At 63.8% G+C, this 230,686-nt stretch carries 182 protein-coding genes, 4 tRNA genes, 1 pseudogene and 1 riboswitch (1 of these 188 cut by a window edge); of the genes and pseudogenes, 106 read left to right on the top strand and 81 right to left on the bottom strand.

Annotation, left to right across the window (positions count from 1 at the left end):
* On the top strand, positions 1-146 hold the 3' portion of the coding sequence (locus WBN73_RS03830) for a L,D-transpeptidase (protein ID WP_207596820.1). 1,075 nt of this gene lie to the left of the window's left edge; only the last 146 of its 1,221 coding nucleotides appear in the window; its start codon lies beyond the left edge, outside the window; its stop codon occupies positions 144-146.
* Between the two features lie 187 nt (positions 147-333).
* Positions 334-1,173, top strand: a complete 840-nt coding sequence (locus WBN73_RS03825; RefSeq protein WP_337339543.1) for a pentapeptide repeat-containing protein — start codon at positions 334-336, stop codon at positions 1,171-1,173.
* A gap of 112 nt (positions 1,174-1,285) precedes the next feature.
* On the opposite strand, the gene WBN73_RS03820 is transcribed toward WBN73_RS03825, so the two are convergent.
* Entirely contained in the window at positions 1,286-2,089 is an 804-nt protein-coding gene (locus WBN73_RS03820; protein WP_280627520.1) for an RDD family protein, read from the bottom strand.
* 108 nt (positions 2,090-2,197) lie between these two features.
* Here WBN73_RS03820 and WBN73_RS03815 point away from each other — a divergent pair, with 108 nt between their 5' ends.
* Positions 2,198-3,190: a stage II sporulation protein M gene (locus tag WBN73_RS03815; RefSeq protein WP_337339544.1), complete on the top strand. Its 993-nt coding sequence runs from the start codon at positions 2,198-2,200 to the stop codon at positions 3,188-3,190.
* Positions 3,191-3,329: 139 nt separating this feature from the next.
* Positions 3,330-4,439: a TIGR01906 family membrane protein gene (locus WBN73_RS03810; protein WP_337339545.1), complete on the top strand. Its 1,110-nt coding sequence runs from the start codon at positions 3,330-3,332 to the stop codon at positions 4,437-4,439.
* Here the strand turns inward: WBN73_RS03810 and WBN73_RS03805 are convergent.
* From WBN73_RS03805 to WBN73_RS03795, 3 genes are all read right to left on the bottom strand, one after another.
* Entirely contained in the window at positions 4,436-4,927 is a 492-nt protein-coding gene (locus tag WBN73_RS03805; protein WP_337339546.1) for a hypothetical protein, read from the bottom strand. The genes WBN73_RS03810 and WBN73_RS03805 overlap by 4 nt on opposite strands.
* A gap of 155 nt (positions 4,928-5,082) precedes the next feature.
* Positions 5,083-6,915 (bottom strand): AMP-dependent synthetase/ligase, encoded by a 1,833-nt coding sequence (locus WBN73_RS03800; RefSeq protein ID WP_337339547.1) that lies wholly within the window; start codon positions 6,913-6,915, stop codon positions 5,083-5,085.
* Positions 6,916-6,925: 10 nt separating this feature from the next.
* Positions 6,926-8,590 carry a dolichyl-phosphate-mannose--protein mannosyltransferase gene (locus tag WBN73_RS03795; RefSeq protein ID WP_443193246.1) on the bottom strand — a complete coding sequence of 555 codons (1,665 nt, stop codon included), beginning with the start codon at positions 8,588-8,590 and terminating at the stop codon, positions 6,926-6,928.
* A gap of 278 nt (positions 8,591-8,868) precedes the next feature.
* On the opposite strand from WBN73_RS03795, the gene rsmI reads away from it, so the two are divergent.
* Complete coding sequence (gene rsmI / locus WBN73_RS03790) at positions 8,869-9,744, top strand: 16S rRNA (cytidine(1402)-2'-O)-methyltransferase (protein WP_242703619.1); 876 nt, start codon at positions 8,869-8,871, stop codon at positions 9,742-9,744.
* A 160-nt stretch (positions 9,745-9,904) separates the two neighbouring features.
* Positions 9,905-11,386, top strand: coding sequence for an NAD-dependent succinate-semialdehyde dehydrogenase (locus WBN73_RS03785; protein ID WP_026542786.1), 1,482 nt, complete (start codon positions 9,905-9,907; stop codon positions 11,384-11,386).
* Positions 11,387-11,503: 117 nt separating this feature from the next.
* Here the strand turns inward: WBN73_RS03785 and WBN73_RS03780 are convergent, their stop codons facing one another.
* Genes WBN73_RS03780 through WBN73_RS03770 form a run of 3 tightly spaced genes read right to left on the bottom strand, consistent with a single transcriptional unit; the run spans position 11,504 to position 16,527 of the window.
* Entirely contained in the window at positions 11,504-14,005 is a 2,502-nt protein-coding gene (locus WBN73_RS03780; RefSeq protein WP_337339549.1) for a transglutaminase TgpA family protein, read from the bottom strand.
* Positions 14,002-15,429, bottom strand: a complete 1,428-nt coding sequence (locus WBN73_RS03775; RefSeq protein WP_337339550.1) for a DUF58 domain-containing protein — start codon at positions 15,427-15,429, stop codon at positions 14,002-14,004. Before WBN73_RS03775 ends, WBN73_RS03780 begins: the two co-directional genes overlap by 4 nt.
* Positions 15,430-15,438: 9 nt before the next feature.
* Entirely contained in the window at positions 15,439-16,527 is a 1,089-nt protein-coding gene (locus tag WBN73_RS03770) for an AAA family ATPase (RefSeq protein WP_207596828.1), read from the bottom strand.
* 197 nt (positions 16,528-16,724) lie between these two features.
* Here WBN73_RS03770 and WBN73_RS03765 point away from each other — a divergent pair, with 197 nt between their 5' ends.
* The 5 genes from WBN73_RS03765 to WBN73_RS03745 all read left to right on the top strand — a co-directional run bounded on the left by WBN73_RS03765 (position 16,725) and on the right by WBN73_RS03745 (position 22,820).
* On the top strand, positions 16,725-17,612 hold the full coding sequence (locus WBN73_RS03765) for a TatD family hydrolase (protein WP_337339551.1): 888 nt from the start codon (positions 16,725-16,727) through the stop codon (positions 17,610-17,612).
* A 291-nt stretch (positions 17,613-17,903) separates the two neighbouring features.
* Positions 17,904-19,055, top strand: coding sequence for a resuscitation-promoting factor (locus WBN73_RS03760; RefSeq protein ID WP_207596830.1), 1,152 nt, complete (start codon positions 17,904-17,906; stop codon positions 19,053-19,055).
* Between the two features lie 26 nt (positions 19,056-19,081).
* Complete coding sequence (rsmA, locus tag WBN73_RS03755; RefSeq protein ID WP_337339552.1) at positions 19,082-19,963, top strand: 16S rRNA (adenine(1518)-N(6)/adenine(1519)-N(6))-dimethyltransferase RsmA; 882 nt, start codon at positions 19,082-19,084, stop codon at positions 19,961-19,963.
* On the top strand, positions 19,960-20,952 hold the full coding sequence (locus tag WBN73_RS03750; RefSeq protein ID WP_337339553.1) for a 4-(cytidine 5'-diphospho)-2-C-methyl-D-erythritol kinase: 993 nt from the start codon (positions 19,960-19,962) through the stop codon (positions 20,950-20,952). Before rsmA ends, WBN73_RS03750 begins: the two co-directional genes overlap by 4 nt.
* A 35-nt stretch (positions 20,953-20,987) precedes the next feature.
* The gene (locus tag WBN73_RS03745; protein WP_337339554.1) at positions 20,988-22,820 is read left to right on the top strand and encodes an ABC-F family ATP-binding cassette domain-containing protein; all 1,833 of its coding nucleotides are present in this window, start codon (positions 20,988-20,990) and stop codon (positions 22,818-22,820) included.
* 84 nt (positions 22,821-22,904) lie between these two features.
* Here the strand turns inward: WBN73_RS03745 and WBN73_RS03740 are convergent, their stop codons facing one another.
* Together WBN73_RS03740 and WBN73_RS03735 are read right to left on the bottom strand one after the other, a co-directional pair.
* The gene (locus WBN73_RS03740) at positions 22,905-23,306 is read right to left on the bottom strand and encodes a VOC family protein (protein WP_207596834.1); all 402 of its coding nucleotides are present in this window, start codon (positions 23,304-23,306) and stop codon (positions 22,905-22,907) included.
* Positions 23,307-23,548: 242 nt separating this feature from the next.
* Positions 23,549-24,148, bottom strand: a complete 600-nt coding sequence (locus WBN73_RS03735) for a TetR/AcrR family transcriptional regulator (RefSeq protein ID WP_026542776.1) — start codon at positions 24,146-24,148, stop codon at positions 23,549-23,551.
* 299 nt (positions 24,149-24,447) lie between these two features.
* Between WBN73_RS03735 and WBN73_RS03730 the strand changes: the two genes are divergently transcribed.
* The 10 genes from WBN73_RS03730 (at position 24,448) to sufU (ending at position 39,201) form a co-directional block, all read left to right on the top strand.
* A tRNA-Gln gene (locus tag WBN73_RS03730) sits at positions 24,448-24,519 on the top strand.
* A gap of 120 nt (positions 24,520-24,639) precedes the next feature.
* Positions 24,640-26,133: a bifunctional UDP-N-acetylglucosamine diphosphorylase/glucosamine-1-phosphate N-acetyltransferase GlmU gene (glmU, locus tag WBN73_RS03725; RefSeq protein WP_207596835.1), complete on the top strand. Its 1,494-nt coding sequence runs from the start codon at positions 24,640-24,642 to the stop codon at positions 26,131-26,133.
* A 2-nt stretch (positions 26,134-26,135) separates the two neighbouring features.
* Positions 26,136-27,116 (top strand): ribose-phosphate diphosphokinase, encoded by a 981-nt coding sequence (locus tag WBN73_RS03720; protein ID WP_011774071.1) that lies wholly within the window; start codon positions 26,136-26,138, stop codon positions 27,114-27,116.
* Between the two features lie 316 nt (positions 27,117-27,432).
* Positions 27,433-28,002: a 50S ribosomal protein L25/general stress protein Ctc gene (locus WBN73_RS03715; protein ID WP_207596836.1), complete on the top strand. Its 570-nt coding sequence runs from the start codon at positions 27,433-27,435 to the stop codon at positions 28,000-28,002.
* A gap of 147 nt (positions 28,003-28,149) precedes the next feature.
* Positions 28,150-28,734, top strand: coding sequence for an aminoacyl-tRNA hydrolase (gene pth / locus WBN73_RS03710; protein WP_280627533.1), 585 nt, complete (start codon positions 28,150-28,152; stop codon positions 28,732-28,734).
* A 141-nt stretch (positions 28,735-28,875) separates the two neighbouring features.
* Positions 28,876-31,608 carry a helix-turn-helix transcriptional regulator gene (locus WBN73_RS03705; RefSeq protein WP_337339555.1) on the top strand — a complete coding sequence of 911 codons (2,733 nt, stop codon included), beginning with the start codon at positions 28,876-28,878 and terminating at the stop codon, positions 31,606-31,608.
* Between the two features lie 32 nt (positions 31,609-31,640).
* A complete protein-coding gene (locus tag WBN73_RS03700; RefSeq protein ID WP_337339556.1) occupies positions 31,641-34,322 on the top strand; it encodes a helix-turn-helix transcriptional regulator in 2,682 nt (893 codons plus the stop codon).
* 472 nt (positions 34,323-34,794) lie between these two features.
* On the top strand, positions 34,795-37,266 hold the full coding sequence (locus tag WBN73_RS03695) for an ATP-binding protein (protein WP_337339557.1): 2,472 nt from the start codon (positions 34,795-34,797) through the stop codon (positions 37,264-37,266).
* A gap of 89 nt (positions 37,267-37,355) precedes the next feature.
* Positions 37,356-38,681 (top strand): cysteine desulfurase, encoded by a 1,326-nt coding sequence (locus WBN73_RS03690; protein WP_337339558.1) that lies wholly within the window; start codon positions 37,356-37,358, stop codon positions 38,679-38,681.
* Positions 38,682-38,748: 67 nt separating this feature from the next.
* Positions 38,749-39,201, top strand: coding sequence for a Fe-S cluster assembly sulfur transfer protein SufU (gene sufU / locus WBN73_RS03685; RefSeq protein ID WP_207596842.1), 453 nt, complete (start codon positions 38,749-38,751; stop codon positions 39,199-39,201).
* Positions 39,202-39,229: 28 nt separating this feature from the next.
* Here the strand turns inward: sufU and nhaA are convergent, their stop codons facing one another.
* The 4 genes from nhaA to WBN73_RS03665 form a co-directional block, all read right to left on the bottom strand.
* Positions 39,230-40,549 carry a Na+/H+ antiporter NhaA gene (gene nhaA, locus WBN73_RS03680; protein ID WP_337339559.1) on the bottom strand — a complete coding sequence of 440 codons (1,320 nt, stop codon included), beginning with the start codon at positions 40,547-40,549 and terminating at the stop codon, positions 39,230-39,232.
* Positions 40,550-40,712: 163 nt separating this feature from the next.
* A complete protein-coding gene (locus WBN73_RS03675; protein ID WP_207596844.1) occupies positions 40,713-40,934 on the bottom strand; it encodes an SCO4848 family membrane protein in 222 nt (73 codons plus the stop codon).
* 1 nt (position 40,935) lies between these two features.
* The gene (locus WBN73_RS03670; RefSeq protein ID WP_089594214.1) at positions 40,936-41,433 is read right to left on the bottom strand and encodes a DUF2505 domain-containing protein; all 498 of its coding nucleotides are present in this window, start codon (positions 41,431-41,433) and stop codon (positions 40,936-40,938) included.
* Between the two features lie 47 nt (positions 41,434-41,480).
* Positions 41,481-43,022: an SDR family oxidoreductase gene (locus tag WBN73_RS03665; protein WP_337339560.1), complete on the bottom strand. Its 1,542-nt coding sequence runs from the start codon at positions 43,020-43,022 to the stop codon at positions 41,481-41,483.
* Between the two features lie 109 nt (positions 43,023-43,131).
* Between WBN73_RS03665 and mfd the strand changes: the two genes are divergently transcribed.
* Positions 43,132-46,764 carry a transcription-repair coupling factor gene (gene mfd, locus WBN73_RS03660; protein ID WP_337339561.1) on the top strand — a complete coding sequence of 1,211 codons (3,633 nt, stop codon included), beginning with the start codon at positions 43,132-43,134 and terminating at the stop codon, positions 46,762-46,764.
* A gap of 4 nt (positions 46,765-46,768) precedes the next feature.
* Complete coding sequence (locus WBN73_RS03655; RefSeq protein WP_207596847.1) at positions 46,769-47,578, top strand: metal-dependent hydrolase; 810 nt, start codon at positions 46,769-46,771, stop codon at positions 47,576-47,578.
* 135 nt (positions 47,579-47,713) lie between these two features.
* Here WBN73_RS03655 and WBN73_RS03650 read toward each other — a convergent pair whose 3' ends face one another.
* From WBN73_RS03650 to WBN73_RS03600, 11 genes are all read right to left on the bottom strand, one after another.
* Positions 47,714-47,941 (bottom strand): hypothetical protein, encoded by a 228-nt coding sequence (locus WBN73_RS03650; RefSeq protein ID WP_089594218.1) that lies wholly within the window; start codon positions 47,939-47,941, stop codon positions 47,714-47,716.
* 53 nt (positions 47,942-47,994) lie between these two features.
* Positions 47,995-48,687: a deoxyribose-phosphate aldolase gene (gene deoC / locus WBN73_RS03645; RefSeq protein WP_207596848.1), complete on the bottom strand. Its 693-nt coding sequence runs from the start codon at positions 48,685-48,687 to the stop codon at positions 47,995-47,997.
* Positions 48,688-48,822: 135 nt separating this feature from the next.
* Complete coding sequence (locus WBN73_RS03640; protein ID WP_337339562.1) at positions 48,823-49,743, bottom strand: FAD-dependent oxidoreductase; 921 nt, start codon at positions 49,741-49,743, stop codon at positions 48,823-48,825.
* 156 nt (positions 49,744-49,899) lie between these two features.
* Positions 49,900-51,255, bottom strand: a complete 1,356-nt coding sequence (locus WBN73_RS03635) for a patatin-like phospholipase family protein (RefSeq protein ID WP_337339563.1) — start codon at positions 51,253-51,255, stop codon at positions 49,900-49,902.
* Complete coding sequence (locus tag WBN73_RS03630; protein ID WP_337339564.1) at positions 51,252-51,728, bottom strand: hypothetical protein; 477 nt, start codon at positions 51,726-51,728, stop codon at positions 51,252-51,254. Before WBN73_RS03630 ends, WBN73_RS03635 begins: the two co-directional genes overlap by 4 nt.
* Positions 51,725-52,207 carry a DUF1772 domain-containing protein gene (locus WBN73_RS03625; protein ID WP_207596851.1) on the bottom strand — a complete coding sequence of 161 codons (483 nt, stop codon included), beginning with the start codon at positions 52,205-52,207 and terminating at the stop codon, positions 51,725-51,727. The genes WBN73_RS03630 and WBN73_RS03625 overlap by 4 nt, the downstream gene beginning before the upstream one ends.
* Positions 52,204-53,187: an acetoacetate decarboxylase family protein gene (locus WBN73_RS03620; protein ID WP_280627544.1), complete on the bottom strand. Its 984-nt coding sequence runs from the start codon at positions 53,185-53,187 to the stop codon at positions 52,204-52,206. The genes WBN73_RS03625 and WBN73_RS03620 overlap by 4 nt, the downstream gene beginning before the upstream one ends.
* A complete protein-coding gene (locus WBN73_RS03615; protein ID WP_337339565.1) occupies positions 53,184-54,239 on the bottom strand; it encodes an alpha/beta fold hydrolase in 1,056 nt (351 codons plus the stop codon). The genes WBN73_RS03620 and WBN73_RS03615 overlap by 4 nt, the downstream gene beginning before the upstream one ends.
* Positions 54,236-56,269: a hypothetical protein gene (locus WBN73_RS03610; protein WP_337339566.1), complete on the bottom strand. Its 2,034-nt coding sequence runs from the start codon at positions 56,267-56,269 to the stop codon at positions 54,236-54,238. The genes WBN73_RS03615 and WBN73_RS03610 overlap by 4 nt, the downstream gene beginning before the upstream one ends.
* Positions 56,266-59,001, bottom strand: coding sequence for a GMC oxidoreductase (locus tag WBN73_RS03605; RefSeq protein ID WP_337339567.1), 2,736 nt, complete (start codon positions 58,999-59,001; stop codon positions 56,266-56,268). Before WBN73_RS03605 ends, WBN73_RS03610 begins: the two co-directional genes overlap by 4 nt.
* Before the next feature lie 148 nt (positions 59,002-59,149).
* Complete coding sequence (locus tag WBN73_RS03600; RefSeq protein WP_280627548.1) at positions 59,150-59,581, bottom strand: hypothetical protein; 432 nt, start codon at positions 59,579-59,581, stop codon at positions 59,150-59,152.
* Between WBN73_RS03600 and WBN73_RS03595 the strand changes: the two genes are divergently transcribed.
* Positions 59,580-59,708 carry a hypothetical protein gene (locus tag WBN73_RS03595; RefSeq protein ID WP_278251950.1) on the top strand — a complete coding sequence of 43 codons (129 nt, stop codon included), beginning with the start codon at positions 59,580-59,582 and terminating at the stop codon, positions 59,706-59,708. The two genes, WBN73_RS03600 and WBN73_RS03595, sit on opposite strands and share 2 nt — an antisense overlap.
* A gap of 51 nt (positions 59,709-59,759) precedes the next feature.
* Positions 59,760-60,356: a dihydrofolate reductase family protein gene (locus WBN73_RS03590; RefSeq protein WP_337339568.1), complete on the top strand. Its 597-nt coding sequence runs from the start codon at positions 59,760-59,762 to the stop codon at positions 60,354-60,356.
* A gap of 24 nt (positions 60,357-60,380) precedes the next feature.
* Here WBN73_RS03590 and WBN73_RS03585 read toward each other — a convergent pair whose 3' ends face one another.
* On the bottom strand, positions 60,381-60,812 hold the full coding sequence (locus WBN73_RS03585; protein ID WP_337339569.1) for a hypothetical protein: 432 nt from the start codon (positions 60,810-60,812) through the stop codon (positions 60,381-60,383).
* A gap of 253 nt (positions 60,813-61,065) precedes the next feature.
* On the opposite strand from WBN73_RS03585, the gene WBN73_RS03580 reads away from it, so the two are divergent.
* Together WBN73_RS03580 and WBN73_RS03575 are read left to right on the top strand one after the other, a co-directional pair.
* Positions 61,066-61,497: a LexA family protein gene (locus WBN73_RS03580; RefSeq protein WP_026542753.1), complete on the top strand. Its 432-nt coding sequence runs from the start codon at positions 61,066-61,068 to the stop codon at positions 61,495-61,497.
* Positions 61,498-61,622: 125 nt separating this feature from the next.
* Entirely contained in the window at positions 61,623-61,910 is a 288-nt protein-coding gene (locus WBN73_RS03575; RefSeq protein ID WP_337339570.1) for a hypothetical protein, read from the top strand.
* A gap of 46 nt (positions 61,911-61,956) precedes the next feature.
* Here the strand turns inward: WBN73_RS03575 and WBN73_RS03570 are convergent, their stop codons facing one another.
* From WBN73_RS03570 to WBN73_RS03545, 6 genes are all read right to left on the bottom strand, one after another.
* Positions 61,957-62,373 carry an arsenate-mycothiol transferase ArsC gene (locus tag WBN73_RS03570; protein ID WP_337339571.1) on the bottom strand — a complete coding sequence of 139 codons (417 nt, stop codon included), beginning with the start codon at positions 62,371-62,373 and terminating at the stop codon, positions 61,957-61,959.
* On the bottom strand, positions 62,373-63,029 hold the full coding sequence (locus tag WBN73_RS03565; protein WP_207596862.1) for an arsenate reductase ArsC: 657 nt from the start codon (positions 63,027-63,029) through the stop codon (positions 62,373-62,375). The genes WBN73_RS03570 and WBN73_RS03565 overlap by 1 nt, the downstream gene beginning before the upstream one ends.
* 35 nt (positions 63,030-63,064) lie before the next feature.
* The gene (locus WBN73_RS03560) at positions 63,065-64,450 is read right to left on the bottom strand and encodes an FAD-dependent oxidoreductase (RefSeq protein ID WP_337339572.1); all 1,386 of its coding nucleotides are present in this window, start codon (positions 64,448-64,450) and stop codon (positions 63,065-63,067) included.
* A gap of 42 nt (positions 64,451-64,492) precedes the next feature.
* A complete protein-coding gene (gene trxB / locus WBN73_RS03555; RefSeq protein WP_337339573.1) occupies positions 64,493-65,482 on the bottom strand; it encodes a thioredoxin-disulfide reductase in 990 nt (329 codons plus the stop codon).
* 31 nt (positions 65,483-65,513) lie between these two features.
* Positions 65,514-65,936 (bottom strand): arsenate reductase ArsC, encoded by a 423-nt coding sequence (locus WBN73_RS03550; protein ID WP_337339574.1) that lies wholly within the window; start codon positions 65,934-65,936, stop codon positions 65,514-65,516.
* A gap of 157 nt (positions 65,937-66,093) precedes the next feature.
* Positions 66,094-66,768, bottom strand: a complete 675-nt coding sequence (locus tag WBN73_RS03545; RefSeq protein ID WP_337339575.1) for an arsenate reductase/protein-tyrosine-phosphatase family protein — start codon at positions 66,766-66,768, stop codon at positions 66,094-66,096.
* Between the two features lie 45 nt (positions 66,769-66,813).
* On the opposite strand from WBN73_RS03545, the gene WBN73_RS03540 reads away from it, so the two are divergent.
* The 4 genes from WBN73_RS03540 (at position 66,814) to WBN73_RS03525 (ending at position 69,937) form a co-directional block, all read left to right on the top strand.
* Complete coding sequence (locus WBN73_RS03540) at positions 66,814-67,554, top strand: MIP/aquaporin family protein (protein ID WP_337339576.1); 741 nt, start codon at positions 66,814-66,816, stop codon at positions 67,552-67,554.
* Positions 67,555-67,605: 51 nt separating this feature from the next.
* Complete coding sequence (locus tag WBN73_RS03535) at positions 67,606-67,953, top strand: ArsR/SmtB family transcription factor (protein ID WP_207596868.1); 348 nt, start codon at positions 67,606-67,608, stop codon at positions 67,951-67,953.
* The gene (locus WBN73_RS03530) at positions 67,950-68,462 is read left to right on the top strand and encodes a GNAT family N-acetyltransferase (RefSeq protein ID WP_337339577.1); all 513 of its coding nucleotides are present in this window, start codon (positions 67,950-67,952) and stop codon (positions 68,460-68,462) included. Before WBN73_RS03535 ends, WBN73_RS03530 begins: the two co-directional genes overlap by 4 nt.
* 176 nt (positions 68,463-68,638) lie before the next feature.
* Positions 68,639-69,937: a Y-family DNA polymerase gene (locus WBN73_RS03525; RefSeq protein WP_337339578.1), complete on the top strand. Its 1,299-nt coding sequence runs from the start codon at positions 68,639-68,641 to the stop codon at positions 69,935-69,937.
* 33 nt (positions 69,938-69,970) lie between these two features.
* On the opposite strand, the gene WBN73_RS03520 is transcribed toward WBN73_RS03525, so the two are convergent.
* From WBN73_RS03520 to nirB, 3 genes are read right to left on the bottom strand one after another with little or no spacing between them, the layout of a single operon-like run.
* Positions 69,971-71,128: a uroporphyrinogen-III synthase gene (locus WBN73_RS03520; protein WP_337339579.1), complete on the bottom strand. Its 1,158-nt coding sequence runs from the start codon at positions 71,126-71,128 to the stop codon at positions 69,971-69,973.
* Between the two features lie 12 nt (positions 71,129-71,140).
* A complete protein-coding gene (gene cobA, locus WBN73_RS03515) occupies positions 71,141-72,175 on the bottom strand; it encodes a uroporphyrinogen-III C-methyltransferase (protein WP_207596871.1) in 1,035 nt (344 codons plus the stop codon).
* A gap of 9 nt (positions 72,176-72,184) precedes the next feature.
* Positions 72,185-74,815 carry a nitrite reductase large subunit NirB gene (gene nirB, locus WBN73_RS03510; RefSeq protein ID WP_337339580.1) on the bottom strand — a complete coding sequence of 877 codons (2,631 nt, stop codon included), beginning with the start codon at positions 74,813-74,815 and terminating at the stop codon, positions 72,185-72,187.
* Positions 74,816-75,098: 283 nt separating this feature from the next.
* On the opposite strand from nirB, the gene nirD reads away from it, so the two are divergent.
* Positions 75,099-75,461, top strand: coding sequence for a nitrite reductase small subunit NirD (gene nirD / locus WBN73_RS03505; RefSeq protein ID WP_280627562.1), 363 nt, complete (start codon positions 75,099-75,101; stop codon positions 75,459-75,461).
* A gap of 27 nt (positions 75,462-75,488) precedes the next feature.
* Here the strand turns inward: nirD and WBN73_RS03500 are convergent, their stop codons facing one another.
* The 4 genes from WBN73_RS03500 to WBN73_RS03485 form a co-directional block, all read right to left on the bottom strand.
* A complete protein-coding gene (locus WBN73_RS03500) occupies positions 75,489-77,234 on the bottom strand; it encodes a phospho-sugar mutase (RefSeq protein WP_337339581.1) in 1,746 nt (581 codons plus the stop codon).
* 102 nt (positions 77,235-77,336) lie between these two features.
* The gene (locus tag WBN73_RS03495; protein WP_337339582.1) at positions 77,337-78,962 is read right to left on the bottom strand and encodes a glycoside hydrolase family 32 protein; all 1,626 of its coding nucleotides are present in this window, start codon (positions 78,960-78,962) and stop codon (positions 77,337-77,339) included.
* Positions 78,963-79,053: 91 nt separating this feature from the next.
* Positions 79,054-80,652, bottom strand: coding sequence for a glycoside hydrolase family 68 protein (locus WBN73_RS03490; protein ID WP_337339583.1), 1,599 nt, complete (start codon positions 80,650-80,652; stop codon positions 79,054-79,056).
* Between the two features lie 461 nt (positions 80,653-81,113).
* A complete protein-coding gene (locus WBN73_RS03485; RefSeq protein WP_207596877.1) occupies positions 81,114-81,914 on the bottom strand; it encodes a purine-nucleoside phosphorylase in 801 nt (266 codons plus the stop codon).
* A 122-nt stretch (positions 81,915-82,036) separates the two neighbouring features.
* On the opposite strand from WBN73_RS03485, the gene WBN73_RS03480 reads away from it, so the two are divergent.
* Entirely contained in the window at positions 82,037-83,446 is a 1,410-nt protein-coding gene (locus tag WBN73_RS03480) for an NAD(P)H-quinone dehydrogenase (protein ID WP_207596878.1), read from the top strand.
* 103 nt (positions 83,447-83,549) lie between these two features.
* Here the strand turns inward: WBN73_RS03480 and WBN73_RS03475 are convergent, their stop codons facing one another.
* From WBN73_RS03475 to WBN73_RS03460, 4 genes are all read right to left on the bottom strand, one after another.
* Positions 83,550-84,281, bottom strand: a complete 732-nt coding sequence (locus WBN73_RS03475; protein ID WP_337339584.1) for an MBL fold metallo-hydrolase — start codon at positions 84,279-84,281, stop codon at positions 83,550-83,552.
* 136 nt (positions 84,282-84,417) lie between these two features.
* Complete coding sequence (locus WBN73_RS03470; protein WP_337339585.1) at positions 84,418-85,980, bottom strand: FAD-dependent oxidoreductase; 1,563 nt, start codon at positions 85,978-85,980, stop codon at positions 84,418-84,420.
* Positions 85,977-88,184 (bottom strand): molybdopterin oxidoreductase family protein, encoded by a 2,208-nt coding sequence (locus WBN73_RS03465; RefSeq protein WP_337339586.1) that lies wholly within the window; start codon positions 88,182-88,184, stop codon positions 85,977-85,979. Before WBN73_RS03465 ends, WBN73_RS03470 begins: the two co-directional genes overlap by 4 nt.
* A complete protein-coding gene (locus tag WBN73_RS03460) occupies positions 88,185-89,597 on the bottom strand; it encodes an MFS transporter (RefSeq protein ID WP_337339587.1) in 1,413 nt (470 codons plus the stop codon). It lies immediately after the preceding gene.
* A gap of 292 nt (positions 89,598-89,889) precedes the next feature.
* Between WBN73_RS03460 and WBN73_RS03455 the strand changes: the two genes are divergently transcribed.
* The gene (locus WBN73_RS03455) at positions 89,890-91,299 is read left to right on the top strand and encodes an MFS transporter (RefSeq protein ID WP_207596883.1); all 1,410 of its coding nucleotides are present in this window, start codon (positions 89,890-89,892) and stop codon (positions 91,297-91,299) included.
* Between the two features lie 68 nt (positions 91,300-91,367).
* Here WBN73_RS03455 and WBN73_RS03450 read toward each other — a convergent pair whose 3' ends face one another.
* The 6 genes from WBN73_RS03450 to WBN73_RS03425 all read right to left on the bottom strand — a co-directional run bounded on the left by WBN73_RS03450 (position 91,368) and on the right by WBN73_RS03425 (position 99,498).
* A complete protein-coding gene (locus WBN73_RS03450; RefSeq protein WP_337681299.1) occupies positions 91,368-93,239 on the bottom strand; it encodes an acetyl/propionyl/methylcrotonyl-CoA carboxylase subunit alpha in 1,872 nt (623 codons plus the stop codon).
* Between the two features lie 60 nt (positions 93,240-93,299).
* On the bottom strand, positions 93,300-93,959 hold the full coding sequence (locus tag WBN73_RS03445; protein ID WP_207596885.1) for a Maf family protein: 660 nt from the start codon (positions 93,957-93,959) through the stop codon (positions 93,300-93,302).
* 152 nt (positions 93,960-94,111) lie between these two features.
* The gene (locus tag WBN73_RS03440; RefSeq protein ID WP_337339589.1) at positions 94,112-96,637 is read right to left on the bottom strand and encodes an MMPL family transporter; all 2,526 of its coding nucleotides are present in this window, start codon (positions 96,635-96,637) and stop codon (positions 94,112-94,114) included.
* 1 nt (position 96,638) lies between these two features.
* Positions 96,639-97,361: a TetR family transcriptional regulator gene (locus WBN73_RS03435; protein WP_207596887.1), complete on the bottom strand. Its 723-nt coding sequence runs from the start codon at positions 97,359-97,361 to the stop codon at positions 96,639-96,641.
* A gap of 143 nt (positions 97,362-97,504) precedes the next feature.
* Positions 97,505-97,972: a YbjQ family protein gene (locus WBN73_RS03430; protein ID WP_337339590.1), complete on the bottom strand. Its 468-nt coding sequence runs from the start codon at positions 97,970-97,972 to the stop codon at positions 97,505-97,507.
* A 92-nt stretch (positions 97,973-98,064) separates the two neighbouring features.
* A complete protein-coding gene (locus WBN73_RS03425; protein WP_089594257.1) occupies positions 98,065-99,498 on the bottom strand; it encodes a dicarboxylate/amino acid:cation symporter in 1,434 nt (477 codons plus the stop codon).
* 200 nt (positions 99,499-99,698) lie between these two features.
* On the opposite strand from WBN73_RS03425, the gene WBN73_RS03420 reads away from it, so the two are divergent.
* Positions 99,699-100,181, top strand: a complete 483-nt coding sequence (locus WBN73_RS03420; protein WP_337339591.1) for an RHS repeat domain-containing protein — start codon at positions 99,699-99,701, stop codon at positions 100,179-100,181.
* A complete protein-coding gene (locus WBN73_RS03415; protein WP_337339592.1) occupies positions 100,102-101,262 on the top strand; it encodes a hypothetical protein in 1,161 nt (386 codons plus the stop codon). The genes WBN73_RS03420 and WBN73_RS03415 overlap by 80 nt, the downstream gene beginning before the upstream one ends.
* Positions 101,263-102,917: 1,655 nt before the next feature.
* On the opposite strand, the gene WBN73_RS03410 is transcribed toward WBN73_RS03415, so the two are convergent.
* From WBN73_RS03410 to WBN73_RS03400, 3 genes are all read right to left on the bottom strand, one after another.
* A complete protein-coding gene (locus WBN73_RS03410; protein WP_337339593.1) occupies positions 102,918-104,600 on the bottom strand; it encodes a DUF885 domain-containing protein in 1,683 nt (560 codons plus the stop codon).
* 66 nt (positions 104,601-104,666) lie between these two features.
* A complete protein-coding gene (locus WBN73_RS03405; RefSeq protein ID WP_089594263.1) occupies positions 104,667-104,924 on the bottom strand; it encodes an acyl-CoA carboxylase subunit epsilon in 258 nt (85 codons plus the stop codon).
* Entirely contained in the window at positions 104,921-106,504 is a 1,584-nt protein-coding gene (locus tag WBN73_RS03400; protein ID WP_207596893.1) for an acyl-CoA carboxylase subunit beta, read from the bottom strand. Before WBN73_RS03400 ends, WBN73_RS03405 begins: the two co-directional genes overlap by 4 nt.
* Before the next feature lie 212 nt (positions 106,505-106,716).
* Here WBN73_RS03400 and WBN73_RS03395 point away from each other — a divergent pair, with 212 nt between their 5' ends.
* From WBN73_RS03395 to WBN73_RS03305, 19 genes are all read left to right on the top strand, one after another.
* The gene (locus WBN73_RS03395; RefSeq protein WP_337339594.1) at positions 106,717-107,595 is read left to right on the top strand and encodes an SDR family oxidoreductase; all 879 of its coding nucleotides are present in this window, start codon (positions 106,717-106,719) and stop codon (positions 107,593-107,595) included.
* 67 nt (positions 107,596-107,662) lie between these two features.
* On the top strand, positions 107,663-108,586 hold the full coding sequence (locus WBN73_RS03390; RefSeq protein WP_207596895.1) for a biotin--[acetyl-CoA-carboxylase] ligase: 924 nt from the start codon (positions 107,663-107,665) through the stop codon (positions 108,584-108,586).
* Positions 108,579-109,172, top strand: a complete 594-nt coding sequence (locus WBN73_RS03385) for a PH domain-containing protein (protein ID WP_207596896.1) — start codon at positions 108,579-108,581, stop codon at positions 109,170-109,172. The genes WBN73_RS03390 and WBN73_RS03385 overlap by 8 nt, the downstream gene beginning before the upstream one ends.
* A complete protein-coding gene (locus WBN73_RS03380; RefSeq protein ID WP_207596897.1) occupies positions 109,162-110,340 on the top strand; it encodes an adenylate/guanylate cyclase domain-containing protein in 1,179 nt (392 codons plus the stop codon). The genes WBN73_RS03385 and WBN73_RS03380 overlap by 11 nt, the downstream gene beginning before the upstream one ends.
* Positions 110,341-110,606: 266 nt before the next feature.
* Positions 110,607-116,723, top strand: coding sequence for an Ig-like domain-containing protein (locus WBN73_RS03375; RefSeq protein ID WP_337339595.1), 6,117 nt, complete (start codon positions 110,607-110,609; stop codon positions 116,721-116,723).
* 250 nt (positions 116,724-116,973) lie between these two features.
* The gene (locus WBN73_RS03370) at positions 116,974-123,081 is read left to right on the top strand and encodes an Ig-like domain-containing protein (RefSeq protein ID WP_443193243.1); all 6,108 of its coding nucleotides are present in this window, start codon (positions 116,974-116,976) and stop codon (positions 123,079-123,081) included.
* 57 nt (positions 123,082-123,138) lie between these two features.
* The gene (locus WBN73_RS03365) at positions 123,139-124,110 is read left to right on the top strand and encodes an AAA family ATPase (RefSeq protein WP_089594270.1); all 972 of its coding nucleotides are present in this window, start codon (positions 123,139-123,141) and stop codon (positions 124,108-124,110) included.
* A gap of 72 nt (positions 124,111-124,182) precedes the next feature.
* On the top strand, positions 124,183-125,586 hold the full coding sequence (locus WBN73_RS03360; protein ID WP_207596901.1) for a DUF58 domain-containing protein: 1,404 nt from the start codon (positions 124,183-124,185) through the stop codon (positions 125,584-125,586).
* Positions 125,583-128,078, top strand: coding sequence for a transglutaminase family protein (locus WBN73_RS03355; RefSeq protein ID WP_337339597.1), 2,496 nt, complete (start codon positions 125,583-125,585; stop codon positions 128,076-128,078). The genes WBN73_RS03360 and WBN73_RS03355 overlap by 4 nt, the downstream gene beginning before the upstream one ends.
* Positions 128,071-129,657, top strand: coding sequence for an RDD family protein (locus WBN73_RS03350; RefSeq protein WP_337339598.1), 1,587 nt, complete (start codon positions 128,071-128,073; stop codon positions 129,655-129,657). The genes WBN73_RS03355 and WBN73_RS03350 overlap by 8 nt, the downstream gene beginning before the upstream one ends.
* Positions 129,654-130,580 carry a PP2C family protein-serine/threonine phosphatase gene (locus WBN73_RS03345; protein WP_207596904.1) on the top strand — a complete coding sequence of 309 codons (927 nt, stop codon included), beginning with the start codon at positions 129,654-129,656 and terminating at the stop codon, positions 130,578-130,580. The genes WBN73_RS03350 and WBN73_RS03345 overlap by 4 nt, the downstream gene beginning before the upstream one ends.
* Positions 130,567-132,576 (top strand): FHA domain-containing protein, encoded by a 2,010-nt coding sequence (locus WBN73_RS03340; RefSeq protein ID WP_337339599.1) that lies wholly within the window; start codon positions 130,567-130,569, stop codon positions 132,574-132,576. Before WBN73_RS03345 ends, WBN73_RS03340 begins: the two co-directional genes overlap by 14 nt.
* Positions 132,573-134,276 (top strand): serine/threonine protein kinase, encoded by a 1,704-nt coding sequence (locus tag WBN73_RS03335; protein WP_337339600.1) that lies wholly within the window; start codon positions 132,573-132,575, stop codon positions 134,274-134,276. Before WBN73_RS03340 ends, WBN73_RS03335 begins: the two co-directional genes overlap by 4 nt.
* Positions 134,277-134,321: 45 nt before the next feature.
* Positions 134,322-135,026 (top strand): hypothetical protein, encoded by a 705-nt coding sequence (locus WBN73_RS03330; protein WP_026541428.1) that lies wholly within the window; start codon positions 134,322-134,324, stop codon positions 135,024-135,026.
* Positions 135,023-139,477, top strand: a complete 4,455-nt coding sequence (locus tag WBN73_RS03325; protein WP_337339601.1) for an FtsK/SpoIIIE domain-containing protein — start codon at positions 135,023-135,025, stop codon at positions 139,475-139,477. Before WBN73_RS03330 ends, WBN73_RS03325 begins: the two co-directional genes overlap by 4 nt.
* A 96-nt stretch (positions 139,478-139,573) precedes the next feature.
* The gene (locus tag WBN73_RS03320) at positions 139,574-140,182 is read left to right on the top strand and encodes a hypothetical protein (RefSeq protein WP_337339602.1); all 609 of its coding nucleotides are present in this window, start codon (positions 139,574-139,576) and stop codon (positions 140,180-140,182) included.
* A gap of 42 nt (positions 140,183-140,224) precedes the next feature.
* The gene (gene ligA, locus WBN73_RS03315; protein WP_337339603.1) at positions 140,225-142,519 is read left to right on the top strand and encodes an NAD-dependent DNA ligase LigA; all 2,295 of its coding nucleotides are present in this window, start codon (positions 140,225-140,227) and stop codon (positions 142,517-142,519) included.
* Positions 142,516-143,340 (top strand): inositol monophosphatase family protein, encoded by an 825-nt coding sequence (locus tag WBN73_RS03310; RefSeq protein ID WP_337339604.1) that lies wholly within the window; start codon positions 142,516-142,518, stop codon positions 143,338-143,340. Before ligA ends, WBN73_RS03310 begins: the two co-directional genes overlap by 4 nt.
* 10 nt (positions 143,341-143,350) lie before the next feature.
* Positions 143,351-144,559, top strand: coding sequence for an AAA family ATPase (locus tag WBN73_RS03305; RefSeq protein WP_337339605.1), 1,209 nt, complete (start codon positions 143,351-143,353; stop codon positions 144,557-144,559).
* 28 nt (positions 144,560-144,587) lie between these two features.
* On the opposite strand, the gene WBN73_RS03300 is transcribed toward WBN73_RS03305, so the two are convergent.
* Positions 144,588-145,955: an LLM class flavin-dependent oxidoreductase gene (locus tag WBN73_RS03300; protein ID WP_337339606.1), complete on the bottom strand. Its 1,368-nt coding sequence runs from the start codon at positions 145,953-145,955 to the stop codon at positions 144,588-144,590.
* A gap of 296 nt (positions 145,956-146,251) precedes the next feature.
* On the opposite strand from WBN73_RS03300, the gene WBN73_RS03295 reads away from it, so the two are divergent.
* Positions 146,252-146,764 carry a GNAT family N-acetyltransferase gene (locus WBN73_RS03295; RefSeq protein ID WP_337339607.1) on the top strand — a complete coding sequence of 171 codons (513 nt, stop codon included), beginning with the start codon at positions 146,252-146,254 and terminating at the stop codon, positions 146,762-146,764.
* A 56-nt stretch (positions 146,765-146,820) separates the two neighbouring features.
* Positions 146,821-147,201, top strand: a complete 381-nt coding sequence (locus WBN73_RS03290) for a RidA family protein (protein ID WP_337339608.1) — start codon at positions 146,821-146,823, stop codon at positions 147,199-147,201.
* A gap of 70 nt (positions 147,202-147,271) precedes the next feature.
* Here WBN73_RS03290 and WBN73_RS03285 read toward each other — a convergent pair whose 3' ends face one another.
* Together WBN73_RS03285 and WBN73_RS03280 are read right to left on the bottom strand one after the other, a co-directional pair.
* A complete protein-coding gene (locus tag WBN73_RS03285) occupies positions 147,272-147,931 on the bottom strand; it encodes a response regulator (protein ID WP_280627589.1) in 660 nt (219 codons plus the stop codon).
* A complete protein-coding gene (locus tag WBN73_RS03280; RefSeq protein WP_337339609.1) occupies positions 147,924-149,624 on the bottom strand; it encodes a sensor histidine kinase in 1,701 nt (566 codons plus the stop codon). The genes WBN73_RS03285 and WBN73_RS03280 overlap by 8 nt, the downstream gene beginning before the upstream one ends.
* 156 nt (positions 149,625-149,780) lie before the next feature.
* Between WBN73_RS03280 and WBN73_RS03275 the strand changes: the two genes are divergently transcribed.
* The 5 genes from WBN73_RS03275 (at position 149,781) to WBN73_RS03255 (ending at position 155,524) form a co-directional block, all read left to right on the top strand.
* Positions 149,781-151,283, top strand: a complete 1,503-nt coding sequence (locus WBN73_RS03275) for a CitMHS family transporter (RefSeq protein WP_337339610.1) — start codon at positions 149,781-149,783, stop codon at positions 151,281-151,283.
* Positions 151,284-151,521: 238 nt separating this feature from the next.
* Positions 151,522-151,818 (top strand): Asp-tRNA(Asn)/Glu-tRNA(Gln) amidotransferase subunit GatC, encoded by a 297-nt coding sequence (gene gatC / locus WBN73_RS03270; protein WP_017199363.1) that lies wholly within the window; start codon positions 151,522-151,524, stop codon positions 151,816-151,818.
* Positions 151,819-151,823: 5 nt separating this feature from the next.
* Positions 151,824-153,386, top strand: a complete 1,563-nt coding sequence (gene gatA / locus WBN73_RS03265; protein ID WP_207596918.1) for an Asp-tRNA(Asn)/Glu-tRNA(Gln) amidotransferase subunit GatA — start codon at positions 151,824-151,826, stop codon at positions 153,384-153,386.
* On the top strand, positions 153,386-154,894 hold the full coding sequence (gatB, locus tag WBN73_RS03260; protein ID WP_337339611.1) for an Asp-tRNA(Asn)/Glu-tRNA(Gln) amidotransferase subunit GatB: 1,509 nt from the start codon (positions 153,386-153,388) through the stop codon (positions 154,892-154,894). Before gatA ends, gatB begins: the two co-directional genes overlap by 1 nt.
* A 75-nt stretch (positions 154,895-154,969) precedes the next feature.
* Positions 154,970-155,524, top strand: a complete 555-nt coding sequence (locus WBN73_RS03255) for a DUF5666 domain-containing protein (RefSeq protein ID WP_207596920.1) — start codon at positions 154,970-154,972, stop codon at positions 155,522-155,524.
* Here the strand turns inward: WBN73_RS03255 and WBN73_RS03250 are convergent, their stop codons facing one another.
* Positions 155,525-156,520: a formylglycine-generating enzyme family protein gene (locus tag WBN73_RS03250; protein ID WP_207597513.1), complete on the bottom strand. Its 996-nt coding sequence runs from the start codon at positions 156,518-156,520 to the stop codon at positions 155,525-155,527.
* A 292-nt stretch (positions 156,521-156,812) separates the two neighbouring features.
* Between WBN73_RS03250 and WBN73_RS03245 the strand changes: the two genes are divergently transcribed.
* The 5 genes from WBN73_RS03245 (at position 156,813) to WBN73_RS03225 (ending at position 162,867) form a co-directional block, all read left to right on the top strand.
* On the top strand, positions 156,813-157,847 hold the full coding sequence (locus tag WBN73_RS03245) for an ABC transporter permease (RefSeq protein ID WP_337339612.1): 1,035 nt from the start codon (positions 156,813-156,815) through the stop codon (positions 157,845-157,847).
* 42 nt (positions 157,848-157,889) lie between these two features.
* Positions 157,890-158,813, top strand: coding sequence for a carbohydrate ABC transporter permease (locus WBN73_RS03240; RefSeq protein WP_207596922.1), 924 nt, complete (start codon positions 157,890-157,892; stop codon positions 158,811-158,813).
* A 75-nt stretch (positions 158,814-158,888) separates the two neighbouring features.
* Positions 158,889-160,547 carry a sugar ABC transporter substrate-binding protein gene (locus tag WBN73_RS03235; protein WP_280627597.1) on the top strand — a complete coding sequence of 553 codons (1,659 nt, stop codon included), beginning with the start codon at positions 158,889-158,891 and terminating at the stop codon, positions 160,545-160,547.
* A gap of 56 nt (positions 160,548-160,603) precedes the next feature.
* Complete coding sequence (locus WBN73_RS03230) at positions 160,604-161,656, top strand: LacI family DNA-binding transcriptional regulator (RefSeq protein WP_207596924.1); 1,053 nt, start codon at positions 160,604-160,606, stop codon at positions 161,654-161,656.
* Positions 161,657-161,673: 17 nt separating this feature from the next.
* On the top strand, positions 161,674-162,867 hold the full coding sequence (locus WBN73_RS03225; protein ID WP_337339613.1) for a Gfo/Idh/MocA family protein: 1,194 nt from the start codon (positions 161,674-161,676) through the stop codon (positions 162,865-162,867).
* 38 nt (positions 162,868-162,905) lie between these two features.
* Here WBN73_RS03225 and WBN73_RS03220 read toward each other — a convergent pair whose 3' ends face one another.
* The gene (locus WBN73_RS03220; protein WP_207596926.1) at positions 162,906-163,844 is read right to left on the bottom strand and encodes a LysR family transcriptional regulator; all 939 of its coding nucleotides are present in this window, start codon (positions 163,842-163,844) and stop codon (positions 162,906-162,908) included.
* Positions 163,845-163,951: 107 nt separating this feature from the next.
* Between WBN73_RS03220 and tdh the strand changes: the two genes are divergently transcribed.
* Positions 163,952-164,998 carry an L-threonine 3-dehydrogenase gene (gene tdh / locus WBN73_RS03215; protein WP_207596927.1) on the top strand — a complete coding sequence of 349 codons (1,047 nt, stop codon included), beginning with the start codon at positions 163,952-163,954 and terminating at the stop codon, positions 164,996-164,998.
* Positions 164,999-165,045: 47 nt separating this feature from the next.
* Positions 165,046-166,239, top strand: coding sequence for a glycine C-acetyltransferase (locus WBN73_RS03210; RefSeq protein WP_337339614.1), 1,194 nt, complete (start codon positions 165,046-165,048; stop codon positions 166,237-166,239).
* A 174-nt stretch (positions 166,240-166,413) separates the two neighbouring features.
* Here the strand turns inward: WBN73_RS03210 and WBN73_RS03205 are convergent.
* Positions 166,414-167,129: pseudogene (locus WBN73_RS03205) on the bottom strand (AAA family ATPase).
* 229 nt (positions 167,130-167,358) lie between these two features.
* Between WBN73_RS03205 and WBN73_RS03200 the strand changes: the two are divergent.
* Together WBN73_RS03200 and hutI are read left to right on the top strand one after the other, a co-directional pair.
* On the top strand, positions 167,359-168,456 hold the full coding sequence (locus WBN73_RS03200; protein ID WP_337339615.1) for an NAD(P)/FAD-dependent oxidoreductase: 1,098 nt from the start codon (positions 167,359-167,361) through the stop codon (positions 168,454-168,456).
* An 11-nt stretch (positions 168,457-168,467) separates the two neighbouring features.
* Entirely contained in the window at positions 168,468-169,706 is a 1,239-nt protein-coding gene (gene hutI / locus WBN73_RS03195) for an imidazolonepropionase (RefSeq protein ID WP_443193244.1), read from the top strand.
* Between the two features lie 63 nt (positions 169,707-169,769).
* Here the strand turns inward: hutI and WBN73_RS03190 are convergent, their stop codons facing one another.
* A complete protein-coding gene (locus WBN73_RS03190; protein WP_337339616.1) occupies positions 169,770-174,176 on the bottom strand; it encodes an endo-alpha-N-acetylgalactosaminidase family protein in 4,407 nt (1,468 codons plus the stop codon).
* A gap of 274 nt (positions 174,177-174,450) precedes the next feature.
* On the opposite strand from WBN73_RS03190, the gene WBN73_RS03185 reads away from it, so the two are divergent.
* The 5 genes from WBN73_RS03185 to WBN73_RS03165 are packed head-to-tail and all read left to right on the top strand — an operon-like array spanning position 174,451 to position 178,930.
* The gene (locus tag WBN73_RS03185; RefSeq protein WP_280627602.1) at positions 174,451-175,368 is read left to right on the top strand and encodes an SIS domain-containing protein; all 918 of its coding nucleotides are present in this window, start codon (positions 174,451-174,453) and stop codon (positions 175,366-175,368) included.
* A gap of 9 nt (positions 175,369-175,377) precedes the next feature.
* Positions 175,378-176,313, top strand: coding sequence for an ROK family protein (locus tag WBN73_RS03180; RefSeq protein WP_337339617.1), 936 nt, complete (start codon positions 175,378-175,380; stop codon positions 176,311-176,313).
* Positions 176,310-177,278, top strand: a complete 969-nt coding sequence (locus WBN73_RS03175; protein WP_337339618.1) for a 1-phosphofructokinase family hexose kinase — start codon at positions 176,310-176,312, stop codon at positions 177,276-177,278. The genes WBN73_RS03180 and WBN73_RS03175 overlap by 4 nt, the downstream gene beginning before the upstream one ends.
* The gene (locus tag WBN73_RS03170) at positions 177,260-178,114 is read left to right on the top strand and encodes a class II fructose-bisphosphate aldolase (protein ID WP_280627605.1); all 855 of its coding nucleotides are present in this window, start codon (positions 177,260-177,262) and stop codon (positions 178,112-178,114) included. The genes WBN73_RS03175 and WBN73_RS03170 overlap by 19 nt, the downstream gene beginning before the upstream one ends.
* A 24-nt stretch (positions 178,115-178,138) precedes the next feature.
* The gene (locus WBN73_RS03165) at positions 178,139-178,930 is read left to right on the top strand and encodes a DeoR/GlpR family DNA-binding transcription regulator (RefSeq protein ID WP_089594303.1); all 792 of its coding nucleotides are present in this window, start codon (positions 178,139-178,141) and stop codon (positions 178,928-178,930) included.
* Between the two features lie 24 nt (positions 178,931-178,954).
* Here WBN73_RS03165 and WBN73_RS03160 read toward each other — a convergent pair whose 3' ends face one another.
* Positions 178,955-179,635: a histidine phosphatase family protein gene (locus WBN73_RS03160; RefSeq protein WP_242703564.1), complete on the bottom strand. Its 681-nt coding sequence runs from the start codon at positions 179,633-179,635 to the stop codon at positions 178,955-178,957.
* Between the two features lie 23 nt (positions 179,636-179,658).
* Between WBN73_RS03160 and WBN73_RS03155 the strand changes: the two genes are divergently transcribed.
* Positions 179,659-180,432 carry a CPBP family intramembrane glutamic endopeptidase gene (locus WBN73_RS03155; RefSeq protein ID WP_280627606.1) on the top strand — a complete coding sequence of 258 codons (774 nt, stop codon included), beginning with the start codon at positions 179,659-179,661 and terminating at the stop codon, positions 180,430-180,432.
* Between the two features lie 121 nt (positions 180,433-180,553).
* Here WBN73_RS03155 and WBN73_RS03150 read toward each other — a convergent pair whose 3' ends face one another.
* Entirely contained in the window at positions 180,554-181,192 is a 639-nt protein-coding gene (locus tag WBN73_RS03150; protein WP_089594306.1) for a VOC family protein, read from the bottom strand.
* Between the two features lie 201 nt (positions 181,193-181,393).
* Here WBN73_RS03150 and WBN73_RS03145 point away from each other — a divergent pair, with 201 nt between their 5' ends.
* Positions 181,394-182,734, top strand: a complete 1,341-nt coding sequence (locus tag WBN73_RS03145; protein ID WP_337339619.1) for a bifunctional o-acetylhomoserine/o-acetylserine sulfhydrylase — start codon at positions 181,394-181,396, stop codon at positions 182,732-182,734.
* 183 nt (positions 182,735-182,917) lie between these two features.
* Positions 182,918-183,034, top strand: a riboswitch (SAM riboswitch).
* A 15-nt stretch (positions 183,035-183,049) separates the two neighbouring features.
* Positions 183,050-184,171 carry a homoserine O-acetyltransferase MetX gene (metX, locus tag WBN73_RS03140; protein WP_337339620.1) on the top strand — a complete coding sequence of 374 codons (1,122 nt, stop codon included), beginning with the start codon at positions 183,050-183,052 and terminating at the stop codon, positions 184,169-184,171.
* Between the two features lie 61 nt (positions 184,172-184,232).
* Here metX and WBN73_RS03135 read toward each other — a convergent pair whose 3' ends face one another.
* From WBN73_RS03135 to WBN73_RS03125, 3 genes are all read right to left on the bottom strand, one after another.
* A complete protein-coding gene (locus tag WBN73_RS03135; protein ID WP_337339621.1) occupies positions 184,233-184,640 on the bottom strand; it encodes a hypothetical protein in 408 nt (135 codons plus the stop codon).
* 75 nt (positions 184,641-184,715) lie between these two features.
* The gene (locus WBN73_RS03130) at positions 184,716-185,903 is read right to left on the bottom strand and encodes a winged helix DNA-binding domain-containing protein (RefSeq protein ID WP_337339622.1); all 1,188 of its coding nucleotides are present in this window, start codon (positions 185,901-185,903) and stop codon (positions 184,716-184,718) included.
* 34 nt (positions 185,904-185,937) lie between these two features.
* Positions 185,938-186,780, bottom strand: coding sequence for an SGNH/GDSL hydrolase family protein (locus WBN73_RS03125; RefSeq protein ID WP_207596940.1), 843 nt, complete (start codon positions 186,778-186,780; stop codon positions 185,938-185,940).
* Positions 186,781-186,850: 70 nt separating this feature from the next.
* Here WBN73_RS03125 and WBN73_RS03120 point away from each other — a divergent pair, with 70 nt between their 5' ends.
* The gene (locus tag WBN73_RS03120) at positions 186,851-187,501 is read left to right on the top strand and encodes an alpha/beta hydrolase (protein WP_207596941.1); all 651 of its coding nucleotides are present in this window, start codon (positions 186,851-186,853) and stop codon (positions 187,499-187,501) included.
* An 11-nt stretch (positions 187,502-187,512) separates the two neighbouring features.
* Here WBN73_RS03120 and WBN73_RS03115 read toward each other — a convergent pair whose 3' ends face one another.
* Entirely contained in the window at positions 187,513-187,740 is a 228-nt protein-coding gene (locus WBN73_RS03115) for an RNA-binding S4 domain-containing protein (protein ID WP_207596942.1), read from the bottom strand.
* Positions 187,741-187,763: 23 nt separating this feature from the next.
* On the opposite strand from WBN73_RS03115, the gene WBN73_RS03110 reads away from it, so the two are divergent.
* From WBN73_RS03110 to WBN73_RS03070, 9 genes are all read left to right on the top strand, one after another.
* Entirely contained in the window at positions 187,764-188,768 is a 1,005-nt protein-coding gene (locus WBN73_RS03110) for a DMT family transporter (protein ID WP_207596943.1), read from the top strand.
* Between the two features lie 140 nt (positions 188,769-188,908).
* Complete coding sequence (locus WBN73_RS03105) at positions 188,909-190,294, top strand: glycine--tRNA ligase (protein ID WP_207596944.1); 1,386 nt, start codon at positions 188,909-188,911, stop codon at positions 190,292-190,294.
* A gap of 2 nt (positions 190,295-190,296) precedes the next feature.
* Positions 190,297-191,259 (top strand): GNAT family N-acetyltransferase, encoded by a 963-nt coding sequence (locus tag WBN73_RS03100; protein WP_337339623.1) that lies wholly within the window; start codon positions 190,297-190,299, stop codon positions 191,257-191,259.
* Positions 191,260-191,387: 128 nt separating this feature from the next.
* On the top strand, positions 191,388-192,905 hold the full coding sequence (locus WBN73_RS03095; protein WP_337339624.1) for a YibE/F family protein: 1,518 nt from the start codon (positions 191,388-191,390) through the stop codon (positions 192,903-192,905).
* Positions 192,906-193,027: 122 nt separating this feature from the next.
* A complete protein-coding gene (gene dusB, locus WBN73_RS03090; RefSeq protein ID WP_014921229.1) occupies positions 193,028-194,209 on the top strand; it encodes a tRNA dihydrouridine synthase DusB in 1,182 nt (393 codons plus the stop codon).
* A 64-nt stretch (positions 194,210-194,273) separates the two neighbouring features.
* On the top strand, positions 194,274-195,590 hold the full coding sequence (locus WBN73_RS03085) for a deoxyguanosinetriphosphate triphosphohydrolase (protein ID WP_280627613.1): 1,317 nt from the start codon (positions 194,274-194,276) through the stop codon (positions 195,588-195,590).
* A gap of 59 nt (positions 195,591-195,649) precedes the next feature.
* Positions 195,650-197,539 (top strand): DNA primase, encoded by a 1,890-nt coding sequence (gene dnaG, locus WBN73_RS03080; RefSeq protein WP_207596948.1) that lies wholly within the window; start codon positions 195,650-195,652, stop codon positions 197,537-197,539.
* 53 nt (positions 197,540-197,592) lie between these two features.
* Positions 197,593-197,665, top strand: a tRNA-Asn gene (locus WBN73_RS03075).
* Positions 197,666-197,781: 116 nt separating this feature from the next.
* A tRNA-Asn gene (locus WBN73_RS03070) sits at positions 197,782-197,854 on the top strand.
* Between the two features lie 48 nt (positions 197,855-197,902).
* On the opposite strand, the gene WBN73_RS03065 is transcribed toward WBN73_RS03070, so the two are convergent.
* The 5 genes from WBN73_RS03065 to WBN73_RS03045 all read right to left on the bottom strand — a co-directional run bounded on the left by WBN73_RS03065 (position 197,903) and on the right by WBN73_RS03045 (position 203,717).
* The gene (locus tag WBN73_RS03065) at positions 197,903-198,310 is read right to left on the bottom strand and encodes a hypothetical protein (protein ID WP_207596949.1); all 408 of its coding nucleotides are present in this window, start codon (positions 198,308-198,310) and stop codon (positions 197,903-197,905) included.
* A gap of 44 nt (positions 198,311-198,354) precedes the next feature.
* Complete coding sequence (locus tag WBN73_RS03060) at positions 198,355-199,638, bottom strand: alpha/beta hydrolase (protein ID WP_337339625.1); 1,284 nt, start codon at positions 199,636-199,638, stop codon at positions 198,355-198,357.
* 22 nt (positions 199,639-199,660) lie between these two features.
* Positions 199,661-202,159, bottom strand: a complete 2,499-nt coding sequence (locus WBN73_RS03055) for a phosphatidylglycerol lysyltransferase domain-containing protein (protein ID WP_337339626.1) — start codon at positions 202,157-202,159, stop codon at positions 199,661-199,663.
* 125 nt (positions 202,160-202,284) lie between these two features.
* On the bottom strand, positions 202,285-202,464 hold the full coding sequence (locus tag WBN73_RS03050; protein ID WP_207596952.1) for a glycine zipper domain-containing protein: 180 nt from the start codon (positions 202,462-202,464) through the stop codon (positions 202,285-202,287).
* A 23-nt stretch (positions 202,465-202,487) separates the two neighbouring features.
* A complete protein-coding gene (locus tag WBN73_RS03045) occupies positions 202,488-203,717 on the bottom strand; it encodes a multidrug effflux MFS transporter (protein WP_280627616.1) in 1,230 nt (409 codons plus the stop codon).
* Between the two features lie 175 nt (positions 203,718-203,892).
* Here WBN73_RS03045 and WBN73_RS03040 point away from each other — a divergent pair, with 175 nt between their 5' ends.
* The 6 genes from WBN73_RS03040 (at position 203,893) to WBN73_RS03015 (ending at position 209,106) form a co-directional block, all read left to right on the top strand.
* Entirely contained in the window at positions 203,893-204,741 is an 849-nt protein-coding gene (locus WBN73_RS03040) for a phage holin family protein (protein WP_337339627.1), read from the top strand.
* 48 nt (positions 204,742-204,789) lie between these two features.
* The gene (locus tag WBN73_RS03035) at positions 204,790-205,413 is read left to right on the top strand and encodes a CDP-alcohol phosphatidyltransferase family protein (protein WP_207596955.1); all 624 of its coding nucleotides are present in this window, start codon (positions 204,790-204,792) and stop codon (positions 205,411-205,413) included.
* Positions 205,413-206,318 (top strand): DMT family transporter, encoded by a 906-nt coding sequence (locus WBN73_RS03030; protein WP_207596956.1) that lies wholly within the window; start codon positions 205,413-205,415, stop codon positions 206,316-206,318. Before WBN73_RS03035 ends, WBN73_RS03030 begins: the two co-directional genes overlap by 1 nt.
* A 109-nt stretch (positions 206,319-206,427) precedes the next feature.
* A complete protein-coding gene (locus tag WBN73_RS03025) occupies positions 206,428-207,624 on the top strand; it encodes a glycosyltransferase (RefSeq protein WP_207596957.1) in 1,197 nt (398 codons plus the stop codon).
* Positions 207,625-207,707: 83 nt separating this feature from the next.
* Positions 207,708-207,781: transfer RNA gene (locus WBN73_RS03020), tRNA-Ile, on the top strand.
* A 134-nt stretch (positions 207,782-207,915) separates the two neighbouring features.
* Entirely contained in the window at positions 207,916-209,106 is a 1,191-nt protein-coding gene (locus tag WBN73_RS03015) for an acyl-CoA dehydrogenase family protein (RefSeq protein ID WP_337339628.1), read from the top strand.
* Positions 209,107-209,147: 41 nt separating this feature from the next.
* Here the strand turns inward: WBN73_RS03015 and WBN73_RS03010 are convergent, their stop codons facing one another.
* Complete coding sequence (locus tag WBN73_RS03010) at positions 209,148-209,657, bottom strand: M23 family metallopeptidase (protein ID WP_207596959.1); 510 nt, start codon at positions 209,655-209,657, stop codon at positions 209,148-209,150.
* Between the two features lie 407 nt (positions 209,658-210,064).
* Here WBN73_RS03010 and rpsB point away from each other — a divergent pair, with 407 nt between their 5' ends.
* The 6 genes from rpsB (at position 210,065) to WBN73_RS02980 (ending at position 214,967) form a co-directional block, all read left to right on the top strand.
* Complete coding sequence (gene rpsB / locus WBN73_RS03005) at positions 210,065-210,952, top strand: 30S ribosomal protein S2 (RefSeq protein WP_337339629.1); 888 nt, start codon at positions 210,065-210,067, stop codon at positions 210,950-210,952.
* 120 nt (positions 210,953-211,072) lie between these two features.
* On the top strand, positions 211,073-211,909 hold the full coding sequence (tsf, locus tag WBN73_RS03000) for a translation elongation factor Ts (RefSeq protein WP_026541489.1): 837 nt from the start codon (positions 211,073-211,075) through the stop codon (positions 211,907-211,909).
* Between the two features lie 120 nt (positions 211,910-212,029).
* Positions 212,030-212,767, top strand: coding sequence for a UMP kinase (gene pyrH, locus WBN73_RS02995; protein ID WP_207596961.1), 738 nt, complete (start codon positions 212,030-212,032; stop codon positions 212,765-212,767).
* Positions 212,768-212,869: 102 nt separating this feature from the next.
* Complete coding sequence (gene frr / locus WBN73_RS02990; protein ID WP_026541491.1) at positions 212,870-213,427, top strand: ribosome recycling factor; 558 nt, start codon at positions 212,870-212,872, stop codon at positions 213,425-213,427.
* A complete protein-coding gene (locus WBN73_RS02985) occupies positions 213,427-214,362 on the top strand; it encodes a phosphatidate cytidylyltransferase (RefSeq protein WP_337339630.1) in 936 nt (311 codons plus the stop codon). Before frr ends, WBN73_RS02985 begins: the two co-directional genes overlap by 1 nt.
* A gap of 20 nt (positions 214,363-214,382) precedes the next feature.
* Positions 214,383-214,967 (top strand): DivIVA domain-containing protein, encoded by a 585-nt coding sequence (locus WBN73_RS02980; protein WP_089594332.1) that lies wholly within the window; start codon positions 214,383-214,385, stop codon positions 214,965-214,967.
* Positions 214,968-214,991: 24 nt separating this feature from the next.
* On the opposite strand, the gene WBN73_RS02975 is transcribed toward WBN73_RS02980, so the two are convergent.
* From WBN73_RS02975 to WBN73_RS02955, 5 genes are read right to left on the bottom strand one after another with little or no spacing between them, the layout of a single operon-like run.
* A complete protein-coding gene (locus tag WBN73_RS02975; protein WP_337339631.1) occupies positions 214,992-215,684 on the bottom strand; it encodes a hypothetical protein in 693 nt (230 codons plus the stop codon).
* Between the two features lie 45 nt (positions 215,685-215,729).
* Positions 215,730-217,196 (bottom strand): sodium/solute symporter, encoded by a 1,467-nt coding sequence (locus WBN73_RS02970; protein ID WP_207596964.1) that lies wholly within the window; start codon positions 217,194-217,196, stop codon positions 215,730-215,732.
* Positions 217,193-217,555, bottom strand: coding sequence for a hypothetical protein (locus WBN73_RS02965; RefSeq protein WP_337339632.1), 363 nt, complete (start codon positions 217,553-217,555; stop codon positions 217,193-217,195). The genes WBN73_RS02970 and WBN73_RS02965 overlap by 4 nt, the downstream gene beginning before the upstream one ends.
* The gene (locus WBN73_RS02960; RefSeq protein WP_280627619.1) at positions 217,552-218,271 is read right to left on the bottom strand and encodes a LytR/AlgR family response regulator transcription factor; all 720 of its coding nucleotides are present in this window, start codon (positions 218,269-218,271) and stop codon (positions 217,552-217,554) included. The genes WBN73_RS02965 and WBN73_RS02960 overlap by 4 nt, the downstream gene beginning before the upstream one ends.
* A gap of 21 nt (positions 218,272-218,292) precedes the next feature.
* On the bottom strand, positions 218,293-219,495 hold the full coding sequence (locus WBN73_RS02955; RefSeq protein ID WP_207596967.1) for a sensor histidine kinase: 1,203 nt from the start codon (positions 219,493-219,495) through the stop codon (positions 218,293-218,295).
* 207 nt (positions 219,496-219,702) lie between these two features.
* Here WBN73_RS02955 and WBN73_RS02950 point away from each other — a divergent pair, with 207 nt between their 5' ends.
* The gene (locus tag WBN73_RS02950) at positions 219,703-220,083 is read left to right on the top strand and encodes a DUF485 domain-containing protein (protein WP_207596968.1); all 381 of its coding nucleotides are present in this window, start codon (positions 219,703-219,705) and stop codon (positions 220,081-220,083) included.
* Positions 220,080-221,699 carry a solute symporter family protein gene (locus WBN73_RS02945; protein WP_172322137.1) on the top strand — a complete coding sequence of 540 codons (1,620 nt, stop codon included), beginning with the start codon at positions 220,080-220,082 and terminating at the stop codon, positions 221,697-221,699. The genes WBN73_RS02950 and WBN73_RS02945 overlap by 4 nt, the downstream gene beginning before the upstream one ends.
* A gap of 86 nt (positions 221,700-221,785) precedes the next feature.
* Here WBN73_RS02945 and WBN73_RS02940 read toward each other — a convergent pair whose 3' ends face one another.
* The 5 genes from WBN73_RS02940 to WBN73_RS02920 form a co-directional block, all read right to left on the bottom strand.
* A complete protein-coding gene (locus tag WBN73_RS02940) occupies positions 221,786-222,805 on the bottom strand; it encodes a PHP domain-containing protein (RefSeq protein ID WP_337339634.1) in 1,020 nt (339 codons plus the stop codon).
* 76 nt (positions 222,806-222,881) lie between these two features.
* Complete coding sequence (locus WBN73_RS02935; RefSeq protein ID WP_207596970.1) at positions 222,882-223,487, bottom strand: hypothetical protein; 606 nt, start codon at positions 223,485-223,487, stop codon at positions 222,882-222,884.
* 44 nt (positions 223,488-223,531) lie between these two features.
* Positions 223,532-223,939, bottom strand: a complete 408-nt coding sequence (locus WBN73_RS02930; protein WP_011774231.1) for a DUF4383 domain-containing protein — start codon at positions 223,937-223,939, stop codon at positions 223,532-223,534.
* Positions 223,940-224,067: 128 nt separating this feature from the next.
* A complete protein-coding gene (locus tag WBN73_RS02925; protein WP_337339635.1) occupies positions 224,068-224,775 on the bottom strand; it encodes a hypothetical protein in 708 nt (235 codons plus the stop codon).
* 147 nt (positions 224,776-224,922) lie between these two features.
* A complete protein-coding gene (locus WBN73_RS02920) occupies positions 224,923-225,393 on the bottom strand; it encodes an Lrp/AsnC family transcriptional regulator (protein WP_207596972.1) in 471 nt (156 codons plus the stop codon).
* Between the two features lie 195 nt (positions 225,394-225,588).
* Between WBN73_RS02920 and pdhA the strand changes: the two genes are divergently transcribed.
* From pdhA to WBN73_RS02905, 3 genes are read left to right on the top strand one after another with little or no spacing between them, the layout of a single operon-like run.
* Positions 225,589-226,758, top strand: a complete 1,170-nt coding sequence (gene pdhA / locus WBN73_RS02915) for a pyruvate dehydrogenase (acetyl-transferring) E1 component subunit alpha (protein ID WP_280627622.1) — start codon at positions 225,589-225,591, stop codon at positions 226,756-226,758.
* Complete coding sequence (locus WBN73_RS02910) at positions 226,758-227,768, top strand: alpha-ketoacid dehydrogenase subunit beta (protein ID WP_207596974.1); 1,011 nt, start codon at positions 226,758-226,760, stop codon at positions 227,766-227,768. The genes pdhA and WBN73_RS02910 overlap by 1 nt, the downstream gene beginning before the upstream one ends.
* Positions 227,765-229,204, top strand: coding sequence for a dihydrolipoamide acetyltransferase family protein (locus WBN73_RS02905; RefSeq protein ID WP_337339636.1), 1,440 nt, complete (start codon positions 227,765-227,767; stop codon positions 229,202-229,204). The genes WBN73_RS02910 and WBN73_RS02905 overlap by 4 nt, the downstream gene beginning before the upstream one ends.
* Positions 229,205-229,299: 95 nt before the next feature.
* Here WBN73_RS02905 and WBN73_RS02900 read toward each other — a convergent pair whose 3' ends face one another.
* The gene (locus WBN73_RS02900; RefSeq protein ID WP_337339637.1) at positions 229,300-230,172 is read right to left on the bottom strand and encodes an NAD-dependent epimerase/dehydratase family protein; all 873 of its coding nucleotides are present in this window, start codon (positions 230,170-230,172) and stop codon (positions 229,300-229,302) included.
* Positions 230,173-230,686 lie beyond the last annotated feature (514 nt).

The following is a 230,686-nucleotide window of genomic DNA, read 5'->3' as shown; positions in this document are numbered from 1 at the left end:
TGCTGCCCGCAGATGCTGCCTGGTTCTTCAACAACATGAAGACCGGCGACGTCGTGCAGATCCTCAACACCGGAGCCCCCGCAGTAGAGCCCCTGGAGGGCTTCGGCGACTGGAATATCCCTTGGGCGAGCTACGCCCAGCGCTAGCCCAGCGGTTACGATAGTGGCAGTGATTATTTCCTGCGCTCTTTGACCCACCTTTCCTGTGCTGACCACATGTTGGCCCTTCACTTTGTGCTGCCCTCCTCGGTGATTCCGGGTGTCCCTGAGGGGAACCCGCCAACGGGTTCCCCGGCGTTTCCCACCGGACCCTCTTTCATCACCTGGAGCACACATGACTCTTCAACCAACCCTTCGCCCGGACTGCGGCAACTGCTTTGCCCTCTGCTGTACCGCCCTGGGATTCGTCCGTTCGGCCGACTTTGCCATCGACAAACCCGCGGCGACACCCTGCCCGAACATGTCCGCCGATTTTTCCTGCACCATCCATGAACGCCTCCGGCCGCGCGGATTCCGTGGCTGCACCGTTTTCGATTGCTTCGGCGCGGGCCAAGTGGTCTCCCAGCACACCTTTGGCGGTACCAGCTGGAGGGACCAACCCTCGTCCACGTCCTCGATGTTCGCCGTGTTCAAGGTGGTGAGGCAGCTCCACGAAATGCTCTGGTACCTGGCCGAAGCCCAGCAACGGACCTTCGACCCCGACCTCGCTTCAGCGGCCGGCCACCTGTCCGGACGCATAACAACCACCGCCCAAGGCGACGCAACAGCGATCCTTGCCACCGACGTCGAAACGCTGCATGGTGAAGTGCGGGCCCTCCTGATGGAGGTCAGCGAGGAACTACGGGCCTCCTACGGAGCCGAGGACGCGCAAACGCCCGACGACGGCCCTCGCCGGGACGGTGATCACAGCGGCGCCGACCTGATGGGCGCGAACCTGGCGAACCGACGCCTCTGCGGATCCAACTTCCGCAGTGCCTACTTGATAGGAGCAAACCTCAGGAACAGCGACCTCACGGCGGCAGACCTGTTGGGAGCCGATCTCCGGGGAGCCCACCTCCACGGCGCCGATCTCTCCAATGCGCTCTACCTGACGCAACCGCAGATCACCGCCGCCGAAGGCGACCCCACCACCCTCCTGCCACAAAGACTCACAAAACCGGATCACTGGCGCTGAAGACTGCAACCGGGACAAGCCGGGGGGCCGGCGTCCGGCAGCCTGGGTTCAAGCGAGGAACGAGCAAGCAGGCAGAGGACGGCGGCCCCCCGCCGCCAGCCGGTGGCAGGCACTAAACGTCAGTGAACGGCAGCTTTTGTAGTCGCTCACCGACGGTCGCGTTCCGCTGCTCCGCTTGGCGCAGCCGCACAAGTTCGCGGTTGCGTCGTTCCCCGAGGACGGCCCCGATGTAGTCCTCGGCGATGGTCCCGGAGGGCGGGAGAGGGGCCACGTATTTGGCCAGTTCGGAGGCGATGGCCGTGGCCATGGCGACCCGGGATTCCGGGGACATGAGGTAGGCCTGCTGCACGAAGGTACCGGCCCTTCGTGCAGTGGCGTCCGGGACCCTGCCGATGTCCGCCATGGCGGCCCAGGCCTGGAGGTAGTGCGGTGCCACCGGCATGATGCGCGGTTTTGAGGGAACCCGCTGGCGGAGTGAGTAAGTGCCGGCCACGATGTCGCCAAGGCGCTTGGATTTGTCGTTGAACAGTGCCACGCCGATCGCGAGGCCGCCGAAGGTCAGATAGATCTCAAGGACGCCAAGAAGCCCCCGGATGACGGCGTGCCGGAAGCGGATGGAACCGCCGTCGTCGCGCACTATGCGAAGTCCTGTTGCGAGCTTTCCCAGGGATCGTCCACGGGTGAGGGTTTCCACGGCGACGGGAACAATGACGATGGAGAACACAACGCTGCTGAGGATCAGTGCGCGGATCGCGGCGTCGTCGAGGTCCTCTGATGCCATGCCGATGAGGATGATCAGGAGTATCGCGAGGGCTACCTGCGAGATGATGTCGAGGATGAGTCCCAGCGCGCGGGCAGCAAAGGATGCCGGTCGCAGTTCGAGGACTACTGCCTCGCCTGTGATGATTGAACTCATGCCCAGCCCCCATGCCTCGCAAACGCTGCGGACGCTTGGCGTGCCCGCATCACCGAGTCTAGCGGCGGGACCCACCCCGTGCGTGGACTGAGGCGCTAGGGTGGTGCCGTGGACATCGACGCCTTCTCGGCCGTACATGGGGACAAATGGTCCAGGCTTCATTTTCTTGCGCATAAGCGCCGTCTCACGGGAGCCGAAGCCGATGAGTTGTTGCGGCTCTACCAGACGGTATCGGGGCATTTGTCCCTGATCCGCTCGGTGGCTCCGGAGACAGCGTTGTCCGCCACGCTGTCCGCAGGGCTGGCACAGGCCCGGACCCGGTTCACGGGGGCGCGCTCGAATTTCATGGAGGACCTGGCCCGGTTCTTCGTCATCGCCTTACCCGCGGCGTTCTACCGGATCCGCTGGTTGACCCTGTGGTGCGGACTGGCTTTCGTGGTGGTGGCAGGGGCGTACGCCCTGTGGATTGGAACGTCGGCGGAGGCGCTGAGGGCGGTGGGCAGTGATGCCAGGATCCAGCAGTATGTGGACGAAGACTTCATCGACTACTACTCGGAGAACCCGGCTGCCTCGTTTGCCGGCGCCGTGTGGACCAACAACGCTTGGATTTCTGCCCAGGCCGTGGCATTCGGAGTCACCGGATTTTGGGTGCCGTACATCCTGTTCATGAATGCCCAAGGCCTGGGCATTGCCGCGGGACTCTTCCTGGCGACGGGGAAGATGGATGTCTTCTTCAGCTACATCCTTCCGCATGGACTGATGGAACTGACGGCAGTGTTCATCGCCTGCGCAGCGGGCCTTAAAATCTTCTGGGCCATGGTGCGGCCGGGGCCCCGCACACGGCTGCAGGCTGTGGCTGACGAGGGGCGTTCCCTGATCACGATTGCGCTGGGGTTGGTGTTGGTCCTGCTCGTTTCCGGAATGGTGGAGGGATTCGTGACGCCCAGTCCGCTGCCCGTGTGGGCGAAGATCACCATCGGAGCCTTGGTTCTGGCCGGATATTGGGTCTACACGTTGGTGCTCGGTGGCAGGGCCGCCCGGACCGGTGTTACCGGGGACCTGGACGCGAACGACGCCGGATATCGCAGCATCGCTGCGTAGACCTTACAGTTACGTTTCGATCTGGGCGCACCCGGGGTGGCACAGCGTGTCGGCGTAAGGCCGGACGGTAGGCTCGAATGCAGACAAGAGAGCCGGCAGTACGCATTCGCCGGTGGATGCCTACGGAAGTGAAACCGCTGTGAGCGACAAGAGCCCAAAACCACAAGAACCGGACACGGACGTCCACGAGGACCCCAACGAACCGGCCTTCGACTGGATGAAGCCGAAGACCTCCGGTGGTGCCTCTGCAGTGGCTCCCGCGACGCCCGCCGGCGGGCAGCCTGAAAGCCGCGCCCACCGGAAAGCTGCAGAAGCGGCCGACGTCGAGCCGGAACCCCCGCTGTTCGCTGACACTCTTGCGGGCAACTCCGCTGAGAAGCAGGAGTCGCACTATTCGGAACCTTTGCCGACGTCGGCCCTTCAGGTCCGACCGCCGGAAGACGAAGTGGCCCGACGCAACGCGGAACGTGAGCAAGCCGCAAAGGTGAAGCCAATCGGACCGCGGGTTTTCCAGGTCCTGTTGGCCGTCTTCTACCCGGTGATCCTCCTGGTGCTCGCCGTTCGGGCGGTCACCAGCCCCCTGTTCCTGTGGGTGGAGTACAACCGGCCGGGTTTCCCGGGCGACGGCTATGGTTTCAGCACTGATGACCGTATGACCTACGGCTCGTACGCCGTGGACTACCTCAGCAACTGGGCAGGTCCCCGCTACCTGGGTGGCTTGGTCCACCAGGACGGTGCCAAGCTCTTCAAGGACAGCGAAGTGGCGCACATGGCTGACGTCAAGCTGGTCATCCTGTCGTCCTTCGGTGCAGGCTTGCTCCTCATCATCCTCAGCATCATCGCCGTCCTGTACCTGCGGAAGCGCAGCAACGGCGGAATCCGTCGAGGACTCTTTGCCGGATCCATCGTCACACTGGTCATCATCATTGGCCTCGCTGTCCTGGCGGCATTGAGCTGGCAGCAGTTCTTCACCGAGTTCCACCGGATCTTCTTCGCCAATGGAACCTGGACGTTCTCGCTGGAAGACACCCTCATCCGGCTCTTCCCGGGACAGTTCTGGATAGACGCGGGCATCGTCATCGGCGCGCTGGTCTTCCTCGTGGCGACGGTGACGTTCATCTTCACGTGGCCCACCAAGCGGCGTCGGGGTGCTGACACAACGGTTGACCAAGCCGAGGTCTCGGACGATGACGCTGTTACAGATGAAGCGGACAACCTCAGCAGAGAATCAGCTGACGCCAAGCGCTAGGGGAGCCGGCTCCACGGCGTGCACTGTGGGGGCGCCAGAACACGAACAAGCTGCTCAGGGCGATCTGTGCTGGCGATGACGGTCTTGCCGTTTTTCAACTCGATTTTGATCTCGGGACCGCCGACGAGGTACCCGACCATGCCGGGCCCCATGTATCGGAATCCGTACCCACTGGGTCCGGCCGCGTTGTCCGTGGTCAACGTCGCGATTTCATCCTTGGGCAATGTCCGTTTGAAGATGTCGCAGAAGGCGATCACGATGTTCTGCGAGTCGACCTTGACGGTGACAGTCATGAAGGCGATGAATGAACCAGCTGCGGTGGTGACCCGCGGTGCGAAGAGCACTTCCGGTGTGTTGTTCAGGACGATCAGCACGAACAGCACCGGGCCCAGCGCAACCATCGTGAAACCCATGATTCGCGGTACCAAGGTAGACCGGACACGCGAGTAGTAGAGCGCCGGTGTCGGTATGCCTGATGGTGTTGCCATGGGTTCCCCTTTGAACGTTTGGTTCGTGAGGAAAACGCTACGTGGACAACGACGGCACCTAGGCAGGGACCGGCCTATCTAGGTGGTGATTACGGCCGAATTAGTTGCTGGATAGGTAGCACAGGTGGTGAATAGAGGCGGCCTAGGTGGAGGGACTACTTCTCGAAAAGTTTTTCCACAACTGAAGAGAAATCGTCAACCACAGCTGCCCGCTTGAGCTTGAGCGACGGCGTCAGGTGTCCGGATTCGACGGTGAGCTCCGCCGTGATGAAGGCAAACTTCTTGATCGACTCGGCTGCGGAGACCAGTTTGTTGGCCTCATCCACGGCGGATTGAACAGCCGCCTTCACCCGGTCGTCGCTGGCCGCTTCCGCAGGTGACAAAGCACCTACCTTGTTCTCGGCGCACCAGTCGGCAAGTCCCTCGGGATCGAGGCTCACCAGTGCCGCGACGAAGGGGCGGCCATCGCCCACCACTAATGCCTGACCCACCAGAGGGTGCTCGCGGAGCTTCTCCTCCAAAGGTGCGGGGGCCACGTTCTTGCCACCGGCAGTGACCAGGAGGTCCTTCTTCCTGCCGGTGATGGTCAGGAAGCCGTCGGCGTCGAGTTCGCCGAGGTCGCCGGTACGGAAGAAGCCATCAACAAACGCAGCTTCGGTGGCCGCTTTATTGGCGTGGTAGCCCTTGAAGACGCCAATGCCCTTGACCAGCACCTCCCCGTCCTGGGCCACACGGATGGTGGTGCCGGGGAGGGGAATCCCGACAGTACCGATCCGGGACATGCTGGGCGTATTGACGGTGCACGGTGCGGTGGTCTCCGTCAGGCCGTAGCCCTCCAGTACGGGGACGCCGGCGCCATGGAAGAAATGGTTGTCCCGCAGGCTGAGGGGGCCCGCCCCGGAAACCGTGTAGCGCACATTACCGCCGAAAACCTCACGGACCTTGGGATAGAGAAGCTTGTTGAACGCGGTGTGCTTCATGCCCAAAAGCCATCCCGGACCGGGTCCCTGCCCACGCGCGGCGAGGTCCACCGCCGTCGAATACTCCACAGCGGTTGCCGAGGCAGCGGAGAAGAGCGCCGACTTTCCGCTCATGGCGGCTTTGTGCCCGGCGCCGGCGTAGACCTTTTCAAAGATGCGCGGCACAGCGAGCAGGAAGGTGGGCTTAAAAGTACTGAGGTCTGCCATCAGCCCATTGGCACCCGCGCTGTGGCCGAGCGTGATGCCCGCGGTGAGGCACACCACCTGGACTGCCCTGGCGAGTACGTGCGCCAACGGCAGGAACATCAGCGTCCGCGCTCCCTGCTGCATCAGCAGCTCGGGAAGGAACGGGATGACGTTCCGTGCCACCAGGACAAAGTTGCCGTGGGTGATTTCGCAGCCTTTGGGCTTGCCAGTGGTTCCGGAGGTGTAGACGATCGAGGCGATGTCGGCGAGATTCGCTGCGCTGCGCTGGCGCTCCAGCTCGGCGTCCATGACGCCAACCCCGACGGCGGAGACGCTGGTCAGGTTGGGGGCGTCGCCGTCGTGCTCCATCCGCATGATCGCCACGGGATCTTCCCCGAGTGCAGTGGACCGGTTCACCAGGGCGTGGACGAGATCTGCTTTGGCCGTGTCCTCCACGAAGATGCGCCGGGCGCCTGAATCGGCCAGGATCCACTCGATCTGGCTCGGGGACGACGTCTCGTAAATGGGCACCGTCACGCCGCCGGCCATCCAGATGGCGAAGTCCACCAACGTCCACTCGAAGCTGGACCGGGAGAGGACCGCTACGGGGTCGCCGGGATTGAGGCCTCCGGCGATCAGTCCTTTGGCGAGGGCACTGACATCGGCGAGGAACCTGGCTGCGGATACATTCAGCCAACCGTTCGCCGTCTTGTGGGCGTACAGGATGCCGAACGGATCCTTGGCACAGCGTTCCAGGAGGAGGTCAGTCACATTGCTGTCAGGATGGGCCTCGACCAGAAGCTCCGTGCTGGCTTCCCTCACTGCTTGCCTCCTAAATCCACGATGGCATCCACATTCTCATCCGCCACTCCTGGTAGCTGATGACCTCTGCGGTCAGGACCGGATAGAAGAACGCCGTTGCCAGGACCGCCAGTACCAGGACCAGGCCCACCACATAGAGCCCGGACCGTCGCCGCCAAGGGGGATCACTGCTTCGGCCGAGCACCAAGCCCAGGACGTAGGTCAGGCCAAGCACCAGGAACGGTTCGAAGGACACAGCGTAGAAGATGAACATGGTGCGTTCCGGATACATGAACCACGGAAGGTATCCGGCGGCAACTCCGGCGAGGATGGCACCTGCGCGCCAATCCCGCCTGCCGGCCCACCAGAACAGCAAGATGACCAGGGCGATGGTTCCGCCCCACCACACCACTGGATTACCCACCGGCAGGATGGCCGAGGAACAGGTCTCCACCACGCAGCCAGGAGTGCCCTGCTTGGGTGTTTGGTAATAGAACGAGGTAGGCCGGCCCATGAGGAGCCAGGTCCACGGGCTGGACTCATACGGGTGGTCCGAGCTGAGGCCCTGATGGAACTTGTACGCCTCAAGGTGGTAGTGCGCCAGGGACCGCACGGAATTGGGCAGCCAATCCCAACCCGCTGAGGGGTTCGTGGCGGCCCATTGACGGTAGTAGGCGTCCTTGGAGAGGAACCACCCCGTCCACGTTGCCACATAGGTCAAGGCAGCCACTGGAATGATGGTGACGAAGGCAAACAGGCCGTCCTTGAGGATTCCTGCGCTGAACCAACTGCGGATGCCGGCAATGCGCCGGGCGCTCACGTCCCACAGGACCGTCATCAAACCGAAGGCGGCCACGAAGAACAACGCTGACCATTTGGTTCCCACAGCCAAACCAAGGCAGATCCCGGCAACCAGGCGCCACCAACGCATTCCGAGCCAAGGGCCGGCCACCAATTGAGTGGGGGATGGGCGGCTTAGCGGCGAAGCAGCCGCCTGTGCGGCGAGGCGGGAAGCCAGACGACGGCGGCCGTCGTCGCGGTCCATCAGCAGGGCGCCGAAGGCGGCGAGGATCCAGAACGCCAGGAAGACGTCCAGCAAAGCCGTCCGGGAGAGTACCAGGTGGTGGCCGTCAATGGCGAGCAGGAGTCCGGCAACGGCGCCAAGGGTGTGCGAACGGAAGAGCTTCAGGGCGATGAGGGAGACGAGGAAAACGGTCAGGGTCCCCGTCAGCGCTGCACCGAAACGCCAACCGAAGGGATTGTCACCGCCGAACAGCCACATGCCAAAGGTGATCATCCACTTGCCCACCGGCGGATGGACAACATACTCCGGGGTGTTGAGCAGGACGTTCGGGTTGCCGGCGTTGAAGGAGTCATTGGCGTTCGCGGGCCAGCTGCGCTCATAGCCGCTCAGCAAATAGGAATAGGCGTCCTTGACGTAGTACGTCTCATCGAACACCAGGCTGTGCGGGGCATCCAGCCGGAAGAACCGGAGAATGCCGCCCAGCACGGCAGTGATGGTGGGGATCAGCCAGAACCATAGACGCAACGACGCCGGGTAGTCACGCCAACTCTGGATCCCGCCGATCAGGCGCTCCCTGAGGGCCTGCGCTGTGTAAGCCTCGGTTGGCCGGGCGATCCACCGGTGGTGTTCAAGCCCGCGGCCTGGAAGGGGCGTTGCCAAGGTGTCGTCCAATGCCGCGGTGCGCCGCGAACGCGTCACGTCCCCGGTGGGCCTGGCCGATGCCTGCCTGTTGCTGTCTGCGGCGGCTGGGGCATCGGATCCACCGGTTGCAGGGGACGCCACAGGAGTTCCGGAAGTGGTGGCAGGAACGGGCGACTGGTTCACCCGCCCATGCTACCTTTCCATCCTTGTCACAGCGTTGAGGTGCGGTGTTGGAGGCACCGCGGCATTAGGCTTGGCAGGTGGACGAACAGCGCAGCACCCCGGACGAGGCTCCCTTCAGCGACGACCTGGACGAGGCAGTTCCTGCTGCCGGCGCCGGCGCAACTGCGGGGATTGGCAGGATTGTGCTTGCGGCTACCCCGATCGGAAACGTGGGCGACGCATCGTCCCGGCTGATTGAACTCCTTGCAACTGCGGACATTGTTGCCGCAGAAGACACCCGGCGTCTGCACCGGCTGGTGACGGCCTTGGGCGTGGAGGTCTCCGGACGGGTTATCAGCTACCACGAGCACAACGAGGTTGCCAAGACCGGCGAATTGCTTGACCACGTTCGCGCCGGAAAGACCATCCTCATGGTCAGCGACGCTGGAATGCCCGCCGTCTCGGACCCCGGGTTCCGTTTGGTGGAGGGCGCTGTTGCTGCGGGCCTGACCGTCACTGCCGTCCCGGGCCCGTCTGCCGTGCTGACAGCCTTGGCACTCTCCGGGCTTCCCACTGACCGTTTTTGCTTCGAAGGATTCCTGCCACGTAAGGCGGGGGAGCGGAACTCACGCCTCGCCGACCTGGCAGACGAGCGCCGCACCATGGTCTTCTTCGAGGCCCCGCACCGGCTCGAAGTGATGCTCCGGGCACTGCACGAACGATTTGGAGCCGACCGCCGCGCAGCTGTATGCCGTGAGCTGACCAAGACCTACGAGGAAGTCATCCGCGGAACGCTGCGCGAACTGCTGGAGTGGGCAGAGAACAACGAAGTCCGCGGCGAAATCGCGGTGGTGGTCGGTGGTGCGCCTGAACAAGAGCCCGGCAAACCCGAGGACCACGTGGCAGCCGTGAACCAACTCATGTCCCAAGGCATCCGGCTGAAGGAAGCCGTGGCAGCAGTGGCTGACGATGCCCGCGTCAGCAAGCGGGAGCTGTACTCGGCGGTACTCGCGGCCCGCTGATCCGTGCTGTGCACCTGCACAAATTGGCGCCTGCATGGCAGTGCGTGAAGGCGTAGACACTCCTTCTCGCGGGGCAGTACCGTGGCAGTAATTCACGCCACTTCCGGCAACGAACCCCCGTGGTGCAATTCTCCAAAGCACCCAAGACGAAGGAGTCGCCATGACTGTCACGGTTGAACGCGAAAGCGAACTGCTGGCTTCCGTCCCTACCGGCCTGCTGATCAACGGTCAGTGGCGCCCGGCCGGTTCCGGAAAGACCTTTGATGTTGAGGACCCTGCCACGGGCAAGGTCCTGCTCAGCATCTCCGACGCCGGTGCTGAAGACGGCGCCGCGGCGCTCGACGCCGCTGCTGCCGCCCAGGCTGACTGGGCACGCACCGCACCGCGCGAACGCGGCGAAATCCTGCGCCGGGCCTTTGAACTGGTCACCGAACGTGCCGAAGACTTTGCACTGCTGATGACACTGGAAATGGGCAAGCCCCTGGCCGAAGCCCGTGGTGAAGTCACCTACGGTGCCGAATTCCTGCGCTGGTTCTCCGAAGAAGCGGTCCGCGTCTCAGGCCGCTACTCCGCAGCACCCGACGGCAAGAACCGCCTCCTCGTGCAGAAGAAGCCGGTAGGTCCCTGCCTGCTGATCACCCCGTGGAACTTCCCGCTGGCCATGGCCACCCGCAAGGTAGCCCCCGCCGTCGCCGCTGGCTGCACCATGGTGCTCAAGCCCGCCAACCTGACCCCGCTGACCAGCCTGCTGTTCGCCCAGGTCATGCAGGAAGCCGGCCTGCCCGCCGGTGTCCTGAACGTCATCCAGACCTCCACCGCAGGTGCTGTCACCGGCCCCCTGATCAAGGACGACCGCCTCCGCAAGATCTCCTTCACCGGCTCCACGCCGGTGGGCCAGGCCCTGATCCGCGAAGCCGCGGACAAGGTCCTGCGCACCTCCATGGAGCTCGGTGGCAACGCCCCGTTCGTCGTCTTCGAAGACGCCGACCTGGACAAGGCCGTTGAAGGTGCCATTGCCGCCAAGATGCGCAACATGGGCGAAGCCTGCACCGCAGCCAACCGCTTCATCGTCCACGAGTCCATAGCCGACTCCTTCGCCGAGAAGTTCGCCGCCAAGATCGGCTCCCTCACCACAGCACGCGGCACCGAACCTGAGTCCAAGGTTGGCCCGCTGATCGACGGCAAGGCCCGCGACGGCGTTCACGCCCTCGTCAGCGAAGCCGTAGCAGGAGGTGCCACCGCCGTCACCGGTGGTGCCGCCGTCGACGGTCCCGGCTACTTCTACCAGCCCACCGTGCTGAAGAACGTCGCCGCCGACGCCCGCATCCTCCAGGAAGAGATCTTCGGCCCGGTAGCGCCGATCATCACCTTCTCCACCGAAGACGACGCAGTCCGCCTGGCCAACAACACCGAATACGGCCTGGTTGCCTACGTCTTCACCAAGGACCTCAACCGTGGCCTGCGCATCAGCGAACGCATCGAGACCGGCATGCTCGGCCTCAACGCCGGTGTCATCTCCAACGCCGCCGCACCGTTCGGTGGCGTCAAGCAGTCCGGCCTGGGCCGCGAAGGCGGCTCCGAAGGCATCGAAGAGTACCTCTACACCCAGTACGTAGGTATCGCGGACCCGTACGCCGACTAGGCTGCTCTTTCCACCAAAGAGCCCCGTCCGCCGCTCTCGCAACAAGAACGGCTGTGACACACAAGGGCCCGGCTCCTGGAACCACAAGTTCCAGGAGCCGGGCCCTTTGCTTTCAAGCTAGCGCCGTTGTGGAAGCACACCGCGGAGCGTCCGCCACCACCGCGCGAACCCGCGCCCAACCACCGTAGCGAGCGACCCCACGGACCGGAACGGCGCCCCGAGCGCGTGGACCCACCGGCGCATCATCGACGGCGGCAGCCAGTCCGCGCGGAAGCGCACCAACCAGCGGGCATTGTTCCGCAACGTTTCACGCACGACGGCGATCCGCGTCGCCGCAGCTGGTGTCGCCGCTGGTCCCGTCTGGCGGCCATAACGCTGCCGTTCGAAGTCCGAGGTGAGCGAGGCAACCGCCACGTGCGCGGCGTCGTCCATTCCACCCGCGTCTCCGAGGGCGGCACTGGAGCGAAGCCTGGTGGAGAAGTGCCTCGGCGTTTCGCTGGGCGTGGAGGGTAAACCGTAGTCCGTCGCCAGGTCCTGCAGTTCCGCCCACGCCAGCTCCGGGGCCGGATCCTTGTAGCCGGGCTGCAAGGCGTCGGCCTCATCCGGGGGTTTTTGGTTCAGGCGCCGCCGCCGCAGGATGGTCCTGCTCAGCCGCGGAGACCACAGGAAGGCAAGCAACAACGCCACGGCTGCTGCGGCCCCGCCGATGACCGGCAACGGGTTCGCACTGGGGGAACCGGTCGCCGGGGTTTCCACGCCAGGAAGCGGAACCGGGGCGGGCGTGGCCGGGGCCGGTGTGGTCAGGACTTCTTTCTCGTCCGCATTGGTGCTGAGGTTGCTGGGAACAGAGGTTTCCGTCGCGTAATCGGGAGGGACGCCACGGGACGGCGTCGGCTCAAACGGGACCCAACCGAGTCCTTCGAAGTACAACTCTGGCCACGCGTGCGCATCCCGGGCGTCTACCTCGTACTCAGGGAAGGATCCTTGGCCGACCAACGCCACGGACTCGCCCGTGAGCCGGCCTGGTGCGTAGCCCACGGCGATGCGGCTCGGAATACCTTCAGCCCGGGCCATGACGGCCATCGCCGAGGAGAAATGAACGCAGTAGCCGCTCTTGACGGCCAGGAAATCGGCCAGGACAGAAAGCCCGTTGCCGTCATAGCCGTTCTGCACCGGTGCCTGCAGGGAGTACGTAAATTCACCGGAGCGCAGGTACTTCTGGATAGCCAAGGCCTTGCCGTAGTTGCTCCCGGCGGACGCCGTAACGGAATCCGCCGTTTGCCTCACGATGTCAGGAAGGTTGCCCGGAATCCGGAGGAAATCCTCTGAGATGCCTTGGGGAGCCGCTGTGGCCTGGGACAGGGATTCTGCCGTGACCTTGGGTGCTCCGGAAAATACCACGTACCGTTGCGCACGCGTGGTGGTCTCGGTGCTCATGATGCTTAGTGTGGCCGGGTCCCAGGTCCAGCGCCCGTTGAGGCCGTTCACTGAGGCAGGGGCAAACGGGGCAGGAAGGTAGGGGCTGGTGAAGAGGCCGGCATTCACGGACGTCACGGTGTTGACCACTTCTGCCTGGACGGAGTAGCCCGTTTCCAGTCTGTCGGCGCCCGCGCGCCGCTGGGCCGGACGGTCGTCCGGGGCCCAGGTTTCGCCGTCGAAGTGGTCAATGGTGACGGACCTCAGGTAGAGCGGCCCGCTGGCACTCGTGGCGTAGGTAATGCGGCCCGACCCCGTGGGGCTCCGGAGGCTGTTGCCCAGGGTGATCATGGGATTGAGCCCGTTGGAAGTTCCCCACGGACTCAGCCGGGATCCCTGGGGGAAGGTCCCTGTCTCGAACCCCGGGATGGCCAGCGGAACCACCATGGCCAGGGCCAGCGCCAGGCCGCCCGTCACCAGTGAACGCCTGAACTGGCCGGCGCCCCGCCCCGAACCGGACTGGAGCCTGGCGTCAGGGGCGAACCAGTGGCTGCACCCGAGAATCAGCAGATATCCCACAGCAGCGCCGAGGAAGCCTGCAACTCCCACGCTCTGGGGTTTGATGGTGGCTGGAACCACCATGACCGCGAGGAGCCCAATGCCGCTGGCCGCCGGCATCGCCAAGGGGACTGCCAACGCGTCGATCAAAATCACCAGGAGCCCCAGGCAGGCGCACATGACGAAGACGATCCCGGCGTTGGGCGCCACAGGAGCGCTTTCGGAGACCACCGTCTCGGCAGCACGTTTGATGAGGCGTCCGACGGCGGTGAACGTCCCGGCCGTGGGGATGAAACCCGCCAGGCTTTCCTGCCGGAAGAACGTAAAGCTGAGAATCCCCGCGAGCGAGGCAAAGGAACCAAGGGTGGCCAACAGTGGCTTGGCCCGGAGTGTCCGAAGAAGAGCCAAGGTCAGCGCGACAACCAGCACCGTGGTGATCAAGGGCATGAACCAGGCCCAGCCCCTGAGGACGCCGTTCAAGGACAAGGCAGCGCCCAGAACGGCAACAACGATCGACACCGCCATGACCCAGGGGTAAGGCCCTGGCCCCGGGGTTTGCGGCCGCGGGGACCCGGACGGCTTCGGACCGGACGTTCCGCCGGGTTGGACCGGTGCGGGAGTGCCGAGGTGGGACGTCGCTGTCATCGGGGAACCGCCGCTCCACGACGGACGTCCATGGCCGACCCTGCCGCGGCCACGATTCCCCCTTCATCAAAGGAGGACCAAGCGGCCGCCAGTTGGGTCCTGGAGGTCACCACAGCCACGCGCCAACCGGCCAGGCGCAGGATCTCCAATACGTCATCATTGTTCCGGGCGGCGTCAGTGACCATCAGCGCGAAAGCATTGGCTCCGTAGGCTGCCGCGGGTGCCAGGGACCTGGCCTCAGCGGGAGTCAGCGTGCCGAGGAGCGCTAGAAGAGGGCCGCGAAGACGGTGGGCGGCGAGCTTATCCATGAGCCGGTCATCGAAGGCAGCATCGGCGGAATCAGCGGTGGCTGGGCCCGTTGCAGCGTCTGCCCTGTGGTGCTCCGCCCGGACATGCCTGGGACCGCTGAGCTCGATGGCGGCCAATCCTTCAGCGATGGCCTGCAAGCCTCCGATGCCCGAGAACTCTTCGGTATCCGGTTCCGGTGCCGAGCGCGAACGGATGAATGCCGGGCTCCCGAAAACATCCAGCACCCGCAACGAGTAATTCCACTCCGCCAGATGGGCCGCAACGGACATCGCTGCCGTCACCACCCATTCAAAACCGGGGCTGGTGACCAGGTCCGAGTCCTCGTCATGGGCTCCAAACATGGAACCTGTTCCTGCGGCAAAAGCCGTGAAGCGCTGGTCCAGGATGAGGGTGGCTTCCGGGGTAGTGACCGATTCCTCCTGGCGGACCATCAGTTGCCCGTGGCGTGCCGTAGCCGCCCAATGCACGCGGCGCATGGGATCGCCGTGCCGGTACTCACGGGTCATGATGTCGTCGTCGCTGGGGTTGGCCCTGATGCGCGTGGCGGTCACGCCATCGTTGCCGCGCGCGCCGGCAAGTCCGGTGACGGGAAGTTCGACGGCGGCCGGCGTCACGGTGAGGATGTCGCCGTCGTCGATCGCATGCCGCCGCAGCGACAAACCGAAGGGGTCACTGAACTCTGCCGTCACCGGGCCGATGCGGAACTGTCCGCGTTTGCCGGAGCGGAGATGGTATTCGTAGCGGCTGGTGCCTCCGGATGCTGAGCGGGCCGGAAAACGGAACGCCGGCGGCTCGCCGAAGCGGGGAGGCAGCTGCTCCTCCATGATCACGTGCCCTGTGGAATACGAGGACCGTGCTACCGCCAAACGAACGGTGGTGGTGCTGGCAGTTTCCACAGTGGAGGGGTTGAACTCCCGGTACACCTGGAATTTGGGCTTCAGAACCCGCACCCCGGCGAGGGCCACCATTGGCAGGAGAAGCAACAAGACCGCGAGCGTCAGGAGATCCCGCCTGCCCATGACCCAGGCACACCCCAGTGAGACGGCACCGGCCGCCAGCAATCCCCAGCCGCGGTTGGTAAATAAATGCTTGGGGAGCCGATCCACGAGCGCCATTCCTGCCTCCTAGGCGGTGTGCCTGTCCCTGCGCCACGCGTTGGGCGGTTCCTGGGCAACCGGCAGGGCGGCCAGGATGCCCCGAAGGATGCTTTGCGGCGTATCACCTGAGCTTGCCGCTTTGCGGTCCAGGATGATCCGGTGGGCGAGCACCGATTCGGTAACGTCCACTACGTCGTCCGGGAGAACAAAGTCCCGGCCGTCCAACGCGGCGGTTGCCTTGGCTGCACGCAACAGCTGCAACAAGGACCGCGGGCTGGCACCAAGGCGCAGACGGGCACTGTCGCGGGTAGCCCGCCCGATAGCCACGGTGTACTCCTTGATGGCAGTGGACACATACACCTGCTGGACGGCAGCGATCATGGCCGCGACGTCGGCGGCAGTGACCACGGGGGTCACTTTGGCCAGGGGAGAGGAAGCCTGGTGCGTCTCCAGCATTTCGATCTCGGCTTCCTTGTCGGGATAGCCCATGGAAATCCTGGCCATGAAACGGTCCCGCTGGGCTTCGGGCAGCGGGTACGTGCCCTCCATCTCAATGGGGTTCTGGGTGGCGACCACCATGAAGGGCAGGCCCAGTTGATAGGAATGTCCGTCAACGGTGACTTGATGCTCTTCCATGCACTCAAGAAGCGCGGACTGGGTCTTGGCCGAAGCCCGGTTGATTTCGTCGCCGATCACAATGTTCGCGAACACTGCACCGGGCCGGAACTCAAATTGCCGGGACGACTGGTTGTAAATGGAGACACCGGTGACATCTGACGGAAGGAGGTCCGGCGTGAACTGGATGCGGGAGACGGTACAGTCCACGGTCCGCGCCAGTGTCTTGGCCAGCAGGGTCTTGCCGACGCCGGGAACATCTTCCAGCAGGAGGTGCCCTTGGGCCAGCAGAACCGTCAACGCGAGTTTCGCGGCGTCGGCCTTGCCATCAATGACCTTGTTGATGGATCCCAGGATGCGTTCGCTGGCATCGTGGAAGCGTTCCGCATCCATGACCTGCGGCCTGTGTCCATTGAGTGCTGCACCTTCCCGCGGCAGGGTACTGTAAGCCTCGCCCTGGAACGGGGTAGGTTCAACGGATACTTGTCGCTTGGACTCCATGGATTGCCCTTCAGCCGTGGCCACTGCACCAGCAATCTTGATGACGTGTTGCTGTTCTTGACCGTCTGTCCGTTCCAGACTACCCAGACATTGGCCGCCGCTGACATAGTGCTCAGGAATTTATGTGCCGAGTGGAATTTACCTCTGCCCACCCGGCCGCTGCCTCAGGGGGACCATGGTCCGATTAAGGTGGGAGCATGTGTAATTCGCTCGCCCCTGTTGCGTACCGTGCGTCATCCGAGGATACAGATTCCCGCAAGGAATACCCGCCGGCACCTGAACCCCTCCCCGTTCCGGTCATGGACAACCACACGCACCTGGATTTCCGGCACGGACTGATCGAGGTCCCGGTCCGCGACGCGATGGACTCGGCTGAGGCCGTAGGTGTGCAAGGCGCTGTGCAGGTGGGTTGCGATTTGGAGTCGTCCCGCTTCACAGTGCAGGCAGTGGACGCGGATCCGCGCCTGCTCGGTGCCGTCGCAATCCACCCCAACGACGCCCCGGTGTACGCCGGGCGCGGTGAACTGGAGTCGGCGCTCGCAGAGATCGAAGAGCTGGCAGCCCACCCGCGGATCCGCGCCATCGGTGAAACGGGATTGGATTTCTTCCGGACCCACGGGGAAGGGCTGGTGGCCCAGCGGTACTCGTTCCGGCGCCACATCGACATCGCCAAACGGTTGGGGCTGACTTTGCAGATCCACGACCGCGACGCCCACGACGACGTGGTGCAGGTGTTGATGGAGGAAGGGGCCCCGGAGCGGGTGGTGTTCCACTGTTTCTCCGGAGACGAAGAACTGGCCCGGATCTGCAACCAGAATGGGTGGTACATGTCGTTTGCGGGCACCATGACGTTCAAGAATGCCGGGAACCTGCGCGCAGCGCTGGCCATCGCCGAACCACAGCGGATCCTGGTGGAAACCGATTCGCCGTTCTTGACGCCCCACCCGTACCGTGGGCGGCCGAACGCGAGCTACATGGTTCCTTACACCGTCCGGTCCATGGCGGAAGTGACCGGCGATGACCTCTCCGAGCTCTGTTCGCGTTTGGCGGAAAACACGCTCCAGGCCTACGGCTCATGGGCCTGAGGCGCTCCTTCGAGGCGCCTTCCCCGTGCCCGAAATGAATACCCGGTATGCAGAAGTCTTGGTTGGTTTATAACAGATCGGTTACTGTGTTAAACAAGTAGCCGGGGTCGGGGAAGGCCTTCGGACAGCTGGGCCGGTTGAATCCGGCCTTCATCAGTTGAATGTAATTGGCGGCGCAGATGCCGGCAGCAAGTGTGGGACCAGGCTTTGTGCCTGGCCCCTCCGTTTTGCCGCTGGCATTATTTTTGTGCTTTTCCCCGTGCCCGGATGGTCTGAGAGTTATGGGCAATCGTGATCAAGTTCTTCACAACGGATGGCAAGTTCAGCTTCCTCAAAGTCGGTGCCCAGTTGCTGGTTGTTGCAGCGCTGGTGGTCGGAGTTGTCGCGTTTGTGGGCAACAACAAGACTGTCACCCTCAACGTGGACGGCAAGGTAAGTTCCATCCAGACCTTCGGCGGCACGGTTGACCAGGTGGTCAAGGCGGCAAAGGTTGAGCTGAAGGACGCTGACAGGGTCTCTCCCGCCCTCGACGCCCGTGTGGATAACGGCTCCGTGGTCAACATCAACCTCGCGAAAGCGGTGTCCATTGAATTGGACGGCGCGCGCAAGACCGTGAACACGAACGCCCCCGATGTCGCCGCACTGGTCAGCGAACTTGGAGTGGCAAGCTCCTCCGAAATCTCCCAGCCGAAGGAAGCATCGCTGGAAGTCACCGGTTCCTTCGTCTCCATCTCAACTCCCAAGACCATCAGTGTTGTTGCCGACGGCAAGGACACCACCACCACCACGACGGCGGCCGACGTCGCCACCGTGCTGAAGGACACCGGCGTCACCGTCGGCGCCAACGACCGCATCTCACAGCCTGGCAACGCGCCCATCGTTCAGGACATGGTGATCAAGGTCTCCCGCGTGGACACCAGCAAGACCGCAGAAGCCACGGAGGAAGTGCCCTTCGAAAGCGTGAAGACCGAAACTGCTGAGCTGTTCAAGGGCGAAGAGAAGGTTACCCAGGAAGGTGTGGCCGGTTCGCTGGTCAAGACGTTCAAGCTGGTCCTGGTTGACGGGCGTGAAGCGTCACGAGCCCTCGTCTCAAGCAATGTCACCACCAAGCCGGTGACCGAAAAGGTCAGCGTGGGCACCAAAGCCCGCCCGGTAGCTGCTCCGGCCAAGGCAGCCGCAACCTCCAGCGGCCCCACGGGCGCACCGAACGAAGCTATGTGGGACAGGATTGCCCAGTGTGAGTCCGGTGGAAACTGGTCCATCAACACCGGCAACGGCTACTACGGCGGCCTCCAGTTCTCCAGCCCGACGTGGCTGGCCAATGGTGGCGGAGCCTACGCTCCCAACGCCAGCCTGGCCACCAAGGCACAGCAGATTGATATCGCCAACCGCCTCTACGCCAAGAACGGCCTCCGCGACTGGGGCTGCGCGCACGCAGCCTGACCCTCCACAGGCGATACGATACCTAGGTGACTGAACCGAATTCCGAACCCGCCGCCGTCGCGCCTTTGCTGGGCGCCACAGACATCCGACGGCTTGCCGAGGAAATCGGTGTACGCCCTACGAAGACCCTTGGGCAGAACTTTGTGATTGACGGCAACACCATCCGCAGGATTGTGGCGGCCGCCAACATCGACTCCGATGAAACCGTGCTGGAAGTCGGCCCTGGACTTGGCTCGCTGACCCTCGGCTTGCTGGACGCAGCCAAGACTGTTGTGGCGGTGGAGATCGACCCCGTGTTGGCGGAGAAACTGCCGGCGACTGTGCGTGCCTGGCGGCCCGGAGCGGAAGACAACTTCCACCTGGTGCTCTCCGACGCCATGAAGGTCACCGAACTGCCCGTGCCTCCCACGGCACTGGTGGCAAACCTGCCGTACAACGTTGCGGTCCCCGTGGTGCTTCACCTCCTGCAGCACTTCCCGAGCCTGCAGCACGGCCTGGTCATGGTGCAGGACGAGGTAGCTGACAGGCTTGCTGCGACTCCCGGGTCCAAGATCTACGGTGTTCCCTCCGTGAAGGCCGCTTGGTACGGGCACATGCGCAAAGCCGGTGTCATAGGCATGAACGTGTTCTGGCCTGCGCCCAAGATCCATTCGGGACTCGTGGCTTTCACACGCCACGATCCGCCCCGGACCCATGCCACCCGCGAGCAGGTCTTCGCCGTTATCGATGCTGCATTTGCCCAACGCCGGAAAACCCTTCGGGCGGCGCTGGCCGGCTGGGCCGGGAGCGCCGCTGAGGCAGAACGATGCCTGGTTGCGGCCGGCGTGGACCCCACCGCGCGCGGCGAAGTCCTGGATATCTCCGCCTATGTCAAGATCGCCGAAGCCGGCCACCCCGTGGACGCATGAACCCGGGCACCCGCAAACCCAGCAGCCTCCCGTTCGCGGGGGACCGCTTCCATGCCCGGACAGTCCGCGTCAAAGCGCCCGGGAAGGTCAACGTCTCCCTGAGCGTCGGACCGCTGCGGCCTGATGGCTACCATTCGGTGGCCAGTGTCTACCTTGCCGTTTCCCTCTATGAGGAAGTGGCGGCAACGAGCACCGAGGCACAGGGAATCACTGTCAGCATCAGCCCCGACAGCACGCTTGATCTCGACGGTGTGGACATTCCGCTGGATGAGCGGAACCTCGCCTACAAGGCCGCGGCCATCATGGCCGAAATGTCCGAGAAGCCCACCGGTGTGCACCTTGAAATCACCAAGCGCGTGCCGGTGGCCGGTGGCATGGGCGGCGGTTCAGCGGATGCCGCGGCGACCCTGCTTGCCTGCGATGCCCTGTGGAACAGCGGACTGTCCCGCGAGGAACTCGCGCATCTGGCGGCAGAGTTGGGAGCAGACGTGCCGTTCTCGCTCCTGGGGGGCACCGCCGTCGGGCTGGGCGTGGGCGACAAACTCTCCCCGGCCCTGGCCAAAGCCCAGATGGACTGGGTGCTGGTCTTTGCAGATTACGGGCTCTCGACACCTGACGTCTTCCGGACCCTTGACGGACTGCGGGATTCCGAGGGCGTGGACATTCCGGAACCAGTGGCCGTGGACCCCACCATCCTCCAAGCGCTCCGTCATGGAGACCCTGAGACCCTCAGCCGGGTGTTGATCAACGACCTTCAGAGGGCTTCCATCACGTTGGCGCCTCAACTTCGCGACACCATCGGACTGGGCGAGGCACGCGGTGCCCTGGCCGGAATGGTCTCGGGCTCCGGCCCCACTATCGCTCTGCTTGCCCGCGACTCCGTTTCAGCCAGTGTCCTCGCCGAAGAGTTGACCCACCGCGGCCACACTGCCTTGGCGGTCCACGGCCCGGTGCCCGGCGCCCGGATCATCTCCGATACCCTCCTTTAGTACCTCCGCATTCCAGCAGTAGAAAGTAGTACCCATTGGCCCATCTGCTTGGCGGCGAAAACCTCACCGTTTCGTTCGCGACCCGCACTGTCCTCGACGGCGTCACCATCGGTTTGGAGGATGGCGACCGCATCGGCATGGTGGGCCGTAACGGCGACGGCAAATCGACCCTCATGCGCCTGCTCGCCCTGCGCTCGACGCCGGACTCCGGACGGGTCACCAAACGGGGCGATGTCAACGTGGGCTACCTGGACCAAGGCGACGTGCTCGACGGCGACCTGACAGTGGGCGCTGCGATCGTCGGCGACCGCGCAGACCATGAATGGGCCGCCAACGCCAAGATCCGGGAAGTCATGGGCGGACTGGTGGGCGACGTCGACTGGCACGCCAACGTCCACGCCCTTTCCGGTGGCCAAAAGCGCCGCGTTGCGCTGGCCAAGCTCCTCATCGAAGACCACGACGTCATCATGCTGGACGAACCCACCAACCACCTCGACGTCGAAGGCGTCGCCTGGCTGGCCCGGCACCTGAAGACTCGCTGGCGCGCCAACCAAGGCGCGTTCCTGGTGGTCACCCACGATCGCTGGTTCCTCGACGAGGTCTGCAATTACACCTGGGAAGTCCACGACGCCATGGTGGACATGTTCGACGGCGGATACGCCGCGTACGTTTTGGCCCGCGCCGAGCGTGACCGCATGGCGTCCGTCGTCGAAGGTAAACGCCAGCAGCTCGTCAAAAAGGAACTCGCGTGGTTGAGGCGCGGCGCCCCTGCCCGGACCGCCAAGCCGAAGTTCCGCATCGAAGCCGCCAACGACCTCATTGCCGACGTGCCAGATCCCCGCGACTCGGTGGCGCTCAGCAAGATGGCCACCGCACGTCTCGGCAAAGACGTGCTGGACCTCGAGAACATCACCCTGGACTTCTTGGGCGGCGAGAGCGGGCAGAAGCTCTTTGACAACATCACGCTGCGGCTCGCACCGGGCGAACGCCTTGGCCTGGTGGGTGTCAACGGTGCCGGAAAGTCCACCCTGCTGAAACTGCTCAACGGCGAAATCCAGCCGACCTCCGGCAAAGTCAAGCGCGGCAAGACCGTGGTCACCGCCGTGCTCACCCAGGACGTCAAAGAACTCGACGACGTCTCCGACCTGCGCGTCATTGAAGTCATCGAACGCGAAAAGCGGTCCTTCAGCGTGGGTGGCAAGGAATTCACCGCAGGCCAGCTCGTGGAACAGCTCGGGTTCACCAAGGAAAAGCAGTGGACACCCGTCAGCGATCTCTCAGGTGGTGAGCGCCGCAGGCTCCAACTTCTGCGCCTCCTGGTAGGGGAGCCCAACGTCCTCATGCTCGACGAACCCACCAACGACCTCGACACCGACACCCTGGCCGCCGTCGAAGACGTCCTGGACGGCTGGCCCGGGACCCTGGTGGTTGTCAGCCACGACCGTTACCTCCTGGAACGCGTCACCGACAACCAGATGGCGTTGCTCGGCGACGGAAAACTCCGTGGCCTGCCGGGCGGCGTCGACCAGTACCTCGAGCTGCGCGAAGCCGCCCTTGCATCCGGCGCTGTTGGTGGGGGCTCCGGCGCGCCGACCTCTGCCAGCGGGTCCTCTGCTTCCGCTGCTGCTCCGTCCGGTGCCAGCGAAGCCGAAAAGCGGGAGGCCCGCAAGGACCTCAACAGGATCGACCGCCAACTCGGCAAGATCTCGCAGCAGGAAGAGAAGCTCCACACCCAAATGGCAGCGAAGTCCGAATCCGGCGACTTCGATGCCTTGGGGGAACTCAACGCCAAACTGCAGGAGTTGCTCGAGGAAAAGGAAGGGCTGGAGCTGGAGTGGTTGGAGGCCGCTGAAACCCTCGGCGAGTGATGGTGGGGCCGCCTTCCGACGCTCTCTCACATCCCTCGGGCTTGCGGCCGACCCTCCTGCACATCCCTCGGGTTCGGGTGGATGCTATTGCGTCCCTTCGTAGCCTATGAGCCAGTGGAGGCCGTGGCGGTCCACTACTTGACCGTCTGATGCACCCCACGGCTTCGGTGCGAGTGGGTCCAAAATTCGGCCGCCGTCCGACAATTTGTCGAACCATTCATGAAGAACTTCGGGATCGGCAGCTCCCAACAGCGCGAGCATCGCGCCTTGGATTTTGACTGTCGTTTCACCGCCGGCAGCGTCGGATCCGAACAAAGAGACCGCACCGCTCAGGACCCCATGGGCGATGGCATCCGACGGGCCGTCCGTGCGGTTGAAGTCCTCAAAGCTGTGCAAGGAAAGCTCACCGCCGAAGATCTTCGCGTAAAAGCCAAGCGCCTCGCGGGCTGTTCCGGGAAAAGTGATATAGAGCTGGGGTGCCGTCATGAGCTCATCCTACGAACCAGTCACCATGGCACACACCCCTGACACCTCGCCAACCCGCCATCCCCTTCCAGCCCAACGACGACAATGCCTCGACGGTCGAACCCGAGCCCACATGGGAGGTGAGAGAGGGTTGGATTTAAGGACGTGGGATGTGAGAGAGGGTTGGGTTTAAGGGCGTGGGATGTGAGAGAGCGTGCCTTGAGGGCGACGGCGCTGTGGGGGGGGGTGACCAAGGGAGGGACCTAAGCCTCGGAACGCAGCCCGGGCTCCTTTTGCAACCCGGTGAGGCCGTTCCATGCCAGGTTCACCAGGTGGGCGGCGACGGCGCGCTTGTCCGGTGTGCGGCTGTCGAGCCACCACTGGCCGGTCATTGCCACCATCCCCACCAGCATCTGCGCATACATGGCACCGTCTGCGGCGCTGAACCCGCGGCGGGCGAATTCGTCGGACAGCAGGTGCTCCACCCGGGCAGTGACGTGGGAGAGCAGTGTGGAGAAGGCGCCTTCGGGCTGCGATGGAGGGGCGTCACGCATGAGGATCCGGAATCCGTCGGTGCGGTCTTCGATGTAGCCAAGGAGGGCCAGGGCTGCGCGTTCCACCAGTACCCGGGGTTTGGCTTCGGTACTGAGGGCTTCGGTAATGGAGTCCAGCAGGATCCGGAATTCGGTCTCCACAACCTGCCGGTACAGGCCTTCCTTGGAGCCGAAGTGCTCGTAGATGACGGGCTTGGAAACTCCCGCGCTGGCAGCGATTTCCTCAATGGTGGTGCCGTCCAGGCCGCGGGCAGCGAAGAGCGCGCGGCCAATGCCGATGAGCTGGGATTTGCGCTGCTGGCCGGTCATCCTGATGCGGACTCCAGGGCCGGTGGAAACCTGGTCCAAGGGTGCAACGGTGTCCTCGGGCCGGGGGAGTTCAGTGCGCTTGCTCACGTGACCATCATGCCTTACCGGCCGGTTACAGGCCCGGCATGGCGGGTCGGAAAGGGGCGCGGGAGGCATCGCGGAGTGCGCCGTGGCCGGGGTGCCGGGCGGTCAAGTCGCGAAGCATGCAATGGTCATGGCAAACTAGATTCTTGTGTGTGCATCCCGGTAGCCCGGGAAACCGTCAAGCCCTGCTGCTTGATGGTGTGAATCATGCACGGTCCGCTCTGGTGTAATGGCAGCACCCCGGCCTTTGGAGCCGTGGAGTATAGGTTCGAATCCTATGGGCGGAACGGTCGGAAAATGCGCTCCTCTCTGTACCTGGAACGGCTCGAACGGTGCCTGGGTCCATTGGGATGGCAGCATTCCGAAGCCGGGTTACCCGGGACATACCGAGCAAGGAGAGCCAGTACGTGAGCCCCGAATCCACCGGTCCCGCAGCGGTCATAGTTTTGGCCGCAGGCGCTGGAACGCGCATGAAGTCCCGGACCCCCAAGATTCTCCACGAAATTGGCGGACGCTCCATGGTGGGCCACGCTCTCCTGGCAGCCCGTTCCATCACTCCGCTGAAGCTGGCGCTTGTTGTCCGGCACGAGCGCGACCGCGTGGCCGAGCACGTCACCGGGCTGGATCCCGAAGCATTGATTGTTGACCAGGACGATGTCCCCGGTACCGGTCGCGCAGTGGAGGTGGCCCTCAAGGCCCTCGACGCCGAAGCCGAACTTACCGGCACCGTCGTAGTGACGTACGGCGATGTTCCGCTCCTGACGGGCGAACTGCTCGGCGAACTCGTTACCACCCACGAGGCCGAGGGCAACGCTGTCACGGTACTCACCGCGGTCCTGGACGATGCCACGGGCTATGGCCGGATCCTCCGCGCCGAAGACGGAACTGTCACCGGCATCCGTGAACACAAAGATGCGAGCGAGTCCGAGCGCAGCATCCGCGAGGTCAACTCCGGTATCTACGCCTTCGATGCCGCCGTGCTGCGCACCGCGCTGGCGAAGGTGACCACGGACAACGCGCAAGGCGAGATGTACCTCACTGACGTCCTGGGATTGGCGCGCGACGCCGGTGGCCGGGTTGCCGCCGTCGTGACCGAAGACCGCTGGCAGGTTGAAGGCGCCAACGACCGCATCCAGCTTTCGGCGCTGGGCGCCGAGCACAACCGCCGCATCATCGAATCCTGGATGCGTGCCGGCGTGACCGTGGTTGACCCGGCCACCACCTGGATCGATTCGACGGTGACCCTCGACGAAGACGTCCGTCTGCTGCCCAACACCCAACTGCACGGTTCCACCACAGTGGCCCGCGACGCCGTCGTGGGTCCTGACACCACCTTGACAGATGTCAACGTGGGCGAGGGCGCGAAGGTGATCCGCACGCATGGTTCCGGTTCAACCATTGGCGCCAAGGCGAGCGTAGGACCGTTCACGTACCTCCGCCCGGGCACGGTGCTGGGGGAGACCGGCAAGATCGGCGCGTTCTACGAAACCAAGAACGTGACCATCGGCCGCGGTTCGAAGCTGTCCCACCTGGGCTACGCCGGCGACGCGGAAATCGGTGAGGACACCAACATCGGCTGCGGCAACATCACGGCCAACTACGACGGCGAGAAGAAGCACCGTACGGTCATCGGCTCGGGCGTCCGCACCGGTTCCAACACGGTCTTCGTTGCTCCCGTGACGGTAGGCGACGGTGCCTACAGTGGCGCCGGGGCCGTCATCCGCAAGGATGTTCCCGCAGGCGCCCTCGCCCTCAGCCTGGCCGCGCAGCGGAACGCCGAAGGTTGGGTCATTGCCAACCGTCCGGGGACCTCTTCCGCTGCTTTGGCTGAAGCCGCCCAGGAACCGGCGTCCGCCTCCACATCCTCACAATCCCCGGCAACCATAGAAGAAGGCAAATAGGCATGAGCGAAATTACCGCACACGGAGAGAAGAAGTTAATTCTCGCCGCCGGAAGGGCACATCCGGAGCTGGCGCAGGAAATCGCGAAGGAGCTGGAGACTGAGCTCCTGCCCATCGACGCCTACGACTTCGCCAATGGGGAAATCTACGTCCGTTCGGCCGAGAGCGTGCGAGGCACCGATGCCTTCGTCATCCAGGCCCACCCGGCACCGCTGAACAACTGGCTGATGGAGCAGTTGATCATGATCGACTCCCTGAAGCGCGCCTCTGCCAAGAGGATCACGGTTGTTTCGCCGTTCTACCCCTACTCCCGCCAGGACAAGAAGGGCCGCGGCCGCGAGCCCATCTCGGCCCGCCTGGTTGCCGACCTGTACAAGACTGCCGGCGCGGACCGCATCATGTCCGTGGACCTGCACACCTCGCAGATCCAGGGCTTCTTCGACGGCCCCGTTGACCACCTCATGGCCATCCCGCTGTTGGCTGACTACATCCGCACCAAGGTTGAGGCTGACAACATCACCGTTGTTTCCCCCGACACTGGCCGCGTCCGCGTTGCCGAGCAGTGGGCCGAACGACTGGGCGGCGCCCCGCTGGCGTTCGTGCACAAGAGCCGCGACCTCACGGTTCCCAACCAGGCTGTTTCCAAGACCGTTGTTGGCCAGGTGGAAGGCCGCACCTGCGTCCTGATCGATGACATGATCGACACCGGTGGAACCATCTCCGGTGCTGTCCAGGTCCTGAAGAACGCCGGTGCCAAGGACGTCATCATCGCCTGCACCCACGCGGTCTTCTCCGACCCCGCGGCGCAGCGCCTGGCCGATTCCGGCGCCCGCGAAGTCGTGGTCACCAACACGCTGCCCATCCCTGCCGAGAAGCGCTTCCCGTCATTGACGGTGTTGTCGATCGCACCGCTGATTGCACGCGCCATCCGTGAAGTGTTCGACGACGGTTCGGTCACCAGCCTGTTTGACGGCAAGGCATAAGACTGCCTGAATCAGAACGGGCCATCCGCTGCCTCCGGGCATGCGGGTGGCCCGTTTTGCTGCCCGTTTTCATGTTGGACGTGTTCCGCTGCTAAACTCTTGGGGATACCTTGGCGAGGGAGAGCACATCCGGTCCACGTTGCGTGGGCCTGGGTTGCGGGTCTCCGTTATCGACTGGGTCTGCATCTCCTTCGACACAGGCGGAACGGCTGCCCAGCGGCCGCCCTCAGCCGGGCGTAGAAGGTCTCCAGACCTCCGCCCTTGCTGATAGACCAGCCCGGCTTTTACCGGGCGCCACAGTAATCAAGGAGTACACATGTCTGAGCAGAAGCTCACCGCAGAACTGCGCACCGAATTCGGCAAGGGTTTCGCCCGCCGTGCACGCATGGCCGGCCAGATCCCGGCTGTCATCTACGGCCACGGCGCAGAGCCGATCCACATCAACCTGCCGGGCCGCGCCACCACGCTGGCAGTGCGCGTTTCCAACGCCCTTCTGGCGATCGACGTCGAGGGCGAGCAGCACCTGACGCTCGTCAAGGACATCCAGCGCGATCCCGTAAAGCAGATCATCGAGCACGTTGACCTGCAGACCGTGAAGGCCGGCGAGAAGGTTACCGTCGACATCGCGATCCACGTTTCCGGTGAAGTTGCTCCGGGTGCTGTTGCCAGCCTCGAAGCCACCACGGTTTCCCTCGAGGCTGAGGCAACCCACGTTCCCACCGCCGTCGAGGTCAGCATCGAAGGCCTCAAGGCCGGCGAGAGCATCCACGCTTCCGACCTCGTCCTGCCGAAGGGTTCCACCCTCCTCACCGAAGGCGACACCCTGGTGGTCCGCATCGCTGAGACCGCTTCCGAGGCTGAAGAAGAAGCACCGGCCGCTGAGTAGTCTTGTGACTGCTTGAGGCGCAAGCCGTTGAGTGGCCGGGTACCTTCGGGTCCCGGCCACTTTCCTTTGTCCTTGCCCTGTTCAAGACCAGTCCCGCCGGCGCATCAGTTCCCGCTGATACATCGAAACGTTCCCTAGGATGAGACCATGAGTGACACTTGGCTGATTGTCGGCCTCGGCAACCCCGGCAGTGAGTACAGCAACAACCGGCACAACGTGGGCCAGATGGTGCTGGATGAACTTGCTGCCCGCATGGGCGGAAAGTTCAAGGTCCATAAGGCCCGGGCCCAGGTAGTGGAGGGCCGGCTGGGTATCGGTGGCCCCCGTGTGGTGTTGGCCAAGCCCATGACGTACATGAACACGTCAGGGGGGCCGGTTGCGGGCTTGTGCAACTTTTTCGACATCGCCGCGGACCATGTCATAGCGGTCCACGACGAAATCGATATTCCTTTTAACACAGTCAAGCTAAAACTGGGCGGGGGCGAGGGCGGGCATAACGGCCTGCGGGACATCTCCAAAGCTCTCGCCACCAAGGACTATTTGCGCGTCCGCGTAGGAGTGGGGCGGCCTCCGGGCCGGATGGAGACCGCCGATTACGTCCTCCGGGATTTCGCCACCGCCGAAAAGAAGGAACTGCCGTTCCTGGTGGACGAGGCCGCCGACGCCGTGCAGTTGCTGATGGACCAGGGCTTGTTGTCTGCGCAGCAGAAACACCACCCCGCCAAAGCTTGAGCGAATCTTGAGGTAAGCCTGAGGAAAGCCTGACGGTCCCAAAGACCCTAAGGCCTACAAACTGTCGGCGCCCGGCGGTAGTGTGCATGGTACGCAGGTAAGCGGTGGGGGACTGTCGCGGATGTGTAGCGAAGGATGCGAATGTCGGCGGAGTTGCTAAACAAGGGCGGGGGAGGCGCAGCAAGGGCTGCGGCTCCCGATCTTGTGGGCGGACCAACGGACAGGCAAACGTGGTCGCTGCTGGCCCGCAGCCGCGATCTGTCCAAGGCGGGAAAATTCCTCGACTCACCCGATTCGTATGGGGTGGTCCTCACTGGTCAACGGGGAATCGGCAAATCCGGCCTCGCCCGCGCCGTAGTCTCCTCGCTGGGCCCCAAGGTCCACAGCCTTCAACTGCGGAACACTGTTGCCAATGGCCAAACTCCGTATGGATGCCTGGGTTTCCTGCTGGCCCGCCTGCCATCCGAAGCCGTCAGTTCTCCCACCGGCATCCTGCATGCAGTGACAAGCCTGATCAGGCAGGAAGCGGCGGGCCGGGACACCGTTCTCATTGTGGACAACGCCGGCGGCATGGACCCCATGAGTACAGGCGTGCTGCTGAACCTCATGGCCACCGGAACCGCCAAGGTAGTTGCCACAGTGCAGCGAGCCAGCGACCTGCCAGCCGACTTCCACCGCCTGGTCCTCGAAGGCGAGCTGGGGGAGGTCCATCTCAATACCCTGAGCGAAGAACAGACCAAGCAGGTGTTGGGATCGGTCCTGGGACACTACGTATCATCAACGCTGGTTGGTTCGCTGCACGCGGCAGTGGGCGGAAACCCGATGCTGTTGCATGCCCTCCTGGAAGAGCAGCGGCAAACCGGCAACTTGGTACTCAACGATTCCGTTTGGACGCTGCGCGACCGGATCAAACTGGAGGGCGCCACGGTGGTGGAGGACTTCGTCCGCTCCAAACTGGCGCGCGAAACACAGGCCAGCAGGACCGTCGTCGAAATCCTCGCCTGTGCGCAGCGTGCAACCCTGGTGGACCTGGCAGGCATCTTTGGCACCGAAGTTCTGGTAGAGATGGAAGACTCCGGGCTGCTCGCCGTTGAACGGGGCGAAAACCACTGGGTATCCCTGAGGGATCCCTATGTGGGCGAGGTGGTCCACAGCTGGCTGAGCACCCGCCGCAGACGCGAACTGCGGCTGATGCTTCATGGCCCCAAAGAGCCTGAACTGCAGGGCCTCGCCGCGCAGGATCTCCTGAGCTATGCCGCATGGATGCACTCCTGCGAAGACGAACCAATGCCCTCGCCTGCCCACGCCTTGGCAGCCGGACGCGCAGCACTGGACAACTACGATCCCAACTTTGCCATCCAGTGCACGCTGTCCTTGGATCCCAAAGACGAAGAGTGGGTCCCGGGGCAGCGGCTGAAAGCTGCGGCGTACCTCATGCTGGACCTGCCGTTGCACGCCGCCCAGGCTCTGGATGAGGTGTCCGAGTCCCACCTTGCCGCGCTGGACCCGGTGGAGTTCGCGGAAGTAACCGCCGCGAAATGCCAGGCAATGACGTGGATTGATGGTCGGGCGGGCATGGTGCCGGGGGTCATCTCCGACGGACTTGAGACTCTCGGGGCCATGGCGGGCAACTACCCGCCTGAGACAGTGGCCAAGGCCTATAACCGCCTTCACCTGTGCAGTTATGAGTACAACACCTACATGGGTGAGTACGCCTCCATCATCGATCAATTGGAGGAAGAACTGGCCAAGGATCCTCAAGTGGACCGGGAGCACTGGTTGAGGTCGGCGTTCTTCCTGGTTGAGGCCCGCTGCATTCTGGGCCGGGAGCTTGAGGCGCAGGAACTTGCGCGGACCGTTTCACGGCATCTGGGCGATACTGACCGGCCTGCCCAGCTTGAAGAAGCCTTTGCCAAGCACGCTTTCCTGGTCCTCTTGCTGTCCGGGCAGTGGAGGCAATGCATCGAACTCATGCGCCGCACACCGTCCCGGTCGTCGCGGCTTCAGTACAGGGGTGCCCTGACTGAACTGGGCATCGGCCTCGCCTACGCCTACGCCGGTAAACCTGCCAGTGCCATTGAGCCCCTCAGATCAGCGGTTGCCCAGCTGGAACTCCGCCCGGCCATGAACATGAACAAGGTAGCCTACGCTGCCACCGCTTTTGCCTATGCGCAGGTGGGCAATTCCGTGGAAGCGGGCCGTTATCTGGACCTGTACAGGACATGCCGTGGCGAGGGAACCTATTTCTCCGAATCCGTGGCTGATTTCTGTGCCGAGATGGCGGGGCGATGGATGGGGGATCCGGACGTCAAGCAGCGGCTCCTGGCCCGGGTCCGCGACGACGTCGAGAAACAGCGGGTGACCACTGCCGGCATCTGCCTCTTCGGCGCCACGGTTGAAGGCACCGACGAAGAGTACCGGCTGCTCGAGGATATTGCCGGGCGCCGCCAGGGGCCACTGGCCCGGATTTCCGGGAACCTCGCCCGCGGTGCACTGGACAGGAGTTCACGGTCCCTGCTGGAGGCAGCCGACGCCGCTGCCGCGCTGGACCTGTTGGTGGTCGAGGCCAGGTGCGTGGCCATGGCACTGGACTTTGCCCGGGACGCGGGTGAGACAACCGCTGCCCGCACGGCGCAGCTGAGGCTGGAACGGCTGGAGCATTCCGTGTCCGCGTTGCCGATACAACCGCGCAGCGACGCGCCGGTATTGACGGAGCGGGAACGCCAAATTGCTAAACTCGCCGGGAAGGGTGTCAGCAACCGTGAAATCGCGATGGATATTGGGGTGTCTGTGCGAACTGTCGAAGGCCATTTGTACCAGGTGTTCACAAAGTTGGGTGTTTCGTCTCGAGGCGAGCTCAATGGGCTCCTATGAGGCAGGCAACACTGTAGAAGTGCGGAGCGCCCATGCGGGCTGAGCACCTTGTAGGCCGGGACGCCGAGCTGGAACTGGCCATGAAGATCCTGCGCCAGGAAGGTGCGGGGGCTGTGCTTCTGGTAGCGGACCCCGGCATCGGAAAGACGGCCCTTGCCGCCGAAATTGCGAGCCGCTTGGCAGGGGAAATGGTGGTAATGCGGGTCCACGGAAGCCCCGCATTGTCTGCTGTGCCCTACGGTGTCCTGGCGCCCTATTTGCTGGACTTGCCTGTGGAACAAGCTACCTCGCCGGTGGCGATCCTGCGGGAGTTCTGGGCACAGTTCGAGAAACGCCGTGGCGGCCAAGGTGCACGGCTCTTGCTTATTGTGGACGACGCCCACGACCTTGACGAAGGCAGCACCCAGATCCTGGCCGAATTGGTGACGGCAGGGTGGGCCAGGCTCGTGGCCACGGGCAGGCCTCGCCCGGGTCTGCCCCCCGCGCTGCTTCAGCTGTGGTACGACGGCCTCGCCGAGCGGCTGGAGCTTCATCCCCTGGACCATGAGGGCGTCACCGAGCTCGCGGAGAAGACACTGGACGGAACCGTCATGGCCAGTGCCGCGGACGTGCTGCACTCCGTGTCCGAGGGCAATCCATTACTCCTTCGCTGCCTCCTGGACGACTCAAGGGCGGACGGAAACCTGGTGCGGCGGAACGGTGTCTGGTTCCTGACACGAGCCCTCTCGGGCAGCGGCGAAGGCTTGGCCGAGGTAGTGCGGAACCGTGTACTGCGGAGCAGCGAGGCTGAGAGGGAGGCGATGTACGTCATCGCTCTCTCCGAACCCGTCCCTGCCGCCGTGCTGGACACACAAGTTGGCAGGGAAACCGTGCGGGCGCTGATGGACAGCCGGCTGGTGCTGTCCACCAACGGGCCCGGAAGCCCCCTCAAGATGTGGCACCCCATGTACAGCGAGGCGCTGCGCCAGCTTGTTTCGCCTGCCCGCAGCCTCCAGATCCGCCAGCGCATGGTCCAACACCTGATCGCGGAGCCGCCCACGGCCGAGGGGCTGCTCCGGTTGGTGAGCTGGGCGCTGGACTGTGGCGCCGACGTCGATGATGAACAACTGCTGGAGGCAGCTTTCCTGGCTGCAAAACTGCTCCAGAACCCCCTGGCGCTGGCAGCAGCCGGCAAGGTCCGCTCCGAGGCGTTGCGCCCGCGCGCCCGCGCAGTCATGGCCATGGTCAGCTACAACGACGGCGACTTTGGCACTGCGGTGCGGCTGTTGGAAGAGGGCCTGGGGTACTTGGACGCCGATCCGTCGGGTCCCCTGGGGGCAGGGCTTTTGTGGGCCGCCGCGCGGGCGGCCATGGGTGACTCATCGCCGGACATCGTGGCCGATGCCCGGACCGCGGCGGCAGCCCTCGTCAACGGACTTCCGGAATCAGACCCCGTGGTGGGGCTTGTGGGGCGGCATGCCAAGGCACTGGAGTTGGCGGCGCTTGCCCACGAGGGCCACTACGCAGAAGTCCGTGAAGGCCTGGAGCGGTTTGGGGCAGCGCTCAGCCCGGAACAACCGGATTTTGTCATGAACCGGGTATTCCTCCTGGCCATCCAGTGCGAACTCCTGACGGTCGAGGGCCAGGCCGTGGAGGCCCTCGACGCCGGCCGTGAAGCGTTGGCGCTGCTGGACGAGCAGGCTGATGACCTCCTGTACTTCAGCGACTTTGTGCTGGCGCGCTACACCCTTGCCGCACTGGGAGCGGGGGACTGGGGTGCCGCAGGGACTGCCCTGGAACGTTACTCAGCGAGATCGGCCATGGGTCTCATCGTCTTTGGTGGGGACATCCAAACCCTCAAAGGGTTGTCACTGCTGCGTCAAGGCAGGCTGGAGCAGGCCGCGGAGCTGGTGACTCCGGCCGTCGAGGCACTCAGGGTCAGGGACCCCCAACAGCTGAAGAATCTGGGCAATGCACTCGCGTTCTACGCCGCGGCGAGGTCCGGCGACACCGCGCTCGCTGAGCGCCTGGCCGGCGAACAGGCTGGCCAGGCAGGCCAGCAGGCCGGTGCAGCGGCCGGAGGAGCCTACGTGGAGGCCCTTGCGGAACTTTTTACCCTGGCCGGCCAGGAGTTGGTGGCCAAAGGCTCAGGGCTGGACAAGCTCAGGAAGCTCCCGGAATCCATACGGCTGCATCAGGAGCCCGGTGTCCTGCTGCAAAACCTGGTGCTCCGTGCCGAGCTCGGCGACGTACAGGCCATGGAGTCCATCAAGGGGATCACACCATCCATGTCAGGTGCTTGGGCCGCCGGATGGCTTTCCCTGGCGGAAGCACATCTGGGCGCTGACGGCCAAGGATTCGTCAACGCCGGCAACCTTCTGGCCGCGGCCGGCATGCCCGGACCAGCCGCCGTGGCGTTCGATAAAGCGGCGTTGTCCTTCGACGCCGAAGGAAAGCGACCGGAGGCCCGGCAGGCAGCGGTGCTGCGCGATGTCAGCGAAGCCAGCCTTGGTGATGCCCTCGTCCATGACCCCAGCACCGAAGCGGACCGCTCGGTGCCGTTGACCCGCCGTGAGCAGGACATCGTGGCGTTGGCAGTCTCAGGGCTCACCGACCGCCAGATCGCGGAGAAACTCATGGTGTCCGTACGCACGGTAGAGGGCCACCTCTACCGCAGTTACGCCAAGTTGGGCATCCGCCGTCGCGAAGATCTCGGGGCTGCTGTCCGTCATTGACGGCAGTGTTCCTCGAGTACTCACTAACCACCCACCACGCCACTTGACCCCGCCACCGCACGGGTTTTGGCCAATCACTGGAGTAACCCGTGGGAGTGTTGCGCCCAAACCAAGTAGTGCGCCTCTGAGGGACTGAGTACAACAAGGTAGAGGCCCGGAAAAAGCCCCGGACTAATCGAGTACCAACTACTGGTGTACCCCGTTCGCCACCCCGGCAGTATTGATCTTGGAAGAACGGTTCAGCCCCAAGCATCACCGGGATTCCGAAAGTCGCATCATCCGCATCGGTGGTCTCTTTGAGCCGATGCACCGGACACCGAAAGGTGTTCCGGCCCTGGACGAAGCCGGCGGCGACAGAGTCTTCTGAGACCGAGACTCTCCCCCCAGCCGCCGCCGGCTTCTAGGCCAGGTAGCCCGCACTTCGCGGAAATCACCCCTCCCGGACCATGGGACTGCTGCTATTGGAGTGCGCATGCTGCCGGATCCCTGGCTGGACGAAGACACCGTCACAGTCGGGCTGAGGCCATCACCCTTCCCGGACCGGACGAGGCTCCTGGACATCATCCTTTCCGCAGTACCGTCGCCCTCCACCAGTGGCATCGTGGTGGTAGGGGACCGAGGATCCGGAAAGACCCACCTGTTGCTCTCGGTCAAAGAGGGCCTCGCCGAAACCATGGATGTCAGAAGTTTCGCCGGGAAACCAGAGCTGAAGACCACCAGTTACGGCGCCTTGGGCGCGGCAGCTGAACCCGGCGGTGAAGACACACTGCCGCCGGGGCTTCACGTCCTCCGGGCCCTGACCAGCACCCTGGGTGCCGCTGAATATTTGTACACACCACAGATGGGCCGACGCCGGAACAAACGCCGGGCTCACACGGCAAGGCCGCCGCTGGTGCTGTTGGTGGACGACATCCACTACGTAGACCCAGCCTCCTTGGCCGTCCTGCTGCAACTGATACCCGGTTTCGGGGCAACCTTGGTTGCAACTGCCGACAGCCGCCGGCCCCTTCCTCCGGACCTCTACCAACTCTGGGAAGACGGCTTCCTGGAACAGTACGTTCTTCCGCCCTTTACCTTCAGCGAGGCTCATGCGCTGTCCGAATCCATCCTGAGTGGAAAGGTCCAACGCCGTGCCAGCAGCCTTTTAGCCGCCATGAGCGGCTTCAATGTGGGGCTGCTGGGGATCGCCATCAACGATGCACGGAATGCTGGTCTGCTGGTGCAGAAGGACGGCTTCTGGACCATTGATGTCCGGGCCCACTGCGACTGGCCAGGTGTGGTGGCACAAGTGCAGGCAGAAAACGCCGCCCGGCCTGCCGAGGAACGGCATGCACTCGAACTCATAGCGCTCGCTGAACCTGTGGCGCTGGACGTTGTGGAGCACCATTTTGGCCGGAGCGCCGTTGAACACCTTCTGGCCAACCGGCACATCCGGCTGCTGGCGGGGCGGCCGCCGCTGGTCAGGACAAGTTCCTGGCTGCGTGGCGAGGGTACCCGGCTGGCCGTGCCACGACCCAGGAGCCTGGCCCTCCGCCTTGGCGTTGAGGAGCCCGCGCTCACGCGCGGATCCGCCCCCACCCTGCTGCGGTGGATGACATGGACCCTTGACTGTGGCCTGACCCTTTCCGATGAGGTTCTTCTGGCTACCGCCCCGGCCGCTGACAGGCCGTCAACTGCCGAACTCGTCATGCGGGCCGCCGCAGCAGTGGCCGGGCCGGGCCGGAAGAACGAGGCCAGGCTCATCAGGGCGCGGGCCTTGGTTGCAGAAGGCCTGGTGGGCGAAGCCGCCCCGGAACTGCGGGAGTTGGCAGCAGGTGGGGGATCGCCGGAGGTAAAGGCCGATGCCGGCAGCCGCCTGTTGGCATTGGAACTCCTGGGGGCTGTCCCGGGTGGAGCAATGTCCGGTCTTTCGGAGGACGCCGGTTCAGGGGAGTCTGCTTCCGGCGCCGGCCGGCCGCAGACCCTGCAGGAAATTTCCGGCCACGTGGTGTGGAACGTCCGGGAAGCCGAACGGCTCTTACTCGCTGGATCCGCCCCGGAAGCGTTGGAGCGGTCAACTGCGGCAATGGCGGCCGTTGACGCGGACCCTGCCCTGGAGATGTTCCGGCCTGGGGTGCTGCTCCGGCACGTAGTATGCCTTCGCAACAATCTGGCCTGGAGCCAAATAGATTCACTCCTGGAGTGTCCTGCGGCCTTTGTCCTCCCCACATACCTGGCCGTGTGCTTGGACGTTGCCCGGGGGTACGCCGAACTCAGCCAGGGGCTTCCCCGCGCCGCGCGGGGAACTTTGGAGCCGGTCCTCGCGGAATTGTCCGACGCCGGCCTTCCGCCGGTACTGGCATTCGCTGCAGCACTGCTGGCCTACTCCGAGGCGCTGTGCGGAAACCCTGCGCAGGCGATGGAGCGTAGTGGGCAGAGCCTCGCTGCTTTGCGGGAAGTCGGGGATCCCGCTGGCCTCCTTCCCCAGCTCGGCTCCGTCTATTTGGCGGCGGTGCAGGACCAGATGGCCGGTAAGCCGGGCCATCTGTTGGCGCTGGCAGAACAACTCCACCACCAGGGCAGCACGTTGTTGGAAGCCGAGGCAGTGTCCCTCCTGACGCTGAACGCAAGCAGTGCCGCCGTCGACGACCTTGTGGTCCAGCGGCGGCTGTCAGGACTTGCTGCGGAAATTCACGGAGCCGGAGGAGCCGCCCTGGGAACGTTTGCAGAGGCACTGCTGGACAACGATCCCAAGACGTTGGAAGCTGCGGGAAGAAGTTTGTCTGCCGACAGGCTGTTTGCCCATGCTTCCGTGTGCTTCTCCCGTGCGGCCAGCGGGTATGAAGCCCGAACCCGGAGTGCAGCAAGCCGGCGCACATTGGTCTTGGTTGAACGGTTGCGTAACGCGTTCGACAGCGGGGCTGTTCCGCCGCTGGGGTGGGTACCCGGGAGGGCCGGGGGCTGAACGTGCTGTACGGCACACCTTCGGCACCGCACGGCAGGGGCCACCGTGGGATAATAGGGAGTCCCTGAAGGATTTCCAAGGAGCGCCCCTTGACTGCCGTATCAACCCCCGCCTCACTGCTGCGGTCCGTGCATGCCATGGACAATGCGGAGGTGCTGCGGATCCGGAATGACTTCCCGGTGCTGGACCAGATGGTCAACGGTAAACCCTTGATCTATCTGGACTCCGGCGCCACGTCGCAGAACCCGCTCAGCGTCATCGAGGCCGAGCAGGAGTACTACGAACAACGTAATGCGGCCGTCCACCGTGGAGCCCACCACCTTGCCGTGGAAGCCACGGAGGTCTTCGAGGACGCACGCCAGACCGTGGCGGACTTCATCGGCGCGCAGTACGAGGAAACCGTGTGGACCTCCAACGCCACCGAGGGACTTAACCTCATCAGCTACGCACTATCCAACGCCGGGTTGTGGGCGGCGCAGGGCCGTGGCGATTCGCGCCTGAAGGACCTGGCCGTGGGACCGGGCGACGAGATCGTGGTCACCGAAATGGAGCACCACGCCAACCTCATCCCCTGGCAGGAGCTGGCCTTCCGGACGGGGGCCACCCTGAAGTACATCCCCGTCACCGAAAACGGAACGCTGATGCTCGACGCCGCAGCCGGGATCGTGGGGGAACGGACCAGGCTACTGGCCTTCACCCACGCGTCCAACGTCCTGGGGACCATCAACCCGGTGGTGGAGCTCGTGGCACTCGCCCGCAAGGTCGGGGCCCTGGTGGTCCTGGATGCATGCCAGTCCGTGCCGCATCTGGCCGTGGACGTCAAGGAGTTGGACGTCGACTTCGCGGTGTTCTCCGGGCACAAAATGCTGGCGCCTACAGGTGTCGGCGTGCTTTACGGCAAGCAGGAGATCCTTGATGTCATGCCGCCCTTCCTCACCGGTGGTTCGATGATCACCACGGTCACCATGGAGCGGGCCGAGTACTTGCCGGCGCCCCAGCGGTTCGAGGCCGGTACCCAGCGGATCTCCCAGGCTGTGGCGCTTGCTGCCGCCGTGAACTACCTCACCGAGACTGGCATTGACCGCATCCATGCGTGGGAAACGACGCTTGGTCAGCGCCTCGTCAAAGGGCTCGAGAGCATCGACGGCATCCGCGTCGTAGGTCCCGCCTCCGGGTCCGAGCGAATCGGCCTGGCAGCGTTCGACGTCGCCGGTGTCCACGCGCACGACGTCGGGCAGTTCCTTGATGATCGCGGCATCGCCGTTCGTGTCGGTCACCACTGCGCCCAGCCGCTGCACCGCCGCCTGGGCCTGACGGCCACTACCCGGGCGAGCACTTACCTTTACAACACCACGGACGACGTCGATGCTTTCCTCGATGCTGTTTCCGGGGTCCGGGCATACTTCCAGGCCTGACCTTCGGCAGCCCTGGAAGCCAGGCAGCCTCAACCAACGATTTTTCGCAGAACAGGCAACAACCACCATGAGTCTTGACCAGCTGTACCAGCAGATCATCCTGGACCACTCCAAGCAGCGGCACGGCAGCGGCTTGGCTGAAACGCCAGCCCCCGAAGGTGCGTCCACCGGCCAATCACACCAGCTGAACCCGGTGTGCGGCGATGAAGTAACGCTGCGGTTGGCCGTTGCTGACGGAACGGTCCGGCAGATCAGCTGGGACGGCGCGGGTTGCTCGATTTCCATGGCCTCGGCCTCGGTGCTCAGTGAACTGGCCGAGGGCATGTCCGTGGAGGAATTGCACTCCGTGATCGAGAACTTCCGTGAGGTCCTGCGGTCCCGTGGCAAAGTCCAGGCGGACCCGGAGATCCTGGGCGACGCTGCCGCTTTCGAGGGCGTTGCCCGTTACGTGGCACGCGTGAAGTGTGCCATGATCTCCTGGGTTGCTGCCGAGGACGCGCTCAACCAGGCCACCGCCTGACCTTCAGCAGCAACCCAGCACCCGCGCGTCAGTGGCGGGCAAAGACATCCGGTACGCCGTCGCCGTCGTCGTCCCGTTCTTCATCCGCCTGCACCTGACGGTACCGCCGGTTACGGGCCCTGAGTACGACGGCGGCCAGCAGCGCCGAAATCAGGGACCCTGCCAGGATGGCCACCTTGGCGTGGTCATTGTGGGCTGAACCGGTGCCGAAGCTCAGTTCGCCAATGAGAAGCGAAACCGTGAAGCCGATGCCCGCCAGAAGAGCCAGCCCGAAAAGGTCGATCCAGGAAATGCTGGAGTCGAGGCTTGCGCGGGTGGTTTTGGTGACCAGGTACGTGGTGCCGAAAACGCCCACTGCCTTGCCCACCACCAGTGCTGCCACAATGCCGACGGCCACGGGATCCGTGAGCGCTGCCCCCATGCCATCGAATCCGCCCAAGGCCACGCCTGCGGAGAAGAACGCGAAGACGGGCACTGCGAAGCCTGCCGAGAACGGGCGCAGCCGGTGCTCGAAGTGCTCAGCCAGGCCTTCGGCCGGTTCTCCCTTCTTGCCGCTGGCCAGGACCGGAACGGCGAAGCCCAACAGCACCCCCGCCACCGTGGCGTGGATCCCGGAAGCGTGGACGAAGCCCCACGTGGCCAAAGCAAGGGGTACGAGCAAGTACCAGCTGCGGATCCGCTTCTGGACCAGGAACGTGAAGAGGGCCAACGGCACCAAGGCGGCCAACAGCATGAGCGGCTGGAGTCCCGTGGAATAGAAGAAGGCGATGATGCCGATGGCGATGAGGTCGTCCACCACGGCGAGGGTCAGCAGGAACGTCCGGAGAGCGGCCGGCAGGTGGGTGTTGATGACGGCCAGTACGGCCAGGGCGAAAGCGATGTCCGTGGCGGTAGGAATGGCCCAGCCCTTGAGCGTCTCAGGGGACCCGAGGTTGAAGAGGACAAAGATGGCGGCCGGAACCACTACGCCGCCGATCGCCGCGGCGACGGGAACAACTGCTTTCGCGGGTTTGCGGAGTTCGCCGGCCACGAACTCGCGTTTGAGCTCAAGGCCTGCCAAGAAGAAGAACACCGCCAGGAGGCCGTCCGAGGCCCAATGGCCGAGGCTCAGCTCAAGATGCCAGGGCTCGAAGCCGATCTTGACGTCGCGGAATGCGAAGTAGCCGTCGGCCACGGGAGAGTTGGCCCAAATCAGGGCGACGACGGTGGCTGCCAGGAGGAGCGCGCCGCCCACTGTTTCCGTGCGAAGGATCGAGAGGATCCTGCGGTACTCGGGGTAACTGGAGCGCGAGAAAACTGCGCTTGAGCTGCTGGGTTGCTGAGGGGCTGCAGGGGGCTTCTGGGCCACGGGGGCTCCTTACTTGCGCAAAATCAATCGGTCTCAGGGGAGCACAAAGGCTCCGCCGACCAGACTTCCCGGCACACCAATAACCATCTTACCCAACTGAGTAACAGCAGAGCGCGTTATCAGCTCCCATAACGCGCTCTGCTGCTACTTAGTTGGGTGAAACCTAGGCGACGAGGCCCGCAATCCCAATGGCTGCCGTCGCGAGTCCCAGCACCATGGAGATGGTGACCAGCACAACGTGGACCGTGAGGAACTTGGTGGCCTTGCCTGCGGCATCGCGGGCGCGGGGATCCTTCATGACGCGCTTGAGGAACTGCGGCCACACCACCAGGGACCAGGCCCCGGCAACGATCAGGACAACCGCAAGGACAGCGGGGATCTCCACCTTAGTGGCTTTCGAGCCAGGCCTGGGCCTGCTGCGACTGGATGTTCAGGGCTTTGCCCACCATCGGCTCAGCGGCGTCTGCGATCTTGCCACCGAGGAACGGCACCGAAGAAGACACGTTGCCTTCGAGCTCGATCCGGGTGTTGCTGCCATCAGCCACGAGGCGCTGGACGGCCGTGACGTCCAGGGGAGCACCCGAGATCTTGAGAGCGATGTTGCTGGCGCGCGAACCGTCGGCGGCGGGAGCTTCCCACTGCTCGGTCTGGGTGACCTTCAGGGTTTCGCCAACAAACTTGCGGGCAATATCCGGCAGGCGGGTGGTGGGCAGGGTGCGGACTGTGGTGGTGCTGAAGGCGCCGGCGGGGTCGCCGTCGATGGTGAACGATTCCAGGGAGCCGCCCACCAGTTCGCTCGTGTGACGCAGGAAATCTTCGTTGACGAATACGGCAGCAACGCGGTCAACGCTGTGCGGCAGGGTGGTGGATGCGCTCAGGGCCATGGGTCCTCCGTGAATGGTGGTGGTGAAGCTTTTTAGCTCCCAACATCCTACGGGGTCTCGCTGGCCACCCCTGAACCGGCGGTCTTGGGCGGGCTTTCCTGGAGGGCGATGGCCGCTGCCGAGATGTTGCGGGCCATGGACGGGAAGATCAAGCCGTGGAACGGGTAGACACCCAGCCAGTAGAGCCGCCCGGCCAAGCCTCGCGGGAAGAAAATGGCGCGCTGTTTGTAAAGGCTGCCATTACCGTCGGGTTCCACCGCCAGCTCCAACCATGCCCCTCCCGGTGCCCGCATCTCGGCCCGCAGGCGCAGCAGGTGCCCCCGGTCAATGGCCTCCACCCGCCACCAATCCACTACCTCGCCGGTGTTCAGCGTCTTGGGATGCCGGCGTCCCCGCAACAATCCGGCGCCGCCTTGGAGCTTGTCAAGCGACCCGCGGATCCGCCAGGCCAAGGGCAGGGAGTACCATCCGTTCTTGCCGCCGATGCCCTCGATGATGGTCCAGACATGTTCCGGCGTCGCCTCGCTGTGGAAGGTCCGTTCGTCCAGGAACACTTTGTAACCGGCCCAGTCGGGGTCGCTGGGAAGCGGATCGGCGTCGATGCCGGCGTTGGCCCAGGTGGTCTCCACCTGCCCGTCCCGTTCCTTGCCGAGCGCCAAGGCGACGGCGCGGCGGTAGGGCGTCAGGCCGCCGTCGGGCTGCGGGAAGTAACGGTCGACGTCGTGCTCCCGCGACACCGCGTCATGCTGCAGCGACTGCACCAACGGCAGGGACATGGACAACGGAATGGGGGTCACCAAGGCGACCCACAAACCGGCAAGCTTCGGTGCAGGCACAGGGAGCGCAATGACCAGCCGCCGGGGGAGCCCACGCTCCACGGCGTACTCGTTCATCATCTCCTTGTACTTCAGGACGTCCCGGGACCCAATGTCGAAGGAACGGTTCACCTTCTCCGGGAGCGCCGCGGCAGCTACGAGGTAATGCAGGACGTCACGGACCGCGATGGCCTCAACCCGGTTGCCAACCCAACTTGGCGCGGGCATCACGGGAAGGGTTTCGGCGAGGTGCCGGATCATCTCGAACGACGCCGACCCGGAACCAATCACCACACCGGCCTGGAACACGATCGCGTCCACCGGCGAATCGAGGAACACCTTTCCCACGGTCTCGCGGGACCGCATGTGGACGGAAAGTTCCTCGTTCTCCGGGTGCAGTCCGCCGAGGTAGACAACCCTGTCCACGCCGGCCTCGGCTGCGGCTTCTGCCACGAGCCGGGCCATTGCTTCTTCCTTGGCCTCGAATCCGCTGCCGGACGCCATGGAGTGGACCAGGTAATACAGGACGTCCACGCCAGCCAGGGCCTCGGTGAGGCCTTCGGCGTCGGACAAGCTGTTCTCGATGATCTCCACGCGGTCATGCCAGGGAACGTCGGCGATCTTCTGTGGCGTGCGGACCAGGACTTTGACCCTGTGGCCGGCCTCGAGGAGCCGGGGGACAAGGCGGCCGCCGATGTAGCCGGTGGCGCCGGTCACCAGAACGGTCTTGGTGTCCTGCGGGGTGTTGGAATGGGTGGCTTCCGAAGGCTGCAAAGGAACTCCTGGGGCTGGGGGTAGAGGTAGGCTGGAATGACCCGGCGTTCATCTGAATTTCCGGGCATTTGTGTTGCCTGCCCTTGGACCCACCCTAGGAGTTTCTGTCATGAGCCTCAACGGTCTGCGCCGCGCATTGGCGGAGGACAAGACTTTCGCGCGCGTCCGAACGGAAGCTCAGCGGCCCTTCAGCGACCGCAACACTGACTACCAGATCAGCGCGCCCACGGGCATGCGGGCTGTGCTGCTCGCGGAAATGGCCGACGCCCTGGCCGACGCAGCCGCCGACGGCGCTGGTACTCCCGTGGTCCTCGCCATCACAGCTACTGGCCGCGAAGCCGAAGACCTCACCGCTGCTCTGGCCTCCTATCTTCCGGCCGGGTCCGTGGCCGCCTTCCCCAGCTGGGAAACCCTCCCGCACGAGCGGCTGTCGCCCCGCTCGGACACCGTGGGCCGGCGCCTATCCGTCCTGCGCCGCCTGACCCACCCGGAGACGTCGACGGCGGCCCCCTTGCGCGTAGTGGTGGCTCCTGTCCGCGCCGTGGTCCAGCCTCTTGTGGCCGGCCTGGGTGACCTGGTTCCGGTGACGCTGCAGGTGGGACAGGAACGCTCGTTCACGGAGGTAGTCCGCGCGCTGTCCGATGCCGCGTATGCCCGTGTGGACATGGTGACCCACCGTGGCGAATTCGCCGTCCGTGGTGGCATCCTTGACGTTTTCCCGCCCACCGAGGACCATCCCATCCGCGTGGAATTCTTCGGTGATGAAGTGGACCAGATGCGCTGGTTCGCCGTAGCCGACCAGCGCTCGCTGTCCGCCCCCGGCATACACCACCCCACGGCGCTCCATGCTCCGCCGTGCCGCGAAATCCTGATCACGCCCTCCGTGATGTCCCGCGCCTCCAAGCTGAAGGCGGACATGCCGGCAGCTGCGGACATGCTGGAAAAGATCGCCGGCGGCATCGCCGTTGAAGGCATGGAATCTCTGGCGCCCGTGCTGGTGGACGCCATGGTCCCGTTCGTGGACCAGCTCCCGGCCGGGTCCTTGTCCGTCGTCATCGAACCAGAGAAGGTACGCACCCGCGCGCACGATCTCGCGGCCACCAACGAGGAATTCCTGGAAGCCGCCTGGTCAACAGCGTCCGACGGCGGTGCGGCGCCCCTTGACCTGTCGTCCCAGGCCTCCACGGACCTGCATGCTGCCAGTTTCCGGTCCCTGACCGACACCCGCTCGGCTGCCCTTGCCCACAACGTCTCCTGGTGGTCCATCACCTCACTGGCCACTGATGAGGACCTGGTCCTGGACATCGACGTCCTGAACATGCGTGCCCGTGAACCTCGGGGCTACCAAGGTGAAGTGGCGGAGATGCTGGAATTCATCGGCTCCCGCGTCCGCGAGCAATGGCGGGTGGTGGTGGTGACCGATGGTCCCGGGCCTGCCCAACGCCTGGCGGAGCTGTTCCACGACGCCGATATTCCGTGTTCCCGCGTTGAGTCGCTGGAGAAGGATCCGCAGCCAGGCATCATCGAGGTGACCACCGCCGCCGTCGGACGTGGTTTTGTCCTGGACGGCCTCAAACTGGGCCTGTTGACCGAAGCCGACCTGCTGGGTCGCGCGACTGCCAGTTCCACCAAGGACATGCGCCGCATGCCGTCCAAGCGCCGCAACGCCGTGGATCCGTTGCAGCTGCACGCCGGCGATTTTGTGGTGCACGAGCAGCACGGCATCGGCAGGTTCGTGGAGCTCATCCAGCGCAAAGTGGCTGGCACGTCGTCGTCCGATGCCGGGCTGCGCGAGTACCTCGTGCTGGAGTACGCGCCGTCCAAACGCGGCGCCCCCGGGGACAGGCTCTTTGTGCCCACCGACCAGCTGGACCAGGTGACCCGCTACGTCGGCGGAGACACCCCCGCGTTGAGCAAAATGGGTGGTGCCGATTGGGCCAGCACCAAGTCCAAGGCCCGCAAGGCGGTCAAGGAAATCGCCGGAGAGTTGATCCGGCTGTACTCCGCCCGCATGGCATCCCGCGGACATGCCTTCGCCCCCGATACCCCGTGGCAGCGCGAACTGGAGGAAGCTTTCCCGTATGTGGAGACGCCCGACCAGTTGACCACCATCAACGAGGTCAAGGCGGACATGGAACGGGAGATTCCCATGGACCGGCTGGTGTCCGGTGACGTGGGCTACGGCAAGACGGAAATCGCCGTCCGTGCAGCGTTCAAGGCCGTTCAGGATGGCAAGCAAGTAGCTGTGCTGGTGCCCACCACACTGTTGGCGCAGCAACACTATGAAACCTTCACGGAGCGCTTCTCCGGATTCCCGTTGCGGGTGAAGCCGCTGTCCCGTTTCCAGAGCACCAAAGAAGCCAAGGAAACGGCCGAGGGCGTCAAGAGCGGGGCCGTGGACGTAGTGATCGGCACGCACCGGCTGCTGTCCAAGGACTTCGAGTTCAAGGACCTGGGCTTGGTGATCGTGGACGAAGAACAACGCTTCGGGGTGGAGCACAAGGAAGCGCTCAAGAAAATGCGCACCAACGTTGATGTACTGGCGATGAGTGCAACGCCGATTCCCCGAACCCTCGAAATGTCCCTCACTGGCATCCGGGAAACATCCACCCTGGCCACGCCGCCTGAGGAACGCCACCCCGTACTGACCTACGTGGGCCCGTACACGAACAAGCAGACCTCTGCAGCGATCCGTCGCGAACTTATGCGCGAGGGACAGGTGTTCTTTGTCCACAACCGGGTTTCCTCGATCGAGCGCATCGCCGCACAAATCCGCGAACTTGTTCCGGAAGCCCGCGTGGAAGTTGCCCACGGACAGATGTCCGAAAGCCGCCTCGAGAAGATCATCGTGGACTTCTGGGAGAAGCGGTTCGACGTCCTGGTCTGCACCACCATCATTGAGACGGGCCTGGACATCTCCAACGCCAACACCCTGATTGTGGATGGCGCGGACAAGTACGGCCTCTCGCAACTCCACCAGCTCCGTGGACGGGTTGGCCGTGGCCGTGAACGCGCCTACGCCTACTTCCTGTACCCCTCCGAGAAGCCATTGGGCGAGGTAGCGCTGGAACGCCTCAAAGCCGTGGCAGCGCACAACGAACTCGGGGCCGGGATGCAGCTGGCCATGAAGGACCTTGAAATCCGTGGCGCGGGAAACCTCCTGGGCGGTGAGCAGTCAGGTCACATCCAAGGCGTCGGCTTTGACCTTTACATCCGCCTGGTGGGCGAGGCTGTGGCCGAGTACCGCGGTGAGGCCGAGGAAAAGGCGGCGGAAATGAAGATCGAACTGCCCGTCAACGCCCACCTTCCGCATGACTACGTGCCGGGGGAAAGGTTGCGCCTGGAGGCCTACCGCAAACTGGCCGCTGCCATCACGTACGAAGCGATCGACGAAGTCCTGGCCGAACTGGTGGACCGTTACGGCGAGCCACCGCTGCCTGCGCAGAACCTCATTGCCGTGGCGCGCTTCAGGGTGGGGGCCCGCGAAGCCGGCCTGTCCGACGTCGCGCTCCAAGGCAACTTCATCCGATTCTCGCCGGCGCAACTGCCCGAATCCAAAACCATGCGCCTGAACCGCATGTACCCGGGCTCCCAAGTGAAGCCCGCACTGGATGCCGTCCTGATTCCCAAGCCCAAAACCGCCAGGATCGGCGGGCGCGACCTCCAGGATGCCGAAATCCTGCAGTGGGCCAACACCGTCATTGAAGCGATTTTCACCGACGTACCTGTGAAGGCTGGCTAACTGAATGATGGGAGGACATCACGCCGCGTCGGGAGCCGCGGCGTGGATAGCTATTGCCTCAACCGGCCCGTACGCCCTGGGTTGGTACCCCTTGGATTCCACCGGGATCCTGATCGGTGCCATGGCGACGGCGGGAACTGCTTTGGTGGTCGACTGGGACCACCGCCACAGCACGATCGCCAACTCCCTGCCGCCGTTGTCCAACATGATTGCGGTGGGAATTGAGAAGGCCAGCGGCGGGCACCGCCAAGGGACGCATTCCCTGTTGGGGGCCTCGGCCTTTGTTGTGCTGGCAGCAATGGCCGCGCAGTTCCAGATGGTGACGCCCATGGGAAAGTTGTCTGTGGGCGCGGGGCTGCTGTGCATGTTCATGATCAACCTGGCGGCCAAGGCGTTGAACCTGTTCCCGAAGTCAGGCTGGATTACCAACTGGCTGTTCGCATTGGTCATGGCCGGCCTGGTGACGTGGTTCGCGCCGGATCAGTGGGGTTGGTTGCCGCTGTCCATGCTCACCGGCGTGGTGGTGCACATTGTGGGGGACATGATCACGGTGGGGGGAGTTCCGCTGTTATGGCCGATTGTCATCAAGCCACCTAAATTCCTGCGCAAATCGGTGATCAGCGGAATTTGGCGGTCCAACGGGGCCTTCTCCATTCCACTGCTGGGGCGGGCTGGTTCCCGACGCGAGTGGCTGGTCCTGATTCCCGTCAGTGGTTATGCCATGGTGGGCATGGGAGCCGCGGCATGGACACTGGCGCAACAGCACTGGCCCGGTGTCCTGGCGGCCTTGGGCGGCGTGGTGCAGTTACCGTGACGGCCTGGCGGGATTGCTCCTGGCGGGATTGCTCATGGCGGGATCGCCCCTGACTGCATCGCGGGCGGGCGTCCAATTGGTTAAAAGAAAGCGGCCCAGGCATCAACCTGGGCCGCTTCGCTGTATCTAAGGGGTTTAGCTTTCGCCAGCGGAATCAGAACGGCCAAGAATGGTCTGCGGGATCCAGAAAGCCAGCGCGAACAGGCCCAGGCAAACGGCCATCGGCCACGGGTTGTCCAAGCTCAGGAAGGACAGCGAGTAGATGGAGCCCAGGAAGAGCACGATCATGACCACGAACAGCACAATGCTTGTGCCCAGGTTGTTCTCGCGTTCAATGGGGGCGCTTGTTGCGTTCTTGGACATTCGTTCCTCCTCGGCCCCGCGGGGCTCAAAATTCTTTGGCAGTTGCGGAAGCCTCAGTAGGCGGATGAACCTTGTTCACCCTTGACGATGGCAATTCCGGAACTTGCTCCGATACGTGTTGCACCAGCAGCAATCATAGCCTGTGCATCGGCGAGGGAGCGCACGCCACCGGAGGCTTTGACCCCGAGGTCCGGTCCAACGGTCTTGCGCATCAAGGCGACGTCCTCAACCGTTGCACCCCCGCCATTGAAGCCGGTGGAGGTCTTCACGAAGTCCGCACCTGCTTCCACGGCCGCTTCGCAGGCGATGACCTTCTGCTCGTCGGTCAACATGGACGTCTCGATGATGACCTTCAGGATGGCCTCACCGGCGTGGACCGTCTCGGCTACAGCCCTGATGTCGTCCACCAGCGCACCCTTGTCATTGGCCCGGGCAGAGGCCATGTTGATCACCATGTCGATCTCGTCCGCACCATCGAGCACTGCTCCGCGGGCCTCAAAAGACTTGACGTCACTGGGCGTAGCGCCCAGTGGGAATCCGATGACCGAACACGTCAGCACACCGGAGCCTTTGAGGGCCTTGGTGACGGTCTTGACCCAGACCGGGTTCACGCAGACGGACTTGAACCGGTATTCGATGGCCTCGGCGCAGACCTTGAGGACGTCTGCTTCACTGGCCTCCGGCTTCAGCAAGGTGTGGTCGATGTAGGAGGCGATGTTCGCCGGGGCGACGGCTTGGTTGCTCATGGGATCCTTCCGTGCAGGGCGTGGCCGGCCCGATGGCCGCAGGGTTGTCACTGCCCGTCAAAGGACCATCTTGCCACATGGGTTGCCTGCCGCAGGGAGGGCCTGGGTGCCGTGGAAGGCGGGCCCCAGGACGGGCTAAGCCGCCATGGGGACCTGCTGGTCAGAGCTGCCCCGTGTCCCCAACAACATGCCGGATGCGCACAACATCGCAGAAGACTCAGCGGAGAGAAGCAGGCCAAGGCGGAGGCCGTCGCACGAAGCGGCGTCGCCGATCGCCCAGATGCCCGGGACGGAGGTGGCGAGGTCGCGCCCCACGGAAATGCCGCCGTCGGACGCCACCGCCAAGCCGGCGCTCGCGGCCAGGTCGTTACGGGCCGTGCGTTCCTCGGCAATCACCACGAGGTCCCCCTTCATGCTGCTGCCGTCCTCGAACAGGATGCCAGTGGCCGGCAGGTTGGACTCCGGTGCGCCTGCGGCAGGGGACGCAACAGGAGTTGTGGAAGCAACGGGAATGGGATCGGCAATCACCGCGGCGGGGCGAAGGGTGGTGCGGACTGGCCGGACTCCACGGGCACGGAGCACGGCCTCTGCCTGGCCGGCGGCAGGCCCACTGCCCACCAGGATTCCGAGGGGACGGCGGCCCACCATCCTCGTGACCTCCTTGACGGCCTCACCGATGGTCGCGGCGTCGTCGATGGTGGAGTAGCTCAGGCCAGCTTCGGCTCCGGCTACGGGCGGGAGGGAAGGGGCAGAACCGGTGGCGATGACCAACTGGTCGTAGGAAAATTCCAGGCCGTCCACGGTGGTGACCATTTTGGCATCGGAGTCGATGAAGCTGGCCGGCTGCCCGAAACGGACCGAAACCTGGGGGAGCTCGGCGAGTTCCAGTAAAGCGTCAGGGCACTCATCGCGGTTGCTGAGGACGGTGATGGTTCCGTCGAAAGCGCGTTGCCGGGAGTCTGACCTTCCTGCAAGCCGCCGCACCAATGCCTGGGCCGCTGGGCCTGCGCCTGCGATGACGATGTGGAGGGAGGGTGCGGACGGGGTGGCGGACATGTTTGGCCCTTTCGCTCAGATGACCTGCTGTTGATCATCAGCGTAGGCGGCCGGTTTTTCGCGGGTGTTTCCCCGCTGTTGCCATCTTTGGCGGATCTGAAGCGTGGTGTTTACCGGCCGGTAATAACGTGCGTCACATTGGGCCTGCCGCCGGCGTCAGTATCGGCGCAGGAGCTCACGGAAACCGTTCCCCGCGAAGCCTGCCACCGCGCCCGCACGGTCCACGAAACCGTGGGCGCCGACGGGTTCAACGGAAGCCAGAAAGCCGGCAGCGTCGGCCAGGCTCATGGTCAGATCGGCCACCAGTCCACCCACTTCCAGCCTGGCTCGCCGCGAATCCGCCCAGGCGTCCGGCCCCGGGTCATCGTGCAATGTGCGGGTTACCGCAAGACTCTGCCACCCGCCGTCGACCCTTATGCGGGCACGGTAGGTGACGTCGTCGCCGTGGGTCTCTACGCGCCCGCCCGCCAGGAAGACCCGCCCGAACCGGGAGTGTTCCAGATAGCCGCTGAGCTGCGGCGCTTCGTCCCCGGGATCGGTGGGAAGGACCACCGTGGCTTTGAACGTCACGGGCGATCCGTCCAAGTCGCCCCGGAGGGTGTCGTTGACGCGGACACCCGGCGCAGGCTCTGTCATCGCCGTGCAGTTGGCATCCTTGGCCAATCCGGTGTCAGTCCTCGAATCGAGGTAGGCGCGGGCGTCCCTGTAGCCCATGCCGATCAGCGTATCGGCATCGATCCTGCCCAGATAGAACTCTGGATCCAGAGGAAGGGGGTGCCGGGGACGGACTACGTGCAGCACAAATTCGCGTCCGGCAGCCTCGGCAGCATCGAAATCAGCCAGGAGGGCGCCCATGGCACTCATCTCGATCATGTGCACGTACTGTTCCAGCGGCCCGTCGCCCCAGTAAGGCGTATTTCCGATGCACCAGACCAACCACACTTCGTCGGCCCCACGCCGCAGTGCTTCGGCCACATTGGCGTCCCTGATCCAGACGGCATCGGTCCAGACTTTTCCGTCCCGCCGCAGAGGCGGGAGGAAGATCGGAAGTGACATGCCGGCAGCCATGAGCCCGGCATCAATGTCCGTGGCGTCGATGGCGTGGCAGCGCTTTCCGGTGAACTCCACCACGTTGAAGGAACCCTCGACGGCGTCCGGTTCCGCTGCGTGGGCCCGGATGGTGGCGTCGTTGATGCCCAAGGCGGGGAAGACCTTGCTGAGGATACCGTCGGCGTCGCCAACGGCGGGCAACGACCACGGACCCTTGAGGTAGTCGCCCACGGGCAGTGCTGAGCCGAAGTCCTTAACGTCGACGCCCGACCACCGGGCACACATCTCATCCGGCGAGACGCCGGAGAGAATCATGCCGGCCGTGAGGATCCCGCCGGAGGTGCCGTCGACGTGCTGGAATTCCAAGCCTTCCTCGGTGAGCGCCTTTACCACTCCGGCTTGCCAAGCCACCCGCATGCCGCCGCCGGCGAGGACCAGTGAGCGTTTTGCCGGGTGCTTCATCCTGCCAACCCGGAGTTGGCAGGTGCGGCGCTGAGACGGCGCCAATACACGTAGAGGAGAATCCCGGTTGCGAGGTCAAAGAAGGCCACCATCAGGGCAATGGGTGCGAAGACACCGTTGAGGACGCCGATGCCCACGGCCCCGAACGCGCCGGTTTTCTGGAGCCCGGACCACAACACCACCTCGGGGGAGGGAACAGCGTTGAGGAGGGTGTGGAGGAGCAGTCCGCCCACCACCACCATGAACATTCCCACGGTGCCGAAGAGTTGGCGGGTTTCGGGGGTGGAGTCTGCGCCGATCAGTTGCAGGACTGGCCCACCGAACGGGACCTGCACGGCTCCGGTCAGGACGGTGATGACGGCGATGACCGCGAGGACGGCGCGGAGGGGATCGGCCACGGCCCAGGCAACGGTGCCCGGCCGGTGTGTTTTCCGGGGGTGGCGCCCGGAGTGTGCCGGCTGGTGCGCGGTCACGCGTAGGACTCCAGCAGCCGGCCGCGGTCCACCAACAGCCACACCATGGCCGCCCAGGTCAGGGTTGAGACGTAGAAACGGATGTCGTTGAGCATCATCCAGCGTTTGAGCAGCGACCTGAGCTCGGCATCGTCCGCGAAGTCGCCGCCACGGATCCGGACGTTGATGGGGATGATGATCCCTTGGCCCACCCAGGTCAGGACAATGATTCCCAGCAGGCAAATGATGGCGGGGATGACTCGGACGGTTCCCCATTCGGACCAGACGAGAATGCCGCCGGAGATGAACATGATGGGCACCACGATGGTGAAAAACTTGGTGGCCGCCCGGGTGGGGATGCCGAAGTGCATGTCCACGTTGTCCCGGGCCAACGATTCCCAGGTGGGGTAGAGGAAGAACTTGAGGACCCACATGGTGCCCACGTACATGGTGGCCCCGAAGAGGAAGTAGAGGGCGTTGAGCAGGAGGAGCCAGTTCACTGGACACCACCACGGGAGTCGGCACTTGGTGCGGCAGCGCCCGGGACCCGGCTCCGGTCCGGTGGCGCCAGCCATTCCTGCCCTTGGCCCAGGTCCACCACGCTGTCCATCATGTCCCCGCCGCGAAGGGCCACGGCCTCCAGTTGGGTGGGAGCCGTGAGGAACCACGCTTCGTAGTGGTCATCCAGGACCCCGTGGGCTTGGGGCAGCCAGGCGGTGAACACCGGTTTGCTCTCTACCTGCAGGTCCCTTAAAGGCTCGACGCCGGGCGCGTCACCGAGGATGAGCCGCGCCTTGGCCTGGGCGCCGAGGGCGATGTCCCCGGTGGCTTCGAAGTAGATGTCCGATTTCCAGAGCATGTTCCGGAACACACAGTAGTTGGACGCGGCAAGTTTGAGGGGAAGCTGGGTTGCCCCTGGTCCGGCCGGCCGTTCAATTTCGATGTAGCAACCCAACTGGCCGTCCTTGTCGTATTGGGCTGACACGGTGGTGTCCGTAACCACGAAGTCCAGATTGGCCTGGTGCTTGGGCATGCCCCAGATTCCTTTGCCCCCTTTCACGGAAACTTCGGTACTGACGGGCAGGTCCACTACGAACTGGCCGAGCTTGAACGTCTTTTGGAAAAGCAGGGGAAGGATGGGCGGGGCAGGCCTGCTGCCGTGGGTGATGGCGATGGCCAGGGAGTATTCGATGTACTTGCCGATGTCCGTGGATTTGTAGTTGACCACTGTCACCACCAGGAGCCCTTTGCCGCCGAGGGTGAACGGCCGCATTTCCGAACCGGGGAGTGCAGCGGCGGCTGCCCGCTTGTTGATGGGGAAGGCCGCCATCAACACCGGTGAGTCGTCGGAATTGACCGGCATGACGTATTTGATCCCGTCCGCGAACGCATGCTGTCCGCGAAGCCGTTCTTGCCTCCGCGGAACCGGGGACGGGAGGAGCTTGAGCAAGGGTGCGGCCAGTTCGGTGAGGTTTTTCATGGCTTCGACTCCGGGTTTCGGTTCAGCTCGTCGACGATGATGGGGAAGGTGTCCTGCCAGGCGTGGTCGCCGAAAAAGACGTCCAGGTGGCCGTACCCGGGGATGAGGTGGAGTGAATCCTTCCCGGGGCGGTGCTTTTGGAAGAATTCGTAGGTGCGTTGCTGGCTTTCGGGCAGGAAACACAGGTTGTCCAGACCTGCGATGAAGGCGAACCTCGCATCGGTCTGGGGGGCTTCGGCCACCAGGTTGTCCGGCAATTCCGGATGGTCGCCGGCGGCCACCATGTGCCCGGCCTTGATGCTGCGGCCCATTTCCTCGAAGAACGTCACGGGCACCTCGGCGAACTCGCCGGTGAGCCATTGGTGGGTGGCGTCGTCGAGGTTCTCATGGGACCAGAGGGCGGGGCGGCCGCTGCCGTAGGTGAAGCTGACCATCTTGCAAACAGTGTTGTCGCACTCATGGTGGGTGGCTTTGACCAGGCCCCGGATGGCCCGGGTGAAGTAGCCCTGGGACCTGTACCCCCATGCCGGCGACAGGTACGGCGTGAAGGCTTTGACTACGGGCGTGAGGTAGTTGATTTTCAGCCGCGAGAACGCCGGCACTACGGGGTGCAGGGACACCGCGTTGGACACGATGGTGTCCACCTGCGGCAGCAGCCCCGCCACGGCCGACATCGTGAACGACGTAGAGCCCTGGCAATGGATGACGGCTTTCATGGTCTCCGCGCCGGTAGCGTTCAGGACGTGCTCGACGGCGGCAGGATGGTCGTACACGGCGGCATCGGCAAGCGTCCAGGACAGGGGATCAAGGTCGATCGATGCCCGCCAGTTCAGCATCCAAACATCCCACCCGTCTTCGAGGAGGACATCGACGATGGTGGTGCGGACCGGCGGCCTGAACAGCTCGGCCCGCACTCCGGAACCGTGAACCAGGATCACCGGCCCCTTGACCGCTTCAAGGGGTGAGGTGACGTGGACCAGGCTCAAGGGCGTGTTGTCCCGGGCACGGAGAGGAATGACCTCGGTCCTGTGCTCGGCACGGGTGATGATCATGGGGTGTTTCCCTTCCGTGCGATGGTGATGGGTTCTTCAAGCAGCCGCACGGCAGGCAGGCCGGTCACCGGAACCAGCCGCGCGCCGTCGTCGTTCGTTGCCAGTTGCCAGTCGCGGCAGACGGTGTCCACCATCAACGGGTAGACAGTGAGGTTGCCGTCGGGTGAGAGGTGGATGCGGAGGAAGCCTTTGTGGTCCTCGATCGCCTGGCCTGACATCTTCCACGAGGCCACCTCGCCACTGGGTGTCGCCAGGATGTACAGGGCGAAGGCCTCGCTGCCAAGCGCCCACCCGCCCAGATGTACCAGGCCAAGCACCAGGAGCAGGATCACGACGTCCGGCCAGATCTCCGGCCAAGGAACAAGGATCACGACGGCGGTACTCACCGCGAGCGCGGACAGCTGGTACAGGGCGCCGCGGGCGAAAACGACGATGCCCGCCTGGGCCACGCCCAGCGAACGCGCGGACAACGAGGCAATCGCCAGGAGGAGCGGCCCTGCAAGGATCAGGACACTGACAAGTACCGGGGTGTCTCCGCGGCTCAGGCTGCGCAGGCTGTCCACGAATCCTTCCCCGCGAAAGGCGCTGAAGACCGTCCACAGCGTCAGGGCGGCCACCACGTGCATGATGCCCAGCGATAGTCCGAAGCCGGGGTTGCGGATGGGGAGCCAGAACTGCGAGAAGGGGTTGGCCAGTTGCGGGCCGAGCAGGCGGGAGTTCCCTTGGCCGGGGAAGGTGGTGGTCGTGCGGGTGAAGGCGCGGCCTGGGCCCGTCTGTTGTGGGCCCGACCGTTGTGTGTCCCGCACACTGGACGATTCACCGGGAGCAGCCGGCGCGGCAGGCAGGGTGAGATGTTCCGGCAGTCCGTGGGTATCCGAGAGGTAAGCGCCGCCCAGCCCGCAGGTGATCATCTGGGTCCTGCCCGGATCCGTGGCCTGGTGCTGGTTGGGGGAGTGATGGTGGGAAGGGGAGTCCTCGTAGCGGGAGTAGTGGTGGAGGTCTCCGGTGAGCCAGAGCCTGACGCTGGCACCTGTGGCGTCGAAGAGGCCCGTTTCAGGGTTGAAGCGGCGGCGCAGATAGTCCTGCTCGAAGAAGTTCACCTGCCGGAATTCACCCCACCCGGGTTGAGTGGCGTCAACCCAGAACGGAGCAGCGACGCAGAGGATGATCGCATCGCCGGGCTGCAGTTGCAGAGTGACGTTCCGGTAGAAATAGTCCAGTTGTGGCTCGTCGATGTACTGCCCCAGTTGGCTGTCCAAGCCCAGCAACCACCAGCCGGGGGTGCCGTTCCGGCCCGGTCCGGGAGGGATTCCGGTCAGCCGGAGGGCAAAGTAGCTCCGGGTTTGGATGGTCCGCCAGTTTCCGATGCTACGCTGCCTGGTGAACACCCGGATGAACGAGGTGAGGCCGTCGTACCAGTCGTGGTTGCCGGGAAGCGCCAGCATGACCGGAGGCGCGTTGTGGGGCCCGTTGTGCGCGGCGCCGGCGCTTCCTGGCCCGCTCACCGGGCCACTCGACACAGGTGGGAACGCCGTCCGGTACGGGCCCGCCATCCGGTTCTCGTACGCCGCAGGCGACGCCACCGGGTAGACCTCGTCCCCGCCAAGGACCAGCACCCTTCCACGGGGAAGTTCATGCCCGTCCACCGTCAGGGTGTCCTGGGCCAGCAAGGATGCCACCGTGTAGGTGGCATCGAAGCCATCGCCGAGGTCGGCCGTGAAATCGAGCCACATCTCCGTCGTTGCCGGAGCCGCGGCGGGCTCATCCTCGAGATCGGCAGGTGAGGGAAGCCCGCGGCTGCTGACAATGGGCTGCGCCGGTTGGCCCGGGACGGGAAGTTTGTCCAAACGCAAGGGGTCCGCTGGAAAGCTTCCCTCAAGCTCGCGCTTATCGCCAAAATCGGCAAAGACTGTGGCCGCCGCGACCTTCAACGCGGTTCTGGCCAAGGACAGGGGCGAGAGCCAACGAACCGCCGTCTGGGGTGTGAAGCCCAGTGCGGCGTGGTGTTTCGCGAGCTCCCGGCTTTTCATTGTTTTGACGTGAACGGGAACGGTACGCGTCTGAGACCCTGGCCGTAGACCTGCCAGAGTTCGCCGGCGAACAGTTTGCCGAAGGTCATCAAGCCTGCGGCCGGGGCCGGTCCTTCGGCCCGGAACGTGGTCAGTTGCCTGGCGAAGTCGAGAGGCCGGATGAAGAGGATCCCGGCGCCAACTACGCCTGCCTGGGCAGCGCCGCTTGCAACGGGCCGACCGGCGTCCGGCGGTGCAACGTCCGGCGTCCCTGGATCGGGTGGCACAGCATCCGGCGGCACATGGCCGCGGAGGATGGTGGCGTACAGGGTGGTGGTGTCCGCCCAGAGGTCGAAACCTGCCTCGTTATGGATCAGTTTGTGCCCGGTGAACGTGAACGGCGTGCCACCTGGGTCCCGAAGCCACAAGCGGTAGAGCATGCGCCTGGCTGGTGCGCCGTCGTCGGACGCATCCGGAATGAAGAGATTGAACCAGCCCCGCTCTACCGGCATCCGGCCACCAAAGTAGTCCGCCAGCACGTAGCCCTCGGCCTTGGCAGGGTGGTTCGGATCGGTCGCGAACGCCTCCATGTCCTCGGCGGTAATGGTCAGTTCGAACATGATCTTCCGGCTGCGGTCCCGGCCCAGGCTCCGACCCTTTTCCGGATCGGTGGTGCCTGGACTGAACCAACCGTGCATCTGCTCGGTGAACCGCACGGAGGTGGTCTCTGGGGCGTCGGGAGTGCCAGGCCCGCCGAGTCCGCGGCTGCGCGCCTGAGGTACCTCAGGCGCTGCGCTCGCGGGCAGTTCCGCTGGTGCCGCCTTGCCTTTGGTAGCGTCCGGCGCCAACGCGCGCGGAGCGGATGCACCGACGTCGACGACGGCGCCTGCTGCCTCCCGTTCAACGGCCACCTTTTCGCGGGCCCCGCCGGAGCCTTCAGTGTCTTCCGGACGGATGCCCCGGTGTTGCGCCTTGTCTGCGTTCTCGATGATGTGGGCGCAGGTCCGCTCTGCGAATGCGGCGATGGTCAGGGACGGGTTGGCGCCCACCGGACCGGGCATTGCGGCCCCGTCAACGACGAATAGTCCCGGGTATCCGAACACCTCCCCATACGAATCGCAGACGGCTTCCCCCGGATGCCGGCCGGACGGGGCGCCTCCAATGGGGTGAACCGTAATGACACGCTTGGCCCACCACAGGGGGTTGTCAATGAAGTCCCCGTCCAAGTCCTTGGAAATCGCCTCCATGGTCTCGCGGACGCGGCCGAAATACTCCTTGGACGTTGCCATGGTCCAGGCGATGGCCAGCCTCCCGTCGCGAAGGGTCATGACGCCGTCGGGAATGTCCCTTCCCATTCCCAGCAGAGGCACCGAACTGGACGACAATCGGCCGTCGCCCAGTGCTGCGGCGAGGTCGGCGGAGACGTTGGAGCGGCCGGCGTCGAACAACCTGTCCTTGAGCAGTTGCCCCGCCAGTTTCACCGTCCGTTTCATGGTGGTGCGCAGTTGGGCTGTTTCCATGAGCCAGTTCATGAAGGCCGGATACCCGGCATCCTCCACGTAGTAGCCGCGACCATCGCCGTCGTCGTCGTTCGAATCCGGGACCCTGATGGCTGTGGTGATCACCGGCCCGCGGCTTCCGGTCAATGTCCGGACACCCGGGCGTGAGCCATTGGCCGGGGGAGTCTTGGCGCCCATGATGAACGTCAAAAGGTCGCCGTTGCCGCTGAAGCGGGTGCCCAGGGCGTCGCTGAGCGCCGGAAGGGAGCCACGGTTGCGGAGCAGGAGGAAGTTGGTGCCGAACGTACCGGCCCCCAGGATGAGCCGGCGGCAATGAATGATGCGTTCTGTGAGGAGTTCGCCGTGTCGATCCGGATGGTGCACCACATAGCGGACTTCATAGCCCCCGCCCTGCGTTCCAGAGTCCAACGGCCGAATCCCGCGGACATCGTGGAACGTCCTGACATCGGCACCCCTGAAGGACGCCGCTGAAATGTAGTTGTGGTCCAGCGTATTCTTGGCGCCGGCGTTGCACCCGATGTCGCATTCACCGCTCAGCGTGCAGGTGGTCCGCACCGTGGTGGGACCATGGATGCTCCCGTAGCCGGGAAGGGGCAAGGCGTGATTGGTCCGGGGCTCCGTGCCAGGCGCCGTTGAGAACGTGACGGCAATGGGAGGCCGGGTGATGGACAGCCCCAGGTTAGCGGCGGACTTCTCCATGGCAAGGGTCTTCGCGGTGTCCTTGTAGGGATACGGGACAGGCTGCAGCATGGCTTCGGCGGCATCGTAATAGGGATCAAGGTCAGCCCGGGTGAAGGGCCAGTTCTCGTAACCACCGCCGGGGATCGGGGACTCGTTGACGAACCACTTTTCGTCCTTTCGCAGGAGGACGTTGGCATAGATGAGTGAGCCGCCGCCCAACCCGCTGGACACCAGTCCCTCCGTGCCGCGGAACGTCCAGGCATCAAAGAGTCCATACAGGCCGCGGTCCGGATCCCAGAAGTTGCGGCCCATCTCCGACGGCGAGCGCGCGAAGCTGCCCGGCGGGTATGGTTTGCCGCGTTCCATGAGCACAACGGACTGTCCGGCTTCGGCCAGTCGAAGCGCCGCAACGGAACCTCCAAAGCCGGAGCCCACCACCACTGCGTCGACTTTTTCGATGCCGCTGCCGATGCCGCTGCCGCGGTGGCGTGGCGGATCAGACGCGGGCTCAGACCCCGCATCCCCACTGTTCCCGGTCCCCAGACGACCCATGGCCGTTCCTCTCAGAGGAGAGCTGACTACATAGCTGCAGCTGACGCCGCCGGGTGTGGCCGGGCGTTGCCTCCGCGGACTATGGGGCTTATGTTCCCACCGGGCAGGGGATCTGTAAATGAGGTGGCGTACTTGGGTTCAGGGTGCACTAGACGATCCGGGTGTAGATCATGTCGAAGTCGTGCTCCAGCGGCCCGCCCGGGTAGGTGCCGCGCTCCAGGCGGGCGGTGATGGTGTTGCCGTCCTCGGTGAGGCGGCCAACGAAGCGCTGGGGCCAGTCCGGGCCATCCCGGAAGAGAATCCAGACGTTGTCCTTGAGCGTCATGTCATAGATCCGGGCGACCCCTCGGGAATCGAAATAGTGCTGCTGGAAGGCTCCGTCCGAGCCGGTGGCACCAATGACGCTGACCGCATTGGGGTACTCCGGCCGCTGGACCGTGGATCGTTGGATGAGGAAACCGCCACCCTCCAGCCATTCGAAAGTCGTCCGGCCGGAGACCTCCTGGCCAGGTACTGACGTTTCCCACTCGCCGACGAGGATCGTCAGTTGCTCCAACGTGGGTTTTGGATCCCGTGCCATGGCTGCCTCTTTTCGCGTCGTCGCGCTGGTGGACAGGTTCAGCGTAGGGCTCGTCCGTTCTGCCGTACAGATGCGCCGCCGGATGCTCCGCATGGAACGGCAGAACGCCATGCAGGTGGTGCTGTGATGGCCGGGCTGGCCCCTGGCCGCACCGGGCGTGCGGTGGCAGGATGGGCGCATGAGCCGTGTCACTTGTGATCTGACTGTTTCCCTTGACGGATTTGTTGCCGGGCCCAACCAGTCCCCGGACAAGCCGCTGGGGGAGGGCGGCGAGAGCCTGCACCGTTGGCAGTTCGAGGAGCGGGAGGCCAGCGCAGCAGAGATCGCGGGCATCCTCGAAGCTGGTGCTTACATCATGGGCCGGAACATGTTCGCCGGTCCCGGATCGGGCCCGTGGGATCAGGAATGGCGCGGCTGGTGGGGTGAGGAACCCCCGTATCATGCACCTGTTTTCGTCCTGACCCATCACCAGCGCGAGCCGCTGGCGATGGACGGTGGCACCACTTTTCACTTCGTCACTGACGGCATCGAATCGGCCTTGGCCCAGGCCCGGGAAGCCGCCGGGGATAGGGATGTGGCGATTGCGGGGGGAGCGCAAACCGCCCGTCAGTTTCTCTCCGCAGGCCTCATGGACGAACTGCGGCTTCACATCTCGCCGGTGATCCTGGGGGGTGGCGAACGGCTGCTCGACGGCGTGGGGGGCGTGACGCTTGAACCGATCGAAGCGCGCGGGACCGGACTCGTCACCCACGTGCGGTATCGGGTGCAGCGCTGATCCGGACCTGGCGCCATCGCGGTATCAGTGCTGGCGGGTGACCCTGCGTGTCTCACGGAACTCCGCGGGTACCGTGATTGCGCCCTTTGGGACGGCGACGGTAATGCCCTTCTTCGTCACGCTGGTGACGTTCTGACCCCACTGCTTCGCGTACCCGACGATGGGTCGCGCCGCAGCCCTGTTGCGGACGATGGCGACGAGCACGATCGTGAGGAACCCGAGGGTCAGCAGCCCCGGCACCACGATGGCGACCACCGGGCTGATGAGGCCGTTCAGGAACAGAGCCGGACCGAGGAACCACAGCGCAACCGAGGAGACCATGAACGCGAGAACCAATTTCTCGGAGCGTGCGTGGACGGCCTGCGCGCGTGCCAGCTCATCCGGGTAGCGTTCCTTGACTATGCGTGTGACATCGGCGCTGAGCGCATCAGCGACGTCCTTGCTACGGGCGGTCATGGCTCTCCAATGCGCGATATCCGGCCACCGCGGTATTGAACCCTGTAGCCGAAGACGGTGGTTTGTTCAGTTCCTGCCAAGTAGCAGTTCGCTTGACCTTCCCTAAAATACCTGTCTTTCGCCAAGACGCATGAACGGCGGCCCTCCATTCCGCCGGCTTCCTGGCGCCGCAGCAAACTTCGCGGAGTGACAACAATGTCCGTCATCCGCTGTACACTCGAGTATCGAACATATATTCGAATAAAGGTGTGTTGTGGGCGTGATAGTCGGCCCCCGCGTGATAGATGCGGGCTTTTCCCTGATGTCGGTTTTGCTGGCACCTCTCCCGGTGGCGGCCGGGTATCCGTCGCCGGCGCAGGACTATTTTGATGGCCGGATCGATCTCAACGAGCACCTTATCAAGGACGTCACCAGCACTTTTGTGGTCAGGGTGACGGGGCAGTCCATGGAAGGTGCCGGGATCAGTGATGGAGACGAGCTGATCGTCAACCGTGCGCTGGAGCCGAAGGATGGGTCCGTCGTCGTGGCTGTCCTTGATGGTGAACTGACCATCAAAAGGCTCCGCGTCACGCCTTCGGGAGTGATCCTTCAAGCGGACAATCCCAAGTATCCGGACATCCGTGTGCCGGCACTGTCCGAACTCACCATCTGGGGAGTTGCCACCACGTGCCTGCACCACATCTGAGTTCGACCCGTTGGCAAGGCCCCATTCCCAGCGGGCTTTGGGAGCGGATGGGCGCCGAGTTCGGCCTGCCAAGCCTGGAAAGGGTCCGGAGCCGGCTTGCGCAGATACATGAGGATCCGGAGCCTGTGATGCAAGAGCTGGTGCGGGTGTTTTCTGCAGATGGCACTTACTGTCCAGGCTTCCAGTTTCAGGAAGACCTGTCCTTGCACCCCGTGGTGATGGGGCTGTTTGCGCGGGCCATGGCCCTGAGGATTCCACATAACTACTTTGCTGCGTGGATGGTCACCGGATGCCCGGCGCTGCGCGAGGGCAGGCCGGTGGACCTCGTGGACCGGCTGGCGCCAGCTGTTCTCATCGCTGCCTTGGAGCGCTCTTTCGACCATGGCCCTGGAGTTGGTCGTGGTTCAGTGTGATGGGTGTCAGGGCCCTGCGTCCAGCTCGACGGCGAGCATTGTCGGGTTAGGTTGTCGTGAGATCGCTGTAGAGGGTTTGGACGCGGGTTTTGATGTCGTCGCGGACCAGGCGCATGCGTTCCATGCCTTCGATGCCACGTTCTGAGGGTTCGTCGGTTTCCCAGATTTCGAAGCGTTTCCCGGTCGGTGGGTCGAGTTTGGCTTCGGTTCCCAGAACGATGACGGCGTCCACGGTGTTGAGGACTTCGTCGGTGATCGGTTTGGGATACTCGCCGGTGACGTCGATGCCCAGTTCGGCCAGGGATTCCACGGACTGGGCGTTCAACGCCGCGCCGGGTTTTGTTCCGGCTGAGTAGACGGTGACGTTGTCCCCAGCCAGTTCCCGCATGAGAGCTGCGGCGAGCTGGGATTTGCCGCCGTTCTTGCTGCAGACGAACAGGACGGCGGGATGTTCTGAGGTCATTAGAGTGCAGTCTCTTTCGTCAGGGAGGCGACCAGGTTCTTCACACGGCCGTGGATTTCATCACGGATGGTCCGGACGGTGTCGAGGGGCTGGTCAGCGGGGTCGGTGAGTTCCCAGTCTTCGTAGCGTTTGCCGGGGTAGATCGGGCAGGAGTCGCCGCAGCCCATGGTGATGACCACGTCGGAGGCGCGGACGACGTCGTCGGTGAGCGGTTTGGGGTATTCCTTGCCCAGATCCAAGCCCATCTCGTTCATGACTGTCACGACGTTGGCGTCGAGTTCTGATGCGGGCAGGGACCCGGCGGAGCGGACGCGGATCTTGCCTTTGGCTTCGGCTGTGAGCAGGGCCGCGGCCATTTGGGAGCGGCCGGCGTTCTGTACGCAAACGAACAACACCTCCGGGATCTCCGAGGCGAGGGAGCTTTTTGACTTGGCCAGGGCGTGGAGCCTGTCGTTGGCGAAGTGCTCGGTGGTCGCGGGCAGGTAGGCGCTGACCTTCGCGGTGCGGGCCAGTGCTGTGTAGGACTCGAAGACGTAGCGTTCGACGGTTTCTGCGGCGAAGATCCCTGCGTAACGTCCGGCGAGCCGGTCACTGATGCGGTGGAGTACTTCGGTGTTGTCCTGCAGGCCGAGCGTGGTTTCCTGGTGGTCGGTCATGACAGTGCTCCAATGGTTGTTTTGGTGACTGGCTTTCAGTTGGTGGTGCCGGATCGGCCGTGTGCGAGCCCGGTCGGGAAGCCGACAAATGCTGGTTCGGGAGCGGCGCAGCAGCCCGACCCTGGCTCCTGCGACACGGTGGCGGCAGGGGCGGGAACGTCGCAGCTGGTGCCGGCGTCCGCGGAGCAGACCCCGGTTTCGGGCAGTTCAAGGTGGACGGTGTCCGCCGATTCCTGGTCGCCTGCGAGGGCTGCAGCGACGGAACGGACTTGCTCGTAGCCGGTAGCGAGGAGGAAGGTCGGTGCCCGGCCGTAGGACTTCATCCCGACGATGTAGAAGTCTTTTTCAGGGTGGGTCAGGACCTTCGCGCCGTGCGCAGGGACCGTGCCGCAGGAGTGGAATTCAGGGTCGATCAGCGGGCCGAGCCCGGTGGGAGCTTCAACGGCGGGGTCCAGGTCCAGACGCAGTTCCCGCAGGATCTCCAAGTCCGGGCGGAAGCCGGTGCAGGGGACGATGACGTCGGCGTCGATGGTGCGTCCATCGACGGCTTCGACGCTCACATGCGAGTCGAGGTTTTTCAGGGCAGCGATGCCGAACCCGGTGTGCAGTTCGATGGTGCCGGCCTCGACCAGGCGGCGGAGGCGGGAGCCGAGCTGGCCGCGTGCAGGGAGCCCGTCGGCGTCACCGCCGCCGTAGACCTTCTCGGCGGAGTTGCCGCGGACGGCCCACAGGATGCGGGTACCGGGTTCGTCCTTGGCGAGGTCTGCGAGGTTGATCAGTGTGTTCGCTGCCGAGTGGCCGGCCCCGACGACGAGGGCGCGGCGGCCGGCGAAAGCGGCGCGGTCGCGGCCAACAACGTCGGGCAGCGGCGAGGAGATCCGGTCAGCTGCCAGGCCTTCGCCGATGGCGGGCAGGCCGGAGGTGCCAAGCGGGTTGCGGGTGGACCAGGTGCCGGAGGCGTCGATGACGGCAGCGACGGTGTGGTCCCGTGTTTCTCCGCCGTCGTGCTCAACCCGGACAACGAAGGGGGTGGTGTCGCGGTCCCGGACGTGGGTTTTGTCCATGCCCTGCCGGGTCACGGCGATGACGCGGGAGCCGGTCTGGAGCCGGGAAGCGATCTGGGGTGTACCCGCCAGCGGGGTGAGGTAGTTGTCGATGAGTTCGCCGCCGTAGGGCAGTGCGGTGGGACGGGGTGATTCCCAGCCGGTGGGTTCGAGCAGGCGGACGGCGGCGTCGTCGAGGTTGAAGCGCCAGGGTGAGAACAAACGGATGTGCCGCCACTGTTCGATGGCGGCGCCGGCGGAGGGGCCTGCTTCGAAGATGACCGGTTCGAGTCCGCGTTCGAGCAGGTGGGCCGCGGTGGCGAGTCCTACCGGGCCTGCGCCGATCACTGCGATGGGAAAGTTCGTCACTGAATCCATGCTGTCCTCTTGTTTCATCCGTTGGCGTGGCGTTTCGAGTGGTTAGGCGTGGGTTGGTTCTTCGACCAGGGCGGTGGCGATGCTGTGGGCGTCATCCAGGGCGGCAAGGAACCGTTCGGCATCCAGCGCGGCCGCGCAGCCGCTTCCGGCTGCGGTGATGGCTTGGCGGTAGCGGTGGTCCACGGCGTCCCCGCAGGCGAAAACGCCGGAGAGGTTGGTTACCGTGGTGGGTGAGTCGACCTTGATGTAGCCCTCGTCGTCCAAGTCGACTTGTCCGGCAACCAGCTCGGTGCGGGGCAGGTGGCCGATGGCCAGAAAGATCCCGGTGGCGTCCTGTTCACGGGTTTCACCGGTGCGGGTGTCCGTGAGGGTCACGCCGGTGACTTTGCTGTCGCCGTGGATGGTGGTGATGGCCGAGTTCCAGGCGAACTTGATCTTGGGGTTGTCCTTGGCGCGCTGGGCCATGATCCGGGAGGCGCGGAGTTCGTCCTTGCGCACTACGACGGTGACGGTCCTGGCGAAGCGGGTCAGGAAGGTCGCTTCCTCCATGGCGGAGTCGCCGCCACCAACCACGATGATGTCCTGTTCGCGGAAGAAGAAGCCGTCGCAGGTGGCGCACCAGGACACTCCGTGGCCGCTGAGTTTCTTCTCCTCCGGAAGGCCCAATTCCTTATACGCGGAACCGGTGGCAAGGATGACGGCCGGGGCCTCGTGGGTCTCGCCGCCTCCAGTGACCACACGCTTGAGGTGACCCTTAAGATCAACTTCAGTGACGTCGTCGAACACTATCCGGGCGCCGAACTTTTCCGCCTGTTCCTGGAGCCCATCCATGAGCTCAGGGCCTTGGATCCCGCCTGGGAAGCCGGGGAAGTTCTCGACTTCGGTGGTGTTCATCAGCGCACCGCCGGCGGTGACCGACCCGGCGAGGACCAGCGGGTTCAGGCCTGCGCGGGCGGCGTAGATCGCCGCGGTGTAGCCGGCGGGGCCGGAGCCGATGATGATCAGTTGTTCGGTCTGGACGGCGGTGCTCACGGGAGACTCTCCTGGTGCTCGAAAAAGTGGGTTATTTGGCAGCCGGGACGAGGGAGGCGATCAGGCCCTCGATGCGGGTCTTGATTTCATCGCGGATCGGGCGGACGGCGTCCACGCCTTGGCCGGCGGGGTCTTCCAGGACCCAGTCTTCGTAGCGCTTGCCGGGGAAGTATGGGCATTCGTCGCCGCAGCCCATGGTGATGACGACGTCGGATTCCTTGACGGCCTCGGTGGTGAGGACCTTGGGGATTTCAGCTGACATGTCGATACCCAGTTCGGCCATGGCTTCGACGGCGGCCGGGTTGACCTTGTCGGCGGGCTGGGAGCCTGCGGAGCGGACTTCGATCTCACCCTTGCCAAGGGTTGTCAGGAACGCTGCGGCCATTTGGGAACGTCCGGCGTTGTGGACGCAGACGAAGAGGACAGAGGGCTTCTTGGTGGTTTCGTAGCTCACGGGTTTCTCTCCTGGAATGGTTGTGTGAACGGGTGGCTAGGTTTGAAGCGGTGCGCCCGAGAGGGAAGCTCTCCGTGACGGACATTGATGATGGTCGATATAGCGAGTATCGGACGATAGATTGATGAATGTCAATATTGCAACCGGTGCCCGATGGTCAGGCGGCGGTGATGCGTGGCGCGAGGTCGTTGATCCGGCGGGTGATGTCATCGAAGGCATGGTCAAAGGCAGCCGCCGTGTCCAAGCGGAGGGGGTCCGGCACGGACCAATGGATTCCGCCCAGCCCGGTCAGTTCTTCGTGGGCGTTGTCGCAGACGGTCACTACCAGGTCGGCCTCCTCCGCAACCTCTTCCAGGGTGCGCGGTGCGATGTCGGGCAGGTCCAGCCCATGACGCCGGGCGGTCTCGATGGCTCCGCGGGCGATGCGGTTTGCGGGGCGCGTTCCGGCCGAGGCTGCTGGGATGTCGCTGACCTGCCGCCACAGGGCGGTGGCCAGCTGGGAGCGGGCACTGTTGCGCGTACAGACGAACAGGACACGGCTTGCTGTATGTGCCGCCCCGGGCACGAGCCCACTGAGGGCGCCGGTGACGAGGCGGAGGTAGCTGCGGCGCTTGTCGGCTTCGGAGCGGTGGCGGGTTGCCAGGCCGGCTTCCTCCAGGGTGCGGAGGTGGTGGGAGAGCAGGTTGGCGGGCATGCCCAGTTCGGCCTGCAGTTCCGATGGCGAGAAGTCGCCCAGGGTCAGCAGGTCCATGATACGCAGGCGTGCCGGATCGGCAAGGGCTGCGTGCCTGGCTACACGGGCCTGGAATGTGTCGACTGCTTCAATATTCATTGATTCAATTTTGACTGAGTTAATTCCATGCGTCAAGCTGTTGGCATGACTTCACTCCAGCCGCCCCTGTGGCGCCGTGCCATCGCTGAATTCCTCGGCACCGGCCTGCTCGTTGCCATCGTCGTTGGTTCCGGAATCGCCGCAGCCCAGCTCTCGCCCAATGACACAGGCCTGCAGTTGCTGCAAAACAGCACGGCCACGGTGCTTGGCCTGACGGTGTTGATCCTGATGTTCGGGCCGGTCAGTGGCGCCCACTTCAACCCGGTTGTCTCCATGGTGGACTGGTTCCTCGGACGGCGCGGCGGATCCGGCTTGTCCTTGCCGGACCTCGGCCTCTACGTCCTGGCCCAGATTGCCGGTGCCATCGGTGGCAGTGTCTTGGCGAACGCGATGTTTGAGGTGGGTACGTCCATCTCGACCAAGGAGCGGGCAACGGCGGGTCATCTGCTGGCCGAGGTGGTCGCGACTGCCGGTCTGGTCCTGCTGATCTTCTCCCTTGCGGCCACCAAACGCGGCGCTATGGCCGCCCCGGCTGTAGGTGCCTACATCGGCGCTGCGTACTGGTTTACGTCCTCCACGTCGTTCGCGAACCCGGCCGTGACCATCGGCCGTATCTTCAGCGACACTTTCGCTGGCATTGCGCCGGGTTCCGTCCCACCATTCCTCGCCGTACAGGTCCTCGGTGCGGCTGTTGGCGTTGGAATCCTGCTCCTGCTTTTCCCGCATGCCGGCCGGGCCGCCGCCGACGTTGTCATCCCTCACTCCGTAGAAGCGGCCAAGCAGTAGTCCCGCCGGCCGAAACATTGATGAATGTCAATGTTGCGGCATAATAGGTAGATGACCTCGCTGCCCTTGCTCGAACCGGACACGCAGACCATCTGCTGCCCGCCAGCTACCCCAGCCCTTGGCGCTGAAGAAGCGCAGCGCCGGGCCATCGTGTTCAAAGCGCTGGCGGATCCCAACCGGCTGCGCCTGCTCTCCATCGTCAAGGCCGCCGACGGCGGTGAGTCCTGCGTCTGCGACCTCACCGAACCGCTGGATCTGGGTCAACCCACCGTCTCCCACCATCTGAAGATCCTGGTCGAGGCCGGTCTGTTGCATCGCGAAAAGCGCGGCACCTGGGCGTACTACTCGTTGGTCCCCGGAGCCCTGGATGACGTCGCCGGAGTCCTCACTGCCCTATGAGCCGTGATTTTGATGTCCGGCCCATGCGGGAAGGCGACTGGCCCGCTGTCCGACGCATCTTCCAGCAAGGCATCGAGACGGGGCACGCCACCTTTGAGGAAAAGGCTCCCGATTGGGAAACCTTCGACACCTCCAGGTTGAAGGCGCACCGGATCGTCGCCGAAGCGCCCGGACGGGGCGTTCTGGGTTGGGCCGCCGTCTCCGCCGTCTCGTCCCGGCCTGCCTACGCGGGCGTGGTCGAACACTCCATTTATGTAGCGGCCGAAGCCCGCGGCCTCGGTCTGGGCAAAGCCATTTTGCAGGCACTCATCGACTCCACCGAGCGCGACGGGGTGTGGACTATCCAATCCAGCGTCTTCCCGGAGAACCAGTCCAGCCTCCGGATCCACGAATCCGCCGGTTTCCGGGTCATCGGACACAGGAGCCGCATCGCCCGCATGACCTACGGTCCCGCCGCCGGCCAGTGGCGCGACACACTCCTGCTCGAACGCCGCTCACCCGCAGTGTAACTAGCTGATTGATGCCGCTCACTAAACCGGCGGCATTCTTGTCGGTGGTCCGGACGAAGCCTTCTTGTCGGTGCGTGGCAGTACAGTAAAGGTATTCGAATATATGTTCGAATGCGCGGCGTGTCCTGCAGGGGAACAGCAGCGTGCGTGCTAAGGCCGAACGGAGGAGGAGGACGATGTCCAAGCCAGCACTCATGCATCAGATGCAGGAGATCGCCCACGTGGATATCAACTGCTTCTATGCGTCGGCCGAGCGTGCGTTCAATCCCTCGCTGGAGGGCAAGCCGCTGATCGTGCTGTCCAACAACGACGGTTGTGCAGTCACCAGGTCTCCGGAAGCCAAGAAGCTGGGGATCGGGCTGGGGGAGCCATGGTTCAAACTTGCTCCACGGGCCAAGGAATGGGGGCTCATTGCCCTCTCCAGCAACTACGAACTGTATGGGGACATCAGCTCCCGTGTCATGGAGCTCCTGGCCCGCTACTCGGCGTGGCAGGAGGTCTACTCCATTGATGAGGCGTTTCTCGGAGTGAAAGGGCAGCCCGAAGAGCTGCTGGAGTTGGGACGCACCATTAAAGCGGCGTGCCAACGGCACGTGGGGGTTCCGGTCTGCGTAGGTATCGCCAGAACCAAGACCCTCGCCAAGCTGGCCAACAAATGGGCCAAACACAATCCGGGCTTCAACGGAGTGTGCCGGTGGGACTCGATTCCAGAAGCCCACCGTGAAGCACTCATGGCACGGCTCTCCGTGATGGAGATCTGGGGTGTTGCCACCAGGCTGACCAAACGTCTGAATGCCATGGGGATCTTCTCCATCCTGGACCTGGTCCGGGCTGACCCAGTGGCTTTGCGGGACAAGTTCTCCATCGTCATGATGCGCACGGTGCTGGAATTGCAGGGTACCCCGTGCATCCCGATGGAGGAGGAAAGGATCGGGAGGGACCAGTTGATCTTCTCCCGCTCCTTTTCCACGCCGATCACGACGGCGGCGCAGCTGCGGCAGGTGCTCAGTATCTACGGACAGATGGCCAGTGCCAGGCTGGCCAAACATGACCTCCAAGCAAAGCTGTTGACGGCCTTTGCTGCCACATCGGTCTACAACCCCAACGACAAGTCGTTTCCCACCGTTAACGTCAAACTGCCCATGCCCACTTCGGATCCCGTGCTGCTGACCAAGGCAGCGCATGCGTTGGTTCCAAGGATCCAGGAAGGCCTGAGGTACGCCAAGGCCGGGATCATGGTTACTGACCTCCGTCCCAGCGGCAACCAGAAGCCCCTGGAGATCTTCGAGAACCGGCACGAAGAACGTGGCATCGGCCCCCTGCTGGAGCAAGTCAGCAAGCGGTACGGCCGCGGCTCCATAGGTCTGGGGCACGCTGGAATCAAGGGAGGACCGGACTGGTCCATGAAACGCGACATGCTCAGCCCCCGGTACACCACCAACTGGGATGAACTTCCCTTGGTAAAGGCGGCCTGACGTGGGAGCCGCCACCTCGTAGAGACCGGGAGGCTACGCGCGCAGCCGGTACCCTCGCTTCACGACGGTCTCTACGAGCTTGCCGTCCGGCAGCGAGGAACGCAGGCGGCTGACCGTCATGTCCAGGGCATGCACAGAACCGCGCAGGTCCAGCAGGTCCGAGAGCGCTTCCCGGGACAGTACCGCTCCGCCCGCGCCGAGCAGTGCCCGCAGGAGCAGCAGGGGAGCCGGTGCCAGGTCCACCACCTCACCGTTGATCCGCAGGCAGCGCCCGCGCAGTTCGATCGTGGCGCTCTTGGTCTCCAACCGGCGTACATGGTTAAGGGACAAGTGTTCGGTCACCAAACGGATCAGTGCGCCCATGCGGTAACGGTCCGGGATCAGTGGCGTCAGCCCGGCGTCGACCAGTGGTAGTGCGGTGACCGGCCCAACAGCGGCAACAGTGACGGGCCCTTTAAGGGCTTCGATGAGCTGGCGGTACAGGCCCATTTCGTGAGCTGTGCTCCACATGGCGTCTACGGCCGGAGCGCTGGTGAACGTCAGTACGTCCAGGTTGCCGCCCACCACTGCCTCGATCAGGCGCGGCAGCTTGTCTTCGCCGTCGGGCTTCACCCAACGGTACGGGGTCACGGTCAGGACCGTGGCGCCGGACATGCGCAGCCGTTCCAGCTGGCGGACATCGGTGTATCCATGCAGTTGCACGGCGACCGTTTTGCCGCGCACGCCCTCGACCAGCAGCATATCCACCAGCGTGGCGGTGGTTTCGTCACTGCTGATCCCGACGTCGGCAAGTCCTGCAGCGCGCACGGCACCGCGGGCCTTGGGGCCGCGGACGAACATGCGGCAGGCGGACAGGGTTTCCAAAAGTTGCTCGCCGATACCGAAGGAATCGGCCGCTTCGCACCAGCGGCGCATGCCGTAGGCGGTGGTGGCGATGCAGATGTCCGGCTTGGCCGCGATGATGGTGCGGGTGTCCTCGATGAGGACCATGTCTTCCTGCACAGGGGCGATCTTCAAAGCGGGGGCGTGCAACACGCTGGCACCGCGACGCTCCAGTGCCTCAATGAGGTCACGGGAGCGGCGGTGCGAGGTGACGCCGATTCGGAATCCGTCCAGCGGGGCGTCGACGGCTTCGGAAACCTCCGGAGCGGCAGAAGCGTCGTGGACTTCGATGGCGCGTGCAACAGTCATGTGTTTTTACCTTCAGGCTTCAAGGAGCGAAGCCGCCAGGCGGCTCAGTTCAGCGGATGCTTCTGCATGGTTGCGGTTGGCTTCAGCCACCCGGACCACCTCGCCGATGACCAGCACGGCCGGGTTGCTGCAGCCTGTGGCAGCTGTTTCGATCGTACCCAGATCAGCGATGGTGGTGCGCTGCCCCGGGCGGTAGCCACGTTCCACCACAGCCATGGGCATGTCCGCGTCCATGCCTGCCCGGCGCAGCCCTGCTGCAAGCTGGGGAAGGGTACCAATGCCCATGAGGACCACAATCGTGCCGCCAAGTCCGGCAAGGTGGGTGTGTTCCTTCTCGGTCAAGGGGGCATGGCCGGACACTACGGTGAACATGTGGCTGACTTCGCGGTGCGTGACCGGGATCCCGGCTGCGGCGGGAACGGAGATGGCGCTGGTGACACCGGATATCACCCGCACCGGGACGCCTGCCGCAACACAGGCGGCCACTTCCTCGCCGCCTCGGCCAAATACATACGGATCGCCGCCCTTGAGCCGGACCACGTTCTTGCCCAGCAGCGCAGCTTCCACCATGAGCTTCTCGATGTCACGCTGGGTCACCTTGTGCAGGCCCGGCTGCTTGCCAACATCCACCAGTTCGGCCGAGGTAAGGTCGGCCAGCTCCTGGTACGGGGCCAGACGGTCGTAGAACACCACATCGGCATCACGCAGGGCGTCCACGGCGCCAACGGTGAGCAGGTCCAAGGCTCCTGGACCTCCGCCCACCAAGGTCACGTGGCCGTCGGCGCCCGGTGCCGGCTCAAACGCGACAGGTATCCCCGCATCGCGGCAGCGTTCCACCAGCGGCAGCCACCCTGCGTCGCCGTCGTCCACTATCGCCACCAGGAACGGGCGCTCCGGAAGTTGACCGTCGCCCGGTACACCTTCCGGGGTGCTCAGCCGGTACACGTTGGCACCGGCGCTCTGATAGCGGCGGATGGCCTGGCGGGCGGACTTTTCCGATCCCGTGACAAGGACGTCACGGCCGGTGAGATCAATGGTGAGCTGCATGGTGAACCCCTAGTTTCCTGCGCCGACGGTTTCGCTGCGGACCGGGATGGTGGAAGCGATGAGCACGCCGCCCTTTTCCTCGTTGGTGGCCGGGCGGATCTGGCCGCGCTCCGGAACGAAGGAGATGGACTCGTCCTTCTGGTCGGGGGCGTTGACGAACGAACGGAAACGGCGGAGGCGCTCCGGGTCCTTCAAGGTCTCGGCCCACTCGTCCTCGTAGGTGTCGATGTGCTTGGCCATGGCCGCTTCAAGCTCTTCGGCGATGCCCAGGGAGTCGTTGACCACTACCTCCTCGACGTGCTTGATGCCGCCGTCGAGTTCTTCCTGCCAGCGCGCGGTGCGCTGGAGGCGGTCAGCGGTGCGGATGTAGTACATGAGGTAGCGGTCGATGTACTTGAGCAGCGTTTCGTCGTCCAGGTCCTTGGCCAGCAGCTGGGCGTGGGCCGGAGTGGCACCACCGTTGCCACCGACGTACAGGTTCCAGCCATCGGCCGTGGCGATGACGCCCACGTCCTTGCCGCGGGCTTCGGCACATTCGCGGGCGCAACCGGACACGCCCATCTTCAGCTTGTGCGGGCTGCGGAGGCCACGGTAGCGAAGCTCCAAAGCGATGGCCATGGCTACCGAATCCTGGACACCGAAACGGCACCATGTGGATCCAACACACGACTTCACTGTACGGAGGCTCTTGCCGTAGGCCTGGCCGGACTCGAAACCGGCGTCCACGAGTTCCTTCCAGATGTCCGGGAGCTGCTCCAGGCGGGCACCGAACATATCAATGCGCTGGCCGCCGGTGATCTTGGTGTAGAGGTTGTACTTCTCGGCAACTGCGGCGATGACGCCGAGGCCCTTGGGCGTGATCTCACCACCGGCGATGCGGGGGACCACCGAATACGTGCCGTCCTTCTGCATGTTCGCCAAGGCGCGGTCGTTGGTGTCCTGAAGGGAGCCGCGGCCGGCATCCAGGACGTAGGCCGAGTGCTGGCTGGCCAGGATGGAGGCGATGGTCGGCTTGCAGATATCGCAGCCGGCACCGGTGCCGTACTTGGCCATGATCTCTTCGAAGGAGGTGAGTTCCAGGACGCGGATGGCGTCGAACAGTTCCTGCCGGGAGAGACTGATGTGCTCGCACAGCGCCTTGGAGACCTCGATGCCGGACTTCGTCAGTTCGCCTTCGAGGAGCTTCTTCAGCATGGGGACACAAGAACCACACTGCGTGCCGGCGCGGGTGCAGCCCTTGAGTTCGCCGAGTTCCTGGACGGGAGCATTGCCTTCGCATGCTCCGCATCCGTTGATGGTGTCCCGGATGGTCCCGGCCGCAACGTTGTTGCAGGAGCACAGGATGGCGTCGTCCGGCAGTTCGGTCTCGGGAGCTTCGCCGCCACCGGCGGCGCTCAAGTATGCACCGGGCTCTGCCGCGAGCTCGCGTCCCAGCAGCGGGCGGAGGCTCATGTAGGGGGAAGCGTCGCCCACGAAGATGCCGCCCAGGAGGGTCTTGGCATCGTCTGTGGTGACAATCTTCTGGTAGACGCCACGTGCGGGGTCGGCGTAGACGATTTCCAGGGAGTGCTCGGTCCGGGCAAAGGCGTCGCCGAAGCTGGCAACGTCCACGCCGGACAACTTGAGCTTGGTGGCAGTGTCAAAGCCGGGGAACGTCGCTTCGCCACCATGCAGGCGGTCCGCAACGATCTCGGCCATGGTGTTGGCGGGTGCTACCAAGCCAAGGCACATGCCTTCAAAGTTGGCCACTTCGCCGATGGCCCAGATGCCGTCCACTTCGGTGGCGCAGAAGTCGTTGATGACCACGCCGCCGCGTTGACCCAGGCTGAAGAGCTGTTCCTCGCCGTCTGCGGCGCGGAAGAGATCATCACGGGGCTTGACGCCAATGGCAACAATCACGAGGTCGGCATCAATAGTGCGGCCGTCAGCCATGAGGACACCGGTGACGTTTCCGTCGTCGTCCGTCACCACCTCCGAAGGGAAGACGCCACCGTGGACTTCGAAGCCCTTTGCCTCGATCAGGCGACCCAGAGACTGGCCGGCTCCCTCGTCCAACTGGGTATTCATGAGCCACGGAGCGCCGTTGATGACGATCGGAGTGGCGCCCAACTGCTCGGTACCGGCAGCGGACTCAAGTCCCAGCAGTCCACCACCAATGGTGACGGCGTTGACCTTGCGGCCCAGCTTTTCGCGAAGACCGGCCATGGCGCTGTTGATCGCCCACACGTCGTCGAGCGTGCGGTAAACGTGGGTGTGTTCAGCCCCGGGAATAGGGAGACGGGCAGCGTCCGAGCCCGAGGCCACTACCAGGTGGTCGTATTCGTACTTGTTCCCCGCGGCGGTGAGGACGCTCTTGGCCACCGGGTCAATCTTGACGGCGCGCTCGCCGGTCTTGAGGGTCAATGCCTCGTGGTCCCACATGGACGCTTCCCCCAAGGTGAGGTCAACATCGGTTTCCGTGAGGGCCTTGCTCAACGCTACGCGGTCGTAGGGCAGGTGTGCCTCTTCGGTCAGCACCGTAACCTGCCAACCTTCAAGACCGCGATTGACCATGGCATCAGCGAAACGGTGGGCAGCGGGCCCGCCGCCGACGACGACGACGCGGCGCGGGTTCTCTGTACTTGAAGTGTGTCCGGTCACTGGTGGGCCTTTCGCAGATGTTGCAGACGGATCTGTCGCAACTTGTGGTTCCAGCCTAGGGACAGGCAGTTTCGCTTCAGTTTCCCTTTTGTTTCGTGATCTTAACTTCTGCATCACAACCGCATTTCGCGGGGTGTGAGGTCTCTTTTACGCGTTGGACACAAACCCGGACACCTGACGAAACACCCGGGTCCTAGCGTGGAAGAGCGGCCGCAAGCGTGGCCCGGTCCGGGGGAGTGACGGTGGGAACAGCCACCACCCGGACACAGTGAGAGGGGCTGAAATGACCGTAATTCTGGACCGTGCCGAGGATCTGACCACCACCGGCGAGTGGCACGTCGTGTGCCCGGTGGATGAGCTCGAAGTCGCCTGGGGCGAAGCGGCACTGATCGCCGGCCGCCAGGTTGCCCTGTTCCGCACTACGCCCACCGAAGTATTCGCTGTGGCACAGCAGGACCCGGCAACACTGGCCAACGTCATGGCGCGCGGCATCATTGGATCCCGCGGAAGCCGGCCGACCATCGCATCGCCGCTCCACAAAGAGGTCTACGACCTCGAAACCGGGGAGTGCTTCACCAACCCCGAACTGAGGCTCGATGTCTTCGCCACACGTTTGGTGGACGGCTTTATCGAGGTTGAACTCTAAGCCAAGCCGGCTAAAGGCCCATGCTTCCTAAAGGCCCAGTGCTTCGCGGACATCCCTGAGGACGTCGTCCAGCGATGTCCGCGCTGCCTGGCGGGCAGCGGGGAGTTCCGCTGCGGAGTCCACGGCCTGAATGACTTCCAGGTAGCACTTGAGTTTGGGCTCCGTGCCGCTAGGCCGGATGATGACCCGGCTTTGGTCCCGGGTGAGGTACAACAGACCGTCTGTGGGCGGTAAGGCTTCGCTTCCTTCGGCGAGGTCAGTGAAGACCTCGACGGCGGAGCCACCGAACGCTTCCGGCGGGTTGACCCGCAGGCGGTTCATCATGGCATCCAGGAGTCCCAAGTCCGCTACCCGGATGCTCAACTGATCGCTGGCGTGCAGGCCGTGCACCAGGTAGAGGTCATCGAGGGTGTCGAAGATCGTCTTGCCCTCGGCTTTGGCAGCGGCGGCCAATTCCGCGATCAGGACTGCAGCTGAAATGCCGTCCTTATCGCGCACCAGATCCGGTGCCACACAGTAGCCCAGTGCCTCCTCATATCCGTAGCTGAGGCCGGGAACCCGTGAAATCCATTTGAAGCCCGTCAGCGTTTCCTCATGCTTGTACCCTGCGGCCGCGGCGATCCGCGACAGCAGCCGCGAGGAAACGATCGAGTTCGCGAAGACGCCGTCACGGGGTTCTTCGCCATCACTGACTGCCATTCGGGCCACAATGTGGGCACCCAGCAGCGCACCCACTTCATCGCCCCGGAGCATGCGCCAGGACCCCGTCGAGGGATCCAATGCGGCGACCGCAGCCCGGTCGGCGTCGGGGTCGTTGGCCAAAACGATGTCCGCACCCGCGTCTGCGGCGGCCGCGAGGGCCAGGTCCAGTGCGCCGGGCTCTTCCGGGTTGGGGAACGCGACTGTGGGGAAGTCCGGGTCCGGCTCGGCTTGTTCGGCCACGAGGGTTACATCCGTGAAACCCGCTGTCTTCAGGACGGAGACAGCCGTTTCGCCGCCCACACCGTGCATGGGCGTCAGGACGATCTTGAGGTCCCTGGCGGGGAAGTGTTCACGATCCACCAGGCCGGCCATGGCGGATTCATAGTCGGCGGCAATGGCCGTCGGCAGCACTGTCCACCCACTGTCTGCCAGTTCGATGGCGTCCAAGGCACCCACGGCTTCAATCCGGGCGGCTATCTCTGCGTCGTACGGCGCGACGATCTGCGATCCGCGCCCGCTTTCCGACACCGCATGTCGTCCCAGGTAGACCTTATAGCCGTTGTCCTGCGGCGGGTTGTGGCTGGCTGTCACCATCACGCCGCCGTCGCAATCCAGGTTCCTGACCGCGTAGGCGAGCAACGGCGTCGGAAGAGCTGCCGGCATCAGGAACGTCTCGATGCCTGCCGCCGTGAAGATCGCCGCAGTTTCTTCCGCGAAAATGTCCGAGTTGTAGCGGGCATCGAAGCCGACGACGGCGCGAGGCCGGGTTCCCGGCGCAGCGGCAGCTACCGTTTCGGTGAGGAAGGCCGCCAAGCCCGCCGCGGCCCGGCGGACGACCACGCGGTTCATGCGGTTTGGCCCCGGGCCGAGCGCTGCGCGGAGGCCGGCTGTGCCGAATTGCAGGGTGCCGTTAAAGCTGTCGCCCAGTTCCTGGGCTGCTCCCGCATCACCGCCGCTTGCGAGGTCGGCCAGCTCCTCCAGGGCAGCGGCCGTCGCCGGGTCTGGATCCTGGGAGGCCCACTCGCGGGCGTCGGTGAGCAGCTGTTCAAATGCGGCATCGCTGGATGTCATAGGGTCAAAACTATCCTCAATGAGCCGAGAACGAGCAACGAGGAGTGAGATCCCAACCTTAAATGCGGTTGTAAAGGGTGGGATCTCACTCCTCGGCGGGCCTTAGAGCGAGTGGGAAGTGATGGTGAAGTCCGTGTCGCCGCCCAGGCTGAACGCTGACGATCCGGTGTTGTCCCAGTCCGGGAAGAACGTGTCTGAAATGACCGCCGCTCCAGAGCCTGCGAACACCTCCACCGAGGACGCATCCAGAAGAATCGTGAGCCGGACGGTGCGATCGTTCCCGGAGGGCTGCAGCCTCACCTCATGGAACGGGCTGAACTTCTCCGAGAAGTTACTGGTCCCGGCCTCTGACCGGTCCACCTTGAGGGTGCGCGATTCCTTGGCGTAGGAGATGCGGAGGCCGGCTTTGCCGTCCGAGGATTGGCGGAGGATCAGGCCGGACTCGCTCGCCGAGGCGAGGTTCATTTCCAGTTCAATCAGCTGGGTCCGGGCTGCGAAGTCCGCACCCAGGTCCTGGGGTGAGGACCCGACGGTGAGGTTTTTGCTCTTCACTTCACCGGAGCGTTCCAGCGTTTCCTTTGCGGCTCCGGCGATGGCCGATCGCAACTCAAACCCCTTCGCGCCCCGAACCAGGGTGAGTTCACGGGGAATGGCCATGGAACCGCGCCATGGCGTGGTGGGCACATCCTGGGCGTAGTCCCAGTTGCCCATCCAGCCCAGGAGCACGGGCTTGTTCCCGGGCGCGCCGGAAATGGAGTTTGCTGCGTAGTAGTCCGCGCCGTGGTCCAGCCACTGCGATTCCTCGAGCGGCGCATCCCCGGCAGCCGCGTTTTCAGCGGTGAAGCGTGTCCCGTCGAACCCACCCACAAAGTACTGCATCCCTGAGCCGCCGGCGATGCCCCCGGGATTGATGCTGAGGAGCATGACCCACTTCCTGGCCGTGGAGTCCTCCACATCCATCTGCACAAGTTCAGGTACTTCCCAGAGCCCACCTTGGGCGCCGACTCCGGAGAAGTCACTGAGGAACTCCCAGCGGAGGAGGTCTGTGGACTTGAACATCTTCACTACTTGGGCGTCGGCCACTACGGTGGTCATCACCCAGTAGCGGCCGGGCTCGTACCAAGTGATTTTGGGATCGCGGAAATTGTTGTTGGTGGGGTCGAGGTTCAGCACGGGGTTGCCGTGATACTTCTGCCAGGTGGAGCCGCTGTCCAGGCTGAACGCGATCGATTGCGCCTGCGCGCCCTCGGGGAGGGCGCCGTTCTTGCCATAAGCGCTGGTGTACAGGGCCACCATGGGCGGGTTCTCTGCCGAGCCAAGGCCGGACGCATTGTTCGAATCCACCACGATGCAGCCCGAGAAGATTTCTTCGTCGGGGCTCGCCTCCATGGCTACGGGCTGCTCTTCCCAATGCACCAGGTCCTTGCTGGTGGAGTGGCCCCAGGACATGTTGCCCCACGAGTTGCCGTGCGGGTTGTACTGGTAGAAGGCATGGTAGGTACCGTCGTGGTAGACGAGGCCGTTGGGGTCGTTGAGCCAGTTCTTCCCAGCCGTCAGGTGTGCGACGGGCCGCCATGGATCCGAAGGGGACGGACGGTGCCCGCCCGGGGTGGGGGCCGCCGTCGGGCCTTCCGTTTGCGTGCAGGAAGCGGCAGAGAAGGCGACCACGACGGCGGCACTTGCGGCCAGCAATTGGCGGCGGGACAGGTGGGGGCTGGGGTAAGTCATGGGGAGAAATCCTGAGGGTTGGGGTGGCAGGGGGGCCGGCTCTTCTGGAGCCGACACCCCTGCCGTGGCCTAAGGGCCGGGGTGTTGCGGCCTACTTGTAGTGGCCTTCGCCGCCAACGCGGACGTTGGTGGGCAGGTAGCCGAATGGGCCAAGGCCGTTCTTGCCGAAGCTGCGGTCAACCTGCGTCACGCCGGCCTTGAAGTTCATCTTCACGGTGGGTGAGAGGGAACCGCCGCGGACGCCGTCCACGTTGTCGATGAAGGACTGGACGAGTCCGCCAGGCTGCACGTAGTGCGAGTACGCCTGGAACTGACGGCCGTTCTGGCGCGGGTCCGGACCTTCCGGAGCGTTGGCCCGCATGTTCAGGTCCGTGGGGGAGCCAAGGGCCAATCCGCTGTTGTTGACCGGCTGGTAGTCGGAGCGGACGCCGTTGCCGACGAATCCGTAGACGCCATCGGGGCCGCGCATGCCGTCTGCGTACGTGAACTGGTGGCTGATGGTGAACAGGTAGTACTTGTTCTTGCCGTTCTCGTTCTGGATGAAGATCTGCGGACGCTCAGTCTGGTCGTTGACACAGTTGGCGGACAGGATCGGCGGGAGGAAGCTCCACTTGGTCAGGTCCTTGTTGTCTGCGACAGCCAGGCCTACGTTCGCGGTCTGGTACCAAGCGCCGGTGCTGTTGACCTGGGCCAAAGTCTCGGCGTTGGGGTCGCCGGGGGCGTAGCCAAGGTCTTCCTGCTTGCACTTGTAGGAGCCACGGGTGCCGCCGGTGTTTCCTTCGAAGACCATGAAGGTCTTGCCGGGGTGTGCCGGGTCGGCGAACGTGTACGGGTCACGGAACGCGAAACCGGGGTTCTGCGTCTTGTTCTGGTAGAGCTTTCCGTCCGGTTCCAGGAGCTTGGTGTGCTGGAAACCGTCGAAGGTCACGCCGTTCTGGTTGGCGTGGATGTTACCCAAGGCCTTGGCGATCGCGGCATCGGGAGCGATCCCGCCACCGCCTGCGTTCCGCTCGGCCACATCGTAGAACGTGGTGGCCGTGTAGAAGACGTTGATCTTGTTGCCTTGCATGAGGCGGGTGGAACCGGACCACTCGGTGTTGCCGATGGAGGTGTTGTCGAGGAACAGGTGTCCGCCGTAGTTCCACTTGTCCTTGGCAGGATCGGCGTTGGTCTTACGGAAGAAGTAGCCGATTCTGGCATTCCAGTGGCGCTGGTCGAAGCCGTAGCCCTCATGCCGGTCAGCCACCAAGGAGAAGATGACGTCCCAGCCCTTGTAGCTGATCTGGTTGGCATTCTCGTCCGTGAGGGACCAGGTGTCCCACACCCAGACATCGTCGTTCATGGCCGGGAAGTCCTTCGGGATTTCCGGCATCGTGACGTTCGGGCTCATCGAGTTCTGGCCGGGCGCAACATTGGGATTGCTCTGGGCCATGATCTGCTTTGCGTCCGCCCGTGTCCACTTGGACGTGAAGTCCGCCGCGGGATCGTACGCCTGTTGCGTGTGGTTGGTTGGCAACGGGAAGCCGGGTGTGGGTGCCGGCATGGTGCTCGACGGCGGATCGGCCGGCAGGTTCGCCTGCGCCGCCGGCGTCACCAGCAGGATGCTGCCGGCCACGCTGGCTGCGGCTGCGAGGGCTGTTGCCTGTCGCAGCCGGCGGCGCGGCCGTTGAGGGGTTGAGTGCGTGTTCATGCTTGCTCTTCTCGCGGAGTGTTGGACTTCGTGGAGTGGGGCGCATGCCCTGACCCCCGGTTAGGGGTTCTCTACAACTGGGGCGTCCATCGATCCGCTGGAGGCGTCACCGAGGGACGCCATCGTTTCGAGGTGCGGGGGAGCCTCGTAGGCCTCCACCGCGGTAGTCCCGGCACGTCGACTTACCGGGACACGTTCCACGCTAGACACGTGTTAGGTCGGACATCAAACGGTGTTTAGCGGGCGGTTTGAGCTACCGGCGGGTATCTGCGCAAGCGTTTACATTGCCAACGGGCGCGCGTGCCACATCTGGGGGTGCAGGATCAAATGTTGCGCGATAAAACAGATTTATCCTGAGAATTTGCTGTGCGTTTACTTCCTCCCTGGAATTGTTAGCGCGCACCTCTTAAACAGCAAAGCGGGGCCACCGTGGATGGTGGCCCCGCTTCTCCGTGAAGTGGTTAGAGCTTGGCGATGATGTCCGCCAAGAGCTTTGAGATGCGCTTGCCGGCTGCCTGCCCGGCTTCCAGAACTTCAGCGTGGCTCAAGGGAACCGGGCTGATGCCGGCTGCGAGGTTGGTGACCAGGGAGATGCCGAAAACTTCCATTCCTGCATGGCGGCCGGCAATTGCTTCCAGCGCCGTGGACATGCCCACCAGGTCTGCGCCGATCCGCTTGGCGTACTGGACCTCTGCCGGTGTTTCGTAGTGAGGTCCGGTGAATTGTGCGTACACGCCCTCCTGCAAGGAGGAATCCACTTCACGGGCGAGGTCGCGGATGCGCGAGGAGTAGAGATCGGTAAGGTCAACAAATGTGGCGCCCTCAAGCGGTGAGGTTGCGGTGAGGTTGATGTGGTCGCTGATGAGGACGGGGGTGCCCGGGGTCCAGTCCTCGTTGAGCCCGCCGCAACCGTTGGTCAGCACCAAGGTCTTGCAACCGGCGGCGGCTGCGGTGCGTACGCCGTGGACTACGGACCGTACGCCGCGGCCTTCGTAGTAATGGGTCCGCGCCCCCAGGACGAGCGCACGCTTGCCCTCCTTGGTGAGAACGGAGCGGATGGTACCTACATGGCCCACCACCGCTGGTTTGTGGAAACCGGGTACCTCCGAGGCATTCAGGGTGGCGGTAGTTTCGCCGATGAGGTCGGCGGCCTCCGCCCAGCCCGATCCGAGCACCAGGGCTACATCATGGGACTCGACGCCGGTCTCCGCGGCGATGAAGTCTGCGGCGGCCTTCGCGGCCTCAAAGGGGTCTGTGTTCATCAGCTCAGTGTTACTCACTGGTACAAGCTACCTTGCGGCCGCAGGACTTTGGTAGGGACCCGCGCGCTGGTGAGGGTGGGCTGAGTGGCAGCCCACGCGGCAATGAGCGAGAATTGAGGATTGTGACCACCCAAGTTGACTTCAGTGCCCCCCGTATCGCGATCCTGGGAGGTGGTCCCGGCGGATATGAAGCTGCCATGGTGGCCGCCTCACTCGGCGCCCACGTCACCATTGTTGAGCGGGCAGGCCTTGGCGGCTCTGCCGTGCTGACCGACGTCGTGCCTTCCAAGACCCTCATTGCCACCGCCGATCTCATGACCCGCGTCGGTGAGGCGGACGAGCTGGGAGTGAAGTTCGACGGCGACGGCACGGCCTCGAAGCCCCGCGCCGACCTCAAGCACATCAACGACCGCGTGCTCAACCTGGCCCGCGGACAGTCCGAGGACATCCGCGCCGGCCTGGAGCGCCTGGGCGTGGAGATCGTCATTGGGTCCGGCAAGCTCCTGGACAACAACACCATCGAGGTCCTGACCCTCGAAGGCACCCGCACCATTGATGCGGACGCCATCCTTCTGGCCGTCGGCGCCCACCCACGCGAACTCCCCACTGCCAAGCCCGACGGCGAACGCATCCTCAACTGGGCCCAGATCTACAACCTGGATGAGCTCCCGGAAGAACTGATCGTCGTGGGATCAGGTGTCACCGGCGCCGAATTCGCGTCCGCCTACAACGGCCTGGGCTCCAAGGTCACCCTGATTTCCAGCCGAGACCAAGTCCTCCCCGGCGAGGACACCGATGCCGCCAAGCTGCTGGAAGGCGTCTTCGAACGTCGCGGCGTCAACGTTTTGTCCAAGTCACGCGCAAATGCGGTGGAGCGAACGGACGACGGCGTCAAGGTCACCTTGGGTGACGGATCGATCGTCACGGGTACCCACTGCCTGGTGTGTGTTGGTTCCATCCCGAACACAGCCGGCGTCGGCCTTGAAGAAGCCGGTGTGACCCTCACGGAGTCCGGCCACATCAAGGTGGACGGTGTTTCCCGCACCACCGCCCCCAACATCTATGCTGCCGGTGACTGCACGGGCGTGTTCGCGCTCGCCTCCGTGGCAGCCATGCAGGGCCGCATCGCGATTGCCCACTTCATGGGCGACGGCGTGAAGCCGCTCAAGCTCAACCAGGTGGCGTCCAACATCTTCACCTCCCCGGAAATTGCTTCGGTGGGTGTGTCCGAGGCCGACCTTGCGTCCGGGAAGTACCAGGGCGATGTTGTGATGCTGTCCTTGCTCAGCAATGCCCGCGCCAAGATGCGCAACACCAAGGACGGCTTCGTCAAGATCATCGCCCGCAAGGGATCCGGCACCGTGATCGGTGGCGTGGTGGTGGGCCCGAACGCCTCCGAGCTCATTTTCCCGATCTCCGTGGCCGTCACGCAGAAGCTCCACGTGGACGACGTCGCAAGCGCGTTCACGGTGTACCCGTCCCTCACGGGATCCATATCCGAAGCTGCACGGCGCCTGCACGTGCACATGTAGCTCCGTAGTCAGAGCCCGAGCGCCCGTTTCGAGGCTTCGCTGCACGCCATGCCGTTCGCACGGCACCCTGCGCAGCGAGCCATCGAAACGGGCGTTTCTGCTCCTAGTGGCGGAGTGCCTGCACAGCTTGAGCCAGCGTCATGCGCAGCGCGGGGCCGTGTCCCGGCAGGATCACGTTTGCTTGTACGCTCTCCAGCTGCCGGGCAGAGGCCAACGCCCCAGACGGGTCGGAGTGGTACATCCTGTGCAGCATCTGGGGTCCGGATGCCGGGCTGATCGGGTGGCCCGTGACAAAGGTGTCACCCACGGCAATCGCCTGGGCACCCGGCAGCAGCAATGCGACGTTGCCAGGGGTGTGCCCGGGGAGCGGGATGGCCTGGGGGTGGCCCGGCAGGCTGTGGAGTCGGTCCGTGGTCCAAGCCTCCGCGCGCATGGCCGGCTCCGCTTGAAGGGCCTTGGCTTCGATGACGTGGAGCATCCACCGGAAAACGCGGGGACGCCATGCGCGGAGCAAAACCTGCCCGAACGTGACCTGATGCTTCTCCCTGCCCTGAACGTGGGGGAGCTCCTCGGGGGAGCAGAGGATGGGCGTGCCGAAGGTCCGTGAGAAGTACGCCGCAGATCCGGTGTGGTCCACGTGCCCGTGCGTGATGAGCATGGCTTTGGCGTCGGCGGGCTCCAGGCCCAGCTCCCGGATCGATTCCAGGACGAGGTCGCGGTCGGCAGGGTAGCCGCCGTCGATCATCATGAAGCCTGAGGAGTCACGGACGAGGAGCCAGTTGGACGCAGGTCCCTCAACTAAATGGACGCCGGGCGCGGGTTCGGATACCTTCACACCGGAATTCTAGGTTGTTCCTTGCTCTGGTGACGCGAGAACGCTGGAATGCTGCGGGATCGCCGATCCGGACCAGGCGATTTCGCAGCGTTCCAGCGGGATCGCAACCAGCTCCAGCTGCGGTGCTTCCGCGGTCTCAGGCGGCAGCCGCTTGGAAGTGTTTTTCGATGATCGCCTTGATGTCCCCATGGCAGCCCCCGCAGCCCGTTCCGGCGCGGGTGGCCTTGGAGACCTCGCCAACTGTGCTGCAGCCCTCCAGGACGGAGCCTGAGATGGTGGAGGCGCTCACTCCTGCGCAACGGCACACGGTCCGCTGGGGATCGTTGCTGGTGGCGCCGGTGTCCAGTTGGTCGGGACCATCGAGCCGGAGCAGGAGGGAGCGGTCGGCGGGCAGCTCCGAGGAGCGCTCGAAGAGCACCACCAGCTCAGCAGCCGTCCGGGGCATGCCCACCGCAACGAGGCCTTCCAGCACCCCGCCGCGGGTGGTCATCTTCACGTAGCGGCCGTGTTCGGGATCGGCCCACTGGGAGATCTGCCGGCGGGCACGCCCTGAAGCAGCACCGGCTTCCAGCAATTCTTCATCCCAGGGATCAGCCACGTTGTCTCCCGCCACGGCAAGGTTGATGCTCCGTGACTTCAAGACCACCACTCCGGGCTTTTCCTTGGGGAGCGGCTCGAGGGCATCCGCGGCGGCCTGGCCGTCCCGGGCAAGGACCACGAGGTATTCGGCCAACCACTCGGCCTGCCGCCACCCCGGGCCCACCAGGCCGGACGGGCCGGTGGCTGTGCGGCATTCAACGCATGAACCGTCCGGGCAGCGCACTTCAGCACAGTCGCCGATCGCGAACATGTGGGGCTCGTGATAGGTCCGGAGGTGGTGGTCCACCAGGATACCGGCGCCGGTAGGAAGTCCACAGCCCTCGGCCAGTTCGATCCGGGGACGGACACCGCACGACAAGACCAGCAGGTCGCCGTCGATCGCTGAGCCGTCATCCAGCAGCAGCGCTGAGAAGCTGCCGTCAGGGCCGGACGTTTCGATGCCGGTGGAACGGGCATTGCCGGCCATCCGGACGCCACCCGCCCGCAGGCTGTTGGTAAGGACGGAGCCACTGCCGCGGTCAATACTACGGCCCAGGGGGAAGGGTCCGTTGTGGACCACCGTGGTTTGGGCGCCCTCTTCAGAGGCCGCCAGCGCGGTTTCCAAACCCAGAACCCCGCCGCCCAGGACCACCACGCGTTTGCCATCGGCAACCGCGGCGCGAAGCACGGCAGCATCCTGCAGATCGCGCAAAGCTGTGACTCCGGCCGGAAGGACGGGCTTGGCCGGATCGGGGTTGAGCCCGGTGAGGTTGGGAATGACCGGACGCGAGCCAGTGGCAAATACCAGGCGGTCGTAGTGTTCAGAGGTGCCATCGGAGAGGACTACCTGCTGGCGGGCGCGGTCGATCCTTTTGACCTTGGTGCCCAGGCGGACGTCAACGCCGTCGGACTCCAACTCGGACGCATCGGCCATCGCCAACGCCCCGGCCGTGGTGCGGCCCACGCCGAGCTCAGCAACCATGACCCTGTTGTACGCAGCCTCTGTCTCTTGACCCACCACCAGCAGTTGTACCAGCCCTGTGCGGACGGCGGGGAGCAGTTCGTCAATAAGCCGTGCTGCCACTGGTCCGAATCCAACTACAACAATGCGCTCGCTCATGATGCCTCCTTGACGTGCAGTGGCAGCCGCGTCCCGGCAGGAACTGCGTACGAGTCCAATTCCTGGGTGGAGACTGCCCGCCGGACCCATACCCGGCTGGTCTTGAATTCCGGCATGCCGGAGATGGGATCTGTGGCCGCTTCGGTGAGGCGGTTGGCGTTTTCCTGGCCGGGGAAGTGGAACGGCAGGAAGACAGTGTCGGGTCGGACGGTGGCGCTGAGTTCAGCGCGGCACAGCACTTCGCCGCGCTCATTCGTGACGGTGGCGTAGTCGCCATCGGCGATGCCGCGGGCAGCTGCTGTGCCTGGGTGGATGAGGAGCCGGGCCTGTGGCTGTGATACCATCAGCTCGCTCACGCGACGGGTCTGGGCGCCGGACTGGTAATGCTCCAGGAGCCGGCCGGTAACCAGGGCCAGCGAATCATCCGCAAACGAACGGACGGCCCGCTTGGAGGGGGTCACCGGAACCATGACGGCCCGGCCGTCGGCGTGGGCAAATCCGTCGGCGAAAAGCCGCGGAGTCCCGGTGCTTCCCACAGGATAGGGCCAGTAGGCAGCTTCGCCCCGGTCCAGCATGGCGTAGTCGATGCCCGAGTAATCGGCCAAACCACCCGCGGATGCCAGTCGCAGCTCTTCAAAGACGGTCTCGGGATCGTCGCTGAACGTTGAAGGGGCCTCAAGAAGTTCAGCCAGTCGCGCCATGAGCCACAACTCGCTGCGAACACCCGGGGGAGGAGTCAGTGCCCGGCGACGTCGGATCACGCGGCCTTCGAGGTTGGTCAGCGTGCCCTCTTCCTCGGCCCACTGCGTCACAGGAAGAACCAAATCCGCTTCAGCAGCTGTCTCTGACATGAAGAAGTCGCAGACCACCAGGAAGTCCAGGCTTCGAAGTCCTCGGATCACTGCGTTCGTGTCCGGCGCCGAGACCACTACGTTGGCACCATGCACGAAAAGGCACCTGACGCCGTCGGGCTGTCCAAGAGACTTAAGAAGTTCGACGGCGGGCAAGCCGGGACCGGGGATGACCGACTCGTCGACGCCCCACACGCCGGCCACGTGGGCGCGCGCAGCGGGATCGGTGATCTTGCGGTAGCCCGGGAGCTGGTCGGCCTTCTGTCCGTGTTCGCGGCCACCCTGGCCGTTGCCCTGGCCGGTGAGCGTGCCGTAGCCGCTGCGCGCAGAGCCGGGCAGGCCAAGGAGCAGGCTGAGGTTAATGGCCGCCGTGGCGGTATCCGTGCCGTCCACGTGCTGTTCCACACCGCGTCCGCTGAGAATGTAGCTGCCGCCGTCACGGGCTCCTTGCGCCAAACGGCGGGCGGTTTCACGGATCAGGGTGGCTGGGACGCCGGTGATGGACTGGACGCGTTCCGGCCAGAACGCCGAAAGGCTCCGCACCACGGCCGCGTAGCCGCTGGTGTTGGCCTCGATGTACGCCACGTCGGCCAGGCCTTCGTGAACCACCACGTGGCTGATGCCCAAGATGAGAGCCAAATCGGTACCTGGCGTCGGCTGCAAGTGGAGACCGCCGCCGTCGGACGTGAACGCAGCAGTAGCCGAGCGGCGGGGATCCACCACGATCAGGCCACCGGCGTCCCGTGCGCCCTGCAGGTGCTGGACGAACGGAGGCATGGTCTCGGCAACGTTGGAACCGAGCATGAGGATCACGGACGCGGTGTCGAGGTCCGTGACAGGGAAGGGCAGTCCGCGGTCCACACCGAAGGCGCGGTTGCCTGCCGCAGCAGCGGAGGACATGCAGAACCGGCCGTTGTAATCGATCCGTGAGGTACGCAGTGCCAGCCGGGCGAACTTGCCCAGCAGGTAGGCCTTCTCGTTGGTGAGGCCGCCGCCGCCGAAGACTCCTACGGCGTCATTCCCATACCGCTGCTGGGTGTCCTTCACAGCTGCGGTGATGAGCATGAGGGCCTGGTCCCAGGAGATCGGCTGGTGGATGCCGTCCGATCCTTTGAGCATGGGTTCGGTGACGCGCCCGTTGTGACGCAACAACGACGCCGATGTCCAGCCTTTGCGGCACAGCCCGCCCCGGTTGGTGGGGAAGTCGCGCCCGGATACTTCCAGGGGAGCGGCCGGGGCTGCCTCCGGTGCGGCCGCTGCCGCTGCTCCCGGCACTGCCGAAGCAGCCGGGGTCAGCGTCATGGCGCACTGGAGCGCGCAGTAGGGGCAGTGGGTATCGGCGCCGTTGGGCATCTAGATGTGTCCGATCGTGTTGCGCTTCTGGGCAGGGCGGATATAGAAGACCCAGCAGACGATGAGCATCAGGACATAGGCTCCAACGAATCCGTAGAACGCCGGGGTGTAGGAGCCGCTGGCCGAGTTGGAGGCATTCAGCACCTGGGGGATCACGAAGCCACCGTAGGCGCCGATCGCGGAGATCAGGCCCAGCGAGGACGAGGCGAGCCGCGCCGTGGTGGTGCTCGGGGCTCCGGCGCGGGCGGCCCTGCTGGACGTTGCGAAGATGACAGGGATCATGCGGTACGTGGCACCGTTTCCGAACCCGCTGGCCAGGAAGAGCAGCAGGAACAAGGTGAGGAAGAGCCAGAAGTTCTTCAGCGGCAGCGTCCAGATCATGGTCAAGGTGATCACAGCCATGGAGGCGAACGAGGCAATGGTCATCCGGGCGCCACCCATGCGGTCAGCCATGCGGCCACCGTAGGGACGGGCCAGGGAGCCAACCAGCGGGCCCAGGAAGGCAAGTGAGAGTGCCACAGCACCGACATGGATGGAGGAGAAGTCCGGGAAGTAGTCTTTGATCAGCTTGGGGAAGACGCCCGCGAAGCCGATGAAGGAACCGAACGTTCCGATATACAGGAACGCCATGATCCACAGGTGCGGCTCCTTGAGAGCGGCCAGTGAACCGGCCACGTCACCCTTGGCGCTGGTGAGGTTGTTCATGTACTTGTAAGCGCCGAAGGCGGCGATGATGATCAGCGGAATCCAAATGATGCCTGCCATCGGCAGGTTGACGGTTCCGGCGGCCAGGAGAGTGATGGCGATCGGGACAACAAGCTGGGCGACGGCGGCACCCAGGTTTCCGCCGGCGGCGTTCAGTCCCAGGGCCCAACCCTTTTCACGGGCGGGGTAGAAGAAGGTGATGTTGGCCATCGAGCTGGCGAAGTTGCCGCCGCCAAAGCCGGCAAGCCCGGCCATGAGGAGCATGACGCCGAAGGGCGTTTCCGGGTTGGAGACGCAGATAGCGAGGCCTGTGGTGGGAATCAGCAGGAGCAGCGCCGAGACGATGGTCCAGTTCCGGCCACCAAACTTGGGAACCATGAAGGTGTAGGGAATACGAAGCGTGGCGCCTACCAGGCTGGGGATGGAGATGAGCCAGAAGATCTGGTTGGTGTCAAAGGCAAACCCGGCTGCGGGGAGCTGGACCACCACGATGGACCAGAGCTGCCAGACGACGAAACCGAGGAATTCGGCGAAGATGGACCAGTAGAGATTGCGCTTGGCGATGGACCGGCCTTCGGCTTCCCACTGGCCCTTGTCCTCGGCATCCCAGTTGGCAATCCAGCGGCCGGGGCGGTGTTCAAGAGCGGGGGCTGCGGTGGCAGTGGACTGGGCGGGAGCCAGTGCATCTGCGGTGCGGTCAACAGTCACGGAGTGCCTCCTTGGTGGGGGACGTTGTTATTCCAAGGTAGGTTTTGCGCATTTCGTGGACGGGCGCCGTTTGTAAACGTGCTGTGACATTTCCCTATCGGCGGGGTCACGAGCGCGTGAGGCGCTGGTGAGGTAGTGTGGCGCGGACCACAGAGTGGGATTTTCCTGTATGTCCGCATGTTGGACTTAGTTGTCCAGTCAATGGACGGCGGGAACTATTATTGAACTCTCGAATATTCCTTGCCGGGAGCCTCTCGGGGCTTCGGCCGGCGTGAAAGAAAGCTGCAAATACATGTCTTCCACCGCACCATCCAAGGAAGGCGAGTCCACTAAGCCAGTGAACTCGCGGGGCAAGGTGATCTTCGCGAGCCTGATCGGCACGACGATCGAGTTCTACGACTTCTACGCCTATGCCACCGCGTCGGTACTCGTCTTCCCGAAGCTCTTCTTCCCGGACGCCACTGACATCAACGCGTTGCTCAGTGCGTTCGCCATTTTTGGCGTTGCCTTCTTCGCGCGGCCTGTCGGTGCCGTGGTCTTCGGCCACTTTGGTGACAAGATCGGCCGCAAGGGCACCCTGGTGGCGTCGTTGCTGACCATGGGTATTGCCACGTTCCTCATTGGTCTTCTGCCCACGGCCTCCATGCCGGGTTGGGCCATCCTTGCCCCGATCATGCTGGTCATCCTGCGGTTCTTCCAAGGCCTGGCTTTGGGCGGCGAATGGTCCGGCGCGGCTTTGCTGGCCACGGAGAACGCTCCCGAGGGAAAGCGTGCCATCTACGGAACGTTCCCGCAGCTGGGTGCTCCCATCGGATTCATCATCGCCAACGTCATCTTCATCTGGATGAACGTATCCTTGAGCGCCGAAGAATTCCTGGCCTGGGGCTGGAGGGTTCCGTTCCTCCTCAGCGCCGTCCTGGTGATCGTGGGCCTCTATGTTCGTTTGAAGCTGGTGGAAAGCGCGTCCTTCACCAAGGTCATCGAACAGGACAAGGTGCAGAAGCTGCCCCTCGCAGCCACCCTCAAGAGCCACTGGCGTCCGGTGGTGGCCGGTACGTTCATCATGTTTGCCACCTACGTGCTCTTCTACATCATGACCACGTTCACGCTGTCCTACGGCACCAAGCCCACCCTGGCCGGTGCACAGGCAGCGGCTGAAAAAGCCGGCAAGCCCATGACGGCCGACCAGATTGCCGCTTTCGTTCCCGGCCTGGGAATCACCCGGTCCGACTTCCTCTGGATGCTGATCATCGGCGTCGTCTTCTTCGGCATCTTCACCGTGGTCTCCGGGCCGCTCGCTGAGAAGTGGGGCCGGCGAAAGTTCCTGCTGGGCGTCACCGCCGGTATCTTCGTGTTCGGTGCCCTCTGGTTCACCATGTTCGGTCCCGGCCAGGCAGCGGCCATGGTTGGCCTCATTGTGGGCTTCACACTCATGGGCCTGACCTTCGGGCCCATGGCGGCCATCCTTCCTGAGTTGTTCCCGGCCAACGTCCGGTACACCGGATCAGCCGTGGCCTACAACCTGTCCTCCATGATTGGTGCCGCTCCGGCCTCGTTCGTAGCCATTGCGCTCTGGTCTGCAGCGAACGGCAGCACCTGGCTGGTGGGCGTCTACATGGCCGCCGCCGCAGTGGTGACCTTCATCGCGCTCTGGCTGACGCGCGAGACCAAGGACATGGACTACGAGAACAACGTGTCCTAAGCAGCCCAATAACGACGGCGGCTCCGCACCATTGGTGCGGAGCCGCCGTCGTTAAGGGGTACTTGGCGTTAGTCCTCGATGGTGGCGATAACTGCGCCGGCGGCAACAGTCTCGCCGGCCGTGGCAGCGAGGCCACGTACGGTACCGGCCTTGTGGGCGGTGAGGGGCTGTTCCATCTTCATGGCTTCGAGAACCACGATCAGGTCGCCTTCAGCCACCACGTCGCCTTCAGCAGCTGCCACCTTGACGATGGTGCCCTGCATCGGTGAGGTCAGGGCGTTGCCACCGGCTGCAGCAGCCGCAGCGCCAGCTGAACGGGAGCGCTTCTTGGACTTGCCGGACTTGGTGCCCGGGCCGCTGGAAACTGCTGCGACACCGCCACCCAGGCCGGAGGGAAGGACCACCTCAAGGCGCTTGCCGCCCACCTCGACGACGACGCGCTGGCGCTCACCGGCGTCGGCAGTGTCTGTGCCGGCAGTGCTGGCAGACCACGCCGGGATGCTGTTGACGAACTCGGTTTCGATCCAGCGTGTGTGGACCTTGAACGGGCCCTCCGCCGGGGCGAAAGCGGGATCGGTCACCACTGCGAGGTCGAAGGGGATAACGGTGGGGATGCCCTCAACCACCATCTCCTCCAACGCCCGGCGTGAACGCTGGAGCGCTTGTTCGCGGGTGGCGCCGGTGATGATCAGCTTGGAGAGCATGGAGTCGAAGTTGCCGCTGATCACGTCGCCCTGCTCCACGCCGGAATCGATCCGGACGCCGGGGCCGGTGGGGTTCTTCAGGGTGGTGATGGTGCCGGGGGCAGGCATGAAGTTGCGGCCCGGGTCCTCGCCGGTGATGCGGAACTCGAAGGAGTGGCCGCGGACCTCAGGGTCGTCGTAGCCGAGTGCTTCGCCGCGGGCAATGCGGAACTGCTCGCGGACCAGATCGATTCCCGTGACTTCCTCGGACACGCAGTGCTCCACCTGGAGGCGTGTGTTGACCTCGAGGAAGGAAATGGTGCCGTCCTGGCCCACCAGGAATTCACACGTTCCGGCGCCAAGGTAGTTGGCTTCCTTGAGGATGGCCTTGGAGGATTCGTAGAGTCGCTTGTTCTGCTCTTCGGTCAAGTACGGAGCGGGGGCTTCCTCGACGAGCTTCTGGTTACGGCGCTGCAGTGAGCAGTCGCGGGTGGAGACCACCACGACGTTGCCAAATGCGTCGGCCAGGCACTGGGTCTCGACGTGCCGCGGAGCATCCAGGAAGCGCTCGATGAAGCACTCGCCGCGGCCGAAAGCTGCAATGGCCTCCCGGACGGCCGATTCGTAGAGCTCGGGAATCTCGTCCATGGTGCGGGCAACCTTGATGCCGCGTCCGCCGCCGCCGAAGGCAGCCTTGATGGCAACCGGGAGGCCGAACTCTTCGGCAAACTTCAGGATTTCGTCGGCCGATTCCACCGGGTCAGCCGTGCCCGGGACCAGCGGAGCGCCCACCTTTTCGGCGATGTGGCGGGCCTGGACTTTGTCGCCGAGGGCCGAAATGGCCTCGGGGGAGGGTCCGATCCAGGTGATGCCGGCGTCGATGACTTTGGCAGCGAAATCGGCGTTCTCCGCCAGGAACCCGTATCCGGGATGGATCGCGTCCGCGCCGGACTGCTTGGCGACGTCGATGATCTTGTCCATTACCAAGTACGACTCAGCAGCCGTGTTGCCGCCCAAAGCATAGGCTTCGTCGGCCAGTCGGACATGGAGTGCGTCACGGTCAGGGTCGGCGTAGACCGCTACGGAGGCAATGCCTTCGTCCCGGGCGGCTCGAATGATGCGGACCGCGATTTCGCCGCGGTTGGCAATCAAGACCTTGGTAAGAGGGCTGGAAATGGGCTGCGCCGGGTTAGCTGACAAGTTGTTGACTCCTTCTGTCCTTGAGGAGCCTAGCGCGATTGTGAGGGTTCCGCCCATATTGATGGGGGATTCCGTGTGTGAGGCGATGTTCCTTTGTAGGGTTACTACAAATGTGTTCTACTGCTCATCGTTGTCCCACAGCTCGGTGATTCCCACGTTCGCGTGGACCAGCAAGTCCCGCAGCGTGGAGATGGAAAGCCCGACGACGGCGTGCGGGTCGCCGTTGACCTTGCGGATGAAGGCCCCACCCAGGCCGTCGATGGTGAAGGACCCGGCGCAGTGCAGGGGCTCTCCGGTGGCGATGTAGGCGTCGATTTCCCGTGGGCTCATCTGGGCAAAGTGGACCTCGGCGCTGGATACTCCGCCGACGGTGGCGCCGGTGCCTTCCGGGGCCTCATCGTCCTCGGCGTCAGCGGCAGTGTCCCGGCAGTCCACCAGCCAGTGACCGGTGTGCAGCACACCTTGCGAGCCACTCATACGCAACATCCGTTCCCGCGCGACCTCCGCGGTGTACGGCTTGCCATGGGACTCGCCGTCGAATTCGAATACTGAATCGCAACCGATGACCAGCGCACCTTCGGCTTCGGGGAGGGCGGCAACTGCCTCGGCCTTGGCCCGTGCCAGCAGGAGCGCGGTGTCGTGCGCGTCAGTCACTCCGTACTTAGCCTGAACAGCGTCCTCGTCAACGTCCGACACCAGGACGTCGTGCTGGATCCCGGCTTCCGTGAGCAGCTTGGTGCGGGCGGGGGACTGGGAGGCGAGAATCAATCGGGTCACGCCACCCAGCCTAATACGAACCCTCTCTCACCTCCCGCGTGCTTTCCGCCGACCCTCTCGCACATCCCACGTGCTTAAACCGAACGCTCACTCACTTGCCTCCAGCAAGTGAGTGAGCGTTCGTGAATATCGACTGCTATGTGAGAGACCGTTTAGTGGACGAGTTCTCCGGCGTCGGCCTTCCTGCGGTCGCTGCGCTCCAGCTTGGCGCCTTCAACATCGACGTCCGGAAGAACACGTTCCAGCCACTTGGGCAGCCACCAGGCCTTCTCGCCCAGTAGGTACATCACAGCGGGAACGATGGTCATGCGGACGACGAAGGCATCAATCAGCACACCGAAGGCCATGGCGAAGCCCAGCGGCCGGACCATCGTGAGGTGGCTGAAGATGAAGCCGGAGAACACGCTGACCATGATGATCGCGGCGGCAGTGACCACGGCGGAGGCATGGCTGAAACCGGAGCGGACCGCGTGTTTGGCGGACTCGCCGTGCATAAACGACTCCCGCATACCCGACGTGATAAACACCTGGTAGTCCATGGCGAGTCCGAACAGCACCCCGATCAGGATGATGGGCAGGAAGCTCAGGACGGCGCCCGGGTTGGCGACGTCGAAGATCCCTCCGAGCCAGCCCCACTGGTAGACGGCAACTACGGCACCGAAGGCAGCGGCCAGCGAGAGCAGGAATCCGCCCGTGGCCAGCAACGGCACAACGATCGAGCGGAACACCAGGAGCAGCAAGAGCAAGGACAGCCCGACGACGATCGCCAAGTACGGCGGCAACGCGGCTCCGAGCTTGTTGGAAACGTCAATGTTGCCCGCGGTTTGTCCGGTCAGGCCGATTTTCACGTCAAGGTCGTCGCTGATCACTGCACCCTTGGCGCGGAGATCGGACACCACTTGCACGGTGCCCGCACTGGCCGGGCCTTCCTTGGGAATGACTTGGAAGACTGCGGTACGGCGGTCTTCGCTCAGCGCGATCGGTACAGCCGCGATGACGTTTCCTACACTGCGAAGTTCGTCCGCGACATCGAACTGCTTGTTCTTGGCGTCGTTTTCGCTGAGGCCTTCAGGGAATTCGCCGACGACGACGATCGGGCCGGTGACGCCTTCGCCGAAGCTGCTGCGGGTGAGGTCATAGGCCTTGAAGGCCTGCGAATCGACCGGCTCGGAGCCGCCGTCGGGAAGTGCCAACCGAAGCTGGGAAGCCGGCAACGCAACGGCTCCGAGAAGGACGACGCTGAGGACTAATGCAACCCACGGGTGACGCGTCACCATGCCGCCCCAGCCCCCGCTGCTTCGCTTCTCTTCGAGTTCGCGATCGGCAGCTTCGTGGCCGGGCTCGGCGTTGTGCTTGGCAGCCTTCGCCCAAGCGCGCTTGGAGATCAGCCTGCGGCCGATCAACCCCAGGACGGCAGGCGTCAGGGTCAAAGCGACGACGACGGCGACCGCGACAGTTGCTGCGGCGGCAACACCCATCACTGCGAGGAAAGGCAGGCCCGGAACCACGAGGGCTGCCAAGGCGATGATGACGGTGAGACCGGCGAACAACACAGCGTTACCTGAAGTACCCGTAGCCAAGGCAGCGGATTCCTCCGCGTCCATGCCGGCCAGAAGCTGGGTGCGGTGTCGGTTGACGATGAACAGGGAGTAGTCAATACCAACCGCGAGGCCGAGCATCAGGGCAAGCATCGGGGAGATGGAGCTCATGTCGATGACGCTGGTCAGTGCGAACGTTCCGCCGACACCTACAGCTACGCCGATCAGGGCCATCAGGAGAGGAAGCCCGGCCGCGATGAGTGTGCCGAGCATGAGGATCAGCACCAAGGCCGCGACTGCGACGCCCACGATTTCAGCAATACCGAAGATTTCCGAGACATCTTCGGTGATTTCCTTGCTGGCGTAGGCCGTGACGCCGGCGGAAGAAACTCCGTGGACGATCTCCTGAACCTCTTCGCGGACGGCGGGGTCAACGGCGTTGATGGAGGTCTTGAACTGGACCTGGGCTACCGCTGCTTTGTTGTCGCTGGACACAAAACGGAGGCCTTCGGAGGCTTCGAGCTGTCGCTTGCCCAGAGCCAATGTGGCGGCGCCGTCGGCAGCTTCCTTGGCTCCGGCGTCGAGCTTTTCCTTGTTGGCAGCAAGTTCTGCGCGCTGCGGCGCCAACTGGGCTTCAATCTGGGCGGGTGTGAGGCCAGAGGCAGCGAGTTGCTGCTCCACCCCGGCGAGTTGCGCCTCGCCGGCTTCCAGCTGCGCGCGGGAAGTATCAAGCTGGGCCTGGCCCTCGGCGGCCTTCGCTTCACCGGCTGCGAGCTCAGCCGCGGAGTTATCCAACTGCTCCTGCGTGGTGAACGGGTTCACCGTCCCCTGCACGTCAGGCATGGCTTCGAGCTTGGTGAGCGCAGCCGCGACCGCGTCCTTTTTGGCTTGGTCGAAGCCGGCATCTCCGGCGTCGAACACCACGCTGGCGGAGCCGCCCGAAGAATCAGGGAGCGCTTCCTTGAGTTTGTCGGCCATCTGCTGGGTTTCGGTGCCCGGGATGGTGAAGTTGTTGGACATGGTGCCGTGGAAGGCTGCGGCCGAGCCGCCCACCGCCACCATGACGGCCAGCCAGATGGAGATGACCAGCCAGCGGCGCCGATACGAAAACTTGCCGAGACGGTAGAGGAACGAGGCCATGTCAGAACCGATCTGTGGTGGTTGGAACGGAGGGGGAGGCTGCTGAGACTTGGACTGACGCGTCCGACGGCGGCGCGAAGCCGGCGCCCAGGAGGCCCATCGCATCGATGAGGTGCTGGCGAAGTACCGCGAGGGATTCCGCCGAGAGATCAGGGCCGCGATCGGCGAACCAGACGGTCATTGCGGCCTTGCCGCAGGAGATCACTGAGCCCGCCAAGGCATGGAGGTAGAGCTCACTGATGCCGGCGCCGAGTCTGCTGCGGGCGGCTTCAATGATCTGCTCGGTGCAGTGCTCCCAGGCTTCAAGCTCGGAGCGGGCCAGTTGCCGGTTGTCGTGGGTCAGGCTGAAGAGTTCGGCCATGGGTGCCACGGACATGGGATCGGCCAGCGCCATGAGGGCTGCCTGGGCGGATTCGAGAATTGACTCGTCCGCCGGGCGTAGCCGGAACTGCTCCAAGGCGTGGTCCATGAAGCCGTCGGCAACGGATGCCAAGGCGGCTTCGAGGCTGGGGAAGTAGTTGAAGAAGGTTCGTCGTGAGACGCCGGCGCTGGCTGCGATGTCTTCCACGGTGAAATTGCCGGACCCTTTGCTACGCAAAAGGCCCAAGGCTGCGGAAGCGATGGAACTGCGGGTGGCCGCCTTGTTGAGTTCGCGCCTGGAGGGGGCGCTGGGCTCGGAAGGAGACGATTCCGCAGCGGCTTCCTGGCTACTGGTTTGAGTCACATACTTACACTAAGTGCAAGTTTGCACTCTGCGCAATGTGAGCGTGCCCGTGCCCCTGATACTCAAAGTCCCGCCCTCGTTCGCTCAGCTCGCCGCTGGGCGGCGAGAGGACGAAGGAGGGCGGGACCTTTGGGCTGATCCGACTAGAACTGGTGAGGCTGGGCCGGGGGAGTCGGCGGGGTAAATTGCTGCTGCTGGGCTGGCTGCTGCGGCTGTGTCGGCTGAGCGGGCTGTTGCGTGGCCGTTTTGGTCAGATAGACCGACTGTCCCGTAGCTCCGGGTTCGCCTTCACCCAACGGCAGGACGTACACGGCGGTGCCGTACGCGCAGACTTCGGTCCAGTTGGTGCCCATTTCAGAGGTGTCGAACCGCATGGCGACGATGGCATTGGCGCCACGTTGCTGCGCTTCGTTGACCATGCGTGCCATAACTTCCTGGCGGCTTTCATAGAGTGCCTTGGTCATTTCGGGCAGTTCGCCGCCGCCGAGGGAGCGGAAGCCGGCCAGCATTTGCGAGCCGATGTCCCGTGAGCGGACGGTGAGACCCATGACTTCGCCGAAGACGGCGTCGATCCGATGGCCCGGGATTTCATTGGAAGTGACGATCAACATGGTCAGAGCCTATCCAGAGTTGACCCCTTTAACGGGGAAATCCCCCGGGGAGAACTCCCCGGGGGATTTGCGCCGTTTCAAAGGGACTGAAATTAGGCCTTCGAGTCGGCCAATTCGCGATGGTCCGCTTCGGCTGCTGCCTTGTCGGCGGCGTACTCGTCGGCAAAGGCGGCACCGTTGCGGGGTGCGTTGTACAGCGATTCATCCAGGATGCCCTGGCGCTTGGCCACGATGGCCGGAACCAGTGCCTGGCCCGCCACGTTGACGGCGGTCCGGCCCATGTCCAGGATGGGGTCGATGGCCAGCAGGAGGCCGACGCCGGCCAGCGGCAGTCCCAGCGTGGACAGCGTCAGCGTGAGCATGACGACGGCGCCGGTGGTACCGGCGGTAGCGGCCGAACCAAGGACGGAGACCAGAACGATCAGCAGGTACTGGCTGAAGTCAAGGTTGATGCCGAAGAACTGTGCCACGAAGATGGCTGCGATCGCCGGGTAGATCGCTGCGCAACCGTCCATCTTGGTGGTGGCGCCCAGCGGCACGGCGAAGGAAGCGTAGCCGGAGGGGACGCCGAGGTTCCGTTCAGTGACGCGCTGCGTGAGCGGCAGCGTGCCAATGGACGAGCGGGAAACGAACGCCAGCTGCACGGCCGGCCACACTCCGGAGAAGTACTGCTTGATGGAGAGCCCGTGAATGCGCACCAGGATGGGGTAGAGGACGAAGAGCACCAAGGCCAGGCCGATGTAGATGGCCGCAGTGAACTTGCCCAAAGAACCGATAGTGTCCCAGCCGTAGATGGCCACAGCGTTACCGATCAGTCCTACTGTGCCCAGCGGAGCGAGGCGGATGATCCACCACAGGACCTTTTGGATGACGGCCAGCGCTGAAGCGTTGAACGTCAGGAAGGCCTCGGCCTGCTTGCCAACCTTGAGGGCAGCAACACCGATCGCGATCGCAATGACCAGGATCTGCAGCACGTTGAAGTTGACGGCAGTGCTGACGGTGGTGGCAGCGTTGGCGCTCTCGGTCACAGTGGAGCTGGCGCCGAGTCCCAGGAAGTTCTTCGGGAAGAGGCCGATCAGGAAGGCCCACCAGTCACCGGTCTTGCCAGCGTACTTGGCTTCTTCTGTAATGCCGGTAGCTGCGCCCGGCTGCAGGAGTACGCCCAGGCCGATGCCGATCAGAACCGATACCAGCGAGGTGATCGCGAACCAGAGCAGTGTGTTCCATGCCAATCGGGCGGCGTTGGACACCTGGCGCAGGTTGGCGATGGAGCTCACCACAGCGGTGAAAATCAAAGGTACGACGGCGGTCTGCAGCAAGGAGACGTAGCTGGAGCCGATCGTCTGGAGAGTAGCCCCCAGGGCATTGGGGGCGGTCTTGGTGCTGCCCGTGTACTTGGCGATGAGGCCAAGGATGAGGCCCACAATGAGGGCTGCGATGATCTGGACGCCGAAGGAACCGGCCCACTTGGGGAGCCGGAAGCCGCTCTTGCCAGCTGCTGGGGATGTGTTGGTTGAGGTGCTCACCGGAACACGTTAGGTGCAGTGCCAATAACATAGCGAACGGACGTTGAGAAATGTTACGTGCGCAAAAGTTATTCCCGCGGTTTTGTGACGTTGATCTCAGTCGAGGGCGTTCGGGCCGGATTGCAAGGCCGTGGATCCCGTCTTTGCGGTCATGGTCGCTAAAAAGGGACTCGCATGGTGACGAGGCCGGCCGGGTCATCATGCAGGTCACACAGCATGGGCGGCGGACGCGGTTCGCGTATTTACCGGGCCGGGTCACGGTGGTCTCCGATGAGGACGGGTCCCGGTCGAACTCCTGGGTTGCTGATGGCAAGGGCCGTCTGGTGGGGGTGCTGGACGCGGAGGACCGGCGTCAGTCCATGTCCTATGACGCGCATTCGAATCTGGTGTCTTTGACCGAGCGTGACGGTGCTGTCACGGTCCACGGTTACGACACCCGCGGACGGAAGATCCGGACCGTCACCCCCGAAGGCGCGGACCTGACGTATGGGTGGGACGAGCAGGACCGCATCACCACCCTGGTGACCGCATCCGGTGCCACCGTCACCTACGAGTACGCCGATGACCTCTCCCGGGACCCCTCGGTGGTGGTGGACCCGTTGGGTGGCCGGACCGAGCTGGAATGGCGGGACGGGCTCCTGGAACAGGTCACCGACCCCGGTCGGGGTCACTATTGGTTTTGAGTACGACGGGTTCGGGGACCTCATCGCAACCCGGAACGCCGCAGGGGACACCGCCAGGATTGTCCGGGACCGGGCGGGTCGTCCGGTGACGGCGTTGAGCCCGTCGGGGGCAGAGACCCGGTTTAGTTACGACGATGCCGGGGTGCTGACACGCCGGGTGGACCCGGACGGGGCGGTGTGGGCGTTCGAGCACGACGCCGCGGGCCGGACCACCGCAATGGTTGCTCCTGATGGGGGAAGGACGGTGTTCGAGTACGCCCCCAACGGGGAACTGTCCCGCACCACCGACCCGCTGGGCCGCAGTATCGAACGGGTGGTTGATGAGCTCGGGAACCTCACCGCCGCGGTGTCGCCGGACGGGGGCAGGTGGGGGTTCACCCATGACAACCTCTCCCGGCTCATCGCAGTAACGGACCCGGGCGGGCATGACTGGGTGAGGGAGTACGACACGGTCGGTGCCCTGACTGCCGTCGTTGATCCGACCGGTGTCCGGACCGGAGCGGTCACGGACCGGTCCAACGGGACGGCGTCCCTGACCGACGCGTTCGCCACGAATACCTACAGTTTTGATGAGTACGGCCGCCCCGCGAAAATCGAATCTGTCGACGGGTCCGCGGAGCTGGTGTCTTACGACGGTGCGGGGAACCCGGTTGAGTTGGTCGATGGTGAGGGCGGGTTGACGGTCCTGGGCCGCGACGCTGCCGGGAAGATCACCTCGATCACCTCCCCCACAGGGGCGGTGACCCGGTTCGAATACGACCACTGCGGCCGACCCTTCCGCAGTATCGACCCGGTCGGGGCCGTCACGGAACTGTCCTACGACCCCGACCAGCGCCTCACCTCCAGGAGACTGCCCACCGGTGAGGTCGAAACCTTCGCCTACGGCGCGTGTGGCCGGTTGACCGCGAAGCATACTCCGGGGGAGGGCACGGCCCGGTACGGGTACGACAAGGTCGGGCGACTGAGCTTCGCCCAGGATTCCTGGTACGGGACCCGCCGCTTTGAATACAACCTCGCCGGGGAACTGGTGTCCACGATGAACGGGGTGGGTGGCAGGACCCGGTTCGAGACGGGGCACTGATCGCCGCCATCGAACGCGACCTTGCGGGCCGGCGGGTGGTCATCACCGACCACACGGGCGGGGCGGGGTATGCGGTGGAGCACGAACTGTGCTTTGACCGGCGCGGACTCCTCACCCGAAAGTCCAACGGCAACGGGAACGGGACGCTGTCATGGGGGTATGACGGTGACGGGAATCCAGCAGCCGGCCACGTTACGGGCAAAGGCGCCCAGTTTCTCCTGAGTGCGAGCGTCAACACAGGCGCCGGGTTCGCGGGGGACATGCTCAAGAGTGGTGTGAATGGCGAAGCATTTGATCCGATCAAGTCTCTGGTTTCTTCTACTACGTCCGGAGTGTTCTCTACGGGTGTTTCTACTTCGCGGGGAAACTCATCGCAGGGTTACGCTGATCTCATTGGAACAAGCACCTCTTCGCCTATTGAGTATTTTACGAAGTCCAATATGACTACAGACTTAACTAATTCACTCATTGGACTCGGAACGAATGGAATGATCGACGAAGCATGGAAATAATGATGACTAAAGAGACTGCCGGGGACCGCGCCCTTCGTGAAAGAGCGATGCCCCACTGGTACCAATGGATGAGCGTGACAATTCCCGGTCTTATAGCGATTTTAACCTGCGTAAATAGATTTGACGAGTTTGGCTTATCTGCTTGGCTAACAAACTTTATTGTCTTGTTTATATGTATTGCCGGCATGGGGTTTGTGACATATGTCAGTTCAAATTTTGCCTCCATAAATACTTTGGTTGGCACAATTGTCCTAGGCAGTCTAGCCATAGCGGCTCTGTCCAACATACTTCCGGTCATTGCGACATCGTACGGATCGCTATGGGCGGGCTGTGGTCTCGGCTTCATGATTGGGCTGACTCTAACTGCTGGTGAACAACGATAAGTCTGGGCCTCGGTGTGATTGGCAATGAAATCCAAGCAGCACAGCAAGCAGCGAAGCCGTCATGACTAAAGAGCGGCGGAATTCTTGGGAGGGCTCCCTGATCTTCAGTGGGGTGGTTTTAATGGCCACGCTCTCTGTGATGGTGTTTGTGCCGAATGACACAGTGTTTGCTGGAGGTCGGTTCGTTACTTGCCGGTCTGGCTGTTGGTTCTCTGTTTCTTCGGTTTGGCTTACCTCGGCAGTGGATGGGTTCCGTTGTTCTGGTTTTGTTCGTTGTGGTGTGGTTGGTCTTGGGTATGCCTGGTTTGGCGGGTTCCTTGCGGGAACGTTTGCAGGTTTGGCATGGGGGCGTGCTGCTGGGAGCCGCACAAGGGGCCCGGTGGCTCCTTGTGCGGTGGAAAGCGTGGTTTTGGTTCTGCGGCGGAGGCCCGGCGACTGGCGGATGAGGCCCTGCATTCCCTGGATGGGGCAAAGCGGGGGCGTTTGACGGTCGAGCACGGCTCAGCGCGCTTTGAAGTGGCTGGTGGTGTTAAAGCAGGAATGGTCTGTCACCACGCAGCGATACGGGACTTTATCGAGTTTGATTGAACCGCCCACTGCAGCATAAACCCGCCTGCCCTTGCCGCGGGGGACTCGCCTTAATCCCGGCCGTCTCCGAGAACCCATTGCCAAGACCGGGCATCCGGCAGTGTGCATCAAAGTGACGAAGGAGCAGCACACCGAGGATGTCCGGCCTCCGGCCGGAGCCACTCCAAAATAATCAGCCCAGCAGGGCCCTGCGCAGTACGTCCAAGCCCACTGACCCGATGTTCAACGCCTTGCTGTGGAACGACTTCAGGTCGAAGTCTTCGCGGGATTCAAGCTCGGCACGGATCTGCTCCCAGAGACGCTGGCCGACCTTGTACGACGGGGCTTGGCCCGGCCAGCCGAGGTAGCGGGTGAATTCGAACTGGAGCTGGCCTTCGCTGATGTCGAGGTTGGCCTTGAGGAAGTCGAAGCCCTTCCCGGGGGTCCAGGTTCCGGTGCCCCAACGCTCGGGGATGGGCAGTTCCAAGTGGACGCCGATGTCGAAGACCACGCGGGCCGCGCGCATGCGCTGGCCATCGAGCATTCCCATGTGGTCGCCCGGGTCTTTGAGGTAGCCCAGTTCCAGCATGAGCTGCTCGGCGTAGAGTGCCCAGCCCTCGCCGTGGCCCGAGACCCAGCAGACGTTGCGCCGCCAGTTGTTCAAGAGTTCCCGGCGGTACGTTGCCGTGGCGACTTGGAGGTGGTGGCCCGGGACGCCCTCATGGAACACGGTGGTGGTTTCGGACCACGTTGTGAAGGTGTCTTCGCCTGCCGGCACTGACCACCACATACGTCCGGGCCGGGAAAAGTCGTCGGAAGGGCCGGTGTAGTAGATGCCGCCTTCGTCGGTGGGGGCGATCATGCACTCAAGAGTTCTCATGACGTCCGGGATGTCGAAGTGGACGTCAGCAAGTTCGGACACTGCCCGGTCTGAGAGTTCCTGCATCCAGGCCTTGAGGGCGTCCGTGCCCTTGATCTGGCGTGCAGGATCGTTGTTGAGGATGCTCTTGGCTTCTTCGATCGATGCACCAGGTTTGATCTGGTTGGCGATCTTCTCCTGCTCGCCGATGAGCCTCTCAAGCTCCTGGACGCCCCAAGCGTAGGTCTCTTCCAGATCTACTTCGGCGCCAACGAATGAACGCGAGGCCAGCGCGTAACGTTCGCGCCCGACTGCGTCCTTCTCCGGTGCCAGGGGCAGGAGTTCGTCCCGAAGGTATCCACCCAAGGCGCTATACGCAGAACGCGCGGCCGCAGTCCCGGCGTCGAGCTTTGACTGAACCTCGGCGGGCAGTGGCGAGCCATCAAGCGCAGCGTTGGCGGCCATCTTGGCGAAGAAGCCGTCCTCTGAGGCGTAGCGGCCGGTCTGCTCGATGACGATCCGGACTTGGCGGGCGGCGGCGACTTTTCCGGCGTCGGCAGCGGAGCGAAGCGACTCAATGTAGCCCTGAATGGCGCCAGGAACATTGGCCGCGCGGCCGGCAATGTGCTCCCAGTGCTCCACCGTGTCGGTGGGCATGAGGTCGAAAATGGCGCGAATGTCCTGGGCAGGAGAGGCAATGTTGTTCAGGTCGGCGAGGTCCCAGCCCGACTCGTGGATCTCCAGTTCCAGGCCGAGCCGCTCGCGCATGGCGTCCAGGGTGACGGCATCCACATCATCGGACGGCTCAAGGCCTGCCAAGGCATCCAAGGCCAACTTTGTGGCTTCCGCATGAGCCTCGGCACCGGCAGGGGAGTAGTCCTGGTATTCGGTTTCGTGTCCGGGCAAGCCCAGTGTGGTGGCGAAGCTGGGATTGAGTTCGATCAACTTTTCTGTGTACGCGTCAGCGACGGCATCGATGGCGGACTTCGGGCGTACAGGAGTGTTTGCAGTAGTCACCCACAGAGCCTAGCCGCGACACCGCTTACGTGAAAGGGTTGTTGAACTTTTCTACGTGAGCGAAAACTAGCCGCGGCTGCGCTTCCACGCGCCAGGACCGGGGGTGGGGTCCAGCCGCAACTGCTGACGACGCACCCAATGCCGGACGTTCGGCTTCGATGCGGCAGCTTCCTGCGTTGTCCCGAGTGAAACCACGACGGCGGCAATCGCCGCGAGCTCTTCGGCCGTCGGTTCGCCCTTGACCACCGAAAACAGCGGCGCAGCGGCTGCTTCAGCGGGTACCTGATCAGGCGCGGAATCAGCCCGGTGCTTCGGCGTGCTCACAGCGGGATGTTTCCGTGCTTCTTGGTGGGCAGGCTCGCGCGCTTGTCGCGGAGGGCCCGGAGGCCGCGGATGATCTGGAGGCGCGTGTCGGACGGAGCGATGACTGCGTCCACGTAGCCCAGTTGGGCCGCCTGGTAGGGGTTGAGGAGTTCTTCCTCGTAGCCCTGGATGATCTCGGCCCGCTTGGCCTCGACATCACCGCCGGCTTCGGCAACAGCAGCAAGATCGCGACGGTACAGGATATTCACGGCACCCTGGGCGCCCATGACGCCGATCTGGGCGGTGGGCCAGGCGAGGTTCAGGTCTGCGCCGAGCTTCTTGGAGCCCATCACGATGTACGCGCCACCGTAGGCCTTGCGGGTGATCACGGTGAGCTTGGGGACCGTTGCTTCGGCGTAGGCGTACAGGAGCTTCGCGCCACGGCGGATGATGCCTTGGAACTCCTGGTCCTTGCCGGGCAGGAAGCCGGGGACGTCCACCAGAGTGATGATGGGGATGTTGAACGCATCGCAGTGGCGGACAAAGCGGGCAGCCTTTTCCGAGGCGGAGATGTCCAGGGTTCCGGCAAACTGCATGGGCTGGTTGGCCACGATGCCCACGGTGTGTCCCTCAACGCGGCCGTAGCCGATCATCACGTTGGGGGCGTACAAGGACTGCATTTCAAGGAAGTGCGCGTCGTCCACGATCTGCTCAATGACCTTGCGCATGTCGTACGGCTGGTTGGCGGAATCGGGAATCAGCGCGTCCAGTGCGAGGTCGTCGTCGTTGAGTTCCAGTTCCTGGTCGTGCTCCACGACGGGGGCTTCGGACAGGTTGTTGGAGGGGAGGAAGTCCAGGAGTTCGCGGACGAATTCGATCGCGTCTGCTTCGTCCGAGGCAAGGTAGGTGGAGGTTCCGGTGGTGGCATTGTGCTGGCGGGCGCCACCCAGGGTTTCCATGTCCACGTCTTCGCCGGTGACAGTTTTGATGACGTCCGGGCCGGTGATGAACATGTGCGAGGTCTTGTCCACCATGACCACATAGTCGGTCAGGGCGGGGGAGTAGGCTGCGCCGCCGGCGCACGGGCCCATGATGAGGGAGATCTGCGGGACCACGCCGGAAGCGTGGACGTTGTTGCGGAAGATGTCAGCGAACATGGCCAGGGAAGCTACGCCTTCCTGGATACGCGCGCCGCCGCCGTCGTTGATTCCGACAACCGGGCAACCATTGCGGAGGGCGAATTCCTGGACTTTGACGATCTTCTCGCCGTTGACCTGGCTCAGGGAGCCGCCGTAGACGCTGAAGTCCTGGCTGTAGATCGCGATGAGGCGGCCATCAACGGTGCCGTATCCGGAGACCACGCCGTCGCCGAGGGGCTTCTTCTTCTCCATGCCGAAGGCAGTGGAGCGGTGGACTGCCAGGGCGTCGAACTCGACGAACGAGCCCGGATCAACCAAGAGGTCAATGCGTTCGCGGGCCGTGTTCTTGCCCCGTGCGTGCTGCTTCTCAATCGCTTCCGGGCCGGAAGGTTGCTCTGCACGGGCCTGGCGGTCGCGGAAGTCGGCAATCTTTCCCGCTGTCGTTGTCAGATCGTGGCTCATCAAGTGTCTCCGGCTCTGTAGCTGATTTTCGCTGGCGCAGTTCGGTGTTGGTCCCGAAGCTTAAGTAGCTTCCGTACAAAGAACAGGCCTCGCAGGCCAGTCTAGTGACGCCTTTGCCGCGAACCGCTGTAGAAACCCTACAATTTTCCGCGTCCAAGCCAAAGCCATCGCCATGTTACCCGTCAGTAACATAGTTGCGTTAGAGTGTCCCCATGACTTCAAGCAACGACGCTTCCCGCGCACTTGCGCCGGCGCAGACTCCCTACGTGGCCACCGGTTCGCTCAAGGGCCGGACCATCCTCATGTCCGGCGGCAGCCGGGGCATCGGCTTGGCAATAGCCACCCGCGCAGCCCGCGATGGCGCCAACATTGTGCTCATGGCCAAGACCGGCGATCCCCATCCCAAGCTCGAGGGGACTGTCTTCACCGCCGCTGAACAACTGGTCGCGGCCGGTGGCCAAGCGCTGCCGCTGGTCGGGGACGTTCGCAATGACGACGACGTCGCCGCAGCGGTCGCCGCCGCCGTCGAGCGTTTCGGAGGGATCGACGTCGTGGTTAACAACGCCTCGGCGATCGACCTGTCCCGCACCGACGCCGTAGACATGAAGCGCTACGACCTCATGCAGGACATCAACGTCCGTGGAACGTTCCTGCTCTCCAAGCTGGCGCTTCCTGCGTTGAGGGAATCCAGCGACGCCCACATCCTTACACTGTCTCCGCCGCTGAACCTGGACCCCAAATGGGCCGGCATGCATCTGGCCTACACCATGGCCAAATACGGGATGAGCCTCACCACGCTGGGGCTGGCGGAAGAGTTGAAGGACGACGGCGTTTCGGTCAATTCGCTCTGGCCGTGCACCCTGATCGATACCGCCGCCATCCGGAACATGCCCGGCGGGCAGCAAATCGTCCAGGCCGCACGCGGCCCGGAAATCATGGCCGACGCCGCGCATGCCGTCCTGACGGGTGCGGGGGCAACGGGCAAGTTCTTCACCGATGAAGAAGTCCTGCGCGCGGCTGGTGTGTCAGACTTTTCGCCGTACAGCCTGGGCGCGCCCGAAGACCGCCTGGTTCCGGACATTTTTCTCTAGGCGGATTCCCAGCCGCTTTCCTGCTCACGGGCCATCCCTGGACGCCGCAACTGGATAGGATTCAGCTATGGATGCCGAACAGCCAGAGAGCAGCGAACCCCACATCCCGACCAGCGGTCCGGAGCGGGCTGCCTTGGATCGTGAAGCCTTGCTGCAGCCGGACTTCCTTTCAGCCACGGGCATTTCGCAACTGACCATCGTCGAGTCCACAGGGTCCACCAACCAGGACTTGGTGCGGGCTGTCACCGTTGAGCCCAAAAAGTGGGCCGACCTCGCCGTTCTGACAGCCGAGCACCAGACGGCTGCGCGTGGTCGGTTGGACCGGCACTGGGAATCGCCCGAGCGATCGGCTGTCTCCGTGTCAATAGTGCTTCGTCCCGTCACGGCAGAAGGCATGCCGGTACCAACGCAAAGCTATTCCTGGCTGTCCCTGCTAGCTGCCGTTGCCCTGCGGGAGGCATTGCAGGAAACCGCCGGTGTGACAGCAGACATCAAGTGGCCCAATGACGTCTTGGTCAACGGGCGCAAAATCGCTGGGATCCTTGCCCAGATGACAGCCGTGGGCGATGGCTCTGTTCCCGCCGTCATCCTCGGCGTGGGCCTCAACGTCACGCTGGCCGAGGAAGAGCTGCCGGTCACGACAGCGACGTCACTGGCCTTGGAAGGGGCCACGACGACGGACCGCACGGCGCTGCTGAAAAGTTACCTGTCACGCTTCGCCCGGCTTTACCGCAGCTTCTGCAATTCCGAGGGGGACCCGGCCGCAGGATTGGCGGGAGGGCCTTCCCTGCACAAGCGGGTTGAGTCCGCCATGGTGACCTTGGGGCGCGAAGTGCGGGCGCACCTGCCTGGCGATCACGAACTGGTGGGACATGCCTCGCGGTTGGACGAGCACGGCTCGTTGCTGGTGGTGGACCATGGGGGCAGGGAACACGTGGTGACAGCTGGTGACGTGGTGCACTTGCGCGCCACGGAAAGTGGTTATGCGTAAAGAGTTGCTTCCGGGGGAGCAGGTCATCACCATCACACGTCAACAGGCCCGATCCCTCTTCTTCCCGGTGCTGGCATTCCTCATTGCTCCGGCCCTGACGGGATATGCCTGCGCTTGGATTGTCAAAGGCAATGCCCAGCGCCTTGCTCCGTTCATTACAGTGGAATGGACGCCGTGGCTGATGGGTGTCAGTGTGGGACTCGCAGCCTGGCTGTTGATTGGTTACAGCATTCGTCGTGTGATGCGCTGGCATTCCATCCGGTACATCCTGACCAGCAGGCGGATACTTGCCAAATACGGAATGTTTCGACGCCGCGACTGGCAGGTATCTCTCATGGCGGTCCGCAATGTGGGCGTTCATCAGAGCCTGCTCCAACGGACATTGCACTCCGGGAATATATCCTTGGATACCGGGCACTCCGGAACGGCCATCCTGGCGGATGTTCCGGACGTCGCGAAGTTCCGGGGATTCATTCTTGACGCGATGGACGAACTCCCGCAAGGTGAGGTTTTTGAGGGCCAAGTATTGACGGACTATGACCAGTTGCCATGGGAGCTGAGAGAAGGTGGAAGAGATGAGCGTTGAGGATCAGCAGTCCGGCGAGGACTTGGACCAGGAGTTCGACGCCGTCCCCGAACCTTCAGTCGACGAGGACACCGATTCGGGGCCTGCTCCGGTTGCTGTGCAGGCTGGACCACCCACCGGTGTAATGTCCGCCGAGCGCCTGGCCATCAAAGCATTGGAATCAAAGCTGCTGGGCGGCGAACGAAAGCTCCGTCGTCGTGAAGTAGCCGCAGGGGCGGGTGTTTCCATTTTGTCCGCCCGCAAAATTTGGCGTGCCCTGGGATTCCCGAACTTCGGCGACGAAGACGTTGCCTTTACGGAACGGGATCAAGCGGCACTGTCGACCATCCTGGACCTTGTCCGGGCCGGCGTCCTGACCGAGGAAGCGGCCATCTCTGTCACCCGGTCCATCGGGCAGATGACGGACCGCATGGTGGTCTGGCAGATCGAAGCCTTGGTGGAAGACATGGTGTCTGAGCAGGGGATTCCGGATGCCGTGGCCCGTAAGCAACTGGTAGGTCAGTTGCCCGGCCTGGTGGACTCGCTCGAAGAGATCCTGGTCTACTCCTATCGCCGTCAACTCAACGCAGGTGTGCAACGCCTGGCGGTTCGCGCGGAAGCCGGGCTGCAGGCCAGTGAAGAAGGCCGCGAGGGCGACGAAGACGATTCGCCGTTGCCCTTGGCACGGGCCGTGGGTTTCGCCGACCTCGTCTCCTACACCAGCCTTTCGCGTCGGATGAACGAAAAGACGCTCGCCCAGTTGGTGCAGCGCTTTGAGAACAAGTGCGCCGAGATTATTTCCGTGGGTGGCGGCCGGTTGGTCAAGACCGTGGGCGACGAAGTCCTCTACATCGCGGAGACACCCGCGGCCGGGGCCGAGATTTCCCTGGCGTTGGCGCAGGCCTTCACCGAAGACGAAATTCTGCCGCAATGCCGAGTCTCCATGGTCTGGGGCCGCATCCTGTCCAGGCTGGGCGACATCTATGGACCCACCGTCAACCTGGCTGCCCGGCTGACAACCCTTGCCCAGCCTGGAACCGTCCTGGTGGATGCCATGACAGCGGCTGCTCTGGGGCAGGATGACAGGTTCGTCCTGGTCCCGCAGAAGTCTGAGAATGTCCGTGGCTTCGGCGAAATCCATCCCGTGATGCTGGCCCGTGGCCGCGGCAAGGGACTGGTGCTGGACTAGGCCCCTGCTGGCAGTCCGCCTTCCAAAGCGCACGCTCTCTCACGTCCCTCGGGCTTGAGCCGAACGCTCGCTCACTTTCCTGAAGAAAGTGAGCGAGCGTTCGGCTTTAAGGGCTGTTATGTGAGAGAGCGTGGTGGATGCGATTCATGTCACGACTTAGCTAATCGATGGAGTAACCCGGTAGGCTGTGCGTTGATTGTGTCGTGTTTCGCCGTGGGGGTCGGCGCCGGCTGCTTCGTGCTGCCTGAACTGTGGGGGAATGTGGGATGGCTCTGTCTGATGGGTCCGGAAAACGCCGTGCCAATAACAGCCGGCGTAAGGTCATCGCAGCCACTGCCTTCACTGCGGCAGCGGCCGTCCTAATCACAGGTGCCATCCTCTATCCAGGGTTCAAGACCACCGAGGTGGAACTGAACGACGGCGGCGTCTGGGTGGTCAGTAAGACCAAGAATGCGGCCGGTCGCCTGAACTACCCCTCCAAATCGCTGGATGGGGCAGTGACTCCGGCCAGCACCAATTTCGACATCCTTCAGCAGGCCGGCGACATCTTCATCGATGACGCAGATGGCGGGACCATCAACCCTGTCAGCGCCGCCAACATGCGCCTGGGCGGCGACCAAAAACTTCCGGGCTCCGCGGAAGTGAGCTTCGGCAACAAAGTACTGGCTGTCACTGACCCGTCCCAGGGCAAGGTCTGGGCTGTTTCGCCCACCTCCATTGGCGGTTTCAGCGACGAATCGGAACCCTTGTTCGAGCACTCGCCCGGTGTTGTCTCGGTGGTGGGCGTTGACGACACCATCCACACACTGGACCCGAAAACAGGAACACTGACGGCAACAAAGGTGGATCTCGACGGTAAGGCCGTGGATTCCCGGGTCCGGAGCGATGACGCTTTGAAGGCCGACGGCGAAGTCCAGCTGGCAACTGTGGGCGACAAAGCCGTGGTACTCAACGCGGCCACGGGCGACATCGTGCTGCCCGGGGGCAACAAAGTACACCTGGACGACGCCAGGGAAGCCAAATTGCAACAGAGCGGCCCGGAGGCCGATTTTATTGCCATCGCCACACCGAAGGCATTGCTCCTGCAACCCCTGGACGGCGGGACCGCCAAGACGGTCCAAGCGGACGGTCAGGGCATTCCGGCCGCGCCGGTCCATCTGGGATCCTGCACGTACGCAGCGTGGTCCGGTGCCAACAAATACGTCCGGGAATGCACCAACGAGGCAGATAACAAACGGTCCGACGTTCCCAAGGCGAGTGCGTCGCCGTCGTACGTTTTCCGTGTCAACCGCGATCTTGTGGTGCTGAACGACGTCAACTCAGGCAACGTCTGGATGGTCAACCAGAACATGCAGTTGGTCAACAACTGGGACGACGTCATCCCGCCCCAGCAGACCTCGGACGACGCCGACAAGGACTCTGCGGACGAAGTCCAGCAGACAGTCCTTCCGGACCGCAGCAAACCCAACACCGTGCCGGTGGCCAAACCCGATGCCTTCGGGGTCAGGGCCGGAAAGACCACTGTCTTGCCCGTGCTGGACAACGACGCCGATGCCGACGGCGATGTCCTCACGGTCAGCACCAGCGAGCCACTGAAGTCCGGCGCCTTGTCCGCCGTCTACGGTGGCACCGGCTTCCAGATCGCAGTCCCCGCCGGAACCACGGGCTCCGAAACGTTCAAGTACTCGGTGGACGACGGCCGTGGCGGTACAGGCGGCGCGGACGTCGACCTGCGGGTTGTGCCCGCGGCGGAAAACAACGCCCCCCAGCCCAAACCCAACCGGAACAACGCCTTGGTGGTCCAGTCCGGGAAGATCGCCAGCCAGTTTGTCCTCACCGATTGGCTGGACCCCGACGGCGATGACATCTTTGCCGTCGCCGTCTCCAGCAGCGATCCAGCGGACCAGGTCCGGATCAGGCCGGACGGCTTGCTCACCTTCCAGGACGCAGGGGCTGGCCCGGGCCGTAAAACCCTGACCGTCAGTGTCTCGGACGGGTCCCTGACCACCCAAGGGCAGATCAGCGTTGACGTCCGTGCTCCGGGTGCGCTGCCGCCCATCGCGAATGCGGATCACGTGGTTGCGGTGGCGGGCCAGGATACGGTGATCGCGCCGCTCAAGAATGACACCGACCCGCAGGGCGGGACGCTAAGACTTGCGCAGGCACAGCCGGAAGCGCAGTCGACCGCCGTGGTGGGTCCGGACCAGCAGACGTTTACTTTCAACTCGACCTCGGTGGGTCCCCACTATGTGACGTACATGGTGACCAACGGACCGGCGAGTGCCCAGCAACTGGTGCGGGTGGACGTCGTGTCCGGAAACAGCGACGGCGCACCGGTGGCGGTCCGCGATATTGCCCTCCTGCCCAGTGGCGGCAGCACCGTGGTTGACGTGTTGGGCAACGACTCAGACCCCAGTGGGGGCGTCCTGGTGGTCCAGTCGGTCACGGCGGCCGACGGGCTCCCGGTATCGGTCGCGGTCCTTGACCACTCGGTCGTCAAAATCACCGACATCCGGGCCCAGGGACAGTTGTCGTTGAAATACACGATCTCCAACGGCAAGGCCTCGGCCACAGGGGATATTTCTGTCCAGGTTGTGCCGGCGCCCACCAAACTTCAGGCACCGCAGGCCAAGCCGGACGAGGTCTCCGTGCGTGCCGGCGACATAGTGACCATCCCGGTCCTGGAGAACGACACGGACCCCAACGGCGGAGAGCTCACACTGGACCCCGTCCTGGCACAGCAGCCCGACGAGGCCGCGGGCAGAATTTTTGTTGCGGGGAACACCCTGCGCTACATCGCAGGCCAGGAACCCACCACCGTTTATGCCATCTACAAGGTCAGCAATGCCTCGGGCCAAACTGACTCGCAGCAAGTCACCATCCGCATCCGAGCCCGCGATGACGCCACCAACACCAGGCCAGAGCCGCGGAATCTGACAGCCCGCGTGGTTGCGGGGATGACGGTAAGAATCCCTGTTCCCCTGGATGGTATCGATGCCGATGGCGACTCGGTGCAGCTGATGGGCATCGATAAAGCTCCCCAACTGGGGACATCCATCCTGCGGGACGGATATTTGGAGTTCACGGCCGGGGGTACGTCCGCCGGTACTGACACTTTCAGCTACCGCGTGCGGGACCGTATAGGTGCGGAGAACACCGGCACGGTGATCGTGGGCATTGCGCCGGCCGAAGCCGACAACCAGAAGCCCATTGCGGTGGACGACGTCATTGATGTCCGGCCCGGACGACGGGTCGCGGTGAACGCACTGAAAAACGACTCAGACCCCGACGGCGACCCCATCGCTTTGGTGTCGGCGTTCGAGGCCAAACCGGAACTGCAGGTTGAAGCCGCCGCAGGAAAGGTGGTCCTCACGGCGCCGGGTGCGGCCGGCACGGACAGCATCAGCTACCGGATCCAGGACGACAAGAAGGCCGAAGCTGCCGCGGTCATCCGCGTCCAGACCAGCCCGACCGCGCCGCTCCATGCCCCGGTGGCAGTGGACGACCGGATCACGTTGGCCGAGACCCTGGGTAAAACTGCGGTTGACGTTCCGGTGGTGAAGAACGATTCCGATCCCGACGGCGTGGCGGAGGACCTCACCATTTCCCTGCCGGACGGGAACCCGAATGTGCGCGTAGGGACAGCCGGCAACGTAGTGGTGACACTCCTGCCCGAAGATCAGTTGATTCCCTATACCGTCACGGACATCGATGGGCAGTCAGCCACCGCGGTCATGTGGATTCCAGGCCAGGGCCTCCAGTACCCCACGCTTTCCACCACTGAGATCGTGGAGGTCACCGCCGGGGAGGAAGTTACTCTGGCCCTTCAGGATCACGTCAAGGTCAGGGACGGCCGTCAACCCCGAATAACGGTGGCGGACAAGATCCGTGTCCTTGGCGGTGACTCCACCAACGTTATTGCTGGTGATGGTACGGCGTTGAGGTATGCGGCCCAGCCTGAGTATGTGGGGCCCGGGTCCATCACCTTCGAAGTGACTGACGGCAGTGGTCCGGACGATGCCGAGGGCTTGAAGTCCACTCTGACCATCCAGACCAAGGTGCTCCCGAACCCCAACGCCAATCACGCCCCCACCTTCAGCGGAGCTGCGATTGAAGCGCCAAAGGGGGACACTACCGAACTGGACCTGGCCAACCTTGCCGCGGACGTTGATGAGCAGGACCAAGGCAAGCTCACGTTCAGCGTGGACGGTGACCTGCCCGGCGGTTTCGACGCGCGGGTGGAGGGTACGGTCCTGAAAATCACCCCCGGGGGTTCACTTAACCCCGGCGCCCGCGGGACCGTGCCGCTCAAGGTGACCGATGGCCGCTCGGAGCCTGCGAAGGCAGCCGTCACCGTTTCCGTAGTCTCATCGAACCGACCCAAACCGGCAGCGAACGATGATGTCCTCGACAAGGCCAACGCCGGCAAGTCCGAAACCATCAATGTGCTGGGCAACGACTTCAACCCCTTCAGCGAACCCTTGACGGTGCTTTCGGCCGTGGTGGAGACCGGATCCGCATCAGGCGAGCCTGCCATAGGAAGCGACTCCATCACGGTGACGCCCGCCGACGGCTTCAAGGGGGTCCTGGTAGTCAGGTACACCATCAAGGACAAGACCGATGATCCCAGCCGGCAAGCCGTGGGTCGTGTCCGCATCACGGTGCGGGACAAGCCCGATGCTCCTTCGGCCCCGGTTGCTACGGACGTCCGCAGTAAAACTGCCGTCCTCAAGTGGGCGCCGCCGTCGGACAATGGCGCAGCCATCACCAAGTACACGGTGACAGCGGCCGGGTTCCAGCAGGAATGCCCCACGACGACGTGTACGTTGACTGGACTGACCAACAACGTCAAGTATGTCTTCACCGTGGTTGCCACCAATGAGGTAGGCGAATCCCAGCCCTCAGTGCCCTCCAACGAGATCACTCCGGATGAGAAGCCATCGCCCCCGGACGTCCCCACGGTCCAAGCCGGCGATAAGGACCTGGCCATCACCTGGACTCCCGCCAAGACCGAAGGTTCCCCGGTAAAGCACTACAACCTGGAGATCTCTCCGCCGCCCGCCAACGGCATTGCCGTCAAGAACGAGGTCACTGGCCTCAGCTACACCTGGCCAGGCCTGACCAACGGTGTGAAATACAAGGTCCGCGCCCAGGCTGTCAATGACCTAGGCCCGTCGGATTGGGGGCTGTACTCCGCAGAGGACCATCCTGCCGGTATCCCCGCAACACCGGCGCCGCCCAGCACCACAGTGGTGTCCGCCGTTGGTTCGCAGAACCAGCTCCGCGTCGACTGGGCCGAGCCTGGCATCAACGGCGACCCCATCAAGAATTACTACGTCACCATGAGCGGCGGCAGCGGAACCACCCAGACTCAGACCATTCCGGGGAATGTCCGAACAGCCACCTTCAAGGTTTCCACCAACGAGTCGGCGTACACGTTCACAGTTCAGGCTGAGAACAAGGCAGGAAAGAGCCTGGTCAGCGCGGCCTCACCTCCGCGCAGGGCCACGGGAAAGCTGGGCACTGTTCAAAACGTCAGTGCCACGCCGGCCAACACCGGTGCCGCCGGTGGTCAGCTCACCATCAATTTCTCTGCGCTCGGCGACACCCAGCGCAACGGCTCCAAGGCCAACGAAGTCAGCTATACCTACTCCGCAGGCGGACGCTCCGGTGCCATCCAGCCCGGGCAGACCGTAGGCGGCTTCGCCAACGGCCAGGCGACCACTGTGACAGTGACGGCACATTCGACGGTGGCGCCCAGTTCGGATGCCGCTGCCGCGCCATCCGCCACACCATTTGGTGCGCCGGGTACGCCGTCGGCGTCGGGTTCCAACGGGGCCGTGAACCAGAAATCTGTGACCTTCAACTGGTCTTCCCCGTCAACCGCTACGAACGATGTGAAGACCACGAAGATCCGCATCGACAACGGCGGCTGGGAGACCGTGGGCGCCTCGGGCAGCCGGACCATCAACACTGCCGGGTGGGAAGAGTCCCACAGCATCACTGTGCAGACGTTCAACTCGCTCGGCACGGGCGGCGGCCTAGCGTCGGCCAGCGCCAAGTCGGGACGCCAGGGGGAGTGGACCACCACCATGAACCCGGGAGCGGTGGTGCGGTCGTGCAGCTTTACAGCCGGAGGGGCCAACTACGATCCGAACAGGAAAACGTGTGACGGGCAAAGCAACAACACCCCGCCATGGATGGCTTCCGCCGATCAAGGCCCCATTGTGGTGCGTTGTTACATCGACCAAACAGATAACTGGACCGGTATGCACCGCTGGTGGCGGATCGAATCAGGCTCCTACCGCAACGTGGGCCGGTACATCATCGCAGGTCACACCCACCTTCCAGACCCCGCAGGCATCGGAGCGCCCCCGTGCTGAACATGACAAAACCACGGGACGGGGCACTTCTCCCCATCGCGCGCCCAGTGCTTAAGGCCGTAGTCTGTCAAAGCCAATGGATAGCCCGGTCTCGGGTGTCCTCAATTGGCCGTGGGGTGCGTGGGATAGTCTTAGGGACTGAAAATTCCGCCGCCGTATGGGGGTACTGCGGAATGCACGGCTGCCGGCATGTGTCGGTTGGCCCGGAAGTCGCTGGGGGGCGGCTGAACATCAAAGGAATTTTGGGGCTGTGAGAAATTTCTTCGGCAAGCTGGGGCTGACAAGGCGTCAAAACAAGAAGTTCATAGCGGGAACTGCTGCCACCGCGGCGGGCGCGTTGTTGATCACCGGGGCTGTACTTTACCCGGGCTTCAAGACCACGGAGGTGGACTTGAACGACGGCGGCGTATGGGTTGTGAGCAAAACCAAGAACGCTGTGGGGCGGTTGAACTACCCGTCGCGCGTTCTTGATGGGGCCGTAACTCCCGCCACCACCACTTTCGATGTCCTGCAGCATGACGGCAACGTTTTTGTCGACGACGAATCCGGTTCCACCATCAACCAGGTCTCTGCCGCGAACCTGAAGCTCGGCGGCGACAAGCAACTGCCGTCGTCGTCGCAAGTCAGCTATGGTTCCACCGTCCTTTCGGTGACCGATCCCGCCCGTGGCAAGGTGTGGGCGCTGTCTCCCTCCACGGTCAACGGCTTCGATGAAGAAGGTACCGAGCCTGTCCTGACCGGGGACCAAGGCATGGTCTCCGCAGTAGGCGCCGATAACCGCATCTACACAGCGGATCCGGGCAAGGGCGAGATCACCGTTACCACGGTGGACGCCAATGGTGAACGGACAGACTCGCAGGTCACCAAAGTGGATGAGCTCAAGGGGGCCGGCGACCTTCAGATTGCCGTCGTCGGTGATAAGCCCGTAGTCCTCGACGCCGGCTCAGGAAACCTGTTCCTGCCCGGCGGACGCAAGCTCCAGCTGCAGGATGCACGGGAAGCCAAGCTGCAGCAGAGTGGCGAGGACAGCAGCTTTGTTGCCATTGCCACCCGCAAAGCCCTCTTGAAGCAGCCCTTGGACGGATCCACCGCTGCAACACTCAATGCCGACGGAGAAGGCGTCCCCGCAGCACCGGTGCAGGTGAGCAAGTGCGTTCACGCTGCCTGGTCCGGAGCCAACAAGTACGTCCGCGACTGCGAAAACGACGCCGACGACAAGAAGAACGACGTCCCCAAAGCCAGTGCCTCGCCCAGTTACGTTTTCCGCGTCAACCGCGACCTCGTAGTCCTCAATGATGTGAATTCCGGCAGCGTGTGGCTGGTCAACCAGAACATGCAGCTCGTCAACAACTGGGACGATGTTGTCCCGCCCAAGAACCAGTCCGACGACCAGGACCAGGAGTCCGCGGACAACAACACCATCAACGTCCTGCCGGACCGCACCAAGCCCAACCGTGCGCCTGAAACCAAACCGGACGAGTTCGGTGTCCGGCCGGGCCGGACCTCCATCCTCAGCATCCTGGACAATGATTCAGACCCCGACGGCGATGTCCTCACCGCTGCGGTAGGCGCCAACGGGCCAAAATCCGGGGCGCTGGAGAACATCTACGGTGGCTCAGCGTTCCAGATCAAGGTCCCCGCTGACGCCAAGCCGGGAACGGAAACCTTCGACTACAACGCCTCGGACGGACGCGGTTTGTCCGCCGGTGGACAGGTCACGCTGCGCGTCGTGGCTCCGGAGGAAAACAAGCCTCCCTTCTTCAAACGCGGCGAGCCCACCACCATGCTGGTGGAGCAGGGCAAGTCCGTCAGTCAGAACATCCTGACCGACTGGATGGATCCCGACGGCGACGACCTCGTCCTCCTGGACGCCAAGACGGACAACGACCAGGACCAGGTCAAGGTCCGTCGCGACGGCCTGCTCACGTACCAGGACTCTGGTGCAGCACCGGGCAAGAAGAACGTCACCATCACGGTGTGGGACGGCCGGGCCACCACGACGGGCCGGATCGTTGTCAACGTGCAGCCCCCGGGCGCCTTGGCGCCGGTGGTCAACGCCGACCACGTCACGGCCGTGGTTGGCCAGGACCTGGTCATTGCGCCCCTCAAGAACGACGTCGACCCCAATGGCGGTGCCCTCCGGGTAGCGCACGTCGAGGCTGCCGGACCGGCAGAGCTGGGTCCAGTGACCGACGGCGGTACGTTCACCTTCCGGAGCACCACACCGGGCCCGATCTACTTGACGTACATCGCCAGCAACGGGCCTCAAAGCAGCCAAGGCTTGATCCGTGTAGACGTCGAGTCCGGCAAGGACGCTGGAGCGCCCGTTGCGGTTCACGACGTCGCACTGCTCCCTGTGGGCGGCAGTGTGCTGGTGGATCCCTTGGCCAACGACTCCGATCCTTCCGGCGGCGTGCTGGTCCTCCAGTCCGTCACCGTCCCCGACGGCTCGTCAGCTTCGGTCAGCGTGATCGACCACAGCGTCCTGCGCGTTACCGATGTGCTCGGCGCGAAAGAGCCGTTCGTGTTCAGTTACACCATGTCCAATGGCCGCGGCTCGGCCACAGGCACCGTTGGCGTCGTCCCGGTGCCGGCCCCCGCCGTCGTCGAGGCCCCCCAGCCGAAACCCGACGAAGTCAACGTCCGCGTCAACGACGTCGTGACCATTCGGGTCCTGGACAACGACACGCACCCGCAAGGTGAAGAGCTCTCTGTCGATCCTGTCCTGGCACAGAGCGTCCCTGAAGAAGACGGTAAGGCCTTTATCTCCGAGAAGACCCTGCGCTTCATCGCCGGACCCACACCCAAGACCGTGCGTGCCATCTACAACGCGGTGGACCCCCAGGGCCAGAAGAGCGCAGCGGCCGTCACCATCCACATCCTGCCGCTGGAAGGCGCGCAGAACTCCCGTCCGCAGCCGCAGAACCTGACGGCGCGCGTGGTGGCCGGTGGCAGCGTCCGGATCCCGGTGCCGCTGGACGGCATCGACCCTGACGGCGACTCGGTCCAGTTGACCGGCATCGACAGCACGCCCACCATGGGAACCGCGACGGCGGGCAGCAGCTTCATCGATTTCGTCGCCGCCGGCGATGGCGCAGGAACCGACACGTTCCGCTACAAGGTGATTGACCGCCAAGGTGCGGTCAACACCGGAACGGTGACCGTCGGCGTCGCGCCCCGTGGTGAAGACAACCAGAAGCCTGCCCCGGTGGACGACGAAGTGCAGGTCCGTCCTGGGCGCCAGATCGCTGTGGATGCCACCGCCAACGACACCGATCCCGACGGCGACATCATCCGCATCCTGACGGACAGCATCGAAGCCGACGCTGGCCTCGAAGCCCAGGTCAGCAAGACCAGCGGCCGCGTCCTGGTCACCGCTCCGGCCGCCGAGGGCACGGTCAACGTCCGTTACTCCGTGGCTGACGACAGGGACGCCGTGGGCCAGGCCAGCATCAGGGTGAACGTCAAGAACGACATTCCGCTGCAAGCTCCCATCGCCCGCGATGACCGCGTTACATCAGCCCAGACGCTGGGCAAGACCGCCGTGGACGTTCCGGTCCTCAAGAACGACGAGGATCCGGACGGCGTGGGGGAGAACCTCAAGGTCACCACAGGCTTGGAAACGGCTCGTCCGGGTTCTGAAGGCAACGTGGTGGTGGACCTCACCGAGCAGCCGCAGCTGGTGCCTTACACCGTTGAGGATGTAGACGGCCAGAAGTCCACGGCCATCATCTGGGTGCCGGGTATCGGGCAGCAGGTTCCGACGCTCGCCAAGGATGAAGTGGTGGAGATGGTTTCAGGCCAGTCCGTCACCGTGAACCTGGCCGAATGGGTCAAGGTCCGCGAGGGTAAGTCGCCGCGGCTCACCCAGGCGGACCGCATCAAACTCATCGGTGCCGACGGCAGCGACCCCGTAGCGGGCAATGGAACGGCCCTGAAGTACACGGCCGGCGCTGAATACGTTGGTCCCGGCTCCATCAGCTTCGAAGTCACTGATGGAAGCGGACCCGACGACCCCAACGGCTTGAAGTCGACACTGAGCATCCGCACCAAGGTGCTGCCGGATCCGAACAAGAACAACCCGCCGGTGCTGCTGGGCAGCGACGTGGACGTTCCCAAGGGTGACTCGGCCAGCCTGGACCTGGAAAAGCTCGCGTCCGATCCCGATTCCGACGACGTCCAGAACATGAAGTATGAGTTGGCCGGAGCAGCACCGGGTGGATTCAAGGTGAGCATCGATGGCAAGACCCTGAAGGTCTCCGCCGAAGACTCGGTGCAGATCGGCCAGGGCGGCACGGTCCAGGTGAAAGCGAAGGACCCGCGGGGTCTTGAAGCGGTCGCGACGTACAAACTGTCACTGACGGCATCCAACCGACCCAAACCGGTGGCCAACGACGACCTTGAACCGGATGCGAAATCCGGGAATTCCGTGACGGTCAATGCGTTGGCGAACGACTCCAACCCGTTCCCGGATACGCCGCTGAAGATCATCTCGGCGGTCACTGAGACGGGCGAAGGCACAGCAGAGGTCAACGGCGGTAACGTGACCGTCACGCCGTCGTCGGGTTTCACCGGGACCATGGTTGTTGCCTACGTAGTGGGCGACAAGACGGGTGAAACCTCACGTTATGCCACGGCCCGTATCCGACTCACCGTCAAGGACAAGCCGGCCGCGCCCACCACGCCTCTGGCTCAAAGCGTGGGCGACCAGACAGCCTTGCTGACATGGAACGCGCCGGCAGATCGTGGCTCACCGATCACCAAGTACACGGTGTACGGAGAGAACGGCTTTAAGCAGGACTGCCCTGCGAACACGTGCACATTGACCGGGTTGACCAACAACGTGAAGTACCACTTTGCTGTCACCGCCACCAATGCGATCAATGAATCCGAGCGTTCTCCGGTTTCCGCCGAGGTCCGTCCGGATGTCAAGCCTGATACCCCGGTTGCTCCCACACTGAAGTTTGGTGACAAGCAACTTTCGGTTGCCTGGGTTCCCCCGGCCAGCAAGGGCTCGCCCATCAAGTCCTACGACCTTGAGATCTCGCCGGCTCCGGCCGGGCAGAATCCCCAGATCCAGAACCTCACTGGCAACAGCCATGTCTGGTCCGGACTGACTAACGGCGTGGCCTACAAGGTCCGCGTCCTGGCCCGGAACGATGCCAAGGAGCCGTCCGAGTGGAGCCCCTACTCGGCGGCGGAAACTCCTGCTGGTGTGCCGGCGACGCCTGCTGCGCCTTCCGTAGCCGGCGCTGGGTCGGTGGGTGACCAGAGCCAGCTGCAGGTCAGCTGGGCCGCGCCAAACAACAACGGCGACGCCGTGTCCGCCTACACGTTGACCACGTACCGGGGCGGGGCCGTAGTGACCACGCAGTCGGTCGGGGCGACCTCGCAAAACGTCACGGTTGCCAACAGTGAAGCCGACTACACCTTTACTGTCTCGGCAACGAACAAGGCCGGCGTCAGCGGTGTCAGCCAGCAGTCAGCGGCTATCCGCGCGGCAGGAAAGCCAGGCATCGTCGCTGCGCCCACAGCAGCCCTGATGGAGACCAACGCGGCCGGTGGCAAGATCCGCGTGGCCTTCAACCCGCTGTCACAGAAGGAACGCAACGGGGCCAACGCCAACGAGATCAGCTACCGGTATGCCCTGACGTCCGGCGCCGGCAGCGGAGCGATCCCCGCCGGCGGTGGCGTTATCGCGGCACCGAACGGCCAGGACACGGCTGTGGTGGTGTGGGCAGTATCCTCACGAAACCCCACACCTGGCGACAGGAGTGCCGCATCAAACACCGTCAATCCCTACGGTGTGGCGGCTGCCCCTAGCGTTACCGGCAGCAAGAGCAGCGGCGTCGGCGACAAGACAGTGTCCTGGACGTGGAACCAGCCCAACGGCAACGGCAGGCCCGTCACCGGCTACCAGTACAGCCTCGATAACGGCGGGTGGACAGACACAACGCAGAGAAGTTTCTCTACGACCGTGGGCTTCAGCGAAACAAAAACGTTGAGAGTCCGTGCCATCAGTGGTGGCCAGGCCGGCAACATCGGCAGCGACACCTCCCGGAGCGGATCTGCGCCGCCGCCCCCGGACCCGCCGGCATCAGAGATACAGGTGGACGCCAGCAGCGTGCGGACATGCCCCGGTAAGCCCGGTCAGACGGACAGCTACACACCTGGCAGTCCCGCGAAATGTGGTGTGGGCTGGGTAGAACGCTCCTGGGGCAGGATCACCATCAACTGCACCAAGGACATCTACAACAACGGCACGCCGTGGTACCGGCTCCAGGGTTCCCCGAAGGACGGCTGGTTCGTGAAGTCCACGACAGTGGACCTCTACGGGCCGCGCCCCGGCGGCTGCTAGTCCCATGGCAACAACAACGTCAAACCCCTACCGATACATAAGGAACAGGATCAACCGATGACCATGACAAACGAGCAGGCCGCGTGGTTTGCAGAAACGTTCGAGAAGCTCGTGGCCAATGTGGGCAAGGCGGTGCTCGGCAAGGAGCACGTCATCCGGCTGACCTTCACGGCGATGCTGGCCGAGGGACATATCCTGTTTGAAGACGCACCGGGCACGGGTAAGACCTCGTTGGCCCGCGCCCTGGCTGCAACAGTCCAGGGTTCGCACAACCGTATCCAGTTCACGCCTGACCTCCTGCCGTCGGACGTGACGGGTGTGACCATCTATGACCAGAAGACCCAGAAGTTTGAATTCCACAAGGGCCCGGTGTTCAACAACATCGTCCTGGCCGATGAAATCAACCGTGCGTCGCCGAAGACCCAGTCCGCGTTGCTGGAAGTCATGGAAGAATCCCGGGTGACCGTGGATGGAACCACCTATGAGGCAGGCCGCCCGTTCATGGTGCTGGCAACCCAGAACCCGATCGAGCAGGCCGGAACATACCGCTTGCCCGAGGCCCAACTGGACCGCTTCCTGATCAAGACGTCCATCGGCTACCCGGACCATGCCTCCACGGTGCGGTTGCTGGGCGGGGCCAACCTCAAGGACCGGTCCAAGGAGCTCACGGCGCTCATCACCACCCAGGCCGTGGCCGATATGGCAGACCTTGCGGCCACCACCCACGTGGATACGGCTGTGCTGGAGTACATCTCACGCTTGTGCGAGGAAACCCGCAACGCCTCCGAGACCCGCCTTGGTGTTTCCGTGCGTGGTGCACTTGCCATGGTTCGTGCCGCCAAGGTGTGGGCCGCGGGCCAAGGCCGCAACTTCGTCCTCCCGGACGACATTAAGGAACTGGCACCTGTGGTGTGGACCCACCGTCTGGTCATGGATCCTGAGGCGGAATTCTCCGGTGCAACACCGGACGTTGTCCTCACCCGCGTCCTGGCGGATGTCGCCGCCCCGCAGCAACGCGCCACCGCTTAGTCCGCGGCACCGCACGAGCCAGACCGGCTCATCGCACCCCACCTGCTCCCCAGCTCAAACAAAGGCCTCCACATGTCCTCCAGCACACCCCTGACCAGGGCTGCTGACTCGTTCAAACGCGCAACGGCCGCTGTGAGCGGCAAGATTCGCGACGCCCGTTCACCCCGCAACGAACCAGGGAACCGCCCCGGCCGCAACGGGAAACCGGGCAAGCCCAGTTCCTTGCACCCGGCCGCCGTGTGGGCCGAAGCCGCGGGAACAGCCGGCGAGTTCCTCTCACCTGCTTGGCGCAACGTCCGGGCAGTGTGGCTGAAGTTCGTGTGGCCGGTCCTCGCCGTGGTGAGCCTGCTGGGCTGGGTGGTCCTCGCTGCTGCCATCGGGCTCTGGTGGGCAGGGCAGGCCTGGGGCTGGCAGGAAGCGAAGTCCGCGGCGATGGTTGCTTTCCTGCTGTTTGTCCTGGCCATTGCGTTCATTGTGGGCCGCTCGGCGTACGGCGTGGTCCTGGACCTCGCCCGCACGCGGGTAGCTGTGGGCGACGACGCTGTAGGCAGCATTGCCGTGTCCAACGTCTCCACCAGGCCGTTGTTGCCCGCAGCACTGGAGCTTCCGGTGGGCTCCAACACCGCCGTTTTCCACCTGCCGCGCATGAAGCCGGCGCAGGTGCACGAGGACCTCTTCACCATTCCAACGGCCCGGCGCGCTGTGATCGTGGTTGGTCCGGTTCGCTCGGTCCGCGCCGACCCCCTCCACCTTCTCCGCCGCCGCGTGATGTGGACCGAACCTGTGGACCTCTTTGTCCATCCCCGCACGGTGTCCTTGGGCAGCTCGGCCGCGGGCTTCATCCGCGACCTTGAAGGCATGCCCACCACTGAGTTGTCCAGCGCCGACGTCTCTTTCCATGCCCTGCGTGACTATGTTCCGGGGGACGATCGCCGTCACATCCACTGGAAGACCACAGCCCGGACCAACAAGCTCATGGTCCGCCAGTTCGAGGAAACCCGCCGTGCACACCTGGCCATTGCGCTCTCCATCAACACTGACGAATACGACTCCGAACCGGAGTTCGAAATGGCCATCTCAGTAGCGGCATCCATTGGCCGCCAGGCCATCAGCGAACAGCGCGATTTGGACGTCCTGACTCAAAAGGGACCACTCCGCTGTGAAACCGGCCGCAACCTGCTGGACGACGCCACAAGGATTGTCGGGGCGCCGATGCGGAAGAACGCCGTCGACCTCGCCAGGAACCTGTCCGACGCTGTCCCGAACGCCTCCGTGGTGTTCTTCGTCGTGGGCAGTCACGTCACCGCAACCCAGCTCCGTACTTGTGCCGCATCCGTGCCCCCTGGCGTTCGCAGCCTGGCAGTGCGGGTCCAACCCGGCGCGGCGCCGACGAGGGCCAACATCGCTGACCTGACGGTCCTCACTGTCGGCGACCTTGATGATCTGGCCATTGTTCTTCGAAAGGCGGCAGCATGAGCACCGCACCGAATCTCCGTGTGCGTCCCCGTGCCGCGAAAGGATCCAGGTCAACAGGCCGCGCCAACCGCGCGGGCGGAGGGTCGATCTTTGCCGACGGCCGCCCGCTGTGGCACTTCGCCGTGGACTGCGGCGCCTTGGTGGTGTTGCTGTTCCTGGGAGTCCTCGGATTCAGCCTGAGTTTCGGGGGAGACCCCCACTATCTGATCGCCGGCCTGGGCGGTGTGCTCCTTGGACTGGGCATCGCGGTCCTGAACGCCCATCTTCGCCTGGGCCTGCTGATTACTGCCGCCGTGGCCTTCGGTGCCTACATGCTGTTTGGCTCCGCCCTCGCCGTTCCTGATTCAGCGGTCTTCGGCGTCCTTCCCAGCCTCGATTCGTTGCGGACACTGCTGCTGGGCGTGGTGTTTGCCTGGAAGGACATGCTGACGGTCGGCGTTCCCGTGGGCACTGCCAACGGCATGCTCATTGTGCCGTTCCTCAGTTCGCTGCTGACCGCCTTGGCCGCTGGCCTGCTGACCTGGCGGCTGAAGAGCCCGTACTGGCCTTTGCTGCCTGTGTTGGTGTTGTTCGTAACGGGTATCGCCTTCAGCACCAGCGCCGGCTTCCTCAATGTGGAGCGCGGCGTCTCCCTCACCATTGTCTCGATCGTGTGGGCGACGTTCCGCCGCGATGTCCTTCGGCAGCGGAGCACCAAGACTGTCTCGGCCAACAGGCCGGATTCCGACGCCGGTGCAGCGCGCCGCGGCCAGCTCCGCCGGTTGGGGACTGCTGCAGCCGTGATCGCCGTCGCCGTCGGCGTCACCGCCATCGCGTCGCCGATTGTCACCGCCAGCGACGACCGGAAGGTGCTGCGCAACACGATCGTCCCGCCGTTCGATCCCCGCGACTACATCACTCCTTTGGCGAGCTTCCGGAACTTCGTCAAGGACGAGAAGGACAGCACGCTGTTCACGGTTAAGGGCTTGCCGAAGGACGCTCGTGTGCGCCTGGCCGCCCTGGATGCCTTCAACGGCCTGAACTACACCATGGATCCCAACAGCTCCGGGAACTTCAGCAAGGTGGGAGACGCCCGCTCCCTCAATACGCTGGCTGACACCGGGAGCCCGGTCAAGGGCACCAACTACACGCTGGACATCACCATCGAGGACTACCAGGGGTACTTCGTTCCGGGCGGCCGGCACACCACCGGCATGAGTTTCGCGGACACGTCCGGTGCGGCATCGGGTCTATACTTCAACGCCGGCACGGACACCGCAGTCACCACCAAGGGCCTGTCCAAAGGCGAGAACTACACGGTCCAGGTCTCCGACCCCGGCACCTTGGAGCACGGCCAGCTGACGCAGTACGACTTCGCGAAGCTGACGCTGCCGGAGGCCCAGGAGGTGCCGCCGATCATTGCCTCGCAGGCCAATGAACTGTCCGCCGATGCGCCAACGGCCATTGACCGTGTGCGGCAGATCGAAGCGCATTTCCAGAAGAGCGGTGCTTTCAGCAACGGCCTGGTGACGGAAGGACAGCTTCCCAGCCTCCCCGGCCACAGCGCCGCACGTGTACGCAACATGCTCTCCGCCAAGCAGATGCTGGGCGACGACGAACAATACGCCGTCTCCATGTCCCTCATGCTCCGGCACCTCGGCATCCCGTCGCGCGTCGTGATGGGCTTCTACCCGGATCCCAAGAGCCCCGAAAACGGTGCGGGCGACATCAAGATCACGGGCAAGGACGTCCACGCCTGGGTTGAGGTGGCCTTCGACCGCGTCGGTTGGGTTGCGTTCGATCCCACCCCGCCCAAGGACAACGTGCCCATCCCGCCGGACCCGGAGAACAAGTCCAAGCCCAAGCCACAGGTGCTGCAGCCGCCGCCCCCGCCGCAGGAACCCGCGGACCTGCCGCCGGACTCCACACCGGATGCCCTGGACGCTGACGAGAAGAAAAACAACCCCTGGCTCTTCTGGGGTCCGTTGTTGGCAGCCATCGGTGTCGCGCTGATCCCGTTGGGGATACTCGCCTTGCCGCTGCTGCTCATCCTTCTGTTGAAAGCGCGACGCCGGAAGGCACGTTTCCGTGACGGCCATCCTGCCCAGCGGGTCGGCGGTGGGTGGAACGAAGTGATCAGCCTTGCCACCGACATGGGCGCCTCGATCAACACCAAGTCAACGCGGCGTGAATCGGCCACCGTTATCGCGGAGGCGTTCCCGAACGCCGGCGGCACCACCACGATGCTTGCCCACCGCGCAGACGCCGCCGTCTTTGGCGCCGGCCAGCCAAGCGAGGACGAGGTCAAGCACTATTGGGAGATCGTCGATTCGTCCTTGACCGACATCACGGGAAGCGTCGGTTTCTGGAAGCGGCAGCAGGCCCGGTTCTCGCCGCGGTCCTTGCTGTCCGATGGGCGGGCTGCCCTCCGGCGCCGGGATCAGGCGACCACCGATCCCTCGACGCGCCGTCGCTTCACCTTGCCGCTCAAGAAGGACACTACGAATGAATAATGAGGCCGAACTTTGCCCGGCCTGCAGGCATGCGGTCCTTCCAGGGGCCACGTTCTGCACGCAGTGCGGATCGCCGTTGAGCAACCGTGGAGCCCGCAAGGAAGGGAATATCAACCACGCCCAAAAGGCGGCTTTGGAGTTCGCGACCCGGCAGGGCATGCCCGATCCCGGTAGTATCTCGGTAGTGTCGGCGCCGGCGTCGCCGACGCACCCGGCGCCTCCGGGAACCACCACGGCGCCGGACCGTATCACTGGGCCAGGGGGAGGGACCACCATGACCACCAAGCTCCACTTGGTGCCCGCGTCTGCAGGCAGGAGGCTTGGCGCGGCTGTGCTGGACTGGCTTGGCCCCATTGCAGTCCTGGCCACCACTTTCGCCATCGGCATCGCAGGCATCACGCAAACCCGCAAAAACGGCTTCATTGTCTATGACACGGGCCTGTTGGTCCTCCTGGGCAGCATCGGCCTGGGTGTGACGGTGGTCTACATTTTTGTGCTGCTTGCACTCGAAGCCAAGTCCGGCAACACCATCGGCAATCAGCTCATGGGAATCCGCAGCTCCGATGCCGAGGGCTACGCCCCCGGTGCCGGTGCCGTTTTTGTACGGGGCATCATCACCGGCGGCGTACTGCTCCTCGGCGGAATCACCTCGGTGGTTCTTTCTGCCCTTGGCCTGATTACCCTGGTGCTGTGGATCGGGCTTCCACTGATGCTCCTGGGTGTTGTGTGGGCCGTCCTCGTGGTGGTCTCCAATGCCTGGGACAAGGACGGCAAGCTCCGCGGCTGGCAGGACAAGGCCGCGAAGTCTTTGGTGTTCGACGTCAACGCAGGACGCAATCCCGTGGCCACGGGTGGCATCCAGGGCCCCTACAGTTTCGCGCCGATGGATCTCCCGCCCGTGCAACCGGTGGCTTCTCCAGTCCCCTCCGGCGCAACGACTGGTGCCAGGGGATCCGGTGTCGCTCAGGCTGCTGCCGCTTCCTCTGCGGCCACTCCGTCCGGTTTCGGGCAGTCCGCACCTGCGCCGGTGACTCCAATGGTGCCCGCAGCCCAGCAGCCCTCACATGACCCCAACCAGTGGCGTCCGCCGTCGGCGCCACGGCCTGCGACGGCTGCACCACAGCTGGCTCCCGTGACGCCGCAGCCGCAGGTCATTCAGCAACCGTCCGCGCCGGTTACCGGCTTTGCCGGCCACCCCGACGACGATGTAGAGCGCACCCAGATGCGCCCCGGCACAGCGCGGGCACAAGCGGTCCTGCGGATCCGGATTGATGACGGCCAGGACGTCCAACTCGGCGGCTCGGTCCTGCTGGGGAGGAACCCGGCTGCGCAGCCCGGGGAAGCGGTAGAGCAACTTTTGCCGGTTGCCGATCCCGGCCGGTCCATCTCCAAAACCCACCTGCATCTGAGGGTGGATGGCGATGGCGTCTGGGTCACCGACCGAAACTCCACCAACGGCAGTGCCGTCACCACGCCCGACGGTCTCCAGACGCGGCTCCATCCGGGCCAGGCAGTCTTGGTCCGTCCCGGTTCCACCGTTCACTTCGGGGACCGTTCCTTCCACCTAGGACAAGCATGAATTCACAGCCGGCCACCCCTGCCAATGCCGAAGCCGGCGCTCCTGCAGGCGGGTCTTCCTTTGGCCTGAGTTACGGGTACGGGACGGACCGCGGACTGCGCCGTGAACTGAACGAGGATTCGTTCATCGCTGCAGACCCCGTCTTTGCGGTTGCAGACGGCATGGGCGGACATGAGGCCGGTGAAATTGCCAGCGGCATGTGTGTCCGGGCCCTGGGCAGTGCCCCCGAACTTGCAGCTGGCGTGCGGACCGCATCTGCAGCGGACTTGCAGGCCTGCCTGTTGAGGGCTGACGCAGCCATCCGCAACGCCACGGGAGCCCGCGCCGGAACCACGCTGTCCGGCGTGGTGGTGGTGGAACAGATGGGCCTGCCCTATTGGCTGGTGATGAACATCGGAGATTCCAGGACGTACCGCCTCAGCCAAGGGGAGTTCACGCAGGTCAGCGTGGACCACTCCGAGGTGCAGGAACTGGTGGATTCCGGGGACATCACCGCAGAGCAGGCAACGGTTCATCCCCGCCGCCACGTAGTGACCCGTGCCTTGGGCACCGGCGATGAGACCGAGGCCGATTTCTGGTTGCTTCCCATCCAGGAAGGTGACCGGATCATGGTCTGCTCCGACGGTCTCAATGGTGAGCTGGGCGACGACCACATGTTCCGCATCCTCAGCACCGTCGCCCATCCGCAGGATGCCGTGGATGCTCTGATCCAGGCTGCCCTGCGAAGCGGTGGCCGGGACAACGTCACCGTCATCGTGGTGGACGCCAAGAACGTCATGAACGACGCCGGCATCGCCACCACTGCGCCCCGTCCCGAGGTTGATTCCGAGGTTGAAGAGGACACCCTTCCACGGGCCTGGGTTAATGGCGCGGACGAGGTATCCGCGGCTGACCAGGAGGAAGGCGTCGATGGCAAGCAGTAACCTTTCGCTGACCCGCTACCAGCAAGGCGACTGGTTTGGCGTTGTGCGGAACGGGACCGTGGTTCTCCTTGGCCCGGATACACCGCATGCGCTGATCGACGCTGTCTGGGAGTTGCTGGCATCGGCTCCCGAGGCCCACGAGGTCCTTCACGAGGTGACGGATGCCTTTGGTGTTTCGTTGAGCCGGATCCCTCCGTTCGGGATCATTGACGCCAAGGACGCGCTCCGCGTGTTCCTCCGTGGTGATCTCGAATTGCTGGTCCAGGTGGAATCGGGCACCGAACAGCTCACAGGCCGTGACGTCACCACCTGGACAGAACGCAGGCTCGCGGGCGCATCTTCCTACAGCCTTCGGATCGGGAGCGGTTCCGCCTCCGGCATGCCGTTGAACAGCCTGCCCCTGACGGAGGGCGTGGTGCTGTTGTCAGTTCTCGAAGCTGAGCCCGGCCAACCCGGCCGCGATGTGGGGCCGGCGATCCATGCAGCAGCCGTTCCTTTGGAGGAGCCGGCAAACGACGGAAAAAACCAGCACCCTGTCCCGGACAAGGTTTCCGACGAAACCATGATCGGCTACACCGAAGCGGACCTTGGCCTGACCATCGCACCCGGCCACTTGGGGCTGGGGCAGGAATCAAATCCTGGCGATGAACCTGCCAGTGAACCTGCGGCGGATGGGCGTGCCGGAGAACCTGCTTCCCGACAAGCCTCTGCCGACGAAACCTCCCATGGCGAAACCGCCACCGCCGAGCCCGTCGTCGCCGAAACCGCCACCGCCCCGCCCGCCGCCGGCCCGCCTTCGGAGGATGGAGCTGCTTCACCGGCACGTGCTTTGGCAGGGGAGACCGCTCAAGAACCAGTCGCGACGGACGGCCTCGAAGAGGCCGGTGAACCCGTCCACACCAGCACCACTGATCCTTTGGTCCCCACGCTGGAAAACACCACCAACTACGATCACCTGTGGGATAAGACGGTGATGCGCACCATCGAAGATGCCGCCGTACGGGTGGATGACGACTCCGATGACCACGATGCCCCGGTGTCCAAGACGCCGGGTGCTCCGGTGGCCCCTGCGCCCATGCCTGCAGCACCTGCTGCAGAACCGCAGGATCCGCTTTCGTCAGTTCCGGCGCAAGTGACCCCAGCACCGGCAGAGCAGCCTTCGGCAGAGCAACCTTCGGCAGGGCAACCTGCGGCTGTGCAACTCCCTTCCGGCCAGGGAACGGGTCTGATTGATTCCGTACCTTGGCTGCGGACCGGCCCTGCCGCGTCGGATGCAGGCAGTGCCGCCCCCGCGTCTTCAAGCCTGCCCGCTGCTCCGGCCATCGGGTCCGCGCCGTCGCCAGGCCCGGCCCAGTCACAGCCCACTGCGGGCCCTGCCCCGCAGCTTCCGGGCGGCTGGCCACCTGCACCGCCCGCAGGCGTCGTCGACGAAGATGCGGACCATGACGGCCAGACCATCATGAAAAGCAGCCTGGCTGCAGGGAATGACGACGCGGCCAAACCGGCACCGGCTGCCCTGGACGCTGCGGTTGCCAATGGGCCAAGCGTGTTGGCACGGGTGTGTTCGCAGGGGCACGCGAATCCACCTACGTATCCGCAGTGTTCTGTCTGTGGCACGGCACTGTCCGGGGATGCCGAGCAGGTCCAGCGGCCGCGACTTGGCCGCATGCGCCTTTCCACGGGCGAGTTGATCGATCTTGACCAGTCGCTGATCATTGGACGGCAACCTTCCGTTTCCCGTGTCCAAGGTGGCACCATGCCCAAGTTGGTGCAGGTGGAGAGTCCCGGAGGGGACATTTCCCGCTCCCACGTCGAGGTCAGGCTGGAGGGCTGGCACGTCATGTTGTGCGACCTGAAGGCAACCAACGGAACAGTGTTGATCAGGGAAGGCCAGGCCCCCCGCCGCCTTGCCCAAAACGAAATGGCCATTCTGCTGGACGGCGATATCGCCGAGCTGGGTGACGACATTTCATTGCGTTTCGAGGAGATTCTTTGAGTTCCAAGAGGCCCCCCGCGCCGCCTCCACCCATTCCGGGATTCCAGTATGTGAGCCTGCTGGGCTCCGGCGGATTCTCGGATGTTTACCTGTATGAGCAAGACCGGCCGCGCCGTAAAGTGGCCGTCAAAGTGCTGCTGTCAGACCTGAAGACCGAGGGCGCACGCCGACGCTTCGAGTCCGAAGCGAACCTGATGGCGCAATTGTCGTCGCACCCGTACATCGTGACGATCTTCGAAGCCGAGATTACGGAGAGCGGCCACTCCTACCTCGCCATGGAGTACTGCTCCCGGCCAAGCCTTGATGTGCGGTACCGCCGTCAGCGCTTCAGCGTGGACGAGGTCCTGGCCGTCGGCATCCAGGTGGCGTCCGCCGTCGAGACCGCGCACCGGGCCGGCATCGTCCACCGGGACATCAAACCGGCCAACATCCTGGTCACCGACTACAACCGTCCCGCACTGACGGACTTTGGTATCTCCGGCACCATTGGCGCCGACACCGAGGACGACGCCGGCATGTCCATTCCGTGGTCGCCGCCCGAGCAGTTCCGGGGTGGCGCGGTGGACGGGGTTCCCGTTGACATCTGGGCGTTGGGAGCCACGCTCTACACCCTCCTGGCAGGCCGTTCGCCCTTCGTCTTGCCCGGGCAGGACAATTCCCAGCGCGAGCTGATTTCGCGCATCACCAACTCGCCCCTTCCCAGGCTTGGGCGGGCGGACGTTCCGGAGTCCCTGGAACTCGTCCTGGCCACCGCCATGGCAAAGTCTCCAGGGTCCCGCTACTCGTCTGCGCATGCTTTTGCCCTGGCGCTCCAGCGGATCCAGACAGAGTTGAACCTGTCCCAGACACCGTTTGAAGTGCTTGAAGAACCCGGGCACGGCGACGACCAGCATCCGGACGACAACTTCGAGGAAACCCGGGTCCGGAGCATTGCTGCGATTGATCCCGACGCTTCCGGGACAGCCACCACGGGATCGGCGCCCACCTTCCCCGCCCGGACCTTCCCGTCCACGGTTCCTGGCGCCACGCAAGCTCCTGCACACGTTTCCCCGCCACAAACGCATCCAGGCGCCGCCCAGCAAACCCCACCGCAATTTCATGCGCCGGTCCGGGATCAAAGCGCGGTGGAGGCACCCGAGGTCGCGGAATCCACGGTCCTGCGAGGCTGGCAGGCTTCGCCGGCTGCGGTGGATGTTGATGCAACGGTCAGCCGCTCCGCTGCGTCCGCAGGGGCATCGGCAACGGAAGATAACGTCCAGGCAGCCGACCACACCAAGCGCAACCTGTGGCTCGCCGCCACCGGGGCGGCAGTGCTGGTGGTCGCCGTCGTGGTGGGCATGGTCCTGGGTTCGTCGGCGCAACCCAAAGTTGCCCCGACGGAAACAGCCAGCAAGGCCCCGGCCGATGCCTTGGACAGTGGCAGCGTCCCGGACGTCGAGGCACTGGCCGCGGCGCGGGATACCAAGGATCCGAACATCATCGTTTTTTCCTGGAAGAACCCGCAGCCTAAAGAGGGCGATACCTACAAGTGGCGCACCAAATCGGCCAAGGCTGACGGCCCCTATGAGACAACGCAGACGGAGAAGGCCTTCGTTTCAGGCTTTGGCGAACCGCCCATTTGCGTGCAGGTCATCATTGTCCGGTCGGACGGCAGCGCGTCGCCTGAGGGGCCGGGCTCCATCGCTTGCCTGGACGGGTAGCCGGCATATGACACTTACTTACCGCCGACTGAGGAGGCACAGATCATGGGGGATCTAGCAATAGATTTCTGTGGGGAATGGTACGAACCATCCGACGAAGACGTCTTTGACATTGGTCGCGAAGGTGACCTGGAGGTCGACGACAACCCGTATCTGCACCGACGCTTCCTGCAGATTGCCCGTTACGACGGCATGTGGTGGCTCAGCAACGTGGGCAGCATGTTGTCTGCCACCATCGCCGATGGTTCCGGCGGCATGCAGGCCTGGCTTGCGCCGGGTGCAAGGATCCCGTTGGTCTTCAGCCACACCAACGTGATCTTCACTGCCGGGCCCACAACGTATGAATTCGCCGTCCATTTGAAGACGCCGTCGTTCCGGCATGAGGCCCGCGAAGAGGACCAGGCGGGGGACACCACCATTGGCCCCGTGGTCTTCACGGACTCACAGAAGGCCCTGATCGTGGCCTTGGCTGAGCCCATGCTGCGCCGCGAAGGCACTGGCTTCAGCGCCATTCCCTCCTCAGCAGAGGCTGCGAAGCGGCTGGGTTGGGCCCTGACACGGTTCAACCGCAAGCTGGACAACGTGTGCGACAAACTGGACCGCGTTGGAGTCGTTGGTTTGCGCGGTGGCGCAGGGAAACTCGCCACCAACCGCCGCGCCCGCCTGGTGGAGCACGCGGTGACCTCGCATCTGGTGACCCCGGCTGATTTGCACCTCCTTGAAAAAATGACTGGAGTCGACGAAGGATGAAGTTTCGCCTGACCTTGCGGCGTGATCCTGCCGAAGCAAAGGACCTCGCCGTGACGGTGGATGGTCGCGCCACCGTGGCGGACATAGCCACCGAACTCTGGGTCGCCGACCCCGTACGCAAGGGGACCGAACCGCCGTCGAACCTGTCCATCAGCGTGGACGAAGCGTTCGTTGGCGGTGGCCTGTCCGGACACGTGCTCCGCCCCACCGACAACTTGCTGGAGTCCGGGTTGCGGCCCGGATCCAAGGTCTCGCTCGCGCAGGTCAGCGAACAGTTTGCCTCGAACGGCCACGCCAGCGGCACCAACAGGGGACCGGCAGCGGCGACGTTGCGCGTCATGTCAGGGCCCGACGTCGGGCGCGAGTTTTCGCTGCCTTTCGGCACCAGCTACATCGGCCGGGACAGGGACGCCGACATCAGGCTTTCCGACCCGCTGACGTCCAAGCGCCATGCCCGCGTCACGGTGGGCGAGACGGTGGAGATCGTGGATACGAACTCTGCCAACGGGCTGCTCATGGACGGCTTGCCCGTCACGCGGGCAACACTGCAATCCTCGGACACGGTTACGTTGGGCGATACCACTGTAGGAGTGGTGGCGTTGTCCCGGAACCACAGTGGTGGACCGTCGTCGCCCTTGGTGGACTTCAACCGGTCACCGCGGGTCCTGCCGAGGTTCGAGTCACCCAAGCGGGTGCCGCCGGCCGGTCCCAAGCGCCCCGAGCACCAGCCGTTCCCCTACATCATGCTGGTGGCGCCGCTGCTGATGGGCGGCGTGCTTTTTGCCGTCACCCAGAACCTGCTCTCTGTCCTCTTCATGGCCATGATGCCGCTGTTCATCGTGGGGCACTACGTAGACCACAAGATGCAGAGCAAGCGCCAGGCCAAGGAAGGCCACAAGCAGTTCAAGGCCGCCATGCTGGCTTTCCGCGAGGACATCGACCGGCAGCAGAACATCGAGCGCGCCGTCAGGCTCCAGGAAGCGCCTTCGGTCAGCGATACTGTGGACGCGATCTACAAACTTGGCCCCTTGCTGTGGACCAACCGTCCCGAGCACCAGCACTTCCTGGGCGTCCGTTTCGGGCTGGGCTCCGCGCCGTCGCGCATCCCCTTTGACGAGCCAAGCGCCAACGAAACCGAACCGCAGTACATGCGGGAAATCCAGGAATGCCTTCAGCAGGTCCGGGTGATCGAGGGCGTGCCCATTGTTTCCCAACTGCGGACCTCCGGATCGTTCGGCGTGGCGGGGGACCGCAGCGTGGTGGACGATGTTGCCCGCGGGATGGTGCTTCAACTGGTAGGCCTCCACTCGCCTGCAGAAGTGGTCCTGACCTCGCTGACCTCTGCGCGCTCCCGTGAACGTTGGGACTGGCTGCAATGGCTTCCGCATGTCGGTTCAGGCCACAGCCCGCTGTCCGGTGACCACCTCGCCGCAGGCCCTGGCGCCGGTGCTGCCTTGTTGTCCCGCTTGGAAAGCCTCGTGGAAGAGCGCGAGTCCATGGCCAAGGAACCAGGGCCGCAGCATCGCCCCGGGCTCAAGAACGAGCACGAAGAAATCCCAGCCCCCGTTGTGCCCGCTGTCCTGGTGATCGTGGAAGACGATGCTCCCGTGGACCGTGGACGCCTCACGCGCCTGGTGGAGCGCGGCCCTGACCATGGAGTGCACGTCATGTGGGTAGCAGCCAACGTGCAGTCCCTCCCTGCAGCGTGCCGGGACTTCCTCTCCGTTGACGGCGATCACGGCACCACAACAGGCCAGGTCCGCCTGGGCAGGCACACCTATCCTGTGAGCTGCGAAAGCCTCGATGCGGACCTTGCCACGCAACTGGCCCGCATGATGTCGCCGTTGGTGGACGTCGGAAACCCGCTCGACGACGACTCCGACCTCCCGCGCGCCGTGTCCTACGCCACGTTGATCGGCAAGGAACTGATGGACAACCCGCAGGCCGTTGCTGAACGTTGGCAGGAGAACAATTCTGTCCACGCCACCGCCGTGCCCAACCGTAAGGACAGCGGCAGCCTCCGGGCTTTGGTTGGTTCCAAGGGCGTGGAACCGTTCTACCTCGACCTAAAGAACGAGGGGCCCCACGCACTGGTGGGCGGAACCACCGGTGCCGGCAAGTCCGAATTCCTCCAATCCTGGGTGATGGGCATGGCCGCTGCCTACAGCCCGGACCGTGTCAGCTTCCTGTTCGTGGACTACAAGGGCGGCGCAGCATTCGCGGATTGCCTCCACCTGCCTCACACCGTGGGACTGGTGACGGACTTGTCCCCGCACCTGGTCCGCCGTGCACTGACCTCCCTGCGCGCCGAACTGCACTATCGGGAACGGCTCCTGAACCGTAAGAAGGCCAAGGACCTGCTGGCGTTGCAACGCGAAGCCGATCCCGAGGCCCCGCCGTACCTGATCATCATCGTGGACGAATTTGCGGCGCTGGCTACGGAAGTTCCCGAGTTCGTTGACGGCGTGGTGGACGTTGCTGCCCGTGGCCGTTCCCTGGGTCTGCACCTGATCCTTGCCACCCAACGGCCCGCCGGCGTCATCAAGGACAACCTGCGTGCCAACACCAACCTCCGTGTCGCTTTGCGCATGGCTGATGAAGTGGATGCGGTGGACATTCTTGGTGTTCCCACCGCCGCCTATTTTGATCCCTCCATCCCGGGCCGTGGCGCCGCGAAGACCGGCCCCGGGCGGATCCAGGGTTTCCAGACCGGATATGCCGGTGGCTGGACCACCGAGAAACCGCAGCGTCCGCGGATCGACATCGTGGAGATGGCCTTCGGCTCCGGGCCCACCTGGGAGCCGCCGTTGGTGGCCCAGGTGGAGGAAGAACCCGCGGGGCCGAACGATATCGCCCGGATGACGGAAAACATCATCCGTGCCGCGGACGTCCTCTCGATCGAGCCTCCCCGCAAGCCGTGGCTCAACGAACTGGCCACCACGTACGACTTCTCCAAGCTCCCTAATCCGCGGACGGATGAGCGGCTCCTGTTGGGCGTCGCGGACGATCCCGCCCACCAGGACCAGCCCACCGTGTTCTACGAACCGGACAAGGACGGCAACATGGCCGTCTACGGCACGGGTGGATCCGGAAAGTCGGCAGCGTTGCGCAGTATCGCCATCGCCGCAGCCGTCACACCCCGCGGTGGCCCGGTACATATTTACGGCATCGACTGCGGTTCCTCCGGCCTGAAGATGCTGGACGGACTCCCGCACGTGGGTGAAATCATCAATGGCGACGACGTTGAACGCGTTGGCCGGTTGCTCCGCTGGCTCAAGGAAGTAGCCGACGACCGCGCTGCACGGTTCGCCGAAGTCAGGGCCTCCACGATCGTGGAGTACCGGCAGTTGGCCAACCGGCCGGACGAGAAGCGCATCTTCATCCTGGTCGATGGCATGTCCTCCTTCCGGGAAGGATACGAGTACAGCAAGCTGTCCGCGCTGTGGGACATCTTCCTGACACTGGCCACCGACGGACGTCCCCTGGGCATCCACCTGGTAGTCAGCGGTGACCGCACCAACTCTGTTCCGGCGTCGCTCCTGGCTTCCATCCAGAAACGGTTGGTCCTGCGCCTCAGCTCCGAAGACGACTACATGACCCTGGACGTCCCCAAGGACGTCCTCAACGCCGCCTCTCCTCCCGGGCGTGGGTTGCTGGATGGACTCGAAGTCCAGCTCGCCGTGCTGGGTGGCAACTCGAACCTGGCACTGCAAGCGCGCGAAGTGGCCAAGCTCAGCCAGGCCATGGTCCGTCAAGGGCTGGAGCAGGCACCGCAAATCCAGCGCCTCCCGGAGCTGGTGGACCTGGACATCCTGCCCACCGGTGCTCCGGACAACCCCGTTATTGGTGTCGACGACGAGACACTGGGTTCGGCGGCCATCGCCGCCAAGGGCTCGCTCCTCCTCGCTGGCCCTCCGGGTGCCGGACGGACGGTGGCGCTGGTGACCCTGGCGTACGCCTTGCGTCGCTCCAACCCGCGGACAGACCTGATCTACATCGGCTCGCGCCGGTCCGCCGTGGCGTCGCTGAACATCTGGAGCCGCTCGTTGGTGGGTCCGGATGAAGTGTCCGACGTCGTGGATGACCTGATCGACAAGGCCTCGGACAACCCGGGCAGCATGGCCATTTTCATCGAGGGCCTGACCGAGTTCACGGACACCTTGGCTGAATCGGGGGTCGGCCGCCTGGTCACGGCGGCCATCAAGGCCGATCAATGGGTGGTGGGCGAATCTGAAACGTCCACCTGGTCCCAGGCCTGGTCCTTGGCACAGCCGTTCAAGTCCGGGCGCCGTGGGCTCTTGCTCAACCCGGGAGACGTGGAAGGCGACAGCCTGCTCAACACCTCCCTGGGCAGGATCAGCACCGACTTCATTCCCGGCCGCGGATACATTGTTGGACGCGGCAAAGTACGCAAACTGCAGATCGCCATGCCGCCGGAGAACCGAAGCTAGGATTTGCCGCAGCGCGGGGGATATAGGAGGATTTCACAAAACACCCGAACTTCTTGAAAACCGGTGGCACCCCAACGCCCCGGCTGAGGTTACTTCATGCGACACTCCGTTGTCCCTGCCGTTCTTCTGACCGCTGGTCTGCTGTTGGCGCCAGCTGCCGCCGTCCACGCTGCTCCATGTGACGGGAAGTTATCCTGCGCGCCCAGTGAGGGAGTCCAGGACCCCTTGCCGACGCAGCCTGCGCTGGCCCCGGAATCGGACAAGAGGCCCACGCCCAAACCGGAACCGACCCGTGTCCGCGAGACACAGAAGGCACCTGCACCTGCACCAGCCGCTCCCGAGCCGCCTGTCCAGGCACCACAGCCCGTAGTGACGCAGTTCGTTACCGTGGCACCCCGGGTGACCAGTCCGGCGTCGGGCCCGTCCGAACCCGCGCCCACGCCTGAGGCGACCGTGGCGTCTGCAACGCCGTCGGCCTCGCCTTCTGCGACACCCAGCTCAGCCAGCCCCAGCCCGTCTAAGTCGTCCAACTGGAACACCCCCGTGGACAAGGGCAAGGAGACGCAGGCCGCCGCCATGGCCAGCACGTCCATCTCCGGCCCCAACGTGCTGGGCCTCTTCGGTATCCTGGGTGCCGTTCTCCTGGTGGGCCTGGGCGGCCTGGCGTTCGCCCTGTGGAGCAAGAACCGGCTTTCTTCGCACTAGCCGCGCCGCAAAAATGTCGTTGGCTTGCGGCAAGATAGACGTGTGAGCACACCAGAAACTGCGAATCCGGTAGAAACCACAGGTGAACAGGCGGCTGCAACCGTCGTGGAAGCAGAGGGGACCCCACCTTCGGAGTCTTTGCGCGATGAGTACGAGCAACTGGCCGATCTCGTCCGCAAATACCGGTATGCCTATTACCAGGAAGACTCACCTACGGTATCCGATGCCGAGTTTGATGAACTGTACCGGCGCCTGGAGGAGATGGAAGCCCTCCACCCGGAGCTTGTCTCGAACGATTCCCCCACGCAGGAAGTGGGCGGCGAGGTCTCCTCGGCATTCGCTGCCGTGGAGCACCTGCAACGCATGTACAGCCTGGATGACGTTTTCTCCCTGGACGAGCTTGAGGCCTGGGTGCGGAAGGCGGAAGCTTCGGTGGCCAAACTCGGAGACTCCGTTCCGCCCATTGCCTGGCTGACAGAGTTGAAGATCGACGGCCTCGCTGTGAACCTCCTCTACCGAGACGGCAAGCTCGTCCGTGCGGCCACGCGCGGCGATGGCACAACTGGTGAAGACATCACCCACAACGTCCTGACCATCAAGGAAATCCCACGCGAACTCACCGGATCCGGGTATCCCTCTGAAGTCGAAATCAGGGGTGAGGTATTTATCCCCTCCAAGGCCTTCGTAGAGTTCAACGAAACCCTCGTCGCCGCCGGCAAAGCACCGCTCGCCAACCCGCGCAATGCTGCCGCTGGCTCGCTGCGACAAAAGGATCCTGCGGAAACCGCCAAGCGGCCCCTGAGCATGTACGTCCACGGCATCGGCGCCCGCGAAGGATTGGAAGCCAAGAGCCAGTCCGAAACGTACAAGCTTCTTGAAGCCTGGGGGCTGCCCACCAGTCCGTACCTCAAGGTCCTGGACTCGTTTGACGAGGTCCTTGAGTTCATTGGGCACTACGGCGAGCACCGGCACGACCTCGCACATGAGATCGACGGCATTGTGGTCAAGATCGACGACTTCGCCACCCAACGGGCCCTCGGCTACACCTCCCGCGTTCCGAGGTGGGCTGCTGCCTACAAATACCCGCCGGAAGAAGTCCACACCAAGCTCCTGGACATTGCCGTCAACGTAGGCCGTACCGGCCGGGTGACTCCGTTCGGATTGATGGAACCCGTGAAGGTGGCCGGCTCCACGGTGGGCATGGCGACGCTGCACAACCAGGACGTGGTCAAGGCCAAGGGCGTCATGATCGGCGACATCGTGATCCTTCGGAAAGCCGGCGATGTCATCCCCGAAATCGTGGGCCCTGTGCTGGCCCTGCGTGACAAACAGGATCCACCGGTCCGGGAGTTCGTGATGCCCACCGAATGCCCGTCCTGCGGCACCCCTCTGGCTCCGGCCAAGGAAAGCGACGTTGACATTCGTTGCCCCAATGCGAAGTCGTGCCCGTCGCAGCTGCGTGAGCGCGTGTTCCACCTCGCGGGCCGTGGTGCGTTCGATATTGAGGCGTTGGGGTGGGAAGCGGCCATAGCGCTCACGCAGCCCGCGGAGCCGGAGATCCCGCCGCTGACCAGTGAGGCGGGCCTGTTCAGCCTGACCCGCGAGGACCTGGCCGATGTCCTGATCCGCAGGGAGAAGCGTTCCAAGGGTGTGGGCACGGGCGAGTATGAGCTGGTTCCGTACTTCTATACCAAGGGCACGGCCAAGTCCCCCTCCAAGCCAACGGCCACCACCGAGAAACTGTTTGTGGAGTTGGAGAAAGCCAAGAAGCAGCCGCTCTGGCGTGTTTTGGTAGCGCTCTCCATCAGGCATGTGGGCCCCACCGCTTCGCGGGCTCTGGCTACCGCCTTCGGCAGCATGGACGCCATCCGGAACGCCACGGAGGAGCAAATGGCCCATGTGGATGGTGTAGGCCCCACCATTGCAGTGGCACTCCAAGAGTGGTTCGCCGTGGACTGGCACAACGAGATCGTCGACAGCTGGGCAGCGGCCGGTGTGCGGATGGAAGACGAGCGGGACACGTCCGTGCCGCGCACCCTTGAAGGGCTCACCATCGTTGTTACCGGTACTTTGCCCAACTTCAGCCGGGACGAAGCCAAGGAAGCCATCATCATTCGTGGCGGGAAGGCGTCTGGTTCCGTTTCCAAGAAGACCAGCTACCTGGTCGCCGGCGAAAGCGCCGGCACCAAGCTGGACAAGGCAGAGCAGTTGGGAGTTCCCGTGCTGGACGAGGACGGGTTCCGGGAGTTGCTCGCCAATGGTCCCGCGGCTGCGGCAGACGAGCCTGCGGACAACGAAACGGCGCAGGACGACGCCACGGAAGCAGTCTCCGAATGACGGAGGTGAACGGGCTCCTGGCAGTAGCCAAACGTGCCGCTGCGGCGGGTGCTGCTGTGCTCGCGCAGCGGTCCGTCAGCGGCACAGGCGGCGATGGCCTCGAAACCACCAACAAGGGTGAGGACGGCGACTGGGTCACGGCCTTTGATGTCGCGGCTGAGAATGCCGTCCGCGAAGCCATCCTTGCAGAGCGGCCCCACGACACCATCACTGGCGAGGAGCACGGCACCACCAGGCCGGACATGCCTTCCGGATACCGCTGGTCCATTGACCCCTTGGACGGGACCACCAACTTCATCCGAAACATCGCCTACTACGCCACCTCTGTGGCCGTAGCCGATTCCGACGGCGTATGGCTGGCCGGGGTGGTCCACGCACCTGCCCTGGGTCGCGTCTACTCGGCCGCCCGTGGACAAGGAGCCTGGTTGGAGGTCGGTGGAGAGACCACCCGCTTGGCAGGTCCTGTCCAGGGACGAAGGGGACTCATCCTGGCTACGGGATTCAGCTACGATCCCGCTACCCGCGCAGACCAGTCGGCCGGCCTCGCTGAGCTTATGGACGGTTTTGCCGACGTCCGGCGCCTGGGTTCTGCGGCCTTGGATCTCTGTTTGGTCGCCGACGGTACTTTTGACGCTTACGGCGAGCGTGGCCTGAACGAGCACGATTTCTCTGCCGGTGCGCTGATCGCCGAAGAGGCGGGCTGCTGGGTGCGCAGACCACGGTTGGAGAGCCCTTTGAACGGTGGGCCAAGCACCGAAGACCGTCTGGCGGCCTGGATGTGCGCCGGCGCCTTGGAACTGTCCGGCAAGTTTCCTTTGTGATGACCAATCCGTGATCAAAACCCTCGCCATCGCCAACTACCGATCCATCCGGGACCTCGCCATGGAGTTGCATGGCCTGGACATCGTGACCGGTGCCAACGGCAGCGGAAAGTCCTCGCTGTACCGGGCGCTTCGGCTGTTGGCAGAGTGTGCCGGGGGCGACTCCGGCAACGTGGTGGGTTCGCTTGCCCGCGACGGCGGTTTGCCCTCCACACTGTGGGCAGGCCCGGAGTCCATCAGCAAGGCCATGCGCAGTGGTGACGTGCCTGTCCAGGGAACGGTACGGCGTGAGTCCGTAAGCCTGAAGCTGGGTTACTCCGGGGACGATTTTGGATACTTGGTGGACCTGGGGATGCCAACGCCCGGCGGTGCCGGATTCGACCAGGAAACCGGCAGGCCCCGGCCCTCCGCCTTCAGCTTGGATCCCGAAATAAAACGGGAGCAGATCTTCTCCGGCCCTGTAGCACGGCCAAGCTCACTGTTGGTCGACCGGAAGGGAAGCCTGGCCAAGCTGCGCGGACCCGGCAGCGAGTGGACAGAGTTATCCAGGCGGCTGGACACTTTCCAGAGCATGCTGACGGAGGTTTCGGACCAGGACAGGGCGCCGGAGGTTCTGCGGGTTCGTGATTCGGTCCGTTCATGGCGGTTCTACGATCACTTCCGCACGGATGCCGACGCTCCCGCCCGCCAGGCGCAGCTCGGAACCCGCACACCCGTGCTTCATCACAGCGGCAAGGATCTTGCGGCTGCTCTGCAAACACTGCGCGAGGTGGGCTTCGAGCGGCAGTTGGATGCCGCCGTCGGCCATGCCTTTCCCGGAAGCCGCCTGGAGATTGCCGTCAACGACGGCCGGTTCAGCGTGGAACTCAGTCAGCCCGGCATGTTGCGGCCCATGAAGGCCGCAGAGCTCTCGGACGGAACCCTGCGGTTCCTGTTGCTGACCGCGGCGTTGCTGACCCCGCGGCCCCCCGAGCTCATGGTCCTCAACGAACCCGAGACCAGCCTCCACGTTGACCTGATGCCGGCACTGGCCGGATTGATTGTCCAGGCCAGTGCCAACAGCCAGATGATCGTCGTGACCCACTCGGAAGCGTTGCTCAAGGCGCTGCGCGAGAGCGGTGCCGCCCATGAGCATGAGCTCTACAAGGACCTCGGCGAGACCCGGATCAAGGGTCTGGGATCGCTGGAAGGTCCCTCGTGGAGCTGGCCCAAGCGCTGAGGGCCGCCCGCGTGACGCGGCATGGGTCCTAGAACGCTGATCCGATGGACGTGAGCTGCTGCGCCGCGGAGCCTGCGAAGCGGTTCTCCGGCCGGGCCAGTCCGTAGTGTCCGCGGAGCGTGGACTCGGTGTACTCCGTACGGAACAGCCCGCGCTGCTGGAGGATCGGTACTACGTGGTCCACGAACACCTCCAGTCCTGAGGGAAGGACCGGCGGCATGATGTTGAAGCCATCCGCGGCGCCGGCAAAGAACCAGTCCTGGATGGCGTCAGCAACCTGTTCAGGTGTTCCGGAGAAGGTACGGTGCCCGCGTCCTCCACCCAGCCGGCCGATCAGCTGGCGAACAGTGAGCTGCTCCCGGCGGGCCAGCTCCACGATCAGCGTGTAGCGGCTCTTGGCACCCTCAATGTCGTCCTCGGACGGCAGGTCGGCAGGGAGTTGGCGGTCCAGGGGGAGGTCCTCAGGCTTCAGGCGCAACGTCTTGGCCAGTTGCTCCCGGGCGTATTCGGGCTTGATGAGCTCGTCCAGTTCACGCTCAAGCTTGAGGGCTTCGGCTTCAGTGGATCCGATGACCGGGACGATCCCCGGCAGGATCTTGATGCCTTCCGGGTCGCGGCCCACCGCTGCGGTGCGTGACTTCAGGTCAGAGTAGAAGGCTTGGGCGTCGGCCAGGGTCTGGTGGGCGGTGAAGACGGCTTCGGCATACTGCGCCGCCAGCTTCTTGCCGTCTTCGGAAGAGCCGGCCTGGACGATCAGCGGGTGGCCCTGGGGTGAACGGGGAACATTGAGGGGGCCACGAACGCGGAAGTGTTTCCCCTCGTGCTCGATGACCCGGATCTTGTTGTCATCGCCCCAGACGCCCTCGGCCTTGTCCGCGAGGATGGCGTCATCTTCCCAGCTGTCCCAGAGTTTCTGTGCCACCTCGATGAACTCAGCGGCCCGCTCGTACCGGACGGCATGGGCCGGCTGGTCATCCACACCGAAGTTGCGCGCGGCGTCCGGTCCCGCCGTCGTGACGACGTTCCAGCCTGCACGTCCACCACTGACCCAGTCCACCGAAGCGAAACGGCGCGCAAGGTTGAAGGGGTCGTTGTAGGTGGTGGAGGCGGTCGCGATCAGGCCGATCCTTTGAGTTGCGGCAGCGATGGCCGTCAGCAGCACGGTTGGTTCCAGTTTTCCGGCAGGACGGCGGCCCACCTCGCCAAAGAGGACGGGGGAGTCAGCGAAGAAGATGGAATCGAGCTTTCCGCGTTCGGCCGTGCGGGCCAGGTGCTGGTAGTGCTCCACTTTGGTAGAGGCAAGGGGGTCGCTTTCGGGCAGGCGCCATGATGCTTCGTGGTGCCCTGTGCTCATCAGGAACGCGTTGAGGTGCAATGTGCGGTCTGGCGGGGTCATGGTTTCTCCTCGGGTCAGGACAGTTGGGGCCGGTGTGTGGCAACTCAAGCACGGGTCCAAAGCCCTCCGCCAGCGTTTCGACATGTCCCCGCAACAGCACGAAACCGGGGTTCACGGCAGGCAACGCGGCTCCATCCGACGCCACGGGAGGCAACACAAAAGCAGCCCAGCAGTTGTCCACCCGATCAACAAAGCACGGGCCGCCGTCGTCGTGTGTTCCGTTCGTGACTGATAGTTCCATCACGGAAAGGCCCTTTTGGCGCCTTTGGTGCGACCGGCACGACTACCATTGGTAGGTGCTTTCGCCGATTACCGTCCGTCCCGCCCTGCCCGAAGACTACGACGCCGTTGCCCGCATTACGCAGGACTCCTACGTCACTGCGGGGTACTACGGCGACGCCGACCACCCGTACCTGCAGAAGCTCCAGGATGTGGCAGGCCGTGCAGAGCACGCCGACATCCTTGTGGCAGAGCGCAACGGCGAGGTGATCGGTTCGGTCACCGCGGCTCCTGCGGGCGGCGGCTTCTCGGACATCGGCCTGGAGGATGAGCTGGAACTGCGGACCCTCGTGGTGGATCCGGCTGTGCAGCGCTCCGGTGCCGGCCGCGCCCTGGTGCAGGCCGTCGTCGATCAGGCCAAGGCCATGGACGGCATCAGGGCCGTTTCGCTGACCACCGGCGCGACGTGGGAAAGTGCCAACGCCCTGTATGCACGCACCGGCTTTGACCGCGCGCCGCACCGCGACTGGTTCGTTCCCGGCACCGACATAAAGCTGTTCGTTTACCGGCTGGACCTCCCGCAGTCATAAAGTTTCCTTCGTAAACGCCGGTCACCGGACCGTGCGAAACGACAGGAAGGCGCGGCATGCGCAAGACATTCGGCACGGGTTCGGTCTGGGAGCAGACCCTTGGATACTCCCGCGCAGTCCAGGTGGACAGCACCCTCTTCATTTCTGCGACGGCAGCCAGTGGGCCCGATGGCATTGTTGGCGAAGACTTCTACTCGCAGACCAAGTACATTCTCGAAAAGCTCGGCACCGTTCTGGAAGAAGCCGGGTTCTCCTACGAGGACGTTGTGCAGTCCAAGCTGTACCTGACGGACATCAGCAAGTGGGAAGACGCCGGCCGTGCGCACGGTGAGGTCTTCGGCGAGATCCGCCCCGCGCTTGCCCTGGTCCACGTCCTGCCGTTCCTCGATCCCGCGATGCTGGTGGAGATCGAGCTCGTGGCGCAGAAGAGCGCGTAACGCACCCAACTGAGTCGCATTAGTGGTTGTTGTGAGCGCTCAGAACAACCACTAATGCCAGTTGGTTGAGCTAGCTCGGGATGCCGTAGCGGTGTTCCGGCCGACCCGTGGTCCCGTAGCGCAGTTGGATTTCGACGGCGCCATCGTCCGCGAGCGAGGACAGGTACCGTTGCGCCGTGGCCCGGGAAACGCCAACGCGTTCCGCCACCTCGGCAGCTGAATACTGCTCACCAGGGATCAACGATTCCAGGACCGCCGCTTCGGTCGCCGAGCGGGGTTTGGCGGCCGGCGTGACGTCACCGGGAATCAGGGAGCGCTTTGCGCGTTCAATGGTGGTCTGGTCCACGGCGCTCTGCTGGCCCAAAATCCTCCGGTACCTGGCGTAGGACCGGAGTTGCTGGGACAGGGACTCGGCCGTGAAGGGTTTGAGCATGTACCCCAGCGCGCCGCGACGCAGGGCAACCTTGATGGACTGCGCATCCGAGGCGGCGGTGAGCATCACGGCGTCGACGTCCAACTGGCCCAGCAGGTCCAAGCCGGAGCCATCCGGCAGGTACACGTCCAGCAGCACCAGGTCCGGGCGGAGGCTGTGGATCGCCTGCAGCGCTTGGGACACGGAGCCCGCCGGCGCCAAAGCCATGAAGCCGGCCACGGAATCCACATAGGCAGCGTGGAGCCTTGCCACGTGGAAGTCGTCATCCACGATCAGCACCCTCAAATCCTCAGCCACTGCTGTCCTCCCTCAAGGTAGAGTCGGCACCTGCATCCACAGTGCCGGAAAAGTCCATGACACCGGGGATGGTTGCCATGAACACCGCCCCCGGACCGCCATGGCTGCCGGGCTCCAGAACGCGGACGTCGCCGCCGCGCCTTCGCGCCAGCTGCCGCACCAACGCCAACCCCAAACCTTGTCCAGCCCCCGAGCGTACCGGTTGTTCCGACGTCGTAAATCCTTCTGCGAAGACCTCTTCGGGTTCAAGGCTCCCCAAACCGTCGCCCGAGTCTCCCACCACGATATGCAAGGTGCCGCCCGTTGTGGTGGCGTCGTCCAGCAGTTCAACCTCCACCCAGCGGTCCGCGGCGGACCCGGCGACGGCGGCACTCACCGCGTTGTCGATCAGGTTGCCGAGCACCGTGGTCACGTCCTGGGGATCGGCCACGTGCCCACGGACCAATGTTTCGGGCCCGACGCGGAGGGCCACGCCGCGCTCCGAAGCCTCCACGCCCTTGGCGCCAACGAACGCCTGCAAGTACGGGTCCTGCAGGAGTTCAGCCTGCTCCACCGGGAACTTCAACGGGCCCGTTGCGGAGATCCGGGCCAAGTATGCCTTGGCCGATTCGTACTGGCCGATGCTCATGAAACCCGCGATCGTGTGGAGCTGGTTGGCGAACTCGTGGCGCTGGGCGCGGAGGGCTGTGGACATGGTACCCACGGCGTCGAGTTGGCGGGTGAGTTGCTGCAATTCCGTACGATCACGCAGCATGACCACCCAGCCAAGGTCCTCCTTGCGATGCCAGGCCTTGCGTGCACTCACCACCAGAACGCGCCCACCTGCAACAATCTCCACGGCCTCCGCATCACGTGCCGCGGGCTGCGTGAGCTGTTTGAGTTGCTCGGGAACGGCGGCGGACGCCCAGTCCTGCCCGGTGGCATCGGGCATGTCCAGGAGCCTGGCGGCTGCTGCGTTGAACACGGAGATGCGCCCGTCCGCCGCGATACCGATCACGCCGTCATCCACGCCTTGGAGTACCGCTACCTGGTCGTGGACGAGGGTGCTGATTTCTTCGGGCTCAAGACCGAGGGTGAGCCGCTGCAGCCTGCGGCGGAGCAAGAACGACGCCAGGACGCCGGCAAGCAATGCTCCGCCAGCAGTGAGGGCAATGGGTACGATGTCGCGGGCCAGGCTGTTGCCAAGAGACTCCACGGAGTAGCCCACGCTGACTTCGCCCACGATTGCGCCGGGCGTTTCCGGCGAGTACACCGGCACCTTGGCGCCGGCCGATGGTCCCAACGTTCCGGTGTTGCGGGTAGTGATTTCCTCACCGCCCAATGCCACCGAGGGGTCCGTGCTGACGCGTTCACCCAGCCGCGCCGTCTCCGGGTGGGCCAGCCTGAGGCCGGTTTCGTCCGTGATGACCACGAACAAGGCGCCGGTGCGCGCCCGTACCGCCTCGGCAGCTTCTTGCAGGGGCCCGACGGCGAGTACTTCCGAGGGAGGCGTTCCCTCTTCCCTGCTGATGAGCTGCACGTTGGTCCTGATATCCGGATCCGCCGCGACCGTCCTGGCAAGGGTGAGGGCTTGGTTCTCGGCTTCGGTGCCGATCCGTTCGTACACCAGCCAGGCATGGACTGTTCCGCTGAGCAGGACCACCAGCAGGACAACCCCCAGTTGGAGGAGGAGGGTCTGGGTGGAAAACCGCATGATCCATTGAATCACTGAGCACAATGCGCAAAACGTTCGCAACGAGCAGTATTCCCAACAATTCCCGGAAACCCCCCGCCGTGATCGGCGCCACCATATCGTCTGTAGTGCGCATCACACCGACGTGGCGCCATTCACAGTAGTAAGGAGCCGGCCGTGCTGGTTTTGCTTGGATTCGCAATGATTGCGGTATTCATGGTCCTGATCATGACCAAAAAATTGACGCCAGTACTGGCGCTGATCATCGTCCCCACCGTCTTCGGCCTTTTCGCCGGGGCGGGCCTCGGCATTGGCGACATGGTGATGGACTCGATGAAGTCCATGACATCCACGGCCGCGCTCCTCATGTTCGCCATCATCTACTTCGGCCTGATGATCGACGTCGGACTGTTCGACCCCCTGGTGAAGTTCATCCTGCGCAAGCTGGGCAACGACCCCGCCAAGGTTGTCCTCGGCACCGCGATCCTCGCCGCAGCAGTCTCCCTGGACGGGGACGGCTCCACCACCTTCATCCTCACTACTGCCGCCATGCTCCCGGTGTACCTGCGGCTCAAGATGAGCCCCGTGGTCCTCACCTGCGTGGCGGGCCTGGCCAACGGCACCATGAACATCCTGCCGTGGGGCGGGCCCACCGCCCGCGCTGCGACCGCCCTGAACCTTGATGTCAACGACGTCTTCGTCCCCATGGTTCCGTCCCTCATCGTTGGCCTCATCGTTGTCCTGGTCTTCGCCTGGCTGCTGGGCCTGCAGGAACGCAACCGCCTCCGCACCACTGCGCCCGAAATTTGGAGCGACGTCGCCGATCCTTCTGAAGCGTTCGACGGCGGCGCCGGCCGCGGCGGTTCCGTCGCCGCAGGTTCGGGCCTGGGTGCAGGCTTCGGCGCCGGCCGTTTCGGATTTGGCCGCAACGGTTCAACCGCAGGTAAGCCGGGAACCGGCGGAGGTTCCGGCGTCGCGGTCCTCGAAGACCCTGCCACGCTGGTGGACGATCACGACACCGCCATGGCGGACACCGCGCTGGACCCCAACCGCTCCACCCTGCGTCCCAAGCTGTTCTGGTTCAACCTGGGCTTGACCGTCGCCGTGATGGTGGTCCTGGTGGCCAACATCGTTCCGCTGCCGTTCGTGTTCATGGTGGGATCCGCGATCGCCCTGCTGGTCAACTTTCCCAAGGTCAAAGACCAAGGCGCCCAGCTGATCGCCCACGCACGGTCCATCGTCGCCGTCGTCAGCATGGTCATGGCCGCCGCCGTCCTCACAGGCGTCCTCAACGGCACCGGCATGGTCAAGGCTATGTCCGAGTGGCTGGTCCAGATCATCCCCGCGGACATGGGTCCGTTCATGGCGATCATCACCGGACTGCTCAGCATCCCCATGACCTTCTTCATGAGCAATGACGCCTTCTACTTCGGTGTCCTTCCGGTCCTCTCCGAAACGGCCGCGCACTATGGCGTCGATGCAGTGGACATGGCCCGTGCCTCCATCACCGGGCAGCCCTTCCACCTGCAGAGCCCCTTGGTACCGGCGATCCTCCTCCTGGTGTCCCTCGCCAAGGTAGACCTGGGTGACCACCACAAGAAGGTCCTCTGGCGCACGGCAGTGGTCTCAGTCGTCATGCTGGCAGTCGGAGTCGTGACCGGAGCCATCGGCATCGGCTGACCCGCTGTTCCCAGCGCAACCGTCTGCACCTGAGGTGCAAGACCGGGCCAGACATCCTCCGCGTGCTGCTCCTTCGTCGCTTTGACGCACGCATCCGGATGCCTGGCCCGGTCTGCGTAGGAGGCCCACCGGCCGAAGGCGACAACCCCCACCGAGCGGGCCGCAGCCCGCGTACGGCGGCGCACCCAAGCCAAGTAGACTGGTTCCGAAAACCATTTGAACTTTGCAGGGGAGATCCATGGCTGCGATCAACCGTGACGACGTCGCGCATCTTGCGCGTCTGGCTCACATTGAAATGAGTGCCGAAGAACTGGACAGGATGGCTGTTGAGCTTGCTGTCATCGTGGATTCGGTGAAGAGCGTGAGCGAAGCTGCGGGGGAGGATGTCCCGGCGACGTCGCACCCGATTCCGTTGACCAATGTGTTCCGTGAGGACGTTGTGGGCCACACGTTCACGGCTGAGCAGGCATTGTCCGGCGCTCCGGATGCTTACGAGAACCGTTTCAAGGTCCCGGCAATCCTGGATGAGGACTAATCACTATGACTGAATCGAAGAACGAGCTCATCCGCCACTCCGCTGCCGATCTCGCTGCGAAGCTGGCTGCCCGTGAGGTGACCGCCGTCGAGGTGACGCAGGCGCACCTTGACCGCATCGCCCTTGTTGATGGCGGAGCCGACGGTATCCACGCATTTTTGCACGTTAACACCGAAGAGGCTTTGGCTGTCGCAGCCGAGGTTGACGCCGCCCGTGCCGCCGGCGGTGCCGCTGCCGCGGAGCTGCACGCCCTCGCTGGTGTGCCGATTGCCGTCAAGGACCTCATCGTCACGATTGGCCAGCCGACGACGGCTGGTTCGAAGATCCTCGAGGGTTGGCACAGCCCGTATGACGCCACCGTGGTGAAGAAGCTGCGCGCGGCGAAGATGCCCATCCTGGGTAAGACCAACCTGGATGAATTCGCCATGGGTTCCTCCACGGAGCACTCGGCGTACGGCCCCACCCGCAACCCGTGGGACCTGGACCGCATTCCCGGCGGTTCGGGCGGTGGCTCCGCGGCCGCCGTCGCCGCTTTCGAAGCGCCGCTGGCGCTCGGCACCGATACTGGTGGCTCGATCCGCCAGCCGGGTGCCGTCACCGGAACTGTGGGCGTGAAGCCGACGTACGGTGCTGTTTCCCGTTATGGTGCCATTGCCATGGCGTCATCCCTGGACCAGATCGGCCCGGTTTCCCGTACGGTTCTGGACTCGGCGTTGCTGCAGGAAGTCATCGGCGGCCACGACCCCTATGACTCCACGTCGCTGACCGATCCGTTCAACGATCTTGTTGCTGCTGCCCGCGTGGGCAATGTTGCGGGCATGAAGATCGGCATCGTCAAGGAACTTCACGGCGAGGGCTACCAGGCAGGCGTCGAGAACCGGTTCAACGAGTCCCTTCAGCTGCTGAAGGATGCCGGTGCTGAAATCGTTGAGGTTTCCTGCCCCAACCTGAAGTACGCCCTGGGCGCTTACTACCTGATCATGCCGTCCGAGGTGTCCAGCAACCTGGCCAAGTTCGACGGTGTCCGCTTCGGCATGCGAGTGCTGCCCAAGGATGGTCCGATGACCATCGAGCGCGTCATGGGGGCTACCCGTGCCGCAGGCTTCGGTGACGAAGTGAAGCGCCGTATCATCCTCGGCACTTACGCTTTGAGCGCCGGTTACTACGACGCTTACTATGGCTCCGCACAGAAGGTCCGTACGCTGATCCAGCGTGACTTCGACGCAGCTTTTGCGAAGGCCGATGTCCTGATCTCGCCCACGGCGCCCACCACGGCGTTCAAGCTGGGGGAGAAGCTGGATGATCCCCTGGCGATGTACCTGAACGACGTCGCCACCATCCCCGCCAACCTCGCTGGCATCCCGGGGTTGTCCCTGCCGGGTGGCCTGGCTGACGAAGACGGCCTGCCTGTTGGCATCCAGCTGCTGGCTCCTGCCCGCCAGGATGCCCGCCTGTACCGCGTTGGTGCGGTCCTCGAATCCATGCTCGAAGAGAAGTGGGGCGGTCCGATGCTTGCCCAGGCGCCTGCTCTCGGTGCAGTATCCAACACCGCCGGAGGTTCCAACTAATGTCCGTCGACGCAACCCTGAGCTTCGAAGAGGCCATGGAGAAGTACGATCCCGTCCTGGGGTTTGAGGTCCACGTGGAACTCAACACCAAGACCAAGATGTTCTCCTCCGCACCGAATGTCTTCGGAGACGAGCCGAACACCAATGTCAACGAGGTTGACCTGGGCCTGCCCGGCGTCCTGCCGGTGGTGAACAAGACGGCGGTGGAGTCCTCCATCAAGATCGGCCTTGCTTTGAACTGCAAGATCGCCGAGTCCTGCCGCTTCGCCCGGAAGAACTACTTCTACCCGGACACCCCCAAGAACTTCCAGACTTCCCAGTACGACGAACCGATCGCCTACGACGGTTACCTCGACATCGAGCTTGAGGACGGCACGGTCTTCCGCGTGGAAATCGAACGCGCCCACATGGAGGAAGATGCCGGCAAGCTGACCCACATGGGTGGCGCGGCAGGCCGCATCCAGGGTGCCGACTACTCGCTGGTGGACTACAACCGTTCCGGTGTGCCGCTGGTGGAAATTGTCACCAAGCCCATCGAGGGCGCGGGCAGCCGTGCACCCGAGCTGGCCAAGGCATACGTTGCTGCTGTTCGCGAGATCGTGAAGAACCTTGGTGTTTCCGATGCCAAGATGGAGCGCGGCAATGTCCGCTGCGACGCCAACGTTTCCTTGCGCCCGCACGGCCGGGAACGCTTCGGTATCCGTTCGGAAACCAAGAACGTAAACTCGCTGCGCGCCGTCGAACATGCCGTCCGCTACGAGATCCAGCGCCACGCTGCCGTCCTGGAATCCGGCGAGCCGGTCATCCAGGAGACGCGCCACTGGCACGAGGACACGCGTTCGACGACGTCGGGCCGGCCCAAGTCCGACGCTGACGATTACCGCTACTTCCCGGAGCCTGACCTGGTTCCCGTCGTCGCCTCCCGTGAGTGGGTGGAAGAGCTCCGCGCCACCCTTCCCGAGCCGCCGGCCGAGCGCCGCAAGCGCCTCAAGGAAGCCTGGGGCTACTCGGATCTGGAGTTCCGCGATGTAGTCAACGCCGGCGTCATGGATTCCATTGAGGAAACCATCGCCGCCGGTGCGTCCGCCGATGTCGCCCGCAAGTGGTGGATGGGTGAGATCGTGGGCCGCGCCAAGGTTGCCGACGTCGATCCTTCCGAACTCGGTGTCACGCCGCAGGTCATCGTCGAGCTGAACAAGCTGGTCGAGGACGGCAAGATCAACAACAAGATGGCCACCCAGGTGCTGGACGGCGTCCTCGCCGGCGAAGGTACCCCGGCGGAGATCGTCGAAAAGCGCGGACTCGCCGTTGTATCCGATGACGGACCCCTCCTGGAAGCCATCGACGCAGCACTGGCAGCACAGCCGGACGTCGCGGAGAAGATCCGAGGCGGCAAGGTTCAAGCGATCGGTGCGATTGTTGGCGGCGTCATGAAGGCCACCCGCGGCCAGGCCGACGCTGGACGAGTCCGTGAACTCATCCTGGAGAAGCTCGGCGTCGAGGGCTGACACCCGTTTTTCCCATCAAAGTAGGCCGCAGTTTTTGCTGCGGCCTACTTTGCTTTTTGGGCGCACAATGGATGCATGGCCACACTCTCACCGGGCCTTCGGAAGGCCGTCCTTGCCGGCGGGATCGCCGTCACCCTGACAGGTGGCGGGGCCGCCGCTGTCTGGGCAGGCACGCAAGCCAGCCCCCCGCCGTCGAGCGCTTTTCCGTCCAACAGCCCTTCCGCGTCCGCGAACGCCAAGTCCACTGAAGGCCGCGGCCAGGCAATTCATGGCGAGCACGTGGTGAAGCAGCGGGACGGGACGTACCGCACGGTGGTCACGCAGACCGGAACCATCGAAGCGGCCAGTGATTCAGAGGTGACCGTGAAGAGCGACGACGGCTTCACACAGCGCTACGCAATCACCGCGGACACCCGGATCTCCATGGTTCCTGCTGTTCCCGGGCCCAGGAACGGCAGGGGTAAGCCATTCCTGCCCACAGCTGCAGCAGCGGACCTCAAGGCCGGCGATACGGTGCGCATCAGCGGTACTCGGGAGGGCGATACGGTGACCGCCACGAGGGTATTGGCAGGCCAACTGCCGGCCGGCCTCAAGGGTGGGCCCGGGCACAAGGGCCACGGCCCCAAATAGTTACGCGGCTACAGTCCTGAAGCCCAGATTGCCGCTGGCTGAGTCCGGGGTGTTCGAGCTCCGCGCTGCCAGGCGATACCGGTTGCAGTAGGACTCGTGGCAGAGGTATGAGCCACCGCGCATCACCCTGCCCCGGCCGATGGTGGGCCCCTGCGGGTCCTCGACCGTTCCCTGCGCCAGGCAGGTTTTGTAGTACTTGGGCAGGAACCAGTCGCTGCACCATTCCCACACATTCCCGCTGGTTTGGTAGAGCCCGTAACCGTTGGGGCTGAAGGACCTGGCGGGTGCGGTGGTGAGGTAGCCGTCGTCTTCGGTGTTGCGGGACGGGAAATCGCCTTGCCAGATGTTGCAATTGTGTGCGGCGGTGCCTGATGGGTTGTTGTGGAGCTCGTCGCCCCACGGGTATCGCCGTCCCGGCACCCCGCCGCGGGCCGCGTATTCCCATTCGGCTTCCGTCGGCAGTCGTCGGCCGGCCCATTCGCAGTACGCGAGGGCGTCGTTGTGCGACACGTGGGTCACCGGGTGGTCCGGGATGTTTTCCCAGTTCGAGAGGGGCCCGGCCGGGTGCGCCCAGTCGGCGCCGCGGACGTTAAGCCACCACGGGACGTTGTTGACCCGGTTGAGAATGTCATGCGGACTGGCTTTCACGGCGAGGTGGAACACCGCTGATGTACCAAAGATCTCCGACTCGGTGCGGTGGCCGGTGGCGTCGATAAACTGTGCGAACTCCTGGTTGGTCACTGTTGTGGCGCTGATCCGGAATGGTGAGATGGCGACCTCGTGCAGCGGTGATTCGCCGTCGCCTTCATAGCCCTCGTTGAAACGATCGCCCATGGTGAACGTCCCGCCGGGGATGTCCACGTCGTTGGTCTGGTGCATATGGTTGGTCCCGGGTGTGCCGCTGGTCGGGTGTCCGCCCACCGCGCGCAGGGGGAGCGCCAGCCCCGGCGTCGAGTGTTCCCGGGCGCCGGCACCCGGGCTGCAGCAGTCTGCCATGTCCACCTTCTGTCTATAAACCAACTGCTTGTACTTTAGCGGGGTCCGGTGGCCTGCCACACGCTCCTTCCCAAACCCCACGGGTGGACCACTTTCCGCTGCGCACTCCGGCGTCACACCCCGACTCCACGCAAACCCGAGGCCTTCCCGAAGTGACGAAATGTGATTTCTGCACTCAGTTTCGATCATGATCTTGCAAAAAGAGATGCGGGTCACTTATGGTTTGTTAAACGGTTAACGAGCGTGGCTTGGATCACATTGGTGGTTCCGGCTCGGCACTTGAGGAGACACCATGAACTCGACGACGGAACAGGCTCCGGCATTGCCCGAAGCCCGCCGGGTCGCGGCGCCGGCACGGGGGAGCGCCCCTGGGGTCGGATCAAAGAAGCGGAAACGGAGCAAGCCTCCGCAGCAGAGCTTCCGGTCCCGCCTGCGACGCGACAAGCAGATGCTGCTCATGATGGTCCCGGGTGTGGCCTTCCTGCTGCTCTTCTTCTACATCCCCATCCTGGGCAACGTCATCGCGTTCCAGGACTACCAGCCGTACTTGGGCATCGGCGACAGCTTGTGGGTTGGCTGGCAGAACTTCGTGGATCTGTTCGGGAATCCGGATTTCATCCACGCGTTCTGGAACACCCTGTATCTGGCCGCCTGGCAGTTGATCTTCCTTTTCCCGGTGCCGCTGGTGCTGGCGCTGATTGTTGATTCACTCATCAGCACACGGGTCCGTCGCATCTTCCAGAGCATCGCCTACCTGCCGCACTTCCTTTCCTGGGTGCTTGTCATCGCGTTCTTCCAGCAGATGTTGGGCGGCGCTGGTTTCGTCAACAACCTGCTGAGGGACTGGGGCATGGATCCCATTCCCTTCATGACCAACCCGGAAACCTTCCCCGTCATGGTGGTCGTCCAGATGATCTGGAAAGACGCCGGCTGGGCAATGATCATCTTCCTGGCCGCCCTGGCAAGCATCGACGCTTCGCTCTACGAAGCTGCGGCGGCTGATGGCGCCGGGCGCTGGCGCCGGATGTGGCACATCACCCTTCCCGGGTTGAGGCCCGTGATCGTGCTCCTGTTGATCCTGCGCATCGGCGACATCCTCTCTGTCGGATTTGAACAGTTCATCCTCCAGCGCGACGCTGTGGGCGCCGGGGCGGCAGAAGTGCTGGACACCTTCACCTACTACACCGGCGTAGTAGGAGGCGGCTGGAGCTCAGGTGCTGCAGCCGGCCTCGCCAAGGGCGTGGTCAGCGCGCTGCTGATCTATGGCGCCAACAAACTTGCCCACCGCTTCGGCGAAGACGGAATCTTCGCAAAACAAGTGCGCTGACAGCCACGCTGACCCGCGCGCCTGCCGCACAAGGAGAACCCCATGGCAACAACACTTTTCACCAGGAAACCCCGGGAGCTTAGCTACAACCCCAAGCGCCCGGTGTGGAAGGAGAAGCCTTCCGCCCTATACCAAACGATCAAAGCGATAGTCCTGGTCGTCTTCAGCTTGTCCATCCTCACGCCCATCCTGCTGGTGGTGTCGACATCCCTCGCTGACACCGAACAACTGGTGAAGGCAGGCGGTTTCGTCCTCTGGCCCGAGCGTCCCACGCTGGAGGCCTACGCCACTATCTTCAAAGGGCCCATGGTGCTGCAATCGCTCGGCGTCAGCATGCTGGTCACCGCGGTGGGCACCATCCTGGCCCTGTTCGTGACCATCACCATGGCCTACGCCACCAGCCGCACCGTGCTCTTTGGCCGTCCCGTGATTCTCGCTGTGCTGTTTACGCTCCTGTTTGCGCCTGGCCTGATCCCGTCGTTCCTGATGATCCGTCAACTCGGGCTGCTCGATTCTTTGTGGTCGCTGATCCTCCCGGGCATCTTTGGAGCCTTCAACTTTGTGGTGATGCGATCATTCTTCATGAACATCCCGGGCGAACTGATCGAAAGTGCCAGGATCGATGGCGCCAACGACTGGCAAATTCTGTGGCGCATCGTGATGCCACTGTCCAAAGCAGTGATCGCCGTCGTCGGACTGTTCTACGCCGTCGGGTTCTGGAACTCCTTCTTCAACGCCCTGCTCTACATCAACGACCACAGCAAGTGGCCCATCCAATTGCTGCTCCGCAACTTCGTGGTCCAGGGCAGTGGCGCGGCGGACCAACTGGGAATCACCACCACTCCGCCGCCGCAGTCCATCCAAATGGCCGTCGTTGTCGTGGCATTGGTCCCAATCCTGATGGTCTACCCGTTCCTCCAGAAGCACTTTGCCAAGGGCGTCATCACCGGCGCAGTCAAGGGCTAGCTCCCTCCCAGGATCCAGAAAAACCCAACGCACTCAAACCTCAGAGAAAAGCAAGTAACCAGAAAGGGTTATGCCATGACAAGCACTACCTCCCAGGCTGGATTCAGCCGCCGCGGTTTCCTTGGCCTCGCTGGCTTGGCCGTGACCGCCGCAGGCTTGTCCGCATGCGGTGGTGGCGGAACCGCGAGCAACGGTGGCGCCGCTGCCTCCGCGTCGGTCAAGTTGCCCACGTACAAGGAATTCACCGGCGTCACCCCGGACATCGCGGGCAACGCCAAAGGCCTCCAAGCCGGCTACTTCAAGCTGCCCACCGCTGTGCAGTCCGTGAAGACGCCGCCGCTCAAGGGCAAGGTGACCGGCCTGACCGAAACCTTCGACACTATGAGCCCCGGCCTGAAGGACAACCCCTTCTGGCAGAGGCTCAATGCCAAGCTCGGCGGGGACCTGGAGCTCCAGATCGCCGAAGACATCGGAGACGGCTACCCGGCCAAATTCGCCACCGTTCTGGCCAGCAACGATCTCCCCGACATGATGTGGGTTCCACCGAACCAGGGCATCCCCAACGTCGGCCCCATGCTGGAGGCCAAGTTCCAGGACCTGACGCCGTACCTCTCCGGTGACGCCGTGCTGGAGTACCCCAACCTGGCTGCACTGAAGCCCGATTCCTGGAAGACCGCCGTCGTGAACGGCAAGATCTGGGGAGCTCCCATCCCCAGTACCCCGTTCGGCCAGGTGTACCTGGGCAACCACGACATGTGGTCCAAGGTTGGCGGGTTTGAAGCTTCCAGCGCCGAGGAATTCCTGGAGAAGGCCAAGGAGCTGACCCGTCCCGGCGACCAGCAATATGCGCTGGAGCCGGCCTACATCAACGCCCTTCATATGGTCACGGAGTGGTTTGGCGCCCCCAACAGCTGGGCCGTCAACAAGGACCGCACCCTGACCCACCTGTATGAAACCGACGAATACCTGGCCGGTGTGGAGTTCACTGCCAAGATGTTCGCAGCGGGCGTCTTCTACCCGGACTCCAAGGCCACGGACATCCGCTCCCGCGTAGCAAACGGCAGTGTGGCCGCGCAGGTTGTGGTGGGCCCGCACGATATCCGCAGCTACCGTGCCCTGAACAAGACTGCCCGGTTTGATGTCCTCATTCCCTTCAGTGCCGACGGCAAGGTCAAGCCGGTGTACGACATGGGCTACGGCACGGTGGGTTTCACGCCGTTCAAGAAGGCCGAAGAGGGCAAGATCCGTGAACTGCTGGCGCTCATCAACTACCTGTCGGCGCCCTTTGGAACGGTGGAGTACCTGCAGAAGAACTTTGGTGAACTCGGCGAGGACTACACCATCGACGCCTCCGGGAACCCGGCGCGCACCGAAACGGGAACCACCAACGCACCAGGCCTGGTTTCGGCGTTGAACATCATGTCCAGTCCGGAGAACGTCATCTTCAACCCGGGATTCGACGACGACACCCGGTACGTCAGCCAGCAGGAGGAGAAGCTCCTTGAATTCGCGTGGCGCAACCCCACCAACGGTTCCTATTCGGACACCAACGCCAAGGTGGGAGCGAAGATCACCAAGCAGCTTCGCGACAAGGTGGTGGACATCATCACCGGCCGCGCCAAAATCGATGAGCTCAAGGATGCCGTCAAGCGCTGGAAGAGCGAAGGCGGCGACAAGATGCGCGATGAGTACCAGGCCGCGTTGGACCCCAACGCTCCGGTGTTCAGAAGCTAGCCTCAAACCAACAACGAACCAACGCGCCAAGACAGAGAAGATCAGCAGGGGGAACCATGGCAAAAGCAAGCACCACCGGAGTCCGGCCCACCATCCGCATGGTGGCCGAGCTGGCGGGAGTGTCCACGGCCACGGTTTCCTACGTGCTGTCCGGCCGCCGCGGTGACGGCGGACCGGGAGTTTCGGATCCGACGGCGGAAAAGGTCAAGGCGGCTGCGGAGCGGTTGGGATACCGCCCCAACCAAGCGGCCCGGGCCATCCGGACGGGTCGCACCAACACCGTGATTCTGTCGCTGACCATGCTGTCCGATCCATGGTCCCTGTCCGTGATCGAGGCCGTGCAAAAGGCGGCCGGTCCTCTGGGAATCACACCGATGATCCTTGGAGACGCCGACTGGGTCAAAGTGCTCGGCACCCACAACGCCGATGCGGTGTTCGTTGACGCCGTCCGTCCTGACCAGCGGGACGCGCTGCGCAAGTTGGCCGAACATGGAACCACGCTGGTGGTCTTTGATGAAGAGGTGGAAGCGGAGGGCTTCGATGTCATCCGCTCCATCGCCGGGCCCGGCTGCCGCATGGCCGTGGAGCACCTGCTCCACGGCCACCGCCAGATCGCGTGCCTGACACCGGCAACCGCCGCTGGCACCTCCGGTGGGACCCGATACCGGGCGTACTCCGACGCCCTGGCCAACGCCGGCATTCCGGAGCGGGACGATTACGTGGGACTGTTCGATGGCACCAGCGCTGGGGCCTACGCTGCGGCAACCCGGGTGCTCAGCATGGCGGACCGGCCCACTGCCATCTATGCCACCACGGATTACGCAGCCGTCGCCGCTATCAATGCTGCCCAGCGTTTGGGTCTTTCCGTGGGCACCGATGTGGACATCATCGGTGTGGGCAACACCGTGGAGGGTGAACGGATGTCCCCCTCTCTCAGCACCGTAGGTCCCGTGGATTTCTTCGACAAGCTGGCCCGGCTGCTCCTGCGGCGGGCAACTGGCCCTGCTGACACCACCACAGCAGAGGAACCCGACGTCCTGGACTTCCCGTGGCACTTGTTCGTGCGTGAATCGGCGCCGCACCGCAGCGCCGCAACCAGACTTTACTAAGAAACAGAAGAAGGAAATTGCACACCATGGAAAAGGATTTGAAGGTTGGCATCGTAGGTTTCGGCCTGCGTTCAGGGCTATGGAAACACGCCCACAAGCCAGGCCAGGGCTCTGAGGTCACCATTGTCTGCGACCTCAGCGAACGAGGCCGGACAGATGCTGCGGACCGGATCCCGACCGCCCGCGTCACCGGGGATCTGGAAGAACTCCTGAGCAGTGGGATTGACGCTGTCCTGGTCCTGACCCCCGATAACCAGCACGCCGCCGTCGCGGTCCTTACGCTCAAGGCGGGCATCCCCACTTTCTGCGAGAAGCCGCTGGACATCACCATTGACGCTGCGGACCGGATCCTGGCAACGGCATACGAAACCGGCACGCGCTTGTACGTGGGCCACAACATGCGGCACATGCCCGTTGTAGTACAGATGCGCCAACTCATCGAGGACGGCAGGATCGGCGAGGTCAAGGCGGTCTGGTGCCGCCACTTCGTGGGCCACGGTGGTGACTACTACTTCAAGGATTGGCATGCACAACGGGCCAACGTCACCTCACTGCTGCTCCAAAAAGGTGCCCACGACATCGACGTGATCCACTGGCTTGCCGGGGGCTACACCAAGAGGGTTGCCGCCGTCGGCGACCTCGCGGTCTACGGCGACGTCGCGAACCGCAGCAACAACGCCGGAAAGCGCATGGGTGATTGGTTCTCCATGGACAACTGGCCGCCCACAGAGCAGAAGGACCTGGCTGAAGTGATCGACGTCGAGGACATCTCCATGATGAACATGGTGCTGGACAACGGCGTGCTCGCCTCCTACCAGCAGTGCCACTTCACCCCTGACTACTGGCGCAACTACACCGTCATCGGCACCAAGGGCCGCATCGAAAACCTCGGCGACGGACCCGGCGAGACCATCAACGTGTGGACCAGCCGGTCATCCGGCTACGCGGCACCGGACGAGGTCATAACCATCCAGGACGGCGAAGGCGGCCACGGTGGCGCGGATCCCCGTTTGATCGAGGAGTTCCTTCGGTTCGCTTCCCAAGGTGGCCAAACACAGACCAGTCCCATTGCGGCCCGGCAGGCGGTCGTGGCGGGCATCCTTGCCGCGGAATCACTCCGCGGTGACGGCTCTGCGCGCGAGGTTCCGGACCTCCCCGCCGAACTGGTGGAGTACTTCGACGCCGGCCAGCCCGCCCTGGTCCGCGACTGACCGACCGCGGTCAGCCCGCTTGGGTCAGCCCGCTTGGGTCAGCCCGGGCCGGAGAGCTCCACAAGCTCGGTCATGACGGTTTGAAGTGACTCGCAAACCGTCATGACCGATTTCCGTTTGAGTGTCTCCGGCCTGGCCAGGATGTCGATCTTGCGCACCGAATTCACGCCGGACAGCGGACGCAGCACCACTCCGGCATCCAACACGCGGCGTGCAGTGAACCTCGGCAACAGCCCTATCGCCCCGCCCGCGGAAACCAACGCCGCGACGGTCGAATAATCGTTGATCCGGTGCAGCACCTCGGCCGGTCTGCCGCTCACGGCAACGACGGCGGCCAACACGTCCGCGGGGGAGTAGCCGTCGCGGCTGGTCACCCAGGATTCACCCACGACGTCGGATGGCTCCAGTTCCGGCCGGACCGCCAGGGGATGGTCCGCCGGGAGAGCGATGTCCAAGGGCTCGTCTGCGAGTGGAATCACCGCCACCTTGTCCTCCGGCCACTGCGGGCTGTTGTCCATCCGGTGTGCCAACACGAGGTCGTACCGCGCGGCCAACCCCGGGAAATCCTCCTGTGCCACATCCTCATCGGACAGTCGCAGGCGCGGCGACTTCCCGCCGTCGGACGCTGTTCCGGACGCCAGCAGCGCCGCCAACGGCGCGAACAGAGCCTGCCCGGCGCTGTGGAACGCACTCACGCTGACCGGCGCGTCCGGAGCATCGTGGTAAGCGCCGATTGCTGCCCGCGCATCTGCCATGGCGTTCACGACGGCGGCACCGGCCTCGGCGAGGACGCGGCCGGCGTCCGTCAGCACCAAGGCCCTGCCTTCTTTGCGCGTCAACGGCACGTCCACCGATTTCTGCAGCAGGGCGAGTTGCTGGGAAACAGCCGATGGAGTGACCATGAGCGTCTCGGCCACCGCTTTGACACTGCCGAGGTCGCCGAGCTCACGAAGCATCTGCAACTGGTGTATTTCCATTAGCAAAGTCTAAATCGTTGATTGAGAAGAACCTAGTTGTGCTAAATCGTTGACGGGGCTCTAATGGACTCAGCAGCAGCGAAGCAGCCCCGGCAGTGAGGAATCCCATGAAGGCTCTCTACAAATCCGGACCCCACGCAGGGTTCGAACTCGTCGAACGTCCTGAGCCCGAAGCGGGCCCCAGCGACGTCAAGATCCGTGTGATGACCACCGGTATCTGCGGCACCGACCTGCACATCCAGAGCTGGGACGCCTGGGCCCAGAGCATCATCGAAGCGCCGCTGATCGCCGGCCACGAGTTCTATGGCGAAGTAGTGGAAATCGGCGAAGACGTCCGCGACGTCAAAGTAGGGGACCGGGTCTCCGGCGAAGGCCATGTGGTCTGCGGAATCTGCCGCAACTGCCGCGCCGGCCGCCGCCAGATGTGCATCCATACCGTCTCCGTCGGCGTGCAGCGCGATGGTGCCTTTGCTGAATACGTCGTCATTCCGGAAACCAACGTCTGGGTTCACCATGATGAATCCGTCACCCCGGAACTCGGTGCCATCTTCGATCCCTTCGGCAACGCCGTCCACACTGCGCTGAGCTTCCCGCTGGTCGGCGAAGATGTGCTGATTACCGGTGCCGGTCCCATTGGGCTCATGGCCATCGCCGTCGCCCGCCATGCCGGCGCCCGCAAGATCGCCATCACGGACGTCTCTGCTCCGCGACTGGAACTGGCCCGCCGGATGGGCGTTGACCTGGCCGTCGACGTCTCCAAGATGCGCGTCCGCGATGCCCAGCAGGAACTGGGGATGCGCGAAGGGTTTGATATCGGCCTGGAAATGTCGGGACACCCCACCGCGCTGCCTGAGATGATCGACAACATGAACCACGGCGGCCGCATCGCCATGCTCGGTCTCCCCAGCCAATCCATCGACATCGACTGGGGCAAGGTCGTCACGCACATGCTTACGCTCAAGGGCATTTACGGCCGCGAGATGTTTGAGACCTGGTACGCCATGAGCGCCATGCTGTCCTCAAACCCCGTGCTGCACCGCAACATCTCCGCGGTAGTCACCGACAAGCTCTCTGCCAAGGACTGGGAGAAGGGCTTCGAAATCGCCCGCAACGGGACCGGCGGCAAAGTGGTCCTCGACTGGACTGAACTGTAGCTGAACCTGAACTGCACCCGGCCCCCTCACCTTTAGGAGCACCCCTTATGTACTCAGCCATCAAAGACCAGCTGCAAGGCGAATTGGACGAGATCCGCAACGCTGGCCTCTTCAAGACCGAACGCCACATCGACTCCCCGCAGGCCAGCCACATCGCCGCAGGCCAGCTCGGGGAGCCCGCCAACAAAGTCCTGAACTTCTGCGCCAACAACTACCTGGGCCTGGCTGACCACCCGGACATCATCGCTGCAGCAAAGACCGCCATGGACGAGCGCGGCTTCGGCATGGCGTCTGTGCGGTTCATCTGCGGAACCCAGGACCTGCACCTGGAACTGGAGACCCGTGTCTCGAAGTTCCTGGGGACCGAAGACACCATCCTGTTCTCCAGCTGCTTCGACGCCAACGGCGGCGTCTTCGAGTCGCTCTTTGGCCCCGAAGACGCCATCATCTCGGACTCCCTGAACCACGCCTCCATCATTGATGGCATCCGGCTGAGCAAGGCCAAGCGCTTCCGCTACGCCAACCAGGACATGGCGGACCTCGAGGCAAAGCTGGTCGAAGCCGAAGGGTCCCGTCGGAAGATCATCGTTACCGACGGTGTGTTCTCCATGGACGGGTACCTCGCGCCGCTCGAGGCCATTTGCGACCTCGCCGACAAGCACGACGCCTTGGTCATGGTGGACGACTCCCACGCCGTCGGTTTCATGGGACCCACCGGTGCAGGCACCCCCGAGCACGCCGGCGTCTCCGAGCGTGTGGACATCTACACCGGCACCTTCGGTAAGGCCCTCGGCGGTGCTTCGGGCGGTTACGTTTCCGGCCGCGGCGAGATTGTGGCCATGCTCCGCCAGAAGGCGCGCCCGTACCTGTTCTCCAATTCGCTTGCCCCGGCCATCGTTGCGGCCACCATCAAGGCGATCGAACTGGTCCAGGAATCCGGCGAACTCCGTACCCGACTGTTCCAGAACGCTGCATTGTTCCGCCGCCGCATGAGCGAGGAAGGCTTCGATCTCCTGGACGGCGAGCACGCCATCATCCCCGTCATGTTCGGTGACGCCGTGGTTGCTGCCAAGGTAGCCGACGAAATGCTCAACAACGGCGTCTTCGTCACGGCCTTCAGTTTCCCCGTAGTGCCGAAGGGCGTGGCCCGGATCCGCGTGCAGCTGTCCGCTGCGCACAGCGCGGACGACGTCGAAGCCTGCGTTCAGGCGTTCGTCAAGAGTCGCGCCGCGGTCGCCTAAGGCGGATGCTCTCTCACGTCCCTCGGGTTTAAGACCGACGCTCTCTCACGTCCCGCGGGTTTCGGGCGGGCGCTCTCTCACGTCCCTCGGGTTTAAGACCGACGCTCTCGCACGTCCCGCGGGTTTAAGACCGACGCTCTCTCACTTTCTTCACGAAAGTGCGAGAGCGTCGGCCTATAGGTGCCGAAGGTATCGTTCCGGGGCGTCCAAGAATGATCGCCAGTTGGTGACCAGGTCCAAGTCGGCCCATTGCCTGGGACGTAAGCCCCACTGCCCGACTTCAAGTATTTGGGCGCCCGGAAGGGCGGCAAGCAGGGGCGAGTGCGTGGACATGATGACTTGGGACTTGCCCCCAACAACAACTCCTTGAGAACTGACAGCAGGCTGAGGCAACCATTGAAGGACAAAGCTGACTCCGGCTCATCCAGTACCCATAGTCCGGGCCCGCGGAACCGGTCAACAGCGAGCTGAAGGAACGATTCGCCATGTGACATGTCGTGGAAGGGCAAGTCGCCGAACGTGCTGGGGTTCTTCTCCAGATAGGTGAAAAAACCATGCATGGTCTCAGCACGGAGGAAGTAACCACGCCTGCTGCTGCCGGCGTTGCGGATGAGTTGCAGGTGGTTGCCCAGCTCGGATTCCGTAGACCTTGTGGTGTGACGGGCCCCCGTTGATCCGCCCTCCGGGGACAAACCGTAGGCCAAGGCGATGGCCTCCATAACTGTTGACTTACCAGAACCGTTTTCGCCCACGAGGATGGTTGCAGGAGGCAGATCCAGACCTTGTTCCAGAAGCTGGGTTACCGGAGGCAGGCTGGCTGGCCACTTGTGGCGGTCCAGTGCATTGGCGGGATCTTCCATCACCCGCCGAATGGGATGGTTGCGGTGCATGCCGTCATTGTTGCAGTCCTGGCAGACGTTAAGGCCACAAGTACCGGCGCGCACCACGAACGCGGAATGTGAGAGAGGGGTGCGTTGAAGGGCGCGGTATGTGAGAGAGGGTTGCGTTGAAGGGTGCGGGATGTGAGAGAGGGTTGCGTTGAAGGGTGCGGGATGTGAGAGAGGGTTGCGTTGAAGGGCGCGGGATGTGAGAGAGCATCGGTTCTGACAGGATGGAGCCATGGCTTCGAATTATGACGTGGTAATCGTAGGCGGCGGCATCGGGGGACTGTCCTTGGCTGCGGCCCTCGCGGGCAGGTGCACGGTTGCACTTGTTGAGGCCGAGCAGTCCTTGGCCTTCCACACGTCGTCACGTTCAGCCCGGCAACTTATCCCCAGTTACGGTCCGGCAGTCGTGCAGGAGCTGACCATTCGAACCCTGGAAATGTTGGCGGCGCGCGATGCCCAGGCGGACGAACCCATCCTGACGCCACGTGGTTTCATGCTGGTTGGCGACGAAGAAACAGTCCGCGCCGAGGCCAGCGGTAATATGCATGCCATCACCCACGACGAAGCGATACGACTTTGCCCGGTGCTCGACCCCGACTCATTTACAGCCGCAGGACTGGATAACGGCTCCTTCGGCTGCAACGCTCCGCTCCTGCTTGAGGAACACCGCCGCACAGCGGAAGCTGCGGGAGTGGACATCATCACTGGAGCTAAGGTCCACTCCGCCCAACGATTGGGGAGCGGCTGGCAGGTGGGCGCGGGAACCGAAGGGTTCCAGTCCGGCGTCGTGGTTAACGCGGCAGGCGCGTGGGCGGACGAGCTGGCCGTCATCAGCGGGGTGGAGAAGCTGGGACTGCAGCCGTACCGACGGACGGCTGCCATCGTCAATGTTGATAGCCCCTTGACGCCGGAAACACCCATGGTGTGTGCCGCTGACGACACGTTCTATTTCCGCGCCGAGGGCAACCAGGTGCTGATTTCGCCGTCTGAATCTGTGCCGAGCGGAGCCGAGGACGCCAAGCCCTACGCGGGTGATGTGGAGGCCTTGATCAGCAAACTCAACACCGTGACCTCCTTGGGAATCCATTCAGTGGACCGGGCATGGACTGGCCTCCGGACAGAAGCTGCGGACGGGATACCAGTGGTGGGCTTCGACGCCGAAGCGCCGGGCTTCTTCTGGCTCGCAGGGCAAGGCGGCTACGGCTTCCAGACTTCGTCCGCCATCGCGGAGCTGGCAGCCGCGCTGATCCTGGGCACGGTAGTTGACGACAGTCCGGAATCCCGGACAGCGGAGCAGCTGGCGGCCGTGCGCTGGTCCATCCGGCGCTGAACAATAGGGACATGAGCGGAATCAGGAACGGGAACAGCGGCAGCACTGTCATCACCAACATCGGGGAACTGATGACCCAGGACCTTGAACACAGGGTCCTGAAGGACGCCGCGTTGGTCATTGAAGGAGAACGGATTTCCTGGATCGGCGCTGCCAAAGACGCTCCCGCTGCTGACGAAATGATCGACGTCGAAGGCCGCGCCGTCCTGCCGGGCTGGGTGGATTCTCATTCCCATCTTGTTTTCGCAGGGGACCGCACTGCCGAGTTCGAAGCCCGCATGGCCGGGGACAGCTACAGCGCAGGCGGGATCGCGGTCACCACGGGCGCTACGCGCAGCGTCAGCGATGACGAACTCACCCGCCTCGTCCGGGATCGCGTGGCCGAGGCAGTCTCACAAGGGACCACGTACCTGGAGAGCAAGACCGGCTACGGGTTGGACGTCGAGAACGAGGCCCGCAGTGCCCGCATCGCCGCAGCCGAAGTGGACGAGGTCACCTTCCTGGGCGCGCACTTGGTCCCGAAGGGCTCCGATCCCGAGGAGTACACGGACCTGGTGTGTGGGCCCATGCTCGACGCCGTCCTCCCGCACGTTCGCTGGGCCGACGTCTTCTGCGAGCGGGGCGCGTTCACGGAGGACCAGTCCCGTCGGGTCCTGACTGCAGCGCGCGCGGCCGGTCTGGGCTTGAGGGTCCACGGCAACCAGTTGGGCGAGGGGCCAGGTGTTGCCCTGGCCGTAGAGTTCGCCGCAGCGAGTGTTGACCATGTCAACTACTTGTCGGACAAAGACATCCGGGACCTCGCGGGAACCTGGGCGGGCTGGGACCCGGCAACCGGAACGGGCACCAGGGGCACTGTTGCAACCTGCCTTCCCGCCTGCGACCTCTCCACCCGTCAGCCCCTGGCACCAGGCCGTGAATTGATCGACGCCGGCGTGCAGATCGCGCTGGCTGCCAACTGCAATCCGGGGACCTCATACACCAGCTCCATGGCGTTCTGTGTCACCACTGCTGTGTTGCAGATGCACTTGAGCGTCCACGAAGCGGTCCGGGCTGCGACGTACGGCGGCGCGTTGGCGTTGGGCCGGGAGTCAGGGAACGACGTCGACGGCGAACGGGCGGTGGGTTCGCTCGCCGTCGGACATCGGGCAGACTTGCACCTGCTCAAGGCACCGTCGGCCACGCACCTGGCTTACCGACCGGGGATCCCGCTGACTCATTCCGTGTGGCGGGCCGGCGTACGGGCCGTGTAAGCAACGCACAGAGGGGCGGTGTTCCGGTAGGAACACCGCCCCTCTTCGTGGGGGATGAAGGGACTACGCGCAGCTGAACTTCGCGTCGGCCCAGTCGCCCCAGTCATCGCCGGCGTCGTCGCCGTTCTTGTCAGCGATCAGCTCGACGTTGCGGACACCGGTGATGTCCACGGTGAGGGGGAGCGCGGCGGAGTCTGCGCTCAGGACAGGGGTCCGCAACAGTTCGCGCCCATCGCCCTTGACGATAAACACCACGGAACCGTGCAGGCCCTTGTTGAGCTTGGCGTCGTCCACTCCCACCACGGCGGTGAAGGCGTTGCACTTGGCCTCCGTGGCGATGCTGATCTTCGAGTCGGCATGGACGCCGATGCCCTTGGAGTACACGACGCCGTCCAGCCGCAGCGCGGGTCCATCGCCGGCGTTCTGCTCACCGTTGGCCCGGTCCCGTTCTGCAGGTCCCCAGCCGTTGGTACTGCCGATCCAGGGCAGGTCGGAAGCGAAGACGGTGCCCGACAACACCGGCGCCGGGGGCTGCTGGGAGGTTGAGGAACAGGTGAACCTGGCATCTGCCCAGTCAGCGTGGTCGTTGCCGTTGGAGTCGCCGGCGTCGTTGGCCACCAGTTCCACGTACTGGGCGCCGGTGACGTCCACAGTGAGTGGCAGGGGAGCGCTCGCAGCGCCCAGAACCGGTGTGGTCACCTTGGTGGTCCCATCAGCCACCACGGAGAACTTCACGCTTCCCCGCGTCGGTTGGGCGTCGTCGATGCCCACGGTCGCGGTGAAGGCGGTGCAGTAGCCGCCCAGGTAGTAGCGGACGGTACCGTTGGCGTGGGCTCCCAAGCCTTTGGCATAGACCGTCCCGTTCAGGGTCAGCGGAGTGCCGTCACCGGCTCCGGTTCCACCATTGGACTGGTCCTTTTCCACGGGACCCCAGCCATTGGTGGCGCTGACCCACGGGTGGTCGCTGGCGAACACGGTGGCCTGCGGAGGCTTGGGCAGCGTTCGGACGGCCGTGGTGGTGCTGATGGTGCGGCTGCCTGCGGGCTGCGAGGTCGTGCTGTAGTTGGCCGTCGCCGTGATGGGGTAGTCGCCGTCAGCCGAAGCCGGCGCGGTGACCTTCCACGTGGTGGTCAAGGTGCCCCCGGCGGGCAGCGTCGAGGCCGTTGCGGGCGTGGATGGTGTTGCCGTCCACCCCTCGGGCAGTTTCAGCGACACGGTCAGATCATTGATGGCTGCCGGTTCATCGGAAACAAACGTGGTGACGAAGTCCTGGGCCTTGCCCTGCTGGACCACATCGCCCTGGAGCGCCGCCGAGAGCTGCGCGCAGGCCGGGACGGATTCGGACGCGCCGAGATCCTCCACCAGGAAGTTGTCCAGGGTGAAGTCCGAACCATTGGCACTGCCCGTGCGCTGCAGTCCCACAAAGTAGTCTCCGCAGAATCCGGTATCCAGGGTCTGCTCGAACCGTGTGGTGGACGTCGCGGCCTCGACCGCCTGGCTGCCCGTCACTGCGGGTCCGGCTTGGGAGTCGTAGCCGGAAACCCAGGCGTATTGGCCGTCCTTGGAGTTTTGGTAGTCGAAGGAAATCTTGTACTTGTGGCCCGCCTGGAACGGAACTGTTGCCTCCGTGGTCCGGTACACCATGCCCGGTCCGCCGTCGGGTGCGCGGTTTTCGTCGTGCGCGATCAGCGACCAGGTTCCGTCCAGTACTTCGTCGATCACGTTGGTGTGCCAGCCCTTTTGGGTGAAGGGTTCGTTACGTTCGGTGATGTGCGTGCGCGGGTCCGTGGAGCCGCCGGCATCGCCCTTCACGAAGGGTCCCCAGCCTTGGTCCACGTTTTCGAAGTCCTCGCTGAGCACGCCGGTAGTGGCCACCCTGGCGGTTTTCACCGCCCGGAAGTCGTCGACGCGCACTGTTGCGTCGCCGTCGGCCGCTGTGACGGTGACCTTGGCCTTGGTGTTCTTGTGGGGAACGTCCACCACAACGCGGATGCGCTGGAAGGCTGTCCCGTGTTTCTCGTCGCCGGCCACGAAATTCTCTGCGTTGGAGGAATCAATGGTGACGCTTTCGGTCTTGCCGCTGATGTCCACGGAGAGTGTGGTGGGACGGGTCTTGCCGGGCTGGATTTCCACCCAGGCGCTCACTGATTGGGTTCCGGCGTCCAGCTTCACTTCCTGGCTGATGGACGACGGCGTTGCCCCCAATTCGGCGAAGCGGCGGCCCTTGTCATCGCGGACCTGCGTGACGGTACCGGTGGGGTTCCATGGGGAGAGGTCTGCGCTGTTGAAGCCGGGATCGTTGAAGGCCGTTCCTTCGCCGAAGTTGGCCTTCTTGGGCAGCTCAGCCTTGTTGTTCTTTGGAGCCAGGACATAGGGCTGTTTGGCGTCGGCTATCAGGGCAACCTGTCCGTTGACCACGGGGACGTCGGCGACCTTCACGCGGCCGTTGTCCGTCAGTTTGAAGAGCTCCAAGGAGCCGGCCTTGGCGAACTCCTGGGTGAGCGTCCACGTGGTGGCGCCACCGGCAGGGTTGTAGTGGTAGAGCTTGTCTGCCGTGCCGTTTTCCTTGGAGGACCACGGGAGCAAGTAGGTTCCACCCTGCAGGACGGAAATGCCGCCTACGGTGATGTTGCGTTCTGCAGCCGTGTTTCCGGTGACGGACACGCCATCGGCGAGTTCGATCCGGTCGGCCGTCCACTTGGTGATCTGGTGGTGCTGCAGGAATTTGGCAGGCACGTTGGCCGTCCACACGTTCTCGCTGAACGCATTGAAGTCGTTCTGCCCGGTCCAGCCTTCGAACTCCACGATATGGCTCACCCCGAGCTTGGGATCTGGGTTCCAGACGTCCGACTGGGTGTTGTTGATGAAACGCAGGATCTGGGAGTTGATGCCCTTGTTGGTGGAACCGCCGTACTTCTCATCGTTGGCCCAATGGGACCAGGTGTTGTTCCGGGAGAGGTGGTCTGCCCATTCGGAGCCCACCCGGAAGCCGTTCTTGACCAGTTCCTGCTGCAGGCGCTCGGCGAGCCAACCGAACTCGTAGTAGACGTCCACGTACACGAAGTCCAGGTTCTTGTCTGTGGCTTCGCGTAGTTCCTTGATGCGCTGGGCGAGCTTGCCGGAATTAATGTCCGCACGCTGGTTCATATAGTAGGACTGGTCCAGCCAGTTCCATCCCAGGCCCTTGTCTGCGCGCAACAGGTCCTCGCTGAAGGACTTGGCTTCCGGATAGATCTCCGTGGCATTGATGTGGACGCCGAAACTGGCGTTCCAGTCCTTGCCTTCCTTCACCAGCGTGTTGAGGTCCTCCAGTCCGCCAGCACGGGTGTTGAAGTTGTTGCCGTAGTCCGTGTTGGCGGAGTCGTGCCCCTCGCTGGTGTAGCCCTTGAGCATGGCCACCTGCCCCAGTCCGTCGGTGGCCAGGGCGATGCGCTTGACGTCATCCAGGGTCCTCAGGAACGGGTGGGTTGCCTGCGAAGCAAAGTTGAACGGGATGTGCGTGATCACGTTGTCCGGCGTTTGTTCGGCCTTATTGGGGCTGACCTGGATGGACCTCATGGCGATCGCCGCGTCCTGCCAGTCCACGCCGCCGTCGGCATTGGCATCGCTGGTGATGGCCACCCGGGTCCACGGAAGTTCCTCGGTGGTCGCGGAGCCTTCTGCACGGTACAGCCACTGGCCGCTGGCGATACCCATGGATACGCCGCCGGCTCCGTCGCTGACGGCTTGGCGCCAGAAGCGCCCGCGGTCCTTCGCGCCCGGACCCGACGACGTGTCGTACAGGGCATTGGACTCCACAGCGGCGCCCAAGGTGGCGGTATTTGCCAGTGCGTAGGCGGAGCTCTTGGCGGTGGCGTCGAGGGGAGTCGCCGGGGTGATGGGCGTGAATTCGTCACCGGTGACGCTGCGGTCCACGGACAGGTTTGCAGTGGAGACCTGGGCCCCGGGCTGGGTGGATCCGACGGTCACCAGGTTCAGCCGGGGGAGTTGCAAGGTCTTGACCTGATGATCAGCGGAGTCCTTGATCTCTGTGACATTGAAGGAGACCACGTTCTTCTTGACCGAGAGCCGGGCCTTGATGAGGGTATTGCCGAATTCCGGGACGGTCAGCACGTACTCGCGGGCGTCGTCTCCGGAGCCGGTGGAGGAACCGGTCACCGTGTATTCCACGCCATTGAGCATGATGGTGCTGAGCCGGGTGACGGTGCCGTCCAAGCGCGCCCTGGTGGCGGCATCGATGTAGCCGAGGACCTGCGGGAAGGTGGTGGAGACCTCCACTCCCAGTTGGCCGGAGGTGATGACGGCAGCATCGGTAGCATCGGCGATGTCTGCTTGCGGGACGATTGGGGCGAAAGGGGAGTATGGGGCTGCGGTGGCAGGCTGAAGTGCCATGAGGCCGAGCGAGGATGAGGCGACGACGCAGGCCAAACTCAGCGATGCGAGGCGTCTGGTGGATGACAAGCGGGGCATTATGCTCCTTCTTGATTTTTCCGTGCGAATAACGATCATGTTCTTGCGGACTGTCTAAGACTGCTGCACAGGACAGAAGTTGACAAGAGTTAACAGCTAGTTAACTTAAAAGCACATCCCGGCACACGCTTTCCGCGGTCCGGCGTACATTCCGGCCGTGCGCACTTGATGAGCGGAGTTCCCCCGCGAATGATCCTTGTGAGATCGAAAATGATCGTTTAGTGTTTCTATAGATCAGAAAACGTCATTAAGCTGAGCGGGAGCGGAACACACGATGAGCGAGAACACACTGGGCGCCTTCATGGAGGAAGAGCTGGTTTCCCAGCCCGACGTATGGCAGCGGGCTGTTGAGCAAGCCCGTGCCGAGGACGTGCTTCCGGCTGACGGAAAGCGCATCGCCGTGATCGGGTGCGGGACCTCCTGGTTCATGGCGCAGAGCTACGCGGCCGCCCGCGAATCCGCCGGGAAGGGCGTCACCGATGCCTTCGCCGCGTCCGAAGCTTTCCTTAACAGCAACAGCGCCGATCGCCAGTACGACGCCGTTGTGGCCATTACGCGGTCAGGCACCACCACTGAGGTACTCGAGATCCTGGCCGAGCTTCAGGGGATCGTCCCCACCGTGGCAATCATCGGTGACACCACCTCCCCGATCATCGAACTGGCAGATGCCGTGATCGGACTGCAGTACGCCGACGAGCGTTCGGTAGTTCAGACCCGTTTTGCCACCACAGCGCTGGTGTACCTGCTGACCAGCCTTGACATCGATGTGCAGCAGGCTATCGATGATGCCCGCGACGCCGTGAGCGCGCCGGTCCCGCAGGAACTCCTGGACGCCGAGCAGTTCACCTTCCTCGGCACTGGATGGACGGTCGGACTGGCCCACGAGGCAGGCCTGAAAATGCGGGAGGCAGTTCAGGGCTGGACAGAGTCCTACCCCGCCATGGAGTACCGGCACGGGCCCATCTCCATCGCAGCTCCGGGCCGCGTCACTTGGCTGTTCGGTGCCCAGCCTGAAGGGCTGGACGGCGACATGGCCGTTACCGGCGCCCTCTACATCCACACCGACAAGCACCCGTTGGCTGAGCTGGCCAGGGTTCACAAGGTCACCTTGGAGCGTGCGCGCGTCCGTGGCCTGAATCCGGATCTGCCCCGCAACCTGACGCGCTCCGTCATTCTCGACGCCTCCGCCTAGGCTTCGGTCATGGTTCTCGGAGCCGCAGAATCACCGGTCCTCTCCTTCGATGTTGGCGGGACTGACATCAAGGCCGGCTTGGTGGATGCCCGGGGGACAGTCCTGGGCATGCGCCGGGTTCCTACACCATTGGATCCTGCCCGTCCCGGCGAGGCGGTCCTGGACAGGCTGGCCCAACTCAAAACCGAGTTGGCTGCCGAATTCCCGGACGTCCCCGCCAAAGCGGCCGGCATCATCGTCCCGGGCATCGTGGACTCCGTGGCCGGCATCGGTGTCTACTCTGCCAATCTCGGCTGGCGTAATTTCCCTTTCACGGCCGAAGCCGAAAAGCGCCTGGGGATTCCGGTGGCGTTTGATCATGATGTCCGGTCCGCTGCCGCTGTGGAACACACCTTTGGTGGTTCCAAAGAGTTCAAGGACGTTGTGGTGATGGTGGTGGGGACCGGCATCGCCGCAGCCGTTTTCTCCGGTGGCAAGGCGGTCACCGCTGGCGGCTTCGCCGGTGAGCTTGGCCATGCCCAGGTCCCGGACCCCGACGCCGGACCTGGCTCCCCGGGTTCCACCATCCTGGAAGCAGTCGGTTCGGCCGGTGCCATCGCCAAGCGCTACTACAAGGCGTCCGGGAACAGGGTGAACGGTGCCCGCGGAGTCCTGCTCAGGGCCGGAGACGGCGATGAACTGGCCGCGCGCATCTGGGCGGATGCCGTGGATGCCCTCGCCTTCACCATCTGCCAGTGCGTCAACATCGTGGGAACCGAAGCGGTGGTAATCGGCGGTGGCCTCGCTGAAGCCGGTGACGAACTGCTGGAACCCCTCCGGGCCAAGGTGGACGGCATCCTTGACTTCCAACGACGCCCACAGCTGATCCGGGCCGAACTGGGGCAAGACGCCGGCCTGCTGGGTGCAGCCCTGAATGCGCGGGCACTCCTGGGAGCAACACAATGAAGCGAGCCAACGTGAACCGCATCATCACCGTCACCGCCAATCCGGCCATCGACATGACCTATGCCGTGCAGGGAATCACCGAGGGCGCCAGCCACCGTGTGCCCACCCCTCTGAGCCGGGCCGGCGGCAAGGGCATCAACGTTGCCCGTGTGACACACCAGCTGGGCTACCCTGTCCTGGCCATCGCACCCACCGGCGGCGCCGCCGGGCAGACCCTTGCAGCTGAGCTCTGGACCAGCGGCGTTCCCCACGCCCTGGTAGGAGTCGCTGCCGAGACCCGCCGCAGCATCGCCCTGGTGGACACGGTCGCCGGCGAAACGTCCATCTTCAACGAGGAAGGCCAGGCGCTCCTGCCGGACGACTGGCGCTCACTCAGGATTGCGGTGGTTGAGGCCGTCAGCGGAAACCGAAACCTGCCGGCCTCCGTCCTGGTCGGTTCGGGAAGCCTGCCGCCGGGTGCTCCAGGAGATTTCTACCCGGAACTGGTGCGCCTGGCCCACGATGCCGGCATTCCGGCCATCATCGATACCTCCGGCCCCGGAATCATCGCCGCAGCCAAAGCGGGTGCGGACATCCTCAAACCGAATCACCACGAGTTGGCCGAAGCGACCGGGGAGTCCAGCCTTGAAGCAGCCGCGCTCGCCCTGATCGACATGGGCGCCCGGACGGTACTCGTCAGTGCCGGCGCGGACGGCATGCTCGCCTTTGATCACGCCGCTCCCGGTGGCTACTGGAGCGCGCGCCTGCCTGAAGCGCTGAGCGGCAACCCCACAGGGGCGGGCGACGCCGGTGTGGCGGCTGCCGCCGTCGCACTCGCCGAAGGCATCACGGAACCGCGCGAAATACTCCGCCGGGCCACCGCGTGGTCCGCCGCTGCCGTGCTCATGCCGGCCGCCGGCGAAATTTCACCGCGGTACCAGGAACTTCAAGACCAACTGATCGTGACATGGAAGGAGACCCGGTGACCCTGGTCAACACACGGGAACTCATGGACAGGGCCGCGGCTTCCGGCACAGGCCAAGGCGCGTTCAACATCATCCACATCGAAACAGCCGAGGGCCTGGTGGCCGGCGCCGAAGCGGCAGGTGTTCCGTTGATCCTGCAGATCTCCGAAAACTGCGCCAAGTACCACGGCGGGCTCGAACCGATTGCGTCAGCCGCCCTGGCGATCGCCCGCTCCGCCGCCGTCCCGGTGGCCCTGCACCTGGACCATGCGGAGTCCGAGGACCTCGCTCTGGCTGCGGTCGACCTGGGATTCGGCTCCGTCATGTACGACGGCGCGCATTTGCCGTACGAGTGGAACGTCGAAGTCACCCAACGTGTCGCCGCCTACGCCCACCAGCGCGGTGTCTACGTGGAGGCCGAGCTCGGGAAAGTGGGAGGCAAAGACGGTGCCCATGCCCCGGGCGTCCGGACCGACCCCGCCGAGGCCCAGGATTTCGTTGAGGCCACCGGTGTGGACGCGCTCGCCGTGGCCGTTGGTTCCTCCCACGCCATGACCGAACGAAGCGCTTCACTGGACCTCCACCTGATCACCCGCCTGAAGTCCGCGGTCGGAAAACCGTTGGTCCTTCACGGCTCCTCAGGCGTCACAGATGAGATGCTCGTAGCCGCTATCGGCGCGGGTATGACTAAAATCAACGTATCCACACATTTGAACGGGTTCTTTACCCGCGCCGTCCGTGAGTACCTCGATGCCAACCCTGCCGTGGTGGATTCCCGGAAGTACCTCAAGGCCGGCCGGGATGCCCTTGTGCTGGAGTCCGCACGTATGCTGACGCTGTTCGCCAAAGCGAAATAGCTCCGAACCCGCGAAAGGCTCGTCATGACGCGCACCGATCGGCTGACTGCCATCCTCGATCTCCTGGCCGAGTCCGGCCATGTGGAAGTCGAGGACATCGTGACGCGTCTGGGCGTGTCACCGGCCACGGCCCGTCGAGACCTGGACAGCCTCGCCAAGCAGAGGTTGCTCAGCCGGACCCGGGGTGGGGCCACCACCGGATCGGTGGCTTATGACCTCCCGGGCCGCTACAACCGTGACGACCACGCCCAAGCCAAGCAGGATATTGCCCAGGCGGCGTCCGCGCTGATCCGCCCCGGTGCTGTGATAGGCCTCAGCGGTGGCACCACCAACACCGCTCTGGCCCAGTTGCTCTCCACCCGCGAGGACCTCAACGCCCCGTCCAACAGGCCCACGCTGACGGTGGTGACCAACGCCATCAACATTGCCTCGCAACTGGCGGTCCGGCCCAACATCAAGATCATGGTCACCGGTGGCATCCTGAATCCGCGCTCCTACGAGCTCGTGGGTCCCTACACGGATGTCATCATGCAGAAAGTTGCTTTGGACATTGCGTTCATCGGCGTCAATGGCGTGGACCCGGACCTCGGTCCTACCATCACCGACGAGGGCGAGGCCATGGTCAATACTGTGATGGCACGGCGCGCCACGGAGTCCTACGTGGTGGCTGACTCCTCCAAAGTGGGCCGCCGCTCCTTCGCAGCCATGGCGGGCTACGACTTCAGGCACCTCATCACCGATGCCGGAATCAGCGCAGAGGACAAGGCTGCCTTCGAAGCCAAGGGCACGGAAGTCATCGTCGCATCAGCCGGCTAGCCACCGGCAAGCCGGGTGCATTGCCTAAAACCGCATTCTGGGTGCGTGCAGCACCGAATCGTCAACATCCCTGGGCACCCACTGGCTGAACGGTGAATCGAGGCTGTACTGGCCGTCGTCGTTCCTGACCAGTGTGCGCAACTCAGCGTTATCCGGGTTGTTGAGGGATTCGAAGTATTCAACCGTCCAATGGAACCAGCGCATGCAGAACAGGCGCATGGTCAGTCCGTGCGTCACCAGGAGAGCGTTCGGCGCGTAGGTGGGCTTTTGCCAATGGCGGTAGAGCGTCTCCATGAAGGACGACACGCGGTCGTACACATCGGAACCCGATTCGCCCTCGCGGAACCGGTAGAAGAAGTGGCCGTAGAGATTGCGGAGCTCCTTTTGATCCTCGATCTCCCCGGCAATCTGGAAGTTGGCCCAGTCCTGCTCACGAAGCCTGGGTTCCTCAATGACGCGTTCTATCAACGAGCCCAGATTCAACGCCTCCAAGGTCTGGTAGGCCCTCAAATACGGTGAGACGTAGACGCAGACCTGTTGCCCGTCGAGCCTGCGGCGAAGGTCTTCACCGGCAATGCGGGCTTGCTCCACACCGAGTTCCGTGAGGGGGATCCGGTAGTCCGGCACACGGTTGTAGATGGACGTGTCGGCGTTTGCGGCGGACTGGCCATGCCGGATCATGAAAATTCTTGCTGGGGCACCCATCCCACCAAGCATAGGGTGGGTACATGTTCCTTGCTTCCCGCCGACGGCTGCGCGCCGAAGTACTGATTGTGCTGGGCCTGTCCCTCGGCCAGTCGGCCGTCTATTCCGTGGTGCAACTTCTGGACAAGATGACGCGGGCTCCCTTGGCCGACGCCACCTCAACCCTGAACCGGTCCCAAAGCACCCGCGAGTACTTTGACCTTACCTACCAACTGTTGGACATCATCTTCGCCCTGGTGCCTGTGGCTCTGGTGTTCTACTTCCTCTCCGCGCATATCCAGGCAAACCGCGACGGCGACAACGGCTCGGCGTTCGCCCGGCTCGGCTTCAACTTCGCCCGGCCGGGCAAGGACCTGCTCCACGGTGTGGGCCTTGCTGCCGTGATCGGAATTCCGTCTCTGGGCCTCTACGCCGCCGGCCGGGCCCTCGGCATCACCACGGCGATTGTTCCCAGCGGCCTGGACGCCTACTGGTGGACCGTGCCAGTGCTCATCCTCTCTGCCATGCGGCATGCGGTCGTGGAAGAAGTGATCGTGGTGGGGTACCTCATGGACCGTTTCGGCAAATTCGGTTGGAGCATGCCCGTGGCCATTGTGGTCAGCGCGGTCCTGCGGGGGAGTTACCACCTGTACCAGGGCTTCGGGCCGTTCATCGGCAACGTGGTCATGGGTCTGGTGTTCGCGTGGATCTATACCAGGACCAAGCGGGTGATGCCCTTGGTGATTGCCCACGCGCTGCTGGACATTGTGGCGTTTGTGGGCTTCAGCCTGTTCGGCAAGGCGGTCGGCCTGGGGTAGTGCGCTTAAACATATCCGGCCGCCATCGGTGGGTGACGTCATTGGCACCCGCTGATGGCGGCCGAAGTTCTTACCGGACAGGGATGACCGGTGCCGGGACGACCCCGGATGGACGGGGCGGTCAGATGGTGACTGCTCCTGAGGCGGTTTCGAAAGTTACTGACATGATTCCCGGAGTGCCGTGCGGTGCCATCCACTGGACAGCGACGTCCTCAAGCGGCTTTTCCACCGGTTCTCCGAGCCATTCGGTGACGCGTTCCGCCGAGCCCGCAATGGTGAGGCTGGACATCTTGACGTCGCTTTCGTAGATCCTGGACGGGTGCAGTGAGGGGTCGCCCTCCCACTTGAGCAGGTACGGCACCTGGGGATCTGCGATCAAGCCCAGGATGCCGATCTGTTGCCAAACCAGTTCGCGGCCGTCGGGGAACTTGCGGTTGCCCGGAACAGCTGAGCGGCCAAGGCGGTCCTCAAACGGTGCCAGGTCGTCAACAGCGACGCACCAGCCCATCCAGCCACCACCGGCGGCCGAGCGGGCACGAACTGCCTGGCCAAAGGGTGCTTTGTCGGAAGCGGGGTGGTCCAGGACCTCCACCACTTCCAAGTACTTGTTATCCGCAAGGGGAATGATCATGTTCCGGGTACCGAAGCGCGGGTGCACTCCGCCCCGGACAGCGTCCACTCCCAGTGCCGCGGAAATTCGTTCGGTAGTGGCCAGAAGGCCATCTCGTTCACAGGCGTAAGAGACGTGATCCATGCGCATGGCTTCATCTTGGCACTTTGTGATCGGGGTCTCAGCTAAGTCAAGCCTAACTAAGGTGGGATGTGCATAACCGGTGCCGTGCCGCGTCATGCGGCGACGCTGAAAGACCGAAAGATTCCACCGGCGTCACAAAGCTGTCCAAGGCTCCGGACACTTCCTAGACTGGCCCCAGCTCACACGCAGCACGTTTCCACAGAACCCATGCGCCACGAACAGGAGAACTCCATGTCCCAAGGATGGTCTTTCGAAACCCGCCAGATCCACGCAGGCCAGGAGCCTGACTCGGCCACGGGAGCACGGGCACTGCCGATCTACCAGACCACGTCCTTTGTGTTCCCCAGCGCCGAGAGCGCAGCCAACCGGTTTGCCCTGGCCGAGCTCGCGCCCATCTACACGCGGATCGGCAACCCGACGCAGGATGCCGTGGAGCAGCGGATCGCGAGCCTCGAAGGCGGCTTGGGCGCCCTCCTGCTGAGCTCCGGCCAGGCTGCGGAGACCTTCGCCATCCTCAACATCGCGGAGGCCGGCGACCACATCGTGGCCAGCCCCAGCCTGTATGGCGGTACGTACAACCTGCTGGCGCACACCCTGAAGAAGTTCGGCATCTCGGTAACCTTCGTGGAGGACCCGGACAACCTGGAGCAGTGGCGTGATGCCGTCCAGCCGAACACCAAACTGTTCTTCGGCGAGGTTGTTTCCAACCCGCGCCAGGACGTACTGGACATCGAGGGCGTCGCCCGCACCGCCCACGAGGCCGGCGTGCCACTCATCGTCGACAACACACTGTCCACTCCCTACCTCATCCGTCCCATCGAGTGGGGCGCCGATATCGTGGTCCACTCCGCCACCAAGTACCTCGGTGGCCACGGTTCCGCGATCGCCGGCGTGATCGTGGACTCAGGCAACTTCGACTTCGGCAAGGACCCGGAGCGCTTCCCGGGTTTCAACACCCCGGACCCCAGCTACAACGGTTTGGTCTACGCCCGGGATCTTGGCAAGGATGGGGCGCTCGGCGCCAACCTCTCCTACGTCCTGAAGGCACGCGTCCAGCTTCTTCGCGACCTCGGTTCCGCTGTGTCCCCGTTCAACGCCTTCCTGATTGCCCAGGGACTGGAGACGCTGAGCCTGCGCGTCGAGCGTCACGTAGCCAACGCCACCAAAGTGGCCCAGTGGCTGGAAGCCCACGACGACGTCGAATCGGTTGCCTACGCGGGTCTGCCGTCCAGTCCGTGGTACGACCGTGGCCGGAAGTATGGTCCGCAAGGCACCGGCGCCATTGTTGCGTTCAACATCAAAGGTGGCGTTGAAGCGGGCAAGCGCTTCGTGGACGGACTGGAACTGCACTCGCATGTGGCCAACATCGGCGATGTCCGCTCGCTGGTCATTCACCCGGCGTCCACTACGCACAGCCAGCTGACAATTGAACAGCAGCTGGCGGCCGGTGTTAACCCCGGCCTGGTTCGCTTGTCCGTGGGAATTGAGCACGTGGATGACATCATCGCCGACCTCGAAGCCGGATTCCGGGCCGCCAAGGGAGCCTGAATCCGGACCTGAACAATACGGCGCGACCACGCCCGCCACCTTCCTGGGAGGCCGCCCGGACCGACGATTATTCGCCGGGCGGCATTCCGGAGTGCTGCTTCGTGAACGAAAACGCCCTAAAGCGTCACACTGATGTCACATTCTTCGCCATACCCGCCCTGTATTTCCTAGACTCTTCGTATAGGTCATGAGTGCCAGCGCATAGCCCCGGCTTGCTGGCCGGCAACCCTCCTCCGCGGTGGGGTGCCCCGGGTGAAGACCTGGCCTGTTCGCACCCAAGGCGACGGGCAAGCGCGAGTTTAAGGTGTCAAAGGAATGACCATCACTGCTGCAGCCCTTCCAAAATCCGGAGAAGAAGACGGAACCGTCAAGTACGCCGCCATTGGGCCGCTGGACCTTGAAGCCGGTGGATTCCTTCCCGACGTCGTCCTCGCTTATGAGACCTGGGGGCAGCTGAACGCCGATGCCTCCAATGCCGTGCTCATCCAGCATGCCCTCACGGGCAGCACACACGTAGCCCGGGGAGCTACGGACGAAGAAGGATGGTGGGAGCAGTTGGTAGGCCCCGGTGCCACCATCGACACCACCAGGTTCTTTGTCATCTCCATCAACATCGTGGGTGGCTGCTACGGCAGCACTGGACCGTCCTCGGAGGCGCCGGACGGCCGTCCTTGGGGCTCCCGGTTCCCCTTGGTCACCCTGCGCGACAGCACCGAGGCGGAGGCGCGCCTGGCCGAAGCCCTGGGAATCGAGGCCTGGCATGCCGTGCTGGGCGGTTCCATGGGTGGCGCCCGTGCGTTGGAGTGGGCAGTGACCTTCCCAGAGCGGGTGAAACGCTGTGCCGTGATATCCGTAGGTGCCTACAGCACGGCCGAGCAGATCGCCTTTGCGCAGGCCCAAACCCTGGCCATCCGTCAGGACCCGAATTTCAACAACGGCGACTACTACGGTGGCACTGCCCCTGAACACGGGCTCGCCTTGGCCCGGCGCATCGCCCACATCACCTACCGCTCCGCACTGGAGTTGGACTTCCGCTTTGGCCGTGAAGCCCAGCACCTGGAGACACCTCTTGCCGCTGCGGTCCTGGGGGAGCGTGGCCGCTATCAGGTGGAGAGCTACCTGGACCACCAGGGAACAAAGCTCGTCCGACGATTTGACGCCAACAGCTACATCGCCCTCACTGAAGCCCTGATGTCCCACGACGTCGCACGCGGCCGTGGATCTCTGGAGGCAGCCTTGTCGCGTACCACTGCGGAGTTCTTCGTTGCGGCGGTGGACAGCGACAGGTTGTATTTCCCGGCGCAATCCCGGGAATTGGCGGCAGCCTTGCCGGGTGATGTTCCGGTTCATATCATTGAGGCGCCGATCGGCCACGACGGGTTCCTGACGGAAATCGGCCAGCTCTCAGCACAGCTCCGCGGAGCCTTCTTCGCCTAAGTTGAGTGGCCGTTGCCGGACAGTTGAGTAGCGGCTGCAGGACGCCGGGTTGGCCGCCAGGCTAGCCGTTCATGATGTCGCCGCGCTGCTTCATGTAGTCCTCCATGGCGATCTCCCCGTTGCTGAACTTTGCGTCCAGCTCTGCCAGCTTGCGGGCACGGTAGCCTTGCGGCTCCGATCCGTTGGTGGCCGGGAAAGGCGTGGGGGAGAAAGTGTTCGACGGCGGCCCGGGCTGCGGCGCGTCATCCACAGGGCGGATGACGGTCGGTTCAGACGGATAGCCGGGGTAGTTCTGCGGCGGGTAATTCTGTGCCGGGTAACCGGGGCCGGGCAGGTTCTGCTGCGGGGGATAACCGGGGCTGCGGAAGGTTCCGTTCTGGATCCGGCGCGCGCGGGATCGGTTGTACATGCGGATCCCGAGCGGAATCAGCCACGAGCAGACGATGATCCAGAAGATCAGATTGTTCACAGTGCAGGCCTCCTAGGTCGTATCCCAGCTTAGCCCGGTCGTACGGCGTGAACTCCGGCGCCTGCAATGAGGGCTTCAGAGGAGGCGGGCCTCCATGCCCAGGAACTGCCCATAGCGTTCCACTTCGGCGTCGAGGGCCATCTGTTCGGGAGGGCTTGTGGGCCGGTTCATGCGGACATCCAGGTGGCAGGCTCCGCCGGAGAATCCATGGCGCCACCATCCGGCCAACCTGCCATCCATCAGGACCACGTGCATGGGCCCGTTGTCTTCGGGGAAGTACGGTGCTGTCCCACCCAGATAGTGCCGGGACTGCGAATAGCCCATGACGTATTCGTCGTAGCACTGGATGAGGTCGATGCGGGGGAGTCCTGCGCCAGGCAGACGCGAAGGGCCCCCGGAGTTGGTGAGCTCGACGGCGTCTTCCGGGGCCAGGTAAAACTCCAGGCCGTCCATGGCGAGTGATGCCAGAGCGCCCGGCGATAGCTTGCCGGCCACCTGGATGCCCAGCTTTACGTCCTTCATGGTCAGCCCGGACCACGCGGCGCAGTCCTTGATGGTGGCGGGTCCGCGGCTGCCGAAGTATCGGAGAACCAGCGTGCCCAGGGCCTTTTCACGGTCCTCCCCGGTCAACGGCTTACGGACGAAACCCGGCACACGCTCCTCGAAGAGGGCATACGTCTGTTTCAGGGCGCCCCCGGACGAGCGCACGGGGGAACCGCTCACGAGGATGCGACTGACCTCGGCGTGCATGAGGTGGTAGATAAACCCCAGGCCCTTGCTGGGTAAGCCGGCCTGTCCCAGGACTTCGGCCAGCTCTTCGCGCGTCTTGTGGGCGCCGTTGGCGACTGCTGAGGCCAGGATCCGGCCACTGAGTGCGGACGTTTTTTCGTCCACCCCTGTTTGGCGGTACATGCCTTTGTTTCCCTGATGCAGCCGGTCCGCGGAGAGTCCCATCAGCCAGCCGAGGTCGTCCCGGTGCACAAAATGCCACGTGGGCCGCAGGATGTGCGTCCGCAGGATGGTTCCATCGGCAACGGCTTGTTCCACATCGGAGGATGTGGAAGCGGATGTCCTTTGTGCAAGGGTCCACCGCGCATACGGAAATTCCTGGGACTGGACTGCCAACAGGTTGCGGACCACGTCTCCGGCGGTCCCGGACAAAGGAGGCCGCAGTTGCTGCCGTCGCAGTCGCAGGCGCCGGACCCTCTCCGCGAAGAGGTCCGCCTTATCCGCCACTGTGGCCACCCGAAAGTCCGGCCCCATGAAACCCTGCTGGCACCATCACCTGAACGTCGCCCTAGCTCCGCGGCAGCAAGGTGCCGCTGGGGCCGAAGACAGGACCCGGCGTCGGACGCTTTGGCGTGATGCCGTCACCGGAGGACTGATGCCGGAGCCTTCGGATAACCCACGGGACAAAGTACTCGCGCGCCCAGACGAGATCCGAGGAGCGGGCCTCACGCCAGGTCCGCGGAGGCAGCGGCTTGGGCATCAGTGGTTCAAGGGTGTGCTGGACGTTGAGGGAGTCCAGGACCATCATGGCGATGGTGTGGTGTCCCAGGGGCGAGAAGTGCAGGCGGTCCGCATCCCACATTTGGTGATCTGCCAGCTGCCGCAAAGACCACATGTCCGCTATCACGGCGTCGTGGCGTGCAGCCACTGTCCTGAGGTTCTCGTTGTAGATGGCCACTTTTCCACGGATGCGCCCCAGCACCGATGCGGCGGTGTCCGGGCCGTTAAAGAGCACCACGGTGGCGCCGCCGGAACCCAGCTCGCCAACCGCGGCATCGAGTTTTTCGGCCAGCAGGTCGGGGTCGCCGCCGGGCCGGATGAGGTCGTTGCCGCCGGCTGAAATGGACACGAGGTCAGGCTGCAGTTCGAGGCAGGGCCCCACTTGTTCATCGATGATCTGCTGGAGCAGCCGGCCCCGGATGGCGAGGTTGGCGTAGGCGAAGTCGTCCTGGCCACGGCCCAGTTCCTCGGCAACCCGGTCCGCCCAGCCGCGGTGGCCGCCGGGGTTCATCGGCTCGGGATCGCCGATCCCTTCGGTGAACGAGTCACCCAGTGCCACGTAACGGCTCCACGGGTGTCTCTGAACAGGATCGTCGGGTTTCAACAAATGGTTGTTCTCACTCACGTTCATATCCTGCCCCCTGACGGCAAACCTACGCCACCGTAGGTTGTTACTGGCGGGTAACTGCAAGAATGGATCCATGACTGAAGCCCCCGCCTTCCCCGCGCCCGTTGTCCTGTGGTCCCACGAAGAAGCTGAGCGTGCCGGCAAACCCCTCCTGGTCCTGCTGCATGGCTACGGCTCCAACGAGGACGATCTCTTCAGCCTGGCCGGACTGCTCCCTGACGGATTTGTGGTGGCGGCCCTCCGGGCGCCGATGCCCATGGGACCTGGCTTCACGTGGTTCCCGCTCACGGCCTCCATCGACTACTCCTTGGATGCCGTGAAACTGGCGGCCGAGTACGCCCTTGAGTGGCTGGACACGGTCAAGGCCAATCACTCTTCGGTCACCCTGCTCGGCTTCTCCATGGGTATGGCCATGGCGACCACCATGGTCCGCTACCGTCCCGCGGACTTTGCCGCCGTCGTCGGGCTTTCAGGCTTTGTGATCGACGCCGATGGCGACGCCGCGTTCAAGGACGACGAGCTGGACGGATCGATGCCGATGTTCTGGGGCCGGGACCAGCAGGATCCTGTCATTACGCCGGACAAGATCGACTACACCATGGGCTGGGTCCGCAAGCACGTGGACCTGACCAAGGTCCTGTACACGGGCATGTGGCACGGCATCAACCAGCAGGAAATCGGGCACGTAGGGGAGTTCCTTACCCACAAGGTCCTCGCCCCCTAAGGGGCGTTGTTTCAGGCGGCAGCGATCCGCACGGTCTGGCCGTTGACCGTCACAGTGTCCCCCACGTGGAGTTGGCGGCCGCGGCGGTCGTCGATCTCGCCGTTGACCTTAACCAAGCCGTTCTTGATGAGCTCAGCGGCCTCAACTCCGTCCTCCACAAGGTTGGCAAGCTTCAGCAGCTGGCCCAGGCGGATCATGTCGTCGCGGATGGTGATGTCTTCGATTTCCGGAGTGCTCATACAGCAATGATGCCTGAAGTAGTGTGGTGACGGTGCCGCAGCCTTCTCCCCGTCCCGTCCTTCCGCTCGCCGTTGGCCTCCCTGTCGCAGTAGCAACAGGGCTGGTCATCCCGCTCCAGGGAAGGATCAACGGGGCCCTCGGCGCCACACTCGACGACGGCATCGCCGCAGCTGTGGTGAGCTTCACCACTGGCCTTCTGCTGATAACGGCCATTTCACTGGCGACGCCCAAGGGCAGGGCAGGCCTCCAACGCATCATCCCTGCAGTCCGGAACCGAAGTTTTCCGCGCTTCTACGTCATGGCCGGGGCCATCGGTGCGCTGTTCGTTTTTGCCCAGTCGTTCACGGTCGCGCTGTTGGGTGTAGCGCTGTTTACCGTCGCCGCCGTGACGGGACAGACCCTCAGCGGTCTGCTCGTGGACCGCATGGGCATTGGCCCGGGCGGTAAACGCTCCATCACAGGCGTCCGCGTCATCGGCAGTGTCCTGACCGTAGCCGCCGTCGCCTGGGCGGTTTCACCCCGCTTCGGCGGCGACGCCGACATTGCCTCGCTGGTGCTGCCGGTCCTCCTGCCGCTGGCGGCCGGATTCTTCATGAGCTTCCAGCAGGCCATGAACGGAACGGCCACCGTCCACTACGGAACACCCATCGCAGCCACCTTGGTCAACTTCATTGCGGGGTCGGCCATTCTCTGGATCGCCTGGCTTATCAAGCTGGCCGTTGCCGGACCCGGCAATCCGCTTCCCTCCGAGTGGTGGTACTACCTCGGCGGTCCCATGGGCTGCCTGTTCATCGGTTTGGCAGCGCTCTTGGTCCGCAGCCTGGGCGTGCTGATCACGGGCTTGGGCATGATCGCCGGCCAGTTGGTGGGGTCGTTGGTGCTCGACGTCGTGATCCCCAGTCCCGGTGCGGTAGTCGCCTTGCCCACGGTGCTGGGCACGATTCTCACGTTGGCCGCGATCATCGTGGCCACGCTGCCGTGGCCCAAAGGCTCCTTTGCACGGAGGGGCCCTGCCAAAGGCCGGTAGGGTAGAAGGCAGGTAGATTCAAGTATCTTTGAGTACTTGCCCATACCTTCCCCAGCACCCCGCCGGACAACCTCGTCCGGGATCCGGGGCCACCACCGCGGACCGCACCCAGCGGCCCTGTAGAACAAATGGAGTTACCCATGGCAGCAAAATCCGTCCTTGACCAGGTCATTTCCCTCTCCAAGCGGAGGGGCTTTGTCTTCCAGGCCGGTGAAATCTATGGTGGCTCGCGTTCCGCCTGGGATTACGGTCCCCTCGGTGCTGAACTGAAGGAAAACATCAAGCGCCAGTGGTGGCAGAGCATGGTCCGCGGCCGCGAGGACGTTGTCGGCCTGGATTCATCCGTCATCCTTCCCCGCCAGGTATGGGAAGCATCCGGCCACGTGGAGGTCTTCTCCGACCCCCTGGTGGAGTGCCTTTCCTGCCATAAGCGCTACCGCGCAGACCACCTCGAAGAAGAGTACGAGGAAAAGAAGGGCCGTCCGGCAGAAAACGGCCTGGCGGACATCGTCTGCGCCAACTGCGGTACCCGCGGCCAATGGACTGAACCCCAGGAATTCTCCGGCCTCCTGAAGACCTTCCTCGGCCCGGTGGCCAGCGAGGAAGGCATGCACTACCTGCGTCCGGAAACCGCCCAGGGCATCTTCGTGAACTTCAACAACGTGCTCACCACGTCCCGGAAGAAACCGCCGTTCGGCATTGGCCAGATCGGCAAGTCCTTCCGCAACGAAATCACGCCGGGCAACTTCATTTTCCGTACGCGCGAATTCGAACAGATGGAGATGGAATTCTTCGTCGAGCCCGGCACCGATGTTGAGTGGCACCAGTACTGGATGAAGGAACGCATGTCCTGGTACACGGACCTTGGCATCCGCGAGGACAACCTCCGCTTCTTCGAACACCCGCTGGAGAAGCTCAGCCACTACTCCAAGGGCACCACGGACATCGAATACCGCTTCGGTTTCCAGGGCTCCGAGTGGGGCGAGCTCGAAGGCATCGCCAACCGCACCGATTTTGACCTGTCAACGCACGCCAAGGCATCCGGCACGGACCTGAGCTACTTCAACCAGGCCACCAACGAGCGCTACACCCCGTACGTGATCGAGCCCGCGGCAGGCCTGACCCGCTCCTTCATGGCCTTCCTGATCGATGCCTACACCGAGGACGAGGCACCCAATGCCAAGGGCGGCGTCGACGTCCGTACCGTCCTGAAGCTGGATCCGCGCCTTGCGCCGGTCAAGGCTGCCGTGCTGCCGTTGAGCCGCAACGAGGACCTGTCCCCGAAGGCCAAGGCGCTGGGTGCCCAGCTGCGCAAGAACTGGAACATCGACTTCGACGACGCCGGTGCGATCGGCCGCCGCTACCGTCGCCAGGATGAAATCGGTACGCCGTTCTGCATCACCGTGGACTTCGACACCCTGGAAGACCAGGCCGTCACCATCCGTGAACGCGACACCATGAGCCAGGAACGTGTGTCCCTGGACAAGGTTGAGGGCTACCTTGCAGCACGCCTGATCGGCGCCTAGCCATGGCTCTGGAGTATCGCGAATGGAAGGAGGGCGACGACCTCGCCCTCCTGGAAATCTGGGGCGGCCCGGAGACCCTTCCCGCTGAGCAGTTCCGTGCGGCCCTGGCGCCGTCCAGCAACCACCCTTGGCGCCGCTGCATCGTGGCCGAAGACGTGGTGGACGGGGTACGGATCCCTCTGGCCGCCGGCGTGGTTCACGAGGCATCCCTGCACCCCGAACGACTCTGGGCGTATATCGAGGTTGCCAGGGACCACAGGCGTGAAGGCGTGGGCGCCACCCTGCTGACCATGCTTCGCCGCGAAGCCGGGAACTCGCCGTCGGGCGTTTCCAAGCTGCGCAGCAAGGTGGAGCCGGACACAGCCGGTGCGGCGTTCGCCGCGGCAGCGGGACTTGCGCCCATCCAACGGTCGCAACTGGTGGTGGTGGAGCCGGAGCCCCTGTCCTTGCCGCGGTTCGGTGACGGTTCCGAGGAAGCCGCGTCCGAGCGAGTGGAGGACCTGGCGACGGGTTCGGTTGAGTTGAGTGACGTTGTGGGCAAGTACTACTCGCACGTCCACCAATGGGACAGCCCCGGGGAGCTCAGCATCGCCACAGTGCAGCGGTTGTTCCTGCATGACCTGACCGGAGCCCATGGCGCGATCGTGCTGCGCGCGCCCAAAGCCAGTGCTTTTGGCCAAGGCGTTCCAGCAACCCGCAAGGGCAAAATCCAGGCCTTCGCCATCAGCTACGCCCAGGGCAACCCGGACGAACCGTCGGATGTCTTCCTGGGGCATGACCCCCAGCTGTCAGCCGACGACGCAGCCGCGGCGGTACGTGATCTCTTGGCGCTCATCGCTTACCAGCACCCGGTACTGCTGGAAGTGGACGAATCCATGACGGCCCTTCGGACGGTTCTGGAGCCACTGCTGGGATCGGGCAAGGCCCATGTGCGCGGCGCGGATACGTTGATCGTCAGCGACTGACCAGTGTTGATCGACTGGATCCCGTGCTGCCTGCATTCTGCGGGCGGCACGGGATCTTGTGCTTTATGGCTGAACTCTGCAGTGGGCCTGGTCCCGCGTAGGGTTAAGGGCATGAGGTTTTGCTGCTGATGGGCCACGGTCACTCCCACGGACATTCTGAAAGTTCCGAGCCAACACCGCAGGCCCTTGCCTCGCGAAAGAGGGCCAACTGGATTCTGGCGGCCATACTGGTTCCGCTGGGCGTCCTGACGCTCGTGGCCATGATGGTCATGTGGCCTTCCGGAAGCCGGGAGGGAATCACATTCTCGAGCCCCTACCAGGCTGCCCCGGGTGTTACCTTCGATACCGGGCGGATCCAGAGCGTCGTGGTGGAAAGCTGCACGCAAACCGGCCAAACTGACACGGGACAGCCCAACACCGGACAGCCCAGCACTGCCCAACCCGACTCCAACCAGGGTGGGCAGGCCGGCGGTTCCCAGTGCACCTTCGCCTTCACGGAGCCGGACAAGGGCGGGGACGTGGTCAAGGTGGTCATCAACCCTGATGTGGCAATGTCCCACGGTGTGGACGTGGGGGATTCCATCAGGTACCTGAACCTTTCAGCAGTCCAAGGCGCCAACGCGGGCAGCGGCGCTCCGGCCTTCGTCTTCGTCGACTTCGTCCGCAGCATTCCCATCGCCCTCCTGGCCGTCTTGTACGCAGCGGTGGTCATAGCTGTGGCACGCTGGCGTGGTTTCCGGGCGCTGCTTGGCTTGGTGGGCGCCTATTTCGTCCTGGTGAGCTTCATCCTGCCGGGTTTGGTGGAAGGCAAGCCACCGCTGCTTTTGGCGTTGGTGGGGTCCACGGTGATCATGATCGGGGTCCTGTACTTCGCGCACGGATTCTCGGCGCGAACATCCACGGCATTGCTGGGCACCATTTTTGGGCTCAGCATTACCGCGCTGTTGGCGGCCTGGGCTACGGACGCCGCCAACCTGGCGGGTGTGGGAAACCACGATGCCTCCACCTTGGTGAACATGTCACCCCAGATCTCCATCTCCGGGATCATCCTCTGCGGCCTCATCATTTCCGGCCTTGGCGTGCTCAACGACGTCACCATCACCCAGTCATCTGCCGTGTGGGAATTGTATGAACTGGCGCCCAACACCACGGCCCGGAAACTGTTCACCTCGGCCATGAGGATCGGTCGGGACCATATCGCCTCCACGGTGTACACCATCGCTTTTGCCTATGCGGGCGCCGCCCTGCCGATCCTCATCATCGTGATGCTGTACGACCGCCCGCTGGCCGAAGCCCTGACCAGCGCCGAGCTGTCCGAGGAAGTCATCCGGACCCTGGTGGGATCCATCGGCCTGGTCCTCGCGATCCCCGTCACCACACTGATCGCTGTCCTGGTGGTCAAGGCCACCGGTATGAAGCGCCTCGCCGCCGCTGGTGGGCCGTCAGTGACTGCCGACGAGCTGAACGATACCGGTGCGCTGGCAGCAGCCGCCGCCGTCGTGGGTTCGGCCCCCCACGACAAGCAAAAGACGCAGGAAACGCACGACGCCGGTACGGGCCAAGGCGCTTCCGGCCGTCCGGCGCGTCCAGGGAGCCGCCGCGCCCAGCGGGAAGCGGAGCGGCATGGCAGGGACGAAACAAAGTAGCGCGTGATCGTGCCGGTCTTTGCTCCGCCCGCTGGACTGCGCGGAGACTGGCCAACACGGTGTATTGCCCAACTATGTGGCGGGATTCCGGCCGATTTGCCTCGCTTTGCAACAATGGATAGGTGACTGTAGTAGCAACGCCCCCCGCACCAAAGCTCGAGCTCCCGCCCTTGAAGCTCGGCGGGATCACCGTGGACACCCCGGTGATCCTTGCCCCCATGGCGGGCATCACCAACTCGGCCTTCCGCAGGCTCTGCCGTGAATACGGCGGCGGCATGTACGTGGCCGAGATGGTCACTTCCCGTGCCCTGGTGGAACGGACGCCGGAATCGTTGCGCATCATCTCCCACGATGAGGACGAGAAAGTCCGTTCCGTGCAGCTCTACGGTGTGGATCCGGTGACGGTGGGTGCCGCGGTTCGAATGCTCGTGGAAGAAGACCGTGCGGATCACATCGACCTGAACTTCGGCTGCCCCGTACCCAAAGTCACCCGGCGCGGTGGCGGCTCGGCGCTCCCGTGGAAGATCGATCTCTTCACATCCATCGTGCAGACGGCGGTCAAGGAAGCGTCCAAGGGCGGAATCCCGCTGACCATCAAGATGCGCAAGGGTATCGACGAAGACCACCTGACGTACCTCGACGCGGGCCGCATCGCCCGCGACGCAGGCGTGGCCGCCGTCGCCCTTCATGGACGCACGGCCGCCCAGTTCTACTCCGGGCAGGCCGACTGGTCCGCCATCGCACGTCTTCGCGAAGCGCTTCCGGATATCCCCGTGCTGGGCAACGGCGACATCTGGTCCGCTGAGGATGCGGTCCGCATGGTGCGGGAAACGGGTGTGGACGGCGTCGTGGTTGGCCGCGGTTGCCAGGGCCGTCCGTGGTTGTTCGGGGACCTGCAGGCAGCTTTCGAAGGCAGTGACCAGCGGCACCGCCCCGGACTCCGGGAAGTGGCTGAGGGGGTTTACCGGCACGCCGAGCTCATGGTGGAGACCTTCGGCAACGACGAATACAAGGCGCTTCGCGAAATCCGCAAGCACATGGCCTGGTACTTCAAGGGCTACGTGGTGGGCGGCGAGCTCCGCGCCAAACTGGCTACGGTCCCCACCCTCGAGGTGCTGCGCGAATACCTCGATGAACTGGACATGGACTCGCCCTACCCGGGTGTCGATTCAGAAGGTCCCCGGGGCCGCGCCGGCTCGCCCAAGAAGCCGGCCTTGCCGAAAGACTGGCTGGTGAGCCGTCAGCTGAACGCTGAACAGAGCGCGGATATCTCGGCTGCGGAGCTGGACGTTTCGGGCGGCTAGCCTCACACGTGTAAGACTGACTCAAGAAGCTCCACACCCCGGCGCTTGAAGGAGGCAGATACCCATGGGAACCGAAGCGATACTTGGCCACGACGGGACGGCCCACGATTTTGTGCTGGCCATCCCCGGTTACGCCGAGGCAGATTCCGCGCGGTGGGTTGAAGAGCCGCGCAAGAGCAACTATCGCTCCGATTTTGAACGGGACCGCGCCAGGGTCCTGCACTCTTCGGCCCTGCGCAGGCTCGGTGCAAAAACACAGGTTGTTGCCCCGGACACTGATGACTTTGTCCGGACCAGGCTGACCCACAGCCTGGAAGTGGCCCAGGTGGGCCGTGAACTGGGACGTTCCCTTGGCTGCGATCCGGACGTGGTGGACACCGCATGCCTGAGCCACGACCTCGGCCACCCGCCCTTCGGCCACAACGGCGAGTCCGCGCTGAATGAAGTGGCGCACACCATTGGTGGATTCGAAGGCAACGCCCAAACACTGCGCCTGCTGACCCGGCTCGAACCCAAAGTGCTCGCCGAGGACGGACGGCCGGCAGGGCTCAACCTGACCCGCGCCAGTCTCGATGCTGCGTCCAAATACCCGTGGTCCGCCGTCGACGCTCCCGTCATCCATGGCCACCGCACCAGCAAGTTCGGCGCCTACGAGGACGATCTTCCGGTCTTTGAATGGCTGCGCGAGGGTGCCCCCGGGAACCGCTCCTGCATCGAGGCCCAGGTGATGGATCTGGCGGACGACATTTCCTACTCGGTCCACGACGTCGAGGATGCGATCGTAGCGGGTCATTTCCAGCTCAAATGGATGGACAACCCGGACCATCGGGCGCGCGTGGTGGGTTACACCAAACAGTGGTACCTGCCGCACAACGACCCCGCCGAAATCGACGCCGCCCTGGCCCGGCTGGAAGCCACCAAGGTCTGGGTCCGCGAGGCGGATGGCAGCCGTAAATCGATGGCTGCCCTGAAGGATATGACCAGCCAGTTGATCGGCCGGTTCTGCCAAAGCGCCATGGAAACCACGCGGGCGCACTTTGGCCCGGCCAACCTGACCCGCTATGACGCAGAGCTCATGGTTCCTGAGGACACCGTTACCGAAATCGCGGTGCTCAAGGGTCTGGCCACCACGTTTGTCATCTCCACCGACCACCGCCAGCCCGTTTACGAACGCCAGCGCGAAGTGCTGCACGCGCTCGTGGGTGTTTTGAACGCCTCCGGCGACCGCCATCTGGAGCCAATGTTCGCCGCGGACTGGCGTGACGCCGCCGACGACGGTGCCCGGTTGCGCGTAGTGATTGACCAGGTCGCTTCGCTGACGGATGTCTCCGCGCTGGCCGTGTACGAACGCCTCGTGGGCAGTCTTCCGTCCCTCTGGTAACTCCGGAGCCGCTGACGTTAACGGCGGGGTCATTGGGGGCAAGCGACTAGGATGGTGACGTGGCTGGCCTGATCAAACGTGAAGATATCGACGAAGTACGCCAGCGCACGGATATCAAGGAAGTCGTTGACGGTTACGTCACCCTCAAGGGCGCCGGGCTGGGCAGCTTCAAGGGCTTGTGCCCCTTCCACGACGAACGCTCGCCCTCCTTCACTGTTCGCCCGCAAGTGGGCAGGTACCACTGCTTCGGCTGCGGGGAGGACGGGGATGCCATCTCCTTCGTCCAGAAGATGGACCACAGCTCCTTCCACGAAGCTGTTGAGAAGCTGGCCGCCAGGATCGGCTACGAGCTGCGTTACGAGGACGGCGGCACCGGGCCCAGCCGCGAGGAAGTGGGAAAGCGCCAGCGCCTGCTGGACGCCCACAAGATCGCCGACGAGTTCTTCCGCGCCCAGCTGCTGACCCCCGGCGCGGCCGAAGGGCGCAACTTCCTCGATGGACGCGGCTTCGACCGCGCCGCTGCCGAGCATTTTGGCGTGGGCTATGCCCCCCAGGGCTGGGACTCGTTGCTCAAGCACCTCCGCGGGCGCGGGTTCACGGATGCTGAGTTGAAACTCACCGGGATGTTCTCCGAAGGAAACCGGGGCATCTATGACCGCTTCCGGGGGAGGCTCATCTGGCCCATCCGCGACATCGCCGGGGACACGATCGGATTCGGCGCCCGCAAGCTCTACGAGGACGATCAAGGCCCCAAGTACCTGAACACTCCGGAGACCACGCTCTACAAAAAGTCACAGGTCCTCTACGGGATCGACATCGCCAAGCGGAACATCGCCAAGGAACGGCAACTGGTGGTGGTGGAAGGATACACGGACGTCATGGCCTGCCATCTGGCAGGAGTCACGACGGCGGTGGCCACCTGCGGTACTGCCTTCGGCACCGAACACATCAAGGTGGCCCGGCGGCTGCTTTCGGACGACGGCAGCGGCGGTGAGGTCATCTTCACCTTCGACGGCGACGCCGCAGGACAGAAAGCCGCCCTGAGGGCCTTCGAGGAAGACCAGCGCTTCACTGCCCAGACGTACGTCGCCGTGGAGCCCTCCGGCGCGGATCCTTGCGATCTTCGCCAGCTCAAGGGCGACGCCGCGGTGCGCGACCTCATCGGTACCCGCAAGCCCCTCTTTGAGTTCGCCATCCGGGCCACGCTTCGCCGGCACAACCTGGACACGGTGGAAGGCCGTGTGGCGGCACTGCGCGAGGCCGCCCCCGTGGTGGCGCAAATCAGGGACTCCGCCACGAGGCCCGGCTACACGCGCAACCTGGCCGGCTGGCTGGGTATGCCTATCGAGGAAGTCAGCAGCTACGTTGGGGCGGCCGCCAAGCGTGCCGCATCCGGTGGCAATGCGTCAGCTCCGGCCGGTCCGGGCGGGCAATCGGCCGCTGCAGCCCCGCCGTCGGGCAGTCCTGTCTTCCAACGGCCCGATCCCAGGGACCCCATTGCGGGTATGGAACGCCAGGCACTGGAAGTTGTCCTCCAGGAGCCGGGGGTGTTGGGCGGGGGAGCCTGGGAGCGTTTCGAGGCCTCGCACTTCGCCACCCCTGCGTATGCGGCGGTCCACACGGCCGTGCGGGCTGCCGGACTTGCCCATTCGGCTGATCCGGTGGCGTGGGTGGAGCAGGTCCGCCAGGAAGTTCCCGAGCCTTTGCGGCCCTTGGTGTCCGAGTTGGCAGTGACACCCTTGCCCGCCAGTACACCGGAGGCCATGCAGCGGTACTGCCGCGATATCCTGGCCCGCCTCTTCGAGCTGCAGATCACCCGTATCAAGGCAGACAAGATGGGCCAGCTCCAACGCCTGGATGCGGGAGCCAATCCGGAAGAATTCCAGCGGCTGAACCGTGAGTTGATGGTGTTGGAAATGGAGCGCCGATCCTTGCGATCGGACGGGTGAGAACCTCGATTTCGTTTTCCGGCGGGCCCCTGTTAAGCTAGTAACCGCTTCATTCCTCCGTAGCTCAATTGGCAGAGCATTCGACTGTTAATCGAAGGGTTACTGGTTCAAGTCCAGTCGGAGGAGCGCACAATACCCCCGTTCCGAGCTTTCGGAGCGGGGGTATTTTTATACCCCTCAGGGGTATCCGGAGTCGATTTCGCATTCCGGTAGAACCTTTGCTAAAGTCATAACCGCTTCATTCCTCCGTAGCTCAATTGGCAGAGCATTCGACTGTTAATCGAAGGGTTACTGGTTCAAGTCCAGTCGGAGGAGCATAAGAACCCCGCATCGGCGTCACGCCGGTGCGGGGTTCGTCTTTTCCTAGACGAAATCCATCTCCACTTGCAGGAACCGGGCGGCCTCGGCAACAGCTGCAAGGAACGAATCCTGCTCAGTGGGCGGGGTCCTGGGTTCGCGCGGATGCCACTCGTGCGGGGCTGAATAGACGCGCGTGAATCCGCCACCGGGCGGGGCATAGAAGATTCCGAATCGCTGGACCGGCCACTCAGGGGAAGTCTCCGGCGCAACCAGCAGGGCGGCGTCGGCCTGGGGGTTGTACCACTGGGCGATGGGCCGGCGGCGGTCGTCCGTGAAGAGGCCTGCGGCGTAAAGGGCGGCCGACTGCGGGCTGGTCACCGAGCACAGACGGTCCCACCACAGCGGCAGGATGCGTTCATCCCGACGCTGCCACGGTGCCGGAAGCGGCTGCAGCTCTTGCCCATGTGGCACACCCCAACTTTATCGCCGGTTCGGGGCCTGCAACAGGGGGAGCCCTAGCGGGAGAGCCCCAGCCGGGGATACAGCACCTCGAAGCCTTTGGCCAGGCCCGCATTGAGGGCCAGTCCCACGTGGCCGCCGTTGGGGACCTCGTAATAGGTCACCGTCATGCCCGCCGCCTGTGCAGCGGCGGAGACAGCTTTCGCCGCGGCTACATACGTCACGTCGTCGGATCCGACAGTGAAGACGGCTGTCGTATCAGGGAACTGCTTGCCCTTCATGATGTTGATGGGCTTCTGGGCGTCGTAGTCGGCCTGGTTGCCGCCGAAGATGGTTGCGAGGTTGCCTGCGGGGTCCTCGGCTCCCGGGAACTCTTCGCCGGAGATGTCCACCACGTTGCCCCACATTTTCGGGTACTTAACGGCGAAGGAGATGGCGCACTGGCCGCCGTTGGAGTAACCGGCGATGGTCCAATGCTCCCGGTCCGGGAGGATGGTGAGGTTGGCTTTGGCCCAGTTCACTACGTCCTCATTGATGTACTTCTCTACGTTGCCGTACTTGGTGGTGTCCAAACAGAGGGTGTCGTTCTCATCCGGGCCGATCTGGTCAGCCACGATCGCAATCGGCGCCAGGCCGTTGTTCTTCGCCGCGAAGTCATCCAGTGCCGCCGAGACGTACTGGGGGTCGGGTAGGCCTGGTTGGCCCATCATGAGGACGAACAGGGGAAGCCGGGGAGGATTGTCCGTCAGGGCCGCGGGAGGCAGGTAAATGCCGGCGGGCCTGGCCTCAAATCCGGAGGCCGTCGCCGGTATCACCTGGGTGCCCACCTTGCCCTTGGATGGCATGGTGGCCGGGGGTTTCCAGCTTTGCCACAGTGGTCCTGCCGGTATGGACGCGTCCGGGTTGGGCTTGTTCAACTGGATGGCGCCTTCGGTGGAAATCCCCAGGGCCGAGCCCAAGGTCTTGTTCAGCCCGAACTCGGTGTTGATGCCCAGCCCCGCGACGAGGACAAAAACGGGGATGGAGACTGCAGCCACCACTTTCCGCCAAGCACGGCTGTGGCGGAAGCTGACCACCGACAGTCCCAGCGCGGCGAAGCAGGAGATGGCCCAGAACCATACGCGGGGAGTCAGGCCAACATGGAAGACGTCCATGACGTCCTCGATGATCCACACCGTCAGCCACCCCAGCAGGGCAGCGGAAACAATGGCAATGATCGCGGTCAGCGCCCACCGGGCTGACGGCCTGAGGAAAAGCACCAGAAAGAACACGACGCCGATCGCCCCGGCAATGGTCATGACTACAGGGCCGCTGATCTCAAGTTTCAGGAGGTCGTCCATGGCTGGGAACACCGCCTGCCCCTCATGCTGCGGGCTCCCTGGCGACCATTTGCCGCAGGAGGCCGGCGCTCTGCGCGGGGGAGAGACCCGGCAGATAGGCGGAACTAACAGCGATACCAATGGATGGCAAGGCCAAGGGGTCCTGGTAGTACATGTACAGGGTGCGGTGCTCGGGCTGGAACCGTGACTTGAAGGCTGCCAGGGACTTGAATCCGTACATCGGCTCCAGGGCATTGCCGAGCAGCGCCAGGACGCGGTCCAGGGAGCTTCGGTCCCCTTCGGCGCCGTCAGCCCCGGCGTTGGCCAAGGGCGAGCCGGACAGCGAGATTTGCGGGACTTCTTCCTTGAAATGGGTCACGGCCGAGGCGATCAGGAATTCCATGACGCCCTTGAACCCGGTGGTGCGTCTTCGCATGAAATCCAAAGTCCATCCCGAGATGACGCCGTTGCGGAACACGGGCAACCAACTCGTGACTCCATGGACCAAGCCCTCATCGTCCACGGCCACGCAACAGAGGACTTCGGGATCTTTCAGCTCATTGAGGCCTCCCAGGGTGAATCCCATTTCCGGCAGGGCTTTGTCCGCGACCCACTCCTCGGAGATCTCTGCAAGTTGGGCCCTGACTCCCGGCGGCATCCCCTGGTAGGGATACCAGTGGTCCTTGATGGACAACTTCTCTGCTCGGTTCAGGGCGGTGCGCACGTTCTGCCATTCCTTGCCCTTGAAGGTCATGGCCTGGACGTTCAAAAGGGTTTCTTCCGCCACTTCCAGCTTGCGGAATCCCCGTGGTTCGAGAGGGGCGTCGAGCTCTTCGGTGGCCGAATAAAAGCATGGGATGAGTCCCAGGCCGGCGCAGTGCTTCAGGAACCCTGTGGCTGCATCCGCGTGGTGCTCTTCAGCCCCGAAGGGGCCCGCAACCGTCAACGCCACGCCGTTGTGCACCTGATAGGCGACGCCGGCCTTCCGGTCCGGCGTGAACCAGTACTGGTTGTTGTCCCACAACGCCATCCAGGACAGGGTGCCGCCACCATCATGGAGCAACTCGCGGGTGTGGCCGAGGTCTGCGGCCGGATCGGTGGCCAGCATCCTGAACCGTCGGAAGTTGTTCAGGACCAGTACCAGGATGCAAAGCCAGATGATGTCCCCGCCAAGCCCGTACACCACCGTGCTCAACAGGCCTTGGGGGAGGGCCACCACAAAGGGGACAGGGAAAGGAACCAGGATGTGGGTCAGCTGCCCCGCAAGGTCCCACAGCGTGGAACGTCCCGGGTTGCCTTCGACAAACCAGAACGCCACATAGAGAACAATCGCGGCGACGGCCAGGATCAGGGAGGTCCTGCCCAGGACCCTGTATCCGGCGTCGCTGGACTCCACCCGGAACTTGTGGCGGTTGGCCAACAGCAAGGCCACGATGATCACCGGTGCGAGGACCGCCGGGACTGCATAAAGCAGGAGGTAGCCGAAATCGTCATCGCCCAGGGCGACGTCGGGATCAGTGATGTACTGGATGATCGACAGGACCGTCACCGCTGCCAGGTACGCCTGGATCACGAGTGTCAGGCGGTAGGCGAGCCGGCGGCCACGGCGGAGACCCTCGGCGCAAACCAGCAGCAGGAGGACCGGAATCAGCGTCAGAATGGCTGCGCCGAAGCTCTGAACACCCACGATGCTTTGCAGCGTGACGCAGTTGGTGTCGTTGTTACAGGCTTCCTTGACTTCGTCGGCGTCGGGACTGGCCTGGAGCATCACCTCGGAAACGACCGAGAGTGGCCCGATTTCCCACGTGCCGGTGAGTTGTGTGAGCAAAGGTCCTACTGCGAAGACACCCACCACCGTGCCCACCAGGAAGCGCGTCTCGCGGAGAGATGAGGAATGCAATGATCCTGCCCGGCGCCGGAGGACCAGCGACTGGACGGCCCAGCCGGCCAGTATGCCGATTACCGCTCCAGCCAGTGCCTGGAGTGTTTGGGCGACGCCGACGAACAGGGCGAACATCAGCGTGGCGGCCAGCAACCACGTCCGCAGTCTCCGTCGCCACAGCGCGTCAAGTGCCGCCGTCGCGCATCCCAAAGTGGCGGCAGCGCCGCCGTAGGCTCCCACAACGTATTCGCCGCCCAGGAAACTCAGCCACTGGTCGCTGGCGTCGGTCCCGAAAGCAACCAGCGCCACCAGAACCAGGGCACTGAGGGCTGAGCCCGCAATGAAGGCAACGAGGGCGAGCCACGGGCCCATGACCCGCTCGGCGATTCCCACGCCCACCAGGATCGCGGCCGTGCAGGCAAGGTAGTCCAAGAGGGAAGAAGCAAAGAACGCCGACGTGAAAATCGACCACCATGGCCCTGGCTCCACGGCCAATCCCAGACCTACTTGGTCCAGCAACGCCTCGCTGGGCCCATTCAACAGGCTCCCTGTCGCAGCCCCCAGGATCCACAGCAGTACTGCCAGGCCCAGTGCCAGGGGCAGCCGGCGCACCGTGGCCATGCCGCGGATACCGCCCCGCAATCCACCAGCCGCGCTCATGTGATGTCCCCTTCACCGGTCCGGCACCGGTTAGCCCGGCTGGCCACCATTCTGCCTTGCGGGACGCTGTAAGGGGAGAGGTTGGACAGTCCCGACGGCGGCGGGCCGCGTTTGGTTCGGTGGGCTTAGTCCCGTTTCCAGGGGCCGGGGTTCACCCGGTAAAGGATGGCGGCGCCAATCACGGCACCGAGAATCGCACCGAACAGGGCACTTCCTGCGGCACGGCCGATGAGCGCGCCGGCAGTGGCGCCAAGCAGGGCGCCGAGGAAGAGGCCCCTGCCGTTGCGGTGCGGTTTCCTGGTCATGGTGTCAGCCTACGGGTGGTTTCCTAATGGATGGAGGGCACGGTGCGGGGCCGGACCACAATCCAGAGTGCGGCGATGGCCCCCGTGATGCACACAGCCATGACGGAGCCCATGGGAACAGCGGAACTGACGCCCAGCCAACCCACTACCGGCGGGACAATCCCGGCCATCATGAACTGTGATGCCCCGAGGAGGGACGCTGCGGTGCCTGCCTGGGCGCCGTGATTGGCGAGTGACAGGACCTGGACGCAGGGGAACATGAACCCGGTGGCACAGATATAGAACCACAACGGAATGAGGATGCCCCAGAGGCCGGCGTGCAAAAGGTCAAGCACCACGATGAGAAGGGCAGCGAAGAGCATGAACAATGTTGCCCCGGCAACAATCCACTGCGGGGCAACCCGCCTGATCAAGCGTGAACTGATCTGTACACCCGCAACAATGCCCAGCGAATTGATGCCGAACAGGAGCCCGTATTGCTGCGGCGAGAATCCGTAGATGTCCTGGAACAGGAAAGTGGACGCGGAAAGGTAAGCGAACAAACCACCGAAGTTCAGGCTTCCCACCAGCACCATGCCCACAAAGATCCGGTCCGTAAGGACCGATTTGTAGCGCTGTCCCACAGTGATGGTGGATTTGCCGCGCTGGGCTGCGGGCAGCGTCTCCCGGATGAAGAAGATGGAGGCAAGGATCACCAGCAGCCCGTAGGCGGCCAGGAAGTAGAAAATACCGGGCCACGGGAAGACCAACAGCAACTGGGATCCGATAACGGGGGCAAGGATGGGAGCCAGGCCGTTGACCAGTGACATCCTCGAAAACATGCGGACCATGGAATAGCCGTGGAAGAGGTCCCTGACCATGGCCATGGCCACTACACCGCCGCCTGCGGCGCCGATGCCCATGAGGACGCGGAACAGCGACAGCATCCCGATGTCTGTTGCCAGCGCTGCACCGAACGAGGAACCGATGTGGAGGGCGGTGGCCAGGATCAGCGGAAGCCGGCGCCCCACTTTGTCGCTGAAGGGACCCACCACCAGTTGGCCAAGCCCGAAGCCTACGGTGGTTCCCGTCAGGGTGAGCTGGATGGCCGCAGCCGAAACGTCGAAACTCTCCTCCAGCGCCGGGAACGCCGGGAGGTAAAGGTCGATCGTGAAGGGACCCAGCGCAGTCAGTGCACCCAGCAGGAGAATGTAGACAAGTTTTTCGCGTCGGCTCAGGGAGTCGCCCGGAGCAATGGGAGAGGTCACGATCATCTATCCTATGGCCCGGATCATATTTATTGGGCGTATGACGGGCGCGCCGCAGTGTGGCCCCGAAAGTTCAGCAGGAACCTGAATGATAGCTTTGAGAACAGGTGTCCGCGGTGAGAGATTTCAGTCCGCGTTCGCCCCAACACGATGCCCAGAGGAAAGCAGTTAGGCGGAACCCATGAGTGGACGTCACACCGGCCGGACCAGTCAAGGACCTGCCATTCGTACTTTGCCGAAGACCCTCAAGCTCGTTGCACGGTTGGCCCCACGGCAAATCAACGACGAAATTGCCTTGGCCAAGGTGGAACTCAAACGCAAGGCCACCCAGGTTGGAATAGCCGGCGCCTTCTTTGGCGTGGCCCTTGCCTTCCTTGCGCTGTTGGTGATCGCCCTCGTTGTTGCCGCCATTCTGGGGCTGGCAACCATCATGCCGGGATGGCTCGCGGCGCTGATCGTCGCAGCGTTCTTCTTGGTGATCGTGGCCATTGCATCCCTGATTGGAATCGCCAAGTTCAAGAAGGCCATGCCCCTGGTGCCCGAGGACACCATCCGGGGCATCAAGCACGATCTTGGAATTGCCAAAGAGGGCTCTGCCTTCGATGAGTCCATCCTCGATCCCAACTCGCCCGCTGCCAAGGCGGCCAAGGCCGAGAAGGAAGCAGCAGCGGAGAAGGCCAAGGCAGAGAAGGCTGCGAAGGAAGCCGCCAAGGAAGCGGACGCCGTCAAGGCACCCACGGAAGCGGAGCTTCGCTCGCGCCTGAAGAAGCGCCGCGAACACCTGACGGGGGTCCGCGACGAGCTCGGCGAGCAGTTGGACGTCAAGAAGCAGGGGCAGGCCCTGCTGAACAGTGCCGGCGGAAAGTTCCAAGAGGGCAGGGAGTTCGCTGCGGCGAAGTTTGCCGACCTCGGAGACGCCGTCCCCGCAAGCCTCACCGAACGGCTCGCCGCCCGGTGGAAGGACCTGGCCGCTTTTGCCACTGCTGCCGTGGTCTTCGTTGTTGCCCTGCGGAAGCTGCTGAAAAAGTAGGCAGAAATCCGCAGCGCCAAACATTGACAACGAGGAAGGGGGACACAGGTGAAATTGATCGGTGCTGGTTCGAACCCTGACCGGCCGCAGGTTGACCACGACCTCATCTTCACTGTCCCCAACATCCTCACGGTCCTCCGCTTCATGGGGGTCCCGCTGTTCGTGTGGCTCGTTTTGTCGGAGCAGGAGTACGGCTTCGCGGTCTTGGTACTTGTGATCATGGGCAGCACCGACTGGGTTGATGGCTACATCGCCAGGCGGTTCGACCAGACCTCCAAGCTGGGCCGCATCCTGGATCCCATGGCCGATCGGGCCGCGCTGCTGGCCGTTGCCTTCACGTTGGCGATTGCCGGCGTCGTGCAGTGGTGGTACCTGGCCGCGCTGCTGGTTCCGGACGCCATCCTGGCCATTGCTTCATTGATCTACTTCCGCAGCCACCCGGACCTTCCAGTGAGCGTCATTGGGAAAATCCGCACAGCGCTGTTGCTGCTCGGCACTCCGTTGCTTGTCCTCTCCAAATTGCCCATCCCGTTCACTGAGGTCTACTTCGTTGCCGCCTGGACGTTCCTGGGCTTCGGGCTGCTGGGACACTGGATTGCGGCCTACAACTATTTCTGGGCCATCTTGCGTAAGGGAAAAGAACTGAAAAACGACGACGGCGGACACGGCTGATGGTCTGGTTGGCGGTTTTCCTTGCGGTCCTTGGTGCCTTCTTCCTCGCCATAGGCGCCCAACGGCAGGGCAGCGCAGTCAAAGCCGACACCGGTGGCCTGGCGCTGAGCTCCAACGGTTTCCTGAGGCTGCTGCGGAATCCCCGCTGGATGCTCGGGCTGCTGTTCCTTACCCTCGGAATGGGGATGAACGCCATCGCCCTGGTTTCTGCACCGCTCACCGTGGTGCAGCCCATTGGTGCCATTGCGCTGGTGATCACCACGGTGGTCAATGCCAAGGACCAGGGTCTAAGCATTAACCGTGCAACTGTGGTGGCCATCAGCGCATGTGTCACGGGCTCGGCATTGTTCGTGTTGCTGGCCGTCTTCGTCACGCAGGAGAACCATCATGTCACCAGCGAGGACGAGCTGACCATTGTTCTCCTTCTCGCTCTGGCCGTGGGAATCTTCGGAACTTTGGCCGTGCTGTTCAAACACCGCATGAGTGCCTTCGTCTACATCCTGGGTGCTGGTGTCCTGTTCGGCTTTGTTGCCGTCCTGACCCGCATCATCGGCAAGCACCTGCTGGATCCCAACGGGTTGTTCCTGCTCAACGTCCAGTGGTACACCCTCATAGCCATCGTGGCCGCCGGGGGATTGGGATCCTGGTTCGTGCAAAGTGCCTACTCCGGCGGCCCACCGGACCTCGTCATCGCCGGTCTGACCGTTATTGACCCGATGGTGGGCATCGCCATCGGCATCGTGATCCTCGGTGAGCTTCGTCCCGATGTCCACGCCGTGATGGCTATCGCCATGGCTGTGGCCGCAACGCTTGCTATCGTGGGAGTTATTGCCCTGAGCCGGCACCATCCGGAAGTCACCAAACGCAAGAAGGACGCAAAGGCGGCTGCCGCCAAGAAGGCCTAGGGCATAGCTGTACCTTGCGCCGCCGCTGCACGCGGACCGGCAACCCGGCGACACCGCAGTATTGCCACAAGCAGTGCTGTCCGCACCGTGAACATCAGGAGTTCTCCACGTGACCATTCCCGACACCAACAAGCCCCTCACTCTTCTGATTGCTGCGGACACTTACCCGCCGCATGTCAACGGTGCCGCGCAGTTTGGCTACCGCCTGGCCAAGGGAATGACGGCACGAGGACACAACGTCCACGTGTTGGCCTGCCGTCCGGACACGGGCAAGAGCTTCACGGAGTTCCGCGACGAAGCCACTGTTCACCGGCTCCGTTCCCATGGCGTTTTTACCCATGAGTACTTCCGCATTTGCTTCCCGTGGGAGATCAAGAAGGAAATCAGCCTGCTGTTCGACAAAGTCCAGCCGGACGTCGTCCACATCCAAAGCCATTACATGATTGGCGAGCACGTTCTGTACGAGGCCGTTAAGCGTGGCATCCGTGTTATTGCCACCAACCACTTCATGCCGGAAAACCTGAATCCCTTCCTGCCGTTCCCCCAGTGGTTCAAGGACATCGTTGGCCGCATCTCCTGGAAGGACATGGGCAAGGTGATGAGCCAGGCCGATGTGGTCACCACGCCTACGCCCCTCGCTGCCAAGGCCATGCACCAACACGCGTTCCTGCGTAAGGTCCTGCCGCTCTCCAACGGCATTGACTCCTCGGCTTACGAACTCCAGCCTGGTGAGACCATCGAGCCGCACGCCCACCCTACGGTGCTGTTTGCCGGACGTCTTGCCGAAGAAAAGCATGTGAACGTCCTGATCGATGCCGTGGCCAAGACGTCCCCGGCGTTGAATGTCCACCTGGAGATTGTGGGGGGCGGCGAAGTCCGTCCCGCACTTGAGGCGCAGGTAGCGAAGCTGGGGCTGGGGGACAGGGTCAGGTTCCTGGGACTCGCCAGCGACGAAGATTTGCGCGAGGCCTACATCAAGGCCGACATTTTCTGCATGCCCGGAACGGCCGAGCTCCAGTCACTGGTGACCCTGGAAGCCATGTCTGCTTCCACTCCGGTGCTGTTGGCCAATGCCATGGCCTTGCCGCATCTGGTCCGTGATGGTGAGAACGGCTATCTCTTCACGCCGAACAACAGCGATGAACTGGCAGCCAAAATCACCAAGCTGGTGGAGCTTCCCAAGCATGAGCTGGAAGCCATGGGCAAGTTGAGCCGCGAGATGGTGGAGCCCCACAGTATCAACGGCACGCTCCAGACGTTCGAGGACCTCTACCGTGGGGCTTCCTACGAGGACAAGGTGGTGTGACAAAAGCACTCCCCGGCACCTATTAGAATTGCTGGAGTGCTTTGCCCGGAACTGCCGCTTTGCGGGGGTTTTCCGGGCTTCACGGGGCTATAGCTCAGCTGGTTAGAGCGCGGGACTCATAATCCTAAGGTCCTCGGTTCAAGTCCGAGTAGCCCTACATTTGACGCAGGAGCTGTGGCCGACAATCCATGATTGTCGGCCACAGCTCTTTTGCGTTCCCCCTTGGTTGCGGTAAGTTACTCATCAGTAACTTAGTCTTGGTCGCAGGTGACCACCCTTGAAGGAGCGAACATGTCCAACGCTGCATTCGACGCCACCAACCTTCCTTATGCCGACGGCGACTTCTATGCCTTTGAGCAGATGCTGACAGGCAAAGAGCAGGACCGCCTGGCCGAGGTCCGCGAATTCCTGGCCCGTGAGGTCAAGCCCATTGCCGTGGATTGCTGGAACCGTGGGGAGTTCCCCATGGACCTCATTCCCAAGCTCGGCGAACTGGACCTTGTCAGCCCTGTCCGCCGTCAGGGGTACTCCAATCTGTTCGCCGGAATGCTCCATGCCGAGGTGACCCGGGCGGATGCTTCCATTGCTACCTTCATGGGTGTCCACGACGGCTTGTTCACCGGCTCCATCGAAGCCCTCGCTTCCCAGGAGCAGAAGGATGCCTGGCTTCCGGATATCTATTCGCTCAAGAAGATCGGAGCTTTCGGCCTCACTGAACCGTTGGGTGGCTCCGATGTTGCCGGCGGCACCAGGACCACGGCAAAGCGCGACGGCGACACCTGGATCCTCAACGGTGCCAAGCGGTGGATCGGCAACGCTACTTTCTCCGACTGGGTAGTGATCTATGCCAAGGACGTCGCCGACAACCAGGTAAAGGCGTTTTTGGTGGACACCACGCTGCCAGGCTTCTCTGCGACCAAGATCGAGAACAAGATCTCCCTTCGTACGGTCCAGAACGCGGACATCGTTCTGGATAACGTTGTGGTGCCGGACTTCTTCAAACTTGCCAACGGCAACAGCTTCCGGGACACCAACAAGGTCCTCAAGGTCACGCGTTTGGCTGTCGCGTGGCAGGCGGTGGGGCTTCAGATGGCAGCTTTCGACGTCGCCCGGAGCTACGCCGTGGAGCGTCAGCAGTTCGGACGGCCGCTGGCCGCGTTCCAGTTGGTGCAGAACCAGTTGGTCCAGATCCTCGGGAACACCGTTGCTTCCATGGGCATGATGGTCCGTCTGGCCCAACTCGAAGACGCGGGAGTCGCCAAGGATGAGCAGTCAGCCTTGGCCAAGGCGTTCAGCACCGCACGCATGCGCGAAAGCGTCGCCCTGGGCCGCAGCATCCTGGGTGGCAATGGGATCGTCACGGACTACGGGATGGCCAAGATCTTCTCCGATGCCGAGGCCATTTACTCTTACGAGGGCACGCACGAGATCAACACGCTGGTCACCGGCCGGGCCATTACGGGCGTTTCGGCCATCGTCTAGATGGTCCGCTGACCAGGGTGCTGTCCCGGCGGGGTGGGGGCTCAGGAAAGCGGGAGCAGGATGGACGGGCGCAGGTCCGCTACAAAGCTCAGCGGGTTGAGATAGTCCCCGCCCCGGCGAACACCCCAATGCAGGCACGGACTGAGGCCGCAATGTCCGGGTTCCACGATCCCTATGACCTGGCCCTTACGGACAACGTCGCCGGCTTTGAGTTCGCTGGTCACGGGTTCGAAGCTGCTTTTGAGGCCATCGCCGTGGTCGAGGGTCAGTACCGGTCGATCCACCACTACGCCGGCAAAGGTCACCATGCCGTCCGACGGCGCGGTGACCTTTCCGCCGTCGGACGCTGGTCCGACATCCACGCCCCGATGGCCGCTCAGCCACGGTTTGTCCGGAGGATCGAAGATCCGAAGCACGTCAGGTTTGGGGGAGAGCGGCCAGCTCCACCGGGCCGAGGCAGGATCCGGTGCGGCCGGCCCGGATGCGCCAAGTCCGCCCGCGCTCATCGCCACGGCAGCCAGCAGGGTCGTCAAGGACTTCGTAAGGGTCATGGACCAAGCCTTCCGGGGAGCCCGCGGCGGGTCGATCCCCGGTCGTTCGTATGTGGACAACGGGCTGCGGCCGCGGTCAAACAGGTGGGGCCGCTGTAGTACACTTGGTGGAGCAGTTTGCTGTGCCCTCAAGCTTGTTCAGGAACATGTCTCATTCAGATATGTGGGGGCCCCAGGCTGACTACGCGTATCCAACCCTCCACCAGCGAAGCCACGTGGCTTCAGGCTGCGGAAGATTGTGCCTCTTGCGGTCCGGACAAGCCTTTGGCTTCACTCCGGATGAGAAGTGCAATGGATGCCAGGAGCCGCGCCCATCCGGGCAAAGGCTAAACAACCGTCAACTATTGGCAGGGTAAGAGCAGTCCCATGGGCTCTCTCATGAATGACCTGCCGGAAGGAGCGTCGGCATGCCCGTCGTAACTATGCGCCAGCTGCTTGACAGCGGCGTCCACTTTGGACACCAGACCCGTCGTTGGAACCCGAAGATGAAGCGCTTCATCTTCACGGAGCGCAACGGCATCTACATCATTGACCTCCAGCAGTCGCTGTCCTACATCGACCGCGCCTACGAGTTCGTCAAGGCTACTGTCGCCCACGGCGGCACCGTCCTGTTCGTCGGCACCAAGAAGCAGGCTCAGGAAGCAATTGCCGAGCAGGCTACCCGTGTTGGCCAGCCGTACGTCAACCAGCGTTGGTTGGGCGGTATGCTCACCAACTTCCAGACCGTCGCCAAGCGCATCCAGCGCATGAAGGAACTCGAAGAGATCAACTTCGACGACGTCGCAGGCTCGGCTTACACCAAGAAGGAGCTCCTGCTCCTCAAGCGCGAACTCACCAAGCTGGAATCCAACCTCGGTGGTATCCGCAACCTGACCAAGGCTCCCTCGGTTCTGTGGGTTGTTGACACCAAGAAGGAACACCTTGCTGTTGACGAAGCCAAGAAGCTGAACATCCCGGTTGTTGCCATCCTGGACACCAACTGCGATCCCGACGAAGTTGACTTCCCGATCCCGGGTAACGACGACGCCATCCGCTCCGTCAACCTGCTGACCCGCGTTGTTGCCGACGCTGTCGCTGAGGGCCTCATCGCCCGCAACCAGCGCGCAACCGGCACCACCGAGGCTCCGGAAGAGCCGCTGGCTGAATGGGAGCGCGAGCTCCTCGAAGGCAGCAAGGCCGAAGAAGCAGCGGCAGCCGAGGCTCCGGCAGCCGAGGCTCCGGCAGCCGAGGCTCCGGCAGCAGAAGCTCCCGAAGCAACTGAAGCTGCAGCCGGCGAAGCCGAAGCAGCCAAGTAAATCTGGACCTTCCCTGATGCCGCAAACAGCATCGGGGGCAACTGACAGGATGGCAGCTCACATGGTGGGCGGCCGTCCTGTCAGTCCGTAAACACACAAATTCTAGACAGAGGGGTTCACATGGCGAACTACACTGCTGCTGACATCAAGGCCCTGCGCGAGCGCACCGGCGCCGGCATGATGGACGTCAAGAAGGCTCTTGACGAAGCCAACGGTGACGCCGAGAAGGCCATCGAGATCATCCGCATCAAGGGCCTCAAGGGCGCTACCAAGCGTGAAGGCCGTTCGACCGCTGAGGGCCTGGTTGCTGCCAAGGTCAACGGCGGCGTTGGCGTAATGATCGAGGTCAACTGCGAGACTGACTTCGTTGCCAAGGCTGACAAGTTCATCCAGCTGGCTGACAAGGTCCTCAACGTTGCAGTCGAGTCCGGCGCAGCCGATCTCGAGACCCTGCTGGCTACCGAGGTTGACGGCAAGCCCTTGTCCGAGGTTGTTGTCGAAGAGGGCGCTGTCCTCGGCGAAAAGGTTGTCGTCCGTCGTATCTCCCGCGTTGAGGGAACCACGGTTGACGCTTACCTGCACAAGACTTCCAAGGACCTTCCGGCCCAGGTCGGCGTCCTGTTCGCTGTTGACGGTGAAGGCGAAGCCGCTGCCACCGCCGCACACGACATCGCTGTCCACGTTGCAGCCATGGCTCCGAACTACCTGACCCGCGACGACGTTCCGGCCGAACTGGTCGAGTCCGAGCGCCGTATCGCCGAAGAGACCGCCAAGGCTGAAGGTAAGCCCGAAGCTGCTCTTTCGAAGATCGTTGAAGGCCGCGTGACGGGCTTCTACAAGGGCGAAGTTCTGGTTGACCAGGCATTCGCCAAGGATTCCAAGAAGACCGTTGCACAGGTCCTCGAAGAAGCCGGCGTCAAGGCAACCGCAGTAACCCGTTTCCGCGTAGGAAACTAGTAATTCATGAAAAGGGGTGGTCACTTCGGTGGCCGCCCCTTTTTCATGCACCCGTCCGGGTAGTACCTGCGCGGACCCACAGCACGATAATCTAGCCAGAGTCCACCAACGGGAGGCACCATGGAAACCGTCAACACTGCAATCCAGCCCGAGAAGACCCGCCGACGTGTACTTCTGAAACTTTCCGGCGAGGTCATCGGCGGAGGCAAGCTCGGCGTCGATCCTGAGACCGTCCGGGCCATCGCCAAGCAGATCGCGGCAGCCGTGTCCGACGTCGAAGTTGCGATCGTCGTAGGCGGCGGCAACTTCTTCCGCGGCGCAGAGCTGTCCCAGAGCGGTATGGACCGTTCCCGCGCCGACTACATGGGCATGCTCGGCACGGTCATGAACTGTCTGGCCCTGCAGGACTTCCTGGAGCAGGCAGGCGTTGAAACCCGCGTCCAGAGCGCCATCACCATGGGCCAGGTTGCCGAGGCCTACATTCCCCGCCGTGCTATCCGCCACATGGAGAAGGGCCGCGTTGTCATCTTCGGTGCAGGCGCCGGACTGCCCTACTTCTCCACTGATACCGTAGCGGCCCAGCGTGCCCTCGAAGTCCATGCTGACGTGGTCCTCATGGCCAAGAGCGGTGTGGATGGCGTCTACACTGCCGATCCCAAGAAGGACCCCACAGCCGAGAAGCTGGATGTCCTCAGCTACGACGACGCCCTGCGCCGGGACATCCGCGTCATGGACCAGACGGCCATGACCATGTGCAAGGACAACAAACTGTCCATGGTGGTCTTCGGCATGGAAGGTGAGGGCAACGTTACCCGTGCCATCCTCGGCGAAACGCTGGGAACCCTGGTTACTCCCTAGCTGGGGCTAGGATATTTCTAGGACCTTCCGCCTTTCACGGCGGATCTTTACTGTGCACTGCGGCCTGCATGAGGGCAGCAACTTATTTCTGAGGAGAAACCCGTGATCGAAGAGACCTTGCTCGAAGCCGGCGAAAAGATGGACAAGGCGGTTGAGGTAGCCAAGGACGATTTCGCTACGATCCGTACGGGTCGGGCGAACCCCGGTCTCTACAACAAGGTAATTGTCGAGTACTACGGCACCCCCACGCCGCTCCAGCAGTTGGCTTCCTTCGGTGTTCCCGATGCCCGGACCATCCTCATCACGCCCTACGACAAAACCGCTCTGCGCGACATTGAGAAGGCGTTGAGCGATTCCGAGGTTGGTGCCAACCCATCGAACGACGGCAACGTCATCCGCGTCACCATTCCTGAGCTCACCAAGGAACGTCGCAAGGAGTACGTCAAGATTGTCAAGGGCAAGGGTGAAGACGCCAAGGTCTCCATCCGCAGCATCCGCCGCAAGGCAAAGGACACGCTGGACAAGCTCGTCAAGGACGGCGAAGCCGGTGAAGATGAGGGTGCCCGCGCTGAGAAGGAGCTCGACGCCCTGACCAAGCAGCACGTTGACAGCATCGACGAGCTGCTCAAGCGCAAGGAAGCCGAGCTGCTCGAGGTCTGATGAACCAGGCTGAGCCGGCACCCGCTGGACGGGTCCCGACACACGATACCCCTCAGCGCGCCAGGCGCGTACGGACGAACCCCACGCCAAAGGCCGGCCGGAACCTTCCGGCGGCCATCGGCGTCGGCCTTTCCATGCTTCTGGCGGTTTTGGGCGGATTGCTTTTCCTCCCCTTGGGATTCGTCCTGCTCACCACGGCTTTTGCTGTGTTGGGTGTGTGGGAAGTTTTCCGGGCCCTCGAAGCCCAGGGCACCAGGATGCCGATCATCCCCGTGATGGTTGGCAGCCTGGTGATGCCGGTATCGGCCTATTTCGGCGGCCTGGAAGGTCTGCTGTTCACCATGACGGCGAGTTCCGTGGCCGTCTTGCTCTGGCGTTCCATCGAGAGCGCCGCTGGAGCGCCGCGGAGCGTCTTCGCCGGTGTGTTTACCCTGGCGTGGATTCCTTTCCTCATCAGCTTCGCGTCGCTGTCCTTGCACACCACCAGCGGCCCCACTCCTGTGGGCTTTTGGCCGGATGGGATCCCCGAAGGTGCATGGCAGATTGCGTCCATGCTGCTGTTGGTCGTTTCCAATGACACGTTCGGGTACATCGTTGGGGCGTCCTTCGGGAAGCATCCGATGGCTCCAAAAATCAGTCCCAAAAAGTCGTGGGAGGGTTTCGCCGGGTCGGTGGGTGGAGCCATGCTGATTGGCGTCCTGGCCTGCATCTTCCTCCTCGACAAGCCCTGGTGGGTGGGCTTGCTCCTGGCCGTTGGCATGGTGGCCGCAGCTACGGCAGGCGACCTTGCCGAGTCCATGGTCAAACGTGAATTGGGGGTCAAGGACATGAGCAGTATCCTGCCCGGCCACGGTGGCGTCATGGACCGCCTGGACTCCATTGTGTTCGCGGCCCCTGTAGCCTATGTTCTGTTCGCGCTGCTCAGCGGCGTCTGACAATCAACGAAGGAAAATTAGTGTCCGTGGATATTCGACGCCAGATTCCCGCAACGTTCGATCGCGTGGAGCGCAGCAAGTACGGCTATAACGCCAAACAAGTTGACGAGTTCCTCCAGCGAGCCAGGACGTCGTTCGAGAACCCCGTGGGTACCGCTGACCAGGTGGCCAGCGTGGACGTGCGGGACGTGGCCTTTGATCCCGTCAAAGGCGGGTACGACGCCCACAGCGTGGACGCCGCCTTGGACCGGCTCGAGGATGCGTTTGCACGCCGCGAGCGTGACGACCTGATCAGCCAGCAGGGCGAAGAAGCCTGGTTGCGCCAGATCGGCAAACTCTCCGGCATCCTGCGGGGCCGGCTTCACCGGCCCGATGGCGAGCGGTTCCGTCGACCTTCCAGCAGGCGGGCGCGCAGCTACAACATCCAGGACGTGGACGCACTGTGTGCTGAACTGGTGGGATACCTTGAACACGACCAGGTCCTGAGCGTGGACACTGTCCGCCGGGCCGTGTTCCGGGCGGCCAAGGGCGATGAAGGCTACGAAGAAGCCCAGGTGGACGCGTTCCTGGCCCGCGCCGTGGAGCTCATGGCGGCTATCGACTAATCCACACCCTGCTCATCGGGCGGGCTAATGGGTGCTGGGGGAAACAGGCGGGTGGTTCTTCCACACTGCCAGGTAGCGTCTGTGGCCGCGGACCAGTGATGTGCCGAAGAAGGCCAGGGCGACCAGAACGGCGACGGGGACTGCCACCACTGGGGGAAGCGCGGCTGTCAGCAGTGCCGACCCCAGCAGGAGAGCGATCAAGGCCGAGTTGACGAAGCCCATGAAGACCATGCTGCTGCCAGCGACCTGGCTGAAGTCTGTCCGAACGCCCAGGAAGTAGTACGTCCTTTTGGCGCCTTCTTCGTCATCGTGGGCGCCGGCCATGAGGTACGGCCCTATGCCGGGATCCATGTCGACGTAGGCCGCCCGCAAGCGGTTCATCGCCAGGACGTACATCAGGTCCTCCATGCCCACACTCATGACGCGGACGTGAGTGAGCAGGCCAACCACAAGGTCGATACTGAGGACGGTCAGCGCGAAGGCCCTGAAGGCATCTGAAAACTGTGTTGCGTTACCCACCAGCGCCACACTCAACAGGCTTGCCGAAGTGAAGGTCAGGAACATGCTGATGCGTGTGAGGACTTCGCCCTGGGTGGTACTGCGTGAGGCGAGCAGGCTCCAGTGCTCGGTGGCCAGCAATTGAGCGCGGACACTCGGTGACAACTCCGTCGGTCTTGCCGGCGGCTCTGGGCTTGAGGCGCCCGGTTCCTCGGACATGGCGTCATTGTCCACCCTGGCTGCTGCGCGGACAACAGGCCGGGCCTAGCGCTCGGTGACCACCGGCCGCTCCGGAACGTGCAGCCGCGACATGACGCGGTTCACAGACCCAGGCACACGGCTTTTCGTTGCAAGGGAAACGACCACCGTCACCGCGAACGCTGCCGGGACGCTCCACGCTGCCGGCTGGGCAAGCCACGCGGGCGCGTTGCCTGATCCCATGAGCGTACCCATCACCATGGCACCACCACAGAGCAGTGCACCGGTCAGCATTCCGGCAATCGCACCGGCGTCGGTCAGGCCGCGCCACCAGATTCCCAGGAGCAGGACCGGGCAGATGGTCGAGGCTGTGAACGCGAAGACCAAGCCAACGCTCCCGGCCAGGGCCAGGCTGTCGGTCATTAAGGCAAAGCCCAAAGGAACGACGGCGGCCAGCACCGCTGCGAGGCGGAAGCCCCTGACGCTTCCGCCGAAGAGGTCCTGGCTGATGACGCCTGACAGCGAAACCACCAACCCCGAGGTGGTGGACAGGAAAGCGGCGAAGGCTCCGGCCACGACGAGGGCGGAGAGAAGGTCTCCGGCGGTGCCCCCTATCAGCTTGCCGGGGAGCAGGAGGACCAAGGCGTCGGCCTGGCCGGACTGTGCGAGTTCGGGCGCGAACATTCGTCCCACCGCGCCGGATGCTGTGGGAAAAAGATAAAAGACGGAGAGCAGGCCCAGCACAATGAGTGTGGTTCTCCGGGCGGATTGCCCGTCCGGGTTGGTGTAGAACCGCACCAGGACATGGGGCAGGCCCAGCGTTCCGAAGAGCAACGCCACCAACAGGGAAATGTGCTGGTACGCGCCGGCGGAGGGCTGGCCGGTGGGGTTGATGGGAAGCGGCGCCTGGGGTCCGGTGCCGTTACCAGCCAGCACCAGCAGCACGAAGACCACCGGAACTGCCAGGGCAGTCAGTTTCAGCCAATATTGGAAGGCCTGCACAAACGTGATGGAACGCATGCCACCTGCCACTACCGTGAGGCACACGACCACAACAACCGCCGTCGAGCCTACCCACGACGGCAGGCCTGTGGTGATGCGGATGGTGAGCGCCGCCCCGTGGAGTTGCGGGACGATGTACAGCCAGCCAACGGCTACCACCACCAGGCTGGTCACGCGGCGGACCAGAGCGGAATCCAGACGGGCTTCGGTGAAGTCGGGAATGGTGTAGGCACCTGAGCGACGCAGAGGAGCGGCGACAAAGAGCAGCAGCATCAAGTAACCGGCGGTGTAGCCCACGGGGAACCAGAGTGCGTCCGTTCCCGAGAGCAGGATCAGTCCGGCGACGCCAAGAAAGCTGGCGGCAGACAGGTACTCACCGCCGATTGCGGAGGCATTCCACCAGGGCGGGACGGTTCGCGAAGCCACGTAGAAGTCGCCGGTTGTCCGCGAGATGCGCAGACCGTAGAAGCCGATGACTGCCGTCGCCAGTGACACGGCAAGGAACGCAAACAGGCCCACAGCCGGGTTCATTTGTCCTCCACCAGGTCCCTGTAGCGTGCCTCGTTGCGGGCCGCCGCGCGGTTGTATAGCCAGGCGCTCAAGCCAATCACCGGGTAGATGCCGGCGCCCAGCACCATCCAGTCCAGCGGGATGCCGAATATCCTTGTTTCTGCCACGCCAGGCCCGTACACGAGGAACAGTGCGATCACCACGAGGATGATCAGGAAGCAACAGGCCACCACCAGCGCCAGGCGCAACTGCGAGCGGATCAGGGACCGGATGAAGAGTTTGCCTGCGTCGGAGTCTTCGGCGACCTCGCGCGGGTATGGCGGCCGCCCGGGAGCCGCTGTGGCCGGCTGGCGGGGTGCCGTCACACGGACGCGGGTCATCCCTGCGGCCGGATACGCGTGGACTGCAGTTTGTCCCGGACGGAAGGCAGGTGGCGTCGGCTGATGGGCAATTCAGCTCCGGCCACGGCGACGCTGGGACCCGTTGCAGCCAACTTGAGGTGCTGGACGTGGTTCAGGGCGATCAGGTACGAGCGGTGGATCCGGATGAAGCCTGCCTCTGCCCACTTCTGTTCAAGGTCGCTGAGGGGAACCCTGATGAGATAGCTGGCTTCGGCTGTGTGCAACCTCGCGTAATCGCCCTGGGCCTGGACGTAGGTGACATCGTCCCGGCGGATCATGCGGGTGGTGCTGCCGAGGTCCACGGTAATCATTTCCGGCGCAGGGGTGCCTTCCTTGATCAGGTCGCTGATCCGGTCCACGGAACGGGACAGCCGTTCTGCGCGCAGCGGCTTGAGCAGGTAGTCGATCGCGGCGAGGTCGAAAGCTTCCAGTGCGCACTCTTCATCAGCGGTGACAAAAACGACGGCGGGTGGATGGCTGCTGCGGGAAATGGCCCGTGCGATGTCCAGGCCGGACAATGCCGGCATGTGGATATCGAGGAACACGGCGTCGACAGACTCCGTTTCCAGGGTCCGCAGCGCCTCAGCACCGGAGGAGGCCCGGTGGATGGCGCCAATCCGTTCATCCCGTCCCAGCAGGAAGGCAAGCTCCTCCACGGCGGGAAGTTCGTCATCAGCGACGAGCACGTTGATCATGTTTAAAGACTAACCGTCGCCTCAGGCGTCATGGCCGGGCTGGGATTTCGGCACCCGCATGGTGATCAGGGTTCCTTCCCCGGGAGCAGTGTCGATGACCAGCCCGTGCTCGTCCCCGTACACCTGGCGCAAGCGGGCATCCACGTTGCGCAGGCCCACATGGATTCCATCCGTGTGCCCGGCGAGCACTGACCGAAGGTGGTCGGGGTCCATGCCCACGCCGTCGTCTTCGATGGTTACTTCAGCGAAAGCACCGGAATCGTTGGCGCAGATGGTGATATGGCCCGGGCCCTCCTTGGCCTCCAGCCCGTGCCGGACTGCGTTCTCGACCAAAGGTTGCAGGCTGAGGAACGGGATGACCGTACTGAGGACCTCGGGGGCGATCCTCAGGCTTACCTGGACGCGTTCGCCGAAGCGTGCCCGTTCCAGCAGGAGATAACGGTCGATGCAGCGCAGTTCCTCGGCCAAAGTGGTGAAGTCGCCGTGGCGCCGGAAGGAGTACCGGGTGAAGTCGGCGAACTCCACCACCAACTCACGGGCCCGGGCGGGGTCGGTGTTGATGAACGAGGCAATGGCATTGAGGGAGTTGTAGATGAAATGCGGGCTGATTTGGGCACGCAGCGCCCTGACCTCAGCCTCCATCAGCAAGGTCCGGGAGGCTTCGAGTTCCGTCAGTTCCAGCTGGGCGGCTATCCAGTCGGCCACCTCGCTGGTGGCCCTCACCAGCCCGGCACCTGCCGCCGGCGCCAGGGCTGCCACGGAGCCGACCACCCTGGAACCGGAGCGGATAGGAGCGATCACGGCACTGAAATCATGGTTTCCATGCTCGGCTTTGGCAGTGGTCCGATGCCCGGCGTGCGGCACCACCGCGGTTCGGCCGGTGGCCAGGACCTCGGCCGCAAGACGCATCAGCGACGGCCTGAGTTCCTCGGCTGTACCGTCCCACGCGAGCACAGAACCGGTGTCCGTGATGGCCAAGGCATCGCAGCCCAGCAGTACGCGCAGTTGCTTGCTCGCTTTCGCTGCACCGGCCGGTTGGAGGCCGCCACGGAGATGCTGCCCGGCCCGGGAGGCCGCGTGCAAAGTGTTGTAAGTGGCGCGTTCAGCGTCGGTGCCCAGGTCCCGGAAGGAACGCATGACCTTGAGCCCAACACCCACGACGACGGCGATGGCCAGCACGATCACGGCGATGGCAGCGGCGGTGAACAGCGGGGAGTCGGGCATAAGGCCAGCGTAGCCGGATGCTCCTGAACCTCGCCCCGATTCCACGGAACGTGGTTCACATTCCACCGTTTGGCGCAGCACCGCAACCGTTGAGCGATGGCAGGGCGCGATGCTCTGGAACAGGCACCGGGCGGCGTTCGATAGTGATTGCAGTCACATTGGCAGGCGTGTGGAGCTGGTGTGGACTCATCACAATCAGGAGGAACCATGGGTAATGAGGCCCAACCCCAGGACGAAAAAGCGTCCGTGGACTTCCAGGAAGTTCAACAGACGGAACGGTTCAAGACACTGCGCAAGCGGCACCGCAGCTTTGTCTTCCCGATGGCAGTCGTATTCCTGCTCTGGTATTTCGCATATGTTCTCTTGGCCGACTACGCGGTGGGCTTCATGTCCATCAAGGTATGGGGCAACATCAACGTCGGCCTGATCCTCGGCCTGCTGCAGTTCGTCACTACCTTCGGCATCACGGCATGGTACGTGAGCTACTCCAACAGGAAGCTGGACCCCATCGCTGCTGAAATCCGCCATGAGATCGAGGGGCACGAATTTGATAAGGACGGCAAAGTGATCAGCGGGGGAGTCAAATGAACACCATGGTCCCGGCAGCAGTCAACGTCGAAGCGCTGAAAGACACCACCCTGCTCAACATGGGCATTTTCGCCCTCTTCGTCGCGGTCACCATGGTGATCGTCTTCCGGGCCAGCCGGAACAACAAGACCGCAGCAGATTACTACGCAGCAGGCCGATCCTTCACTGGTTCGCAGAACGGCACAGCCATCGCCGGAGACTACCTGTCGGCGGCATCCTTCCTCGGCATTACCGGCGCCATCGCCATCAACGGCTACGACGGGTTCCTGTACTCCATCGGCTTCCTCGTCGCCTGGCTCGTGGCTTTGCTCCTGGTGGCTGAACTGCTCCGCAACACCGGGAAGTTCACCATGGCTGACGTTCTGTCCTTCCGCTTGCGTCAGCGCCCTGTCCGAATCGCGGCTGCCCTCTCCACCTTGGCCGTCTGCTTCTTCTACCTCCTCGCCCAGATGGCAGGAGCAGGCAGCCTCATTTCGCTCCTGCTGGGCATCAGCGACTGGGGCGGCCAGGCCTTGGTGATCATCGTCGTCGGCGCCTTGATGATCATGTACGTACTCATCGGTGGCATGAAGGGCACCACCTGGGTCCAGATCATCAAAGCCATCCTGCTCATTGCCGGTGCAGGGGTCATGACAGCAATGGTGCTTGCAATCTACGGTTTCAACCTGTCCAGCCTGCTGGGCTCTGCCGCTGAAGCGGCCAACAACCCGGCAATCCTGAACCCCGGGCTGCAGTATGGAAAGACCGAAACGTCCAAGCTCGACTTCATGTCCCTGGGCCTTGCCCTGGTCCTGGGCACAGCTGCATTGCCCCACGTGCTGATGCGCTTCTACACTGTCCCGACAGCCAAGGAAGCCCGCAAATCCGTGGTCTGGGCGATCTGGCTGATAGGCCTGTTCTACCTCTTCACCCTGGTGCTGGGCTACGGTGCCGCAGCCCTGGTGGGGGCGGAAACCATCAAGTCCGCACCCGGCGGCGTCAACTCCGCCGCACCTCTGCTGGCCTTCCACCTTGGCGGCCCTCTGCTCCTGGGCTTCATTTCGGCGGTTGCCTTCGCTACCATCCTGGCGGTGGTGGCTGGTCTGACCATCACGGCGGCTGCATCCTTCGCCCACGACATCTACGCAAACGTCATTGCCAAAGGCAAAGCGGATGCCATCACCGAGGTGAAGGTGGCCCGTCGGACGGTACTGGTGATCGGCGTGCTTGCCATCCTGGGCGGCATCTTTGCCAACGGACAGAACGTAGCCTTCCTGGTGGCGCTCGCCTTCGCAGTTGCAGCTTCGGCGAACCTGCCCACCATCGTCTACTCCCTGTTCTGGAAGAAGTTCACCACCCAGGGCGCAGTCTGGAGCATGTATGGCGGTTTGGCTGCAGCCATCCTGCTCATCACGTTCTCACCCGTGGTTTCGGGCGCCAAGACGTCCATGATCCCCGGAGCGAACTTCGCCCTGTTCCCGCTGAGCAACCCGGGCATTGTGTCCATCCCGTTGGCCTTCTTCCTGGGATGGCTCGGAACCGTTCTGGACAAGCGGCGCGAAGATCCGGCCAAGCAGGCGGAGATGGAAGTGCGCTCGCTGACCGGCGTCGGTGCCGAGAAGGCGGTAGACCACTAGCACCGCCTCAAACAAATCAGTAACCCAAAAGGAAGGCTCCTCCTGCGAACAACGCGCAGGAGGAGCCTTACTTCTTTAGGCTGAGCCTACTTCTTCAGGCTGAGCCACTCCGTCAGTTGTTCCAGCGGCCAGGTAGTGACAATCCGTTCTGTGGGGACCCCCAGGGCTTCGGCGCGTTCGGCACCGTACTGCAGGAAGTCGAGTTGGCCAGGAGCATGGGCATCACTGTCGATGCTGAACAGGCAGCCGGCGTCCAGAGCCATTGTGATGAGGTTGTCCGGTGGGTCCTGACGCTCGGGACGGGAGTTGATTTCGACGGCGACACCCCACTCCGCGCACTCCTTGAAGACTTTCGCGGCATCGAACTCGGACTCGGGCCGCGTACCCCGTGATCCCTGGACGAGGCGTCCGGTGCAATGCCCCAGCACGTTGGTGTGGGGATCGGTGATGCCGCCCAACATCCGCGTGGTCATGGTCTTCTTGTCTGACCGGAGTTTGGAGTGGACGCTGGCCACCACCACGTCCAGTTGGCCCAGCATGTGCGGAGTCTGGTCCAGGGTTCCGTCTTCGAGGATGTCCACTTCAATGCCCTTGAGCAGGCGGAAGCCATCCTGGGATGAGTTGATTCCCTCCACGACGCCGAGCTGCTTCTCAAGCCGCTCCACGCTCAGTCCATTGGCAATGGTGAGATTGGGGGAGTGGTCGGTAAGGGCAAGATATTCACGGCCGAGGGTCCGTGCCGCTGCCACCATGGATTCAATGGGGGAGCCGCCGTCGGACCAGTTGCTGTGGCTGTGGAGATCGCCGCGCAGTGCTGCCCGGAGCGTGTCCCCTCCGGATGCCAACGATTCGGTGCCCCGTTGGCGCAGGTCCGCAAGGTATTCGGGGATCCGCTTTTCGAGGGCCTGGGTGATGACTTCGGCGCTGCGGTTGCCGACGCCTTTGAGACTGGTGATCCGCCCGGTGCCCACAAGCTTGGCCAACTCTTCGGGCGAAAGCTGCCGCACGGCGTCGGCCGCTTTCCGGAAGGCCTGGACCTTGAAGGTGGGGGCCTGGCTGCGTTCAAGCCAGAAAGAGATTTCGTCGAGCGCCTCTATGGGATCCATGGCTCCATGATCCACGAACCAGGCGCACCATCAACAGTGGGCAGTGTCAATGGTGCGCCGGGCGGGTCGCCGTCAGCTAGTGGTGGCGACCCGGGTCCAGGGCGGGATTGGAGCCCTGGCCGTTTTCTCCGTGCGGGGCTTGGCCGTGCTCGCCATGAGGGACAGCGTGCTGTCCTGCCATTGAGGCGGCCAGTCCTGGTGTTGCAACTGAAGCAACAACGACGGCGGCTCCGAACGCGGCTGCCAGAAGCCGCCCGGTCCTTGGCTGGCCGTGGGCGCCGCCGTCGTTGGTCTTGTGCTGCCGCCTCAGCCAGCCGGCTCCGGCAAGAGCCATGAGCGTCAGGCCGAGGGCGGCAAAGTGGCTCACGTCCAGTGAGCGCAGGGAACTGATCCCGGCAACTGTGACTGCGAGGTGAGCAGCAGCCGTAACAGCGAGGACAGGAAGAGCGAACCGTGCCATGACCAGGGAGTTGCGGTGCAGCCCCCGCAGGGACCAGGCCAAAAAGGCAAGGCCCGCAGCGAGGGTCGCCACGCCGGCTGCCACCATCCCGGGTGTCGCTGACGCCGTTCCAGTGAGATATCCGGCGGCAAGGGAAAGCTCAACCATCCCGGCGGCCATCGCTGCGAAATAAACAAACAGGAGGGTCGCTGCGTTCAGTGTGGGGTGGTGTCTGCGTTCCATGGCTCTTGCCGTCCTTTCGCTGCTTTACTCGGTGATCAGGCGGATCAGGCGCGGGCGGAAGCTACGGCTGCCTTGTCCTGGGACAGGGCAACACCCAGCAGGACCACGGCGCTGGCGAGGTGCAGAACATTGTCTGCGCCATTGAGGGCGATGATGTTCAGGGACGAACCCACCAGGAAGAGTCCGAGGATACCCACCAGGAGGTACACGCCGCCTACGGCCGTGTTGACGGATTTGGACAGCGTGACGCTGTTCATACCGGCGTAAAGAAGGGCAGCGCCGATGGCCAGGTGGATGATGTTGTGAAGCGGGTTCACGGCGAAGATGATGAGGTTGGCGCCCTCGGTGGCGAAGAAGCCGATTCCCGAGGTGACAAAGAATCCGAGCACGCCTACCAAGAGGTAGACGGCTCCGAAGATGGTGGCGATCAGGCGATTGGGCGAAGTACGCATGGTCCGAACCTTCCGGTGATGGCCGGATATCCCGGCCGTCCTGCTGAGCCCCGGGTGGGGCTCTCAAGCAGTGATTCGGACCATAAGCGCAGGTGGATGGGTGGTGTAACGGAAATTCTTTCCGGCGGTTAGGGCCGGAGGCGGATGCTGCTCATCTTGAGGTCGTTGCTGCCCTCGAAAACGTAGTGGAGATCAATGGTCTTGCCGTCGCATTGCAAGGCACCGGAGAGATCGGCTTTGTTGTTGCCGTTGTTGTTGTTGACGTTCACCGAGTTGTAGTTCGGCTTGCACGAGCTATCCAGTTCCAGGCTGGCAATGCCGTCCATGAACGACTGCTTGTCCAGCTCATCCTTCAGGGGCTGGCTCAGGTAGTTGTCGTAGGCCTGCTCGGTTTGGCCGGAGACCACCAAATTGGTGAATTCGTCCGCCAAGGACCTGGCCTTGGACGTTGCATTGCCCACCAGATTGACCAGCAGCAGCACGCCCACCACCGCCAGCACGATCACTCCGGCGACGATGCTGAGGACGATCCACAAAACCTTCCTGCTCTTCCGGGCCGGTGGCTGGCCGAATTGGCCCGGAGGGTACTGTCCGGACTGGGATTGGCCCTGCGGATAAGGGTTGTGGGCGTACGGCTCCTGGCCGGCGGCTGCGTACTGGGGGCCGCCGTATTGGGGCCCTCCGGCTTGGGGCCCGCCGGCTTGGGGAGCAGCGGACGACGGCGGCTGTTGCCACTGCGGCGCGCCGCCGGTCTGAGGGGGGTACCCGGGCCCGGGCGGCACCGGCGGCGGGTTCTGGCCCGGGTAGTTGGGTTCGGGTTGTTGCGGGTTGCTCACGGTAGTGCCCCTTTCGGCAGCCTTCGGCAGCGCCACCACATGGCCGGGGACCTCTGGCCGGTCCCCGGTACGTCCTCTTGCATCCAATCGCATGCGGGTTCGACGGGCAAGTACCGGGCTGCCAATACCCGCAGGTGGGGAGGGAGTTCAGTCCCCGGAGCGCCTTCCAAGGAGCGGCTGGACGCGGTACGGGATCATCTCACGCATTGCCAGTGCTGTGTCGGTCCGTTCCACCCCTTCGCAGCCGAGGATTTTTCCATTGATGCGGTAGAGGTCCTCCGCGTCCAAGGCAACAACACGCAACAGCAGGTCCGCCGATCCTGTGAGGCCGAAGCCTTCAAGGATTTCCGGAATGTCTGCCAGGTCCTGCGCCAAGGAGGCCAGCTTTTGCTGTTGGACGTGGACCGTGATGAATGCAGTCAACGGATAGCCGAGCGCAACCGGGTTGATCCTTCGTTCAAAGGAGAGGAAGGCGTGCTTCTTCTCCAGCTGGGCCATGCGGGCTTGCACCGTATTGCGGGACAGGCCCAGCCTTTGGGCCAGCGCCACCACTGTCCCGCGGGGGTCCTTTGCCATCGCGGAAAGGAGCCGGGTGTCAGTGCCATCCAGGGGTTGCATAATGCGCAAGATTAGCACGGTGTGTTCAAGCGAAACAGGGCAGAATGCTCAATTTTCGGAAGGGTAGTTGTACCTGATGCGCGTTGTGAGTAGGGTCACAATTAACTTCGGCGAAGGTGCCGGAGGGCCGGTCTGCGGCAGGATCACAAGTCCAGTCAGCGCCGACGAAAACGAGCCGGAAGGTTGCGATCACCTGTGTTGACGGATCAGGCGGGCAAGGGAGTGCATCACGACACTCCGGGCCCTGGACATAGTGCACAAATTCCCCTGAGGACTGGCGGCAATCTGCTCCAGTTGGTCTCGCCGGAAGGCGAACGGATCAGCCATCCCGAATTCGATGTCTGGGTGAAGGATGTCGGAGATGAGCAGTTGTGTTCCTTGTACGAGGACATGACAGTTATCCGCCGCATCGATGCCGAAGCGACGGCGCTCCAACGTCAGGGCGAACTGGCATTGTGGCCACCGCTCCTGGGGCAGGAGGCGTCGCAGATCGGCTCCAGCCGCTCCCTGCGCGATGACGACTTCGTCTTCCCCAGCTACCGCGAAAGCGGCGTAGCCTACGTTCGTGGAGCCCACCTCTCCGAGATTGCCAGGGTGTGGCGGGGCAATGCTTCCTATGGCTGGGACCCGCAGCGCATCAACCTGGCGACGCCCCAGATCATCATCGGATCCCAGAGCCTGCACGCCACCGGCTACGCCATGGGCGTGCAGTTGGATGGAGCCAACACTGCGGTCCTCGCCTACTTCGGCGATGGCGCCACAAGTGAAGGCGACGTGAACGAGGCCATGGTGTTCGCCGCCAGCTACCAGGCTCCCGTGGTCTTCTTCTGCCAGAACAACCATTGGGCCATTTCAGAACCTGTGCGGGTACAGTCGCACGTGCAATTGGCCGACAGGCCCACTGGATTCGGAATTCCCAGCATGCGGGTTGACGGAAACGATGTCCTCGCTGTCATGGCTGCCACGCGGGTCGCCCTGGACCGGGCACGCAATGGCGGCGGACCCACCTTTATCGAGGCCGTCACTTACCGTATGGGTCCGCACACCACTGCCGACGACCCCACCCGGTACCGCGACCCGATCGAACTCGAAGACTGGGCCGCCAAGGATCCCATCCTGCGGCTGCGCAAGCTCCTGGAGGCCAAAGGCCTCCTCACCGAGGACGTCGAGGCCCGCGTCAAAAGGAAGGCTGACGCGGTAGCAGCCGAGCTCCGTTCCAGCTGTATCGAGATGCCGGACCCGCAGCCGTTGGACGTCTTCAACCACGTCTACAGCACGCCCCATTCCTGGATTGAACGCCAGAAGGACCATTACTCGCGCTACCTGAACAGCTTCAACCAGCCAGTCGAGGAAGGTGCACTCTGATGTCCAAGCTCACGTTTGCCCGCGCCATCAACGCCGGCCTCCGGAAGTCGCTCGAAAACGATCCCAAAGTTGTCCTGATGGGTGAGGATATTGGCGCGCTCGGTGGTGTTTTCCGCGTCACCGACGGACTTCAGAAAGACTTTGGGAAGCACCGGGTCATCGATTCCCCCCTGGCTGAGTCAGGCATTATCGGCACCGCGGTGGGTCTGGCCTACCGCGGCTACCGTCCCGTGTGCGAGATCCAGTTTGATGGCTTCATCTACCCTGCGTTTGACCAGATTGTCAGCCAGGTCGCCAAGATGCACTACCGCACCCAGGGGCGGGTCAAGATGCCCATCACCATCCGCGTTCCCTTCGGGGGTGGCATCGGCTCGCCGGAACACCATTCAGAGTCGCCCGAGGCCTACTTCACCCATACATCCGGTCTCCGGGTTGTGGCAGTGTCCAATCCGCAGGATGCCTACACCATGATCCAGCAGGCGATCGCCTCCGATGATCCCGTCCTCTACTTTGAACCCAAGCGTCGCTATCACGACAAGGGTGATGTGGACGAAACCATCGACCTCTCCACGGCACTTCCGTTGGACAGAGCCGCCGTGGTGAATGCCGGTTCTGACGTGACACTTGTCGCCTACGGTCCGCTGGTGAAGACAGCAAAGGACGCCGCGATGGCAGCGGCTGACGAAGGCCTGTCCGTGGAAGTCATCGACCTCCGTTCACTGGCCCCCGTGGACTACCCCGTGGTGGAAGCATCTGTCCGCAAGACGGGCCGCTTGGTTATCACCCACGAGGCCGGCCAGTCCGGCGGCTTGGGTGCGGAGATCGCCGCCAGCATCACTGAACGGTGCTTCCATTACCTGGAGTCCGCTCCCGTCCGCATCACCGGCTTCGATGTGCCCTACCCTTACTCGAAGCTGGAGATGCACCATCTGCCGGATCTGGACAGGATTCTCGACGGCGTTGACCGCGCCTTGGGCCGCCCCAACTCGCTGAGTGGACTGGAAGGATGACCGCCACCATGATCAAGGAATTCAGGCTGCCGGACCTTGGTGAAGGCCTCACGGAATCGGAAATCCTGAGCTGGAAGGTGGCTGTGGGGGACACTGTCACGCTGAACCAGGTGATCGCCGAGGTGGAAACCGCCAAGGCTGTTGTGGAGTTGCCCTCTCCCTTCGCAGGAGTGGTTGCAGAACTTCATGAGCAGCCTGGCACGGTGGTGGAGGTCGGCAAGCCGATCGTTTCGTTTGAGGTCGACGACGCCGGGTCTTCCACTGGGGGTGGCGCGCCGGCCGCTGGCAACGGGTCCGCCGGTGAGCGGACCGCCGTCGAAAGCGCTGCCAACGGCTCGCTGGCAAATGCCGGCACTGAAGCGGTGGGGGCCCCGGCGAAACGTGAGCCGAACCTGGTGGGGTACGGCGCCGTCGTCGAACATTCCGGCCGTCCGACACGGCGCGCCCGGGGGCAGATACGGGACATAAAGGTCCCAACGCCGGAAACCCCGGAGGAGCCGGTAACTCCGGCGGCGCCAGCGATCGTTGCGCCCACAGCGGCACGTCGTGCAGAAGAAGGAAGCCCTGAGCGACCCCGTTCCACTCCGCCCGTGCGAAAGCTGGCCCGTGACCTGGGGATCAACCTTGAATTGGTTCGCGGCACCGGGCCGGACGGACTTATTACCCGCGAGGATGTCCAGAACTTCACGGGTACCGAGGCGCCGGTCGAGGTGTCCGCTGCACCAGCGCAGGGCGAACGGGAAACTCGTACTCCCATCAAGGGTGTCCGCAAGTTCACTGCCGCCGCCATGGTGCAGAGTGCCTTCACCGCGCCGCATGTGACGGAGTTCCTGACCGTCGACGTCACGGCAACCATGGAGTTGTTGGCCCGGCTCAAAGGCAGCCGCACGTTCGAAGGCTACAAGCTGACACCGCTGACCATCGCGGCCAAGGCGGTCCTGGTAGCGCTGGGCAACAACCCGTCGCTGAATTCACGCTGGGATGAGGCGAGCCAGGAGATCGTCCAGTTCAACTACGTGAACCTGGGCATCGCTGCGGCAACGCCTCGTGGCCTGACGGTACCCAATATCAAGGACGCTGACCGGCTGACACTGCGTGAGCTGTCCACGGCGCTCACTGAACTGACCGATACTGCCCGGGCGGGCAAGACGTCCCCAGCGGACTTGTCCGGCGGGACCATCTCCATCACCAACATCGGTGTGTTTGGGATCGACGCCGGCACCCCCATCCTGAACCCTGGCGAGGCCGCTATCGTGGCACTTGGTGCTGTGCGGAAGGCGCCATGGGTGGTGAATGACAAACTCGCCGTCCGGCAGGTCATGTCCCTCAGCCTGTCGTTCGATCACCGCCTGGTCGATGGCGAGCAAGGGTCCCGGTTCCTTGCCGACTTGGGCGCCATCCTTGAAGATCCCGCCATGGTCATGACCATGATCTAGCGTTAACTGAAGCTGCGCCGGCCCATCCCCTTACGAGTGCTTGCAGGAAACTGCGGTTAGGGGGTGGGCCGTCGCGCGTCAGCGGGCAGGTGGTGTCAATCCTCGGTGGGGGTTGTCCGGTTGGAGTGGACATTGCGCCAACTGTGTTCCGGCTCAAAACCCAGGAGCCTGCGCGCCTTGTCGATGGACAGCATGGTTTCGTGCTCGCCCAGTTCCTTGAGGACCTCGACGCCGGGGAAGACTTCCGCGGCCAAATCGGCGCTGCTTCGGCTCATCACGGTATCAGCGGCGGCAATGATGAACGTCTCAAAACCCGGCACGCCATGTTCCAGGGCCTTGACCACTGCCAGTGCACCGTCGCGGGCGTCGATGTAGCCCCAGAGGTTCCACTTCCGAAGGTTTGCGTCAGAGTCGAACGACGGGAAGGCGTCGTAGTCCTCGGGGTCCATGACGTTGGAGAAACGCAGCGCCGTGATGCTGAGTTCCGGATCCCATCGCGTGAGCTGGACGGCCATCTGCTCCTCGAGATGCTTGACCAGCGAGTAGGTGCTTTCCGGCCGGGCCGCGTACTCCTCGTCCACGGGAATGTAGGGAGGAGTGATGTCGAAGGGAAGTCCCAGTACCGTCTCGCTGGAGGCATAGACCACCTTCTTGATGCCGGCCCGCCGGGCAGCTTGGAACACGTTGTAGGTGGACACCATATTGTTCTCGAAAATTGTGGCGTCGGGGGCAAGGCCTGGTGCGGGAATGGCGGCCAGGTGGACAATTGCGTCCAAACCGTGGTGCTGGTCGTCCAGGCCCAGGATGACATCCAGGACCTGCCCGTAATGACGGAGATCCACGTTGACGTAGCCCTTGCCACGGGTCCCGGCGCGGTCAATATTGAGCACCTGATGGCCATCCTGCGTGAGTCGCCGGACTACGCTCCTACCCAGTTTTCCGCTTCCGCCCGTGACGGCAATCCTCATGATGTGCTCCTCGATAGTGGCTGGTCCCTGACCCTGTCGCCTTGTTGATTCAGCTGCTTCGTTGAGTCAGCAAGGTCCGGGTTTCAGCCTAGGCGGCGAGGCGGCAGAAAACAGCCTCTCAGGCTGGCCCTGAGAGTCCTAGGAAGACACGAACGACCCAGGGCATACGAGTACAACGAAACGGGTTGCCGCTCGCTCAGGTTGCCGCTCGATCAGGAGCTTTGCCGGGCAGCTTCTTTTGCCCTGGGATTCCTCTGACCTTCGCAGCCGGAGCCGGACGCGCCCAGCATCAGGCGCCGTCCAGCATCAGGCCCTCCCCGACCGCGCACCGTTTTATCGGACTGTCGCCCTGTTATTCGGACGGTGCTGGGCGTGACCCGGCGTCACCGGTTTGGCGTGTTGTTGTTCTGCGGACGCTTTCCTATGTTCTGTGGGGGGTGTGGTGGTGGTTGCGTCGGGGTGTTTGGTGTGGGTCGATGTGGGGTGGGGGGATGAACCAGGGGATGCCGGTTTT

Source organism: Paenarthrobacter sp. CCNWLY172 (genome assembly GCF_037402035.1).
In the GTDB taxonomy this organism is placed as follows: Bacteria; Actinomycetota; Actinomycetes; order Actinomycetales; family Micrococcaceae; genus Arthrobacter.
The sequence above is the reverse complement of the archived record's forward strand: the minus strand, read 5'-3'. Positions and strand labels throughout refer to the sequence as shown.

Excerpts from the sequence above, each read along its gene's own strand:
- WBN73_RS03230 (WP_207596924.1), top strand. The coding sequence starts at position 160,604 with ATGGCAAAAGCAAGCACCACCGGAGTCCGGCCCACCATCCGCATGGTG.
- WBN73_RS03600 (WP_280627548.1), bottom strand. The coding sequence starts at position 59,581 with ATGGCACGGGATCCAAAACCCACGTTGGAGCAACTGACGATCCTCGTC.
- WBN73_RS03310 (WP_337339604.1), top strand. The coding sequence starts at position 142,516 with ATGACGGAGGTGAACGGGCTCCTGGCAGTAGCCAAACGTGCCGCTGCG.
- WBN73_RS03615 (WP_337339565.1), bottom strand. The coding sequence starts at position 54,239 with ATGATCATCACCCGTGCCGAGCACAGGACCGAGGTCATTCCTCTCCGT.
- WBN73_RS03165 (WP_089594303.1), top strand. The coding sequence starts at position 178,139 with ATGACGCGCACCGATCGGCTGACTGCCATCCTCGATCTCCTGGCCGAG.
- WBN73_RS03740 (WP_207596834.1), bottom strand. The coding sequence starts at position 23,306 with ATGACGGCACCCCAGCTCTATATCACTTTTCCCGGAACAGCCCGCGAG.
- WBN73_RS02940 (WP_337339634.1), bottom strand. The coding sequence starts at position 222,805 with ATGGATCCCATAGAGGCGCTCGACGAAATCTCTTTCTGGCTTGAACGC.
- WBN73_RS03045 (WP_280627616.1), bottom strand. The coding sequence starts at position 203,717 with ATGATCGTGACCTCTCCCATTGCTCCGGGCGACTCCCTGAGCCGACGC.
- WBN73_RS03125 (WP_207596940.1), bottom strand. The coding sequence starts at position 186,780 with ATGAACGTGAGTGAGAACAACCATTTGTTGAAACCCGACGATCCTGTT.
- WBN73_RS03210 (WP_337339614.1), top strand. The coding sequence starts at position 165,046 with ATGTACTCAGCCATCAAAGACCAGCTGCAAGGCGAATTGGACGAGATC.
- WBN73_RS03495 (WP_337339582.1), bottom strand. The coding sequence starts at position 78,962 with ATGACTTACCCCAGCCCCCACCTGTCCCGCCGCCAATTGCTGGCCGCA.
- WBN73_RS03220 (WP_207596926.1), bottom strand. The coding sequence starts at position 163,844 with ATGGAAATACACCAGTTGCAGATGCTTCGTGAGCTCGGCGACCTCGGC.
- WBN73_RS03560 (WP_337339572.1), bottom strand. The coding sequence starts at position 64,450 with ATGGATTCAGTGACGAACTTTCCCATCGCAGTGATCGGCGCAGGCCCG.
- WBN73_RS03650 (WP_089594218.1), bottom strand. The coding sequence starts at position 47,941 with ATGTCCAAGAACGCAACAAGCGCCCCCATTGAACGCGAGAACAACCTG.
- WBN73_RS03825 (WP_337339543.1), top strand. The coding sequence starts at position 334 with ATGACTCTTCAACCAACCCTTCGCCCGGACTGCGGCAACTGCTTTGCC.
- WBN73_RS03655 (WP_207596847.1), top strand. The coding sequence starts at position 46,769 with ATGATGGGAGGACATCACGCCGCGTCGGGAGCCGCGGCGTGGATAGCT.
- WBN73_RS03180 (WP_337339617.1), top strand. The coding sequence starts at position 175,378 with ATGGTTCTCGGAGCCGCAGAATCACCGGTCCTCTCCTTCGATGTTGGC.
- WBN73_RS03395 (WP_337339594.1), top strand. The coding sequence starts at position 106,717 with ATGACTTCAAGCAACGACGCTTCCCGCGCACTTGCGCCGGCGCAGACT.
- WBN73_RS03340 (WP_337339599.1), top strand. The coding sequence starts at position 130,567 with ATGGCAAGCAGTAACCTTTCGCTGACCCGCTACCAGCAAGGCGACTGG.
- WBN73_RS03470 (WP_337339585.1), bottom strand. The coding sequence starts at position 85,980 with ATGAGCGAGCGCATTGTTGTAGTTGGATTCGGACCAGTGGCAGCACGG.
- WBN73_RS03145 (WP_337339619.1), top strand. The coding sequence starts at position 181,394 with ATGCGCCACGAACAGGAGAACTCCATGTCCCAAGGATGGTCTTTCGAA.
- WBN73_RS03325 (WP_337339601.1), top strand. The coding sequence starts at position 135,023 with ATGAAGTTTCGCCTGACCTTGCGGCGTGATCCTGCCGAAGCAAAGGAC.
- WBN73_RS03450 (WP_337681299.1), bottom strand. The coding sequence starts at position 93,239 with ATGGGCGGAACCCTCACAATCGCGCTAGGCTCCTCAAGGACAGAAGGA.
- sufU (WP_207596842.1), top strand. The coding sequence starts at position 38,749 with ATGAGTCTTGACCAGCTGTACCAGCAGATCATCCTGGACCACTCCAAG.
- gatB (WP_337339611.1), top strand. The coding sequence starts at position 153,386 with ATGTCCGTCGACGCAACCCTGAGCTTCGAAGAGGCCATGGAGAAGTAC.
- pth (WP_280627533.1), top strand. The coding sequence starts at position 28,150 with ATGAGTGACACTTGGCTGATTGTCGGCCTCGGCAACCCCGGCAGTGAG.
- WBN73_RS03150 (WP_089594306.1), bottom strand. The coding sequence starts at position 181,192 with ATGCGCATGGATCACGTCTCTTACGCCTGTGAACGAGATGGCCTTCTG.
- WBN73_RS02935 (WP_207596970.1), bottom strand. The coding sequence starts at position 223,487 with ATGGAACGCAGACACCACCCCACACTGAACGCAGCGACCCTCCTGTTT.
- WBN73_RS03570 (WP_337339571.1), bottom strand. The coding sequence starts at position 62,373 with ATGACCTCAGAACATCCCGCCGTCCTGTTCGTCTGCAGCAAGAACGGC.
- WBN73_RS02960 (WP_280627619.1), bottom strand. The coding sequence starts at position 218,271 with ATGATCAACGTGCTCGTCGCTGATGACGAACTTCCCGCCGTGGAGGAG.
- WBN73_RS03050 (WP_207596952.1), bottom strand. The coding sequence starts at position 202,464 with ATGACCAGGAAACCGCACCGCAACGGCAGGGGCCTCTTCCTCGGCGCC.
- WBN73_RS03540 (WP_337339576.1), top strand. The coding sequence starts at position 66,814 with ATGACTTCACTCCAGCCGCCCCTGTGGCGCCGTGCCATCGCTGAATTC.
- WBN73_RS03705 (WP_337339555.1), top strand. The coding sequence starts at position 28,876 with ATGTCGGCGGAGTTGCTAAACAAGGGCGGGGGAGGCGCAGCAAGGGCT.
- WBN73_RS03345 (WP_207596904.1), top strand. The coding sequence starts at position 129,654 with ATGAATTCACAGCCGGCCACCCCTGCCAATGCCGAAGCCGGCGCTCCT.
- WBN73_RS03015 (WP_337339628.1), top strand. The coding sequence starts at position 207,916 with ATGTCCAACGCTGCATTCGACGCCACCAACCTTCCTTATGCCGACGGC.
- WBN73_RS03720 (WP_011774071.1), top strand. The coding sequence starts at position 26,136 with ATGAGCGAAATTACCGCACACGGAGAGAAGAAGTTAATTCTCGCCGCC.
- tsf (WP_026541489.1), top strand. The coding sequence starts at position 211,073 with ATGGCGAACTACACTGCTGCTGACATCAAGGCCCTGCGCGAGCGCACC.
- WBN73_RS03280 (WP_337339609.1), bottom strand. The coding sequence starts at position 149,624 with ATGCGGTTTTCCACCCAGACCCTCCTCCTCCAACTGGGGGTTGTCCTG.
- WBN73_RS02985 (WP_337339630.1), top strand. The coding sequence starts at position 213,427 with ATGAACCAGGCTGAGCCGGCACCCGCTGGACGGGTCCCGACACACGAT.
- WBN73_RS03610 (WP_337339566.1), bottom strand. The coding sequence starts at position 56,269 with ATGAAAAGCCGGGAGCTCGCGAAACACCACGCCGCACTGGGCTTCACA.
- WBN73_RS03240 (WP_207596922.1), top strand. The coding sequence starts at position 157,890 with ATGGCAACAACACTTTTCACCAGGAAACCCCGGGAGCTTAGCTACAAC.
- WBN73_RS03010 (WP_207596959.1), bottom strand. The coding sequence starts at position 209,657 with ATGACCCTTACGAAGTCCTTGACGACCCTGCTGGCTGCCGTGGCGATG.
- WBN73_RS03640 (WP_337339562.1), bottom strand. The coding sequence starts at position 49,743 with ATGTCCGCCACCCCGTCCGCACCCTCCCTCCACATCGTCATCGCAGGC.
- WBN73_RS03780 (WP_337339549.1), bottom strand. The coding sequence starts at position 14,005 with ATGACAGCGACGTCCCACCTCGGCACTCCCGCACCGGTCCAACCCGGC.
- WBN73_RS03060 (WP_337339625.1), bottom strand. The coding sequence starts at position 199,638 with ATGGACGACCTCCTGAAACTTGAGATCAGCGGCCCTGTAGTCATGACC.
- WBN73_RS03620 (WP_280627544.1), bottom strand. The coding sequence starts at position 53,187 with ATGAAAAACCTCACCGAACTGGCCGCACCCTTGCTCAAGCTCCTCCCG.
- WBN73_RS03565 (WP_207596862.1), bottom strand. The coding sequence starts at position 63,029 with ATGACCGACCACCAGGAAACCACGCTCGGCCTGCAGGACAACACCGAA.
- WBN73_RS03330 (WP_026541428.1), top strand. The coding sequence starts at position 134,322 with ATGGGGGATCTAGCAATAGATTTCTGTGGGGAATGGTACGAACCATCC.
- WBN73_RS03770 (WP_207596828.1), bottom strand. The coding sequence starts at position 16,527 with ATGGAGTCCAAGCGACAAGTATCCGTTGAACCTACCCCGTTCCAGGGC.
- WBN73_RS03805 (WP_337339546.1), bottom strand. The coding sequence starts at position 4,927 with ATGGCAACACCATCAGGCATACCGACACCGGCGCTCTACTACTCGCGT.
- cobA (WP_207596871.1), bottom strand. The coding sequence starts at position 72,175 with ATGCAGCTCACCATTGATCTCACCGGCCGTGACGTCCTTGTCACGGGA.
- WBN73_RS03820 (WP_280627520.1), bottom strand. The coding sequence starts at position 2,089 with ATGAGTTCAATCATCACAGGCGAGGCAGTAGTCCTCGAACTGCGACCG.
- WBN73_RS03250 (WP_207597513.1), bottom strand. The coding sequence starts at position 156,520 with ATGGCAGACTGCTGCAGCCCGGGTGCCGGCGCCCGGGAACACTCGACG.
- WBN73_RS03525 (WP_337339578.1), top strand. The coding sequence starts at position 68,639 with ATGTCCAAGCCAGCACTCATGCATCAGATGCAGGAGATCGCCCACGTG.
- WBN73_RS03595 (WP_278251950.1), top strand. The coding sequence starts at position 59,580 with ATGGCTGCCTCTTTTCGCGTCGTCGCGCTGGTGGACAGGTTCAGCGTA.
- WBN73_RS03085 (WP_280627613.1), top strand. The coding sequence starts at position 194,274 with ATGGGAACCGAAGCGATACTTGGCCACGACGGGACGGCCCACGATTTT.
- WBN73_RS02970 (WP_207596964.1), bottom strand. The coding sequence starts at position 217,196 with ATGAACCCGGCTGTGGGCCTGTTTGCGTTCCTTGCCGTGTCACTGGCG.
- WBN73_RS03765 (WP_337339551.1), top strand. The coding sequence starts at position 16,725 with ATGTGTAATTCGCTCGCCCCTGTTGCGTACCGTGCGTCATCCGAGGAT.
- WBN73_RS03190 (WP_337339616.1), bottom strand. The coding sequence starts at position 174,176 with ATGCCCCGCTTGTCATCCACCAGACGCCTCGCATCGCTGAGTTTGGCC.
- WBN73_RS03130 (WP_337339622.1), bottom strand. The coding sequence starts at position 185,903 with ATGGGGCCGGACTTTCGGGTGGCCACAGTGGCGGATAAGGCGGACCTC.
- WBN73_RS03535 (WP_207596868.1), top strand. The coding sequence starts at position 67,606 with ATGACCTCGCTGCCCTTGCTCGAACCGGACACGCAGACCATCTGCTGC.
- WBN73_RS03700 (WP_337339556.1), top strand. The coding sequence starts at position 31,641 with ATGCGGGCTGAGCACCTTGTAGGCCGGGACGCCGAGCTGGAACTGGCC.
- WBN73_RS02945 (WP_172322137.1), top strand. The coding sequence starts at position 220,080 with ATGAACACCATGGTCCCGGCAGCAGTCAACGTCGAAGCGCTGAAAGAC.
- WBN73_RS03465 (WP_337339586.1), bottom strand. The coding sequence starts at position 88,184 with ATGCCCAACGGCGCCGATACCCACTGCCCCTACTGCGCGCTCCAGTGC.
- WBN73_RS03635 (WP_337339563.1), bottom strand. The coding sequence starts at position 51,255 with ATGAAGCACCCGGCAAAACGCTCACTGGTCCTCGCCGGCGGCGGCATG.
- WBN73_RS03420 (WP_337339591.1), top strand. The coding sequence starts at position 99,699 with ATGCAGGTCACACAGCATGGGCGGCGGACGCGGTTCGCGTATTTACCG.
- WBN73_RS03430 (WP_337339590.1), bottom strand. The coding sequence starts at position 97,972 with ATGTTGATCGTCACTTCCAATGAAATCCCGGGCCATCGGATCGACGCC.
- WBN73_RS02930 (WP_011774231.1), bottom strand. The coding sequence starts at position 223,939 with ATGCGTACTTCGCCCAATCGCCTGATCGCCACCATCTTCGGAGCCGTC.
- WBN73_RS03160 (WP_242703564.1), bottom strand. The coding sequence starts at position 179,635 with ATGGGTGCCCCAGCAAGAATTTTCATGATCCGGCATGGCCAGTCCGCC.
- WBN73_RS02920 (WP_207596972.1), bottom strand. The coding sequence starts at position 225,393 with ATGCAACCCCTGGATGGCACTGACACCCGGCTCCTTTCCGCGATGGCA.
- WBN73_RS03750 (WP_337339553.1), top strand. The coding sequence starts at position 19,960 with ATGAACCCGGGCACCCGCAAACCCAGCAGCCTCCCGTTCGCGGGGGAC.
- WBN73_RS03120 (WP_207596941.1), top strand. The coding sequence starts at position 186,851 with ATGACTGAAGCCCCCGCCTTCCCCGCGCCCGTTGTCCTGTGGTCCCAC.
- WBN73_RS03670 (WP_089594214.1), bottom strand. The coding sequence starts at position 41,433 with ATGGCCCTGAGCGCATCCACCACCCTGCCGCACAGCGTTGACCGCGTT.
- WBN73_RS03520 (WP_337339579.1), bottom strand. The coding sequence starts at position 71,128 with ATGACTGTTGCACGCGCCATCGAAGTCCACGACGCTTCTGCCGCTCCG.
- tdh (WP_207596927.1), top strand. The coding sequence starts at position 163,952 with ATGAAGGCTCTCTACAAATCCGGACCCCACGCAGGGTTCGAACTCGTC.
- WBN73_RS03365 (WP_089594270.1), top strand. The coding sequence starts at position 123,139 with ATGACCATGACAAACGAGCAGGCCGCGTGGTTTGCAGAAACGTTCGAG.
- WBN73_RS03715 (WP_207596836.1), top strand. The coding sequence starts at position 27,433 with ATGTCTGAGCAGAAGCTCACCGCAGAACTGCGCACCGAATTCGGCAAG.
- WBN73_RS03185 (WP_280627602.1), top strand. The coding sequence starts at position 174,451 with ATGAGCGAGAACACACTGGGCGCCTTCATGGAGGAAGAGCTGGTTTCC.
- WBN73_RS03290 (WP_337339608.1), top strand. The coding sequence starts at position 146,821 with ATGCGCAAGACATTCGGCACGGGTTCGGTCTGGGAGCAGACCCTTGGA.
- WBN73_RS03375 (WP_337339595.1), top strand. The coding sequence starts at position 110,607 with ATGGCTCTGTCTGATGGGTCCGGAAAACGCCGTGCCAATAACAGCCGG.
- WBN73_RS03380 (WP_207596897.1), top strand. The coding sequence starts at position 109,162 with ATGAGCGTTGAGGATCAGCAGTCCGGCGAGGACTTGGACCAGGAGTTC.
- pyrH (WP_207596961.1), top strand. The coding sequence starts at position 212,030 with ATGGAAACCGTCAACACTGCAATCCAGCCCGAGAAGACCCGCCGACGT.
- WBN73_RS03545 (WP_337339575.1), bottom strand. The coding sequence starts at position 66,768 with ATGAATATTGAAGCAGTCGACACATTCCAGGCCCGTGTAGCCAGGCAC.
- metX (WP_337339620.1), top strand. The coding sequence starts at position 183,050 with ATGACCATCACTGCTGCAGCCCTTCCAAAATCCGGAGAAGAAGACGGA.
- WBN73_RS03785 (WP_026542786.1), top strand. The coding sequence starts at position 9,905 with ATGACTGTCACGGTTGAACGCGAAAGCGAACTGCTGGCTTCCGTCCCT.
- WBN73_RS03255 (WP_207596920.1), top strand. The coding sequence starts at position 154,970 with ATGGCCACACTCTCACCGGGCCTTCGGAAGGCCGTCCTTGCCGGCGGG.
- WBN73_RS03585 (WP_337339569.1), bottom strand. The coding sequence starts at position 60,812 with ATGACCGCCCGTAGCAAGGACGTCGCTGATGCGCTCAGCGCCGATGTC.
- WBN73_RS03530 (WP_337339577.1), top strand. The coding sequence starts at position 67,950 with ATGAGCCGTGATTTTGATGTCCGGCCCATGCGGGAAGGCGACTGGCCC.
- WBN73_RS03170 (WP_280627605.1), top strand. The coding sequence starts at position 177,260 with ATGGAAGGAGACCCGGTGACCCTGGTCAACACACGGGAACTCATGGAC.
- WBN73_RS03175 (WP_337339618.1), top strand. The coding sequence starts at position 176,310 with ATGAAGCGAGCCAACGTGAACCGCATCATCACCGTCACCGCCAATCCG.
- WBN73_RS03245 (WP_337339612.1), top strand. The coding sequence starts at position 156,813 with ATGAACTCGACGACGGAACAGGCTCCGGCATTGCCCGAAGCCCGCCGG.
- WBN73_RS03455 (WP_207596883.1), top strand. The coding sequence starts at position 89,890 with ATGTCTTCCACCGCACCATCCAAGGAAGGCGAGTCCACTAAGCCAGTG.
- WBN73_RS02975 (WP_337339631.1), bottom strand. The coding sequence starts at position 215,684 with ATGTCCGAGGAACCGGGCGCCTCAAGCCCAGAGCCGCCGGCAAGACCG.
- WBN73_RS03500 (WP_337339581.1), bottom strand. The coding sequence starts at position 77,234 with ATGACATCCAGCGATGCCGCATTTGAACAGCTGCTCACCGACGCCCGC.
- WBN73_RS02965 (WP_337339632.1), bottom strand. The coding sequence starts at position 217,555 with ATGACCCGCGTCCGTGTGACGGCACCCCGCCAGCCGGCCACAGCGGCT.
- nirD (WP_280627562.1), top strand. The coding sequence starts at position 75,099 with ATGACCGTAATTCTGGACCGTGCCGAGGATCTGACCACCACCGGCGAG.
- WBN73_RS03390 (WP_207596895.1), top strand. The coding sequence starts at position 107,663 with ATGGATGCCGAACAGCCAGAGAGCAGCGAACCCCACATCCCGACCAGC.
- WBN73_RS02900 (WP_337339637.1), bottom strand. The coding sequence starts at position 230,172 with ATGAGGATTGCCGTCACGGGCGGAAGCGGAAAACTGGGTAGGAGCGTA.
- WBN73_RS03105 (WP_207596944.1), top strand. The coding sequence starts at position 188,909 with ATGGCAGCAAAATCCGTCCTTGACCAGGTCATTTCCCTCTCCAAGCGG.
- WBN73_RS03155 (WP_280627606.1), top strand. The coding sequence starts at position 179,659 with ATGTTCCTTGCTTCCCGCCGACGGCTGCGCGCCGAAGTACTGATTGTG.
- WBN73_RS03605 (WP_337339567.1), bottom strand. The coding sequence starts at position 59,001 with ATGGGTCGTCTGGGGACCGGGAACAGTGGGGATGCGGGGTCTGAGCCC.
- WBN73_RS03440 (WP_337339589.1), bottom strand. The coding sequence starts at position 96,637 with ATGGCCTCGTTCCTCTACCGTCTCGGCAAGTTTTCGTATCGGCGCCGC.
- WBN73_RS02955 (WP_207596967.1), bottom strand. The coding sequence starts at position 219,495 with ATGCCCGACTCCCCGCTGTTCACCGCCGCTGCCATCGCCGTGATCGTG.
- deoC (WP_207596848.1), bottom strand. The coding sequence starts at position 48,687 with ATGAGCAACCAAGCCGTCGCCCCGGCGAACATCGCCTCCTACATCGAC.
- WBN73_RS03775 (WP_337339550.1), bottom strand. The coding sequence starts at position 15,429 with ATGGCGCTCGTGGATCGGCTCCCCAAGCATTTATTTACCAACCGCGGC.
- WBN73_RS03200 (WP_337339615.1), top strand. The coding sequence starts at position 167,359 with ATGGCTTCGAATTATGACGTGGTAATCGTAGGCGGCGGCATCGGGGGA.
- WBN73_RS03355 (WP_337339597.1), top strand. The coding sequence starts at position 125,583 with ATGAGCACCGCACCGAATCTCCGTGTGCGTCCCCGTGCCGCGAAAGGA.
- WBN73_RS03030 (WP_207596956.1), top strand. The coding sequence starts at position 205,413 with ATGGTCTGGTTGGCGGTTTTCCTTGCGGTCCTTGGTGCCTTCTTCCTC.
- WBN73_RS03490 (WP_337339583.1), bottom strand. The coding sequence starts at position 80,652 with ATGAACACGCACTCAACCCCTCAACGGCCGCGCCGCCGGCTGCGACAG.
- WBN73_RS03100 (WP_337339623.1), top strand. The coding sequence starts at position 190,297 with ATGGCTCTGGAGTATCGCGAATGGAAGGAGGGCGACGACCTCGCCCTC.
- WBN73_RS03055 (WP_337339626.1), bottom strand. The coding sequence starts at position 202,159 with ATGAGCGCGGCTGGTGGATTGCGGGGCGGTATCCGCGGCATGGCCACG.
- gatC (WP_017199363.1), top strand. The coding sequence starts at position 151,522 with ATGGCTGCGATCAACCGTGACGACGTCGCGCATCTTGCGCGTCTGGCT.
- WBN73_RS03115 (WP_207596942.1), bottom strand. The coding sequence starts at position 187,740 with ATGAGCACTCCGGAAATCGAAGACATCACCATCCGCGACGACATGATC.
- gatA (WP_207596918.1), top strand. The coding sequence starts at position 151,824 with ATGACTGAATCGAAGAACGAGCTCATCCGCCACTCCGCTGCCGATCTC.
- WBN73_RS03320 (WP_337339602.1), top strand. The coding sequence starts at position 139,574 with ATGCGACACTCCGTTGTCCCTGCCGTTCTTCTGACCGCTGGTCTGCTG.
- WBN73_RS02905 (WP_337339636.1), top strand. The coding sequence starts at position 227,765 with ATGACCGCCACCATGATCAAGGAATTCAGGCTGCCGGACCTTGGTGAA.
- rpsB (WP_337339629.1), top strand. The coding sequence starts at position 210,065 with ATGCCCGTCGTAACTATGCGCCAGCTGCTTGACAGCGGCGTCCACTTT.
- hutI (WP_443193244.1), top strand. The coding sequence starts at position 168,468 with ATGAGCGGAATCAGGAACGGGAACAGCGGCAGCACTGTCATCACCAAC.
- WBN73_RS03695 (WP_337339557.1), top strand. The coding sequence starts at position 34,795 with ATGCTGCCGGATCCCTGGCTGGACGAAGACACCGTCACAGTCGGGCTG.
- WBN73_RS03235 (WP_280627597.1), top strand. The coding sequence starts at position 158,889 with ATGACAAGCACTACCTCCCAGGCTGGATTCAGCCGCCGCGGTTTCCTT.
- WBN73_RS02910 (WP_207596974.1), top strand. The coding sequence starts at position 226,758 with ATGTCCAAGCTCACGTTTGCCCGCGCCATCAACGCCGGCCTCCGGAAG.
- WBN73_RS03735 (WP_026542776.1), bottom strand. The coding sequence starts at position 24,148 with ATGACCGGCCAGCAGCGCAAATCCCAGCTCATCGGCATTGGCCGCGCG.
- WBN73_RS03385 (WP_207596896.1), top strand. The coding sequence starts at position 108,579 with ATGCGTAAAGAGTTGCTTCCGGGGGAGCAGGTCATCACCATCACACGT.
- WBN73_RS02950 (WP_207596968.1), top strand. The coding sequence starts at position 219,703 with ATGGGTAATGAGGCCCAACCCCAGGACGAAAAAGCGTCCGTGGACTTC.
- WBN73_RS03485 (WP_207596877.1), bottom strand. The coding sequence starts at position 81,914 with ATGAACACAGACCCCTTTGAGGCCGCGAAGGCCGCCGCAGACTTCATC.
- WBN73_RS03590 (WP_337339568.1), top strand. The coding sequence starts at position 59,760 with ATGAGCCGTGTCACTTGTGATCTGACTGTTTCCCTTGACGGATTTGTT.
- WBN73_RS03040 (WP_337339627.1), top strand. The coding sequence starts at position 203,893 with ATGAGTGGACGTCACACCGGCCGGACCAGTCAAGGACCTGCCATTCGT.
- WBN73_RS03095 (WP_337339624.1), top strand. The coding sequence starts at position 191,388 with ATGGGCCACGGTCACTCCCACGGACATTCTGAAAGTTCCGAGCCAACA.
- WBN73_RS03360 (WP_207596901.1), top strand. The coding sequence starts at position 124,183 with ATGTCCTCCAGCACACCCCTGACCAGGGCTGCTGACTCGTTCAAACGC.
- WBN73_RS03400 (WP_207596893.1), bottom strand. The coding sequence starts at position 106,504 with ATGAGCCACGATCTGACAACGACAGCGGGAAAGATTGCCGACTTCCGC.
- WBN73_RS03300 (WP_337339606.1), bottom strand. The coding sequence starts at position 145,955 with ATGACCCCGCCAGACCGCACATTGCACCTCAACGCGTTCCTGATGAGC.
- WBN73_RS03350 (WP_337339598.1), top strand. The coding sequence starts at position 128,071 with ATGAATAATGAGGCCGAACTTTGCCCGGCCTGCAGGCATGCGGTCCTT.
- mfd (WP_337339561.1), top strand. The coding sequence starts at position 43,132 with ATGAGCCTCAACGGTCTGCGCCGCGCATTGGCGGAGGACAAGACTTTC.